Origin of the sequence: Edaphobacter lichenicola (genome assembly GCF_014201315.1) — a bacterium.
Lineage (GTDB): Bacteria > Acidobacteriota > Terriglobia > Terriglobales > Acidobacteriaceae > Edaphobacter > Edaphobacter lichenicola_B.
Genome location: NZ_JACHDY010000004.1, coordinates 115,344 through 343,054, shown reverse-complemented (window position 1 = coordinate 343,054; position 227,711 = coordinate 115,344). Strand labels below are relative to the sequence as shown.

Below are 227,711 nucleotides of genomic sequence, written 5' to 3'. Positions count from 1 at the left end.
GGCTGACCGAGCTTTTGCTGGCGGGAGTGGCGGGTTGGACGGCACTGGGCGTGGTGGGTGTTGGGGTGTCGTGGCTGCGGGGCGAACGGGCGCGAGTGCGTCGCGGGATAGCCTGGCTGGCCGGGGTTTGGGTGGTGTATCTGGCGATACTGATAGGGGTTTCGCTGGGCCAGAGGCAGAGAGTGGTAGTGGTGGGACAACCGCAGTGCTTTGATGAGATGTGCTTTACGGTCGCGGGGGTTGAGGAGGTGAAGGGCTTTATGGTCCGTGATGGATGGCGCCTGGTGCGAGTAACCGTTCGAGTTACAAATCGGGGCCGGTCGGCGCAGAGCGATAGTTTGATACAGGTTTACCTGACGGATGCGCAGGGGCGTCGGTGGGAGGAGTCGGCTGGAGTCAATGGAGTGGGATTGACGACGAAGGTGGGTGGCGGAGCTTCGGTGGTGAGCGAGCCGGTCTTCAAGCTGGCTGGAGATGCGACGGGCTTGAGATTGGTTTTGACGCATGGGTGGAAGCAGCCGGGGTTCTTAATTATTGGGGACTCAGACAGTGTGCTGCACCGCAAGACGGTGGTGGCGCTTGGGCGCTGATTGAGGACTCCGATGCTCCGAGATAGCGATATTTCGAGAGAAAAAAACCGCGTAAGTTACGGCAGATCCCGGCAAGAGGGTTACCGGTGTGGTAGAGGCAGCGAGATAACTTTTTCCTCGATATTTGCAAGTTGGTGCATGATGCCGAATGAGATACGCGAAATCCCCTGTGGAATGCGGGGGATAAACTTGGCACATGAATTGCATGTCATACTGCGTCGGAAGTCTGGAAGATACTTCTGAAACGGGCTCCATCTGTCGCGCACTATCTGTTGCAAGACAGAGATGACATTCATCAGTAGTAAGGGCTTCACGCACGAACTACATTACGAACGCGATCGGCTTGAACGACCAGTCAGATCGCATGCGTTATTTCGCTTTTTACGTTTTACGCTGATTCTATTCAGCCTGAGTTGAAGCCCTAACCCCGGATAGTTACGTGATGTCCCAACTGCGCCCGCTGAGTCTCCGCGCGCGCCCGCAGTGTGGTGCGTCAATTTGGTCCCCTATGCAGCCGGCCTTGCTGCGTAGACGGTCGCGCTGGTCAACAATGCCCAGGAGGCAGACGTGAATAAACTCATTTGCACTCTCGTTACCGCATCGGTTCTTGTCGGCGGCTCCGCTTACGGCCAGAACAAGACCAAAACCACCAACGATAAGCAGACAAAGCAGGCGCTGGCTGACAACCAGATGGACAAAGTTACCGCCGCCGGCGAAGAGAATTCTTCGATCGCGGCCAATAACTCGACCGTCACTGAAAACAACACAGGCACGGTGAATCTGTCTGGAAGCGCGCTGATGGGTGCCAGTGGCATCAACATCGTAAGTTCGTCTGACGCGCTTGTTGCCAATGGCGTCAACGTATACGACAGCAGCGCGTTGTCCGATGCCTCATCCAAACCAACCGATGTAACGCAGGCCAACGGTATTTCGCAGGATAGCTCATCGTCGGCCGATCTCACCGGTTACAAGCGGGGAACGAACAGCCAGCTAACGGTTGTCAAGAACTCGAATGTAAGCGCTGCAAGCAGCTCTGCGTCGAGCCTCAACTCTTCGCTTAACACCAGCACGACCGATAACTTTGCTTATACCAACGATCTGACGAAGACCAAGAGCTTCTCTGACACGTTTAACAAAACGAAGACTGCTGCTGCGACGTTGAACGCTTCTGAAAACAATACAGCCAACGACAACAATACAGCGGCTACCGGCACCACAGCCAACAATGCAACGGCAGCGACTGGCGGCAGCGCCGGAACGTCGGGCAGTTCGACTTCCAGCAACAACGCTGCGAGTGGTGGAAGCACCTCTGGAACCGTAGGTGCTGCTTCGAATAATACGCACGCAGCCAATGGCGGGTCGGCGAATAACGCCACCGGCAACACGTCGAACACAGATACGAGCGCCTCAACCAACGCCGCGTCGTTGGCGGCCACCCTGAACCTGGCCTCGAGCAAGAGCAACACACTGACCGCGAGCTCGTCGAAGACTCATAATGTGAGTGTGTCGAATGACTATGCGACCAGTGATGCGGAGACACTTGCGACGACCGCTTCAGACACGGAGTCCTTTACAGCAGTGAAGAGCAAGTCGGTAACTAAGGATATAGAGGGAGCACTCAGCTTCGACGATGCGTCCGCGAAGAACATCGCCGTCGATGGATCGACGATTGACGACACCAATAGCTACAGCGTGATACTTGCCGGTTCGGCAGAGCAGAACGCGAAGGCATTGAACATCGTCAACGCGGCCGGCGGTATGGTTGCCAATGGACTGAACATTGCCCACACGACAAACATCACCACCACGCCGACCCTTAGCCAGGTCAACATTATCTCGCAGTCTCGCTAAAGACGGCCGCAGGGAGGGGCTCTCCAATCAGAGAGCCCCAACCTACGCTTCTCTGTGGCTTCAAGGAGGATGTATGAATCGTCTTTTAGTGATTGCGGGTCTTGCGCTGCTAACTTCTGCAGGAGTGGCCCAGAGCTCAACCAAGCATAAAGGCCAATCGCTGAACGACGCTGCCATGGATCGGGTTACGGCAGCGGGCGTTTCGGCGAGCTTGTCGAATGGAGTCGTGCAGTTTCAAGGGTCGGCGTCAACTGCGAACGGACTGGTGACAGGTGCCGGTACGCTGCAGGTGTTGACCGGACCGCTGACCTCAACCACCAACATGGGCACGCTCACGTTGAATGGCAGCGCGCAGCAGAATCTGAGTTCGCTGGTCAACATCAACGCGGTGAACTCCAACATCAATGTGCTGCTGAACCTGAACGTCAATCTGAACTCGACGGTAGGGACCATTGTGCAGTCCAACCTGACTGGAAAACACTGATGAACTGCTTGCGATCGATACTTGCTGCGGGACTGGCTAGTCTTGTTCTCTTCCCTGCCCTCGTGCGCGCTCAGAACACTGGAGAAGCGACGGGGGCGAGGGGGAGCAAGAATGTCCGAAGCCTGAAAGAGATTCGCGATGAGGGCGTGGTGAAGCAGCGTTGGGATGTGAGTTGTGGCGCCGCGGCGTTGAGTACACTCCTTACTTATGACTTCAAGGACGATACGACTGAGACTTCGATCGTGGTGTGGCTTCTTCATCGCGTGGATGCGACTCGCGTGCGCTCCCGGGGTGGATTTTCATTACTCGACTTGAAGCACTTTTCCGAGGCGCGAGGATACCACGCTGAGGCTTTCAGCGGTATGACGATCCAGGATCTGGCGCAGGAAAAAACATCTGTGATCGTCCCGATACGAGAGAAAGGCTTCGACCATTTTGTTGTGGTGAAGGGCATTGTTGCGGGGCATGTGATTCTGGGCGATCCGGGCTTCGGCAATATAACGATGAGAGTCGACCGGTTTCAGACCTTGTGGAAGAACGGCATCGTCTTCGTGGTGCATCCGCCAGACGACCGAATGATCGGAGACAAGCGTCTTCCTCTGGCCGCACGGCTGGTACCGGATGAATCGCTGATCTCGCGCAAGATCGGAGTTACGGCTCCGAGCAACTATTTGTACTGAGAGGAAAGGCGGCTCGATGTTGCGGCGAAGAGTTTTATCAGCAGTTGTGGTGTTGCTGGCGAGCGCGGGATCACTCTCTGCCCAGGCGACATCAGCTAACGGTCAGCCGCAGACACAGGAGGTCGCCAAAGCTACAACGCCGGCGAGAGACCCAGTGGATCTGAAGCTGCAGGAGGCGTTGCGGGAGCGCGATGCGATCATCCGCAATCTGCTGGAACGAGTTAATGAGCTGGAGTGGCGCATGAACGGAGGATTTACTACTCCCGCCAAGGTGGACGAACGTCCAACTCTGCCGGCCGCCTCGACCAGTCGTGTGATCAACTCGGTGGTGTCAACCTCAACCTACGACAGCACGGAACGGCAGGCAACGGAGGCTCTTGATCAGGCTTTGATTGTGCGCGGCGGATTGCTGCTGCCTTCTGGAACCCTGGAGGTCGACAACACCACCTCTTACTTCAGCGCGTCGTCGGACCATGTGACGGTGAATGGCTTTGCGTTGCTGCCGGTGTTGGTGGTGGGCGATATCGCTTCGGAGCGCATAAGAGAAGACTATCTTCTGCCAAACCTCACGGCGCGACTTGGACTGCCGCATAAGCTCCAGGGCGACGTCACGATTCCTTATGGGTATGAGTTGATTCGGACGGTGGACGCGAACAATGTCCAGACCTCCTCGAGCAGCTTTGGGTTGGGCGATATCTCTGCTGGCATCTCACGACAGCTGACCAGCGAGCATGGAAAGATTCCCGACATGCTGGCGAGTGTGCGATTCAAATCGACGACGGGGAAAGATCCCTTCAACCTTCAGAGCAGCCAGATCGCGCTTGGGACAGGCTTCAACTCAATCCAGGGAAACCTGACGATGGCGAAGTCGAGCGATCCGGTGGTCTTCTTCGGGAATCTTTCCTACACGGCGAATCTGAAAGGCGATCATACGGTGTCGGCCAACGATCCGAATAACCCGGCGGCGACGATGGTGGGACACTTCAATCCGGGGGATGCCGTTGGGTTCCAGATTGGTTCGATCCTGGCCTTGAATCCGGAGGTATCGATGACACTGGGGTGGGATCAACGATTTACTCGCAGCACCACGTTGAACGGGGTGGATATTCCTGCGTCGTATCTGGTGGAAGGCACGTTGCGGCTGGGAACAAGTTATGTGTATGCGCCGGGGAAGACGATTGATCTGAGCTTTGGCGTAGGGCTGACGCCGGATACGCCGAATCTGCAGTTCTCGGTGGGTGTGCCGTTCCGGATGGGACTGTGGGGGCCGAAACAGAAGAAGCTGGACGTGCATTAGTGCTTGGGATGATCAGGCGCACTCTCCGGCTGAGAGAAAGAGAGACTGAAGGGTTGCGTCTTCAAGAAAGCTTATCTCCAGACGGATGGTGATGATCTGACCGAGGTCGGCCGGGGTGGTGAGATTTTTGCGGCATGTGCAGAGGTGGGTAAAGCCGAGGTGGCCGGCGCGGGTGAGCTCGAGGCCAGAGGAGATGATGGAGGCGTAGAGGTCGATGACGGCGCGGAGCTGGATCTCGACCCGGAACTCCATGGTAGTGGGCGAGAGGGTCCTGCGGTTGAGGATCCAGCCTCCGCAGTCTGCGAAGGCTGAGGTGAGCGAGGGCAGAAGGCCTTGGCGCTCTTCGTAGCTGAAGCCCTGAATATCAAGCGATTGCATGGAATGTTGGCCTCTGCCGAATCGAAGTGTGCTTGCCGATAGGGTGTTCATCGGAAAGGGAGGGGGGAAGCGTGAGTCTATGGCGGGGTACTGTGGTCATGTAGTGCTTACGGTTTGATAACGTTGAAAAGAGATGACTTGCGATACCACTTCGGAACTCTCTCTGTCTTCGGCGATGATTTGTCTGCTGTTGGTTCCGCGGTGTAAGAAAGTAGCGTGAGCGAGGTTTCTTCATGGTGCTGGGTGTGGGAACGGATTTGATAGAGACGAAACGGATCAAAGAGAGTATCGACCGGTACGGCGAGCGGTTTCTGGAGCGGGTTTTTACTGCGGGAGAGATCGCGTACTGCATACGCAAGAAAAAGAATGCCGCAGAGAGCTTTGCAGCCCGGTTTGCAGCAAAGGAGGCTGGGGCGAAGGCCCTGGGCACCGGCATTAGCCGAGGCATTACATGGAGAGAGCTTGAAGTGCGGCGCGAGGCGAGCGGAAGACCCACGCTCCACCTAAGTGGCCGGGCCGCAGAGTTGGCAAAGGCAATGGGCGTGCGCAGGGTACAGTTGAGTTTGACCCACAGCCGGGAGCTGGCGATGGCGGTGGTGGTAGCGGAGGATTAACCCAGCGGTCGTGGGTCATAGGAAATTGAAACCATAAGGAAGTTGAAACCATTAGAGCGGTTTGGGCATCCATAACAGATCGACCACTTTAGCGCGAGGTGATGCCAGGAGTTTTCCTGGGTGATTGACTGGGAGGGTAATGTATTCTCCTAGTTACTGACACCCTGATTGCGCTACAGGCGGGAGACGGCAGTGCGACGCCGCGGCAGTGAAGTTTTGGAAAAAGATCTTAAAGGAGAGCTATGCCCAGCCAGCAGGAGGTCCGGTGGTCGCAGTTGAAGGTGGGCGTGATCGTACTGATTTCGACGGTGGTGCTGGTAACCCTGCTGTTCCTGATGACGAGTTCGTCGGGGCTGGGAATCTTCTCGCATAAGCTGACGGTGGTGACATTCTTCGAGAACTCGGCGGGGCTGAAGACAGGTGCGGCGGTGAACCTGGAGGGTGTGACGATCGGGACGGTGAAGTCGGTGACGATCGACAACTCGCCGGAGCACAAGCTGACGCCGGTGAAGGTGGTGATGAAGATGAACGAAAAGTTCGCCACCAATCTGAAGAAGGATTCGAAGGCCTCCTTGTCGACGGTGGGGGTGCTGGGCGATACGGTGGTGGACATTAACAGCCAGTTTGCCGTTGGGCCGCTGCTGCAGGATGGTGATGTGCTGAAGACTCTGGAGACGCCTAGCTTGACCGATGTCGTGAAGGCGAGCCAGGGAACGATCGAGAGCCTGAATGTGATTCTGGCCAAGATGAACGTCATCGTCGACAACATTCAGTCGGGGAAGGGCTCGATTGGACAGCTGATCAATAGTCCCGACCTGTACAACAAGGCGAATAATACCGTCGATGAGCTGCTGAAGCTGGAGAAAAATATCAATGCAGGCCGCGGATCGATTGGCAAACTAATGACCGACGACACGCTGTACAACCGGCTGAACGGCACTGTTGAGAAGCTGCAGAACATCGCGGATGGGATCGACAGCGGCAAGGGTACGGCGGGCAAGCTGCTGAAGGACGATACCCTCTATAAAAATCTGAACTCGACGCTTGCTCATGCGAACTCTCTGCTGGCCGATGCCGACGCTGGCAAGGGTGGACTTGGGCTGATGCTGAAAGATCCCAAGTTTCGCCAGGATTTGAGCAATACGCTGACGCAGGTCAACATGCTGGTGTCGGGAGTGAACGATGGTCGGGGCACGCTGGGCAAACTGGTGAAAGATGATGCCGCTTACACCAACTTGAATAAGCTCCTGGTGGCCAGCACGGATCTAGTGACGACAATTCGGAGCGATCCGAAGAAGTACCTGACAATCCATCTGAAGATCTTCTAGAGAAGACGCGATAGCGAGAACAACGGGTTTGGGCCTCGGTCTGAGCCCGTTTTTTCTGCGTTTCATAGACCCGGAAACTTTGTGATGCGGCACTTCGTCTTCGTAGAACCACCGAGAGTTACGTTTTGACAGCAGACAAAGAATCGTCTGGTTTTCTGAATGGTAGCTTTCTACAGAGGGTTTTTCTGAGGAGCGACATGATTTCCAAGTCTTTAGCAAGTCTGTTGATACTTTCTACTGCCGTGTGTCTGGGGCAAGCATTTACGGAAACTGATGTACCGAGCGGACCAACTTCAGAGCCGAAGCAGCCGATGATCTTTGACCTTTCCTCAATCGATAAGACTGTGGACCCTTGCACCGACTTCTACCAATATGCGTGCGGCAACTGGCTGAAGAAGAATCCCGTTCCTGCTGATCAGGTGCGGTGGGGAAGGTTTAACGAGTTAGCGGAACGCAATAATTATCTGCTGTACACGGAGCTAAAGGCAGCTGCCGAGGATCCGAAGACCCCCTTGCAGCGGAAGTATGGCGACTACTTTGCGGCGTGCATGAACGTCGATCTGGCGGACAAGCTGGGGACAAAGCCGCTGCAGCCGGCGATGGCGACGATTGCGTCGTTGAAGGACAAAAAGCAACTGGCAACGATCGTGGCGGAGTTACAGAAGAACTACTCTGTGGGCGCGTTTTATGGATTGAGCGTGCAGCAGGATCAGAAGGACTCGAGCCAGCAGATTGCGAGTGCGATCCAGGGGGGCCTCTCGTTGCCGGACCGGTCGTACTACCTGACCGAGGATGATCGGAGCCAGAAGCTTCGGGGTCAGTATGTCGAGCATGTCGCGAAGATGTTCGTACTGCTGGGCGACACCCCGGAGAGGGCAGCGGACGAGGCTAAGAGTGTGATGACGATCGAGACGGCGCTTGCCAAGGGCTCGATGGATCGAGTCGAGCTGCGGGATCCGGCGAAGCGGTATCACATCATGTCCAAGGCGGATCTCGAGGCGCTATCTCCGGATTATGATTGGCAGACTTATTTGAAGGAGGTCAGGATCGGCGAGTTCAGCACGCTGAATGTTGCAACGCCCGACTACTTCAAGGCGATGAATGCCGAGATCGATGCTGCGAGTCTGGATTCAATTAAGAGCTATCTACGCTGGCATGCGTTGAGGACCACGGCGCATGCTTTGTCAAAACCATTTGTGGATGAAAACTTTAACTTCTTTTCGGCGACGCTGCAAGGCCAGAAGGAGCAGACTCCACGATGGAAGCGCTGCACACGCGCGACTGATACAGCACTTGGCGAGGCCGTGGGACAGGATTGGGTGAAAGAGTACTTCCCGCCCGATGCGAAGGCCAACATGGACAAGCTGGTAGTGGCGCTGGAGCAAGCGCTGAGACAGGACATTCAGCAGTTGCCCTGGATGAGCGATGCGACGAAGGTGGAAGCGAAGGCAAAGCTGGATGCGATTCGGAACAAGATCGGCTATCCGGAAAACTGGCGCGACTACAGCTCGTTGACTGTGAAGCGGGACGATTATCTCGGCAATGTAGAGAGGGGTCAGAGTTTTGAGCGGGCCCGAAATTTTGCCAAGCTGGGCAAGCCGGTCGACGAGAAGGAGTGGGGTATGACGCCGCCTACCGTGAACGCATACTACAGCCCTTCGAACAACGACATCAACTTCCCTGCCGGGATTCTGCAGCCTCCCTTCTTTGATAACAGCAAAGATCCAGCAGTGAACTTCGGCGGGATCGGCACTGTGATTGGGCATGAGATGACGCATGGCTTCGATGACCAGGGATCGAAGTACGATCCGAAGGGAAATGTGCGGCCGTGGTTCACCGCCGAGGACCGCGCGAAGTTTACCGAGCGCACCGATTGCGAGGTGAAAGAGTATGACGGGTTCAAGGTGGCGGAGGGACAAAACCTGAACGGCAAGCTGACGCTTGGCGAAAACACAGCAGACAATGGCGGGATTCGGATTGCTTTCCAGGCGCTCGAAGCAGCTCTTACGCAGCAGGGGGCGACCGCCGAGCCAGGGTATGTTGATGGGAAGCGTGATGGATATACAGCGCAGCAGCGCTTCTTTATCACCTTCGGACAGCTGTGGTGCCAGAATCAGACGGAGCAGAACGCGCGTGTGCTGGCTAAGACCGATCCGCATAGCACAGGCGAGTGGCGGGCGAAGGGCACGGTGCAGAACTTCGATGAGTTTGGCAAAGCGTTTGGCTGTAAAGCGGGCCAGCCGATGATGCCGGTGAACTCCTGTCGCGTGTGGTAGAGGTGGAGTGAACCAGAGGCCCGGGCTGTGGCCTGGGCTTTTTGGGTGGATGAAGTTGGCGGTAACCATGACGTGGTGACCATATCCGCGGAGGATAGACCAACCAGAATGAAGGGCATAAGTGGCACAAAGTCGCGACAGCTTCTACAATAAGCGAAGGAATCGTACCCTACAGAGTTGCTCGCAGCAAAAGGTGGACGGAAAGCGTTCACTGGCGAGGATTAAGGAAGCGCATGAAGTTGAGCAGGATTGGCCGGGTTTCAATGGCCTTGGTAGTGTCCGTAGCGATGGGTCTGGGCATGACGGCGTGCGGTGGCGGCACGATCGGGTTCATGTGGGTTCTTGGAACGCAGTACAACCAGATCGCCGGCTTCAAGATCGATGATTTTACGGGAAACCTGACGGCTATGCCTCACTCGCCGTTTACCTCTGGCGGGGCGGACCCAGTATCGATCGTGGTGAAGCCTGGCGGCCGCTTCATCTATGTGGTCAATAAGGGCGGCGGGAACGGACCGACGTCGAATCTACCATGCGGGAGTGCCGGCAGCATCAGCGAGTTCAGCGTTGGCGGACAGGGCGTGTTGACCTTCCAGCAGTGTTTCACCAGCCAGGGGAGTACCCCTGTCTGGGCGGCGGTCGATACTACCGGTAACTTCCTGTATGTTCTCGATCAGCAGGCACCTTCGCTCGATGGTGCGCCTCTTCCCGCCAATGGTGACATTACGGTGTTCTCGATCGATCCCAATACGGGTCGACTGACGCTGGTACTGAATCAGCAGATCAAGGATCCTGCGACCGGCTTGCAGCTGACCTATTTCCCCGTTGGCGAGACGCCGACGATGATGGCGGTCTCGGGCGGATGTTTGTTTACGTTGAACTCGGCTGATCAGTCCATCTCTCCTTACGCGACTGGAACTGCTGGTCAGTTGACTCTTACGACGACACAGAAGTTCAACTCCGGAGCGGTTCGGCCGACATCGATTATTACCGGCGGAAGCGGGGTGTATATCACCGATGCGGGTGCACCCAATACGAACAGCCCGGGACAGCTTCTTCCCTTCACCGTTGGGGCCACTACGTGCTCGTTGAACACGATCACGGGCGGACCGGTTGCGAATATCTCTCCGGCGGCGAATCCCGTTTACTCGCTGGTTGGCGGAGCGGGCTCCGCGAAGAATTTCGTCTATGTGGCGAATCAGTCGACGACCGATACCACTAATCCGAACAGCTCGATCTCGGCGTTCCAAGTCCAGACGAACGGAACTCTGCTGGCGATCGATCCGGGCAACAACCCTTACTCGGTGGGCGCAGGGCCGGTTTGCATGGTAGAGGACCCGTCGAATCAATATATCTACACGTCAAACGGAGATGGGACTGTGACTGGTAAGTCGATCTCGACGCAAGGCTTCTTGCAAGACCTGAAGCGAGGATCGAAGTTCACGGCGACCGGACAGGCGACGTGCCTAGCAGTAAGCGGAAACGTAGACTAGCTGGCAGTACGGCAGCTGGAGAACCAGGACAGGATGTCTCGAGGAATCCTGAGTATCGGGACAGCAGGAACGGGCGGAAACGATTTGCCCCGGAGTTAGGCAAGCATGAAGTGGAATAAGATGGGTCGCGGAACAGTGGCCTCGATATTGTCTTTTGCGTTGGTGAGCGTAACGGCGTGCAGCCGCGACTACACGCTGGCGTATGTGTATGTGACTACTGCGAAACCGTTGACGAGCTCCTCTCCAAACGGTGGCATCAATGCGTACGCGGTGGACTACCAGATCGGTTCGTTGACGCCGCTGGCGGATTCACCGATACCGGCGGGCCGGAATCCGGTGACCCTGGTGGCCTCGCCGAGCGGGTTGAATCTGTATGTCGTCAATCACGATGACTCGACCATTGGCGAGTACTCGATCGGAACCGACGGGAAGATCTACCTGCAGAACACCTACAACATCACGGGCAGCAATGCGACCTCGGTTGCGATGGATGCGGCGGGTGCCTTCCTTTATGTCACGTTCCAGTACCAGCTCGGGCCACAGGGACAGCAGCTTTATGGCCCCGGTGCACCTGGGCCGGGTGGGATTACGATCTTTCCGATCAATAAAGACGGCTCGTTGGGAACGGCGGTAACGAATACGACGGTTGGAACCACGACCTCTCTGAACTACGTTCCGGTTGGCAACACCCCTGTCGGTGTTGTGGTGGGTCGTCCGCGCTGTCAGCCATTGCCTGCCGGAAGTACCACCACTGCGAACTGCATACTGTCGACGACACCCTCCGCTACTGCCAACAACGGGCTACTGACCAACTATGTGTATGTGATCGATCAAGAGACACCGACCACACCCAAGGCAACGGTTCTGGGCTTCCTGCAGAACCCTTCGACGGGCGGATTGACTCCTACTCCCGGAACTACGATTACCACCGATAACACGGGCAAGACGGTGGCGACCGGATACGGCGCGGGAACGACACCGAGTGCGATTGCAGAAGATCCTTCTTCCCGGTTTGTTTACATTACCGATCAGGCGACGAATCAACTGTATGGCAGTACGGTGAATTCAGATGGGTCTCTAACTCCGATGAACAACAGCCCGTTCGCCACTGGAATCTTCCCGGTGGGTGTGACGATCGATCCTCGGGGCAAGTTCCTGTATGTTGCGAACTTCTCCTCGGGTACGGTCGGCGCGTATACGATCGATCAGACCTCGGGGAATCCGACAGGCGCTGTCGGTTCTGCTTCGACGGCTACGGGTACGGGTCCGACGTGCGTTGCGATCGAGCCGGCACTGGGCATCTACCTCTATACGTCGAACAGCCTCGAAGGCGATGTCTCGGCGTTTCAACTGGCTCCGCAAAACGGCACGCTGAAGCAGGTGCAGAATACGCCGTTCCCCTCGGGCGCGCTGCCGAGCTGTGCCGTGGCTGTGGCGAATGGATCGCATCCGACGCAGATCATCGTCGAATAGCCTCCCTGCTGTGTGTTAGCGAAAAGCCCCGCTGCAACGGGGCTTTTTTTGCGCTCGTTGCTTTGGACCAATGGCACTCATCCAGTTTTCTTCAGATGTTCCTTGAGGAGGCTAAGGAGGGTGATGAAAAAATACCCTCCGAAGACGAAAGGCGGCCGCAGCGGCTAAAGCCGTAATGCGACCCAAGCTCTTGCGGTACGGCTAAAGCCGTGCCCTTAGGCAAAACAGACCTTTTCAGCAGCCTCTAACGTCACTCTTTCGTATCTCTCCTGCCTCCCCTATCCCGATGCTTATTCTATGAGGTACCCCCCTCCCCCCCGAGGGGTATCTTGTGCGTAAGTTTTTTGTTTTCAACTATTTACAAGGCATCACTGTCTGCAAACTATTCATTCTGAATGGTTTGTTGCTAAAATATTTGAAATCAATGGGTTACGGATAATCTTTCTGACTGCCCTCCCTCTCACGCTGGCTCTTCTAAACCTGGCTCTTCTAAACAAAGATGCCCTCGGATTATCGTCCGAGGGCATCTCTTTGATCTCTGTTTCAAGTATAGCGGAGGGAGCGAAACTAATACGCCACGCGTTTGTCCTTGTCTGGCGCGGTGATTTGCTTCTTTGGGGCTTGACAGGATCTTCGGGGATCGATGGCAAGGGTAAGTAGAACTACAAGAGCAACACAACGACAACAGCAGATCCCTGCGGGATGACAAAGCAAGACCAAAACATCAGCGGTCGCCGCTTCTGCCTCACGGTGCAGGCAAACTGCGGAGAGCTCCCAGGGTCCTGAATCTGAAGGTCACAACCCACAAACCGCGGCGAGGGATAAAGAACAGACAACGGCGTGAAGGGGGGTGGGTGGGAAAGGGACTGGCGGTTCGGGATAGGTCTGAGCTCTTCGGGACCCTTCGCTGCGCTCAGGATGACACCAAAGGCCAGATACGGGGCTTCTCCAGCTTCATGTGGGGATTCGGCTTCGCTCAGTGTGACAGCAATGGGCCACAAAATAGAACTACAAAGGTGGTTTTGCCCACGAACTTTAGACTCAGAACTCTAGGAGGCGATTGGGGAGAGCGGACGGGTTTTGCTGGAGAGGCGGCTGAGGATGGCCTTGCGGGCGGGAGTTTCGACGAAGTGGAAGGCTGCCAGAGCTAACAGAATGAGGATTCCGTAGGAGAGCCAGGGGTCAAGGGCGGCCAGGTGGAGACGCTCCGGCACATGGTAGAGGTGGAGCAGCTGGAAGACGTTGAAGTGGAGCAGGTAGAGGCAGTAGCTGCTCTCGCCGATGAGCAGGAGAGGACGCCAGGAGAAGAGGGCCGAGATGGCATGAGGCCCGCTGAGGCCGAGGACCAGGGCGGCGAAGACGGGGGTCATGAGGCCGCCGTGGATGAGCAGGTACGGGGTGCGGAGAACGAGGGTGTAGAAGAAGACTCCCACGAGCGCCAGGCTGACGAAGGAGAGCAGGAGGCGCTGACGCGAGGTGATGGTGAGGGCATGCTGGAGCTTGCCCAAGGTGACTCCGATGAGGAAGGTGCAGACGTAGGGGAGCGGGGTGTACTTGAGGAAGCGGATGAACTGGGTGGAGCTGTAGCGGTCGACCGGTCCGACGATGTGATCGGGGTTGAGCCAGAGGTAGAGGGAGTGGGGGACGAGGCCGATGGCCCAGAGCGCGAGGAGGAGAAGCACCAGTTGGGCCGGCCTTTTGGGCCAGGGCAGGCGGATGAGCCAGGGGAAGGCGGCGTAGAGGACGACTTCACTCGAGAGGGTCCAGGCGACGGTGTTCCAGAAAGTGGCGACGGAGGGGCTCCAGCCTTGAAGGACGAGGGGGGTGAGGATGATTCCCTGCCAGAACTCGAAGTGGGAGCGGGCGTGCCACTCGTCCTGCACCATGCGGAAGGAGATGAGGAGGACGAGGAGGTAGATGGGGTAGAGGCGGGAGAAGCGGGCCAGCCAGAACTCGCGCTTGATGAGGGTGTTGGCGCGGTCGGCGTAGTTGTAGGTGAGGACGTAGCCGGAGATGAGGAAGAACACGCCGACGAAGACGTAGCCGTTGTCGATGATGGGATAGAGGAGGCCGAGGTGCGGCGGGGTGAAGTGGAAGAGAATGATGAAGAGCGCGAGGAGGGTGCGGATTCCGGTGAGCGCCGGGAGCTGCGGCTTGCGGGTGGTGATGGCCGCGGGCGGCGGGGCAAGGCTTTGCGGCTGCTCGATCTCTGGTTCCAGAAGGCTTAGGTTCACACGGTCTTCCCTGCTTGTTGGATGCTGCGGAGTCTGCTTTCTCTAGTTTATCTAGACGCAATTTCCTGCGATTGGACGCAGGGAGTTTGCAGAGGATGAGTTATTTTGCATGGTTTGAGCAATTGTGGTGTCGGCGGGTGGTGGGGAGAGAACAGCGGATCTCTCCCCCCGGTCGACTATGCTCAGGGTGCGAGAGGACAACAAAAACGCTGCGGAGGATAAAAACAACGGATCGCGGGCAGTTCCTTCTGAAGGTAGGTTCAGGCTGTGACGAGGGAGCCGATCTTTTCGCCGCTGACCACGCGGACGATGTTGCCGGGCTCGCGCATGCTGAAGACCATCATGGGCATGTTGTTGTCGCGACAGAGGGAGACGGCGGTGGTGTCCATGACGCGGAGGTTGAGGCGGAGCATCTCGCTGTAGGTGATCTGGTCGAATTTGGTGGCGGTGTCGTCGACTTTGGGGTCGGCGGTGTAGATGCCGTCGACGGAGGTGGCCTTGAGGAGGATGTCGGCTTTGATCTCCATGGCGCGGAGGCTGGCGGCGGTGTCGGTGGAGAAGTAGGGGTTGCCGGTGCCGGCGGCGAAGATGACGATGCGATTTTTTTCGAGGTGGCGCATGGCGCGGCGGCGGATGTAGGGCTCGGCGACCTCGTGCATCTCGATGGCGGACATGACGCGGCAGAAGAGGCCGAGCTTTTCGATGGCGTCCTGGAGGGCGATGGCGTTGATGACGGTGGAGAGCATGCCCATGTGGTCGGCGGCGACGCGGTCCATGTCGATGGCCTGCTGGGCGACGCCGCGGAAGAAGTTTCCGCCTCCGACGACGATGCCGATCTCGCAGCCGAGGGCGTGAACGGCGGCGATTTCGGCGGCGATTTTGTGGATGAAGACGGCGTCGATGCCAAAACCTTTGCCTGCGGCCAGAGCTTCGCCTGAGATCTTGAGGAGGACTCTTTTGTACATGTCAGAACTAAGTATCGCATGGTGCGGGGGGAGGATTACGGGCTGGCTCGATTCGTGGCAATAGACGGCTCGAAGCTGGATTTTGTTTACAACTTTGAGGGAACTTGTAACGTTGTGCACAACTTTGCGGGGTAAGGTGGGTCTTGCAGGGTGCGGGCACGATACGACGTAGCCCAAGGAGAATGTACATGGTTAACAAAGTCCGTTTGATGGTTTTGACAGCTGGAATTATTGCGGCGGCAGCGCCGATGACGATGCAGGCCGGAGAGGTCCCGGGCCCTCACCCGGCTTATCTGCATGCACTGAGCGATCTTCGCGCGGCGCGGCATTATCTGAATGATGGATGGGCCTACGACAGGGTAAGGCGTGAGGATAATGATGCGATCAAGCATATCGATGCGGCGATCGATGAGATCAAACGCGCAGCGATCGATGACGGCAAGAGCCTGAACGAGCCGTTCCAGATTGATACGCGCTTGAGCCCGCATGACCGGTTCCGGAAGGCTAACGAACTGCTGTTTGCGGCGCATCGGGATCTGGAGCACGCTGAGGATGTTCCGCAGGCGCATGGGCTGAGGGATCGGGCGATCGGGCATATCGACTATGCGCACACGATCGTGGATAACGCAGCGCGTACGGCTCGCTGGGAGTAAGAGTGGCTGATCGAAGCGAAGAAGGGGAGCGAGGATGCTCCTCTCTTTTTGTTTGCTCTGTGGCGGGGCTGGCGAGTTTGTATTTCTCCAGATACTACATGGCGAGGAACAAAGCCAGGTTGCAAAACGTATCTTGGGGCAGCAGATCAATCAACACAGAGGAATCGCCCCCATTGGGGTTGCTGCAATCGTTTGAATCTCTTCGCTTTCCCGGTCAACCAGCGAAGATAGTCGCTGACAAGAAGATTTTGGCGGTGGCTCATCCGACGACCAGGAAGGTAACATGCGATGTGCTTGTCCGCGATTTTAACGAGAGCCCTCTTTCCTGCCGTCCTTCTGGACGGCCTCCGTTGTTACACAAACTGAAAGCCCAAAGACTCGAACCGAATCTGGTGCAGCGGGTCGTGTTTAGTGTGGCTGCGCTATAGGGTTTTTAACGACGAAGATTGTCACCTTCCGCCAAGGCAGCCACATGGAATAGGTAACAGGTGCAAAGTCTGCACGTCCTCCGCATACGTTGGGGTCAAAAGCAATGCTGTACTGCGGATGTACGTGCGGAAAGACTGCGGCAAATACTTGCGGGCACAGGTTAGGTCCCTTGGGCAGATCGCTTGCTTTCAAGTTAGGAGGAGAACTTATGAAACCTACTGCATTTAGTTCAGTCAGAGCGTTGTATTCCCACCCTGCATCAATCGCAGTTTCCGAAACACCGGAAGCGTGCACCTCCGCAGCCGCAGCAAGCGTAGCACGGAACATCGCAAAGAGATCGTGAGTGCCGGCAACCGTGACAATCGCGACGAAAACGACAAAAGCGCAAGTTGAAAACGGCAGCCGTGTACTTATGAATTCCTGATAATATCGCACTGCGAGCGGCAAAATCACCAACAAAATCGGCAGCAGGTACCGATCAAAGAGGCCGGTGCTTATAGCCCTTGGTGCCAGCAGGAGCAGATAGGCCATCAGAAACGGCAACGAAAGAACGAGCAGGCTCCTCCATGGAATATCCTCTTGTCCTTTGTTGCCAAGGTGTTTGCGAACTCCAAAGCAAACTACCAAGATTGTCGAAATCAGGGAAACCAGAGTGATTGCCGTCACTATGAGTCGAATATGCCACGACAACCATTCTGGCCGCGTTCCAAATATCGGTGAGGCCTCCCAAATTCCAGCGCTGGAGACAATGCCACCGGCAAAGATCGGCGGGATTGGCCATGGGACAATCCCCTGAAACGAATGTAGTTGCAACATCCTCGCAAGGCACATTCCCAAGATAACGATCGCAAGTACAGCAGGTAATTGCCGGCGACTTCGCCGCAGCGCCAGAAGATATCCGAACAATACCGGAAGCATCAGAAACGAAACACCCACGATGATTCGCAGAAGCTGATAAAGCAGCACCCGACACACAGCCAAGCTGAATAATTTGATCCAAGGTGACTCGGAGAGCGTATGCGGCTGAAGCAAAAACCAATGGAGCGAACCAAAAATAATCGCGATACTTACCGTGAGCGCAGCCATTCCCACGATGACTACGTTCTTTTGCCGCCGAAGTAGCCACATGGCGGAGGGGACCATTACAAGCACGCCCAGCCACGCGATTTGGCGTGCCGTTCCTCCTACGGCATTGAATAAAGCAGCGAAGCTGATCCAAGCCGCACTCTTATGCGAACTCGAGGCTTTTAATGCGCGCAAGCAACCATAGAAGCAGACACCGATAGCAAATAGTCCCGACACGTCGGTCATAAACATGAGCGATAGTGGCAGGAACAGCGGTGACAGCACCAGGGTCAGCGTAGCCAGCGTAGCATTCCACTCAGCTAGACCTGCTTGGACAAAGCTCCGCTGAATCATAAACGTCGTCGCAGCAGCAATGACCAGCATCGACATCCGCGCGGCTGTGAACGAGAATCCGAAAAGTTTAAAGGAAAGGGCGGCGACCGGCAATTGCCACCCTAACAACATCGCCGCCCAACCGTTATAAACGACGTGACCAGTCTGGGCCAGCAGCTGAGCCGTCCGGACATACGACCAGTCATCGCTAATTCCAGTCTCAACAAACGGCCGCGCTGCTAAAGCGCAACCGATCAGCGCCAGTGCGCACAGCAGAGCGTTGAAACGAGAGGTTTCAGAGGGTCGCATGCAATCCGAGTCAAAGCAGATTTCCCGTCAAAGTTCTCGTTTATCATAATGCCGCCTCTGACTAGAGGCGGCACCTAGCGTTAAGCTTCTTCGGTGGTGGGGGCTGCCTTGGCCTGGGCTACGGTCCAGTCGGTGGCGCCTACCTTGAAGCGGGCGAAGCGGCGGACGCTGATGTTCTCGCCTAGCTTCGCGACTTTCGAGGCGATGAGCTGGCCGATGGTCTGCGAGGCCTCCTTGATGAAGGGCTGGTCGAGGAGGCAGAACTCTTCGTAGAACTTGGCGAGCTTGCCGGTGAGCATCTTCTCGATGATCTCGGCGGGCTTGCCGGAGGCTGCGGCCTGGGCGCGGTAGACGTCCTTCTCGCGCTCGAGGTCGGCTTCGGTGACGTCTTCGCGGCTGACGAAGCGCGGATCAACGGCGGCGATGTGCATGGCGACGTCGCGGAGCAGCTCCTGGAAGTCGTCGGTGCGGGCTACGAAGTCGGACTCGCAGTTGAGCTCGAGCAGAACACCGATCTTGCCGCCGGCGTGGATGTAGGTTCCTACTGCGCCCTCATTGGTGGTGCGGGTAGCCTTCTTGGCGGCTGAGGCCATTCCGCGCTTGCGGAGGACGACGAATGCGGCTTCCATTTCGCCGCGGGCTTCCTGCAGCGCTTTCAAGCAGTCGCCCATGGGGGCGCCGGACTTTTCACGGAGTTCTTTGACGAGTTTTGCGTCGATCTTTACGGCGGTTTCAGTCATTGTGAGTTTCCTTGAGTTGCGGTTTTCTGCGAAAGGGGGCGCGGGCTGGATGCCCGCGCCCCACCAAAATAACAAGAGACGGTTACGGCACGGCTAATGCGCTGCCTTTCGGCACGATAGTTGGTGCTAGACCGCGGCCTGGGCTGAGATGGGCTCGGACTCGGCTTCTGGCTCGGAGGCGGCGGAAGGAGCCTTGCGGATGTTTCCGCCGAGGACTGCAGCGAGGTCGACGGTCTCGTCTTCTTCGGGAGCAGCTTCGGTGGGCTCGGCAGCGGCGTGGATCTCGGCACCTTCGAACTCGCCCTCTTCCCCGACGTACTCGGGGGAGACGGCGAGGGGCTGAACGTCAGCGGACTCGGTGGCGAAGGCCTTCTCGGAGACCATCTGGACGCCTTCGTAGGCGGAATCGGCGATCTTCGTGGTGAAGAGGCGGATGGCGCGGAGGGCGTCGTCGTTGCCGGGGATGACGTAGTCGACGACGGTGGGGTCGCAGTTGGTGTCGACGACGGCGACGACCGGGATGCCGAGCTTGCGGGCTTCGGCGACGGCGATGGCTTCGTTGTTGGAGTCAACGACGAAGATGGCGTCGGGAAGACGCTTCATGGTCTTGATACCGGCGAGGTTGGTGGTGAGGTGCTTGCGCTCGCGCTCGAGCTTGATGACTTCCTTCTTGGTGAGGAGCTCGTAGCGGCCGTCGGTCGACATGTCGTCGAGCTCGGTGAGGCGCTTGACCGACTTCTGCACGGTGACCCAGTTGGTGAGCAGACCACCGAGCCAGCGGCTGTTGATGTAGGGCATGCCCGCGCGGGTGGCCTCTTCGGCGATGGCGTCCTGCGCCTGGCGCTTGGTGCCGACGAAGAGGATGAGCTTGCCGGTGGAGGTGAGATCAGTGACGAACTTGGAGGCCTCTTTGAACATCTTGAGGGTCTTCTGCAGGTCGATGATGTAGATACCATTGCGCTCGCCGAAGATGTACTCCTTCATCTTGGGGTTCCAGCGCTTGGTCTGATGCCCGAAGTGAACGCCAGCTTCGAGCAGTTCTTTCATAGTGATATTTGCCATGTAGCTCCTTGGTTTAAGACAGCCGGACCGGTGCTCCGGTGCCTGGATTGATCCCGCGTACGGGAGATTTGACTCCTTGCCGCAAGGGTTGAAGCCTGCGGGTGATGCGAAAGCCAGCTTTTAGCTTTTAGCCGTTGGCTCTTAGCTAAAAGCTAAAAGCCAACAGCTAATAGCTGTCCTCCAATTAGCGTTTGCTGAACTGGAAGCGAGCGCGAGCGCCCTTCTGACCGTACTTCTTGCGCTCTTTACCACGCGAGTCGCGGGTAACGAGGCCTTCTGCCTTGAGCGCCTTGCGGAGCTCGGGGTTGAATACCATGAGGGCGCGTGCGATGCCGAGCTTGACGGCGTCGGCCTGGCCCATGACGCCGCCACCCTTTACTGTGGTGATGACGTCGAAGGTCTCGCCGATGTCGGCGATGCCGAGCGACCGCTTGGCGGCTGTGCGCTGTTGTGCGGTGACGAAGTAGACGTCACACTCTTTTTTGTTGACGGTGAATTTGCCGCTGCCTGGACGCAGGAAGACACGTGCGATCGAGGACTTGCGACGGCCGGTTCCGTAGTACTGAATCAGATCTGCCATGGTGCTCCTTGAACTTTTGAAAACCCGGGGCTGATGCCCCAAACTTCGTTAGCTCCCATACGGCGGGAGGGGACGCTTAGCCTTCGAGGGAGTGAGCCGGATGCGCCGGCACCATGACCTTGGAGGTGAGAACCTTGGGCGCGTTACTGGCATGGAAGTCCATGGCAACGGGCTGCTGGGCGAGGTGGGGATGCTGTCCTCCCTTGTAGACCTTGAGCTTGGTGGCCATCTGGCGGCCGAGCTTGGACTTGGGAAGCATGCCCTTGACGGCCTGCTCGACGATGGCTTCGGGGCGACGGGCGAGCAGCTTGATGAAGGACTCTTCGCGGAGACCACCGGGGAATCCGGTGTAGCGGCGATAGAGCTTCTGGTCAGACTTGAGGCCGGTCAGCACGATCTTTTCGGCGTTGATGATGACGACGTGATCGCCCATATCGATGTAGGGGGTGTAGAGGGGGTTGGTCTTGCCGGCGAGGACGGAGGCGGCCTGTGTGGCGAGGCGGCCGAGGGTCTTACCGCTGGCGTCAAGCACGTACCACTTGCGCTTAATATCTTTGCCACTCGGAATGGTGGTGGACATCGTTGGGTTACTCCTTGTTTCTGCCGTCTTCAGTGTTCGGCGTGGTGCATGAAGAAAGTGGTGCGAGGTTAGTGGTGCGTTGACAAAAAATTGCTGAAAAAGCTCGAAAGAACGTTTTTCCAGAGCAAGGCGACGTGCGGGAGGGGAGAATTTCTCTCCAAACACGCGGAACGGCCCGCTTGGCCTGGACTACAGCTGGACTACGCACAACCTATGGGATGGGTGCTTCAGGGGCGGCTGTGTAGAAAGCTACTCCCCAGTGGATCCACCACGGATGTCTCGGTGAACTGACTCGCCTGAGAGAAGTGCTGACACAGACGTACAGACGCGAGACTGCGCGAGTGAATAGAATATCGAACGGCCGAAGCGAAGTCAACGATTTTGAGCAGGTTGGGTTGGGATGCGATGCTATCATCGGGCGAATTTGGGGTTGGAAGGGATTTTACGGATGGCGGGGAGCGCGGTGACCGAAGGTAGCAGAGCAATCGTGGCAAACGGAGGCAGCGCGGTCTGGTTCGGGGGGCCAGACTCCCGCTGGAAGACGGCGGTCTGGGTTGGGTTTACCCTGGGAATCTGCCTGCACTTTGCCTTGTCCTACAACATGATCATCGACTTTCTCGACCTGGACGCGTACATGCGCGGGGTGGAGAAGACGCCGTATCAGTATCGCATTCTGATGATGTATGTGTTTCGCCTGCTGGCCACGCGGCATGGGGTGATCGCGCTGGCGCAGCACGTGCAGCACATGAATCATGCTCCGCTACTCTTCCAGAAGCCGACCCAGCTGGTGCAGATCGGCATCACGATAATGAGCCTGTTTGGGGCGGTGCTGGCGACGGCGGCGACGCTGACCAGACTGACCGGGGACAGAATCTTCAGCCGGTGGATGAGCCTGCTGCTGATCTACATGGCCTATGCAAACCTGGCTCCGGAGTGGGGTCTCGCGTATACCTTTCCGTACGATACGCCCAGCCTGATGTTCTTCTGTCTCGGCGTCTTGCTGGTGGTGAGTGGGCGAGACTGGCTCTACTACGTTCTTTATCCGATTGCGGTGCTGAACCGGGAGACGATCTGCTTCTTGACGATATTCTTCCTGATCTGGAAGTGGCAGGAGATACGGGCGCGTGAAGGCCGTGTGGCCTCGAAGGACGCTCTCCGGCTGGCGGCGCATGGGGTGGTGCAGGGCGCGATCTGGGTAGGGTTGAAGCTGTGGCTGGCACACCGATTTGCGGCAAACATCTATGACTACGGCTCGGTCGTGACAAATCCTCCGGTGGTGGGCAGGATGATGCTGAACGTGCATATGCTGCTGCGGCCGCAACAGTGGCCTGTGTATCTGAGCGTCTTTGGGTTTCTGCTGCCGGTGATATGGCTGCAGAGGAGATGGATTGGGAACCCTGGAATCTACTATGGCTGCACGATTCTGATTCCCACCTGGTTTGTGGGCATGTTTTTTATGGGGCTGATGCCGGAGATACGGATCTTCTCCGAGCTGAGCGCCCTGCTGGTTCCGGCAATGGGACTGATTGTGTATCACCGGTTCGCCCCGGCGGCGGCTGCGGAACCGTCCAGTGCGTAGGGGTTTGAGGCTGCTGTTTGGCATTGGGCTGGGGATTAGTAAGTAAAGCGGCTTCAGTGAGTTACTGCTAGTGCTCGAGCTGGATGGGGCTGGGCTGCTGGCCGAAGGTGGTCTGGAGGAGGCGGGGGATGACGGGTTTGCGGTGGCGACGCGGGTGCGTGCCGGGGATAGCGGGGTCGAGGCGGTAGAGGATGAGGAGATTGCGCTCGGGATCGTCCATGGTTGGGAAGGCGGCGACGCGCTGGAGGTGATAGATGGGGGCGAGGGCGTCCATCTTGTCGTCGTCAACCTGATTCCAGGCGACGTACCAGCCGGGGTGGTAGGCCTGGACGCGGACGGCGAGGTCCATGGTGCCGAAGTCGTCGCAGATGGAGGGCAGGCCGGTCATGAGGGAGAGGTCGGAGCCACTGATGGAGAGGATAAGCGGGTTGTGGGTGTGGTCGGCGGAGACGATCTTGCGGATCTGGGCGGCGGCGGAGGTGTAGGTGTAGTCGGGGGTGCGGACGTAGTGGAGGGTCTGGCGGGCGTCAGTGACGATGAGGACTGCCAGGACGGCTACGATGCTGGCGGTGGCCAGGCGGCGGAGGGGTGATAGTGGCTCGGAGGTGGGTTGGCTGCGGGTCCAGAGGGTGGAGAAGACGACGGGAATGAGCAGGGTGAGGGGGACCGCGAGGACGAGGTAGTAACGCGGCTGAAGGTTGTTGTGATAGGCGAGGAAGGCGGTGTAGCCAGCGGCCCAGAGCAGGAGGGCTGGGAGGAGCGGGTTACGGAGGAGGCGGGGGCGGAGGAGGAAGGCGGAGAAGATGGCGAGAAGGGCCAGGGGGTAGAGGATGTTGCCGATCCAGAGGCCGTCGGCGATGGTGTCGCCCAGGACGGAGAGGGCGGTGGCGGGGGTGATGCCGGTGTAGCCGTTGGCGCTGAAGAGGTAGTGGTAGTCGTTGAGGAAGTGCGGGCGGATGAGGAGGGCGTAGTAGGCGGTCCAGGTGATGGCGGCGAGCGCGGCGGCGGGGAGGGCGAGGCGGAGGAAGGGGCGGAGGCGGTAGCCGGCGCGGGCCCAGAGGATCCAGGCGATGGAGGGGAGGAGGAAGATGGCGGTGGTCTTGGTGAGGACCATGAGGGGGAGAAGCAGGCCGAGGGAGAGGACCGGGAGGGCTTGATGGAGGCGGTCTCGCAGGGAGATCGGTTCGATTGCCTGCGCAGGCGTCGCGTAGGAGGCGGCGAGGAGGGCGAGGAGCGTGAGGAGGATGAGCAGGGGCTCGAGGATCGCCATGCGGGTGAAGACGTAGCAGAAGGGACTGACCGCCAGAAGGAGGACAGCGATGGCGGGGGCCAGGTCTCTTCGAGGGGACTGGCCTGCGGGGGTTGCGCGATGGTGCCAGCGGCGGAGAAGGAGGTAGGCGGTGGCGAGGATGAGGCCGAAGATGGCGACCGTCAGAGCACGGGCGGCGGTGAGGCTGACGCCGGTGAAGCGGAAGAGGGCGGCTTCGAGGAGGGGCCAGACGGGGAGGGCGGCGGCGGGGTTGAAGTCGCCGGGGACGTACCAGTGGCCGCGCTGGAAGTGGCGGATGGCGGCGTCGCCGTACCAGCCCTCGTCGGTGTACTTGGCCCAGTCCATCCAGGGGGAGTGGTTGGGGAAGTCGGCGCTGAGATGGAAGGCATGCAGGATGAAGAAGATGGCCGAGGCGAGGAGGAGAGACGCCTCGAGGACGGGGAGAATGGGGAACGAGATGGAGCCTGGCCGCTTCATGTGTACAGAGGGTTAAACGCAAGTATGTTGTAAGAGTTCAGGGTATTACAGAATTAGTACGGATGGGTGCGAGGAGTTGCACATGGGTGAGTCTTCAGAGCGGGACGGCCAGGGGTAGGATGCTATTCTTCCACTCAAACCCCAGTGGGAAGCGAGAAGAGAATAGATGAAGCAGGGCCCAAAGAAGGTCGTCAGCGTTTTGCTGAGTCTTATCGTTCTGTCGGCGGGTTTTCTGGATTACTGGAGCTACAGTCGGGCGTTTCATGCAGAGCCGGGGATTTGGATGGATGTGGTGGGGGGGACGGCGAATGCTCCGAACCAGTACCGGATCGGAGTGATTGATTCGGCGTACTTTCTGGCTCAGCATACACATCTGGCGCTTCGGCATATGTTGACGGTGGTGGATGTGATCGCGGGCCTGGTTGCGGTGTTCGCGCTGTTTACGGTGTTGCGGCGGTCGGCGAGGTACCGCGAAGCCGGGCTGGCGGGGCAGTGGTTTGGGGCGGCTGGATTTTTGGTGCTGGTGCAGTTTTATCTTGCGTGGCTGCTTTGGTATCAACGGCCTGAGACGCTGCCTACGGCGGCGATTTTGGCGCTGGCGCTGTTGCTGCTGGCTGTTCCTCTGCGTGGGGGAGTGGCGGTGGTTGGGTTTCTGGTGCTGACGGTGGCGCAGGGGTTTGTCCGCGCCGATGTTGCGTTTGCGCTGCATGTCGGGATTCTGCTGGTTTGTTTGACGCCGCTGGGGCGCGGGTTTGCGATGCCGCGGGGCTTGCAGGCGGGGACCAGCGTGGTTTCGCTGCTGGTGGTGCTGGGGATTCAGTACTGGCTGATGCGGCGGATGTTTCCTCTGGCAACTTATGGCAATACCCCCGTGTTTCAACTGCTTTCGAATTTGAGTTCGCCGGTGTCGTGGCTTCCCTTTGCGCTGTTTATGGGGCCATTTGCGTGGACGGTGGGGAGGGTTGTGAGGCAGCGTGAGCGGGTGGAGGCGGCGGGAGCGGGGATGCTGGCGGGGGCTTTGGTCTTTCTGGGGATGTGGCTGGTGGTGGGGAGGATGGAGGAGGTGCGGATCTTTTTGCCGTTCGCGCTGGCGCTGACTCCCCTGACGACGGAGCTGGCGATGTGGTGGTTTGTGCCGGGTGAGGTGGCGGATGCACCTGCGGGTTCAGTCTGATTTTGGGTTGTTGGTGGATGGTGGTGATGAGGTGGTTTTCTGGTGGTGAAACGTGGTGTTTTGACAGCGTCTTTTTGTGGTGGAAGGCGCGTCAATGGCGGGGTTTCGCGTTTTGGTGGTGAATTTTTTTTTGCGGACGGTGGCGGCCTGAAAGTGGGGGATTTGGGGCGGCTGGTTTGTCAAGGGGTGGGCTTTTTGGAAGTGGGTCAGTTTCCGGTTAGCCCGTGATCCGCCCAGAATCCGGATCAGACCTGTTGCAAGAGGTACTGTGCGAAATCGCCTGGTTTCATTGTGTGGCGTAACATTTCGACAGCCTTTGGCGTCTCCCGGGTGGGACCCTTTTATCAGGCCGCTTACAACAAGGGAGGGAAGATGAGTTCCACGAGGAACCCAGGCAGATTCGCAGGACTGCTGTATGTACTCTTCTCCATACCGGGCGTCTTCGCCATGGTCTATGTTCCCAGCAAGCTAATCGTGCACGGAGACGCAGCGGCAACGGCCAGCAATATTGCAGCCTGCGAGACGCTTTTTCGCCTCGGCATCGCGGCCCAACTTATCAGCCAGGCGGGTTTTATCTTTGTGGCTCTGGCTTTATACGACCTGCTCAAGGGGGTCAACCGGCGGTACGCCTCGCTGATGGTGACATTCGTTGTTGTCTCGATCCCGATCGCGTTTCTGAATGAGCTGAACTCAATTGCTGCCCTCGTTCTGATGCGCGGGGCTGACTTCCTATCCATCGTTGAAAAGCCTCAGCGGGATGTTCTGGCTATGCTGTTCCTCAATCTTCATTTTCAGGGACTTGTTGTTGACGAAATATTTTTTGGTCTGTGGCTCTTACCGCTCGCGCTGCTCGTGTACCGGTCGCGATTTCTGCCGCGCTTGCTGGGCGTCTGGCTCGCCATCGATGGCTTGGCGTGGGTGATCCTGAGCCTTACCGGCATACTGTGGCCGCAATACTACGACAAGGTGTTTACCTGGGCTCAGCCCGCCTCTTTCGGGGAGGTGGCGTTTATGCTGTGGCTTGTCATCAAGGGCGCCAGGTCACCAGCGCTGGACGCCACAGGCTTATCGTCGGCGGTTAGTTAGGAGGTTGGACCCGCGCACTGGAGCGAAGTTTGACCTGAAGACGATAAAGGCCCCCCCGCGAGTGCCCAGGTGTCGGAAGCTTCAAGGAGTCGCGGGCATCGGGGTGGGTGGGGGCTGTGCTTTGTAAGCCTTGCTGAAGCGGACGCGGAAGAGCCAATAGATCATTAAGGGGAAGGGCAGGACGGCGAGGATGGTGAGAAAGATAGAGCCGCGCAGGAAAGCGGGAAAGACCTGTTGCTGGCCGAGGAAGAAAGAGCCTGTGGCGATAAAGAGTCCAAAGCACATGCGCCAGAGGTGACGCGTGATGCGCTGTCGGCCGGCGATTCCGCCTCGAGTGAGCATACGGATGTCTCCGGCGGCGGCGAGCAGGAGGACGGCGCCCATGAAGAAGGCCATACCAGAGGGGGCGTTTGGGTCGGGATGGTGGAGGGTAAGGACGCCGAGTGTGATGACAGCGGCGGCTCCGCCGATGCCGACGAGAAGCGCGACCCAGTCAGGTCGGCCTATGTTCCTGCGGCGGCCGGCTAGCCACGCGGTAGTGATCATGTAGAAGGTGACGATGCTGCCGATGATATTGCCGCGCTGCGATTTGAGTATCGCGAGACAGAGGCCGCTCGAGGCCAGGGTCAACATCGCGATGGTGAAGACGTTTCCCGAGGCGCGATGCAGGCGGCTGCCTTTGCGGACGGCAATGGCGAAGGTGCCGGACAGCAAGCCAATTGTGCCGCCGAGGATGTGCAGAATCAAGAGCGGGAGTCGCATGCTTCCACCGCGTTTCAGCACCTGCGATTGCGAGATCGCCTGTGAAGAGAGTCTACGCTCTATGTGGCGGGAAACGTGGTTGGTTTGATCGGGTTACTCGTAGGAGAGGGCGTCGATGGGGTCTTTGCTGGCGGCTTTGAGGGCTGGGTAGAGTGCGCCTAGAAGGGCTCCGATGAAGGCGATGGCGGTGGCCTTCCAGACGTAGGGGACGTTGATGACGAAGTCGAGCGTGGGGAAGCGGGCCTCGAGCGCGGCGCTCAAGGCGAAGCTTGCGGCGATGCCGACGATGATGCCGATGGTGGCGAGGACGCCGGTCTCGCGCAGGACGATGCCCACGATGTAGGCGCGGGAGGCTCCCATGGACTTGAGGATGCCGATCTCGCGGGTGCGCTCCATGACGGCGGTGTACATGGACTGGAAGATGACGAGGAAGCCGATGATGACGGCGATGCCGATGACGACCTGAAGGCCGATGTTGAAGCCGGGGAGGCGGTCGGGCGAGATGGAGGAGAGGTACTCTTCGGCGGTGGCGACGTTGTAGGTGCTCATGCCGGGGGTGGCGAGGATGTCTTTGCGGACTTCGTCCTGATACTTGGGCTGGTCTTCAGTGCGGAGGTAAAACATGGTGGCCTTGCCTTCGGTGCCGGTGAGCGAGCCCATGGTGTCGATGGGGACGAACTTGCGGCCGCCTTTGCCGTGGGCGACGATGCCGCAGATGCGGAAGGGATGGTTGAGGATGCTGATGGGGTCGCCGACCTTTTTGCCGGCGGCGGCGTAGTCGTCGAGGATGACGTCGTCGGGGCCCTGGAAGGGAGTGCCAGAGAGGAAGGTGAAGGGGAGGAGGGCGTCGAAGCTCTTGAAGTCGATGCCGTAGATGGTGTCGAGGGAGCTGTTGATCTGGACGTTGACGGGAGCGGAGACGACGACGTGGGGGATTTTGGCGAGGACGTCTGCGACCTTGATGGAGGCTCCGGCGGGGCTCATGCCGATGAGGTTGCTGGCGGTGTTGGGGCGGACGAACATGTCCATGCCGATGCCGTTCTGGCGGGTCTTGAAGCCGTTGAGCTTGCCCATCAGGATGGCAGTGATGGAGAGGATCATGATGACCTCGATGGCGATGGCGAGGCAGCTGATGAGCGAGCGGAGGGGGCGGTGGACCAGATTGCCGGCAACTAATTTGTTCATTCTTGTACCAGTGTATGGGAATGGGCTCTTAGACGCTGTCCAGACGCTGTCCTGCCGGACGAGCCTCCTGCGCGGAGGGCGGGCGTTCGCACGCCTCTTTTGAGCTTCGCGTGGTCCTCCCGTTGGTCGGAATCAACTTCTCCTCCGACCAACGGGAGGGCCACCGCAGATCGTCGGTTGCAAGAAAAGGTATACGCGTCACGAAGTGACCGCCCTCCGCGCAGGAGGCCCGTCCGGCAGGACAGACGCCTATTGTGCCTGATCCGGCTTCGGCGGCGGAGGGAGGAGCAGCCGGCCGGCGATGCTTCGGATAGACGCTCCGCGGCGAAGTTCGATACCTTCAGGGCCGATAAAAAGGGTTCCGAGGAGGGGCGCGACGTAGGCACCGACGACTGCGGCAAAGACGATCCCCAAGGCTGCGTAAGTGGCGGTGTAGACCATGTTGCCGATGTCGCCTTCGGGGGCGGTGTGGGTGTAGAGAACCAAGACCAGGAGCCCCCACGGGGTCTCTCGCGTATCACCGCAGAGGGATTCGAAGACGAAGAAGAGGAGGAACCAGATGGCAGGCGCGAGGAAGAAGATCCCCTTCCACCCGATGAGATGGTAGGCGGTGGAGGTGGAGGAGAAGGACACGCCGGTGGATTCGTCGTTTTCGCCGAGAAGGCCAACCTCGTGGGCGTAGATATTTCCGCTCAGCAAAACGGGCTTGTTGGGCCAGATGAAGTGAGGGACGAGATTTTCGAAGGCTTCCTCTACGGGGTAGATGCCGTAGGTGCCGAACTGCGCGGTGCGGTTGATGAGAGCGTCGTCGATCGAGATCATTTGAAGACGGTCAAAGAATCCCTGGGGGTCGTTGTAGTAGCCGAGAACGCGGTTTTCATAGGAATCGGCGGAGGTTTCGAGGTATTGCTGGCGGACGTACCCTAGATTGGAAAGGAGAGAGAGCGAGGTGGAAAGGCTGACTCCGCCGTTTTCTTCTCGATAGGTTCTTCCGTATTGGGCATAGGGGACCAGGTATCGAAAGACAAAGATGGTAGTGAGAACTGCGCCGATGATCTGCGCTCGATTGAGTTTGTATTTCTGAGAGGCTACCGCCAGGAGCCAGCAGGCAAAGGGGGATAACATGCCTTCTTTGGAAAAGCCCAGGACGCCGAAGGCGAACATGAAAGATCCGGCGAGCAGAACCGGCAGGTTGACGCTGCGTCTTCCGCCGCTGCGGCGGATTGTGTTGATGACCCCCAGGACGACCGCCATAGGCCAGAAGCGGTTGAGCTGGTTGAGAGCGCTGAGGACCGATCCGCTGCCGGAGGGGAACGCAACAAAGGCGATGTTGAGCAGGACGCCGGCGATGAGACTGCCGACGGTAGCTGTCTGCATCTTGGCGTCGGTGACCATCTTTCCGAGGAGCGCATGCCGGGGGGCGGATCTTTTGGTGAAATAGACGGCGACCAGCATCATGCACATGCCGCCGAGTAAGACTCTGATGGTGAGCTCTGGGTCGAAGAGATTGGAGTCTGCCGCTTCGTCCAGATAAGCCTTCATGCAAAGGCCGACGATAACGCCCAGGACCGAGTTGAAGAAGATGAAGGCTCCGGAGGTGCGGGTGAAGCCTCCGGCGAGGTTGAAGGCGAGGGTGGCGACAAGAATATAGGCGAAGCAGCAGAGCGCGAAGGTAGGGCTGGTGCCTTGAGAGAGCTGGATAACCAGGAGGGTCACCGCAAAGAAGAATACGGGGACGATCGGAATGCGTTCAGGAAATGGGAGGCGCACTCATTCTCTTTCTCAACCTGGACCGGTTCCGCGATGCGTGTGCTGGCAGGTACGGAGCTTGCGGGTGGCCGTCAAAAGCCGGGGAATTACTCGATCGACGCTTCAAGTGCGATGATAGCGACTGGACGGGGTATCGTCAAAGCTATCCCTCTTAAGGGGAATGCTGGGGGATAACTTCGAAGGAAACAGTTCTAACTACCGTGGTTCCAATATGGTAGGCGGAAGAAGCATCCCCCAAAAGTAGTTTTGACTTTGACAAATGCCGAGGTCTATTCTTCGATCAATTAACGTGCGTTGGACTGGAGTTGAGCAGGTTCGCGCCGATAAGGGTTAGACGGAAGCCAAATGGAACGATTCGGCGACGAGCTACGAAGGGAGCGCGAGAGGCGGCAGGTCACGATGGAGCGGGTCTCCACGGAGACCAAGGTTTCGCTGCGCCATTTGGAGGCGCTGGAGGCCGGGGAGTACGGCGAGCTGCCTGGAGGGGTCTTCCGAAAAGGTATTGTTCGCGGCTATCTGGCGGCGGTGGGGCTGGAAGAGTCGCCTTGGATTGAACGCTTCGAGGCGAGCCTGCGGGAGAGCGGGGCGGATAGCCAGAATGCCGACTGGACGGAGTTCGCTGAGAATGTGCGGCGAAACCGAAGTGGCGGCGGGCAAAAGACGAACATACGCTGGATGGGCGTTGGCTCGATGGTGACGATGCTGGGAGTTCTGGGTTGGGCGGTTTGGAAGTTCGCTCTGCATGGACGTCTGATCCAATAGCAACATTCGAAGGAACTGTTGGAGTCATTTTGCATCCCATTTCGTCGTTTTGCTGAGCTTCGCCGTTTGACTGAGGCGGATGAGTCTTACGAGAAGTTTCCTACTACAAACGGGCCGGGCCTTGCTGCTTGGTGAAGATGCTGCTTGATGCAGATGCCGCTTGATGCAGAATATGGCCGTTGAATGATCGTGTGACACAGATGGATGAGTCCCTTTGCCCGGTTGCCCCTCGCGTGGGTAAAATGAAGGGATGCACGCTGCTCCGGGCTAAGTGTCCGGGCAGGTACTCTTTGGAGGAGTTTTGGCTAAACGCGACCGTTTTCTGTTTACGAGTGAGTCTGTCACTGAGGGGCATCCCGATAAAATTGCCGATCAGATCTCCGATGCGATTCTGGACGCCTGTCTGGCGCAGGATCCCTATAGCCGCGTGGCGTGCGAGACGCTGACCTGCACGGGTCTGGTGGTTATTGCCGGGGAGATTACGACGAAGGCTTATGTCGATTTTCAGAGCCTGGTGCGCGGAACGGTTGCCGCGATTGGATATGACAACGCGCTGTATGGGTTCGACTCGAACACCTGCGCGGTGATTTCGACGATCAACAAGCAGTCTGGCGATATCGCCATGGGTGTGGATACGGGCGGAGCTGGCGACCAGGGCATGATGTTCGGGTATGCGACGAACGAGACGCCGGAGTTGATGCCGACGCCGATCTCGCTGGCGCACAAGCTGGCGCATAAGCTGAGCGAGGTTCGCAAGAGTGGGCTGATGTCGTATTTGCGGCCGGATGGCAAGAGCCAGGTGACGGTGGAGTATGACTCGAACCACAAGCCGAAGCGGGTGGATGCGGTTGTAATCTCGACCCAGCATGCGGAGAATGTCGGAAACGAAGAGCTGCGCGCGGATATCTTGAAGCACGTGATTCAGGCTGTGATTCCGGCGGAGCTGCTGGACCAGGATACGAAGTACCACATCAATCCTACGGGCCGGTTTGTGGTCGGTGGACCGATGGGCGATACGGGTTTGACGGGTCGGAAGATCATCGTCGATACGTATGGCGGTATGGGACGGCATGGCGGCGGAGCGTTCAGCGGCAAGGATGCGACGAAGGTGGACCGTTCGGCGGCTTACATGGCGCGGTATGTGGCGAAGAACATCGTCGCGGCTGGGCTGGCGGATCGCTGCGAGGTGCAGTTGGCCTACGCGATTGGTGTGGCCGAGCCGGTGAGCGTGCTGGTGGATACGTTTGGCACGGGCAAGATTGATGAGTCGAAGCTTGAGGACCTGGTACGGAAGAACTTCTCGCTGACGCCGAAGGGCATCATCGAAGGGCTCGATCTGCGCAAGCCGATCTTCAAGGCGACGGCTGCGTATGGTCACTTTGGCCGCAAGGGCGAGGGCTTTACGTGGGAGAAGACCGATAAGGCCGCTGCACTGGCGGAGCAGGCTGGGGTCAAGCAGTTGGCTTCCAACTAATTTCTTCTGAATGGATTGGAAAAAAGGCAGGCCTTCGGGTTTGCCTTTTTTCTTGTGGTGGCTCGTTCAGTTGCTGATGATCGTTGCTACGATCCTGTTTTTTGCACACCGATTCTCTGAGCATAAAAAAGCAAAACCTCGCCGACCGACTCAGAGTTCGGATTGCTTGTGATTTGACAGCAACCTTACTTCCCACAAGCCGACTTGTCGGTACGAATCGGATCTCAATTCGGCGTCACGCGATCCGTTGAACCCATTGGCTTCGCCAGGCAGGCGCCTCGAAGGGATCTGCGAAATACTGTGTCTCGTGCACGACCTTGCCGTTGCGGAACTCCATAATGCTCACGGTGTATGCCGGTCGCCCCTGGTAGATGATGGTGTATTCCGTGACCCAGAGGTCACCTTTTCCGAGAATTCGCTTGACGTTGAAACCTGACGGCTTGCCGGGGTGATGACTCCGCAGGGCCTGCAAATTATTTCGCCCCAGGATGCGCTCGCCTGACTGGGGATAGTCGCAGATGGCGTTGTCATCGTAAATATCGTGCTCCGCGTTTGCATCGCCGGCTGCCGACGCACGCCAATGCGCGTTCAATGCTTCGCGTATCTGTTCTTCTTGCATGGGGCTGCTCCAGGTGTTGTTTGGCTTTTCATGCTGATTTAACTCGTGGAATGAAACCTGGGCTGCCGGTATTTACCACGTCGTTGAGCCTCTGTCTGATCTGGATGCGATTGATCTCGTTAATCGCGTCTTCCGGAAGGGTGGAGATGTCAAAATTCTCTCGCGCGCGAGCCGCAGATTTGGGTGTGGTAAGCACAGCCGTGCCGCGCTGCACCGCCCATGCCAGCAGCACCTGTGCCGGCGTCTTTCCAACCCGTGCGGCAATTGCCGAAATGACTGGATCTTCGAGCAGCCCCGGGCGCATTCCGTGGCCCAATGGAGCGAAGGCCAAAAGCACAATCCCCTTCTCTTTGCAGAACTCCAGGAGCTCCGTCTCCGGCAGATACGGATGGGCTTCGACCTGGACCACCGCAGGCTTGATTCTTGCGGATTCGTAGATGGGCAACAGTTGGTTCAAGCTGATGTCCGACAGTCCGATGGCCCGGCATCTGCCGCCGTCAACGAGACCCTCCATTGCTCTCCATGTGTCGAGCAAAGTCACTCCGTTGTCGTAGAGGATATTGCCGTTTTCATCTCGCGGGTCCTGCTCGTCTCCCGGTTGAAAGGCAAACGGAGTGTGAATGAGATAGAGATCCAGATAGTTGATCCGGAGTCTGTCCAGACTCGCCTCGAAGGCCGGTTCGACACGCTCGGGCCGATGATTGGAGTTCCACAACTTTGTGGTGACGAAGATGTCTTCGCGCGCAATCCCTCCAGCAGCAAGTCCTGCCTGCAAGGCCTCGCCCACCTCACGCTCGTTCCGGTATCGCTCCGCGCCATCGAAGTGTCGAAATCCGGCTTCCAGAGCGTCTCTGGTCGCAGTGATTGTCACGGCTGCGTCGGGAATCAAGGTGCCAAAGCCGAGTGCGGGAATATGGCCGCCCCTGTTGTTGAGCGGCATTTTCGTCAGCCGAAGATCAGAAGATTCAGCCATGGGGACACCTCCGCGTTATTTTGCGTCCTGCACCACCGACCGGTTTCAAAATTTAGATGTCCGGCCCCAGAAAAGGCGCCAGCGAAATCGTCAAAGCGTTTTCGGAGACTGCGCACCCTGTGTGCCTATTTTGCCTGCTCTGTTGCTTAGCATAGCTCTGTTTTTTGGTTGTGGGGTCTGGGAGAAGATGCAGTAGACTGCTGGCTATCGCTTAATTGCATCCCATTAGTACCAACCCCAGTCGAGAAGAGGGTTTTTGATGCTTGTTAAGTCTGAATACGATATTCAATTTCATCTTCCTATGCCTACGCCAATGGTGGCGATGCTGCATCTGCACCCGTCGCTGGAGGGTCAGGTGCGGGCGGGCAATGCGTTGAAGGTTGAACAGATTGATCGCGAGACGAAGGCTGATGTTCCGGTGTCGGAGTATAACGATGTGTTTGGGAATCGGTGCACGCGGTTTATGACGCCGGCGGGTGAGATTCGATTGAGCGGGATGAACGTTGTGGAGATGGAGGGGCTGGCGGATCCGATCAATGCGTATGCGCAACAGGCTGCGGTGGAGGATCTGCCGTCGGAGGTGCTGCAGTACTTGCTGGCGAGCCGGTACTGCGAGGTGGACAAGTTTGGGCCGATCGCTCAGGATCTCTTTGGCTGGATGACGCCGGGATGGACGAAGGCTTCGGCGATTCGCGACTGGGTGCATGAGAAGGTGATGTTCAACTACAAGACGGCGCGACCGACGAAGACGGCGATGGATGTCTTCACGGAGCGGATTGGAGTATGCCGGGACTATCAGCATCTGGCGATTACGCTGTCGCGTTGCCAGAATATTCCGGCTCGGTATGTGACGGGATATCTCGGGGATATTCGCGCGCCGTTTAGCGGGGCGGGAGATTTCAGCGCGTGGTATGAGGTGTTTCTCGATGGGCGCTGGATGACGATGGATGCGCGGCATAACGAACCGAGGATTGGGCGGGTGCTGATGGCGGCGGGTCGGGATGCGGCGGATGTGGCGATTACGACTTCATTCGGAAATGCGATTCTGACGAACTTTTATGTGGATAGCTATGAGGTGCTCGAGGATGGGACGACGGTGCCGAGTCTGCCGGGCACGATTGCGCAGGAGCCTATAGTGACGGCGGCAAATCGCGGCTCGGCGGGGGCGGTTCAGGGTTTGGCGGAGTAGAAGGTGTAGGTGGCGGAGTAATCGATGCGGGTGGTGGTGGTGAGGTGCTGGGCGTCACAGCCGATGGTGGGCGCGATGCCGCCGTGGGTGTCGGAGCGGCGGATGAACTCTACGTGAGTCATGATGCCGGAGCCGGTGGTGCCGGCGGCTTTTAGGAGCAGCCAGGGGATGGCCTGGGGTTCGGGTGAGTCGGTCTTTTGGAGGAGATTGCCTTTGACGATGCTGCCGTCGTTCGAGACCCACATGGGCCCGGCGCCGTGGGTGCCAATGGGCGTGCCGGATTTGTCATAGAGCGTGGCGTCGGGAGCTTTGAAGATCCACTGCGGGCCGGAGTCGGTTTGCTGACAGGCGTAGATCTGTACTCCTTTGCCGGTGACGGTGAGGATGGGGCGTTGCGTGGGAGGCGGGTCGGTGGGGCTTTGCGCGGAGGCGAGAGCTGTGAAGAGGAGAGTCGCGGAGAGGGAGAGGGGGAGACGGGTTCGCGGTTTCATCGACCATAGTTTACGCCGCGAAGATTGCACTGCAAGGTTGCGCTACTTTGAAGACACGAAACGGAGTGTGCGGATTTCCAGTGGATGGGAGGATACTGGAATGACAGAGACAATGACGATTCCGATGACGAGTGCAGCGAAGAGCGATGTGGCGGTTCCGAGTTACTTTCCCGGCAAGCAGTGGCAGCAGGTTCTGGGGCGGGATGTGAGCGCGGATGGGCAGTTTGTGTATGCCGTGAAGTCTACGAAGGTTTATTGCAAGCCGAGTTGCGCGAGCCGGCGGCCTTCGCGGAAGAATGTGACGTTCTTCCCTACCCCGGCGCTGGCTGAGGCGGCTGGATATCGTGCTTGTTTGCGATGTGAACCCGATAGGGCTGAGGCGAAGGCTGATCCGCAGGCGGGTGCGATTGCGGCGGTGACGGAGTATCTGCGGGAGAATGCGGGCTCTGAGACACGGACGCGGCTGGCCGATGTGGCGAAGGCTACGGGCGTGGGGCGGTTGACGATTCTGCGTGGGTTCAAGCGGGTGCTGGGGGTGAGTCCGGGACAGTATGCGAAGGAGGCTCGGCTGGAGAGATTCAAGAGCAAGGTGAGGGAGCCGAGGAAGGTGAAGGCTCCGATTACGGATGCGATCTATGAGGCTGGGTTTGGTTCGAGCAGCAGGCTGTATGAGAAGAGTGCGGCCACGCTGGGGATGACTCCGCGGGTGATGCGGGAGGGTGGGGCTGGGTTGCTGATTCGATACTGCACGGCAGCTAGTCCGCTGGGACGGATGCTGGTGGCGACGACGGATGTGGGGATCTGCTCGATTGCTTTTGGGAGGGACGACAAAGAACTGATCGCTGGGCTGCGGGAGCAGTTTTCGAAGGCGCAGCTGGTGGTGGCTAAGGGAAATACTGGTTGGCTGGCGGATGCGGTTGCGTTTGTGGCGAGTCAGCTTGGGGAGCATCCGCTGGCGGCTACGTTTCCGCTGGATGTGAGGGCTACGGCGTTTCAGCAGCGGGTGTGGAAGGCGCTGCAGGCGATTCCTCGTGGAGAGACGCGGAGTTACTCGGAGGTGGCTTTGCAGCTTGGTGCGCCGTCGGCTTCGCGTGCGGTGGCGGGGGCTTGCGGAACGAATCCGATTGCGATTGCGGTGCCGTGTCATCGCGTGGTGGGAAAGGATGGGGCGATCACTGGATATCGTTGGGGGGTGGAGCGGAAGAGGCGGCTGCTGGAGGCGGAGCGGGCGTGATGAGTGTTGCCAAGAGCAAATCGCTGCCGGATGGTTTCAAGGGCTGGATCATAGCAAGTATAGCCGTGATGCTGCTTTCCCTCTTACTTGTGCTTGGAGATATTGTTGCGGCGTTCGCCTATTTTTCCGAGAAGACGAACCCGCTTTGGGTCACGCTGCTGGGAGTAGCGGGTGCACTCGGCGTGGCACTTGGGTTCGCAGGGCTGTTTGTGCTGCTGGCCTTTGCGGGGTGGCGATCGTATTTAGAGTCAAAGCGGGTGCAGATTATTCCGCCGGTGCGTTAGGAGCGCGGGGCTCGATGAGTTACAGGTGCGCTAAAAGCTAGCCCCACCTCCACCGCTTGCGCCACCACCGAATCCCGTAAAGTCAGAGGGTGGAGATGGAGTAGAAGAAGCGGAATCGGATCCAGGTGCAGTCTCCGATAGCCCAGACAAAGGGCCAGTGGGCCAAAACCGTCCCCAGGTCCTAGCTACCTGTTTTTCAGCCGCATGACACGCATGACAATGCCCATCGTGCTTGGAGTGCTGCAGGCAGTGAGCCGGAGGTCGCTCCACGCCCATGAACTTGCGCCACAGTCTACCGAAGCTGAACATTGGAAGATTCTATTGATTGGAAGGCCCGACACGCTATCAGCAATTTTAACGTCGTCATTGATTGCCAAATATAAAAGGCTAAAGTAGAGGGATGGAATCGACGGCTGCGGTGGATGGACGGGCGCTTTATTCGAAGATTACGTGGCGGCTGATTCCTTATATTTTTCTGCTCTATATTGTGGCTTATCTGGATCGGGTGAATGTGGGGTTTGCTGCTTATGATTTGCAGCGGGATCTGCACTTCAGCAATACGGTGTATGGGACGGGTGCGGGGATTTTTTTTCTGGGGTCGGTGCTGTTTGATCTGCCTAGCAATTTGATGCTGACGCGTGTGGGTGCGCGGATATGGATTGCGCGGATCATGATCTCGTGGGGCGTGATCTCGACCTGCATGATGTTTATGCACTCGAAGGAGTCGTTCTATGTGCTGCGGTTTTTGCTGGGGGTGAGTGAGGCGGGATTTTTTCCGGGGATGATTATCTACCTGACGTACTGGTTTCCTACGCAGGAGCGGGCGCGGGCGGTGGCAAAGTTTATGACGGCGACTTCGCTGGCGGGAGTGGTGGGTGGGCCGCTGTCGAGCTATCTGCTGAAGCTGGATGGTGTGGGTGGGCTGGCGGGGTGGCAGTGGCTGTTTGTGTCGGAGGGAGTTCCTACCGTGCTGCTGGGGATCTCGGTTTTGTTTGTGCTGAAGGATGGGCCTGCTAAGGCAGGGTGGCTGCGGCCTGAGGAGCGCACGTGGCTTGAGGGGGAGTTGCAGCGGGATAAGGAGCTGTCTGGTGCTTCGACGCACCATAGGCTGCTGGATGCGTTTAGGCTGCCGGCTTTGTGGGTGCTTGCGGGTGTGTACTTTGTGAGCCAGGTGGGCGTGTATATCGTGAATCTTTGGATGCCGCTTATTCTGCAGAGCTTCTCGCGTGGTGGGGAGAGGGATGCGATTTTGATTGCGCGGTATGCGACGTTTCCTTATCTGGCGGCTGCGGTGATGACGGTGGTGGTGGGGTGGAGTTCGGATAAACGGAAGGAGCGGCGATGGCATATCGCTGGGTGCTTGACGTTGTCGGCGGTGGGGTTTGCGTGGACGGCGTGGGCGCATGCGCTGGTGGTGGCGCTGTGTGCGATGACGCTGGCGGCGGTGGGGCTTTGGAGCATGATGGGGCCATTCTGGACCCTGGCGACTAGTATGTTGACCGGGACGGCGGCGGCTGGAGCTGTGGCGATTCTGCAGATGGTCGGTGGGGTGGGTGGATTTGTGGGACCTGCTATGACGGGGCGACTGAGCGATGCTACGCACAGCTTTGTTGGGGGGCTCTATCTTGTCAGTGCTATGGCGCTTGGGGCGGCGGGGCTGGCCCTGGTGGTGCGGAGGCCGCGGGGTGTGGAGAAGGATCTCTAGTTAGAGGCTTGTCCTGCCGGACGGGTCCGCTGCGCGCGGGGCGATCACTTCGTGATGGGTATACCCCTTCGGTTGGCACTCCCGTTGGTCGCGAGGGATGATGATTCCGACCAACGGGAGGACCACGCGAAGCTCTAAAAGGGCGTGCGAACGCCCGCGCTCCGCGCAGGAGGCCCGTCCGGCAGGACATGTTTCTCAAACAGCCTCTCAAGGGGTTGGAATGGTATTCTGGAGTAGGTAAAAATTCAGCATTTTGAGGTTTTTCGATATGGCAACAGCGACAGTCGATAAGGCGGCAGCAGGGGTGGATTACAAGGTAGCCGATATTTCTCTGGCGGAGTTTGGCCGGAAGGAGATTGAGATCGCCGAGCAGGAGATGCCCGGGTTGATGTCGATCCGCAACAAGTATGCTGCGGGGAAACCGCTGGCAGGCGTTCGCGTGACCGGCTCGCTGCATATGACGATCCAGACAGCTGTGCTGATTGAGACGATGGTGGCGCTGGGCGCGAATGTTCGCTGGGCGAGCTGCAACATCTTCTCGACCCAGGACCATGCGGCAGCTGCGATTGCGGCGGCTGGTGTGCCGGTGTTTGCGTGGAAGGGCGAGACGCTGGAGGAGTTCTGGTGGTGCACGAACGAGTCGCTGAAGTTCCCTGACGGAAAGGGTGGATTGCTGGGGCCGCAGCTTGTGATCGACGATGGCGGCGATGTGACGCTGCTGATCCACAAGGGCGTGGATATGGAGAAGGGCGATAAGTGGATTGATTCGCCTTCGAGCTCGACCGAAGAGGATGTGATCAAGGCTCTGCTGAAGAAGGTGCATGCGGAGAATCCGACGCGCTGGCAGGATGTGGCGAAGGAGTGGCGTGGGGTTTCGGAAGAGACGACCACGGGCGTTCACCGGCTGTACAAGATGCTGGAGAAGGGTACGCTGCTGGTTCCGGCGATCAACGTCAATGATTCAGTGACGAAGTCGAAGTTCGACAACCTGTACGGCTGCCGCGAGTCGCTGGTGGATGGCATCAAGCGCGCGACGGATGTGATGGTTGCGGGCAAGGTCGCGGTGGTTTGCGGTTATGGCGATGTGGGCAAGGGCTCGGCGGCTTCGCTGCGTGGGCTGGGGGCGCGAGTGATCGTGACGGAGATCGATCCGATCAATGCGCTGCAGGCTGCGATGGAGGGCTATGAGGTCACGACGATTGAGGAGACTCTTGGTCGTGGCGATATCTATGTGACCTGCACGGGGAACGTTGACATCATCACGGTGGAGCACATGAAGCTGATGAAGGACCAGGCGATCGTGTGCAACATTGGCCACTTCGACAACGAGATTCAGATGGAGCCGCTGAATGCGCTGAAGGGCGTGAAGAAGCTGAACATAAAGCCGCAGGTGGACAAGTACACGTTCGAGAACGGCAACAGCATCTTCGTTCTGGCTGAGGGTCGATTGGTGAACCTGGGCTGCGCGACGGGCCATCCGAGCTTTGTGATGTCGAACAGCTTTGCGAACCAGACGCTGGCTCAGCTTGATCTGTGGAAGAACAAGGATACGTACAAGATTGGGATCTACATTCTTCCGAAGAAGCTGGACGAAGAAGTTGCACGGCTGCACCTGGAGAAGATCGGCGTGAAGCTGACGACGCTCTCGAAGAAGCAGGCGGATTACCTGAGCGTTCCGGTGGAAGGGCCTTACAAGGCGGATCACTACCGCTACTAGGCTTCAGGACGAAACAAAGGGCCGCTGAGGAGTTCCTCGGCGGCCTTTGTTTTGCTGCATGGAGAGAACGAAGCAGATTGATTCAGTCTTCAGGGTTTCAGGTGAGATTGCGTGGTTTTAGCGGACCTTGTTGTTGTGCTTGTCGCGGTAGATGCGGCGGGACTCCTGGTTCTGCTGCTTGTGGATGGTCTGGCGATCGGATCTGGTGAGGTGGCCGTTGTCCTGGGCGCGCATGCCACGCTCTTCCTTGTTGATGCCAGCCTCCTGATGCTCGAGGCGAGCGGTTTCTCCGGCGGTAAGCTGGCCGCTCTGAACGCCCTGGCCGATGCGCTGCTGCTGGTCGGCTTTGCGCTGGTTGATGTTGTAGTCGTTCTGGCCGGGGGTTGGGGTCTGCGCGAAGATGGCGGCTGGGGCGAGAGTGAGAGTGGCGATGAGGGCAAGTTTGGTGAGGTTCATGGTGGCGCTCCTGTAATTTTCTGCGGCTGCTTTGATCTTGCTGCTGCCGCTTACGGAGGGAATAGACACAGGGACTTTGCGGGTGTTGTGGTCAATCGGAGAAGTATATTTTTTCAAAATGCCGCGACTTTAGCGAGTTCTGCGGGTATGCGCGAGGCTTGTGGAGGGATCGTTCGGCTAGAGGAGTGGGCGGCGAAGCTAGAGCGGATTTGTTGTTGGAGTGGAGGGGGGCAACCGCAGATTCCCTTCGGGAATGACAAACAAAGGGCAGGCAGACTCTACGCCAACTGCTACTTTGCTCTAGTTGGCGGCGGGATCGAAGTCGCTGGCGGTAATGACCTGGAGGCCAGGGGAGGAGGCCTGCTGCGGGTCGATGAGGATGATGGTGCGGGCTGCGCCGGAGGGATAGGTGACCTGGGGACCGGTGTAGATCGCGAGAGGCGGCGTGGGCGGAATAGTTCCGCTGGGCATCATGACGAGGGAGTAGGCGCCGGCGGGGAGGTTGAGGTAGCCGGTGTTGGCTCCGAAGAGAGTGTTGGTGACGGTGGGGGCGACTGCGATGAGTCTTTGGCCGGCGGGGACGAGGTAGATGTCGATGGGGCCGGAGTGGGTGGCCTGATTGAGGAAACGGAGCGCGATCTGGCCTGTGGGTGCGGGCTGGTTCTGGTCGGTGAGGGTGAGCTGCTGCAGGCTGGCTGCGGTGCTGCCGATGAGAACGGTGTATTGGCCGGACGACGCGAAGTTCGTTTTGGATGCGGAGAGGAGCTGCTTGGTTCCGGCGGTGTTTGCGGCGATAGTGTCGCTGCCTGACGAGACGGGAATGTAGGAGGTGACGGTGCCGAAGCCGAGATTGTGCGCGAGTGCGTTGGAGCCCTGGTAGATGTCGAGTCTTGCGGCGTCGGGTGAGGCGGTGACGACTCGCAGCTGGGGCGCGGGAGCGCTGCTGACGATGGCGCCGCAGCCGGTGAGTGCGAGCAGGATCGTCGCGGCTCCGGCGACGCGGGTGATGGAATGGACGAGAGGAATGTTGTTGAACATAGAGCGTCGAACCGTATAGATCAGAGGGACATCAGGGTAGATCCAGAGCGACATCAAGGGGACGTCAGTGCTGTATCAGATTGAACTTTGGCTGCCCTGCCTTCACTCTACTTGATTTTGTTGCTCAGGCGACTGCGGAGTGAATCAAGGATATGACCCATCTGTGGGATTACGAAGGATTTACCAATTTTTCTTGATTGCGTCTTTGCGGGGTGCGAGCGGGTTTGACACGCCGGTGGAGGGCCGAGTTCAGCCTTGACGAACGGGCTATTGGGTGGGTGTGCGGGCGATGGTGCAGACGAGGAGGGTCATGTCGTCGTGTTGAGGAGCGCCGGCGGTGAACTTGTCGGCGGCGTCGAGGATGCAGGTGAGGAGTTGGCCGGCGGTTGTGGTGCAGTCAGGACGGGAGAGGAGCTGCCGGGCGGCGGCGAGCATGTTGTCTTCTCCCCACTCTTCGTCGCTGTGGTTCATGGCTTCGGAGATGCCGTCGGTGAAGGCGAGGAGGACGTCTCCGGGATGCATTTGGAGGGTGGCCTGGGAGTATTCGGCGTTGGGGAGGAGGCCTACTACGGTTCCGGTGGGTTCGAGGGTGATGGTTTCGGCGCCGCGCAGGACGTAGGGAGGGTTGTGTCCGGCGTTGACGTAGGTGAGGAGATGGTTGATTGGATCGTATTCTGCGTAGAAGAAGGTGGCGTAGCGATTGGTGGTGGAGGACTCGTAGACGACGTGGTTGACGTGAGAGAGGAGAGCTGCGAGGTCTGCCTGCTGGAGACCGGCGATACTGCGAAGGCTGGCGCGGAGGCTCGCCATGAGGAGCGCGGCGGAGATGCCTTTGCCGGAGATGTCGCCGAGGGCGAGGGCTAGACGGGAGTCGGTGGTTGAGTCTGAAGGGAGGAGGAAGAAGTCGTAGTAGTCGCCTCCGACGGCTTGCGCGGGGCGGCAGAATCCGGCGAGATCGACGCCTGGAAGTTTGGGATAGGTCTGCGGGAAGAGGCGCTCCTGAACCTCGCGGGCGATCTCGATCTCGCGGGAGATGCGTTCGCGCTGGGCGACTTCGTTGGTGAGGTTCTGGATGAGCTCGGCGTTTTCGAGGGCGAGGCCGGTCTGGGAGGCGATGGTCTGGAGGAGCTGGCGGTCGGTTTTGGTGTAGGGCTCCTCGGAGCTTTTGGGGCCGAGGGCGATGACGCCGGCGAGGCGAGTGCGGCCGGGGAGAGGAACGAGGAGTTCGGTGGAGAGATCGTTGAGGGCGTTGCGTTCGGCGTCGGTGGCGTCGATGAGCCAGCTGGAGGGGTCGTCGCGATAGACGTTGGCGGGGGCTTTGGCGCGGCTGAGTGCTTTGATGGTGGTGGAGGCGGCGGGCAGAGAGAAGAACTGCGCTGCATCTGGGGTCATGGGCATTCCGGTGGCTAGTTGGAGGTGAAAGGTATCGCCGGAGCGGAGGAAGACGGCGATGCGATCGATGTGGAGGGTGGAGCTGAGGCGGCGAGTGATGGTTTCGAGAAGCGGCGCGACTTCGGTGAAGTTTCGGGCCTGGTCGGATAGCTCGGAGAGGAGCTGCTCGGTGGAGTACGCCTCGCGGAAGAAGCGCTGGTCGATCATCAGTTGCAGGCGTTTGGAGAGGAGGAAGCGGAAGGCGAAGAAGACTGCAACGATGCAGAAGATGCGGATGATGTCGTTGCGCTGGTGGTCGGGGTGTTTGAAGAAGTCGTTGAGGGAGAAGGCCAACCAGATGGCAAGCCCAACTCTTACCACAGTGAGAGATTCGCGAGCGAAGGCGTAGCGGGTTCCCTGGCGGATGATGATGCGGAGATCCATCGCGCGCTGTACGATGACGACGTAGGCGAGGGAGAGGGGAAAGAGAAGAAGGATCAGGAAGACTGTGACGTCGACCCATTGGGGGATGTCCTGACCGAAGTCGCTTCGCTTGTAGAGGGAGTAGAGGAGCAGAAGGAAGAAGGGCGTGAGGCCGATTGAAGTTCCGACGTAGAGGACTCTCAAGCGGCGGCGGGCATCGCCGGTAGCTTGCCCGATCTTCGGCCCCAGGGTGATGAAGAACCAGCAGATGGCGAGAGCGCTGATGACGTTTTCCGCCGTGTTGATGGAGTAGAGATAAGGAGCAAGCCAGCGAATCGAGGCGAAGCTCCACATATCTCCGAAGTAGTAAAGGACATCTGTCGGGGCGAGGATGAGGATTGGGATGGCGAAGAGCCATTTGACCCAGGGGAGCTTGATGTCGAGGGTGGATCGCTCGGGGAAGTAGACACCGAAGAACATGAGGCAGAGCGGCATGGCGGTTTGCGCTACGATGTTCCAGAACAAAGCGATGGGGACGAGGTACGAGCCGGAGATCTCGGTGGGGTTAATGAAGAGGGCGTCGAAGTAGCAGAGGATGCCTAGAATCAACCAAGCGTGCGGATTTCTTGGACGTGCGAAGACGACCCAGAGACCAATGAGAAGGCAAAACAGTGGTAGCACGGCGAACGCTAAGCGGACCGCGATTGCAAGGGGCGAAAGCTTCTGCGGGTGGTTTGGGGCGAGTTTGATTGTGGCTGAGTTGATTGCTCCGCCTGGTCCGTCGGGTCCGCGGCGATAGGTGACGGTCATCGAGTCGCCGGGAGAGGCATGGCGTGTCTGGTCAAGGAGCACGCTGCGACTGGTATAGGGCTGGCCGTTGATCGTGAGGATGGTGTCGAAGGGTCGGAGACCTGCGGCGAGGGCCTCCTCTCGGAGGTCGGTCGTCGTCTCCAGATGCAGGCCGCTTTCAAACGGAGAACGAACGATCGAGTCGCCGTGGGCCAGGAGATTGAAGTTGAGGATGGCACCACCGTAGGCATGCAGAAGCGCGAGGGCGGCTACGAGGGCGAGAAGGAGATATTGAAGGCGTGCGGATCTCTGGGGCATAGGCCAGTTGGAGAGATGGTAGCAGCGGCGTCGAGGTTTGTACGAAGAGAGGATGGGTTAAATGGGACGGGCATCCTGATCTGGATGCCCGTCTGAGCAGGGGCTTTAGCTGCCGCCTATTTTTTGGGGTGGCTGGCGATGATCTGGTCCTTGATCTTGTTGTAAGTGGCCTGCGGGAGGACACCCTTGGTAACGAGCTGATTCTTTGCGGTGTAGGGACGGCCGTCGATGATGCGCTTGGAGTAAGCATCGCCGATGCCGGGGAAGGCCTTGAGCTGGTCGGGTGTGGCGGTGTTGATGTCGAGCGGCGCAGTGGCTGCAGCTGCGGCTGGCGTGCCTGCTTTGGAGGCCTGGGCAACCGAGAAGACCGGGGCGACGGAGAGCAATAGTGCTGCGGCGAGAAGTTTGTGGCGCAGATTGAGCATCTTGGATCTCCTACTTTGGGCTGAATGCTTTACAGCGGAAGAGTACGAGAGTGTACGGGCTGCGTCAACGGACAAGTTTTTGGGATTTGCTGACTTGGAGCTGCGGCCGGGGTGGTACGGTTTGACTTCTCCATGCCCGGACGCTACCCTGAATGGGAGATGAGCAGCTTGCACCTCCATCACGGCCATTCGCATTATCACGCAGAGAGCGTGTTGGCGGCTGTGTCCGGAGTGGCGAAGTAACGAACGCTTACTAAGGATTTCGAAAGGCCCGCTGACGCGCTTACCGCGAGCGGGCCTTTTTCTTGTGTCATAACTGATGGAGACAGAAAGGATCGATACCGTGACGATCGATTTTGCGAAGATGGATGGCCTGGTTCCAGGGATAGTCCAGGATGCGAAGACCGGCGAGATGCTGATGCTCGGTTTTTTGAACGAGGCGAGCTACGCCAAGACACTTGAGACCGGATTTGTCACGTTCTGGAGCCGGACTCGGCAGAAGCTTTGGATGAAGGGCGAGACGAGCGGCAATCGGCTGCGGGTGATTGAAGCCTCGACCGACTGCGATAACGATGCGTTGCTGTTCAAGGTTGAAGTTGAAGGGGATGGGCTGGTTTGTCACGAGGGTACGGTGAGCTGCTTCACGAAGAATATTGCGATGGAGGCGAAGTGAGCGAGACGAAGCGATTGAAGCTGGGAATACCGAAGGGCAGTCTGCAGGACGCGACGATTGCGCTGTTTGAGCGGGCTGGCTGGAGGATCTTCGCGAATGGGAGGAGCTACTTCCCTTCTATCGACGATGCTGAGATTGAGTGCATGCTGGTGCGGGCTCAGGAGATGGCGCGGTACGTGGAGCATGGGGCGCTCGATGCTGGACTGACAGGCAACGACTGGGTGCTGGAGAATGAGACCGACGTGGAGTATGTCACGAGTCTGACGTACTCGAAGCAGAGCCGGCAGAAGGTGAAGTGGGTGCTGGCGGTGCCTGAGGATTCGCCGTTCCAGAAGCCGGAGGATCTGGCGGGCAAGATTATTGCTACGGAGTTGGTTGAGTTTACGAAGCGGTACTTTGCCGGAAAGAAGATTCCGGTGACGGTGGAGTTTAGCTGGGGTGCGACTGAAGTGAAGCCTCCTACGCTGGCGGATGCGATCGTCGAGGTGACGGAGACGGGATCGTCGCTGCGGGCGAACCGGCTGCGGATTATCGAGACGTTGATGGAGAGTGAGACGCAGTTGATCGCGAATAGAGCAGCGTACAAAGATACGTGGAAGCGGGAGAAGATTGAGAATATCTCGCTGATGCTGAATGCGGCGATCGCTGCGCAGGGACGGGTCGGTTTGATGCTGAATGCGCGGAAGGCCGATCTGGAGAAGATCGTTGGTGAATTGCCTGCGTTGAATTCGCCGACAGTGTCGCAGCTGAGCGATCAGGAGTGGGTTGCTCTGAATACGATTCTGGATGAAGCGTTGGTTCGCGAGGTGATTCCGAAGCTGAAAGCTGCAGGAGCTACTGGAATTGTTGAGTATCCGCTGAGTAAGGTTGTGTTGTAGAAGATCGATTCCCTGTTTCGGTAGTGATTTGCCTCTGGAGTTGCGGGATGAAGCTGGTAAAGACCTTTGGCCGTGGCAAGGCTGCGGCGGATGCGTTGATCGAATCGCTGGAGCGGCGAGGTGCTGTGAACACGGCGCGCGTGGAACCCGTGGTGCGACGCATTCTCGCAGCGGTGCGTAAGGGTGGCGATCGAGCTTTGCTGAAGTACGCGGCGGAACTTGATGGGCTTCGAAAGGGCCAGCCGCTGTTGGTGTCGCGGGATGAGATGAAGGCCGCCTGGGACTCGACGGCACCAGCGCTGCAGGCGGCGATGATGGTGGCGCGAGGAAATATTCTGGCGTTCGCCGAGGCGCAGCTGCCACGTGAGTGGACGATCTCTCCCGTAGATGGAGTGAGGACGGGGCAGATTGTGCGGCCGCTGGGGAGCGTTGGCTGCTATGTGCCGGGAGGACGCTATCCGCTGCCTTCGACGTTGTTGATGACGGTGATCCCCTCGCAGGTCGCGGGGGCGGAACGGATTGTGGTGTGCTCGCCGAAGCCTGCAAAGGAGACGATGGCTGCGGCGTGGCTAGCTGGAGTGACGGAGTTTTACCGTGTTGGCGGGGCCCAGGCGATTGCGGCGATGGCTTACGGCACCGTTGCGATCGAACGAGTCGATAAGATTGTTGGGCCGGGAAACCTGTATGTGACGGCAGCGAAGGTATTGGTTTCGAATGAGTGCGGAATCGATATGCCGGCGGGCCCAACGGAGATTGTAGTGACGAGTGAAGCCGGGGACGCCGCGGGGATCGCTGCAGATCTGGTTGCGCAGGCGGAGCACGACCCGGAGACGATGGCCGTCCTGATTACGAGCAAGGAAGCTTTGGCAAAGAGGGTTGCGGCTGAGGTGAAGTTGCGGACGCGAGATAATGAGGTTGCGAGGCAGTCGCTGGCAGCGCGGGGATGCGTATTTGTAACCTCTTCGGTTCGCGAAGCTCAGGAGTTGACGAACCGTCTCGCGCCGGAACATCTGAGCGTGGATTCGGAGGCTGATCTGAAGTGGATTCGAAATGCGGGGTCGGTTTTCGTAGGGGAGTACACGCCGCAGTCGATGGGAGACTACGTCTCTGGCCCTAATCATGTGTTGCCTACCGGGCGCTTTGGACGAATCCGTGGAGGGTTGAGTGTGATGGATCTTGTGAAAGTGATTACGGTGCAGCAGTACACGAAGGCGGGGTTGAAGAAGATGGGCCCTCATGCAGTTGTACTCGCTGAAGCTGAGGGACTGAAAGGACATGCAGAGAGCGTGCGAGTGAGGATGAGATGAGTCTTGCTACTGATCTGGTTACAGATAAAAAAATCGTGCAGCCGCGTAAAGCAGTATTGGAGATGCCGGAGTACCATCCGCCGCTGGCTGGACGGGATGCACTGCGACTGGATTTCAACGAGAATACTTTTGCGCCCTCACCACGTGTCATGGAGACGTTGTTGGCGCTGACGGCGGAGGGACTGACGAAGTATCCCGAGAGGGAGCCGGTAGAAAGAATTGTCGCGACTCATTTCGGATTGAAGACCGAAGAGGTGCTGCTGACGAACGGCGTCGATGAGGCGATTCACCTGATGTGTGTGGCGTTTCTCGAGGCGGATGACGAGGCGCTGATTGCGACCCCAACGTTTTTTATGTACGACGTGAGCATCAAAATGATGACGCCTCACCTGCGAAAGGTGCAGGCGGATGCGACGCTGGAGTTTCCGTTCGAGCGCTTTATGTCTGCTATCACGGATAAGACGAAGTTGATTATTGTGGCTTCTCCAAATAATCCAACCGGAGCAACGGTGAGCAAAGAGCATCTGTTGGCAATTGCCGCTGCGGCTCCTCACGCGGTGTTGATGGTCGATGAGGCTTACTCTCACTTTCATGGCGAGTCGACGATGGAAGATCTGGCGACGGTGCCGAATCTGATCGTGGCCAGGACGTTTTCAAAGGCTTATGGACTGGCCAACCTGCGCGTCGGCATGTTGGCAGGGAATGCAGAGCTGCTGAAGAGTGTGCGGAAGGTATCTTCGCCGTACAACGTGAATGGAGTAGCGCTGGCTTGTCTGCCGGCTGCTGTTGCCGACGAGGAATATCTTTCCTGGTATAGCGAGCAGGTGCGCATTGGGCGAGAGCGCATGATGAAGGGACTGCGAGAGTTGGGGGTTCCCTTCTTTCCTAGTCATGCGAACTTTGTGCTGATGAATATTGGGCCAAAGCATGCGACGCTTGTAGATGCGATGAGAAGGCGCGGAGTGCTGTTGCGGGATCGATCGACCGATCCTGGGTGTGATGGTTTTGTGCGTATCACTATCGGGATCGAAGAACATGTGACGCTTGGACTGGCGGCGCTGAGGACTTCGCTGCAGGAGATTGGATGGAGCGCGACGGTATGACGGCGGCGAAGACTTTGAAGGTTCGCTCTGGAACGATCAAGCGCGATACAACGGAGACGCAGATTGCGTTGAAGCTCGTCGTCGATGGACAGGGCATGTACAAGGTGTCGACAGGGATTCGTTTTTTTGACCACATGCTGGAGTTGTTTACACGTCATGGGGGGTTCGACCTGACGCTGAAGTGTACCGGCGATCTTGATGTCGATCAGCACCATACGGTCGAAGATGTGGGGATCGCGTTGGGAGAGGCCTTTAGTAAAGCGCTGGGCGACAAGAAAGGCATCATGCGCGCCGGGTACTTTGTGATGGCGATGGATGAGACGCTTGCTGTAGCGGCGGTGGATCTTAGTGGACGTGTTGCTTATGTTGTCGACGATAAGGTCAAGGTCCGGCTGGTGGGAGATTTTCAGAGCGAGTTGCTGACCGATTTCTTCGATGGATTCGCTCGTGGAGCGAAGGCAAACGTTCACGTGAAGACGCTGTATGGACGCAGCAATCATCACAAGATTGAGGCGATCTTCAAGGCGTTTGCAAGGGCACTGCGTGGGGCTTGTTCGCGAGATGAGCGGATGCGAGAGATGTTACCAAGCACCAAGGGACTGCTTTGAAATCGTCTTCATCCATGACGGATGGATGAGTAAGGCTGCTCGTATGATTGCGATTATTGATTACAAAGCGGGGAACCTGACCAGCGTTGTGAAGACGCTGAAGTATCTTGGCGTGCGCGAGATGGTGGTGACACAGGATCCAGCCGTTGTACGCGGAGCGGCTAAGGTGGTGTTGCCAGGTGTGGGGCACTTTCAGGCTACTTCCCTATTGCGCGAACTTGGGTTGGAGGATGCAGTACGGGAGAGTATTGCTAAGGGCTCGTGGTTCCTGGGGATTTGTGTGGGGTTGCAGTGGTTGTTTGAGGGGTCAACCGAGGCCTCGGGCGTGGCTGGGTTGGGACACTTTCCGGGGATGTGCGAACGGTTCCCTGCTCTGTTCGACGGCGTGGAGTTGAAGTCGCCGCATGTTGGGTGGAACTCGCTGGAGAGGTTGAGCGCTGATTCGAGGTTGATGCACGGGGTCGAGCGTGGTGGATTTGTTTACTACACTCACTCGTGGCGTGCTCCGGTGATTCATGCAACTGCTGCGGTTACAGAATATGGTGGGGCGTTTACGGGAGTGGCCGAGAAGGACAACGTGATGGGCGTGCAGTTTCATCCGGAGAAGTCGAGCACAGTGGGATTACAGGTTTTGAAGAACTTTGTGGAGTTGTAGAGTATGCCTTTTTTGTATGAGCTGAAAATTGCGACTGAAGAACCTTCTTATACGTTTGTGCAGCAGCTAGTGCCGGCGGGGTCGCTTGTCGGGACCGGGCAGGCGGTTTGTACTCTGACAGATGGGGCTATGGAGTTTCATGTGCCTGCGCCGCGGCAGGGTCTGCTGGTGGAGTGGTTTGTGGAGCATGGCGCGGTGATCGAGAATGGGGATTCGATGGCCAGGATTGTGTGTGAGGGTGAGTTGGTGGCGGTGCCAGCGGCTGTTCCGATGAGGTTGGGATAGCCGATGCTGACAAAGCGGATTATTGCTTGTCTCGATGTGCGCGGCGGGCGCGTGGTGAAGGGCGTGCAGTTTGTGGACATCGTTGATGCGGGGGACCCGGCGGAGTTGGCGCATCGTCATGCTGCAGCTGGAGCGGATGAGATTGTGCTGCTGGATATTACGGCGACGCATGAGGGGCGCGGAACGCTGCTCGATACGGTGAAGCGGACAGCGGCGGCGCTGTTTGTGCCGTTTACGGTTGGTGGCGGGATTCGGAGTGCGGAGGATGCTGCGGCGGTGTTCGATGCTGGTGCAGATAAGGTGAGTATCAACTCGTCGGCGGTTGCGAGGCCGGAGCTGATTGGGGAGATCGGCGGCAGCTTTGGTGCGCAGGCCGTGATTGTGGCCGTCGATGCTCGGCGAGTTGAAGGACGCGGGGTTGAAGAGGCTGAAGTTTTTGTGAGTGGTGGTCGGAAGGCGGCCGGGCGGCGGGTGCTGGATTGGGTTCGTGAGGCGGAGGATCGGGGGGCCGGGGAAATTCTGCTGACTTCGATGGATACCGATGGGATGCGGGCCGGGTTCGATTGTGAGTTGACCGCGATGGTGAGTGGGGCGGTGCAGATTCCGGTGATTGCTTCGGGTGGGGCGGGGACTGCTGGGCACTTTGTTGAGGTGTTCGGGCGGGGTCGGGCAGATGCTGCGCTGGCTGCCAGCATCTTTCACTTCGGCGTTACGGACTCGCGCGAGTTGAAGGTGGAGTTGCAGCGGGCTGGGGTTCCTGTTCGGCTGCCTTGCTAGTTATTTGAACTCTGCTTGTTCTAAGATCTGTCCTGCCGGACGGGCCGCCTGCGCGGCGGGCGCCCACTTCGTGGGTGTATACCTTGCATTGCTCCGATGATGCGCTTCGGTCCTCCCGTTGGTCGGGATCAGGTTCGCTATGCTTCCATGGCGCCAGAGTAGACGGCCATTCCTGCTACGGCGTCGACTCCCATGGCGTCTAGTGCGTCTATTTCGCTGCGCTCTTTGATTCCTCCGGCTACGATGAGTTGTTTGGCGGTGCAGGCTCTCAGGATCGCAGCTACGTCCAAGGGGAAGCCCTGCATGGTTCCTTCGGTGTCTACGTGGGTGTAGAGGAAGGCGGCGCAGTAGTCTTCGAGCCAGGTGATGGCTTCTTCGGGAGTGAGGTCGACGGAGTCTTTCCAGCCTTTGACGGCGACTCTTCCGGCCTTGGTGTCGACACTGAAGACTAGAGCTTCTTCGCCGAGTGAGGACTTTAGGCTTTCGGCGAACTCGAGATAGATGAGCTTGTGACGGCGGATGTGGTCGGGCTCGGCGGGGCGGAAGAGACTGGAGCCGTAGATGACTCGCCTGGCTCCGGCTTCGAGGAGGAATTTGCCGTCTTCTGCGGTCTTGAGGCCGCCTCCTACCTGACAGGGGAGACGCTTCGCGATCATCTCGATGAGGGCGCGATTGTTGCCGAGGCGCATGGCAGCGTCCAGGTCGATGAGTTGGACCAGAGGGTACTTTTGGAAGCGCTCGATCCAGTAGTCGAAGTCGTCGAAGGCTAGTTTGAGCTTTTCGCCTTGTACGAGTTGGACGATGCGGCCGCCCATCAGGTCGATTGAGGGTATTAACATTCTTTCTTCTTTCTTTAGTGCTCAGTTCTTGTCCTGCCGGACGGGCCGCCTGCGCGGCGGGCGGTCACTTCGTGACTTGTGTACCTTGTCTTGGCTGATTGGCGTGCATGGTCCTCCCTTTGGTCGGGGGTTACAGCTTGTTAGCTGAAGCCTACGACTTGATGGGGGATGTAGGGCTCTTCGAGGGAGGTTATCTCCTCTGGCGTGAGCTTAACGGCGAGGGCGGCTGCGGCGTCGGTGAGGTGATTTGGTTTGGTGGCGCCTACGATGGGCGAGGTGATGTAAGGCTTGCTGAGCATCCACGCGATGGCCAGCGTGGCGCGGGGGATCGCTCGCTTTTCGGCGAGTTCGCCGAGGCGATCGATGACCTTTTTGTCGGCTTCTTCGGTTGGGGCGTAGATGGTTTTGGCGAACTGGTCGGTGTCGTTGCGTTTGGTGGTCTCGGCGTTCCAGGCACGAGCTAGACGGCCTCGGGCCAGCGGGCTCCACGGGATGACGCCGATGCCTTCGGCCTGGCAGAGACCCATCATCTCGCGCTCTTCTTCGCGGTAGAGGAGGTTGTAGTGGTTCTGCATGGAGACGAAGCGGGTCCAGCCGTGGAGGTCGGCGGTGTAGAGGGCCTTGGCGAACTGCCAGGCGTACATGGAGGAGGCTCCGATGTAGCGGACCTTGCCGGATTTGACGGTGTCGTGGAGGGCTTCCATGGTCTCTTCGATGGGGGTCTCGTAGTCCCAGCGGTGGATCTGGTAGAGGTCGACGTAGTCGGTGCCGAGGCGCTTGAGACTCTGGTCGAGCTCGAAGAAGATCTGCTTGCGCCCGAGGCCCTTCGCGTTGGGGTCGTCGCGCAGGGGGTAGAAGAGCTTGGTGGCTATGACGGTGTCTTCGCGTTTGGTGTTGGCTTTGAGGAAGCGGCCGAGGATCTCTTCGCTGGAGCCTACGGTGTAGATGTTGGCGGTGTCGAAGAAGTTGATGCCGAGGTCGAGGGCCTGCTTGAAGAAGGGCTGGCTCTCTTCTTCGTTGAGGGCCCAGGCATGGCTGCCGGGGCGCAGGGGGCCGGCGGGAGGGACTCCGTAGGACATGCAACCGAGGGTGATGCAGGAGACTTTGAGGCCGGTCTTGCCGAGATTGATGTAGTCCATGCTGACTCCTTGGTTCGGAGGGGTCCCCCCTCCCCCCTGTGGGTATTTTGGACATAAAATATTTGTATTCAATGGTTTACAGAGGGGTAGTGTCTGCAAAGTATTCAATACAAATGAGTTGTGCGCAAAATATTTATTATCAACAAAATTACGTGTTGGGCGTGGGCTTTGCCTTCACCTCTTTCTCTCTGTATCCAGTATAGCGGTTGGGAGCTAACGAAATGCTGTGTGGATGTTGTTGGTTTGGAAGGGGTTGAGTGGTTATGGGGCTTGACATGCGATTTTTGGGCAGAAATCGTGAAAGAAAAAGCAAAAGCAAAGGCAATAGATTTAGTCGCTTCGCCCTTCGGGCTTCGCTCCAGCCTTCGGCAGAGCGGTAGCCGCTTCGCGGCGGTAACCTTTTGGCACGGCTGAAGCCGTGCCCTTAAGCAAAACAGATTTTCAGCAGACTCTGAAGCCGTGCCATCTCGGTTCTTGCTCTCGCCTTTGGCGGGATTTTTCGTGGGCGGAAGGACGCGGAAGAGGGTGGACCGAACGTGGTTGTTCGATGCAATAACGTGGTTCTTACGTGGTTGATAAGGGACGGGCATCCTTCGACTGCGCGGCTCACATAGTGCCGTGAGCCACTTCGCGCAGGATGACAGCGGTGTGGAGGGGTGGGTGATAAGGGGAGGGCAAAAAAGCAGATCCCTACGGGATGACAAACAAAGGGCAGGCGACAACAACTGCAACAGAAATGGCAAAAGCAAATGTGGGGGTTCTTCGCTTCGCTCAGAATGACCGGTAGAGGGGAGAGGAAGCGGGGAGAGGGTTAGTCGTCTTTGCCGAGGGCGTCGGCTATGGCGTAGTAGCCCTTGCGGGCCTGGATCTTCTGGCCGGGCTGGCAGGTGATGTTGAGGGTGCGGAAGGTGCCGTCGATTTTGGTGTTGGTGGGGGTGAAGCTGGCGAGGTACTGGGTGCGGAGCTCGTCCTGGATCTGGTTGAAGGCTTCTTCGAGTTTTTTGCCGTTGTTGCCTACGTTGATGACGCGGCCTCCGGTGTCGGTGGCGAGCTTCTGCATATCGCGTTCGCCGGTGTCGGCGAGGTTGATGCCGAAGCCTCCGCCGTAGAAGCCGCGATCGGAGAGGAGGATGACGTAGACGATGGCGTTGGCCTTTTGCGCGGCCTCGGTGGCGGTCTTTAGAGTTTCCTGCGAGCCCTGGTCGCCTCCGTCGGTGAGCAGGACGAGGATCTTGCGGCCGGCCTCCTGGCGGAGCTTGTCGTGGGCGGCGAGGTAGACGGCGTCGAAGAGGAGGGTGCCTCGGGCGGTGCCGTTGCCGGTGACTGAGCCGGTGCCGGCGCCTGTGTTTATTTCGGCGGAGTCGAGGGAGCGTTTTATTTCGCGGGGGCTGTTGGTGTAGTCGGAGAGGAGGTTGACGTTTATGTCGAAGGAGATGAGGAAGGCTTCGTCTTTGGGGGTGAGGACGTCTTTGAGGAACTCGGCTCCGGACTGCTGCTCGAGGGGTAGGACGTGGATCTGGCTGCCGCTGGTGTCGAGGAGGATGCCGATGGTGAGGGGGAGATTTTTCTCCTGGGTGAAGTTCTTGGTTTTTTGCGGGGCCTTGTCCTCGAGGATGCTGCAGTCGTCTTTGTGGAGGTTGGTGATGAAGCCGCTCTTGTCGCGGACGGAGAAGTAGACGTTGACGAGGTTGACGTTGACTTTGAGGGTCTGGGTGTCGCCGATGTCGACGGGCTGGGCGGCGGCGTCGCTGGCGGGGGGCGGGCCGCCGGGGGAGGGTGCCTCCTGCGCGTGGAGGGCGGGGGCGAGAGCGAGGGCGACGGCGGCGAGGCAGAAGAAGCGCATACCGTATTAGACGACGAAGTTGGGGGTGAGTTTGAGGAAAATGTGAGGCTTAACGCGAATGGGCGCGGAGGCACTGATTTGTACTGATTTTAAGAATAGGCAACGACTAAGAACAAGCAACTGCGGGGGTCTTGACGGATACCGCAGCGTGAATCGATCCGCTGAAACCAAGGACTGTGGCCGCACTCCACTGCGTGGTTCACGATGAAACCGTGAACCTATGTCATTTTAGGGATTTGGAAGAGGCGAAGCCGGTTGGGGCGTAACGTTGTGAGGCGGCTGGGCGTCCAAGGTGCATGGCGGCGCGGCCGGATCCTGCGGGATGGGGATGGCGGCGGAGATGTTGCGCTGATAGTCTGGTAGTTCGTGAAGCTTTGGGCTGTGAAGGCCCGGCTGGAAGGTATGGGGGATTTTCGCGTGGTCGTGGTGAGGAACAGTGTGTTGGCAGGGGCTTTGGCGTGCATGATGGCTGGACAGCCGGCGTTGACGCAGGCGCAGCAGGATGTGCCGCAACAGCAGACGATCCCTGATGGGCCAAAACCACAGACGATTCCCGATGCTCCGAACCCGCAGGGATTGCCGGTTGGGCCGGTGACGCCGGGTGCGGGGACGACGCCGGAGTCGAATGGCGATAACTCCGCGGCTCGTGCGCAGGATGGCGGAGTGCCGAGCAGGCTACCGGAGAGCGCGGCGCAGAAGCAGGACGATGGGCCTCCGCCTGAGATTCCTACCGGTGGGCAGGGGCCGGACGCGTTTACGCTGCGCGTGCAGACGAACTTTGTGGAAGTGCCGTTTACGGTAAAGGACAACAAGCAGCGGCTGGTGCCGGGGCTGACCTGGCGCGATGTGCGCGTGTATGAGAACAACCTGCGGCAGAAGCTGGATCTGTTTACGGTCGATCCGTTTCCTCTGTCGGTGGCGCTGGTGATCGACCAGAGCATGACGTACGACAATATGGCGAAGGTGAATAACTCGCTGTCTGCACTGCAGGGAGCGTTTACGCCGTATGACGAGGTCTCGGTGTTTACGTATAACAACGGGCCGAAGATGCAGACGGACTTTACCGGGGCGCAGAGTGCGCGTCTGGAGGCGGTGCTGGAGCGGTCGAAGGTGACGGGGCGTGAGCCGATCTACTACGACACGACGGGGCCGTTGGGACAGAACATCAATATCAATGGTGGGCAGGATAGCCACACTGATCCGAATACGAATGCTACGCATGGGACGAGTATTTTGGGAATTCAGAATGTTCCGCGGGATGTGCATACGCTGAACGATGCGATTCTGGCGGCGGGGACTGCTCTTTCGAAGACCAAGACTGGGCGGCGGCGGATTATCTACGTGATCAGCGACGGACGCGAGTATGGGAGCACGGCGAAGTTTTCGCAGGTGGTGAAGTACCTGAACACGAACAAAATTGCGGTGTATGGGACGCTGGTGGGTGATTCGTCGCTGCCGGTGATTGGATTCCTCGATCGAATCCACCTGCCGCTGCAGATGCGGGATAACATTCTGCCGGCGTATGCGAATGCTACGGGCGGGAACTTCGATGGCGAGTTCCGGCAGAAGGGTATCGAAACGAGCTTTGCGAAGATTGCGGAAGAGGTGCGGACGCAGTACACGGTCGGCTACTACACGCATGAACCGTTTATCGATGGCAAGTACCGGACCCTTGAGGTGAAGGTGCTGCGTCCGAACCTGACGGTGATCGCGAAGAAGGGCTACTATCCGACGGCGGCCGATTCGCGGCCTACGGGAGTTGTGTCGGTCAAGTAAGACGCGTGGCCGGCGGCGCGGCCTGATCGGAATCTGATGGAGATGCTGGTGCATGGAAATGCGCTGATGGCGCTGGCTGCCGCAGTGCTGTGGGGCGGTGGGGATTTTGCAGGCGGCATGGGCGTGAAGCAGGCCGGTGGCTCGATGGGCGCTGCGCTGCGGGTGATTCTGCTGAGCCACTGTGCGAGCTTGAGCTTGCTGGTGCTGGCGGCGTGGGCACGGGGAGATGCGTTTCCGCATGGTGCGGCGCTGCTCTGGGGACTGGTGGCCGGGGTGACCGCAGGAGTCTCGCTGGCTTGCTTTTATATTGCGCTGTCGCGCGGGGCGATGGGGGCTTCGGCGGCGCTGAGCGGGTTGCTGGCGGCGGCGATTCCTGCGGCGTTTTCTGCGGCGTGGGAGGGGTCTCCCGGGATGCTGCAGCTGGCTGGTTTTTTGGTGGCGGGGGTTTCGATCTGGCTGATTGCGGCGGGGGAGAACGCTGAGGCAAAGCCTGCGGACCGGAGTACCGTCTGGCTGGCGGTGATCGGTGGGGTGGGGTTTGGGATTTATTTCACAGCGCTGAAGGTGGCGGCGGCGAAGACGGGTGTGATCTGGCCGCTGGCTACTTGCAGGATGGGGAGTTTGACGGTGTGCGCGCTGATGCTGGCGGGGATTTCGTTGCGCTCGAAGAAAGACGAGGGGCAGGCGCGGGTGACGCGGCCAGTGGTGATGTGGGCGATGGCTACGGCGCTGCTCGATACCTCGGGGAATCTGCTTTATATTGCGGCGACGCGAGCCGGGCGTCTGGATGTTGCTGCGGTGCTGGCTTCGCTCTATCCGGCTTCGACGATTCTGCTGGCGGCGTGGACGTTGAGGGAGCGGCCTACGCGGAGGCAGGCGTGGGGGATGGCTGTGGCTGCGGCTGCTGTGGTGATGGTTACGCTCTGACCCGATGTCCTGCCGGACGGGCGCCCTGCGCGTGGCCACCCCGCAAACGAAGACCCGTTTGCGGGGACCCCGGTTCGCGGCGGTCACTTCGTGACTTGTATACCTTAGAGCTTGATGGTGGAGGCGTCGAGGGTTGGCGCGGGGAATTTTAATTTCAGGCTTTGCAGGGCGTCTACGAGGATGGCGGAGATGGCGATGTTGCGGTACCACTTGTGGTCGGCGGGGATGACGAACCAGGGGGCGTGTCTGGGGCTGGTGGTGGAGAGGATGCGGTCGTAAGCTTCGATATATTGGGGCCAGAACTTGCGCTCGTGGAGGTCGGCCTCGGAGAGCTTCCAGTGCTTCTGCTTGTCGTCGATGCGGGACTGGAGGCGGCGGGTCTGCTCGTCGTGCGAGATGTGCAGGTAGAACTTCAAGATGAGGACGTCGTTGTCGAAGAGCATGCTCTCAAACTCGTTGATGTCGTCGAGACGGCGGCTCATGACTTTGTCGGTGATGAGTTTGTGGACGCGCGGGGAGAGGACGTCTTCGTAGTGGGAGCGGTTGAAGATGTTGATCATGCCCCGGGGCGGGACCTGGGCGTGGGCTCGCCAGAGGAAGTCGTGGCGGGCTTCGAGCGGGGTGGGGACTTTGAAGGAGGCGACGTCGCAGCCCTGGGGGTTGATGCCGGAGAAGATGTGGCTGATGGTGCCGTCTTTGCCGGCGGTGTCCATGCCCTGGAGGACGATGAGGAGGGCTTTGGTCTGACTGGCGTAGAAGACGTCCTGCAGGGCTGCGAGCTGGGTGCGGTGCTTGGCCAGGACTGCTGCGGCGGCTTCCTCGGACTTGTAACTGCCGGTGTCTGAGGTGGATTTTTTTGCGAGCCGGATGTGCGCGTTTGGCTTGATGAGGTAGGGGGATTTGATCTTCATTCGAATGGTTCCCTCGTTTTGTCCTGCCGGACGGGCGCCCTGCGCGGGCGGCGGTCACTTCGTGACTTGTATACCGCTTCGCTTGGTGCTCCCGTTGGTCGCAAGCTGAATTCTATGCCGACCAACGGGAGGACCGTGCCGCTCATTCCGCCAAGACCGGTACACACGTCACGAAGTGACCGCCGCCCGCGCAGGGCGCCCGTCCGGCAGGACACAGGAATTGGCTTCTAGCAAGAGGAGTTGGTTCGCGGGGAGGAAGTCGAGTTATTTGACAGATTCTTCAGGCTTGGGAGTGACGGCGTGGGTTGTCTCGGTCGGCTTGTTGACCTCGTCGGTGACGCCCTTCATCCCGTCCTTGAAGCCGCGGAGTCCTTCGCCGAGACCTTTGCCGAGCTCGGGCAGTTTTTTGCCGCCGAAGAGGACCAGGACGACTACGGCGATGACGATGAGATGTGTTGGTGTAAATAGTTCGCCCATACTGTTTCTCCCTGCAGCCTGACGCATGTTCCGACTGCCACCCACTATTGTCGCACAGGTGTGCGCTATGAAGAGATACGCCGCGGGGGCCGAAGCAGATGTTGGCTGAACGTTATATCTTGGTATGTGTACAAAGGGTAAGTGCAGTAGCAGATGCTGGAAGAGATGCGGAGACGGATGTTGCGATTGAAGACGAGTGGTGCATGGAAGTTGACCGGGGCGCGGAGGACAGGGCAACGCGCCTTCTTTGGAGTGTTGGCAACGGGTTTACTGATGACGGGCGGGACGCTGGGCCGGGCGCAGGCTACTTCGTCCTCGGCCACACAGCCGACGCAGAATACGGTGCCGATCACGAATACGAAGATCGCTCTTGCGGCGCCGGCGACGTACGACAACAAGTATGAGATCTACGGCGGCCTGAACTTTATGAACTTCCAGGCGGGGCAGTCTTTGCCCAACCGTATGAACCTGGGCGGCGGCGAGGTGCTGGGCACGTACTGGTTGCCGGGAGATCACTGGTTTACGCGGGCTATCGGCGTAGGGGTTGACTACCGCATCGATGCGGGAACGACACCTGTGTTCGCGAACTCGGGAATTACCCGGCCCACGAGTACGACGGGCGGTACCGGCATCAACAACCGGCCACTGGTTTACCTGAATACGATCATGGCAGGCGCGCAGTATCGCACCAAGTACAGGAACCATTATGCCGCGTTGAACTTCCATGGCTACGGCGGCGTGTCTCACGGAACCTTTGACTACAGCTTTAAGGATCTGGTGGTGTCGAAGGCCGAGGCGTACGCGGCTACGGGCCTCTATTCGAACCGTACGAAGCCAATTGCGGCGCTGGGAGCGAGTATCGACTTCAATCGCTCGAAGAACTGGGCGATCCGGGTTTCGCCGGATCTGATCCTGGAGCACTTCGGGACCGAGACGCGGGAGTTCTTCTCGATCTCCGGCGGCGTGGTGTATCGAATTGGCAAGCAGTAGGTTTGTCGCTGAGTTGAGCGTGTAAGAAGAAACGGGTCGCCTGATTGGCGGCCCTGTTTTTTGCTTCCTTGAGTGCGCCCAGATAGCAGCACGTGTCCTGCCGGACGGGCGCCCTGCGCGGGCGGCGGTCACTTCGTGACTTGTATACCTTGTTTGGGTAAGGCTGACTGCTTCGGTCCTCCCTTTGGTCGGGAATAAGACTGCCCTCTTATTCTGGTCCTACGTTTACGGGCTTGCCTGGGGTGTCTCGGTTGAGGAACTCCGGAGAGACAGGGTTTTCGTAGACAGAGTAGTCGCGGGTGACAACGGTGAGGCCGCTCTGGGAGACGAAGTAGTTCTTCTTGTCCTCGTTGGGGTCGTAGCCAATGACCGTGCCGTCGGGAATGTGGACGTCGCGGTCGATGATGGCGTGACGGATGCGGCAGTGGCGGCCGATGTTGACGTGGGAGAAGACGATCGAGGAATCGACGTCGGCGTAGGAGTTGACGCGGACGTCCTGCGAGACGACGGAGTTGCGCACGACTGCTCCCGAGACGATAGTGCCGGCGGCCACGATGGAGTTGATGGCCATGCCGGTGCGGCCGGGTTCGCCGAAGACGAACTTGGCGGGCGGGTACTGGTAGGGGCGAGTGCGCATGGGCCAGGATTTGTCGTAGAGGTTGAAGGTAGGGGTGACGCCGGCGACGTCCATGTTGGCCTCGTAGTAGGCCTCGAGGGTACCGACGTCGCGCCAGTAGAGAGCCTTCTGCTTGTTCTCGTCGACGAAGTTGTAGGCGCGCATTTTGACGCGGCCGAGGATGTTGGGCAGGATGTTGTGGCCGAAGTCATGCTTGGAGTCGGGGTCTTCGGCGTCCTTGATGAGCTCGGGGATAAGCACGTCGGTGTTGAAGATGTAGATGCCCATGGAGGCGTCGACCATGTCTGGGTTGAAGGGCGAGCGGAGCTTGGTTTCTTTTGGCTTCTCCTCGAAGCCGGTGACCTCGCCGTTGCGGGCTACTTCGACGACACCGAAGGAAGGCACCTCTTCCGGCTTGATGGGGAGGGTGGCGATGGTGACGTCGGCGCCTGAGTCGGCGTGCTGCTGCATCATGAGGGCGTAGTTCATCTTGTAGATGTGGTCGCCGGAGAGGATGAGGACGTATTTGGGTTCTTCGGAGCCGATGGAGTAGATGTTCTGGTAGACGGCGTCGGCGGTGCCCTGGTACCAGGACTTGGAGACGCGCTGCATGGGGGGAAGGATCTCGATGAACTCGCCTAGCTCGTTGGCTACGACGGTGCCCCACCCCTCGCGGATGTGGCGGTTGAGGGAGAGCGCCTTGTACTGGGTGAGGATGTAGACGTGGCGAAGGTCGGAGTTGATGCAGTTGGAGAGGGTGATGTCGATGATGCGGTACTGGCCGGCGAAGGGGACGGCGGGCTTTGCGCGATCGCGGGTGAGGGGAAAGAGCCGTTCGCCTGCGCCACCAGCGAGTAGAACACCAAGGGTATCTCTCATAATCTTCCGGACTCCGACTTCTGCGTTAAGCGGCTGAGCTTCGTACCACGTCAGTCAGATGCACAAAGCGACCCACGTGTTACAGGGAAACGCGAGTCTACCATGCAGAGATTGACTTTGGAATGTGGCGCGGCGGAGGCGAGGAGGCGCGATGTTTTTGGAGACCGGACCCTGGCGAACGCGGGTGTGCTGTGTCTCGAATCTGAGACATGGGCTTCCGGGGCATTGCACTCTAGATCAACGAGAAATCGGCTCTAACTTCGAGTCACCGTCTTCAGGTGTAGCTCGCGCATCTGCTGATCGCTGACCGGCGTAGGCGCATCCACCATCAGGTCGATCGCCTTGGCCGTTTTGGGGAACGCAATGACCTCGCGCAGGCTGGTTGCGCCGGCGAGGATCATCACGATGCGGTCGAGGCCGAGCGCGATGCCGCCGTGTGGGGGTGTGCCGTACTCAAGTGCATCGAGGAAGAAGCCGAAGCGCTCCTTCGCCTCGGCGTCCGACATGCCGAGAGAGCGGAAGATCTCTGCCTGGACATCCTGCCGGTGAATACGGATTGAACCTGAACCGAGCTCGGTGCCGTTCAGGACGATGTCGTAGGCGAGCGCTCGTACAGCGCCCTTGTCGTTGGTCAGACGGCCGGCCTTGATGTCCTCTTCATGAGGAGAGGTGAAGGGGTGATGTGCTGCGTTCCAGACCTTGGTCTCCTCATCCCACTCGTACATGGGGAAGTCGGTGACCCAGAGAAACTTGTAGTCGGCTTCGGTGCCGGTCTTTTCGAAGAGCTTGTGCTTGTCTGCGAACTTGGCCGCAAGCTGCAGTCGTAGCGCACCCACCCGCTTGTAGATCCACTGCGGATCGTGGTTCCACTTTGCAGGCGTACCGAGTTTTGGGGTGATCACGATGACCAGGTCGGCAGCGTCTGTCTGCTTCGCGGCTGCCTTAACGCGAGTCTGCTCGTCTGAGAGCTTCGCTTCTATCGCCGTAGCCAGCGGAGCGAATGCCTCGTTCGTCTTCAACCGCGTTACATCTAGAAAGTCGAGACCGCTGTCGCCGAACGTTGCGCGGATCTCCTCCACCAGCGCACGCTTCTGCGTTCCGCTGAGAGTGCCCGCCTTGGGAATGCAGAACCCGAGCACTGGCAGATCCTTTTCGATCTTCAGCGACTCGCGCACCTCCGGCGTGAGTACGTCGGTCAGCGAGACCATCGCAGGCAGTCGCATGTCCGGCTTGTCGATACCGTAGTTGCGAATCGCGTCGTCGTAGGTCATCTGCACGAAGGGCGTCGTCAACGAGATCGAGGCTGTCTTGAACGCGGCGGTGAGAAACCCTTCGACCACGCGAAAGACCTTCTCCTGCTGGGGAAAGCTCATCTCGAGGTCGATCTGGGTGAACTCTGGCTGGCGGTCGGCGCGTAGATCTTCGTCGCGGAAGCAGCGCGCGATCTGGAAGTACTTGTCGAAGCCGGAGATCATCAGGATCTGCTTGAAGATCTGCGGGGACTGCGGCAGCGCATAGAAGCTGCCGGCGTGAACGCGGCTGGGCACCAGGTAGTCGCGTGCGCCTTCGGGAGTGGACCGCGTCATGAAGGGAGTCTCGATCTCAAGAAAGCCCTGCTCGACGAGGTAGTTGCGGATCGCCATCGCGACCTTGCTGCGCAGCTCGAAGTTATGCTGCATCTCCGAACGACGGAGGTCAAGATAGCGATACTTCAACCGAACCTCTTCGTTGGCAATCGCCTCTTCGGCGGGCGAGAACGGAGGAGTCTTCGCTTCGTTCAGCAGTAGCAGCTCGCTGGCGACGATCTCGATTGCGCCGGTCGGCATGTTGGGATTCTCGAGCCCCGCGCCGCGCCGGCGAACCTTGCCCTTGACCGCGACGACGTACTCGGATCGCGCGGCCTCGGCCTTGGCGTGCGCCTCGCTGGAGACCTCTTTATCGAGGACAACCTGGGTGATGCCGCTGCGGTCGCGCACATCGAGAAAGATGAGGTTGCCGTGGTCGCGGCGACGGTTGACCCAACCCATGAGGACGATCTCCTGACCGTCCTGTTCGATACGAAGTTCGCCGCACATGTGAGTGCGTTGCAGAGTGCCTAAAAAGTCCAACATGATCTCATTCACTTTCAAAACAAAGTCGTTTTCTCGAAGTTGCCTATCGGAGACTGGAGCAGAATCCTAAGCGCGAAGAAAACCCGCAAGTTGAGCTCGAGGCACCTTTGTCTGCTCTCCGGCGCTAAAGTCTTTAACCGTCAGGATACCCGACGAAACCTCATCTTCGCCGACGATCACCATTCGCCGGGCTAGCTTGTCGGCGGCTTCGAAGGACTTCTTCAGCCGGAAGCTTCCGTCTCCAATTTCAACCGCGAGTCCTGCTCGGCGAAGCTCCTGCGCCAAGGCTAGTGCGGCTGCATTCTGTGCGATTCCCATCGGAGCGATGAAGGCATCGAGCTTCAGTGCAACTGCAGCTGACTCCTGGGCTTGAAGCGTCAGGATCAATCGATCTTCTCCGATCGCGAAGCCGATTCCGGGAGCCTTCGGGCCGCCGAGCATCTCGGAGAGTCCGTCGTAGCGACCGCCTCCCAGCAGAGCGTTCTGCGTTCCGAGTCCGCTTCCGTCGGGAACGGTGAACTCGAAGGTGGTTCGCGTGTAGTAGTCGAGGCCGCGAACCAGACGTGGATTCACGGTATAGGCGACGCCACAGGCATCGAGTGCGGCAAGCACCTGCGCGAAGTGCTCTTTGCTGGCTTCATCGAGGAAGTCCGCGATCTTGGGCAGGCTGTTGATAATCTCCTGATCGCCAGCATCCTTCGAGTCCAGCACACGTAGCGGGTTCGTCTCTGCTCTGCGCTGATTGTCTGCGCTCATTTGATCCTTCACGGGAGCCAACGCCTCACGCAGGGCAGCGATGTACCTGGGCCGGTCGGTCGAGGAACCCACCGAGTTCACTTCGAGCTTCCAGCCCTTCACGCCGAGTTCGTTGAGGAAGGTGGAGAGCATCTCGAGAACTTCTGCATCGCGCAGGGGGCTGTCCGCGCCTGACCACGCTGGTCCGAGGACCTCTGCGCCGATCTGCCAGAACTGGCGATAGCGTCCACGCTGGGGCCGCTCGCGCCGGAACTGCGGGCCGATGTAGAAGAGCTTCTGTAGCATTCCCGTGTCTGCGAGCTTGTGCTCGATGTAGGCACGAACGACGCCGGCGGTGTTTTCGGGACGGAGGGTTAGGCTCTGCGCGCTGTCGCTATCGGCTCGCGCGCGATCCTCCCAGGTGTACATCTCCTTGGAGACGATGTCGGTCTCCTCGCCTACGCCGCGGGCGAAGAGTGTCGTATCCTCGAAGATCGGCGTGCGAATCTCCCCAAATCCGTAGCGTGCAAAGACGGCTCTCGCCGTAGCCTCCACATAGTTCCAAAGCGCCGTCTCGGGAGGCAACAAGTCCCGAGTCCCGCGTACTGCCTTCAAAGTAGCCATCACTTCCTAGTGTAGCGAAAGCGACGCGGGATTTACGCGCCGGCTGCTTCGGCCAGATAGATCGCGGTGTAGTCGAGGTAGTTCTGTGCGTACTTGAGGATCAGCGTCCGATCCGCATCGCCGAGGGTTCGCCGCACCTTGCCTGGAACTCCAGCAACGAGAGAGTTGGGTGGAATCACGGTGTGCTCAGGAATTACCGCTCCCGCGGCTATGATCGATCCCTCGCCAATCCTGGCGTTGTTGAGGATGGTCGCGCCGATGCCGACCAGGACCATATTTTCGAGCACGCATCCGTGCACGGTTGCGTTGTGGCCGATGGTCACGAGCTCGCCTACGATTACGGGGTAGAGATGGCGCATGCCGTGAAGGACGGCGCAGTCCTGTACGTTGCTTTTTGCGCCGATGCGGATCGAATTCACGTCGCCCCGGACGACGGCGTTCATCCAGACACTGGCTTGTTCGCCGAGGGTGACGTCACCGATGACTTGAGCCGACTGGTCGACGTAGCAACTGGCAGGAATTTCCGGTGTGTGTGCCTGATAAGTGCGAATCATGTAACAAATTCTACCTTTGGAATGCAAAAGATTTCAGAGTGGTATCCACCCCCTAATTACCAACGATTTGTGTGCTTTTCGCGCTAAAGACGAGTATTCTAGTAGATATCCCCCTTGGGAGTGGTTGGAGGTGTATTTTTCTTGGCAGAGGTTCGAGTACAAGAAGGCGAGCCCCTTGAGAATGCCCTGCGGCGCTTTAAGCGCAAGGTGCAGACAGAAGACATTATCAAGGAAGTCAAGCGTCACTCTTTTTATCTGAAACCAGGTGAGAAGAAGCGTGTGAAAGAAGCGCTTGCACGTAAGCGCAATCGTAAGAAGGTCCGTAAGGAGCAGGATTAGTCAGCTCCGCAACCAGGATGTGCCGCCTCTTCCTCGATCAGAGAGTTTGAAGAGGCGGCCCGTCTGAACCGCTAGAGATGGACTCCCGCCATCGGCTAGCCCCGGCAGATAGAACCTGTTTCTGGTTCATATTGACCGGCAAACCAAAGCAAATTCCACGAACTCGTAGTTTCGGGCCCCTTCAAATCCAAAGAGTAACGGTCATCAGTAAAGGTAAACCCCCTTGCGGTGTTGCCACGATCAGGCCCTCGGGTGTTCTTCCTTTCCGTAGGACGGGAGAAGCGGCATGGAATTTCTGGATCGGCTATTAACCTGCGCAGACTGCGGCGGCGAGTTCATCTTCACCGCCGGGGAACAACTTTTTTTCTTCGACAAACAATTCAAGAACGACCCAAAGCGCTGTAAGCCTTGCAAGTCCAAACGATCCGGGGTGGGGCTGAAGGCGGGCACGGGGCCGGCGGCGGCGGGCCTGTCGCGAACCGAGACGCGTACGGAGTGCTCGGAGTGCGGGGTGGAGACTACTGTGCCGTTCAAGCCGACACAGGGGCGCCCGGTGCTTTGCCGGCAGTGCTTCCAGAGCAAGCGTGCTCCTACGACGGGGGCGCTGGTGACTGCGGCCGAGACAGCGGGGATGGTTGCCGGTGTCCCTGGAGAGCATGTTGCGGCCAGCGTCGAGCTGCTGGCGGCTTCGCGGGTCTGAACTGCTACTTCTGCCTGTATCCCTCACAGTAGGATGTGAGTGAGGGACTTATGGGCGTTGACGGGAGTGGGCTGCAGGATGCGGCTGCGGAGCTGGTTCGGGCGCGGGCTGAGGTTGGGGAGTTCGAGCTCATCGTATGTACGGATGGAAGCTATAAGCTCGATGGCGGTGCCATGTTCGGCGTGGTGCCGAAGCCGTTGTGGGAGAAGCGCGCCGCGGCGGATGAGCAGAACCGCATTCTGCTGGGGCTGAATACGGTGGTGGTGCGAACAGGCAAACAGACGGTGGTGATCGAGACCGGAGTCGGCAATAAGCAGCCGGCGAAGATGCGGGAGATCCATTGCAACCAGGAGCTTCTGCCGCAGTCTCTTGCCGCGGCTGGGGTGAGGGTTGAGGAGGTGGATGTGGTGGTGAATACTCACCTTCACTTCGACCACTGCGGGTGGAACACTACGCTGCATCCCGATGGCTCGGTGACTCCGACGTTCCCGAATGCGCGGTACTTTGCGCATCGTGGCGAGGTGGAACATGGTCACTTGCAGCTGGATCGGGACCGGGTGAGTTATCTGTCGCAGAACTATGACCCGCTGGTGGAATCGGGGCAGATGACACTGCTGGATGAGGCTGGAATCAGGGCGAATCCGGAGATCTGTCCGGGCGTTAGCGTCGAGGTCTTTCCTGGTCATACGGCGCAGTTGATGGCGATTCACGTGGAGTCGAAGGGGCAACATGCCTGCTATATCTCGGATTTAATTCCGACCAGCTGGCATCTCGATCCGACGTGGGTGATGGGGTATGACCTGGATCCGGTGGAGACGATTGCGCAGCGGAAGCGGTTCTACTCGCGGGCGATTCCGGAGAACTGGCTGGTGTTGTTTACGCACGACCATGAGACGCCGATGGGGCGGATCGGGCTGAATGAGAAGGGCAAGCCGGTTCTGGTGGCGGGCGTTCACACGCCTTTTTAAAGCTTCGCGTGGTCCTCCCGTTGGTCGGAATCAATCTTCCTCGCGACCAACGGGAGCGCCAACCGAAGGGGTATATCCGTCACGAAGTGACCGCCGCCCGCGCAGGGCGCCCGTCCGGCAGGACAGTTTCTGAAATAGAAAACCCTGCGCGTGGCAGGGTTCTCTGGGTGCAGATTATGGTGACTTCGTGGTGACTTGTGGCCAGTTGCTGGTGACCTGTGGCGCCTAGACAGGAACGGAAGTAAGCTCGGCTGGGTCGACGTTGACGAAGCGGCCGTGCTGGCCCTTGTCCTGGAAGCGGACGATGCCGTCGACCTTGGCGAAGAGGGTGTCGTCTTTGCCGCGACCGACGTTGGCGCCGGGCTTGAGCGGGGTTCCACGCTGACGGACGATGATGCCGCCGCCGAGGATCGTCTGACCGCCGAATACCTTGACTCCGAGCCGCTGGGCGTTTGAGTCGCGGCCGTTTTTGGAAGAACCTAAACCTTTTTTATGTGCCATTCGATTGCCTCTTTCGCGCTGCCCTCTGGGCCTGTGCGCTTAGTAAAAACTGAAACTGAAAACAAACTCTTGCTGAAGAGCTTTTTTATGCTTCCTTGAAGCTCTTGCCGTTGACGAGGATCTCGTTGATCTTGACCTCGACGAAGTTCTGGCGGTGGCCCTGCATCTTCTTGTACTGCTTCTTGCGCTTGAGCTTGAAGACGAGGATCTTTTCGCCGCGGCCTTCTCCGACGACGGAGGCGAGAACCTTGGCGCCGGTGAGGTCGGACTCGAACTTGCCGGCTTCGCCGCTGATGGCGAGGACGTCGGAGAACTCGATGTTGCCGTTCTCGTGGGCGGTGGTTTCAATCTTCAACTTTTCGCCAGGGGAGACCAGATACTGTTTGCCGCCGGTGCGGATGACTGCGTACATGACTAGAACCTCAAGCGGAGTCGCGTGATGCTGACCGCTTTCTTCAAAAGATAGATTGTGCTGCATGGGCGCATACAGGAGCACTACAGTAAGCCAACCGGTCAAGCCATCGCAGTCTCAGGTTTCGAGTGACCGCCGGGCCTAAGCCTGTCGTCCCTGCAACCCTTGAGATCATCTTTGAGATGAAGACACACGGGTTGCAGCGCCAAACTTAATGAGTGTATCGCGTTCCGGGAGGGGGGTCAACGATGGTTCCCTCTTTTTCCTTGATGCTGGTTCTTGATACTGGCTGTCAATACTAGCTACCCCCTCCCCCCTGGGGGTATTTTAGGAGCAAGTCTAATGTTTGCAATAATTTACAGCGGGTAAGCGTCTGCAAAGTATTGATTCTAGATGACTTATGCACAAAATACTTGTTTTGTTGCAGTTGCATGGTCTCTGCTGCCTGGGTCGGTTTTGGACTCTTTGTTTAATTGTACCGGGTTGGATGGGGGTAATATGCCACGCGAAAAGCCGCGGCTGGAGCGGGTTTTGTGGTGGTTGGGGCTTGACAGAGTTTGCGCTGCGACGCGCGCCCAGTACGTTGATCCCAGATCTGGAAAGTGATCAGTTCCCACCCCGTCTTACGCGTTCATAATTATTTATCCGCCAGAAGCGAACCTTTCGTGACTCCAACACCTCTCTCAAGCATGCAGACCCGAACTGAGGCGAAGGAGCCTGCGACCCCCGAGCAAACGCTCCTTGTCCTTCTGGCGCAAACCGGGGACCGGGCCGCACTGGAACAACTTCTCCGTGATACCTATGCGCCGTTGCGCCGCTACGTCACCCGTCTCGTCGGCGCCGCCCTGGCCGACGACATCCTCCAAGAGACTTCGCTCCAGATCTTCCGCAAGCTCCGGTTCCTGCGCGAGCCCGCCGTCTTCCGCCCCTGGACCTTCCGGATCGCCTCGCGTATTGCCTTCTCTCATCTCAAACGCGCCCGCCGCTGGCAGCCGCTTGACGAGGCACCGCCTGAACATCTCACGACCCTCAACCTCAATCTCGGGGAGCCACCAGACGAGGCTTTCCTGACCCTCCTCGACCAGGTCTCGCCCGCCAGCCGCGCCGTCCTCCTGCTCCACTACCAGCACGACCTCTCACTCGAAGAAAGTGCAGCCATCCTGGAGATTCCGATCGGCACCGCCAAGTCGCGCCTGCATTACGGAGTCACCACCCTTCGCAAATACCTCACCTCCGAAAGGAAACCAGCATGAGCCCCGAACAGAAGCAGCCCAACCCCGAAGATACGAACGCAGAACTCGCCTTCGTCCAGCAAGCCCTTGCAGCCGCCGACAGGTCCGAACGCTCCTCTCGCATTATCGTTGGCGTGCTCGCCATCCTCGCCGTCGTCGTGTTTATCTGGATGCATCTCCACATGTTTCCGCCAGAGACCCTGGGCGGACTGCTGCATTCGATCCTTCGCGTCGACCTTTTCTTTCTGGTCCTGCTGTTCGCCATCGCCATGTACCTTCGTCAGGTCATGAACAAGAACACCCGCACAATCCTTCGGGCCCTCGCCAACACCCGCCAGCGCTGATTTGATCGCAGACGAAGGGCGGGCCGCCGAGGCCTGCCTTCTTTCCATGCTTCCAGCTCATACACGGCGGTTGAAGAATCTGGATGGATTCTCTGCGATTGGTAAATCGCCAGTGCTCATCGACATCCGAAGACTAACGATATGTCGTCTCGTGTGTAGCAACCCGTCGACGTCTCACAAACGATCCATGCAGTAGTCTTTGGGCATGAAGATTGCGATTGTTACCGGGGCGGCGCAGGGGATTGGGCGGCGTACGGCGGAGGTTTTGGCGGCGGCGGGGTATGGGTTGCTGCTGATGGATCTGCAGGCCTGCGCGGCGACCGTGGATGCGGTGAAAAAGATCGGCGTGGAAGTGGAGGAGGTGCTGGGGGACATCTCGAATGAGACGGTGGTGGTGCGGGCGGTGGAGTTGGTGCGCTCGCGGTGGGGACGGGCGGATGTGCTGGTGAACAATGCAGGCATCAGCTTTATCGCTCCGGCAGAGACGGTGGAGGGGAGAGCGTTTCGACGGGTGCTGGAGGTGAATCTGCTGGCTCCATTTTTGCTAGCTAAGGCGTTTGGCACGATGATGCTGGAGCAGAGGAGCGGGAGCATCGTGAATGTGGCTTCGATCGCGGGACTGGTGGGGATTGGAGATCGGTCGGCGTATAACGCGTCGAAGCATGGGTTGATTGGGCTGACGCGGACGCTGGCGGCGGAGTGGGGCGGGCGCGGGGTTCGGTGCAACGCGGTGTGTCCTGGGTGGGTGAAGACGGAGATGGATGTCGCGGACCAGGCTGGCGGGGGTTATGACGATGCCGATATCGAAGGTGCGAATCCGATGGGGAGGTTTGCAACGCCGGAGGATATTGCGCGGGCAATTCTGTTTCTGGCGGAGCCGGCGCAGAGTGGATTTATCAATGGGCAGGCGCTGGCGGTGGATGGCGGCTGGACTGTGGATGGAAGCTGGCAGAGTCTGCGGATGCGAAAGAGGTAGCCGTCAGGCTCATCCTAATTTTGACGCGTTGGATTTGACGCGCTGGCGGTCTTGTTGCATAAAGGAGAGCAAAGGGGGCTTTATGGGCGCAACAGACTCTATGGGCGTCAAAGAGAAGATGACCTCGATTGGCAAGCCAGTGCCGGAGTTGCCGGTCGCTGATGTTGAACGTGCACAACAGCACTACAGAGATGCACTGGGCTTTGAGATTGGATGGCTTGAACCGGACAAAGGGATTGGGGCAGTGTCACGCGGTGATATGGGACCGATATTTTTTCGGACGAGGAAGGCGCCGTTCGAAGCGGCCGTTCACTGGGTGTTTGCTGAAGATATCGATGCGGCGTATGAGGAACTGAAGTCGCTAGGTGCGAACATCGTCGATCCTCTAGAAAAAAAGCCCTGGGGACTGCGACAGTTCACCGTGATGGATCTGGACGGGAACCTCTTCTACTTCCACCATGACTAACGTCGCAGGACAAGCGGCTGAACTATCAGTTGGACTGGCCAAATCAGAACACGACCGAGTCCTTGGACCTCGTCGCATGAGAGGGCTGCCTGGTCTTCTGTGTTCAGGCTTCTGTGTTTCAGACTTCGGTACAGCTTCGGCGCTTAGGCTTCGGTGGTGTCGGTTGAATCGGTGGCGTCGGTTGGTTCGTCTTCGGTGAGACTGATGCGCAAGGACTTTAGAAAGGACACGTCGTTTGAGGTGAATGGCCCCGAGGTACCTTCTTCGGCGCCTTCGGTTGCCTCGTCGGCTTCTGCCTCAACCTCGTTGAGCCCGATGGTGGCCTCAAGCATGAGGAGGACATCAAAACCCTGTTCGCGGATGTTTTTGACGACGCCTGCTATATCCTCCGACTCCGAGACGGACTCGTGGATCGCTTCGCCAAGTTTCTGTATCAGGTTTTTGACCTTTTGATTCAATGCCACCTCCAGGCTGCCCTATCGTTCGAACTACTCCACGCATCGGGTATTCCCAACGAAGGTGACCGGCGGGAACGGCATTGCGGGTATGTCGGCGTCACTAGCTTCTGGTTAAAGAATACGCCCATGACGGTTGCCGCTGCAACGGCATTTCTTCAGGGAAATGGAGGGTGACTCTAAGTGGTTTCAACCACAGTGCGATGGTCGTGCCAGGTGCCTTCGAATCGGTGAGCGAGGAGCTCGACGGTGGAGGTGCGGCGGCATCCGAGGACCAGAAAGCCAGCGGCGGCGGCACAGAGTCCGCCGATCATCCAGAGTGTGCTCTTCATCGTGTTTGCCTCTTGTGGTTCTGATTCCGATCTTCGGGAAAGCGATGCGTTTGGGAGGTTGGAAACAGATGAAAGTTTGGCGTTGGTGCTGGACGGAAGAGCTTTTGTGGAGGCATGGGAACGGCTACACTCTGGGTATGGATTCGGTTCGGTTCGGTCGGACGCTTGGGATTGGGGCTCGGCTGGCGGCTAAGACGCTGATGTCGGCGGTGGATGCGGCTACGGCGCCGAATCCTTCGGGCGCGGGGAAGGCTGCGGAGGCAGAGACTGCTGCGACGAGTGCTGCCCGGAGTAAGGCTGAGGCGTCGGGTGCGCGACTGGGCGAGAAGACGGCGCGGACGACGGTTCAGGTGGCGCAGACGGGACTGGGGCTGAAGCGCGGCGGGAGGCGGTTTGGCGAGGCGGCGTGGGGGCCGTTTGTGAAGGCTTCGAGTCAGCTCTGGCTGGAGTTTACCGGGGTCTTCTTTGGGATCTTCGCGGCGTTTGCGCTGAGCAATGCGTGGAAGATGCGCGGGGAGCTGCATGAGACGGCGGGGAACCATGAGGCGCATGGGCATCTGCTGCTGGCGGTGGCGATGGCGGTGGTGTTTGGGTACTTCTGCGTGAGCAGCTTCGTGAAGGCTAACCGCAGGGGGAAGCGGAGCTAACGTTCGCGGTCGCTGGGGAGGTGTGAGGACGGGTACACTTGTTCGGCATGTCTGACGAGACGAAAAACAACTTGAAGCAGGCGGACTTGAAGCAGCCGGAGACGAGCTCCGGGATTCCGGTGGAGCTGGTGTATCGGGCTGGGGATCTTGCGGGCGACGACGCGGCTTATACGGTGGGCGAGCCGGGGGAGTATCCGTTTACGCGGGGGATTCAGCCGACGATGTATCGCGGGCGGCTGTGGACGATGCGGCAGTATGCGGGGATGGGGGATGCCGAGGAGTCGAATAAACGGTACAAGTTTCTGCTCGACCATGGGACGAAGGGGCTGAGCGTGGCGTTCGATCTGCCGACGCAGATTGGGTACGACTCGGATTCGCCGCTGGCGCTGGGTGAGGTGGGGAAGGTTGGGGTGGCGATTGATTCGCTCGAGGATATGCAGCGGTTGTTCGATGGGATTGCGCTGGATACGATCTCGACTTCGATGACGATCAATGCAACGGCCTCTATTCTGCTGGCGCTGTATGTTGCGGTGGCGAAGCGGACCGGGGCGAAGGTCAAAGGGCTGAACGGGACGATTCAGAACGATATTTTGAAGGAGTACATTGCGCGGGGGACGTATATCTATCCGGTGACGCATGCGATGCGGCTGGTGACGGACATCTTTGCGTGGGCGGCCGACGAGGTGCCGGAGTGGAATACGATCTCGATCTCTGGCTACCACATGCGCGAGGCTGGGTGCACGGCGGTGCAGGAGGTGGCGTTTACGCTGGCCGATGGCATGACGTATGTTCAGGCGGCGATTGATGCGGGGTTGAACGTGGATGCGTTTGCGCCGCGGCTGAGTTTCTTCTTCAACTCGCATAACAATCTGCTGGAGGAGGTAGCGAAGTTTCGTGCGGCGCGCAGGATGTGGGCGCGGATTATGCGGGAGCACTTTGGCGCGAAGAAGGAGCGGAGCTGGATGCTGCGGTTTCATACGCAGACGGCGGGGTCGACGCTGACGGCGCAGCAGCCGGAGAACAATATCGCTCGCACGACGCTGCAGGCGCTGGCGGCGGTGCTGGGGGGAACGCAGAGTCTGCATACGAATGGGTTCGATGAGGCTCTGTCGCTGCCGACGGAGAATGCGGCGCGGATTGCTCTGCGGACGCAGCAGATATTGGCGCATGAGAGCGGGGTGGCGCAGACGGTGGATCCGCTGGCGGGGTCGTTTTATGTGGAGTCGCTGACCAATGAGATTGAGCGGCGGGCGGAGGAGTACCTGGCTACGATTGCGCGGTTTGATCTGGGCGGCAAGTACGGGATGCTGCGGGCGATCGATCAGGGATATGTGCAGCGGGAGATACAAAATGCGGCTTATGGGTATCAGCGGGCGGTGGATGCGAAGGATGCGATTGTGGTTGGGGTGAATGAGTTCGCGAGTGACCAGGAAGTAGCGGTGCCGATTCAGCGGATCGATGAGGCGCTGGAGGGGCGGCAGGTGGAGCGGGTTCGGGCGATGCGTCTGCGGCGGGATGCAGGGGCGCATGCCGGGGCGCTGCGACGGGTGGAGGATGCGGCGCGGGGTGGGAGCAATCTGATGCCGCAGATACTCAACGCGGTGGAGAGCTATGCGACGGTGGGCGAGATTGCGGATGTGATGCGGAAGGTGTTTGGCGAGTATCGGGAGTCGGTGACGGTTTAGGTGTGTTGGCCGCGATGATGCTTTGGCTCCGCGAAACATTTGTAACTGGTCATGCGTCTGATGGATTGCGTGGACGGACGGTGCTTCGCGACGCGGCTTTCTCCGTTCGCAGGAGAGGACACTACGATGATCCGGATTCGATTGGTTTGTGTTGCTTTGGTTCTGTCTGGTTTTCTGGCTGCGATTCTGTCTGGGGGTTTCGCTTCCGGCCAGGTGCCCGTCACTCCGGGTGCGGCTCCGGTGCCGGCGTTGCTGGTGAGTGCGAAGAAGGTGTTTATCTCGAATGCGGGGGCGGATAGCGGGCTGTTCCCTCACCCGTTCAGCGGCGATCCGGATCGGGCTTACAACCAGTTTTATGCGGATGTGTCGAGCTGGGAACGGTATCAATTGGTGACGTCTCCGAGTGAGGCGGACCTGGTCTTCGAGTTGCAGCTCTCTGCGCCGAATGGGCCTTCGAATGCGAATAAGGAGAAGGGCGCTTCGGATCCGCTGCCGATGTTTCGGCTGGTGATCTACGACAGGGCGACACACTATGTGCTTTGGGCGCTGACCGAGTCGGTGGCTCCGGCGGCGCTGCAGAAGACGCATGATCACAACTTCGACGAGGCGCTGGCTGAACTTGTGTTGGATGCGGGGAGACTTACGAAGTCGCTGCCGAGCGGGATGCACTGAGACGCTGCACGATAACGTTGGCGCATGAAGTTTCACCGGATCGTATCGATTTGCGGGCGGCGAATAGGGTGACCGGTTGCAACCACTAGACTATGTGGATGGCTTGGAGATCTAAGCTTTCTGTCAGCCGTAGTCTGTCCTTGGTGCTGCTGGTAGTAACTGGACTGATGATCGTTCCTTGTGCTCCGGCGGAGCGGATCCCGGAGGTTCATGGCACCTCGTTTGCGAATCAGGCGGTGAATCTGCCTGCGGCGTTGCAGGGGAAGGCGGCTGGGATTCTGGTGATCGGATTCAGTCGCGGCTCTCGAGAGGCGGTAACGGGTTGGGCAACAAAGATCGCTGCGGACTATCGAACCTCGACTGTGGTGGCGTACTACGAATTGCCCATTGTGGCTGGGGTGCCTGGATTCGTTCGGGGGATGGTGCTGCGGTCGATCAAGTCGTCTACGCCGGAGCGGGCGCAGCACCGGGTGGTGCCGGTTACGAACGATGAGGCCGGATGGAAGGCGATAACGCACTTCAATCAACCGGATGATGCTTACCTGCTGGTCGTTGATGATCGGGGGAATGTGGTGTGGCAGACGCAGGGGCAGCCGACAGATGCGGCATACGCTGCTTTGAAGCAACAGGTTGAGTCTTTGAAGACGCGCATGGTTCCCTGATTCTGTGCTTTGGGCGCTGACCGAGTCGGTGGCTCCGGCGGTGAACCAGAAGACGCATGAGAACGGGATAGGGACACCACGTAGAATCTCTTCATGTTGAGAGACGATGAGGGAGAGAGACGAACAGGCACCCTACTCGCTCTGCTGCTGGTTTTGTATATCGTGGCGCGGATTCTTCAGCTCTATGCAGATAGATTCCCAACTCTTTTGATCGTCGTGCTTCATGTGCTTCCGCCGGCGGTCTTCGCCCTGCTCCACGGAAAGATCACCTACCGATGGCGTGGCATCGTTGTCTTCGCGGGGCTCAGCCTGGGCATCGCAACACTGCTGGAGAGCGTGAGTCTTCGAACCGGTCTTCCCTTTGGACACTACTACTTCACCGACGTGATGGGGCCGAAGCTCATTCAGCTCCCGGTATTGCTGGCGCTTGCCTATGTCGGGATGGGGTACTTGTCGTGGGTTGTGGGCCTGCTGCTCGTAGGCCACTACGACGAACCCCTGAACGGCAGGCGGATGATCTTTCTGCCACTGGTTGCGAGCTTCGTCATGGCGGCGTGGGATCTTTCGATGGATCCAGTCTGGTCGAACCTCTATCGCGCCTGGGTGTGGAAGGACGGAGGCTCCTTCTTCGGTGTGCCGGTGAGCAATTTTCTCGGGTGGTATCTCACGGTCTACCTCTTTTATCAGGCATTTGCGCTCTATCTGCGGGGTCGGCCGGTTGCACCTCTGCCACTGAAACACTGGCGTCTTCCAGTTCTTTTTTATGGAGCGTCGGCCGCCGGAAATGTCCTCCTTGCCATTCCGTCAGCGACGCCGGCGGTTGTCACGGATGCTTCGGGGAGGCAGTGGAGGAGCGCAGACATCCTCCATTCGTGTGTTCTCGTTTCGATCTTCGTGATGGGAGCCTTTGCTCTGACTGCCTGGACCAGACTCTCCCTTTCCGCTCGCGATTCCGTGTGATGCGCTGGAGCGAGGGGCGCGGGTGGTTGGATTGGGCTTGTCGGTGCTATCGTTTTTAGGGGCTACCGTTTTAGGGGCTATCGTTTTTGGGGCGGGATTCACGGGGAAGACAAGAGGAAGCATCTTTATGGCAGAGACAATGACACCACTTCGCAAGACGGCACTGAACGCGGTGCACCGGGCGGCTAAGTCCAAGATGGTCGACTTCGGCGGATGGGATATGCCGGTGGATTGTTGCGGGTTGATTGCGGAGCATATGGCGGTGCGGACGGCGGTGGGTGTGTTCGACGTGTCGCATATGGGCGATATTCAGCTGCGTGGGCCGGGGTCGCTGGCGGCGGTGCAGCATCTTTGCATGAACGATGCTTCGAAGCTGGCGGTGGGGCAGGCGCACTACTCGGCGATGCTGCATCCGAATGGCACGTTTGTGGATGACGTGATCGTGCACAAGCTTTCGGACAATGACTATTTGATTGTCATCAATGCGGGCACGCGTGAGAAGGACGTGCAGTGGGTGCGGCAGACGATCGGGCATATGCCGGGCGTGCATGTGAACGACTTCAGCGACTACTACACGCAGCTTGCGATTCAGGGGCCGCGGGCAGCGCAGACGCTGCAGAAGCTGACCTCGACGGATTTGAGCACGATCAAGAACTACTGGTTTACGTGGGGTCAGGTGTGTGGACTGCACAATGTGATGATCGCTCGGACGGGATATACGGGCGAGGATGGGTTTGAGATTTATATTCCGTCGGATGAGCCGACGAGCGCGCGGGTGTGGGGCGAGGTGCTTGCGGCGGGCGCGGAGTTCGGAATTCTGGCGTGTGGGCTGGGGGCGCGAAATACGCTGCGGCTCGAGGCTGGGATGGCGCTCTATGGACATGAGATCTCGGACACGATCAATGTGCTGGAGGCTGGGCTGGGGCGATATGCGAAGCTCGAGAAGCCGGAGTTTGTGGGGCGCGCAGCGTTGGTGGCGATAGAGGCCGCGGGTGGGCCGGGGCGCAAGCTGGTGGGGCTCGAGATGATGGAGCGCGGGATTGGGCGGGATGGATATACGGTTTTTTCGGTTGAAGGAAAGCGGCTTGGCGAGATTACCAGCGGTTCGCCGTCGCCGTTTTTGAAGAAGAATATTGCGATGGCTTATGTGCCTGTGGAGTACGCCGTGGTTGATACCGTTGTTTCCGTAGAGATCCGCGGCCAGATGGTGAAGGCCAAGGTGGTTCCGCTTCCCTTCTACAAACGGGCGAAGAAAACTGCTTAGCCCGAGCATCTACAATTGAGTTACACACACTTTCTCTGGAGAACGACGAATGGCTTACCCTGCGGATTATCGCTACACGAAGGAACACGAGTGGATAAAAGTCGATGGCAACATTGGAACCGTCGGCATCACGGACTACGCGCAGAACTCGCTGGGCGACATTGTGTTTGTCGACCTGCCGAAGGTGGGCGATACGATTGAGGCGGCAAAGAGCTTCGGTTCGGTGGAGTCGGTGAAGGCGGTGTCGGATCTGTTTGCGCCGGTGTCGGGCAAGGTGACGGCGATCAATGAAGAGTTGAAGGACGCTCCGGAGAAGATCAACACGGATGCGAATACGACCTGGCTGTTGAAGGTTGAGCTCGCGGATGCGAAGCAGGTCGATGGGCTTTTGACCGCGGCTGATTACGAGAAATTTACCAGCGAAGAGACCGGACACTAAAAGATGCGTTATCTACCGAAGTCCCCCGTGGATCGTGAGGAGATGCTTGCCGAGATTGGCGTGGCGTCGATCGACGATCTGTTTTCTACGATTCCAGCAGAGTTTCAACTGAAGCGCGATCTGAAGATTCCACGGCAGCATGGGGAGTCGGAGATTCTGGATCGCTTTCGCGAGTTTGCGGAGAATAATGCGGTTGGTTATTCGAGCTTTCTGGGCGCGGGAGTTTATCGGCACTATCGGCCGGTGATTATCGACTCGCTGGTGCAGCGTGGTGAGTTTCTGACGAGCTACACGCCGTATCAGCCAGAGATCTCGCAGGGAACGCTGCAGGCGATGTTCGAGTTCCAGACGATGATCTGCGAGCTGACGGGGATGGAGATTGCGAACGCGTCGATGTATGACGGTTCGACCGGCGCGGCAGAGGCGATCATGATGGCGGTGCGCGTGACCGGGCGTGATGGCGCGGTGATTGCGCGGACGGTGCATCCGGAGTATCGCGAGGTGATTGCGACGTATGCGCAGCATCAGGAGATTCCTACGGTTGAAGTTGGCTATTCGTCGAATGGGCGCGTGGATCTTGCGGCGTTGGATGCGGCGATCACGAAGGACACGGCTTGCGTGCTGATTCAGTCGCCGAACTTCTTCGGGACGATTGACGATGTTGCGGCGATTGCGGAGATTGCTCATGCGAAGGGTGCGTTGCTGATCGTTTCGATTGCGGAGGCGGTGTCGCTGGGGATTGTGCGTCCGCCGGCGGAGGCGGATATTGTGTCGCTGGAGGCGCAGTCGTATGGCGTGGCGGTGGGATACGGTGGGCCTTACTGCGGCGTGATTGCGTGCAAGGAGAAGTTTCTGCGGCAGATGCCGGGAAGGCTGATCGGCGAGACGAAGGATAAGGATGGCAAGCGCGGGTTTGTGCTGACGCTGTCGACTCGCGAGCAGCATATTCGGCGGGAGAAGGCGACTTCGAACATCTGTACGAATCAGGCGCTGGTTGCGATGATGACGACAATCTTCCTGAGCGTGTACGGCAAGCAGGGGATGAAGGAGCTGGCAGAGCAGAATCTGGCGAAGGCGGCTTATCTCGAGAGCGTGCTTAGAGCTACTGCTGGCGCGAAGGTTTTGTTTGATGGTGCGCCGCGGTTTCATGAGTTTGTGCTGGAGCTGCCGAAGAGTGCTGATGAGACGAACGCTGCGCTGCTTGGAGACAAGATCATCGGTGGTCTGCCGCTGGCGAAGTGGTATCCGGAGCTTGGGCCGAATGCTACTTTGTGGTGTGCGACGGAGTTGACGACGCGGAAGCAGATGGATGCGGTTGCAGCAGCGCTTGCAGGCAAGAAGGCTTAGCGATGGACGTGTCGGCGATTGTTGGCGAGGAGTTGAAGGCGGTTGAGTTTGTGGAGGACTTTCTGCAACTTCGATTCGAGGCTCCTCTGCTGACGTTGCATGCGTGGCCGCATGTGTTGTTTCCGGAGTTTTCGGTGGCTTATGGAGAGCCGGAGTATCGGAATGCACTGTGCGGGCAGATTAACGACAAGGTTGTGCAGGCTTCGCTCGAAGAAGGCGACGCGCTGACGATTGAGTTTGAGAACGGCACCGTGTTTGGGCTTTCTTTGCGGGAAGAAGATTTGGATGGACCGGAGTCGGGGAGCTACTCGGAGACCGGAAGCGCAGTGGATGCGCAGGAGTTTTAACTATGGCAGTTGAGAAGTTTGTAGGGACGCCGAAGAAGGCTACGACGCACACGAATCAGAACGAAGATTTGATGTTTGAGAAATCTTCGCCGGGGAAGAAGGCGTATCGGTTGGCGCAGTTGGATGTGCCGGCGGTGGATTCGGTTGCTCTGCTTGGCGACGCCGTGCGGACGGACCTAGGCGTGATGCCGGAGCTGAGCGAGATCGAGATCATTCGGCACTTCACGCGGCTTTCGACGTGGAACTATGCGATTGATCTGGGGATGTATCCGCTGGGCAGCTGCACGATGAAGTACAACCCGCGCGTGAACGAGGCGGTGGCGCGGCTGGAGGGGATCGCGGAGGCGCATCCTTATCAGCCGGAGTCGCTGTCGCAGGGGTGCCTCGGCATTATGCAGACGCTGTCCGATGCGTTGATCGAAATCACCGGCATGGATGCGATTACGCTGCAGCCGGCGGCGGGCGCGCATGGTGAGTTTACGGGAATTCTGCTCGTGCGGGCTTACCACGAGAGCAAAGGCAATCCGCGGAAGAAGATTCTGATTCCGGACTCGGCGCATGGGACGAACCCTGCTACTGCTGCGGTGTGCGGGTACGAGGTTGCGAACCTGAAGTCGAATGCGCAGGGCATGGTGGACGTGGCTGAGTTGGAGCGGATGGTCGATGAAGACACTGCTGCGCTGATGCTGACGAATCCTTCGACGATTGGTGTGTTCGAGAGCGACATTCATAAGATTGCCGATATTCTGCATGCGAAGGGCGCGCTGTTGTACATGGACGGCGCTAATATGAACGCTTTGGTGGGCAAGACGCGGCCGGGCGACTTCGGTGTGGACGTGATGCATTTGAATCTGCATAAGACGTTTTCTACGCCGCATGGTGGCGGTGGTCCGGGGTCGGGGCCAGTGGCCTGCAAGAAGATCCTGGAGCCGTTTCTGCCTACGCCGATCGTGGTGACGAAGGCGGATGGAACGCTTGGGCTGGAGTACAACCGGCCGCAGAGTGTGGGGCGCGTGCGGATGTTCTATGGCAACTTTGGGATGTTTGTGCGGGCGCTCGCCTACATCCTGGCCAATGGGCCGGATGGACTGCGGCAGACCACCGAAGATGCGGTGCTGAATGCGAACTACATTCGCGCGAAGCTTGAGGGCACGTTCGAGCTGCCGTACAAGACGCGGTCGCTGCATGAGGTTGTGTTCTCGGACAAGATTCAGGCGAAGAACGGCGTGAAGACGGGCGATATGGGCAAGCGCCTGATCGACTATGGCTTCCATGCGTATACGGTTTCGTTCCCGCTGGTGGTCAACGGCGCGATGATGATTGAGCCGACCGAGAGTGAGAGCCGCGAGGAGCTTGATTTGCTGATCGATGCGCTGAAGCAGATTGCGCAGGAGGCGGAGGAGAATCCTGAGCTGGTGCAGACGGCGCCGCATACGACGCGGCTGCAGCGACTGGATGAGACGACGGCGGCGAGGAAGCCGATTCTGCGCTGGAAGGCTCCTGTGGCTGCGGAGCCGTTGCTGGTCGATACGGCCGCGAAGGAGTGGTAGCGTGTCCGTCTTCTACGATCGGCAGGATGAGCTGGAGAAGTATGAGTTCATGCTGGGAGAGGCGCGTGGGCGGCTGGCGGTGACGCTGGATGTGCTGACCGATGCGCTGATCCTGGTGGGGCAGCATGGGGTCTACTGCGCGAGTACGCGGAATCCTGCGGTTCCGGCGCTGGATCTGCAGGCGGTGTTGATGAATTTGAACGGAGCGAAGGAGCTGGTGGCTTCGGTGATGGAGCGGTTGCGGCTGGATCGGCTCGAACTGGAGAAGGAAGCGGCGAAGTAGGGTCTCTGCTTCGTGCTTCGACTTCTCCGGTCGGCCTTGATTGGCTGAAGTGACTTACTCGGCTGACTTATTCTGCTTTGACGGTTACGTATTCGTCGGTGGTGGCCCATTTGATGTGGAGCTCGGTGGCGGCTCCGCTGGTGTGCTCGAAGGAGATGGACATATTCTCCTGCGATGCTGGAAGGGTCTTGCTCGTCATGGGCGTGCGGCCGAGGTCCTGGGCTTCGGAGTAGTCGGTGCCCCACTGGCCGGTCTGCTTGTTGACGATGAGGAGCCATTGGGTGGCGCTGGGCAGGGTGTATAGGGTGTAGGTGCCGGCGGGGACGTCGAGGGTGCCGATCTTCAGGTTTGACGCGGTGATGAGAGTGGTGGCGGGGTTGGCTCCGGTGCGCCAGACCTGGCCATAGGGGACGATGGTGGTGCTGATGGTGCGGCCCTTGAGGCGGGGGGAGTTGTATTTGATGGTGAGTTGCTTGCCGTTGAGGCTGACCTCGGCGGTGGCGGCTGGGCTGGCGAGTGGCTTGGCTGAGGGCTGGGCGCTGTCCATCTTGACGCCTCCGCTCTGAGCGTTGATCTGGAGCGTGGTTGCAGTGGTGAGGAGAGTGCAACAGACGGCTAGGGCTAGGGAGCGGAAATGCATTCTTGGTCTCTCTTTCGTGGGGCGCTGGGCTGCGGTTGGGAAGGCTTTTCGGTGCTGGAGATGATGCTCAACCGGACGGCCGCGGGCTGTCAACCGGGGGCGATCGTGCTAGGCTAGAGGTATGCGCCCGTAGCTCAGCTGGATAGAGCGGCAGCCTCCGAAGCTGTAGGTCAGAAGTTCGAATCTTCTCGGGCGCACCATCTTTTCTTCCCATTTTCGATGAAAAATTATTGACCGCCAGTTCTCCGGTGGTTTTGTCGTTTTACGGCTGTTTTTGGATGGGGTTGGGGGAGAAAGAGGTGTTTCGGTATGGTTTTTGGGTGGTGAAAACGTGGTGGGATATGTGGCTGATGTGGTGTTTTAACCCCGTCTTCGCGGAGGCGGAAAAATACGCCACGTTTTCCAACTATTTTTTCGTGCCGGCTAAAAATCTTTGTGTTGGCTAAAAAACCTTAGTGGAGTTGGCTGGGGATTACGGCGTATTGGATGAGGAGTTCGAAGGGGACGATCTTGAGCGTGTTCTCGTGGGTGGCTTCGAGGATGATGGGGCAGGCTGCTCCGGCTTGCTGGACTTGCAGCCAGCGGGCGGCACAGACGCACCAGCGGTCGCCGGGTTTGAGGCCTTCAAAGCCGAACTGCGGCATGGGTGTGCTGAGGTCGTTGCCGAGGGCCTTGGAGGCTTCGAGGAAGGGCGCGTCGACGACGCAGCAGATGGTGTGGACGCCGTGGTCGTCGGGGCCGGTCTCGCAGCAGCCGGTGCGGTAGAAGCCGGTCATGGGCTCGCAGCCGCAGATGTCGAGGGGTTGGCCGAGGACATTTTTGCCGCGATTTTTGATGGGTTCTACGGTGGGCATGCTGCTCCTATACGGATCTAGTATCCCACTTTTTTGGGAAAGATATGTCCTGCCGGACGGGCCCGCTACGCTTGGTCACCCCACGAACGAAGACCTGTTCGCGGGGACCCCGATTCGCGCGGTCACTTCGTGACTTGTGGACCCCTTCGGCGGGTCCTCCCGTTGGTCGGGGGAAGAGATTGATTTCGACCAACGGGAGAACCGTCGAGGTTCATCCGGCCGGGACCGGTATACGCGTCACGAAGTGACCGCCCCACGCGTAGTGGGCCCGTCCGGCAGGACAAGTTATTTTGCAGCGATGGCGAGTTGCTGCTGATACTCCTCGTACGGACCCTTGTGGTCAGTGATGTGGAAGTCGGTAGGGCCACCTTCGAAGTGCCAGATTCGGGTGCCAGCCTCTTCGATGAGATCCTGGTCGTGAGTGACGAGGAAGACGGTGCCTTCGTACTTCTGGATCGCCTGGTTGAGGGCGTTGATGCTCTCGAGGTCCAGGTGGTTGGTGGGCTCGTCGAGGACGAGGACGTTGGGCTTTTGCAGCATAATCTTGCAGAAGAGCAGACGGGCGGCTTCGCCTCCGGAGAGAGCGTCGGTCTTCTTGAGGCCCTCTTCACCCTTGAAGAGCATCTGGCCGAGGATGCCGCGAATGTCTTCCTTGGTGGCTTGCGGATCGAACTGGTGGAGCCAGTCGCTGGCGGTCATGCCGAGTTGGATGGAGCCTTTGTGGTCCTGCGCGAAGTAGCCGATGGAGACCTCGTGGCCCCATTTGACGGAGCCGGAGTCGATGGAGACGGACTTGTCCTCAAACCCAAGCTCTTCGATGCCGGGGCCATTGGCCAGCAAGGCCTTGAGGAGGGTGGTTTTGCCCTGGCCGTTGCGGCCCATGAGGATGACCTTGTCGCCGCGTGTGACCGAGGCGGTGAAGTTGTTGATGACGTGCTCGGTCTTGCCGTCCTTCTGGACGTAGGACTTGTTGACCTGCTCGAACTCGAGGACGTTTTTGCCGGAGGGGCGCTCCATCTTGAAGCTGATGAAGGGGCGCGCGATGTTGGAGCGGGCCAGTTCGCTTGTGGCGAGGCGCTCTACTTCTTTCTTGCGGGAGTTCACCTGGCTGGAGCGGGTACCGGCGGAGAAGCGGGCGATGAAGTCGTTGAGCTGGGCGATCTTCTTTTCGCGCTGTTCGTTCTGACTCTCGATGCGGGTGCGGATGCTGGTCTTCTGGAGGACCATGTCGTCGTAGCCGCCGTTGTAGGTGATGATGGTCTCGTAGTCGATGTCGGCGATGTGGGTGCAGACATTGTTGAGGAAGTGCCGGTCGTGCGAGATGGTGATGACGGTGCCGTTGTAGCGGGTGAGGAAGTCCTGGAGCCAGTGGATGGACTCGAGGTCGAGGTAGTTGGTGGGCTCGTCGAGGAGCAGCGCCTGCGGGTTGCCGAAGAGGGCCTGCGCGAGGAGGACACGGACCTTCTGGCCACCCTGGAGCTCGGACATCTTGCGCTCGTGGAGCTCGTCGGGGATATCGAGGCCTTGCAGGAGGACGGCGGCGTTGGACTCGGCTTCGTAGCCGTCTTCGTCGCCGACGATGCCTTCGAGTTCGCCGAGGCGGGAGCCGTCTTCGTCGGTCATCTCGGGCTTGGCGTAGATGATCTCGCGCTCTTCAAGGGCGGCCCAAAGACCCTTGTTGCCCATGATGACGGTGTCGATGACGCGGTAGGCGTCGAAGGCATACTGGTCCTGGGAGAGGACGCCGATTTTTTTCGGCTTCACGACAGTTCCCTTTTGTGGGTCGATCTCGCCGGTGAGGCACTTCATGAAGGTGGATTTGCCGGCGCCGTTGGGCCCGGTGAGGCCGTAGCGGCGGCCGGTGGTGAAGGTGACTGAAACATCCTCGAAGAGGAGCTTCGAGCCATAGCGCATAGTGACGTTGGATACTGAGATCATGGTATTACTTTCATTTTAGCTGGGGTGTACAGCAATTTTCGAGTTTTGGGCGTGAATATTCAGAATCTGTCCTGCCGGACGGGCGCCCTGCGCGGGCGGCGGTCACTTCGTGACTTGTATACCCCTTCGGATGGTCCTCCCGTTGATCGGGAGAAAATTGATTTCGACCAACGGGAGAACCACCATAGATCGTCACTGCAAGAAAAGGTACACGCGTCACGAAGTGACCGCCCCGCGCGTAGCGCGCCCGTCCGGCAGGACATAATCTTTTACCCGAAAGGAAAGACGAACGCTCCACTCTGCGGCTGGTTGGCTGGCAGAGCGGAGCGTCTTTGTGTCTGAGTGCCGGGAGTTACTGACCGCGGCGAGCTGGGCCGGAACGGCTGCTGCCGGGGCGGCTGTTGCTGCTGGGACGACCACCGGGGCCACGGCCACCGGAGTTGCGTCCGCCGGAGAAGCCGCCGCCACCGTTGCGACTGCGGAAGCCACTCTTGTTGCCGCCGTAGTTGGCGTTGGGCGTCGTCATCGGTGTGACGGGATCGTTGCCCTTCCAGGAGCGGGTTTCAAGCTGCATGAGGTCCTGTCCCTGAGCTGTTGTGTCGAGGGGTGCGTTGCGGACTTCCTTCTCAAGGTTCTTATCGGCCTCGCGCCACTCAAACTTTATCTTCAGTTCGCGCTCGAGCTTGCGGGCGTCGTGACGCTCCTGGGGCATGACGAACGTTGTGGCAACGCCCTTCTTGCCGGCGCGGCCGGTGCGGCCAATGCGGTGAACGAAGTCGTCCGAAGCATTGGGCAGGTCGTAGTTGACGACGTGGGCGATGTCCTGCACGTCGATGCCACGGGCGGCAACGTCGGTGGCGACGAGGACGCGATGACGGCCGGTGGCAAAGCCCTTGAGAGCGGCGGTGCGCTGGGACTGGCTGCGGTCGCCGTGGATGACGTCGGCATCGTGACCGAGCTTCTCGAGCTTCTTCGAGATGCGGTCGGCGCCGTGCTTGGTGCGCGAGAAGACGAGGAAGGTGCCCTCTTCCTGGCGCAGCATCTGGTCGAGCAGGCCGAGCTTCTGGTCCTGCATGACGGTGTAGACACGGAGTTCTACGCGGTCGGACGGCTTTGAGGTCTGGCCGATCTCGATGCGGACGGGCTTGTTGACGTAGTCGCGAACGATCTCGCGGATGTTCGCGTCGAGGGTCGCGGAGTAGCACATGGTCTGGCGTGTCTTCGGCAGCGCGCCGACGATGCGGCGAATTGCGGGAAGGAAGCCCATGTCGAGCATGCGATCGACTTCGTCAAGGACGAGCATCTCGACGGAGTTGATGTTGATCTCGCGGCGGCGGAGGAAGTCTTCGAGGCGGCCAGGGGTGGCGACGACGAGACGGGGTCCGCGGTCGAGCTGATCGAGCTGGTTGTTCTCGGAGAGGCCGCCGCAGACGAGCACAGCGTCGCTCTTCGAGCCGGGGACGAGCTTCCAGTAGGCCTCGAGGACCTGCATGGCGAGCTCGCGCGTCGGCAGCAGGATGAGGGAACGGATGGGACCGCGCTTGCCCTTGGTGCTGGGGACCGAGTTCGCGTCCATGCGCTGGATCATCGGGATGAGGAAGCTGAGGGTCTTGCCGGTGCCGGTGGAGGCGGTGGCGAGGATGTCGTTGCCTTCGAGCGCGGGCGGGATGGCCTTGGCCTGGACGGGCGTTGGCATGGTGAAGCCCGCGTTGGTGAGGCGGGTCTTGAGCGAGTCCGAGATGTTAAAGTCGGTGAAGCGAACGTCCTCAACGAGAGGAAGGCCTGCGGGATTCGCGACGGCGGTGTTGGCTTCGGGAGCGGAGTGCTGCTGGTTGCGAACGATCTGGTCGTTCTGTTCGGTTGCGTCTAGAGTTGCGAAGTTCAAAGTTTTTCCTGTCTGATGGCCCGAATAAGAGGGCGTTGTAAAGCGCATAAGGGTGCAGGGATGCCATCGTGGCATCATGGATTTCAATTAGTCAGCATTGCTGTCGGGAATCGAAGCGCTGCTGCTGCACGGCGAGACTCGTCCGTTGACGAGCCTTCCAGCCAGAGCAACCAGCGCGACTTCCGGCTTGCGGGAAGGTATGCGGTGGGAAGAGGCGAATCGCAGTCTCTGGCCAAACTCTGAAGTCCATGAAGAGTCTTTGCCTGCGATGCCCGTACTCCTTTTAGTCAGAGTACAAAATAAGCATACCACAGTCGCAGTGCGATTGACGATTGAGGCTGTGCTAGGGGTAGTGGGTCAGTTTTGGAGTGAATGACTGAGGTTGCCGAAAACCCGACTTTTCGGGAAATTGGTTCGATTGCGATTATGCATTCTTTGAGTTTGGTCCAGGTGTGAAGCTGGTTGATATCACCGGAGTCGAAACAGGAGAGCTTCTACCCTCGAATCTCTCCTGCTGCTTTTGCGAACAGTTAGCTAGCTTTAGCGAAGTTCACTTCCGACTTCGCCACGCCTGACCGCAGCGATCTGAAGCCCGCGCGCACCTCTTCGGAAAAGAGTTGTGGCTGTTCCCAGGCCGCAAAGTGTCCGCCTTTCTCAACCTTGTTGTAGTGGATAAGTTTAGGATACGCCTGCTCTGCCCAGCTCCGCGGGGCTGGATAGAGCTCGTCAGGGAAGACGCTCACGGCAACCGGGATGGAGACGCCTTTGGCATTGAAATACCCTAGTTTGCCCCAATTCTCCCAATAGAGACGGGCGCCAGAAAGTGCCGTGTTCGTCAACCATGTGATCGTGATGTTGTCGAGGATGTCGTCGCGCGTGAGGCCTTCGGACTCTCCCGCAAAGACGCGTGAGATCAGCTCGTAGCTGCGCGCGTCGTGATCAAGGAAATAAGCTGCCAGGCCGACGGGTGAATCCACGATTCCGTATAGTGTCTGCGGTCGCAGCCCCATCTGGAACCCGTAGCCGATTCCTTTTTGATATACGAACTGCAAACGTTCGTAAGCGATCTTCTCATCGGCTGAGAGGCCCGATGGCGCCGGCGCCCCGGAAAAAGCCGCCTGGTCAATGTCGACTGGAAAGATGCCAGGCATGTTGGTGTGAATTCCGAGCAACTCCGGAGGCGCCTGCACGCCCATTTGATCGACGATGACCGCGCCCCAATCGCCGCCTTGCGCCACGAATTTCGTGTATCCTAGGCACTTCATCAGCACGACCCAGGCACGCGCGATGTGGTCAACGTCCCACCCGGTGGTGGTCGGTTTGCCTGAGTATCCGTAGCCCGGCATTGACGGGATCACCAGGTGGAACGCATCGGATGCATCTCCGCCGTGTGCGGTGGGATTGGTCAGCGAATCGATGATCTTTATCTGTTCGATGATCGAGCCGGGCCATCCGTGCGTAACGATCAGCGGCAACGCATTCTCATGCTTCGAGCGCACATGTATGAAATGAATGTCCAGTCCATCGATCTCGGTAATGAACTGCGGCAGTGCGTTCATTTTTGCCTCGATCTTGCGCCAGTCATACTCTGTCGCCCAATAGCGCGCGAGCGCCTGGACCGTCGCCAGCTGCACGCCTTGCGTTGCGTCGGTAACCGTTTCTCGTTCAGGCCACTTTGTCGCGTTGATGCGGCTGCGCAATTCGGTGAGTTCCGCTTCCGGAACACTCACCTGAAACGGACGAATCGCGTCCTTGTCAGCTGGCAGCTTGCTGCCTTGTGGTGTAGCACTGGTTTGGGTCATATCGTCTCCTTTTCAGTAGTTCGAATTCCTGGTTTGTGCTGCGGTTGATTTGTGTGTGGTCTTCTTCTCGGTATCAACGTGAGTAACGGGTGAAGACCAAGTCCGCGAGCTTTGACCGCCTCGTGGCCGGAAAGGCAGGTTTTTGAGCACTACCTCGTCGGCAGGTTTGCCGTCGTTTTTGTTAAATTGAGCGAATCAGGGGCCGTCGGTCGGGGAGTATTTTTTTGAGCCTGAGCCAGGAAAAAGGAGACCGGTTCCATTAGATGAAGGTGTCGATCGATACCTTGGATTAGTGGGGTCGCGACGAGACACGATCCCCTTGTGGCAATAATGAAATGACATTGTCGCGATGAAGTCAAGCCATCTGACGATGAATTTCTATTGACGCCACCTGGGTGAGCCTTTCGAAGTAATTCAACTCGGACAGAACGTAAGGGATTGGCTGAGTCGTGCACGTATTCCTTACCATTTGTCGCAGGGCTTAGCGTGAACTGATGAACGAAGTTCCCGAAAAACGGGGTTATAGGTAACTTGGTTGCCCCGGATTTCAAATTGACCCACTACCTATGAACAATGGCCACTGAGCTCGTTGAATCGCGTCCGCAAATGAACAGGCGGTTCCGCGGATGAACAGCTTTGGAGCAGGGTGGGGGCAGCGACCCTTTTATTTGTAATGGGTTGGGCGTGCATGGGATTGGCAGTTTAACTGCAATTCGTTTAATTGCTTAACTGCAATCCCGCTCAAGCAGCGTCACCCGTTATCGGGGAAAAGGCAGAGATGAACTCCTTCTTGCAAGACCTTCGTTTTTCGCTTCGCCAGATCCGCCGGTCGCCGGGGTTTATGGTGACCGCTGTGCTGACACTCGCGCTGGGGGTCGGTGCGAATACGGCTATCTTCTCGCTGCTGGACCAGGCGCTGTTGCGGTCGCTGCCGGTACGCTCGCCGGAGCAACTGGTGGTTTTAAGCGGTACCGGGAAGGCGTGGGAGGGTCATTCGAGCAATCATGGCGGCGGGGTGGAGCAATCGTTTTCGTACCCGATGTACAGGGATCTGCGCGACAAGGGAACGGCGGTGTTCGACGGGCTGATTGCGACCGCTCCGACGTCAGTGGGGATTACGCGGGACGTTACCCAGAACAGGGTCTCGGAGCTGGTGGATGGGGAGGTTGTCAGCGGGAACTACTTCAGCGTGCTCGGAGTGAAGGCCGCGCAGGGGCGACTGCTGACGGCGAGCGACGATACGGTGCCGGGAGGCAATCCGGTCGCAGTGCTGAGCTATGCCTACTGGCAGACCCATATGGGATCGGATGCGAATGTTGCAGGGGAGACGATTTCGATTAACGGTGCGCCGTTTGTCATTGCAGGGGTGGCGGCGCCGGAATTTCAGAGTGCGGTGTGGGGGCAGGTGCCGGACCTCTTCGTTCCGATGTCGATGCTGGATGTGGTGGCTCCGGGCAAGGGGAAGAGACTCGAGGACCATACCGACCGATGGATGAATATCGTCGGGCGTTTGAAGCCGGGAGAGACGCCGCAACATGCGCAGATGGCGATCGCGCCGCTATGGCATGCGCTGCGCGCGGAGGAGTTGAAGGCGCTTGGGTCGCAACCCCAGCGCTTCGTTGACGAGTACCTGACCCGGAGTCGGCTGCTGGTTGCGCCTGGTTCGCGTGGGCTGTCGTATAGCCGGGAGTCGCTCGAAAAGCCTTTGTACGCGGTGATGGGGATGGCGTTTCTTGTGCTCCTGATCGCCGCGGTGAATGTGGCGAGTCTGCTGCTGGTGCGTTCGGCGGCGCGAGTGCGGGAGTTCTCGCTGCGCTATGCCCTGGGTGCGAGTGCGCGGCGTGTGGTGCAGCAACTCTTGCTGGAAGGTGTGCTGATCGGCATCGTTGGAGGGATGGCTGGGTTGTTAATCGCGCCTCTGTGCCTGCGTGTGCTGGTGCAGCGGCTGAGTACGGACGGCCCCACCGCGTTTTCGACGACGCTGGATGCACGGTTGCTGGCCTTCAACTTCGCGATCGCCGTTGCGGTGAGTGTTCTGTTCAGCCTCGCGCCTGCGGTGCAGTTGTTGAGACCGGATATCGTGAACTCGCTGAAGCAGCAGACGACGACGGCATCCGGTGGCACACTGAACTTTCGGAGTCTGGTCGTCTCTCTGCAGGTGGGCCTCAGCGTTCTGCTGCTGGTGGGCTCCGGGCTGTTTGTGCGCACGATGCAGAACCTGCGGCACGTCGACACGGGAATCAACACGTCGCACCTGATTACATTTCACGTCAATCCTCTGCTGTCCGGCTATGCGAAGGAGAAGATTCCTGCGCTGCACCAACAGATTCTGGAGACGATGGCGGCGCTGCCTGGGGTGCAGGCTGTGGGCGCGACCAATGATGCAGAGCTAGCCGATACGGGGCATAGCGGAGACGTGACGGTAGAGGGCTTCACTGCGCCGCCGGATGAGGACTTCCGGATCGAGATCCCTTATGTGAGTGCGAACTTCTTCCATGCGATGCAGGAGTCGGTGCTTGCCGGACGCAGCTTCAGCGAGGACGATGATGCGGCGCATCCGCTGGTAGGGATTGTGAATGAGACCTTCGCAAAGCACTACTTCACCACTCCCGCTGCAGCAGTGGGAAGGCGCGTCGTGGGTGGAGACGGCAAGCAGGGAGAATATATGACCATCGTCGGTGTGACGCGAGACGCGAAGCATGGGAACTTGCGGGATGCGGCCAGTCCGACACTGTTTTCTCCAATGAAGCAGGCAAAGAGTGCGGACCAGCTCTATCTGTATCTCCGCACGGCGACGCGACCGGAGCAGAGCTTCGCGATGGTGCGGCAGGCGATGAAACAGATTGATCCTGGCCTCGCAGTGGATGAGCTGAGAACGATGGACGAACAGATTGATACGACGCTCGGGAATGAACGGATGATCGAGCTGCTGGCGATCTCGTTTGGCCTGCTGGCGACGATGCTCGCGGGGGTTGGTCTGTATGGTGTGCTTGCGTTCTCGACGACGCAGCGCACGCGGGAGATTGGCATTCGCATCGCGCTTGGGTCAACGCGGCTGGGAGTATCGCGGCTGGTGCTGGCCGATGTGCTGCGTCTGGCCGGGATTGGGATTGTGCTGGCGATTCCCTGCTCGGTGCTGCTGGCGCGGTTGCTGCGGAGTCAGCTCTTTGGAGTCTCATCGGCAGATCCGCTGACGCTGGCCGGCGTGATTTTGTTGATTGCCGTAGTCGCTGTGGTTGCGGCGATTGTGCCGGCGCGACGTGCGTCTTCGGTCCACCCGACGACTGCGCTGCGTGCGGAATAAGTTTCTCTGGCTTTGCCGGAGATAGAAAACGGCGGCAACGAATACATGGAATCGTTGCCGCCGTTTTTGATTGAGTTGGGATGAGGTTAGATGTGGCAGCTCACCATGCCACGCTTTTCGAGATACCTCTGGTGATACTCTTCGGCCTTCCAGAACGTGGTGGCAGGAACGACCTGGGTTGCGATGGGTTTGCGATAAGAGCCGGCGGCGCTTAGCTCGGCGATCTTGGCGCGGGCCTGGGCGAACTGCTCGTTGGTGTGGGTGAAGATAACGCTGCGATACTGTGTGCCCCAGTCCGGACCCTGGCGATTAAGCTGGGTGGGATCGTGGAGAGCGAAGAAGGCGTCCAACAGTGTTTCGTAAGAGACGCGGGATGGATCGAAGGTGACTTCGACAACCTCCGCATGGCCGGTGCGGTCAGTACAGACTTCTTTATAGGTTGGGTGTTCGAGATCGCCGCCTTCGTATCCTACGGTTGTGTCGATAACACCTGTGATCTCGCCAAAACGGGTCTCAACTCCCCAAAAACATCCTGCTCCAAATGTTGCTTTTTCCATTGCCACTCTGCTGCTCCTTGACTACATCCTTGCTGCACTCATTGGATGCTTTCGGGTTGCGATTGTCATCACCCGAAAGGTTAATAGCGCGAGTATTCTGAGCGTGTCGAGAGAGGTGTGTCAAGCGATCAAAGGTCGTAGAAAAACGGGGGTACCAAGCAGGTACTTCGTTAGACAAACGTTCTCTGAATGTGGTTACGAAGGAGTGAACGTCGGATGGACAACAGACTAATTTGGACGGCGCGGACGACTTGCGGATTTGGTGCCGGTGGGTTGTCGGCGGGGCTTTGTAAACTTTTTCTTCGCGGGAGATTTTAGCTGCGCAAACTCCGGTGTCTTCTTTTTGGGGACGACCTTCTTGCCCTTCGCTGCGCGGTCGAGTGCCATCACTTCGCCGAGTGTAAGCTCGCGGAACTCGCCTGGCGGGACGTCGAGACGAAGTGCACCATAACCGATGCGGCGGATCTTTTCGACGTGGTGGCCGATCTCCTCGAACATCTTTCTGATCTGACGATTGCGGCCTTCGATGAGGGTGAGCTCGAACCAGGGGTTGTCGCCGCCGCGAACGAGTTCGACTTTGGCGGGCGAGGTGATGATGCGATCGCGACGGCCGCTGCGAACCTCGTCGAGACGGCCGCGGTCGATCATGATGCCGCGACGGATCTGGTCGAGGCCTGACGCGGTGGGTGTGCCGCTGATCTTGACGAGGTAAGTTTTCTCCACTCCGGCTGCGGCCTTTGAGAGCGCGTTGGCGAGGTTACCGTCGTTGGTCATCAGGATGAGGCCTTCGCTGAGATAGTCGAGGCGGCCGACAGGGTAAAGGCGCACGTTGTCGCCGTGGGGGCCGGACTTCTGCTTCGCCATGAGCTGCATGACGGTGGGGCGCTTCTCGGGGTCGTCGAGGGTGGTGACGTAGCCGCGCGGCTTGTTGAGCATGTAGTAACGCTGCTGCTCGGGGCCGTGGAGGAGCTTGCCGTCTACGCGGATGTGATCTTTGAGTGCATCGTGGCGGGTGCCGAGGGTGTTGACGATGACGCCGTTGACCTGCACGCGGCCTTCGAGGATGATCTCCTCGGCTTTGCGGCGGCTGGCGATTCCGGCCTGCGCGAGGATCTTCTGGAGGCGGTCGCCTTTGGGTTCTTCGTTGGCGTCGGGCTTTGGGGCGGAGGGGGACTTCGTCATGTGTTTCCGGCTTTCTGACTGCGGGGCTGCTCATCGCGGTCGGGGTGGTGCGGAGGATGCCATCGACAGAGACTGTCAATCCTTGTATTCTCCCTGTTTTGTATTATCGCTTGTTTTTGGATTGGGCGAAGATTCAAGTGTGCGAGAGACATGCGTCGATCAGGAGTGGGTCGCCAAGTCGGCGGATCTGGTCGCTGGTCTGACGTAACTGAAGCGTGACTTCAGCCGGAGCCAATGGCGCTCGTAAAGCTGATAGCTGAGAACCGATACGATCGTGGTTAAACCAAGCACAACGAAGACGTAGACGACGCCGCCCCATGTCCTTGAATGGAGCAGCCGCTGCAAGGGTGGAAGCAAAGTGCCGACCAGAGGGAAAAAAAGCAGGTGATAGACGTACATTCCGTAGCTGTACTTTCCGAAGAAACGAAGAACTCCGAGGCTGCCCAGGCGGGAGAAGAATGTCCCGGGCTGCAAGGTTCGAAGAAGGATGCAGGAGAACATGACAGCGAGCAGAGGGTAAACCAGGATGGTCAATACCGGGCTGTGATATCCGAACCCGTCGTAGTGAATGGCGAGGGATGCGATTCCAAGCAACGATACGAGAAAGAGAATGCGGGACCGCCGGATGAGCGTCGTGAGATCTACGCTCCGGATGAGCGCTGCCACGATGGCCCCGCACAGCAGGCCGTCGCAGTGTGTGGGCAGCTCGCCGTAGCACCACTCATAGACCGCACCCGGAAATCGCCAAAGCAGAAAGCATCGCAGCAGGAGGGAGAACGAGATCGTACCCAGACAGACACGAATCAGGCTGCGGCGGTCACGCACCCAGAGCACGACCATGGGCCAGATGAGATAGAACTGTTCTTCGACGGCCAGCGACCAGAGATGCACCAGATCGACGGCGGGCCGCAGATCGTTCAGAGAAGGATCGATGTGACCGGCGATGTTGCTCGCATAGAAGAACAACGCCAGATGCCCCAGCCGCCACTGCAGATGCAGTAACGGCGTCAAAGCAAGCAACAGGAAGAGAACACCGTAGAAGAGAGGAAAGATTCGCAGGGCGCGGCGCGCGTAGAAGTTGCGGAAGTAGTTCTGGCTGTCGCGGGTGTCGAGGAGGATGCCGGTGATCAGAAAGCCGGAGAGAACGAAGAAGAGGTCGACGCCTGACCATAGGCCCGTGGTGACCAGCATGAAGTAGTTGACCCAGTGGGCCTCCGTGTGAGCAGTCATGCCGTAGTGATAGCAAAAGACCATGAGGAAGGCGCACCCTCGCAGGCCATCGAGACTGTTGATGTGCTGGCGAGAGGGCTGGGCCTTGAACGAAGTAGACAGGGGAGGGTCCTGGTAAATTGATTGACTCTATAAAACTATAGCTGACGCACTACTCAGTACGTAACGAGCTGCGTGGACGGGCTTTTCCTCGGTGGCGTAGATCCAGCCTGTCGGGTTTCGGTGGCACAGAAACGATGTAGTTGGCGCAGTACGAGTTAGCGTCTTCTTTCGATTTTTCCGGGCTTACAAATTGGTCGCAAGTTTGATTGGTCGCGTCTCACTATTTCAAGGTTGCGATTTCGAAGTTGCGATTGCAAAGTCTGAGACTTCAAAAAAATATCTGGGCACTCGTTCTTACTTTGCGGCACTTTGTCCTGGCGTCTGGTTCGCTTCAGAAAAGGAGAAGAATATGACGAGAGTCTTTCGCATCCTCGCTGTTCTGTCCGTGCTGTTGCTCGCCAGCCGATTCGGTTCCGCAGAGACGATCACCTTCGCGGGGCTGGCAAACAATATGCAACCGATCGTTCTCGATTCGGCCGGGCCGCTGAATTTTTATGAGTTTTATATCTTCGGCCAACTGGATCAAAACGAGATGGTCATTCCGGGAACCGAGTACATCTATGGCGGAGACTATCCCTTTGAGCCCGCTCCTTATCCCTATTCGCTTCCCTACTCGATCTTTACTCCGGAGTTTTATTCCACGTCCGGCGCAGCGTTTACGCTGAACAGCATGGAGATCGGGCTCGATCCAAGCGTTGAGTTTTATGGATACAGAAACGGCGTCCTGGTGCATCAGGGCAACACTGCAGATATCAATGCCGACGGGTTGCTCACCTTGAACTGGTCCAATATCGATGCGGTCGTCTTTCCTGACGTGGTGGGAGAGGGCATCGGGCTGAACATCGACAACATCACGATCAACGAGGCCGTGGTTCCTGAGCCATCCAGCCTTGTTCTGCTGGGCTCCGGGGTTGCAGGGCTGCTGGCACTGGCGCGTCGGCGGCTGCGGGCTTGAGCGCGATGTTGTCGGCTACTCTGTGGCGTAGAGACGGATGATGTAGGAGATCTGATAGAGGATCGACAAGGCCAGTAGCGTGAGCTGCGTGCGGCGATTTTTTGTGATCATCGCGATGACGCAGAGGACAAGATAAGCGGCGATTCGAATGGGGTACTCGAGGCCGAAGGAGTGGAGATACGCAGTGCCCTTGAGGCTGGTGTCGATGATGTCGGCAAGGAAGGTGGCGGCGAGAAAGCCGAAGAACCATTCGCGTCGTGAGAGGAAGTAGTCTTCGTAGCCGGTGTAGTCGTTCAGGTCCGACGGGAAGAGCAGAGTGCTGAGGAAGTAGAAGAGGATCGCGTAGAGGATAACGAAGAAGTAGATCGCGAAGGTCCACTGCTGCACCATGGCAAGACGAAACTCCCACCACCAGAAGTGAATGATCCAGAGCAGAAGCGATGCAGCCCAGCCGAGATGCAGGAGGGAGGCTTTGGCGCGTTTGGGATGCTGGACAAACTGCGCGAAGCCTTTGAGCAGAGTCGTGATCCCGAGGCCGACGATGATCGAGATGACGACTTTGACGTGCGAGTAGAGGTCGGGATTGGGTTGCGTGGGTGTTGTGGTCATCAGGGCGATCAACAGCAACAGCGTACCAGAGGGTTCGTGTCCGGCGAGTAGGGCTCGGCTGTTTTCTTCGCTGGTTAGCGCTTGCTGGTGTCGATCGGCCGGATGCGCTGCATACCGGCGGGAGCTGGCTTGAGGGGAGCGTCGGGCAGGTCTTCGGCGTCACCCTCGGGTGTGGCCAGGGTGTCGGGCTCGTTATCTTCCGGGCTGTCGGGAGAGTCGCGCGGATCGGGTTCGGGGTCGAGATTGGCAGGGGTCATAGGTCATCAGCCCTCCTCGGAGTCGTGGCGCTGCTCGCTTTGAATCTCGGCGTCGAGGGCGGGAGAGTCTTCGCCGTCGACGACCTGGTCGGTGTCGTAGTTCGGCGGTAGACCGGAGAGCCGGCCGTCTACGATGGCTTCGTCGGCTGCCGTCTCGCCGCCGGTAGTTTCGCTTCCGCTGCTGTCGTTACTTCCGCCGCTGTCGTTACTTCCGTTGCTGTCGCCGTCAGCCTGAGGCTCGGTCTGGTTCTTCTCCCGTTCGAGGTCGCTTGCGGACTCGGGTGCGTGGTGCTCCATGGGGATCTCCTCCTGCTCGGCCAGCTCGCCGGCCATCTTCTCAAACTCTTCGATGCTGGGAAGCTCGTTGATGTCTTTGAGGCCGAAGCGGAGGAGAAAATCGCGGGTGGTCTTGTAGAGAATGGGTCGGCCGATGACCTGCTTGCGGCCGGCGGTGGCGACGAGCTTGCGGGTCATCAGCGAGCCGAGGACGCCGCCGGAGTCGACGCCGCGAATCTCGGAGACCTCGGGGGCGGTGACGGGCTGCTTGTAGGCGACGACGGCGAGGGTTTCAAGGGCCTGGAGAGAGAGCTTCAGGGGTGGCTTGAGGCTCTTGACGAAGCCACGGACGGCGTCGTGGTACTCGGGTTTGGTGGCGAAGCGGTAGCCACCGGCGACCTCGCGGATCTCGAGGCCGCGCTCGGAGGTGGCGTAGTCGGCGATGAGCTGGTCGAGGATGGTGCGAAAGTATTCGCGGAGGCGGCGCTCCTTCTCCCTGGCTTCGCGGGCAAGCTTCTTCTCGTCCTTATCCGCGGGCGCGGGTTCGGCAGGGGAGTCGCTTCCCTGCTCAGTTGCGGCGGATGCTTCGGAGACCTGTGAGGCGTACTCTGCGGCTGACTCGGCGGGGTGGCCGGGCTGGGCTGGAGCTTCGCGGTCGGCTTTGGCGTCGGCTTCGAAGTCGGCTTCGAGATCGTCAGCCGTGCTCATGGCGGCGGCATCGGCGGCGGCGTGCTCGCGAAGGGCGCGGGCATGGGCTGCTTCCAGTGCGGCAGCCTCGTGCAGGTGGCGGTGGAGCTCTTCGGCGTGACGTGCGTTGAACTCGTCTTCCTGCGGCTGCGCTTCGGCGTGCGGCTCTGCTTGAGTGTGAGGCTCGGCCTGGGCGTGAGGCTCGGCCTGGTGCGAGACGGGGCCGAGGACCTCCGTGTTGAGATCGTCTTCGTCCAAGGAGCCGGCTGCGTCGTCGAGCGCCAGGGAGTGCTGCGCGGAGTCGAGGTGGTCCAGCTCGGCCTGGGCTTCGTGGCCGAGGAGGCCGGCCAGCTGGGCCAGCGTTACTGGTTCTTCTGAGGCGTAGATGACGGCTTCGATCTTTGCTTTAAGGCTCATAGTCTCGTTGGTGTACTTCTAAGCATACCAACGCGAAGGCTCCTCCTCCCTGCGACGCGGATAAGTCGTTGTAAAAGACTGCGTGGCCGGAGTTGCAGGCGATTCGAGGGCTACTGCGAGCGGGTGTGAGCGGCCAGTAAACGAGAAGGCCCGCTGCTTCGCGGACCTCTCTGTGCCGCGCTTTCTAAGGAGTTATTTCGTAAGCATATTGAAGACCCAGAAGAGGCAGCCCGAGAGCAGCGCCGCGACCGGGAGGGTGAAGACCCAGGCCAGGGCGATGTCGCGCAGGGTGGACATCTGCAGGCCGCTCTTGTTCGCGGCCATGGTGCCGGCGACGCCTGAGGAGAGCACGTGCGTTGTGCTTACCGGCAGGCCGTACTGGTCGGCGGCAAGAATGGTGAGCATTGCGACCAGTTCGGCGGAGAGCCCCTGTGCGTAGGTCAGGTGAGTCTTGCCGATCTTTTCGCCGACGGTGACCACGATGCGCTTCCAGCCGATCATGGTTCCGAGACCGAGCGCGAGGGCGACCGCGACCTTCACCCACGGCGGGATGAACTTAGTCGACCTGTCCAGCAGGCCCTTGTAGTTCTTGAAGATCTTCTGGTCGCCGTCGCTCACCTTGGGGCCGTACTTCGGCATCAGGCGGAGCGTCTCACTGGTGAGATACATCTGGTTGCGAACGTTGGCCTGCATGTTTGACGGCACCGCGCCGAGAGACTTGTACTGGGTGGCCTCGTTGCGGATGTCGCCGACCATCTCCTGCAGGGCAAGCATGGTGTGCGGGGTGAACTTGTGGGTGCTGACGAAGGACTCGAGTTCGGGGCCGCTGTCGCCCACCGTGGTGTTCGGATCGACATAGTTTCCGATTGCACCCATCACCTGCTGCGAGACCGCCGCGAAGGTCTGGACCTCATTGACGCCGACGGTGTGGTTCAGCGCGTAGGCGGTCGGAACCGTTCCCACCAGGATGAGCATGATGAGGCCCATGCCCTTCTGGCCGTCGTTGGAGCCATGGGCGAAGCTGACGCCGGTGCAGGTGAGCACCAGCAGCGCGCGGATGTAGAAGGGCGGGGGTTCTGTTCCCTTCGGAGCCTCGTAGAGGCGCGGATCCTTCAAAAGCGCCTTCAGCAGCAGGAAGACCAGAGCCGCGCAGCCGAAGCCGACCAGCGGAGAGATGAGCAGCGCCTTGAAAACCTTGGTGACCTGCTCCCAGTCGACGCCGCTGACACCACTGGTGCCGTGCATCAGCTGGTTTGCGACACCGACCCCGATGATCGAGCCGATCATGGTGTGAGAGCTCGACGCCGGCAGCCCCTTCCACCAGGTGGCGAGGTTCCAGAGGATGGCCGCGATGAGCAGCGCGAAGACCATCGCAAAACCCGAACCTTTGCTCACCTTCAGGATCAGCTCGACGGGCAGCAGGGAGATGATCGCGAAGGCCACGGCGCCGGAGCTGGTAAGCACGCCGATGAAGTTCCAGAGCCCGGACCAGACCACTGCGACGTGGGGCTCAAGCGCGTGGGTGTAGATGACCGTCGCGACCGCGTTGGCAGTGTCGTGGAAGCCGTTGACGAACTCGAACCCGAGCGCGATGAACAGCGCCAGACCCAGCAGAATAAAGGGAAAGACTGAGCTTTCATGGACGGGGAGAAGATCGGAGTAGAGGCGGTTGGCGATGTAGCCCAGACCGCCGATCAGCAGGATGCCGAAGATAATGCCGCCGATCTTGCCGGGGGACGACTTTCCCATCTTCTGGTCTAGTAATGAGCCAGTGGGGGGGATTACAGGAGTAGCCATAATAGATTCGCCTAGGATTCAAGATGAGTGCGTGAGGTGACGATAGGCCCGGTATGCGAATGGAGTGTTACAGGGATGTGAAACATAAGTTCTTTTGACCTCGCTAAAACCAGTGGCCCGGTAGAGACGAGCGGGGTGCGGAATGAGCCGATTACCGATTGTTTGCAAGAGTTTGCAGTGCGGTGCCAGCTTGGATAAGAGCAGCCGATCGCTCCCCAGACCGCAGGTCCGATCGTTCCCCCGGCGGCAGGCCATCACTGCGAGGGTGTAACGTAATCTCTGCGATCTGCACTATTCCCTCCAAACGGCGGTAGACCCGCTTTTAGCAGAGGCGTGGAGCTACAACTATCGTTCGTCGCCGCATCCAAAGACCGATACTATAATTCAGCTTTTCGAGGGTCCTTTCATGAAACGTCCTGCACACTGGCTTAGTGCCTCGGTCGCTCTCCTCGCCGCCGCTCTCTTTGTCTGTCCAAAACCGGCAGCCGCGAATTCGTACACCATCCTTGATCTGGGCACTGCCAATGGCCGGAACCTCGTTGGCATGGACACCGCCGGCGATGTGGTGATCTCCCAGAGCTACGGGTGCGGCTTTGCCAGCTTTACCTGTTACGTGACCTATGTCGATGGCGTGGCAGGGACGGCCAGTTCGTCTGCTCCGGACCTTGTCTATGACGACGGGACTCCGTGCAGCTCGACCCCGACGGGCTTCAACGCGTTGAAGAAGGTCTGCAATCAGGGCGTGGTTGGACTGGGGTCGGTGTTCAACCCGAATGGCAACAAAAACGGTACCTACATTGGGTCGGGAGACAATCTCCAATTTCTCAGTAATGGTTCGGCTGACCAGATATTTCTCAACTCGGTGGGGGACCTTGCCTGGACCGATGGGGCGGGTGAGGAGATCTTCGAGGCGATGGATCCCCCTGGTCCTGCGGTTTCGCCGATTCCCGAGCCGGGAAGCCTGTTGCTGGTAGGGACGGGTCTGTTATGGTTCACCGCTGCTGTTCGCCGCCGGGCGAATCGCTAGGCGCAAGTGCGCCCTGCGCGGGCCGCGGTCACTTCGTGACTTGTATACCCCTTCGGTTGGCGCTCCCGTTGGTCGCGAGCCATCTTCCTTTCCGACCAACGGGAGAGCCCACGGCGTTCGTTCCATCAAGACCGGTACACACGTCACGAAGTGACCGCGGCCCGCGCAGGGCGCCCGTCCGGCAGGACGAATAGCCTTAGCGCCAGTCGTCCCGGGCCTGAGCCTGATCGGTGAAGACCTGGTCGAAGTTTTCGGTCTTCTTGATGAGGATGTCGCCTTGAAGGGCCGGCTGATGAAGCAGCACAGCCTGCAGACGCACCAGTTCGAGCATTGCCAGGAACATGCAGATGAGCGCGCGCTCGGTGTGGGTGTTGTGGAGCAGGCGCTTGAGGCTGATCGGCTTGTCTTCCATCAACAGACGGCGTTTGACGTAGTCGATCATCTGCGCGACGGTGACCGACTCCTCATCGACGTTGAGGATGGGGCGCTCGCGCAGACGGAGGAGGATGTCCTGAAAGACGCGGACGAGGTCAACGGTGTCGGCGTCGATCTCGCGGTCTTCGTCAAGGGTGGGAGCGCCAGCCTCTCCAATGTCGCGGCGGAAGTTTTTGAGGCCGGAGTTGGTCCAGGTGGCCTCTTCGATCTGCTGCTTCTGCAAGAGCATCTGGGCTGCGGCTTTGAAGCGCTCGTGTTCGAGGAGACGTTCGACCAGCTCGCGGCGCGGGTCTTCCGGGTCGCCGCTGAGCACGTCCGAGGGATCGCGGGGCAGCAGCGTCTTCGACTTGATGTGGATCAGCAGCGAGGCCATGTAGATAAACTCGCCCGCAGAGTCGACGTCGACCTGTTTGAGGTGATAGGTGTACTCGAGAAACTGGCTGGTGATGCGCGCGATGGGGATGTCGTAGATGTCGATATTCTGCTTGCGGATCAGGTCGAGGAGGAGATCGAGCGGACCGTCGTAGACCTGGCCGACGGTGACGGAGAAGGGCGACTGCGAGGCCTCCTCTTTTTCCTTGTCCTTGTCCCTGGCGACGCGCTTTGGATCGGGCGCCGGGGAGGGGACAGGCGGATGCTGGAGAGCGAAGGGCTCAGCGGCCTCGGAAGCAGGAGGGGTCTCCTCCGGCGCGAGTTCGGACGAGACCTCCGACGACAGTTCGACCGGCGCAGCGGCGACGGCTTCAGAGGCATCGCCTTCCACAGCGGGCACCGCCCTCTCTTCGGCGTTGGCCGCGTCGGGGTTTGATTCGTGAGGTAGGGTTTCGTCGGGCATGGCGGTTACTCCAGGCCGATAGCCTGCCGGACGTGCTGCAGGGTCTGGATGGCGCGTTGGCGGGCGCGGGCGGAGCCATCCCATAAGATGGCGTCGACCTGGCCGGGGTCAGCTTCGAGGGCGCGTCGGCGCTCCTGGATCGGGGCGATCTCGCGGACGATCGCATCTGCAACCCAGCCCTTGCACTCGATGCAGCCGATGCCCGCGGTCGTGCAGCCCTCGCGGACCTTCTGCTGGGTCTCTTCAGTGGAAAAGACTTTGTGCAGATCGAAGACGGGACAGATGTCTGGATTGCCGGGGTCGGTGCGGCGGATGCGCGCCGGGTCGGTGACCATGGTCTTCAGCTTGGCGCGGAGGTCGGCCTCAGGCTCGGAGAGCATGATGGTGTTGCCGTAGCTCTTGGACATCTTGCGGCCGTCGAGACCGGGGAGCTTGGGCGAGGGCGTCAGCAAAACCTTTGGCTCGGGCAGGATGCCGTTTACGACGGTATTGGCGGAGAGCTCAGCGGCGAGAATCTCCCTGTCGGAGCGGTCTTCGCGAGCCTTCTCGATGGCGGGAGTTGGCTGCGAGCAGTAGAGGGCGTTGAAGCGGCGGGCGACCTCGCGGGTCAGCTCGACGTGAGCGACCTGATCCTGTCCGACGGGGACGTAGTCGGGCTGGTAGAGGAGGATGTCCGCGGACTGGAGCAGAGGATAGCCGAGGAAGCCGTAGGTGTTCAGGTCCTTCTCGCGGAGCTGCTCCTGCTGGTCTTTGTAGGTGGGGACGCGCTCGAGCCAGGGCAGCGGCGTGAACATGCTGAAGAGGGTGAAGAGCTCTGCGTGCTGGGGAACGTGCGACTGGATGAAGATGGTGCACTCCTCCGGGTCAAGACCAGCGGACAGAAAGTCCAGGGCCACGTCGCGGATGCTCTGGCGGAGGGTGGTGGGGTCGGCGTAGTCGGTGGTAAGGGCGTGGAGGTCGGCGATGAAGAAGTAGCAATCGTACTGGCGCTGGAGCTGAACCCAGTTGTAGAGCGCGCCCATGTAGTTGCCGAGGTGGAGACGACCGGTGGGCCGCATGCCGCTGAGGACGCGGGGACGTGAAGATGGCTGTAAAGATGTCAGGGAGTCGTTGGTTTTTTCAGTCATTGCGATCAAGAGCTAAGGGTAAATGATTCGGGCCGGATAATGTGGCGGCGCAATGTGTTCGTCTGGAGTTTCGATGAGTTGGAAGCTAATGGCTGAAGAGGAAGGTGTCGAACGCTATCTGAAGTGGGGTAAGGAAGATACGGAAGATGAAGCTGCCACCAATCAGCATGATGAATATCATGCCGAACATCCCGATGCGATCGTAGACCTGGAGCGCTCTGTAGGGGAGGAAGTGTCGGAGGATATGGCTGCCATCGAGGGGCGGAACTGGAATGAGATTGAAGACGAAAAGTATGAGGTTAAGGAGAATGACGTAATAGAGGAAGAGCGCGATGGGAAATAACTGCGGGAGATTTTCTGTGGAGACTCCTGGATAGTGATGCGCTAGCGCCATTGCGGTAATGACAGCGACGCTTCCACCCGCCACTGCGTGCTTAATGAGGATGAGCAGGCACAGAGCGACCGTCGCAGAGAGAAGATTGCTGGCTGGACCTGCCAGAGAAACCAAGATGTCGTCGCGTTTGTAGTTTTTAAAGTTGCGAGCAGTAACTGGAGTAGGTTTCGCCCAGCCGAAGAGCATACCGCCATACACCAAACCAATGATGGGAAAGAGGACGGAGCCGAAGGGGTCGAGGTGCTTGAGGGGGTTGAGCGTGACGCGTCCGAGCATCTTGGCGGTGGGATCGCCGAGACGCCAGGCGGTCCAGGCGTGGGCCGACTCGTGGATGCTGAACGCCAGGACCAGAACGACGACCTGAAAGACGATGAGGACAACTTCCTGATTCATACAGGCTCGAGTTTACTGAAGTTCGCGTGAGGAGACCGTAAAGATGCTGTAGCGTTCAAGCAGTCCTCTCTCGCAAAAGCTGCGAGAGAGGACTGCAAGTGCTTCGTAGTGGCGAATCTGCAGGTTGCCGCTGCGGCTAGAGCGTTTCGGCGGCGAGGACGGAGGCCTGCTTGCGGATCTTTGCCTTGGCAGGGATGCCGACCGAGACGGTCTCCTGGGGCACGGGTTTGGTGGCGAGTGCCATGGCTCCGAGCATGGCGTCTTCGCCGATGTTGGCTCCGGCGAGGACGGTGGCGTGATAGGTGACGCGGGCGCGGGGGCCCAGCTCGGTCGTCTTGTTGGTGATGTTCGATTGATTGTTGATGTCGTGGGTGTGCGAGTAGACGTTGGCGTAGTCGGAGACGCTGGTGCCCTCATGCAGGATGATCGCGCCACGGTCGTCGAGCAGGACATTCTTGTGGATGGTGCAGGAGTCTTCGATGGTGAGGTTGTAGCCGTAGGTGAACTCGACGTTGTGGAAGATTTTGACGTGCTTGCCGAGGTGGCGAAAGATGTGGCGGCCCAGCATGCAGCGGAAGCGGAAGCCCAGCCAGTGGTTGAGGCCGAGGGGGGAGCGGTCGAACATCTGCCAGAACCAGATGAGCGGCTTACGGATGGCGTACTGCTCGGCGTCGATGTCGCCGTAGTACTCGGGTTCGAGCGTGATGTTGCGGGGGTCGAAGCTCTCGGAGAGGGAGTACATTGCGAGTTCGCTGTTGAGGACTGCCTTGATGTGCCCGCCGTGGGGGCGGCCGAAGTAGATCTGGTAGAGCTCGTCGCGGACGACCTCGGAGCGGCGGTCGGGCGATTGCTGCCGGGTGAACTCGTCGTTGAGCTTGGCGAGCCAGCGACGATAAAGGGCCTCAGCTTCGGGAGTGGGTTTGAGTTCGCGGTAGGTGTGGATTGGCATAGTTCCCTCGCTGTCTTTCGTCCGGGGTCGGACTGGCGAATCTTTGGTTCGCCTATTCTATGGCGAAGACGGCATAGACGGTTGCGGTTTTTTCTATCTGGCGTGGATTGATGGCGAGAGGAGCGACCTTCTGGTCCATTGCCATTCCCGCGACCCCAGCACGCATGAGGGGACGCGGCGGTTCCGCCTGGGTTTCGTTGCTGGCGTAGAGGAGTGTGCCAAGTTTTGCGTTGAGTCCTTTTGCCATCTCTTCGGCGACGACTCGGGCGCGCTGGAGCGCTTTGGCTGCGGCTTCGGACTGTGGAGCGTTCTCGTCCTTGAGGCTCCAGTCGATCTGTCCGGATTGGTTCGCCCCGGCTTTTACAGCGAGATCGAGGACTTTGGCGGCGTCGTTGGCGTTGGTCCGGACGGTCCAGCTCTGGGTGACCTGGAACTTGCGCTGGGCCTTCTCGGCTGGGGTGAGCTTGTCGATCTGATACTCCTGCACCGGGGAGACGTTTTGATTTTCGCTCCCAATGGAGTCGTTGGGGATGCCGGCGGAGGTGAGGGCCTTGACGATGGCGTTGGAGGCGCGGGAGCCGGCGGCGTAGGCAGAGTCGCTGTCCGGGCCGTAGGCGATGAAGCCGATGTGGAGGGTGGCGACGTCGGCGAGGACGAGGACCTTGTCGGTGGCTGTGATCGCGATGGTGCGATTTTCCTTGTTGACCTGAATGGTCTGGGCGGAGACAGTTGCGGCCGTTGTGGCCAGGAAGGCGGCGGCGAGGGCGACGAAGGCGAGGCGGAGGATGGTCATTGATCTTCTCCTGAGGAGTTGAGCAGGTCGGCCAGGGTGGGCTTGTGTTTGGGACTGGCGGCCAGCTTTTGTTTGGGGTCGGGAAGGACACGCTCTGGGGGCGGAGTGCCGACGCGCTCGCGGGCGTTGGCCTTGACGGCCTTGATCTTGGAGAAGACCTGCTTTTTGGGCTTGCTCATCCGTCTTCCTTCCTGCATTGGTTCCGGGCTCGGAAGCCCCTCGTGATTATGCATGACTCTTGCTTGTGAGGGGGCATCTAAGGCAGGATTGCAGAAGAGATTCGACCTCAGGTTGGGGTCGAGAATCGGATGAGGTGCTGGATGGAAGAGCGGGACTTTTTTGATGAGCGGGCGGAGCAGCGGACTCATGTGATGACCTGTCCCCACTGCGGGCAACAGGGGGAGTACCAGATCGAATGGGTGGTGCGAAGGAAGAAGGCGCAGCTTCCGAGGGGTGCCGACGATCGCGACCGGGCGCGTTTTGCCAAGGCTCAGAGTTATATGGTTCGCCGCGATGATCCGATGGGGTGCAAGAACGTCCGGTGCCGCAAGCGGTTCGACGTGGTGGGAATTCAGTCGGTCGCATTTATTTAGCCGATCGCGGTGGTGCCTAAGCTGATTTGGGCTGACGACAAAGACTTTTTGCGCTGGTTCGGTTGATCCGGGCAGGCTGTGATTTAATACAAACTTAGACCGATGCTCCAGGAGCCTTTGCCTGGCTCGGGTTGCAAGTTGAACAGGAAAGACCAGGGAGACCAAGAACGCGATGGCGAATGCACTGCTTCCAATCGAAGAACGCAACTTGACGCCGGATGATGTGGAACGACTGGATAAACGCCGTCGTCGCGGCCAACTCTTCCTGGTGCTCTGCTTTCAGAGCCTGATCGTGGCTACCCTGCTGACGTTGTGGAGCGGACAGGACCTGACTTTGTCGCCGGGCTGGGCTCATCCGGTCGTTTACTGGAATGCGATCACCTTCACCGCGGCGCTGGTCTTCGGCATCGTAGGGATTCGATTGAAGCGCGGCAGCAACGAGTTTCTCAGCTACTGAAACTAACCGGACGCGCGCCAACTCTTAATGTTTTCTATATAACTTAAGAGTTGGGCGTTTTAGAAATGCTGTTGCCAATCGCCGAGATGCTGATATGCTGCGCGTTAGAGTTGGACGACGCTGATATTGGCTGCAACGGCGTTCCACTTAGAGGTATCCCGGTCGCTGAGTTGGTGCTGCGGCAGTAGCCGCACTCGGGAAGACACACACGTATCGCAACAAAACATGAAATTACAAAAACGGCCACACGATTGCGTGCGGTTTGAGCGTGATCGTCTGATCCTTTGATTTTGCAGAGATTTCCGGCCCATGTTGCTTCGCTTCTTGAGCCATTGCATCTAAAGTTTGTATAGGAATTACGTAGTTGGATCCGGGTACGTCTCTTGATGATTGGCGATGGAAATACCGCGATTCTGGAGCTGGAAGAGCAGGCTATTCAGTTTCCGGGACGGCTACGAGACAAGTTTGGCAGGTCCATCACTGACCTGCGTGTCTCGGTGACTGACCGCTGCAACTACAAGTGCGTCTATTGCCGGACTGGGAACGAAGGAGCGCAGTTCACCGAACTCTCAATTGAAGACTACCTGCGGATGGTCCGGGTCTTCGTCTCATTGGGAGTGGAGAAGATAAGGCTGACCGGCGGAGAACCTCTGTTGCGGTCGGGCCTGGTGGAGATGGTTCGCGAACTGGCCGAGATGCGGACGGCATTCCTGCCGGATGGAAGCCTGGCCGGCGATCTTGGCAATCCGTTGGACATCGCCCTGACCACGAACGGGCATCTGCTGGAGGGACTGGCCCAGCCGCTGAAGGATGCGGGGCTGAATCGTGTGACGGTTAGCATGGATGCGGTGGATGCGGAGACCTTCAGCGCGATCACACGCGTTCCGCGGAGCTATGAAAAGGTGCTGGCGGGAGTTCGTAAGGCTCAATCGGTGGGGCTGGGACCGGTAAAGGTGAACTGCGTGCTGCTGCGCGGGTTCAATGATGGACAGATCGAGCAGTTCGCGGAGTTCTCGCGGCGTGAGGGACTGATCGTTCGGTTCATCGAGTGGATGCCTCTGGAGGAAGACCGAAGCTGGAAGAGGGAGTCTGTCGTTTCGATGGACGAGATTGTGGAGCGGCTGAATGCGTTCCGTCCCCTGGTGGAGCTGACTCCGCATGCGGCTAGCGAGACGGCGAAGCGGTTCACCTTTGACGATGGCTTGGGGGAGATAGGCATAATTGCGCCGGTGTCGCGCCCCTTCTGCGGGCATTGCAGCCGCGTGAGACTGACCTCGGATGGGAAGATACGGACTTGTCTGTTTTCGCAGAGCGACCACGACCTGTATGGCGAGATGGTGCGGGGCGGAACGGATGAGGAGCTGGCTGCGTACATTCGCAGGATCGTGATGCGGAAGGAAGCACGTCATCACATCGGCGAGCCGGGTTTTGAAAAGCCATCGCGCAGTATGGTTCATATCGGCGGATGAACACCGCACTCGTTGTGCCGTCAGTCGTGGACTTGTTGAATTATTAGGGGAGCTATGAGAGGCTGATATGTAATATGTGCAAAAAACTGCACATATTACATAAAAACTGCACATATCCATGAGGACAGCGATTGAAGGACAGACGTCAGTTTGAAGTGATCGAAAGTCGTCAAATGGATCACCTTCGCGTGTTCCATGACGTTGCGCGCGCGCTGACTTCGAGCCTCGAACTGGAAGAGATTCTGGGGGCCATCATGAACAAAATGGCCCAGTTCTTCGGACCCGAGCGCTGGTCGCTGCTGATGGTGGATGATAAGTCAGGCGAACTGTACTACGCGATTGCGGTAGGAGAGAACGCTGAGAGCCTCAAGGGGCTGCGGGTACCGATGGGGGAAGGAGTTGCCGGTTGGGTGGCGGCAACGGGAAATCCTCTGGTAGTGCCGGACGTGGCTCTTGATCCGCACTGGTCCGCGTTTGCGAATAAGCATCCTGACCTGAAGATCCAGTCGATTGCCTGCGTGCCGGTGCGATCCGGGGACAAGACACTGGGCGTGATTCAACTGCTGAATAGCAAGCTCGACCTGCTGTCGGAGCATTCGATCTCCTTTCTGCGAATTCTGTGCGACTACGCGGCGATCGCGATTCAGAACGCCCGGTCGATGACACTGATTCAGGAGTTGACCATCACAGATGACGTGACGGGACTTTTTAATGCACGGCACCTGTACACCATGCTCGAAGAAGAAGTGGCTCGGGGGCAGGTATTTAGTTTGATGTTCGTCGATCTGGATCACTTCAAGTCGGTGAATGACACCCATGGCCATCTGATTGGAAGCCGGCTGCTGGCGGAGATTGGCGGGTTGATGAGGCGGAGCCTGGGGCCGAACAACGCGGCGTTTCGCTATGGGGGGGATGAGTTTGTCGCACTGCTGCCGGGGATGGGGAAGGCAGCGGCAAGCGGGACCACGATGGCGCTGTGCGAGGATCTGAGGTCGTCACGCTTTCTGGAGGGTGCAGGGCTTTCGCTCAGCCTCTCGGGAAGCTTTGGGCTGGCGAGCTATCCCGAGGACGGGAATACGGTTCAGACGATTCTGCGGGCGGCCGATACGATGATGTATGAGGCCAAGAAGACGCGGGATAACGTCGCGGTGGCGGGCAAGGGTATGATCGGACGCGCTGAGACGGCCAAACCCGTCGGTTCGCGTCGGGAAGTCTCGGGAATGTTCCTCGAGCGAGACTCCATTCCTCGCAACTAGGCGATTTTTCTTCTAAATCTCTTCTAAATTACTGACTATGCTTGGGCTAACTTGGGCCGTGGTGTTCTAGCGTTACCGCCCGGCGGGGTTCGGGCTTCAGGACGTCGCGATTTTCAGGGGATACGGGGTGGACTCCGAAGTCCCAGACGCCGAGGTTGACGGCTTTGTCGGAGAGGACCTCCATGAGGGCGAACTCGCCGAAGTCCAGGGGCTCCCTGGGGGTTATCTTTAGCCAGTGGCCGCCGGGCAGCAGCTCGGTGGTGGTTTCGACTACATCTTCCTGGCGCTGGACCCCGCCGAGGAGGCCGATGCGGAAGCTGGCGATGACCCGGGCCCCCCGGCGGACGTCGGCGCGGACGATGACGTAACGGCTGTTGGGGGAGCCGCCGCTGGGGTCGTTCCCGGCTCGGGTGGTGGCTCCGTGGGTGTCGACGGTCAGGGGCGTGCCGGCTGTTGAGCCTACGCTCTCGTCGCCGATGCGGAGGTAGAGGACGGGGTCTTTGACGTGGAGTTGGATGGGCGAGGACTCGCCTTTGAGCTCGACGATCTGGTGGGAGGCGGAGAGGGGGTTGACGGCGGCTTTGAGGAGGTTGTGGCCAGTGTTTCGATTGAGGTCGCTGTCGGTCTGGGCGAGGGGGACCAGTTCGGGGGTGCCGCGGTAGGTGTCGAGGGCGAGGGTGCTGTCCTGTTCGGGGAGGCGGAGGTCCTTGGCGACCTCGGGGGTGAGGGCGGCGCGGTCGGCTTCTTCTTTGAGGAGTTCGGGGTCGATGGCGGGGGGCTGGGGGTTGTCGGGGCTGGCGGTGGGCTGGGAGTGCTGGCGGTCCCAGCGTTTGGTGGCGTCGAGGTCCACGAGGGAGAGGGGGATCTCCTCTTCGGCTCCGCCGCGCTCGGCGCTGATGTAGTGGACTACGTTGCCGACGATGCGGTAGCTCATGATGATCTGGTAGCTGCCGTCCTTGAGGATGAGGCGGGTGCGGTGCGGGGCCACGTCATCGGGCTGGAGGACGGTGGTATGTTGCAGCAAAGCGTGGAGAGATTGTGGCGCGCTGATGGTGGCAGCGAGGAGAATTGCGGCGAGTTTTGTGGTGCGGCGTGGATGTTCCATCGGGTGATTCCACAGTTTAGACGCAGAGTCGGATTTTTCGGAGTGGAGCCACCCCCTCCCCCCTGGGGGGTGGGGTATTTTGCGGCGAAGTCTCTTCTTTTGTTTGGTTTGCGGGAGGGCTGTGTCGGCAAAACATTCCATCGAAAGGACTTGCGTGCAAAATATTCAAAAGAAAAGGGTTATTTTGGCTTTTGGCGCAAAAGAAACCCCGGGCTTCCCCGAGGTGTGTCTTCTGTGTTCCATTGCTTTGGTCTTATCTTCCATTATAGCGGTTGGGACGGGGGGACTACGCCACGCGAATCTGCCCGTCTGGAGCGGGTTTTGAGCGTTCAGGGGCTTGACAGGTAATTCGGCGCGTTCGAGGCAGCTTATATGCAACCTGACGATCTCGCGAGATTTCGCGCAAGTGCTTTCGGGTCTGGGAGGAATTAAATAGTGGGTTAACTTCCTGCTTGCCCGTTATTCGGGACCGATCGGTAGAGTAGCCGAGGTGTCCTCTTAGGCCGGGGAGTTCTCGACGCAGCTTCATCCATGTGAAGACGATTTTTGCGACAGACGCACGCCTGAGAGCGAAGTGAACAGCGGACAGGGCGGAGCCATCCTGCCTCCCGCATGACGTATGGCGAGCGCTAAGGCCGACGTCCCCAAGCCGTCCAGAGGATCGGCGATGGCATCATGAAGCCCGGATCGTCCAGGCCAGCGAGGTCTTGATTGAAGTCTGCCTCCGTGATGTAACCGGCATCGATCATCGTACTGCGAAGCTGTTCATAGTTCGACCGCAGAAGAGAGACTCCCGAGGATCCGCTGTGCCACATGAAAGTACGCCCCTCTGCGTTTACGTCAACAAGTCCATGGGCGCGCAGCCGTCCAAAGAGCCGGCGTCCGAATCTCCGATCAACTCCACGGCTATCCATGGTCCGCGCCATCGCAACGTATGTCTTTGAATAAACCTCTTCGGGATATGCAGATGAAACCAGATCGATGGAGCTGTCGAACTCTTCGTCGACGAGCCAACCTCCCGGCTTCAGAGCGGCGACCATGCGGGCCAGGGCTTTTTCGCGTTCCGGAAGATGCAACAACACCAGGCGCGAATGCACGAGATCAAAGGCGGCCTCGGGCAACGGATCGGTGGCAATATCATGCCGGCGCACCTCGAGGTTGAGGGCCTGTAAGGATTCAAGGAAGCGCGGGTCAATATCGGTAACAAGGACGTGTCCGGCAGGACCCACGCGGGCAGCGAGCCAGGTAGCGACGGAGCCGCCACCGCCGCCGACCTCCAGGCAGTGCCAGCCGGAGCTGACGCCGCGTTCCTCCAGATGACGGATGGTTCCCGGATCCAACATCGCTGCGAGCGCGGAGAATCGCGCAGAAGCCTCTCTGCCGGCATTATCGAGCAGGTAGGCCTGGCCTGGAGGACCTCCAGTGGCACCTGGTTCGTTGTGTTCCATAGGTCCTCCTTGAGATTGAGCTCGTCAGTCGGGCAGTTGCTCACCTTTGGGCTCAGGCAACCAGAAACTTCCGATCAAGCCGGCCACACAGGCCAGCAGCGCGACGGTGCCAGCTGAATAGGCAAGGCGAGCGCCTGCACCTGAGCCGGGCATCACGTTGGCGAGCTGGGTTGTGGCGAGAGCGGCAGAGACCCCGATGGTCTTGCCTCCGATGTTCACCGCGAAACTCTCGCCTGTGCCTCGCAAATGTGTTGGATAAACTCTGGGCAAATAGTTTCCCCAAAAGCTGTGGAGCGCGTTAAAGAGCAGGGTGGCGAGGAAAACTCCAACCCGGAGTAAAGCCAGGCTGTGCGTTGCCGCATAGAAAAAAAGCCACGAGATAGCAATCAGCATTGGCCCAAAGCAGATGCGCAGGCGACGGCGTTGCGTCACGACTCGGACGACCAGCAGGGCGAAGATCGCGCGGCCAGTCAGGCTGCCGAGCTCTTGAAACATTTGCACATTGCTAACCGTTTGCTCTACCTGTCGCGGTGCGAGATTTCGCACTTCGGCAAGCCCGGGGACAATGCGAACGGTATGCTGTAGCGCTCCATACCCCAGGGCAATAGAACACGCCACCAATAATGTGGTGATCAGGGTGGTCCTTCGTAGTGCGGGGCGGAAGAGCTCCCGGATGCGGGGCCGCTTTAAAGTTCCCTGGGATCTCTTCTCTCGCCAGACCGGCGATTCGGGCAGGAATGGCCGAACGAAGATCAGCGGAATCGCAGGAATGATTCCGGAGAGCAGAGTGTAACGCCAGGCCTCATGGCCGTCGCGGATGGCGGGGAATCGTTCCGCGTAGGTGACGGCGAGGTAATAGGCGCCTACTACCATCAGGCCTCCTAATGCGTAGAAGGACTGGGTGTAGGCCAGGACGGACTCCCGCTGTTTCGGATGGGGGAACAGCTCCGCCAGCCACGCGAGCGCTGCCACATATTCGACGCTCACGCCGATCATCGTAGTGCAGCGAAAGACCACGAGCTCCGGCACCGAAGCGGCATAACTTGCCGCGCACGCCGAGAAGGCATAGAGCAAGATGCTCCAAACCAGCACGCGGCGGCGGCCAAGAAGATCCGTCAGATAACCACCGAGGAGCCCGAAGACGCCACCAATCGCAACGGGAATAAAGAACAACAGCCCGACCCAGAGGTTGAACGCTGGAGTCCCCGGGTTCAGGTCTCCGAGACTGGTCAGCGCGGGCCGCACAATTAGCGCCAGCATCAGAGTCTCGTAAAGATCAAAAGCAAAACCGAGGCACGCGACAGCACAGATCAGCCACTGGATCGGCGTGAGGCGAGGAGCACCGGGGATCGCTTCCCTTAGCATATGTGTGGAATGGTGCAGCGCGATTGCCCAGCGTTGCTCAAAACTGACTCGGGAATCGGGGCTGAGTGATATCTAGCCCCAGGGCCACCCAGCTGTCAATCCAATCCCCAGTCGAGCGCCGTTTCTCTCGGGGGTAGGAAGTGTGGTCAGCCACATGCAGAAAGGCGATTACTCCCGAGTGGTCGGGAATCCGGAAGTAATCCTGCGGCTAATCGCTCGCGGTCTGCTTTGGAGCCGGGAGCCATACGATTGGAGGTTGAGGTATTTCGATTGCTATACAAGAAAATCAGTGTGGAAGTGATCGTCGTTGCCGATGAGGCCGAGGCCGTTGTCGCGGAGTTGAACGCCGCACTCGATGGGCTGGAAGAGAGCCACACACTCTTCGGTGGTGGGATAGAGACCGTCGCTTTCGAGCATCCGGGAAAACGAAGGAGATCGGCGCTCGCACACACGATCGCCGCCGGCGAGACGGTCGTTGGTGCTCTCAAGACCGCACGTGACGGCATGACGGTTGCTCTCCGCGCAGTTATCTGATGTAGGCCGTCTCGCGAAGCGCGGGACCTATAGAGCAACGTTGAGAAGCACGGTGCAGACGGTCCTGCCTGGAAGATCGCCCCGAGAACGGAGAGGCGCTCAGCAAATCAAAGCCTTATCAGATGGAGCCCCATCCAACTCGCAGAAATCGTCTCGAACGGGGCCCCATACAGAGGATTCACAAAGCAAAAGACGCATTAACGTTCATCGTGATCCTTCGGATGCGGGATGCACGGATTGGTTCGGGGGCCACTGCTGTTCTGGCCGAAGAACCAATACAAATTCGAGGCGCCATACTGCGCATCGCGGCCAAAAGTATTGAAGTCCGGGTTTGTGAAGTTTCCGAAGACCAGGGTGCAGTTTTCGCGGTCATCGTAGCTGTCGTCATTGCCTCCGTTCTTTGTTATCGCATAGAAGGGATAGAACTGTGCGCCCACTGGCGGGACGACGCAGCCGACTCCGTTAGGTTTGCAGGTGCTCTCCGAGGCTGCAACATCGGTCTCGATTTGAATGATTGGAAAGGGCTGGTCGTATTTGCCAGTATCGTCAGACGGACTGAGTGGGCCGATGCCGCCACCTTTGGCAGACTGGATTGCAATCGAAGTGGCGTTGTTGCGCGTGCCATCTGGCCAGTCGAACAAGTAGGAGCTACCGTCAAAATCGATGTCCCCTCCTGTCGCGAAGTTGAAGCAGCCAGCGACCGTGGGTCCTGGGAAGCACGGCGCGTCATCGGAGTCGTTGTCGCCATGGGCGCCGGGGGTGAAGTGACCGAGTTCCATGGAAAAGTTGACGTTGGCTTGCAGTGCGGCCCAGGAAGTAAAGTTGCCAAACTTCGCAGTGTCGAACTCAGGGTGGAAGCTGAAGTTGGTCCCGACGCAGGTGTTCGGATTCGTGGTCTGGTAGCCGTTGTGGGCGCTGGCTACCATGAACCCGGACTGACCCGTGGTCAGATCCTGGATCATCGTCATCACGCCTCCCAAGACATCTCCGGGTACGTCGAGGATGGTGACGCGCAGCCGATCGCCCTGGTTCATCAGTAAGGTGCGACTGTTTGGAATGAAGCTCGCGTCAGTAACAGTGTTAGGACCAGGCGGCCCGATAGGAATTCCATCGGTCTGGATGAACGCAAAGTTCGTAGTCTCAGTGCAATTGGGATTGAGGTTTCCGTTATCCATATTTTCGAGACTGTTAATGTGCAGCGACGCACACCAGTGGGTCAGGTCGCAACTGATCTGGGTGATAAAGGGGGGATTGCCGGGGGGATAGAACTGCATCTCGAGGAATGCAGACCCAGCGGAGGTGGGATTGTTCTTGTCGCTATCCGGGATGCAGGGTCCGCGCACAAAACCTGAATTAGGATCGCAGAGCGCCATAGAGAGCCAGAAAGTGATGAAGTTCTCGAAAGACTGTGTTGCCGGCACGGGGCGTTCACGCGGCAACGTGAACTCCCATTGAACATTATTACCGGAGTGAGGAACTGTTGAGATGAAGCCGACACTGGGCTCGTCATGCCCGATGTAATGACCGTTATCGAAGCCGCGTTGGCCGTATTCATCGTGAAAGTCAGTGCAAATATCCTGTGGTCTGAGTGGTTTTTGAATTTTGCTATGGCCATTACAGTCCAGGCCGCCGAAGGGCTTGAACGACTGAGCTAGTGAAGCGGACGAGAAGATCAACAAGCTCAGGGCCGCATTAACGAGAAGCATTCTGCGTGCCACGGACATGGCAAACACCCCGCTCTGTGAATTAAGAAGCCGGTGGCCCAAGGTCGCTAATTGGTATAGCACCGTAGATACCGACCGTCAATTCGGCAGCACACTTAGTCAGAAAATTAATCCGCGAATCGTCGAAGACGGGGTTTGTGCGAGCGCCGGTTGACTCCTGTAGACGACCAGTCTATTATCGATTGGTTATGAGCACTACCCCCTCAACTCGCGATCATCTGCTTGCGGTGGGGCTCGAACGGCTTCGTTCGACCGGGTATACCGCGACCGGGGTGAAGGAGGTGCTTGATCTGGCAAAGGTGCCGAAGGGCTCGTTCTATCACTACTTTCCGAGCAAGGAAGAGTTTGCCGTGGAGGTGTTTCATCTTTACGCGAAGGGCGAGGCGGAGAGGACGGCGCGGGTGCTTGGGGCTCGCAAGGTTGCTCCTTTGAAGCGGCTGCGGCTATATTTCGAGGAGTTGATCTCGGTCTATGGGCAGGGCGGCGAGATCAGCGGATGTTTGATGGGGAGCCTGAGCCTGGAGGTGGCGGACCACAGCCCCAGGATGCGGTCGGAGCTGCAGGGGGTCTTTGCGGTCTGGCAGAAGGGCATCGCGGATGTGCTGCGGGAGGCGATTCAGCGGGGGGATCTGGCGAAGTCTATGCAGCCGGATGCGCTGGCGGCGTTTCTGCTGAACAGCTATGAGGGGTCGCTGATACGGATGAAGGCGGAGAAGAGTGACAGGCCGCTCGAGAACTTCCTTCACTTTGCGTTTGATGTTTTGTTGAAGAAGTAGGCTGACCCTGCGCGCTTGAGTTTGGGGATAAGCCTCCCCTGCTGTTGGGCTATGATCGAGTCGATCGTGCGCGGAATATCTTTTCCAAGAGTGACTACGATGCGAACCCGGATGCGAACTCGCTTCACCTCGTCTGTTGTGACGCTTGCGCTGCTGTCGACGGTGGGCTTTGCTCAGGCCGACCATCACGGCGCTCCCGAGAAGTTGGGGACGGTGAGTTTCGGCACGTCGTGCAGCAGCGCAGTGCAACCGCAGTTCAATCGGGCGGTGGCGCTGATGCATTCGTTTCAGTTTGCAAGTGCGATTGAGGCGTTCCATACGATTCTTGGGAGCGATCCGTCGTGTTCTATGGCTTACTGGGGTATCGCATTGAGCGACTGGGGCAATCCGTTCGCTTCGGGTCTCAAGTCGCAGGCACAACTTGATGCGGGCCTGAAGGCAGTCGAGCAGGGACGAGGATTACCTCCTAAGACTGAACGTGAGCTTGCTTATCTTGAGGCCGTTGCGCATCTCTATACCGATAGTGCGACCGTCGATCAGCGCTCTCGGAAGGTGGCCTATGAGAGCGCGATGGCTGCGGTGAGCGCTGCTTACCCTGCGGACACGGAGGCAGCCATCTTCTATGCGCTGGCGGTGTCCGCCGCCGCAGATCCGGCTGATAAGACTTATGCCCGTCAGCTGAAGGCTGGCGAGATTCTGGATCGCCTGTACGTTCAGTATCCCGATCATCCTGGGCTGGCGCACTACATCATTCACACGTATGACGTTCCGCCGCTGGCTGCACGGGCGGCTGGGGCGGCGCAGCACTACAGCGAGATTGCGCCTTCGACTCCTCACGCGTTGCATATGCCCTCGCATACATTTACGCGAGTGGGCGACTGGCAGGCTTCGATTGACGCTAATGTTTCCTCTGCGGCTGCGGCGCGCAATGCCGGACAGCCGGCGGACGAGTTGCATGCCAGCGATTATCTGGAGTACGCCTATCTGCAGACGGCCCAGGACAACGCTTCGAGGCGGGTGGTGGAGTCGGCTGATCAGATTTTTTTGCGCTTCGATCCGAAGATACAGATTGGTGGAGCGGGCGGGCCGGTGGCGGCCTACTTTGCGAGGGCGGCGATACCTGCTCGATACGATCTGGAACGGCGGGATTGGGCCAACGCTGCAAAGCTCCAGCCGCTGCAAAGTCCGTTCCCTTACACCGAGGCCATGACTTACTTTGCCCGAGGCCTGGGGGATGCGCATTTGAAGGACACTGCGGCGGCACGTGCTGCAATCGACTCTCTGGCGCAGTGCCGCGACCGGCTGAACACGATGAAAGAAAGCTTCTGGGCGAACCAGGTGGAGATTCAGCGGCTGGAAGTGGTCGCATGGCTCGAGTCTTCGCAGGGGCACTCCGAGGACGCATTGGCCGGGATGCGCAGAGCTGCCGAGATGGAGGATGCGACCGAAAAGAGTGTGGTTACGCCGGGGCCGCTCGCTCCGGCACGCGAGCTGCTGGGAGATTTGCTGCTGGAGTCGAAGCGACCCGCTGAAGCGCTCGTGGAGTTTGAAGCGACGCTCAAGAGGGAGCCGAATCGCTTCTGGTCGCTCTATGGGGCGGCTACGGCGGCGAAGAGAGCAGGCGATCAGGAGAGGGCGAAGAGGTACTTCAACGAGCTGCTCAAGATTGCCGTGCGTGCCGATCAGCCTGGGCGCCGGGAGCTGGTCGAAGCGCGCGGAGTGGCCAGGCAGGATTAGCAGAGTTACGCCTTAGAGAACTTTCTTTAGCGAGAGTATCTTTTTTGAATCTACTAACCAACCGGTCTACTCTAACGAAGCGAATCAGTTTTCTGGTTCACACCTTCGCAGTACGGAGACTTTTATGACTACTTCAACTACTTCTTCTAAAGGCACTGAGCTTGGCAAAGCTCTTGGCACTGCTCTCATCACTGGCGCATCGACAGGAATCGGGGCAGTTTATGCGGATCGGCTGGCGCACCGCGGCTATGATCTGATCCTGGTGGCTCGCAACGGCGAAAAGCTGAAGGAGCTGGCGGCTTCGCTGACTTCGGCGACTGGCCGTTCGATCGATGCGGTTGCCGCGGACCTTACGAACAAGGCGGATTTGCACAAAGTCGAGGAGCGGTTGCGCTCGGATAAGTCGATTACGACGCTGGTGAACAATGCGGGCTTCGGCGGGACGACTTCGCTGGTGGACTCGAAGATCGATGAGCTGGAGAACATGATTGAGCTGAATGTGACGGCGCTGACGCGGCTGACCTATGCGGTGTTGCCGGGATTCCTGGCTAGAGGCAAGGGCGCGATCATCAACATCTCTTCGGTTGTGGCAGTGGCTCCGGAGTTGTTGAATGGCGTGTATAGCGGGACGAAAGCTTATGTGCTGAACCTTACGCAGTCGCTGCATAAAGAGGTGGGCGGCAAGGGCGTTCAGGTGCAGGCGGTGCTGCCTGGGGCTACGGCGTCGGAGTTCTGGGGCCGCGCGGGGATTGGCGGGCATGAGAATCTGCCGTCGGAGATTGTGATGAGTTCGGAGGAGATGGTGGATGCTTCGCTGGCTGGGTTCGACAGCGGGGAGCTGGTGACGATTCCGGCGCTGCCTGAGGTTGCGGATTGGGAGCGGTTCGATGCGGCTCGGGTGGCGCTGGGGCCGAACCTTTCTCATAAGCATTCGGCAACGCGATATGGCGTGCGTGCTTGACGGCTTGTCCTGCCGGACGGGCTCCCTACGCGGGAGGCGGTCACTTCGTGACTTGTATACCCCTTCGGCTGGCCCTCCCGTTGGTCGGGGGAAGATGATTCCGACCAACGGAGGAGCTTTGCTGCTGGCGCTGCTGAGACCGGTAGACGCGTCACGAAGTGACCGCCTCCCGCGTAGGGAGCCCGTCCGGCAGGACCCTTATTTTGCTGCTAGCGTGATGCACTCCTCGAGGATGTCGAGGGCTATGCTGGCCTCCTGCTCGTTGACGATGAGCGGGGGGCAGAGGCGGATGGTGGTTTCGCCGCAGCCGAGGATCAAGAGGCCGCGCTCGAAGGCCAGATCGACGACCTTGTCGCGCATGGGGCCGACTGGCGTGCGGGACTTTTTGTCTTTGACGAGCTCGACGCCGATCATGAGGCCGCGGCCGCGAACGTCGCCTACGGTGGGATGCTTGGCGACCCAGGGGCGGAGGCGGTCGAGCATCTTTTCGCCTATGGTGGCGGCGTTTTGGAGGCCTTCGCGCTCGAGAATGTCCAGGGTGGCGAGGGCGGCGGCGATGCAGATGGGATTGCCGCCGAAGGTGCTGGCGTGCGAGCCGGGGACCCAGTCCATGACTTCGGCCTTGGACATGCAGATGCCTAGCGGCATTCCGCTGGCAATGCCCTTTGCGATGCAGACGATGTCGGGTTGGACGCCGGAGTGCTCGATGGCCCACCACTTCCCTGTTCTTGCGGCGCCGGATTGGACCTCGTCGGCGATGAGGAGGATGCCGTGGCGGTCGCAGATGCGGCGAATCTCCTGGAGGAAGTTGGTTGGGGCTACGACGTAGCCGCCTTCGCCCTGGATGGGCTCGAGGATGATGGCGGCAACCTCTTCGGGCGGGAGGATGGTCTTGAAGAGGCGGTCTTCGATGTAGCGGGCGCAGTCGAGGGCGAAGGCTTCCTGCTCTTCTGGCGTGCCGTCGGGACAGCCGCGGTAAGCATAGGGATAGCGGATGTGGTGGACGCCGGGGACGAAGGGGGCGAAGCGGCGCTTCTGCTGGGGCTTGGAGCCGGTGAGCGAGAGCGCGCCCATGGTGCGGCCGTGGAAGGCGCCGAAGAAGCTGATGATGTTCTGGCGGCCGGTGTGGTAGCGGGCGAGCTTCATGGCGCACTCGACGGCTTCGGCACCGGAGTTGCCGTAGTAGAACTTGTGCGGACCGGGCATGGGCGCGATGGCGGAGAGGCGCTCGGCGAGGGTGGTCATGTTCTGGTAATAGAAGTCGGTGCCGGACATGTGGATGAGTTCGGCGGCCTGATCTTGGATGGCCTTGACGACTTCGGGATGACAGTGGCCGGTGGAGTTGACGGCGATGCCGGCGGCGAAGTCGAGGAACTCGTTGCCGTCGACGTCGGTGACGCGGATTCCGCGGCCGGACTTGGCCACCATGGGGTAGCTGCGGGTGTAGCTGGGGGAGATGAGGCGGTCGTCGTCGGCGACGATCTTTTTGGCGTTGGGACCGGGGAGGGCGGTCTTGAGCTTGGGGCCGAACTCGGCGTAGTGCATGGAGCGGATGGCGGGGGTGACGCCTTGTGCCGAGTTTTGCTTCAGGTCTTCGGGGGTCTTTTCAGTCAGGGTGGACATGCGAATCTCTCCTTGGGGGCAGCGGTGCGTTTGGTCTTTCCGTTCGTGCTCGTATCCGTTCCAGGTGTGGACGGCGGCGCTCTGTGGTTGCAGAGAGAACGGTTTGCGCTGGTGGCGAGGACTTCGCCGGCTGGTGGGGTGTTCGAGCTTAGTCGCCGGCGAAGAGACTAGGTCGCGTGAGGCTGGGCAGGACGCGGAGATGGCGGCGCGGCATCTGGTGGCGCTTGGGGCGGCACTGGAAGGCTGCGCTGCGATTGCTCCGGGCTGTGTCGAACAGCGATTTCATGGGGAGTCTGCCTTTGGCGGTGAGTATACCTTATCGTGGTAACACTCGAAAACCTGTGTCCTGCCGGACGGGCCCACTGCGCGTGGGGCGGGCGTTCGCACGCCTTTTTAAAGCTTCGCGTGGTCCTCCCGTTGGTCGGAGGATATATTGATTTCGATCAACGGGAGAACATTCGAGGTTGATCCTGCCGGGACCGGTATACGCGTCACGAAGTGACCGCCCCACGCGCAGTGGGCCCGTCCGGCAGGACATGGCGTTTTGGCAATAAACTCTCCTTGACAGCTTAGGGAAGTGGGTCTAGTCTCCTAATCATCTTAGGGGGAGACACTTGACTACCCAGGCCCAACTTCTTCCCGGCACACTTGATTTGCTGATTCTGCGCGCGGTCTCGCTTGGGCCGTTGCATGGGTATGGCGTGCTTCTGCGCATTGAGCAGATCTCCGGCGGGGCGCTGTTGATTGAACAGGGTGCGCTTTATCCAGGGTTGTTTCGGCTGCTGCGCCAGGGTCTGCTGAAGGCCGATTGGGGCACCTCGGAAAATAATCGTCGGGCCAAGTTTTACGAACTGACTGCGGTAGGCCGTAAGCGTCTGCAGGAAGAGACGGACAGTTGGAACCGCCTGGCTACCGCGATCGCCAGCGCACTTGCTACGCAACCGGAGGAAATATGAGACTCTTCGACTCTCTACGCTCCTTTGCTTCGAACCTCTTCCATCGTGCTGAGATCGATCGTGAGATCGAGGAGGAGCTTCGCTCGCACATTCAACATCGCGCCGATGATCTCGAGCGTGGCGGGCTTCCGCGCGCAGAGGCAGAGAGGCGTGCGCGTATCGAGTTTGGCGGTTATCAGCGACTGAAAGAGGAGAGCCGCGATGCGCTTGGCGGCCAGTTCGGCGAGGGGCTTGTTCTGGACATTCGTTTCGCGCTGCGCAGAATGGCTAAGAAACCCGGCTTCGCGATTGTTGCTGTTTTGACACTGGCGTTTGCGATCGGGGCGAATGCAGTGGTGTTTGCTGTTTTGAATGCGTTCATCCTGCGGCCGTTGAATGTGCCCCAGTCAGAGAGCCTCTACGGGCCGTGGCGGTTGTCCAGCGATATGTCCGAGTCGTATCCGGACTATCTCGACCTGCGGGACCGCAACCACAGCTTTGAGACTCTGGCGGCTTATAACATCTTGGAGGCGGCGCTGGATACGGGCAACGATCCCTCACGCGCATGGGTTGATGAGGCCAGTGGAAATTACTTCGATGCTTTGGGCCTCAAGCCGTATCTGGGCAGGTTCTTTCATGGCTCCGATGAACACGGTCCGAACAGCGCACCCTACATCGTGCTGACGTACGACTACTGGCACAGCCACTTTCAGGGTGATCCGAGCGTCGTCGGTCGTGTCGTCCGGCTGAACAAGTTTCCGTACACCATCATCGGGGTGGGACCACCTGAGTTTCATGGCACTCTCATGTTCTTCAATCCCGACTTTTTTGTGCCGATTGTGAATCACGCGCAGTTCGATGAGAACGATCTGAACAATCGCGGCGATCGCTGGGTCTTTATGACGCTGGGACACCTGAAGGCGGGAGTGACTCCGGCACAGGCGATTGCGGATCTGAACTCGGTTGGAGCATCTCTCGAGAAGGCGTACCCCAAAGACGATCCCAAGATGAGCTTCAAGCTGGCGCGTCCGGGTCTTTATGGGGACTACGTTGGCCGCCCTGTGCGGACGTTTATGACCGCGCTGATGCTGTTGGCGGGATTGATTCTGCTGGCTGCCTGTGCCAACCTCGGCAGCCTGTTTGCGGCGCGCGCTTCGGATCGATCGCGTGAGATCGCTCTGCGGCTGGCGCTTGGGTCGAGTCGTAAACGGATTCTGCGGGGACTCTTTGCAGAGGCGGTTCTGATTTCGCTGGTGGGCGGGGCGGTTGGACTTGCAGGCAGCGTGGTGCTGTTGAGGGCGTTGAGTGTTTGGCAGCCGATCTCCCGGTGGCCTCTTCATATGTCCGTGAATCCGGATGTAAAGGTGTATGCGGTTGCTTTGTTTCTGGCGTTGGCCAGTGGATTACTGTTTGGCGCAGTGCCGGTTGGGCAGGTTCTTCGCACCGATCCGTATGAGGCGGTGAAGGGCGGCGCAGTAGAGGCGAAGCGCGGCAGGTTTGGTTTGCGGCTGAGTTTCCGCGATCTGCTTCTTGTCGTGCAGATTGCAATCTGCGCCGTGCTCGTCACTTCTTCGATCGTCGCCGTGCGCGGATTGGCGCATTCGCTGCACAACAACTTCGGCTTCGAGCTGCAGAACACAATGCTGGTAGAGACAGACTTGAATATGGCGGGCTATCGGGGCGACAAAGTGCCGCCGATGCAAAAGCGCATGATGGATGCGTTGGCGGCGATTCCGGGCGTTGAGTCCGTGGGTTTCGCTGATCAGGTGCCCCTGGGGGATGCGCAACCGGACTCGAATGTCTTCGCCGACAGTACGACGGATCTGAGGCCTGCGAATGCCGCATCAGACGCACTGATGTTCAAGGTCTCGCCTGAATACTTTCAAGCGGCAGGTACAGCACTGGTGTCGGGAAGGGCCTTCACGTGGCAGGAGGACAAAGACAAGCCGCGCGTGGCGGTGGTGAATCGACAGTTTGCGCGGAAGATCTTCGGCTCCGAAGCAAAGGCTATGGGCGCGTACTTCAAGATGCCGGATGGAGCGCGCATTCAGGTTGTGGGAATTGCGGAGGATGGAAGATATGGAAGTCTCACGGAAGATCCACAGCCTGTGATGTTTCTTCCCATTCTGCAATCACCATCGAACTCAGCCTTTCTTGTGGTGAGGTCAAGCCGCGATCCGGAGCAGCTGGGACAAGCCATCAGGAATACGTTGCGGAATATGGATGCCGGACTACCGGTTTATATCCAGACGCGCTATAAGACTCTGGACGCGTTTCTGTTTGGTCCACGGATGGCGACGATTTCGCTGGGCGTATTGGGGGTTATGGGCGCGATGCTGTCCGTGGTTGGGATCTTTGGCATGGCGTCTTTCTCGGTGAGCAAGCGGCTGCGCGAGTTTGGGATTCGCATCGCGCTGGGGGCGCAACGGAGGGAGCTGTTGCAGGCGGCGTTGGGGCAGACGTTCCGATTACTGGCGTTCGGTTCGGCTGTCGGGATCTTGCTTGGTCTTGCGGCGGGCAAAGTGATTGCTTTTATTGTGTCTCAGGCTACGCCGTGGGATCCGATTGTGCTGGGTGGGGTGGTGGTGACGATGCTTCTGCTGGGGTTGCTGGCTGGCTGGATTCCGGCGCGGCGTGCGCTGGCTACGGATCCTTTGCTGCTGCTGCGCGAGGAGTAACGCGGGGCAGATTGCTCGTGTTGCTGGCAGGACAATGTTGCGCTAGCGGATGACGCTGCCCGGGACCAGGGGCTGGGGGGTGTCGTTGTCGAACTGCAGGCTGAAGGCGAACAGGAGATGGTAGAGATCGCTGTGCAGGGTGGTGTAGTCGAGGCAGAGGACGTGACGGGTGGGATCGACGGGGTCAGACTTCTTCTTTGCTTTAACGGGGATGTTGCCGAGGAAGCAGGCTTTGGCGGCGTAGGTGGTCTGGGGAATTTTGCCTGCTGTGGCTGGCATGGGGACTGAGGCCAGGACGATGGCTGCGGGGTGGCCGTCGATGGTGTAACGGGTGGCCTCCTGGGTGACGGTTGGCTCGCCGTACTGCTTGAGCTGACGGAGGATCTGCTCGCGGATGAAGGGGCCGAGCGTGGTGGCACCGCGGAGGACGTTGGGGCAGGTGTTGTCGATGGTGGAGAGGACGAAGGATGAGGTGTCGACCGGGGTGACCGAGTTGGCGAAGAAGGTGGAGCGGGCACACTTCGGCGACGCGGCGGTGGTTGAGCTGGAGGACTCTGGGGCGGTTCTTTCGGCGACGCTGGCGGGGTCGGGCACGAAGCGGCCGGGGTAGAAGTAGGTGATGTTCAGATCCTGATCGTGGAAGCTCCGCGGCAGGTTGGGATTGGGCTGGGCGGAGGACTGGTCGGGAGTTTGAGAGCGCGCAGAGACACAGACGAGAAGAAGGAGCAATAAGGCCGCAGGACGAAGCACCATCTCCTTATCGTAGCACCGCGAGGGCTTTGAATGCAGGCGTGGCCGCGAGGCAAAGGCGCGATACCATTGAGGAATGCCCGTCAATTCAACGCCAAATCGAACGCGGATTCTGCTGTGCTTTGCGTGCGTGTATCTCTTCTGGGGATCGACCTACCTGGCGATGCGGTATGGGGTGGAGGTGCTGCCGCCGTTTGTGCTGGGGAGCGTGCGGTTTCTGCTGGCGGGCGTGCTGATGCTGGCTGCGTCGGCTGCGCTGAAGAGGAAGATGTGGCCGAATCGGCAGGAGCTGGCGCGGTTGGTGGTGATTGGGGTACTGATGCTGGGGTGCGGGAATACGTCGGTGATCTGGGCGGAGCAGTATCTTCCGACGGGGCTGGCGGCGCTACTGGTGGCGGTGGTCCCCTTGTATGCGGCGCTGATCGAGATTGTGCTGCCCAGAGGCGAAGGGTTGAGAGCGAAGGGGTGGGTTGGGATCTGCATTGGGTTCGCGGGTATTGTGTTTCTGCTGTGGCCTGGATTGCGGGAGGGACTGCGTGGCGACTCGCGGCAGATCGTCGCGGCTGGAGTGACGCTGGGCGGAGCGATGTGCTGGACGGGCGCGTCGGTGATCTCGCGGCGATCGACGTTTCAGATTAGCGGATTCGCGGCGGCGGGATGGGAGATGCTGTTCGGCGGCGTATTCAATGCGTTGATGCTGGTGGTGACGAAGGGATACCACGGGGCGCAGTGGGGATTGCAGGCCTGGGCTTCGACGCTTTATCTGGTGGCGTTTGGATCGATTCTTACTTACAGCGCGTATGTCTATCTGCTGGACCATGTGGCTGTGTCGAAGGTGGCGACGTATGCGTATGTGAATCCGGTGATCGCGGTGATTCTTGGGGTGATCCTGCTGAAGGAGCGCTTTGTTGCGGTGGAGTATGTGGGGATGGCGGCGATTCTGGTGGCGGTGTTTCTGGTGACCAGCTCGAAGATGAAGAGTGGCGCGGCGACGGTGGTGGATGAGGATGTCGCGGCTGGGCTTGAGGCTTAGTCTGCTGGTTCGCGTCTGCTAGTCTGCGGGCATGAGGCGATTTTTACTCGCGGCGATATGCGTGGCGGGAATGATTGGTTTGCAGGGGGCAACTCCTGCCGCGACCGATGCGCGGGCGAGGGAGTTGATTCGTACGCTGAAGCTGTCGGTGCTGCCGAAGGAGTCGGGGTATCTGGGGATCATCGGAGTCTCTGCGCAGAAGGTGACGGTTGGTGGGCGCATGCTCGCGGTGCAAAGCCAGAATTACTACATGCTTACGCGGGAGAGGCCGATAAATTATTTGCACTGGCTGGAGCCGGACGACACGCACATCCTGGTGGAGGGCGGGCCGGTGGACTACTTCATCTTTCATCCGGAGGGACGTGTGGAGAAGGTGACGCTTGGGTTCGACTACGCGGCGGGACAGAGGCCGGTGGTTGCGGTGCCGGGGGGTTGCTGGAAGGCCTTGCGGCTGCATGAGGGAGCTAGCTTCGCGCTGATGGTGAATACGCTTTCGCCTGAGTTTACGCCGGATCGCGTGAGGATTGGCGAGGGTGCTGAGTGGGTGAAGCGGTTTGCGAGTGCAGCGCCGTGGGCCACGCCTGAGACGCTGCGGGAGTTCATTGGGCCGAACTGGGTGAAGTAGCTTTGAGATGCCGGTATAGCTCGCTGAGCGGAAACCGAAAGAGTTGTCCTGCCGGACGAGCCACTGCGCTTGCCACTCCGATTCGCGCGGTCACTTCGTGACTTGTATACCCTTTTTTGCTGGCTTTGGCCTCCTCCAGTTGGTCGGGGAGAGAAGCTTGCTGAGGATTGTCACGCACGGGTTTTTACGACATGCCGATGATCTCGCCTGCTGCGTCGACGTTGATGTCCATCGCGCGGGAGGACTTGGGCAGGCCGGGCATCAGCATCATGCTGCCCGAGATGACGACGAGAAAGCCTGCGCCTGCGGAGAGGACCACGTCGGTGATGTGGAGGGTCCAACCGGTGGGTGCGCCCATCAGTTTGGGGTCGTCGGTGAGGGAGTACTGTGTTTTGGCTATGCAGACGGGAAGCGCGCCGTAGCCCCACTTTGTGAAGCGCGCCAGTTTTTCTTTGGCTTGCGGCGAGAGCTCGACGTTGGCTGCGCCGTAGACTTTTTGCGCGACGGCGGTGATCTTCTCGAGCGGCGAGGCACTTGGGATGTAGGTGTTGGTTGGCGTGACGCTGGGGTTGGCGGCGATGACGCTGACTACCTTCTCGGCAAGGGCGGCGGCTCCGGCTCCTCCTTTGGTGAAGGCCTCGGAGAGAGCGAAGGCAGCGCCTTGAGCTTCGCAGTACTTCTCGAGGAACTTGAGATCTTCGTCGGTGTCGTTGGGGAAGCGGTTGATGGCGACGATGGCGGGGAGGTTGAAGCCGCGGACGATGGCGATGTGCTTCTTCAGATTTTCGAAGCCGGCTTCGAGGTCGCCTGCACCCTGGTTGCGAACCGACTGCACGGTGGTGACGAGGACCGCGGCGGAGGGCTTGATGCCGGAGGAGGGCATGACGATGTCCATGTACTTTTCGAAGCCGAGGTCGGAGGCGAAGCCAGTTTCGTTGATGACGTAGTCGGCGAGGCGGAGGCCCATCTGGTGCGAGAGGACCGAACTGGTGCCATGGGCGATATTTCCGAAGGGTCCGCAATGAACCAGCGCTGGCGTGCCCTCCGTGGTCTGGACGAGGTTGGGGAAGATGGCTTCGCTGAGCAGCGCCATCATTGCGCCGGTGGCGTTCAAATCTTTTGCGAGGACGGGCTTGCCGCTGCGGGTTGAGCCGACAACAATTCTTTCCAGCCGAAGCCGCAGATCTTTGCGGCTTGCGGCGAGCGCCATGATGGCCATGATCTCGCTGGCGGCGGTGATGAGGAAGCCGGTGTGGCGGTTGGCTCCGTCGCGTTTGCCGCCAGACTGAACGATGATGTGGCGGAGAGCGCGGTCGTTCATGTCGAGCGTGCGCGGCCAGGTGATGGTGTTAGGGTCGAGGTCGAGATCGTTGCCGTGGAAGAGGTGCGAGTCGATGAGGGCGGCGAGGAGGTTGTGCGCGGAGGTGATGGCGTGGAAGTCGCCGTGGAAGTGAAGGTTGATCTTTTCTGCTGGCTCGACCTGCGAACGGCCACCGCCGGCTGCTCCGCCCTTCATGCCGAAGACGGGGCCGAGGGAGGGTTCGCGCGAGGTGATTATGGCTTTTTTGCCGATCTTTTCGAGGCCCTGCACGAGGCCGATGGAGGTGACGGTCTTGCCTTCGCCGGAGAGAGTGGGCGTGGTTGCGGTGACGAGGATGAACTTGCCGCGAACGGGGAAGGTGGGATCGTCGAGGAGGTTGAGCGTGAGCTTGGCGCCGTAGCGGCCGAGGCGTTCGACGTACTTCTCAGGCAGGTTGAGTTTTTCGACGATGGCTTCGATGGGGAGAAGATCTTTGGTCATGGGTCTCGGCGTGTTCGGGTTAGAGGAAAGCTAGGGGGCCGCGGTGCCCATGGGAACTGGGTAGAGCGGCGCGGCCTCGGCGCGGCCGAAGCGGACGGCGGTCTTGGTGATGCGATTGAGCGTGTCGATGTTGTTCGAAGAGAAGTACCAGACGAGAAGGTGGCTGTTCCAGTTGGTGGAGAGGCCCATCGTGTAAAGCGACTGCGGAACCGTGGACTGGTTTGCGGAGTCTGTGGTTGAGGCCTGGGGCTGCGCTGGGCCTTGCGCTGGGCCTTGAGCAGCGGCCATGTGGACCTTCTGCCAGCCGACGTTGTACCAGGAGGGTTGCGCGATGGGCTTCATGCCGGGGACCTTGTTGACGATCTCGGCGAGGTCTGCAAGGAGCGTGGTGCTGCTACTCTCGTGCTCCGCGTTGAGGCAGTCGACGTCGAGTTCGGCTAGCAGGATGGTCGCGGTGATGGCGGGCGTGATGGTGACCTGCGTGCCGCCGTCCGCGGTGGGTTGAGTGCTTGTGGTTTGTGCCGGGCCTGATTGCGGGAGTTCAAGCAGAAGTGCAGGACGCAGACAGTGAGTCTCGGCGGCGAGCTTTGGGTTGTCGACGTTGAAGAGGGTGAGATGGCCGTCGTGCAGGACTTTTTCGGGGTCGGCCTTGACGAGGTCGGAGGGGTAGAAGAGGCGCAGCTTGAGGGCCTCGCTCTCCCACTCGGTGGTGCCGTGAGCAGCGGTTTGCGCGGCTGCGGCGAGAGATGCCACGAGGAAACAACTAGCAACGAGAGTTCGGATTGCGAAGGTCATTGATTCCGCTCCAGCAACTTGTCTTGCGAGGTACTTTTCCGGCGGCCTATCTTCTCTTCCAGCGGGCTTATTTTCTTTTCCAGCGGACGCCATCTTTGGAGTCTTCGATTAGGATGCCTTTTTGGAGCAGGTCGTTGCGGATGGCGTCGGCGCGGGCGAAGTTGCGGGTCTTTTTGGCCTGGGTGCGTTCGGCGACGAGGGCGTCGATGGCAGCGTCGGAGAGGGCGAGATTGGCGACGGTTTCGGGGGCGGCTTCGTCGATGCGGCCCTCGGCTTCGGCCCAGGTGAGCGCGGCGCGAGTGATGGCGGCGTCGCGGTCTTCGAGGACGGCGAAGACTGCGTCGAAGAGTTCGAGGAGCTGAATGATCTCTGTCGCGTTTTCGTTGCGCAGCGTTCCATTGTCTGCTGCGGTGTTGGCGGCGCGAACGAGATCGAAGATTGCGGCGCGGGCTTCGGCGGTGTTGAGGTCGTTGGCGAGGGCGATGGTGTAGGCCATCCTTGCCTCGTCGGTGAGCAGAGAGAGGGCCTGGTCGCATCCTTGCGGGAAGCCGCCCTTGACCATGCGCTGGTGAAAGGTGCGCAGGCGGTCGATGGCGTTGGTCGATTCGATGAGGCTGTCGAAGGTGAAGTTCATCTGGTGGCGATAAGGCACGGAGATGAGCAGGAAGCGGATGGCGGAGGCGCGATAGCCCTTGAGGAGCAGGTCGCGGAGGGTGTAGAAGTTGCCCTCGGACTTGGACATCTTCTTGCCTTCGACGAGCAGGAAGCGGACGTGCATCCAGTGGCGGACGAAGGGCTTGCCGCTCGCGGACTCGGATTGTGCGATCTCGTTCTCATGGTGCGGGAACATGAGGTCTTCGCCACCGGCGTGGAGGTCGATATTTTCACCGAGAAATTTTGTGGCCATGGCGGAGCACTCGATGTGCCAGCCAGGGCGGCCGGTGCCGAGGGCTGTCTCCCACGATTGTTCGCCGGGTTTTACAGCCTTCCAGAGGGCGAAATCGCGGGCAGCGTCCTTCTCGTATTCGTCGATGTCGACGCGGGCTCCGTCTTCGATGCCGTCAAAGTCTTTTTTGGAGAGCTTGCCGTACTCGGGGAAGCGGGCGATACGGAAGTACCAGCTACCGTCTTCGGCCTGGTAGGCGATGTCTTTGGCGGCGAGCTGCTCGATGAGACCCACCATGTCGGGGATGCAGGCGGTGGCGTGGGAGATGTACTCGGGACGCTCGATGCCGAGGGCGTCGAGGTCCTCGAAGAAGGCATTCTCGAACTTTTTGGTGTACTGGGCGATGGGGACGCCGGCGGCTGCGGCGTTGCGGATGATCTTGTCGTCGACGTCGGTGATGTTCATGACGTGTTCGACCGGGATGCCCTGCTGGCGGATGACGCGGCGCAGGACGTCGACATGGAGGAAGGTGCGGAAGTTACCGATGTGGCCGTAGTCGTAGACGGTCGGGCCGCAGCAGTACATTCGCAGAGCTTTTTGGTCGACGGGGGCGAGGGTTTCGATCTTTCCGCCGAGGGTATTGAAGAGTTCTATGGTTGCCACGTGCTCTAGTATCCTGCCGCAGCCGGCGCGTGGCGCGGTGCAGACTGCTCTCGCTTGAGATTCCCTGATGATTTTAGCTGATTTACCGGGGTAGATTGTCGGGCGCGGAGTTACTGCTGGCCGAGGCGGAGCTGAGGGGTTGCTCCGAGGTCTTCGGTGGCGAAGTCCTGGGCGACCAGCTTTGGCCAGGCCGCTGCGGCGATCATGGCGGCGTTGTCGGTGGAGAGGGCCAACGAGGGGAAGGCTATGGGGAGGTTGCGGCGGTCCGCTTCGGCCTGAAGGCGGCGGCGCAGTTCGCTGTTGGCGGCTACTCCGCCGGAGACGACGATGCTGTGCGCGCCGAGGGCTTCGGCGGCGGCGAAGGTCTGGCGCTGGAGGTTGCCGACGACGGCGTATTGGAAGGAGGCGATCAGGTCGAGGGTCTGCTGGTCGCAGAGCTTTACGACGGCCTCGGACTTTGGCATTAGAGTGGGATCGGCTGCGAGGGCAATGCGGCGGGCTTCGATGCTGTCGCGCATGTGGTGGGTTTCGACGTAGCGAAGGACCGCGGTTTTGATGCCGCTGAAGGAGAAGTCGAAGTGCGGGCCTGAGGTGCTGGCGGGGGCTTTTTTGTTGGTGACTCCCTCGCGGGGAGCGCGATGTTTGATCTCGCCGAAGGTGAAGAGGACCGCGCAAGGGTTGCCGTGAGGAGCGAGGGCGTCGATCCAGGGGCCGCCGGGGTAGCCGAGGCCAAGGAGCTTGGCGACCTTGTCGTAGGCTTCACCGGCGGCATCGTCGACGGTGCGGCCTACGTTGCGGTAGGTCCATGTTGTCTCGCTTCCCTGCTCGTGGGTGGCGAGGTAGAGGTGAGTGTGGCCGCCGGAGACGACGAGCGCGAGCAGAGGGAGTTCCATGGGGCGTTCGCTGCGCTGACGCGTCTCCATGAGGACGGCGTGGATGTGGCCTTCGAGGTGGTTGACGGAGATGAGGGGTTTGTCGAGGCCGAAGGTGAGGGCCTTCGCGTAGGTGATGCCGACGAGGAGTGCTCCGGCGAGGCCTGGGCCTGCGGTGACGGCTACGGCGTCGAGGTCGGCGAAGGTGATCGGATGTCCGGCAGCAGCGCTGGCGCGGGCCATGGCCTCGCGGACGACGGGGACGATGTTGCGGAGGTGCTCGCGGGAGGCTAGCTCGGGGACGACGCCGCCGTAGTTCGCGTGGAGCGACATCTGCGAGGCGACTACGTTCGAGAGGGCTTCGCTGCCTGCGCGGACGACGGCGGCGGCGGTCTCGTCGCAGGAGCTTTCGATGCCGAGGATGAGGCCGGTGCCTTGGCCTTTTTCGTGGCCTGTGATTTCGCCGCTCCGGGCGGTTTCGCGCATCTCTCTATCATAGGGGAAGCATGAGCGAGCTTTGGGGCGAGAACGCGAGGTACAGGGCGGCGCGAGAGATCGTGGTGTCTCTGCGTGCGACTGGGCACACGGCTTATTTCGCAGGCGGATGTGTGCGCGATCTTCTGCTTGGAGTTGAGGCGAAGGACTTCGATGTGGCTACGAGCGCGACGCCGGATGTGGTGATGGGGATGTTTGCGAAGACTTATTCGGTGGGGGCGCACTTTGGGGTGGTACTGGTTTGCTCGCCGGAGGAAGACGGCGGGGAGATTGCTACCGAGGTTGCTACCTTTCGGCATGATGGGGCTTACAGCGATGGGAGGAGGCCGGATGCGGTGCGTTTTTCGACTGATCCGCGCGAGGATGTGCAGCGGCGCGACTTCACGATCAATGGGATGCTGTTCGATCCGCTGGCTGGGCCGGGTGAAGAGGCGATTCTCGATTTCGTTGGTGGGCGTGAGGACCTGACGAAGCATCGGGTGCGGACGATTGGCGTCGCGAAGGATCGGTTTGCCGAAGACAAACTGCGGATGCTGCGGGCGGTGCGGTTTGCGGCGAGGCTGGAGTTCGAAGTTGATTCTGCGACGGCTGCGGCGATCAAAGAGCTTGCCGCGGAGATCACGCAGGTCAGTCTGGAGCGGATTCGCGATGAGTTGACGCTGATGTTGACGGAGGGGCATGCGCGACGGGCGTTCGAGATGCTGTATGAGTACGATTTGTTGCAGCACATTCTGCCTGAGGTGGTGAAGATGCGCGGGGTGGAGCAGCCGCCGCAGTTTCACCCGGAGGGCGATGTTTGGGTGCATACGATGCTGCTGCTGGAGAAGCTGACGCCGGGCGTGTCGGCGACGCTGGCGTGGGGAGCACTGCTGCACGATGTCGGCAAGCCGGCGACGTTTCGTCCGCCTGATCCGAAGAAGCCGGGGGACCGCATCCGCTTCGATGGGCATGTTGAGGTGGGAGTGCGCATCGCTGAGGCGGTTCTTGCGCGGCTGCGATTTTCGAATGAAGAGACCGAACAGATCGTCGCGCTGGTGAAGAACCATATGCGATTTGGTGACGTTCTCGAGATGCGCGAGTCGACGCTGAAGCGGTTTCTTCGGCTGCCGAAGTTTGATGAGCACCTTAGACTGCACTGGATGGATTGCATGTCGGCGCATGGCGATCTGCGGCTGTATGAGTTTGCGCGCGAGCGGTATGAAGCTGCGCCGGTCGAAGAGATGCGGCCGAAACTGCTGGTGACGGGGCGGGATCTGATTGCTGCGGGGTATCGTCCGAGTCCGCAGTTCAAGGAGATGCTGGAGGCTGCGGAGGATGCTCAGCTGGAGGGTGTCGTGACGACCACCGCAGAGGGGCTGGCGTTGGTGAGAGAACGGTGGCGTGAGCCCTAAGAAACTATCCAGTGACTGTCTTGCCGGACGGGCCTCCTGCGCGGAGGGCGGTCACTTCGTGACTTGTATACCCCTTCGGTTGGCGCTCCCGTTGGTCGCGAAGGAGGATTGATTCCGACCAACGGGAGGACCATGCGAAGCTCTAAAAAGGCGTGCGAACGCCCGCCCCACGCGCAGTGGGGCCGTCCAGCAGGACAGGTCGCTGAGAGCATTTGGATGCGTCGCGGATGCTCGGCGGGTGCACTTTTTTGTCACGATTTTGTCAGTGTGTGTTGGGTGTAATGTGGAGAGAGACGGAGTGGCCGGGCGGGAGTGGTGCCTGTTATTCTGCTTCGCAACCTGAGGGCTTATGGCTACTACGAAATCGCTGCTGAATACCCCTGCCGACTTTAGTCCGAATACACAGTTGACCATTGATGGACTGCAGGTACCTGGGCGTTCCGGAGAACTGTTGATCGACCTGCTGAATCGGCGCACTGCAGTGAGTGCACAGAAGCCTGTGCCACAGGTTTGTTACGTGAAGCAGATGGGCCCTATCGAGAGCTGCGACACCTGCCTGGTGAAGGTGAATGGCGAACTGGCTCGGGCGTGCTCAACCAGAGTGACCGCGGGAATGAAGGTGGAGACCGCTGGCGAGGCCGTGGATATTGCGCAACGCGAGGCCTTCGATCGCATCCTCGAGAACCACATGCTGTACTGCACGGTGTGCGACAACAACAATCAAAACTGCACGATCCACAACACGACGGCCGTTCTCGATGTGAAGCATCAGCACCGCGAGTACAGACGGAAGCCGTATGAGAAGGATATGTCGAACCCGTTCTACCGCTACGATCCGGACCAGTGCATTCTGTGTGGGCGTTGCGTGGAGTCGTGCCAGAACGTGCAGGTGAATGAGACGCTGACGATCGACTGGGAGAGCGAGCATCCGCGGGTGCTGTGGGATGGCGGAACGAAGATCGAGGGTTCGAGCTGCGTCTCGTGCGGGCACTGCGTCACGGTGTGTCCCTGCAACGCGCTGATGGAGAAGTCGATGCTGGGCGAGGCGGGATACATGACCGACCTGCCGTCCGCGACGCTGAACAACATGATCGAAGTGGTGAAGGGTGTCGAGCCGCCGATTGGGTACGGGCCTATCCTTTCGCTCTCTGAGATGGAGTCGGAGATGCGCAACGAGCGCACCAAACGCACCAAGACGGTGTGCACCTACTGCGCGGTTGGATGCAGCTTCGAGGTGTGGACGAAGGAGCGCCACATCCTGAAGATCGAGCCAACGCATGGGCCGGCGAATGGGATCTCCACCTGCATCAAAGGTAAGTTTGCTTGGGGCCACATCAACGCAGATGACCGGCTGACGAAACCATTGCTGCGCGATGGAGACGGCTTTCGCGAGATCGAGTGGGACGAGGCGCTCGACATCATCGAACACACCTTCAAACGGATCAAGAACGAACATGGTCCGGACGCGCTGGCGTTTATTGCTTCTTCGAAGTGCACCAATGAAGAGAGCTTCGTGATGCAGAAGCTGGCACGCGCGGTGATCGGGACCAACAACGTCGACAACTGCGCCCGCTACTGCCAGAACCCTGCGACGATGGGGCTGCAACGTACCGTTGGTTATGGCGGCGATTCGGGTTCGATTGCAGATATCGAAAAGGCCGGGCTGGTGTTGATCGTTGGAGCGAATCCTGCTGAGAATCACCCCGTGCTCTGTACGCGGATCAAGCGCTCGCATAAGCATCGCGGGCAGCGACTGATCGTCGCGGATCTGCGCAAGCATGAGATGGCTGAACGCGCGGACATCTTCTTCCGTCCGAACCCTTCGACCGATGCCGTGTGGATGTGCGCGGTGTCGAAGTACATTATCGACAGCGGCCTGGCGAAGATGGACTTCGTCAACAAGTGGGTGAATCACTTCGACGAGTTCAAGAAGTCGCTTGAGCCGTTCACAATGGAGTATGCCGAGAAGATTACGGGCGTTCCTGCTGCCACGTTGATCACCGTGGCACATGAGATTGCGGCGGCGGATGGCACCTGCATCCTGTTTGCGATGGGTGTGACGCAGCATTGCGGCGGGTCGGATACGGCGACGGCGCTCTCGAATCTGCTGCTGGTGACTGGAAACTATATGCGGCCTGGGGCGGGCGCTTATCCGCTGCGCGGCCATAACAATGTGCAGGGAGCGAGCGACTTCGGCTCTATGCCAAATGTCTTTTCTGGATACCAAAAAGTCGATGACCCGGACATCCGCGCAAAGTTTGAAGCGGATTGGGGCGTTACCCTTCCCACCACCACAGGACTCGACAATCACGAGATGATCCGTGCCATTCAGGCCGGCTCTGTCAAGAGCCTCTACATCAAAGGAGAGGACACTATCACCTCCGATGCCAACGCGGGCGACGTTGGCGACGCACTCAGCGTGTGCGAGTTCCTTATCGTGCAGGACATCAACTTCTCCGAGACCTGCCGATATGCCGACCTCGTCCTCCCTGCTGTTCCCTCGCTCGAAAAAGAGGGCACCTTCACCAGCACAGAGCGCCGCATCCAGCGAATCTACAAAGCGATCGAGCCGCTGGGCGATGCGAAGGCCGACTGGGAGATTATTCAGCTGGTCGCTAATCGAATGGGCGGTAATTGGAACTACAAACATCCCTCCGAGATTATGGATGAGGTGGCGCGACTGACTCCGCTGTTTGCAGGCGTGAGCTATACGCGGCTGGAGGGCTTCGACAGCCTGCAGTGGCCGGTGCATGCGGATGGAACCGACTCGCCGCTATTGTTTACCGAGGGCTTCCCCTTCCCTGATGGCAAGGCGAAGTTCCATCCGGTCGAATACATTCCGCCTAGTGAAGCGAGCAGCAAAGAGTTCGACCTGCACCTTAACAATGGCCGATTGCTGGAGCACTTCGAGCAGGGCAGCATGACCTATCGCACGCCGGGGATCAAAGAGATTACGCCGAACACCTGGGTGGAGGTCTCCTCCGAGCTCGCCGCCGAGCGCGGCATCAGCACGGGCCGCCACGTCCAACTCACCAGCCCCTACGGCATCGTCCGCGTGCAGGTCATCGTCACCGATCGTGTTCAGGGGAAACAACTCTACATGCCCCTGAACTCGGTTGAGGAGCCGGTGAACCGGTTGACCAGCAGCTTTACCGATCGCGCCACCCATACACCGGCTTACAAAGAGACGGCGGTGCGCATGTCGGTGCTGCCGGAGCAGGGGGAGAATCCTCTGCCGCGCAGGAACTTCCGTTATGGCAAGCGTACGCCGCAGCCCGGTCTCGAGATTGAACGCAAGTGGGCGCGCAAGGACTACCATCTGCCGGGAACATCGGCTGCCGACAAGCTGGTTCAGATTACGTCCACCACCGTCTAATTTCTTTCGATTTTCAGAAAAGTTTTTCGACTTTCAGGAGTTGTTATGGCCAAGCCAATTGCTTTCAAACCGATGCCCGTCGACTTCAAGGCCGATCTTGCGCGCAAGCTGGAGAAGGCTCCAGAGAAGCATGCCGAGGCGCTGCTGCTGGCCTACGATGTGCTGGAAGAGGCGCACCGGAAGGGCCTGCTGAGCATGCTGCACGGCGCGATCGGCGCGAAGGATACGATCTTCAACACGTTGTCGCAGTATGCGGCGGCGCCTGGGGGGATCGCGGCGATCCGTAATCTGCTGACCGCCGCGAAGATCCTGACCGAACTCGATCCAGAGGTGCTCGATCAGATCTCGAAGGCAATGGCGCATGCGACCAAGGAGCATCAGGCGGAGCGAGAGGCACCTAGCCTGTTGCAGCTTGCCAGGCGCGCTACGAGCGAAGACAGCCGCCGCGGACTCTCGTTCATGACGCTGGTGCTCTCCGGGCTGGGCCGGTCGTTGAAGAACTAGCTGAAGAACTAAGCGACACGATCTCAGACACAGACGCGGGGTCGCGGGCTATGGTCAAATAAACGATGTGACTCATTCCTTCGATATCGGAAGTGCAGCCCATCAGGTCCCGGTTGGCCGGGGCAAGCTTTTTCTCATCGCGGGACCGTGTGTGATCGAGTCCGAGAGCCATGCACGCATGATGGCCGACGTGATCCAGCGCATCGCCTCCGACCTCGGTGTTCCTTACATCTTCAAGGCCAGCTACGATAAGGCCAATCGCACCTCGATCAAGAGCTTTCGCGGGCCTGGTCTGGTGGAGGGCTGCCGGATCTTGCGCTCAATCGGCGAGAGCACGGGTCTGCCCGTGTTGACCGATGTTCACACTGCGGTTGACTGTGACGCCGTGGCCGAGGCTGTGGATGTGCTGCAGATTCCGGCGTTTCTCTGCCGCCAGACAGATCTGCTGATCGCCGCTGCCGAGGCGACGAAGAGGACCGGCGGCGCGATCAACGTGAAGAAGGGCCAGTTCGTCGCGCCGTTGGACATGCGCCATGCGGTGGAGAAGATTCGCGAGAGCGGAAACGATCGCGTCTCGCTAACGGAGCGCGGTGCGAGCTTCGGATACAACAACCTGGTGGTAGATATGCGCTCACTGCCCGTGATGCGCGGGTTTGCTCCGGTGGTCTTCGATGGCACGCATTCCGTCCAGACGCCCTCTGCGGGCAATGGCGTGAGTGGAGGACAGCCGGAGTTTATCCCTGTGCTGGCACGTGCGGCGGTCGCTGCTGGCGTCGATGGTGTCTTTCTCGAGGTGCATAACAATCCGGCGGAGGCGAAGTCCGACGGAGCCAATGCGCTTCATCTAAACCATCTGAAGGCTGTGCTGGAGCAGTTGCTGGCTGTGCACGCCGCCGTTCGCTAGAAGCATGTCCTGCCGGACGGGCCCGCTGCGCGCGGGGCAGGCGTTCACACGCCTTTTTCCTGCTTCGCCCGGTCCTCCCGTTGGTCGGAATCTAATCTATCTGCCGAGCAACGCGAGGCCCCACGCGGTTCGCCCTGCCGATACAAGGTACACACGCCACGAAGTGGCCGCTTCCCGCGTAGGGAGCCCGTCCGGCAGGACATCACTGCTTAAAAAAAGCGGCCCCTCAATGAGGGGCCAATCTGCCTTGGTTCTCTCTGGTTAGGAGAGGTTTTTGCGAGTGCGCTCTAGGTCGCTATCTCGGCAAACTTGCGGACGGTGCGGAGTGGCTGCACCGTCCTGGGGGGAGGGCTACTGATTCACCTCTTGCGGTGAACTTACTCCCGCATGGGAGGTCTTTGGCGTGGTGGTTGCGTTGGACGCCGAGTCGGAGCTCATCGACGCCAGGCTGTTGTGCAGCAGCGTGACGCGAACACCATTCACGATTGCCTGCTCGCCATCTGCCGGCTTGACAGTGTTCTTGCCGAGACCAGTCTTGTAGATCCGGTATACGGGAACCTGATGCTCGGTTACGAGGTAGCGGACCACAGAGTCAGCCATCGCCTGTGAGGTCTGGACACCAGCTCTGCTGTAACCCTGCACTTCGATGATGTAGCCCTTCTCGCTGGCGAGGGTCGTGGCGAGATTGTCGAGGTCCGACTTACCGGTCGGCCCGAGAGCCGTACGGCCCGAGGCAAACTTCACTGAGGTAGAGGACACGGTCTGATACTGGTCGAGATTCCCGACCGTATTGCCGAGAGAATCGGTACGGCTGCTTGCGTTGCTAGCCAGGGTCTGGGCGGAGTTGGCGCGATTCGCGGCGTCCTGAGCATGCTGATCAGCGGTATTCGCCGTGTTCATTGCGTTCTTGATGCCAGCCTGCGAACGGGAGTCTACGTCTCGAATATCGTTGGCGTTCTTGGACTGAAGCTGATCGAGCTCGTTGACCTGACCCTTGATGGGACCGGTCTGCCGATTTACCCACTTCTTGCGAGCAAACGGGTTCATGTGACCCCAGAAGCCTTCCTTCGACTGATCGGTCAGTGGCTTGCCGGTGGCGTAGGTGGCCTTGTCGTCGGGATTCATTGCGCCCGAGGTGGAGCTGGCTGCTGCGGAGTCCGTGGTCTGTGTAGCGGGAGTGCTGGTTTGAGCGAATGCCGAGATACCCAATGCACTGCCTAAGACTAAAGCTGGGAGGCCGAAAGTGCTTCCGGATTTCATCATTTGGTCTGCTCTCCTGTTCTGACTCTGCGCCTGTGTTCCAGACGTCAACATGCAGTTGCTAGAGCAGGTGGCGTGCCAAACCACTAAAACGTGTCAACCAGAAGAAAATAAATGGGTTGGAGGAAACGAGAAGTTTCTGCCTAACGGGAGATTACAACCGACTCACGCAAAATCTTCCAGACGGCCAGGTAACTATTACCCGATGGCCTACCCCGGTCACCAAGGGAGCGGCTATTTTGTGTCCACGCTAATGATGTGAATCTCGGGCATTTGCGTGTTCCAGTTGGTCGGGATTGTCTCGAAGATAAGGCGAAAGTCCCGTTCCTCGCCCGGCTTCATGGGCGCCGCGCTTATGGGCTGGGTATCGATGTAGGGCTCACGCATCCGGACGACCGATAGCGGCAACGTCTCCACTTGCGGGGGCATGGCCTCATCGTTGCGGAAGAGGACCTGTACGGTGATGCCGGAGACGGTCTGACCGCCTGCATTTTGAATATGACCGTCGATGAAGGTCGACTTTCCTCCTGAGAGGCTGGTCGACTCGCTCATCGCAAGCTGCGAGAGGGGGAGCTCGGCGGCATAAGCGGCCAGTGGCTGGATCGTGTTGGGGGCCGCATGGGATTTGTGGCGTGTGGCGAAGACCAGACCGAGGAGCACCACCAGCACGACCAACCCCGCCACTCCCCATGCTGCGATCGGCACCCCGCCTCCCTCCGGCGGCTTGCTCTCGAACATCACGGGCTGCCGGCTACTGGTGTCGCTGCTTCCTGGCGGGATCGGGGCGCTTGGGGAACCAGATGGATTAACCAGGGAATCGAGGGGACTACGCTGTTCGCTCATAAGCGGAGATTTTATACCGCTGGATGGCTAGTACCCTCTGGAGCCGTGCCACACCCCTCGTAAGGGTTATCAAAAAGGAATCATTCAAGAGTCTGCAACAAAACTTTGACGAATTTTCACGCCGACACCAGAACTTTCTGGTGCATTCTCGCGTTATAGAACATCTATAGAGGGTCGGTAATTTACTTGCACCAGTCTTTACCGGCAGCATTCAGGCGCAACTTAAGGAGAGGGCCAGGCATGAACGAGCAAATCGATCTTTCGCAGCAGCTTCCCTTCTCGGCGCTGGATCCGAACAACAGTCTGCGGGCTGCTGAGGGTGTCGCGATTCCCGTCGCGGCCGACCGCATGTACCAGGTCGCCGCATTGACGGCTGGCTTGTTTCTGCTGTTTACGCTGCTCTAAGTTCGCCGGACCCACGTACCTGCTTGCTTTGAAGCTCCGTCACCATCCGCTTGAAACAGCAACGACCTAACTTGAAAACAACAACCTAGGCGAAGCTGGCGCGCTTGACCTTCTGGCGGAAGTCCTCGCCCTGCATCTCCACGACAACACACATCTCCTGCAACCGGGACCAAATTCGGTCTCCGATTCGATCTCCCAGCGTGCGTCTATTCATGGCTTTCTGGGCTTCTTGTGCCGCTTCGGAAGCAAAATGATCCACGGATTCATCAAAAGCGATCGAGGGTGGTTTATTCGGCAGATTCGAAGTGATGATTGTCGAACGATCCTCGTTATATCGGCTACTCAAAATATAGGACGTAGTATCCCAACTCCAATCGCTTGGAGTGATATCGCCTAAGTCATCGAGAACCAGAAGATCGCAGGTAATAACGGTTTTCAGCATTTCCGCCTCTGCTCCAGCGTGCCGCCCGCTATAGGTAGAGCGAAGATTTTCTAGAAGTTCCTTGTGTTCCCAGAAAATTCCTGTTGCGCCTCGCTCTAAAATTAGATTTTTTAAAATACCAATCGCAAGATGCGTCTTGCCCAAGCCCGCTGATCCGACAAAAAGTAGCCCCTTACCGCTCGTTTCAATTGGATATCCTTCGGTAAACTTGCGCGAGACAATCAAGCTTTTTTTAACACTTTTTGTCGCCGAGCTGTGCATAGTTTCGTAACTATCAAGCGAACAGAACTCGTAGCGCCGAGGAATACGGGCGTTCTTAAGAACACGAGCTGCCCGGCGCTCGATGCGACAAACACAATCCTGCGCAAACTGAGTCCCGTCTGGACGCTGAATGACCTTTAGACCTAACCCACCGCATATCGTGCAAACTTCACTCATGGCTGTCCCTTCAGTATGGCAGCATCTGAATCCAATTGCCCCCTGTGCGAATCTGAGTTAAACTGAGGAAACTGCTTGAGCGCTCCGAAAAGGCGCAAGCGGCGGCGCGACAGGCCCTTCGATGTGACGTGAACTCTTCCGTTGCAAGCGATCCGCGAGCCGGCAGGCATACCCCAAGATTGAGAAAAGGATTCTGATCATGCCAAAAGAAGGTATTCACCCGAAGTACGACAACATCCACGTCAAGTGCGCATGCGGGAACACGTTTGAGACCCGCTCCACGCACAAGGGCGACATCGTCGTCGAAATCTGCTCCGCCTGCCACCCGTTCTTCACCGGCAAGCAGAAGCTGATCGACACCGCAGGTCGCGTCGAGCGCTTCCGCCGCAAGTTCGCCAAGTCGGACGCCGGCAAGGCCGAGACCGCCGCGAAGTAAGCGGACGCCTAAATCACCCAGGGGCCTCCGCACCACGCGGGGGCCTTTGTTTTGTCTAAATTGTCTACACTAGTCACGAACAAGAACCACGAGCACCTGTTGCCATGAAGAAGCGATACACCCTCGAGCAGAAGCGTTGGGACGATCCAGCCGAGCACACGATGCCCGAGCACTCCCGCGTGCCTGCGAGCTTCACCATCGGCAACGTCAAGATCGCTCCTGCGACGGTTCTCGCTCCCATGGCCGGGGTGACCGACACGGTCTTTCGCCGCTTCATCAAGAACGCCAGCCAGTTTACGACTCCCGCCGACGAACTTGCAGACTCTTCGGCCAACGTCGACAGCATTACCTCGAACCAGCAGTCCGGCTGCGGCCTCATCATGACGGAGTTCACCTCCGCCGACGGCCTCTCCCGCATGCGCGAGACGAAACGCAAACGCTACCTGACCTACTACGAGGACGAGCATCCGATCTCGGCGCAGCTCTTCGGCTCAAACCCCGCGACGCTGGCCGACTCGGCACGCATCGTCGAGGACGCAGGCTTCGACCTCGTCGACCTGAACCTTGGCTGCCCGGCCAAGCGCGTCGTTGCCTGCAATGGCGGCTCCGGCCTGCTGCGCGATCTGCCGCTCATCGAGACCATCTTCAAGACCGTCCGCGCCGCCGTCTCCATTCCCTTCACCGTGAAGTTCCGCATGGGCTGGAACGACAAACACATCGTCTGCGTCGAGCTCGCGAAGATGGCCGAGGACTGCGGCCTGAACGCAGTAGCCCTGCACGCCCGCACCCGCGAAGACGGCTACACCGGACAAGCCCGCTGGGAGTACATCGCCGCCGTCAAGGACGCCGTGAAAATTCCAGTGATCGGCAACGGCGACATCCGCACCCCGGAGGACGCTGCCGCGATGGTCGACGTCACCGGCTGCGACGCCGTGATGATCGGCCGCACTGCGCCGTCGAATCCGTGGATCTTCCGCCAGATTGCGCAGTACACCGCGTCGAAAGAGGCCACCGGCGTAGGCACCTACGATCACCCCACCGATCAGGACCGCTATCGCATGATCCGCACCTACTTCCAGATGCTGGTCGACGAGATCGCACTCGAAGAGCGAGCCGAATCAGCGCGCGCGGAGGCCATCACCGCAGCAGGACAGGTCGCACGCGAGCAGCGCCACCGCGACTGCGTCGGCAAGATGAAGCAGTTCGCCAGCTGGTTCACCCACGGCGTTCCAGGCGGAGGCGCACTGCGCAAACAGATCTTCGAATCGAAGAACGGCGACGCAGTTCTCGGTGCGATTGAAAGCTTCTTCGCGAATCGCGCAGATGACCTCGTGCACCATCCCGAGATGGTCACGCAAGATGACCAGCTTCTGACCTCTGCAGCCTACTGCGATTGATTCGCCGCACACTACATCTCGTCACAAATGACTAGAGGGTCGGACTCTGCCCTGCAGCACGTGCGTCGAATGTGATCCGGCATCCGTATTTCGTTTGCGCCATACCGCCTTCACCTTCGCACGCCACCGCTCATCGAGCGCTACAAGACTCCATTCGACCCGCGGAGAAAGATAGCGCAGAACGACCTCCGTCGCCGGATGAACTCGCAGTGCAGGAGCTACAAGGTACAGTCGCGGAGGTTCGGTCGACAGCCGCAGCCCACCGAAGTATCCATGCCGCTGAAACTCTCCCAGGCCAGTGGCGTTATCGGGATTCTGCAGATGATGCCACCGTACGCGCACCCAATAATCAAGCCCCTGCAGAGCGAGATGCAGATCTTCGTCGGCCTTCAACTCAATGACCGCCAACCGTCCGTCATCCGTGACGCCGAGCAGGTCGAGCATTCCTCGATCCGCTGCGGCGAACGCAGGCACCTGCGTGTAAACATGCTTCGGATCGAGGCGCGCATCGAGCGGCTCCACGTCGCGCCGCAGCACGCTTTCGAGCCAGCGCTCGGGCTGCATACGATAGAGCGGATCGCGTTTGTCGCCACCAGCAATGCGTCGCGCAAACAGTCGCGCCACCAGCTCTCTTAGCTCATTCTCATTCTCTTCAGTCAGTGGAGTCTCATTAGCGCCCGCGCCAAACGTGATCTCCTGCGCACTGTTGAACGAGTTTCCTGTGTAGCCCATTCGCACCCGCGCAAACTCGAGCCCATGCAGCAGAAACGCAAGCTCGGTACCGCTACGAAGACGCTGCTCCACCACCTCGCGCATCGTCTCCGGCACCAGGGCCATCACGCGTGGCTTCGACTCGGCGAATCGCTCGTGTGCGGCCTGCTCATTGGGCGCATGCATCAGGCGGGTGGTCAGGTTGCCGTGGTCGGCGGCATCGCGCTGCTCCAGCTCCTCGGATCTCTGGTCCAGCTCCCACAGCTCCCACTGTGCGACTGAAGGATTGAGCCACGCCATCCGCGAGAGTGTCAGCATCGCCATGCCACGCGGCACGATCAGCTTCAATCCCTGATACAGCCTTCGCCCATCGCCTGACTCGCGGCAGTGTTGCAGCCACAAGATCCCCAGCGTCAGGATGCCATCGACGGTTGCCTGCGTCTCTTCTTCATTGACGGCGATCACGGCCCACGCCTTCTGTCCCTGCAGCAGCGATCCACGCGCATACGCCGGGCCGAAGCTCTTCTCGAGATCCATCGCCGTGCGAAGCCCATCGACTTTGAACTCGGGGAAGCTACGCAGCAGAACGCGCTCCAGCACCCGCAGATACTTCACCCGCGTCGCCTCACGCGTGGAAGGTGTGCGGCGATCGCGATCGGTTACAAGTTCAAGAGTCTGAGGTTTAGTCTGCCCGAAGCGGTGCGTGCTGACCCGCAGCACACCATTGCGCAGTGCCGTACCACTCACTCGCCGGACAAGATTACGATCCTCTCCCCAGAGATGCAGCGTGCAGCGGCCATGTTCGGTCGCGAGCTTGTACTTCGCCTCGCGCATATCGAAGAGTACCTTGCCATCCTCCAGCACCACGGCGCGGGGAGACTCAGCGAGAAAACTTTCGAGGGCAGCGGATATCTGTTCCACCGTCTGCACGGGCTCCGCGGAGGAGGCTCTTGGCGGCATAGCCGAACGTTAGCACATCTGCGGATCGAAAACCGTTGCAGAATCTACAACGAAAGCTTGAAGTGAAAGTCGGAGATGCGCAGCCCATGCCTGAAGTAGAACGCATGCGCCTCGTGTCGGTGCGTTCCCGAGTCGAGCATGAAGGTGGTGCACCCTGCCTCTTTGGCCAGCGCAATCAGCCACGTCAGCATCGACTCGCCATGCCCCTTCGAGCGCGCAGCCTCGTCCGTCACCAGGTCATCGACGTAGAGCGTCTTGCCGCTCCACAGCAGATTCTGCATGCGAAAGCCGGCGACCGACACGATCGCGCCGTCCGATTCAAGATACGCGAGCAGATATCCCTCGGCCTGCTGGGTTTGAATGCGGCCAACAAACTCTTCGGCAGCCAACATGGGCCGAAGCTGGCGCATCACCGGGAAGCAGCGGTCCATCTCGCTCGGCATCGTAGCAATCTGAATGGTGGGCATATGCGGGCAGCCCGCTACCACCCTTCCTTCGCGCGCAGATGCGTGATGTGGGCCACGTGATGGCGAGAGTGCCAGGCATAGGTCAGCGCCGACAGCTCCACCGTGACGCGGCCATCCTCGGGATGGTTGTACCCACGCTGCCACTGCTGTTCGTCGAGAGACTGAAGCAGCATCACCCATCGCGCGTGCAGGGCTTCCACCAGCTCCAGGGACCACTCCACCGGCGCGGCCATGTCATGCAGCTTCGCCCAGGCGGCCTCATCATAGGGCTTGACCGCCGGCCAGTCCTCGGTCAGCGCGAGCTTCACCCGAACCAGGGCGTTCATGTGGCTGTCCGCGACGTGATGCACCACCTGGCGCAGCGTCCATCCCCCTTCGCGATAGGGCGTGCTCAACTGCGCCGAGCTCAATCCGTCTACGGCATTGCGCAGTTGTTCGGGCAGCTCCGCGAGCGTTGCAATCGCCCCGGTACGCTCATCCGCAGAGATGGATGCGGGCGTTTCAAAGACGCCTACAGGGTACCTCGAATCGATATCAGTAAGCGCCATGGCCTCGCCTCCATACCTCTACCAGCAACTTAGCACACGAAATTGTGTAACCTACCATGAAGATTCAGTTGCGCCCCTCGAAGCTTTCCTTTATGCGACTTTCCGCTCTACCCCTCGCCCTGATTCTTGCCGCCACCACTGTTTATGCGCAGCAGCCTACCGCTGCGGTCTTGAGTCATGCGGTTACCCAAGCGAACCAATCTGAAGCGAGCCAATCTGAAGCGAACCAGCCCAGCGGCACAGCAGGCAGCTACGTTGGCTTCGACAGCAACGACTACCCGAAGGAGGCAACAATGCCTGCGCTGCGACGACACTTCGCCTTCGTCGGTTACTGGCTCAACAATCCCCCTGGCGAAAAACAGAACGGCTGGGTCGGCAAGCGCGAGGCATTGATGCGTAATGGTTTCGGCTTTCTGGTGTTGTTCAACGGCCGGTTTGAGTCGGAGATCAAAAAAGCGAAGCGCTCCGGAACATCGCCTGCCTCGCTGGGAGCCAGGGACGCAGCCGCAGCCGCCGCCGCAGCCGCGCGCGAACACTTCCCTGCCCACACGATCATTTTTCTGGATCAGGAGGAGGGCGGCCGACTCACCGAAGACCAGTCTGCGTATCTTCTTGCGTGGACAGAGGCAGTCGCCCACTCGGACTATCTGCCCGGAGTCTATGGCAGCGGCCAGCCAGTCAATGACAGTCCCGGCAAGACCATTACCACCGTGCAGAATATTCGCGGGCAGGTGGCCGCGCAGCATCTGCACCAGATCGCGATGTGGGTCTACCAGGACGCCTGCCCACCCGCCAACGGATGCAGTCTGCAGCCCCCTCCGCTCGACTCCAGCGGCACCCCGGACATTGCGGTGTGGCAGTACGCTCAGTCTCCGCGACGCAAGGAGATCACAGCGTCCTGCAGCAAAACCTACGCCACCGACGGCAACTGCTACGCTCCCGATCTGCCAAATTTTCCGTTGGACCTTAGTGTTTCAGGCTCCGCCGACCCGTCGCATGGGCGCTGAAACGGGCCCGAAAGCGCGCTGATCTTTGCGAAAAAGAGAGGTCGGCAGGCATACTTCCGCTGCACCTCCGCAAGGGAGTTATTTGCCGCGGCTCCCTTGGAAGCCTAGAATCAATCTAGATGACCATACCCGCACCCGACCACAAACGCTACTTCATCGAAAAACTTGGTCTGTCGGAACGCCTGATGGAACGCTGCCTGGGCGAGGCCCTCTCCGCAGGAGGCGAGTATGCGGACCTTTACTTTGAGTCGGTTACGTCCACCTCGCTGGGCATCGACGAGTCCCTGGTCAAGTCGGCGAGCCAGGGGATCAGCGTTGGTTGCGGCATTCGCGTCGTCTCGGGCGAGCGCACCGGCTACGCCTACACCGACGATCTTTCTAGCGAGCGCCTGCTCCGCGCAGCCCGAACCGCGGCCCTGATCGCCAGCGGCCCGGCCAAAGAGCTGATGAGTGGATTTCGCCAGACCGACACCCCTTCGCTCTACCCTGTCGCGGGAGCCACCAGCGACGCCGAGATCGCCGCCAAGCTGGCATTGATTCAACGCGCCGACAAGGCCGCCCGCGCTTACGACTCCCGCATCACCCAGGTCCGCGCCGGCTTCAACGACGAGCTTCGCCGCATCCTCGTCGCTGCCTCCGACGGCACCTTCGCATCGGACACCCAGCCCCTCGCGCGTCTCAATGTCTTCGTCATCGCGAAGGACAGCGTGAACACCGCACGCGGCACCAGTGGCGGCGGCGGACGCGTCACTATAGATTTCTTCGAAGGCGACAAGTCTCCCGAGCACCACGCCCGCGAGGCCGCACGAACCGCCATACTGCAACTCGGCGCGATCGAAGCACCCGCAGGCGAGATGCCAGTCGTCCTCGGCCCTGGCTGGCCCGGTGTTCTGCTGCATGAAGCTGTAGGCCACGGCCTCGAAGCCGACTTCAATCGCAAGAAGACCTCAGCCTTCGCCGGACTCATCGGCCAGCAGGTGGCAAGCCCCAAGGTCACGGTCGTCGACAATGGACTGATGCCCGGCCGCCGCGGGTCTATCAACATGGATGATGAAGGCAACCCCACGCAGGAGACCGTGCTGATTGAAAATGGCATCCTCAAGGGCTTCCTCTCCGACAAGCTGAACTCGCGCCTGATGGGCATGCCGAACACCGGCAGCGGACGCCGCGAGAGCTATCACCACATCCCCATGCCGCGCATGACCAACACCTACATGCTCAACGGCGAAGACATGCCCGAAGACATCATCAAGAGCGTCAAGCGCGGCCTCTACGCCGTGAACTTCGGCGGTGGACAGGTCGACATCACCAACGGCAAGTTCGTCTTCTCGGCCAGCGAGGCTTACCTGATCGAAGACGGCAAGGTAACACGGCCCGTGAAGGGTGCAACGCTGATCGGCAACGGCCCTGAAGCATTGAAGTATGTGTCGATGGTCGGCAACGACCTGGCACTCGACGAAGGCATCGGCACCTGCGGCAAGGCGGGGCAAAGTGTGCCGGTCGGCGTAGGCATGCCCACAGTAAAGCTCGACCGCATGACGGTCGGGGGAACGGGACAATAATGGCTGTCGAACGCGAAAAGATCTACGAGTGTGAAGTGAAACGCCGTCGCGTCAAAGCCGGCGGAGGCTATGAGCCATTCTGGAAGGTCAAGCCCGTAGCCGTCGCGCTCGTCGACAACGACACCGAGTTTCGCTGCAAGGACTGCTTCGGCGAGGTCAAGCTGCTCGGCCGCAACGGCAAGACCGGCACTGTACCGTACGTCGAGCACAAGTCCCCGGCCGACTCCGAGTACTGCGCCAACGGAATGCTCTTCAAAAAAGCAACCGACGGCCGCGAGCCCAGACCTTCGCAGCATCCCGTCGAGTAACCGACTGCTTCGCTGCAACAACTTTCCCCAGGGCCCTGTGCGCACGACATCTGAAAGTACGACTCAACGTACGACCAACCGCACCGAATCTCGAGGTATCCCCATGGCAGTCGAACGTGAAAAGTTTTACGAGTGTGAAGTGAAGCGACGCCGCGTCAGAGCAGCCGGTGGTTACGAGTCGTTCTGGAAGGTCAAGCCCATCACGGTCGCGCTCGAAGATAACGACACGGAGTTCCGCTGCATGACCTGCGGAGGCGCGGTAAAACTCTTCAAGCGCCGCTCAGAAGACGGCCCCGCCACGCACATCGAACACAAGCTGAAGACCGACTCCGAGTACTGCGCGGCAGGCATGTACTTCCTGAAAGCCACAGACGGTCGCCTGCCCCGGCCCTCCGCAACCCCTGTTCGCTAACACCGTTCGCTGAGTGTTAGCTCCAGCCGGGGCGATCGTTCCTGGCAATCCTCTACAAGGGCAAGCACACGCACGATCGCATCAATCCATGCGCGATCGGCCGCTATGCCCTTGGTATGACGCCAAGCTGCTGCATCATCGTCAAGTTATCCATCAGGATTCGACTGTCCCTCATCTTGCCCTCGACCAGGCGGTCGATGACGACACCTTTGACGCTGACGCTCCGGCCCGTAGCAGGAACACCGAGAAATGTCCCTCGATGTGTGCCGGTCCACGTGAAACGAGTGACAACCTTGTCTCCACTGGCCACCGTCTCGTCCGCAACCCAGTGAATGTCCGGGAATGCGGTGCGCAACATCCCGATGACCTCTTTCAAACCCTCTCGTCCCTGCCGCTGACCCGGAAGAGGATCAAGCTCGACAAAGTCGACCGCGACAAGTTCGTCGGCTTGCTCCAACCGTCCCTGATTGATGACCTCATCCAAAAACCGTGCAATGACTATGACGTTCCCAGACTCAGACACTCGCATCTCCTGTTCGGCACCTGTGAAATAACAGCGAGCATCATATCAGCCACTCTCCCAGCCGACCCATCGCCTCTTTCTCCGACCAGATACACCTGTTGCATCCGTCAGAAAAAGTCAGCTCAAACCAATTATCCTGAAGAGACCATGCCAACCCAGACGACCACGAACCTCCGCCAGCTTGCCTCCGATGTCCTCAGCCACGCCCTCAAGGCTGGAGCCACCGATGCTGAAGCTGTCGTCTACGAAGGCGATGAGTTCTCCGCGCTGGTGCGGCTGGGACAGGTTGAGACGCTGAAAGAATCAGGCTCGCGAGCAGTTGGCCTGCGCGTCTTCATCGGCCAGCGCACGGCGAGCACGTCGTCCTCTGACTTCTCCAACGACAGCATCGCGCGCCTCGTCGAAGGAGCCCTCACGCTCGCGAAGATCACCAGCGAAGATCCGTTCGCCGGCCTGCCCGAAGCACACGAGTTCGGCCAGATCGAAGAAGATCAGCACCTCTACTTCGACGACGTAAACGAGATGCCTCCCGCCGAACGCATCGAGATCGCCCGCCGCACCGAAGCCGCTGCCATGGCCTACGACGCCCGCATCCAGAACTCCGGCGGCGGCGACTTCGACACCTCGACCTCGCACAAGATCCTGATGAACTCCCGCGGCTTCACCGGCGAGTACCGCCGTAGCTACTGCGGGTTCTCTGCCGCGCCCATCGCCCACGACGAGAAGGGCAACATGCAGCGCAACTACTGGTTCTCAAACTCGCGCACCGTCACCAAGCTCGAGAACCCGGAAGAGATCGGCCAGGAAGCCGCGCGCCGCACCCTCAAGCGGCTCGGCGCACGCCAGGTCAAAACCCAAAAGGCCCCGGTCGTCTTCTCGCCCGAGATCGCGCGCGGAATCATCGGCAACATCTTCGACGCGGCCAACGGTGACGCCATCTATCGCAACGCCTCCTTCTTCAGCGGCATGCTGGGCGAAGAGGTCGCCGGCGAAAACATCACCGTCATCGACGACGGCACCATCATTCACGACGGAATCGGCGGCTTCGGCACACGTCCCTTCGACGGCGAAGGTCTGCCCACGCGCCGCACCGTGCTCGTCGAACGCGGCATCCTGAAGAACTACGTCTCGAACACCTACACCGCACGCAAGCTCAACATGAAGTCCACCGGCAACGCCTCGCGCGGACTCGCCGGCAACCCCGGCATCGGCGCGGGCAACTTCTTCCTCGAAGCCGGCACGCTCACCCCCGAGCAGATCATCGGCGACATCCAATCCGGCCTCTACGTCACCGAGACGATGGGCTTCGGCGTCAACCTCGTCACCGGCGACTACTCTCAGGGCGCGAGCGGCCTCTGGATCGAGAACGGCGAACTCGCCTACCCGGTCGAAGAGATCACCATCGCCGGCAACCTCAAAGACATGTACAAAAACATCGTCGCCATTGGCAACGATCTCATCTTCCGCGGAGCCAGCGCCGCCCCCACCATGCGCATCGAAGGCATGACGATCGCCGGTGCGTAAGTTGTAGCGCATCATCAGATAAAGCAAGACTACAATTCACGTTGTGGCAACCAGCTTCCATTTCGAACACCTACTAGACTTCACCCCGGGCCAGGCAGACGAGATCCTCCGCACCATCCCCGCCCACCCTGGGGTCTTCGCCCTCTGCGGCGCACGCCAGGAAGACGCACCCTACCTCACCAAGACCGCCGACCTCCGCCGTCGCATGCGTCGTCTGCTCGATCCACCGGAGTCGCAATCCAAGCGCCTCAACCTTCGCGAAAAAGTCGCGCGCATCGAGTACTGCGTCACCGGCTCCGCCTTCGAGTCCTCCCTCGTCCTCTATCAAGCCACCGCCACGCACTTCGGCTACACCGAGGCGCGCCGCCGCCTCAAGCTTCACACGCCCTACTTTCTCCGCATGACGATGGAGAACCCCTTCCCTCGCGTCTACTCCACCAACAAGCTCTCCAAACGCGGCCTCGCCCTGATGTACGGCCCATTCCCCTCGCGCCTCGCCGCCGAGCGTTACTGCGACGCCGTCCTCGACCTCTTCAAACTTCGCCGCTGCTACGAAGACCTCGCGCCCTATCCCGACCACCCCGGCTGCGTCTATGGCGAGATGAACAAGTGCATCGAGCCCTGCAAGCAAGCCTGCTCGCCCGCGGAGTACGCCGCCGAAGCCGAGGCCGTAAAAAAATTCTTCGACACCCGCGGCGAGAGCATGATCATTGAAATTGGTCTGGCCCGCGAAGAGGCCTCCTCCGCAATGAAGTTCGAAAAAGCCGCCGCCCTGCACGCGCAATGGCAGAAGGTAAAAGCCGCACAGGCCCTCGCCGACTGGATCGTGCGCCCCATCCCGAAGCTGAAAGCCATCATCGTCCAGACGGCCGCACAAGAGAAGGAGCACGCCGAACAAGCCGCGCTGTTCCTGCTCAACGGAGGCTGCATCCTCGGCCCCGAACGCCTCTCCACCCTCGGCGTCCGTGCCGTGCGCGAGCAGACCAGCGTCGGCAGCTCCCTCTTCGCGCAGCCTCTGATGCTCCAGGCCGTTCCACTCGAAGGCGCTGCAACCGACACATCCGGCGCCTCCGACTCTCCCGAAGCCCGCGCCGCGCACGTCCTCTCCCTCCTTGAAGCCCTAGCCGAGCCCTCCAGCGATCTCGCTCTCCTCAGCGACCATCTCTCCCTGTTGCGTCGCTGGTACTATCGCCCCGAGAAGCAGCGCAACGGCGAGATCTTCTTCCCCAACGAAGACGGGGGCGACAAGGGCGCATGGCCCATCCGGAAGATCCTCCGCGGTGCCGCCCGCATGGTCCTCGGCGACCCCAAACCCAAGGCCGAAACCCAGCGCGACGCTGCCAAAGAAGCCGCGAAGGGAATCAAAACCAAGATCCTCCACGAAGGCCGCCCCGACGTGGAAAGAGTCGTGCCCGTGCTGCCGAAGAATCGCTAACGCGCACCTTGAGAGGCGAGTTCCTCAGATTCAGAGCGGATTCGGTTTCAGGGTAGCTTCAGTGCGGTTCAACCTCACCCTTGTAGAGCAACTTGCCCGGCACGAACTCAGTGGCGATGCCGAAGAGAGCGCCGAGCAGGCCGCCTGCGCGGGCCAGACCGCCGGTGAACTTGGCGTTGTTGGTGGTGTTGGCATTTTTGATGCTGGAGTCGACGATGGCACCGATGCCGGCACCACCGCCAGCGCCGATGAGCGCTCCTCCGATCGCCGACCCGGTCATGCTGCGGGCGCGGATCAGTCGAATGTCAGTTTTGCGGAGGGAGATCGAGTGATTAACTCCAGCTTGTCTCTTGTGGCAGACCAGACCGTCGCCATCGGCTGAGTCGAAGGCGCAGAAGAACTTCTGTTGGGACAGAGTAATCCGGATGGAAGCGCCGGCCTTGAGGCTCTCTACGCGTTGCCAGTCTTGCGACGGCTGTTGCGCCAGCCCTGCTGCCGAAGCGGCGAAGAGCAAGGTGAGACCTGGGAGAAGGTGCAGCACACTGACGCGGATTCGGCCCTCCCCTTAATTCCTGATCCCTTGATTGGGCATCACTATAGCTCTCCGCACAGAGCCTGAGCAAGCGTTCTCTGCGCTGGCTGATCCACCCACACACTGGCGTCAGAGCTTCGTTCCCTAAGCTTTTCGTTGCTTTTGGTGATCTGCTTCAAGTACGCTCTGCTGCGCGCTTGCTGAGTTGTTCCCCCTGGCGCTGAACCTTGATTCCCTAACCCCGATTCCTACCCCCCGGAGCTATAGTGCCCCCTCCCTTCCGTAGCAGCCTCCAGCTTGGTTCACTGCTCGGAATCACAGGTGTTTTTGTTTTGTTAGGCACGCCGATATGCTCTGCGAGTCCTGCTGCCGCTATTGATCCAGGAGCCGCCAGGCCAGCGGCATCGGCAGAGACTGGAGCAGCGGCAGAGCCTGAAACATCGTTCAATTCCCTCCCCAATGCTCCGATCCCGAACGTGGTCTTGATGGCGGGCGCAGTGGCCCATGCCTCGGGCGCTGAGGCCCGGGAGGACCTCGGAGTTGAGTCTGCTGCGAACGCGCTAACGTTCCTGCGCACTGGCGACAGTGTGGTGAGGCCGTCCTCAGCAGAGGGTGAGCTGGCAAGGGAGCAGCTGACCGAGGGCTGCGAGAGCGGCAGAATCAAGGGGAAGGCGTGCAAGGTGCACTGGCTCCCGATTCTGTGGCAGTCCTTCGAGTGGCTTACGGCGCAACACTCGGGGAACATTCTGCTGGATTCGGAGACCCGAAACGACCTTACGTCGAATCCTTACTGGTCCACCTATAAGTACTGCGTCGAGCACTATCGTTGGTACCAGTGGTCGGACGATACGACCTTCATCGTGCATGACATCGGGCACCCGATGATGGGAGGCATTACCAGCAGCATCTTCGAGCAGAACGATCCCAAGGCGCGGGCGCTAGTGTTTGAGAACAACGGCAACTACTGGCGCAGCCGGCTGAAGGCTATGGCGTGGTCGGCAGTCTACAGCGCGCAATGGAAGGTTGGGCCGGTGAGCGAGGCTTCGATCGGCAACAGCGGGCGGAACACCTACTATGTCGCTCATCTGGGGCGCACGACCAATGAGACCGGCTTTCAGGACTTCGTGATCACGCCGGTCTACGGCTTCGGTTGGAACGTCGGCGAGGATGCGATCGACCGCTACCTCATGCCGAAGATTCATGCGCGTGTAAAAAACCGCTTCTATCTGACAGCGCTGTCCGTGATGACGCCGTGCAAGGCGACCGCCAACATACTTCGATGGAAGCCGCTATACTACCGGGACACGGCCTACGCGTCGCCGGGCAGCAACTAGCAACTCCCATCACCCCAAAAAACAGCGCAACGACGAGATCCTCTTCCCCTGGCTCGAGCCCCGGTCTCGAGGACGAGCCCAGCAAGCTCGTTCGGCAGAAGGCGCACCAGTATGCAAGAATGCTCCGGTAGGATTATCGTTTCTGTGTATTCATTCCTGCTCGATGGAGCCGCCAGATGCCTGAAGAAGTAGCCGCCAAACTGCCTGAAGTACCCGCCAAACCGCTAACCTATGACGTTAAACGTGAAGGGGAAACTGCCGTTGTGAAGTGCCATGGTCGCCTGGTGGCGGGCCTCACGGATGGCTTTTACAAGGAATTGAAGGAAGTTGCCTCCAGCAGCAAAGTGTTGGTGCTCGATCTCGAAGACCTGACCTATGTGGACAGCATGGGACTGGGAACGATCGTGCGGCTCTATGCTCACGCAAAGAGCGCAGGGTGCGAGTTCCAGCTGCTGCACCTCGGCAAGCAGTTACGGAATCTCTTGAAGATGACCAACCTGCTGTCGACTCTCGCCTCGGCGGAGGGGCATGGGATCACGGTTGCCTAAGCGCCCATCCTGAGCCGTGACAACCCTGAGAATCGATAGCGGGTTTGTTCGAATGCCTCCGCAGCTGCTGACCGTCCGACATTGGGCGGATCGTGTCACGCAAACGGCCTACGGTATCCCAAGAAATTTAAACGGCTTGCTCATCACAAATTCCTTTACAGCATTCCCGGCATAGACTTGGCTCTGGTTCTTTCCCAGGTCAAGCTTCTCCACCTTCCCGGTCTCTGCGGAGAAATCGATATCCTTGAAGTTCATCCAGAACGTATTGGGTGTCACCGCGGACTCGAAGAAGTAAATCATTCTCTTCTGATCGGCCACTGTTCGCCATCGCGTCGATGAGATGTTCGGCTCCTCCGGCGTCGTAAGCCCATAAGGCACCGAGACATTCCGGATCACGCTGAAGACGCTGGCAACTGTAATATCCGGACTCTCTCCCTGTGGAATTGCGTTGATGTAGAAAGAAGCTCGCGCAAACCTGTCCGCCGCGCGGTTCGTTCCCGGAAGCATGACCGTTCCGCCAATGCCTTTCCAATATGTATCCAGCGCCAGCTGCTGATCGAACGCCGGGGAGTTCGTCATCACCTGATACTTGCGGTCATGGTGAATCGTCTGCTTCCCGTCGATGTACTCCACAATCGCGCTGTCGCCGGTCGCATCCGACATCGAGAGATGCAGCGTAGCGAGCCTCTTCTCGCCCGGAACACTCGCGGTCACCAGCGTAAAGGTCTCGTGCTCCAGAGCGTCCACTGCCTCTGCCACTGTAGCGAAGTTGTCCAGCACCCACTGTGCCCATAGTGAGATCGCCATCCCTGGCTTGCCTGCGATCGGCTTCGGATACTCCGACTCCACCAGCCACAGCAGATTCGCCACCATCCCCTTCTCATTCATCCCATCCGTCGTTGAAACGTCATATCCAGTAGCCACCACGCTTCCGTACTTCGATCTCCACTTGAGCGACTGCGCTCCCACCTCCCCGTTCCGCTCCATCCCGCGAGGCAGTATCCACAGATTCGTGCCTACATCGACCTTCCAATCCATCGAGCGAGAGGTAATCACTTCGCCGTCCGGCCCCAGGTAAACAGCCCGCGTACAGGCCAGGGTGCGCATCTCCGCGCCAGGTAAAAGGCTCAAAATAACAAAGAAGGAGCATAGCCAACGAGCCATCCTCAGCATAGGAACCTCCGGCACGCACAATGATTCGGCAGACACACAATAAACCACCGAATCCCACCTGTCAGAGAAAAAGACTTGATGGCGCACTGATAAACTGGGCTTCAGGAGCTTATTCCCGTGATCGAACTGGCAGCATCCATCCTCGCCGCAGACTTCGCCCACCTCGCCGACGATGTCGCCCTCGTGGAGCGCGGCGGCGCAACCCTCCTCCACGTCGACATCATGGACGGCCACTTCGTCCCCAACATCACCTTCGGCCCGCCCGTCGTCAAAGCCCTCCGCCCCATCACCAGGCTCCCCCTCGACTGCCACCTGATGGTCGAAAACCCCGACGACTTCATCCACGACTTCGCCGAAGCCGGGGCCGACATGATGAGCGTCCACCAGGAGGTCTGCCGCCACCTCTATCGGACCCTCCAGCAGATCATCGACCACGGCATGTTGCCGGCCGTCGTCATCAACCCCGCAACTCCGGTCGACACGCTGGTGGAAGTCCTTCCCATCGTGCATCATGTGCTGGTGATGAGCGTGAATCCTGGCTTCGGCGGACAGAAGTTCCTGCCGCTCGCGCTCGACAAGATCGCACACCTCGCCGAACTGCGCGAGGAGATGGGCCTCAACTTTCGCATCGAAGTAGACGGCGGCGTTGCTCACGATACCGTCGCTCAGGTCGTCGAAGCAGGAGCCGACATGCTCGTGGCCGGCTCAGCCATCTTCAGCCCCGGCAAGACCGAGCAGAACGCCGTGGAATTTCTCAAAATCGCCCGGGCCGCCGGCTCGGTACAAGTGGCATAAGCGCGGCCGAAGTCACGCAGTAGTAAGGATCAGACAGGAACGATTAGAATAGAACACAGCCTGAGCGCCTGACCGCGCGAGGCGGATGGGGTCTATAGCGGATGAACAAGCGTTCTTTCTTTCCAACTCTCAGGGCCGGTACACTGGCCGGAGTCGCAATTGCCAGTTTGATGTTTGGCTCGCTCAGCTCCATCGGAGCCCTGGCGCAGGTAAACGGCTCCTCCCAGACAACCACCGACGCCAACGGTCAGCAGCACGAGAGCGTGACCCTCTCCGCAACACCGAACAACAAGAAGGACAAAGTCGTCCCGTCCAAGGACACCAAGAAAGAGCTCCGCAAAGAGAAGACGATGAAGCCGGCCGACAAGCCCAACGCCAATCTTCCCGACAAGGTGCTCTACGACAAGGCCGTCGACGCCACCAAGCGCGGACACTTCGACGTCGCCCGTCTCGACCTGCAGACCCTGCTCAACACCTATCCCGACTCGCAGTATCAGATGAAGGCCAAGCTCGCCATCGGAGACAGCTGGTACAAGGAAGGCGGCACCGCAGCCCTCACCCAGGCCGAGCAGGAGTACAAGGACTTCATCACCTTCTTCCCCAACGCCCCCGAGGCCGCCGAAGCCCAGATGCGCGTAGGCGACATCTACTTCCGCCAGATGGACAAGCCCGACCGCGACTACGCCAAGGCCACTCACGCTGAAGAAGAGTACCGCCTGATGCTGCAGCAGTTCCCCGAGTCGACCCTGGTCCCTCAGGCCAAGCAGAGGCTGCGCGAGGTACAGGAGGTCATGGCCAATCGCGAGGCCAACATCGCTGCCTTCTACCAGACTCACAACAACTATCCCGCGACCATCGCGCGCTACCAGACCGTCGCCGACACCTATCCGCAGTACAGCCACATGGACGACGTTCTGGTCGGCCTCGGCGATGCGTATGAGGCCGAAGCGCGATTCGTCCGCACCATGAAGCTTCCCGAAGCAGGCAAGGCAAGGCTCGAAAAGATCTATGACGACCAGGCGATCGCCGCCTACAGCAAGGTGATTCTCGAGCACTCCGCCTCACCCCACGTCGAGGATGCCCGCGACCGTCTCGATGCGATGAACGTCAAGATTCCGCAGCCGACCCCCGAGCAGATCGCCGCCAGCGTCGCGCTTGAAAACAGCCGCCGTCAATATCGTCTGCAGGATCGCGCTCGTCTGCTCGTCCTCCACCAGCCGGACGTCGTCATGGCAGCGCGTGATGGAGAGCCGACCCTCGCCGATCCCACTCCCACGATCGCGCCGCACGTCGTGAACCAGATCAAGACCGACTTCAACGATGCGCTGAGTCCCAACGCTGCCGCCGGAGCCGCTCTCACTGCGAAGCCCGCGACGACAACAGCGGATGCAGCTCCCGCAGCAGAAGGCGCAGCTCCGGCAGCACCCGCCGCGCCTCTGGCTCTCTCGGACGTCCCTGCCGCCGACCCCGGTGCCGCCAGCGGAGCATCGTCGACGACCAGCATCTCCGGTGCAGCACCAACCCCGCCCGCATCCTCCGGCAACCGCATCGGCGGAGTCGAGATTCTCAACTCCGGCACCTCCGGAACCACCGTCCCTGCCGATGGCGGCCTGAAGGCGGTTGGACCAACCAACTCCACGCCTCTTCCCGCGGTTGAAAAGGCTGCGGCTGCCCCCGACGCAGTCAACGATATCAAGCCCGGAACCCAGCCCGTCGCACAGGCCAGCAACGCCAACGGAAAGAACAGAAAGCCTGACTTCGACAAGGGCGACGAGTCCGACAGCAAGCACAAGAAGAAGAAGGGCTTGAACAAGCTGAACCCCTTCTAACGTCTTCGTGCATCTTCCTCATCAAACAAAAAAGGATGCAGCCCTAGGCGTGCATCCTTTTTTGTCGTCCGGAACACACTCCGCTCAAGAGTTCTGATTGACTGCAATACGCCGCCGCACCTGCGGCACAAACAAAGCCGAAAGCAGCAGCAACACCAGCACCCCCAGCAAAACCGAAAACAGCGGGCTCAACGAGACCCGTGGGTGCGCACTCACCTGTCCATGCGCCAGCGGCACATGCGACAGATGACCGCCCAGCACATACGCGCTTCCCCCAAACGATTCATCGCTCTCATACACCGCATTACCGCCCAGCACCGTCGTATCGCCGCCAATCCGCGCCTGCGAATCGACCACCGCGTTTCCCCCGATCACGGTCGCGCCCTTTGCCACCTGTCCGGTCACATTCAGGCTGCCGAACAGCACGATGACCCGCCCCGTCACGTCACCCTCCACCTGCACCGAGCAGAAGATACACATCGCATTGCGCACCTGCTGGCCCGAAGCGACATAAACATCCTCCCCGACATAAGCCCGGTTGCCCGGCGCCTGAGCCAGCGCGGTCGAGACAAACAGAAGCGTGAAGACGAGGCTGCGGAGCGCGAAGTTCGGCAAAGTTCCCCCAGAGAATAAACAGCGTGCAGAAGGTGGTACGCATGCGCCGCAGGCCAGGTTCCCTGATCAGGTCCCCTAATCTTCTTACACTACCTCAGCCCCGGCAAAAGACTTGGGCTAGAACCCGCGCCCTCTTGGAGGAACCGGATACGGATACCGGTTACGCCGAACGATAGACACGATCAACCAGATCAGTCCCGCGAGTATCAAAAACGGTGCGAGCGGCAACAGAAGCCACAAGCGCCCAGGCAGAACCGTCCGCTGGCCATGAATCGCCGCCCCGTCGCCCAGCTTCAAGTCTCCCGCGGCAATCGCAACATCGCCGCCCACCGACGCATCCTGGCCCATCTCGAGATCGCCGCCAAGCGAAGCCACATCGCCCGAGATCGTCCTCCCCGAGTCGACCACCACCGACCCCAGGAAGGTCGCGATATCTCCCTTCACCTCGCCATGCACACGCACCGTGCAAAACGCACAGGCGATATCCCCCGCCGTCTCTCCATCCGCAATCGTAATATCGCTTCCAATACTGGCGCGATCCTGCGAAGAGCGGGCAAAGGCGGGTGTACCGGCAACAATCAACAGGGCAAGAGCGAGGAGCAGTCTACGCATGAGTAACCTCGTGGGCTAGTGTACGTGGATGCATGTCTTTGACGAACCGTTTCCTGACGCACGAGCCCGCCACCGCATACCAGCGGTTAACGCCCGTCGATGCTACCCTTAAAACACCGATGAGCCAGGAACTTCCAAAAGCATACGATCCGTCCGTTATCGAACAGCGCTGGGCCGAGTACTGGGTCAAAGAACATCTGTTTGACGTTCCGACCCCCGAAACTACGCACGCCGCGAAAAAGAAGTTCACCATTCTTTTGCCGCCCCCCAACGTCACCGGCCGCCTCCACATGGGCCACATGCTCAACCAGGCGGAGATGGACATCCTCACCCGCTGGCATCGCATGCGCGGCGAAACCGCCCTCTGGGTCCCCGGCACCGACCACGCCGGCATCGCCACCCAGATGATGGTAGAGCGCCAACTCAAGGAAGAAGGCAAGACCCGGCAGGAGCTCGGCCGCGCCGCCTTTGTCAAAAAGGTCTGGACCTGGCGCGACATCTACGGCGGAGCCATCCTCGACCAGATGAAGCGCCTCGGAGCCTCCGTCGACTGGTCCCGCGAGTACTTCACCATGGACGACCGCCTCAGCCCCGCCGTCAACGAGGCCTTCGTCCGCCTCTACGAGCAGGGCCTCATCTATCGTGGCGCCTACATCGTCAACTGGGACCCCAGCATCCAGACCGCCGTCTCCGACCTCGAAGTCGAGCACGAGGAGCGCGTCGGCAAGATCTACCACATCCGCTATCCATTGGCAGATGGCAGTGGTTCGATCGTCATCGCAACCACCCGCCCCGAAACCATGCTCGGCGACGTAGCCGTAGCCGTAAACCCCACTGACGAGCGCTACCTCGCCCTGCAAGGCAAACTCGTACGCCTTCCGCTCAGCGGAATCAACAACGCACCCGACCGCGAGATCCCCATCCTAGCCGACGACTGGGCCAAGCCCGAGTTCGGCACCGGCGCCGTCAAGGTCACGCCCGCGCACGACGCCAACGACTTCGCCATCGGCCAGCGCCACAACCTTCCCAACCTCACCATCCTCGACGAGACCGCACACGTCCTCCTCCCCGGCTCGCCCTACCACGGCCTCGACCGCTACGTCGCACGCGAGAAGATCGTGGCCGACCTCGAAGCCCTCGGCCTCCTCGTCGAGATCAAGGAGCACACCAACTCCATCGGCATCTCCCAGCGCACCGGCGTCGTCATCGAGCCGCGCCTTTCGCAGCAGTGGTTCCTCGCCGTCAACAAAACTCCCAACACCGGCGGCGACAGCATCGCGGCGAAAGCAATCGCAGCCGTCGACAAGGGCCACATCAAATTCACCCCCGACCAGTACCGCAAGACGTACGACGAGTGGATGAAGAACATCTACGACTGGTGCATCTCCCGCCAGCTCTGGTGGGGCCATCGCATTCCCGCGTGGTACTGCAAGGCCTGTTCTGCAATTACCGTGGCGCGAACAACACCCACCCACTGCACCACCTGCAACTCCACCGACCTCGTTCAAGAAACCGACGTCCTCGACACCTGGTTCTCCTCCGGCCTCCTCCCCTTTACCGTCTTCGGCTGGCCCAATCCAAACGCCGACACCGGCATGCCGGACCTCACGCCCGACCTCGCTACCTTCTACCCCACCGACCTCCTCGTCACCGGCTTCGACATCCTCTTCTTCTGGGTCGCCCGCATGGTCATGCTCGGCACTCACTTCATGCTCGACGTCCCCATGCCCGACGGCAGCAATCGCACTCTCGCCGACGCCGTCCCCTTCCGCGAGGTCTACATCCACGGCCTGGTCCGCGACGCCAACCGCGAGAAGATGTCCAAGACCAAGGGCAACGTCATCAACCCCATCGACATCATCGAGCGCTTCGGCACCGACGCCGTCCGCTTCACCCTCGCCAGCATGGCCTCACCCGGCACCGATATCGCTTTCAGCGAAGCCCGCACCGAAGGCTACCGCGCCTTCGCCAACAAGATCTGGAACGCCGCCCGCTTCCTCTTCATGAACGTAGATCGCGCCCGCGAGGCCGGCTACAACATGACCATGCGCGACAGCGGCGTAGTCCCCTCGTTGCCAGACGACACACCACTCGAGACTCGCTGGATCTTCTCCCGTCTCAGCGCTGTCTCCGCCGAAGTCGACCGCGCCCTCGCCGACTACCGCTTCGACGAAGCCGCCAACGCCATCTACCAGTTCTTCTGGGGCGAGTTCTGCGACTGGTACCTCGAGCTTGCCAAACTTCGCCTCAACTTCGGCGTTCCTCCCGAAGCTGTCATCCCAAGCGAAACAATGAATCACGAAGCTGTCATTCTGAGCGAAGCGAAGAATCCCGAAGAAGCCAACGCCTCTCCCTCTGCCAAAGAGCTTTCGGCCACAGAGACAAATCCCGTCACCGCCCTCACCCTCGCCTCACTCGTAGGCGTCTTCGAGAGCGCCCTGCGTCTCCTCAGCCCCTTCATGCCCTTCCTCACCGAAGAGATCTGGCACGCCCTCTACGAAGGCAAGCCGCCAGCAAAATCCATCGCCCTCACCCGTTACCCGCAAGCCACCGACTTCCCCGCCGACCCAGTAGCCGAGAGCGCGATGAAGACTCTGCAGGAGCTCATCGTCACCGTACGCGGTCTGCGCAAAGAACTAGGCGTCCCCGAAAAAGAAGCCACACCCATCACCATCCACGCAGGCAATCGCGTCCTCGCGCTAGCCGACGCCAACGCCGACGTCCTCGCAAAGATGTCCCGCGTCCAAGCAGTAGAGTTTGCCAGCGAGCCGTTCACCGCCTCGAATGCCCGCTCCACTGCAGAGTTCGACGTAGCCATCATCTACGAGCGTCAAATCGACGTCGCTGCTGAACGCGAGCGCCTCACCAAAGACCTTGCCAAATACGAAAAAGGCCTGGCCTCTGCTGACAAACAACTCAACAACGAAACCTTCATGTCGAAGGCCCCCGCCCACATCGTAGACGGTCTGCGCAAGCAACACGCCGAAACCAAAGTTCTGCACGACAAAACGAAGGCAGCTCTCGATTCACTGCCTTCCGCATAGCCCCTGGCATCAAGCCTGCGTGTAGCCACGCTCACCCATCAAGCCTGCTTCGATTCTGCTTTTGGCGCCGTAGTCTTCGGTGCCGCAGAGACCCCAAGTTGTTCCATCAACGTCATCAGGTTCCAATCCGACCACTGCTCCACGATCTTTCCGCCCTCTATCCGATGAATCGAGGTGCCCGAGACCGTGGCCGTGCGGTTGGTCGGAGCCAGACCAAGGAACTGTCCCTTGTGAGTCCCTCGAATCGTCCAGTGGTGCACAACTTCATTTCGTTCAGCGATCGTATCGTCGATTGAAGATCTGAGATCGGGAAATCCGATCCTGCACATCTCAAGGTGCCGCTTCAGGTTGTCCGCACCCGAGGTAAGAGCGGGAAAAACCGGGTCGTGAAGCTTGCATCCGCTTGCGACCAGTTCGCCTATCGAATCCATCTTCCCTTGGTTCCAGCACTCCTCCACGAACCTCTGCACGATATGTTTGTTTTCCATGAGCTGTTTGTCATCTGTGGTCATATCAACCCCCTATGGGGCCGGAATTATAGGCTGCGTCGCTCGGGGTTGCCAAATCTCCCGCGCAATAAATTGGATGGACTCACGCCGCGAAATCACTCCATTCATCCAGCACTCCTCCGCACAGAAAGCGCGCCCATCAAAAAACAAAACGCCGCAATCACCGACAGCACCGCAGGCCCCAGAGAAAAGTACCGCAACGAGAGCACAATCCCAAAGCACTGCAGCACAAACATTCCCCAAGCAATCCTGCGCGCCGCCATCTCCCCGGCCCGCGCCATCGAGCCCAGCGTCCACGCCAGCCAGACACAAAACACCTGGAACGCAGAGATAAACAACCCAAAGCCGATATAAAACCCGCCGTAGCTAAACGTCGTATTACCCACAGAGAACCGCACACTCTTCATCGCCTCCCACACGGCCCGGCCCTCCGCCGTCTCCGGGCGAAAGGCCAGAAAGCCGTAAGTATGGCCCACGGCAAACAGCAGCAACACCACAGCCGCAGCGCGAAACCACGCCGCCGCCCTCATACCCCCTCATCCGCCTTTGCCGCAAACAACTCCATCACGCCGGGCCAACCGGAGTTCACCTGCCCGTGCATCTTCGACCAGCCCGCACCATGTCGCTCCATGTGGCGATGCTCCAGTTCCACCAGCGTCGTGCCATCATCGGCTGCCGTAAACCGTACCTCCACCTCGCTGCATTTGCTCAACTCCGGTTCGAACTGCCAGTCCGGGCGAATCTGCCACGCCATCACAAAAAGATGTGGCGGCTCCCACGTCAGCACCGAACCCCACGGTCAGTTCGTCCCATCCTCCTGCTCCGTATAGATCGCACCCATCGGCCTGCCCTCCACCACCACCCGCTTCATCGGCGAGCTGCCAATGTGATGCGTCCTCGGCCACCAGCTGTCCATCCCCTCCGTAAACACCCGGAACGCGCGCGCCACATCGGCCTTCACGCGAACACTCTTCCGCACCGACGCCAACTCCTGCGAGTCCGCCAACACCGTCGCTTCATCCACCATCAGTTGTCTCTCCGGCATATCACTTCTCCTCGACCTTCGCTTGAAATGCTTCCAGAGCTTCGCCCCAGAAGTTGTCCAGATACTTTCGCAGCGCCTCAAACCCCTTCGGATCCAGGCTGTAGTAGCGCCGCGCCCCTGCTGCTTCATCGCGCACCAGCTTCGCCTCCTTCAAAACCCGCAGATGCTGAGAAACCGCTGGCCGGCTCACCGTAAGACCACGCGCCAGCTCGCCAACCGGCAGAGGCCCACGGCGAAGCCGCTCCAATAACAATCGCCGCGTTACATCCCCAAGGGCATCGAGTTGCTGCTGTTCGTAAGTTTTCACTTACCGTAAGTTAATACTTACACATAAATTTGTCAAGCTGTTTCGTCACTCCCGTTGGTTGCAAAGAAGTATCAACGCCGACCAACGGGAGGCCCAAGGCGAAGCGGTATACACCCCACGAAGTGGGCGCCGCCCGCGCAGGGCGCATTAAAACCCCCAATCGATTTATCATGGAGGGTATGCCGTTTCCGATCAAAGTCTGCGCCATCTGCTCTGAAGAGTTCGAGCTAAAGCCGGATAAGCCCGGCTTCGCCAACCGCTGTCCCGAGTGCAGCGCCGAAGAGACCACCGACCCCGTCACCAAACAACGCATGGACGCCGACGAGCGCAAAAATCAGACCGAAGCCAACGCCGCCCGGCGCCAGGCCATGCGCGAGCTCCTCTATCGCAAAGATATCTAGAGGCCTCCGCAAAGACAGCTGACGCCTTCCGCTAGTATCAGGTAAAACTTGTCTTCCGGCCGCTTTGCTGAAACGAGGTGCTGAATGAAGAGGCGAGAGTTCCTGACCACGGCGGGCGCAGCTGCCCTTGGGCTCACACTGGACAGCGCCTACGCCGACGGGCAACCAGTCCCCACCGCGGCTTCCCCGATCCAACCGCCTCCCAACGCCCAGCGGACAACTCCGGCTTACCTGATTCTCGGAGTTCCCCTTCGTGCAGGATCGCTCATTCCCGGAAACGAGAACGACGCCCAGGCCTACCGTGACGCCGATCTGGTAAAGCGGCTGAACGATGCCGGTCGCAACGCTGTCGATGCCGGCAATCTCCCTATACCCAGCTATCTTCCCCATCACTCCGTTCCTCCCATCAGAAGCTGGCCGGCTCCGCGAATCGTCTGGGACCTGCTGAGCGAACATCTCACCGGGATACTCTCTCAGCCCGGACAAACTCCGCTCTTGATTGGTTGCGACTGCAGCGTCGTCGTAGGAACCGCACAAGCCTTAAGCAAAGTCGCATCCAACGACATTCACGTCCTCTACATCGACGGAGACTGCGACGACGCCGCGCCCGTCTCTTCCCGCAGTCAGAGCGCCGCCGCCTGCGCAGTCTGGTTTCTCACCCACGACTCCGCGTTTTGGAACGGTCCACCCCTCAAACCTTCGCAGGTCTCCTTCATAGGATGGTCCACCCCTTCGCAGTCGCCGGAAACACCCATCAAGTCCACATCGCTAGCCGATCTCCGGCGCATCGGTATCCGACAATCGGCGCAGCAGATCCTCGCCGCGATTCCACCCTCCGCTGCAATCCTCTTGCACCTCGACATCGACGTCTTCCGCGGAAGCGACCTGACTGCCATCTACTTCCCTCACGAACAAGGGCTCAGCCTCGAAGAAGGCAAGGAGTTGCTCGGCTTATTCCTTCAGGATCCCCGCATTCGTCACATCGAAATCAGCGAATATGCCGCCCTCCGAGACGTAGGTCAAAACTCCGTACACCAGCTGGTCCAGATCCTCGTCGACAAGCTGCCTCCCTCGAAGCCAAAGGCAACCTCTCCATGCTGAGCGCAAAGCCGCAGGCCGACCGTCCCTCGCTGATGTTGCGCGGACTCCACAAGACCTTCGCCGACGTAGTCGCCGTCAACGGCATCGATCTCGAGGTCACACCCGGCGAGTGTTTCGGGCTTCTGGGTCCGAACGGCGCAGGAAAGACAACCACGATCGAAATCTGCGAAGGCCTCACCGCACCCGACAGCGGCGACGTCGAACTCCTCGGCCTCAACTGGCGCACCAATGCAGACGAGCTTCGTCAGCGCATCGGCCTCCAGCTCCAGGAGACCCAGTTCTCCGAGAAGTTAACCGTCGAAGAGACCCTGCGCCTCTTCCGCAGCTTCTTCCATCGTGGCATCACCGTGGAAGACTCCATCAAAACCGCTCAGCTCGAGGAGAAGCGCAGCGCCCGCGTAGGCACCCTCTCCGGCGGCCAGAAGCAGCGCCTCGCCATGGCCTGCGCCCTCGTAGGCGATCCAGAGCTGCTCTTCCTCGATGAACCAACCACCGGGCTCGACCCCCAGGCCCGCCGCAACCTGTGGGACCTGCTCGACCGCCTCAAGCAGGAGGGCCGCACCATCATCCTCACCACCCACTACATGGACGAGGCCGAGCGCCTCTGCGACCGCGTCGCCATCATGGACCACGGCCGCATCATCGCGCTCGACACCCCGCCCCGGCTCATCGCCTCCGTCGGCGGAGAGCACATCGTAGAGTTCGCCGCCACCAGCCTAGACAACCGAAATGGCTCCGTCGATCCAGCCCTCCTCACTGCAATCGATGGAGTCGAGTCCCACCGCCTCACCGCCGGCATCCACCAGCTCTCCGTACGCGAGCTCCACACCGCCGTGCCGAAGATCTTCTCCGTGCTCGCCTCGCAAGGGCTTCACCTCGACGAGTTCCGCACTCACTCGGCAACACTCGAAGATGTCTTCGTAGGCCTCACCGGAAGGAACCTGCGCGATGAATAAGCTGGAGCTGAGCAGCCTCTATCAACTCACGATGATGCGCTTCCGCCTCTTCCTGCGCGAGCCCGAGGCGATCTTCTGGATCTTCATCTTTCCCATCCTACTCGCCGCAGGCCTCGGCATCGCCTTTCGCAACCGCCCGCCAGAAGTTCTTCAGGTAGGCGCCACCACGCTGCAACTAACCCAGGCGCTCAACGCCGACAAGGGCCTCACCTCCACCACCATGGACGAAGCCACAGGCACGCAGGCCTTAGCCACAGGACGCATCCTGCTCCTCGCCGTTCAGCGACCGGACACGACCGTCTACCAGTACGACTCCACCAACCCGGACGCACGCACCGCCAAACTCCTCGCCGACCACGCGATCCAAACCGCAGCCGGCAGACACGACGCCCTCCACACCAAAGAAGACCTGGTGCACGAAACCGGCTCGCGTTATATCGACTTCGTAGTGCCTGGACTTCTCGGAATGAACCTCATGGGATCCGCCATGTGGGGCATGGGGTTCGCCATCGTAGAAGCCAGACAAAAGAAACTCCTCAAGCGTCTCGTCGCCTCGCCCATGCCTCGCTGGCAGTACCTCGCATCTTTTCTCCTCTCGAGACTGGTCATGCTCGTCATCGAAGTCGCCGCCTTTCTCGGCTTCGCCCGCCTCGTCTTCGGTGTGCCCTTCCGCGGATCGATCGCCCAACTGGCACTTCTCTGCATCCTCACGTCCCTGGCCTTCTCCGCGCTGGGCCTGCTCACCGCATCCCGCGCCAAAACCATCGAAGCCGTCTCAGGACTCATGAACTTCGTCATGTTTCCCATGTGGATCTTCTCCGGAGTCTTCTTCTCCTCCACCCGTTTCCCCGCAGTCGTCCAACCTCTCATCAAAGCGCTCCCTCTCACCGCCGCAATCGACGCCATGCGAGGCAACATGCTCCAGGGAATGAGCCTCCATCAACTACTCCCTCCAGTAGCCATCCTGCTGGCGTGGCTCATAATCCCCTTCGCCATCTCCCTCCGCATCTTCCGCTGGCGCTAGTTATCGAGGTACGAAAATCGTGGGGAAAAACCGGTGTTGGGTCAGCTTCGGGTCCGGCACAAGAAGCTGCCGAAAACCCCGTTTTCAAGGAAGTTCGACGCCAAGGTTCTACGCGCGCCCGTTTCTCGCTGATACTCTGGCGTCACCACGGCCCCAAGGAAACTTATGCCCGAGACACCGGACATCCCGGAAGAGCTTCCGCTTGCCGATGTGGCGGCTGTGCCCGCCGGGGCGACGCCGCCGCCGAGCGAAGGCGAGACGGCAGAGAGTGCCGAGACAACACACGTTGCAGAGACTGCGAAGGAGCACGAAACCATGCTTGATGTACACCCGGCCCATCATGCGGCCAGTAGCTGGAAGGAATTCTTCATCCATATCGCGACGATTGTGCTCGGGTTGCTGATCGCCATCGCTCTGGAGCAGGCGGTAGAGCACTTCCACCATCGCCGGGAGGTCGCAGAAGTGCGGGAGGAGCTGCGCGGCGAGCGCGAAGCGAACAAGGATTCCTTCAGGAGTGAGACGACCCACTGGCGCTGGGAGACGGCGGAACTCGAAAACAACCTGATGGTATTGGCCTATCTTCAGAAGCATCCGGGCACCCCGGATGAAAAGCTGCCCGGCTGCCTCGTCTGGTTCCACGCCTCCTCTAGCCCCAGCCAGGCCGTCTGGGATGCGGCCAAGACCAGTGGCGTCACCAGCCTTATGCACCGTGAAGAGGTAGAGCAGTATGAAGACACCTACAACCAGCTTAAGAAGATCGATGACGCGCGGTCGCTTGCGTATGACGCGATGAATGACGCCTCACGGTACGAATTGACGGATAACCGGCTCTCTCACCTAAGCCCCGCGCAGATCGGCGAGACCACGACTCTGACGCAGATTGCGCTAACCAAGCACTGGTTGGAGGGTGTCGCGCTCGAAAACACGGCGCGGAAGTTCAAGGATTTCCCGCCCTCTATCACCTCAGACGAGCTCTCTCTGGTCCGTAACCGGAAAAATGTGGCTGAGGGAATGAAGGACCCGGCCTTTGCTCAGACGATCTCGCGGATGAAGGCGGCGGGGTATGTGCCGTAGGCTGCGGCCAGCGTGTAGGTCCCGGAGATGAATTAGGTGCGTCGCTCCATGCGAGGCGTCTACCCGCCGCATCACGCCGCCAACACCGCATCTTCCCTTCAATGAGGCTAGAACTTTGAATTCCCGGAAAAACTTTCACTCAGCGCATATGCCGGCCGCAAGACACACAACGAATGTGAATATTCTGCTAATACTGGTTGATGCGGAAAAAAGTAGTTGAGATCAAACCTGCCGATCGCCAAGCTGTACTCGAAGAACGCCGTCGCCTGAAGATGGCACGCTCCGCCCACGCCTATGTTCGCGGAAACACCCGCCAATTCTACGAGTGGCTCAAAGCCGACTCCGCTCGCAAGCTCCCCCAGGGCCCTCCCGTTTGGATCTGCGGCGACTGCCACGTTGGCAACCTCGGCCCCGTCGCCAACTCCGAAGGCAAAGTCGAGATCGAGATCCGTGACCTCGACCAGACCGTCATCGGCAACCCCGCACACGACCTCATCCGGCTCGGCCTCTCGCTCGCCACCGCCGCCCGCGGCTCCGACCTGCCCGGCGTCACAACCGCCCTCATGATGGAGCAGATGGTCCAGGGATACCGCAGCGCCCTGATCCCTCAACGCGCTAAGAAGGTGACGAAAGACCCAAAGAACCTGCGCCCCGTCGAGACTGTGCTCCATCAAGCGGTGAACCGCGAGTGGCAGCATCTGGCGCAGGAGCGCATCGAAGACGTCAAGCCGACCATCCCGCTGGGCGAGCGCTTCTGGACGCTCTCCGACGAAGAGAAGGAAGAGATCACAAAACTCTTCAAGAACGAAGCCGCGCGCAAGCTCATCACCTCGCTCAAGCATCGCGACAACGACGCCAGGGTCCGCGTGCTCGACGCAGCTTATTGGATGAAGGGCTGCAGCTCCCTGGGACGCCTCCGCTACGCCGTCCTGCTCGGCGTAGGCCCAAAGAAAGACAAGGAGTACTGCCTCGTCGATATCAAGGAAGCCGTGCGAGCCGCCGCACCCGCCGCAAAGAACGCCGACATGCCCAAAGACTTCGCCCAGCGAGTCGTCACCGGCGCCTGCAACCTCTCGCCCTATCTAGGCGAGCGAATGCTGGCCGCAAAGTTCCTCTCCCGCCCCGTCGTCCTGCGCGAGCTCATGCCCCAGGACCTCAAGCTCGAGATCGACCGTCTCACCCGCGAGGAGGCCGTCAACGCCGCAAGCTACCTCGCCTGCATCGTCGGCAAAGCCCACGCCCGCCAGATGGACGCCGCCACCCGCAAGCACTGGGCCGCCGAGCTAGCCAAAAACCAGTCAAAGACCCTCAACGCCCCAGGCTGGATGTGGACCAGCATCGTGGAGCTAATCGCCAGCCACGAAACCGCCTACCTCGAGCACTGCCGCCTCTACGCAACGGCGTAATCTCGCCAAACAGCAAGTCCCGTTTCAACCTTCCTTGCGGCAAGGTTGAAACGGGCACGCTTTACCCCGCAGCCACGCTTTTCCACACAAATATTTTGAAAAGTTGGCGCATTTTTCGCTACTCTAAAACAAGCGTCCAGAACACCACGTTTCACCACCCATCCACCACGATCTCACCAGCGAAATACCACACCAAAACACCCACTTTTCCCAAAACCCCCTCGAAAACAGCCCAAAAACAGCAAAAAACTCCCCGCCACCACGCCCATATTTTTTCCCGGAAAAACAAGAGGTTTAGGATTAGAGAATGGACTGGAAGAGCAAACGGATTCGCACCATCCTTGAAGCTGCCCTGGCTGAAGACAAAGTCGCCAACGACGTCACCACCGCTCTCACCATCCCCCCCAATCTCCGCGCCTCCGGAACCATCATCGCCAAGCAGGCCTGCGTCGTCTCAGGACTAGGCTGCATCCCCGTATTTCTCGATATCTTCGCAAAGATGTCCCCCGCCCCCGTAGGCCGCTTCGAGGTCATCAGCCACCCCGAAATCTTCGACGGCGTCAGCGTGAAGAAGGGCCAAACCCTCGCCGTTATTCGTCATAACGCTGCCGCCATCCTCTCCTGCGAGCGCGTCATCCTCAACCTCATGCAGCGCATGAGCGGCATCGCCACACTCACCAACGAGTTCGTACGGTCAGTCGCCGGCACCAAAACAAAAGTCCTCGACACGCGCAAAACTATACCGGGCCTGCGCATTCTCGATAAGTACGCAGTCTGCTGCGGCGGCGGCGTCAATCACCGCCTCGACCTCCAGGACGGAATCCTCATCAAGAACAATCACATCTCACTCGGCGGCGGCCTCCCAACAGTGCTCGAGCGCGCCCTCGAAGGCCGCAAGACCGGCCAGGTCGTACAGGTCGAAGTCCGCAGCCAAACCGAACTGGACCAAGCCATAGCTGGCGGTGCAGAGTCCATCCTGCTCGACAACATGACACCCTCGCAGGTAAAGAAAGCGATCAAGCAGATTCGCGCCACCCTGCCCAGCGTCCCCATTGAGGCCTCCGGCAACATGAACCTGAAGACAGTGCGCGCCTACGCCTTGGCAGGAGTCGACTTCGTCTCGGTCGGCGCACTCACACACTCAGCCGCCGCAGTCGACCTGAGCATGCGCATCACAGCCGACATCTACTGAGGACAGAGTGGCTGATTCGTTCGATCTACCCACTGTCGTAGCTGCGCTCGCCCGCACCGCCTTCGCAGGCCATTTACAGCATCTCCCAACGGTCGGATCTACCAACCTGCTGGCGTTAGAAGCCGCCCAAGCAGGCGCATCGCATGGCAGCGTGTGGGTCGCCGATGAGCAAACCGCTGGGCGAGGCCGTGGCGGCCACGTCTGGCACTCCATATCCGGCGACGGGCTCTACCTCAGCGTGCTCCTGCGCCCGCAAATAGCCTTAGTCGACGCACTCTGGCTATCCCTCGCAACCGGCCTTGCTGCGCAAGCAGCCATCGCCGCCGTAACGGACCTTAGACCCGATATCCGTTGGCCCAACGATCTTCTTCTCCATGAAAAGAAATGCGGCGGCATCCTGGTCGAAACCTCCTCGATCCCCTCGCAGTCGGACACGCCGACGATGCTTCGGTACGCCGTCATCGGGATCGGCATCAACGTAAACCACGCCAACTTCCCTGCCGAAATTGAACCCTTCGCTACCTCGCTGCGCCGCGAAAGCGGAAGCCCATATCCACGCGAGCGCGTACTGATCGAACTCCTGCGCGCTCTCGATGAAGAGATTCACCTTCTCGAAGACGAGCTACGTGGAACATCCACTCGCCCCAAGCTACTAGAGAGATTCGAGGCCGCCTCAAGCTGGGTGCGCGGCAAACGCGTTCGAGTCGACGAGGACGGCGGATATACTGGCGTGACGACGGGGCTTGCTCCCCGTGGCTTTTTGCGTATCGCAGGAGACGATGGAGCGCTGCATACCGTCCTCTCCGGCGGAGTTCGTCCGTTCTAAACGGAACATGGTGGAGACTCGAACAATGCTACTGGCAATGGATGTGGGCAACACCAACACGGTCCTCGGACTCTACCGGCTGGCCAACGAAACACCGGCGACGGGGCCGGAGTTGGTGGCGAACTGGCGCATCACAACACCCTCGTCGAAACTGACCAGCGATGAGTTCGGCATTCTCCTGCGCAATCTGTTTAGCCTGAAGGGGCTGGAGATTGGAGTCGTCGACGGCATCGCCATCTCATCGGTAGTACCCCCACTGGACTCGACTCTGCGTCAGGTCTGCGAACTGTACTTTCATGTGAGGCCCGTCTTCGTCGAACCTGGCGTGAAGACCGGCATTCCCGTCTTGACCGATAATCCCGCTGAACTCGGCGCCGACAGAATCGTCAACTGCATCGCAGCCTTCGAGCGCTTTGGGGGACCCTGCATCGTTGTAGATATGGGCACCGCAACAACCTTCGACGTGCTCTCAAAAAAAGGGGAGTTCCTCGGCGGAGCGATCGCCCCGGGACTAGGCATCTCGGCCGATGCCCTGTTCTCGCGCGCGGCCCGGCTGCCGCGAATCGATATCAAAAAACCCGCGAAGGTCATCGGAACCGGAACCGTCGACAACATCCAGATCGGCCTCTACTACGGCTATATCGGGCTCGTCGATGGCATCCTCGAACGCATGATCGCCGAGATGGGACCCGAGACGAAAACCGTCGCCACCGGCGGCCTCGCGAAGCTCATTGCCGGCGGATCGAAGTACATCGGAGCAGTGGATGAATTGCTGACCCTGACCGGACTGCGCCTCATCTACGAGCGCAATCTTGACCGGCACAAAAAGCGCGGGACCTAACCACGAAGCACGTTTAGGCACGCTCGTCCGCGCTGGCTTAAGCTGTAGAAGAGCGAATGCAGAACTACTTCAACTACTTTACGGAGATCGAGGAGCGCTTTCAGCAGCGTCGCGGCTCGCTCCTGATGCTCTCTACCCTGGATTGGGCGCTGATCGAGACATGGCGAGAGGCCGGTGTGCCTTTGGAGGCGGTGTTACGTGGAATCGACAACGCCTTCGACAAATATGATGCAAAGGCTCTTCGCGCCACGACAAGAACGCGCAAGGTGAACGGCCTGGCGTGGTGCGCACAGAGCGTGATGGAGGCCGTGGAGCAGGCGGTCGAAGCCTCTATCGGCGCTGCTCCCGCCGCTTCGGCTCAGGCAGCAGAGAGCGGCTTCGAGACCGAACGCGTCGGACGGTATCTCGAGGACAACGCTGCGGCCATCGAGTCGGCAAAGCTGACTCCGCCGGCAGACGCGATGGCCACCGAGATCGCAGTAAGGCTACGAGCCCTGGCCACCGGCCTGCGCGTTGAACACGTGCACTCACTCGAAGAGCTGGACCGAACTCTCAGTGTGCTCGAAGAGAAGATATTTGCCGCTGTGATGACGGCCGCGCCTGAAAAGGAGTTGGTCGCCTTACGCGAACAGGCAGCTCGCGAACTAGCGCCTTACCGCGGCAAGATGCAGGCTGTCCAGATCAAACAAGTGCAGCAACAGTTTCTCCAGAAGCGATTATTGGAAGCTCGCAAACTGCCTCGCCTCAGCCTCTTCTATATGAGCCACGGATGAAGTTACAAATCGAAAAAGCGATCTATGGCGGAGCCGGCCTTGCTCATCGAACAGACGGCGAGTCTGTCTTTGTACCCTTCGTGCTACCAGGCGAATTGGCCGAGGTCCAGATTCAGCAGCACAAAAAGAACTTTGAGGAAGCCTCTCTTCTGCAGGTGCTGAAGGATTCGGAAGACCGTGTCCAGCCAGCGTGTCCACACTTCGGAGAGTGCGGTGGATGTCACTACCAGCACGCACAATATCCCGCGCAGGTGAAGATGAAAGCATCCATCCTGCAGGAGGCGCTCGAACGTGCCGGGTTGAGCGCGCTGCCTGAGATTCAGAGTCATACCGCGGCTGCCTGGGCTTACAGAAATCGTATGCGCCTGCGGATCGAAGAGGTGGATTCCATCCTGAGAGCTGGCTACAACCGGCGCGGCACCAATGAGTTTCTCGCGATTCAGGAGTGTCCCATCACCGTGCCGTTGCTGTGGCGCGCGGCTCAAAGCCTTTTGCAAGTAGCGACTGAGAACACAGCTGTAAAGCGGTGGCTAGGCAACGCTGTCGAAGCGGAGTTTTTTACAACAGCCGACGAAAAGAGGCTGCAGATGACCGTCTTCGTCCGGAAGGATCAACCTGGGTTGGCCTCATTGTGCGATCACATGAAACAGTTCGTGCCAGAGCTCGTGGGAGCTGGCACCTCTCTCCTCAAACTCGCAGGACCACAGCGACAAGTACAGAAGCCGCGCCCTTTGGAAAGTTGGGGAGCACAAGGCTTGAGTTATCCGGCAGGAAACGAAGACTACTGGGTGAGCCGCGGCGCCTTTTTTCAGGTCAACCGTTTTCTCATCGAGGAACTTGTCCGGATCGTCGCAACAAATCGCATCGGACAACTAGCGTGGGATCTATATGCCGGCGTGGGATTATTTTCTCGAGCGTTAGCGAAAACATTCCAGCAAGTAGTGGCAGTCGAGGCTGCCGCCACAGATCTGATTAGCTCCTTCAAAGGAACCGGAAGACGCGCCGTCGAAGCCACCACCGTTGAATTCCTCCGTCAGGCAGTGGTACAACGAGAACGCCCTCAGTTGATCGTCGTCGACCCTCCGCGGGTCGGTGTTGGAGCAGAGGTTTGCTCGCTCCTCGCGCGTGTTTCGGCCCCCGAGCTTGTCTACGTCTCCTGCGATCCCGTGACTCTGGCTCGAGACCTGAAGATGCTGTTAGACGCTGGCTACAAGCTCGAAGAACTGCACCTGGTGGACCTGTTTCCTCAGACGTTTCACCTCGAGACGATCGTGGTTTTGCGCAGATAAACGTAGCCACATTGTGGTGAAATGGTTGGTGAGTGCGGTCCGCAGGCAGAGCATCGAAGACCGGAAGAACCAACGAGCCGAACCCCAATCTCTGGCCGAAGGCGGTCGCACGCGTTCCCGCGCTCGAGTTTCGTCGCGCTCCTCTTCTGACGGCGGTCTGCTGGTTTGCGCTTGGCGAAGCTATGGCGCGGAATCACGCATCAACGGTCATCGTGCTCCTTGCCATGTCACTCCTGTGCTGTCTGACTCTGGCCTGCCTGCGATGGTCTTTCCGGATCGCAATTGTCCCTCTCGCCGCCGTTTGGATGGCGCTCGGCCTCTTCTGCGTAGAGGTGCAGCCCGCTCCATCTACTCAACACGCTCTGAAAATGTACGCAGATGGCCTGAGCCGGCAAGTGAGAGGACGCGTCGTACGGGTTCGCGAGTTAGCCCCTCTTCGGGAAAACTCAGATCAGGATAAGGAAGCAGGTTGGTGGCCGGAGAAAGAGGCTGACGAGGAGGCTGCTGCTGTCGGCGCGCTCTCTGTCGATATTCAAGTCGATGCAGTGGAGGAAGTAACGCCGGACGTTGCGTGGATGGCTCCTGTGAAGGGTGGCGTGCGCATGAATATTGTTCCGGACAAGCTCGCGAAAAGCGCCCCTGCGGCAGATCTCTCCGCATCTGTCAGTCAAGCCCTTCCAACGTTAAAGTGTGGCGACCTCATACAAGCTCCCATGCGACTGAAGGTGGCCGAGTACTATCGTGACCCCGGCGCGTGGCAGTACGCCGACTATCTCCTCGCACAGGGGATCGGCGCTCATGCCAGCGTGCGTACTTCAAAAATCTCCGTACTCGACGAAGCCACATCGACCCTTGCGACGCAGTCCGATCGCACAGCACAGTGGCAGTGCAAGATCTTCGCAGCACAAAGCTGGGCTTCAGGTCGCGTGCTTGGCTACGTCCACTCGCGGGCGAATCGAGGACTTCCGGAGATTCTGCGGCTCAGCCCAGACGACGCCGGGATGCTCAACGCGATGCTGTTTGGCGACCGCGCCGGCCTGAACAAAACGCAGCGTGTAGGCTTCGAGCGCACTGGATCATTTCATCTCTTTGTGGTCTCGGGAATGCACGTTGGCCTGCTGGCTGGCCTTGTCTTCTGGCTGGCTCGCCGACTCAAACTGCACGATTGGCTCGCAACGTCGCTTACCATCGCCTTGACCTTTGGCTACGCCCTGCTGACCGGCTTTGGCGCTCCTGTGCAACGAGCACTCTTCATGACAACGGTCTTTCTCATGGCGCGTCTTTTGAGTCGGGATCGCAACGTACTGAACGCTCTGGGAGCTGCTGCACTGGCTGTACTCGTGCTGTCTCCGAGCGCGTTGTTCGAAGCCAGCTTCCAGATGACGTTTCTCGCGATCGTCGCGATCGGCGGCATCGCGATTCCGTTGGGAGAGCGCAGCTTTCTGCCGTATGCCAACGCCGCGGAGAACCTATGGGACAAGTGGATCGACACGAGCCTGCCCCCTCGAGTGGCGCAGTTTCGGCTGATGCTGCGGATGGGTAGCGAGGCGATTGCCAACATGCTCGGCCACTGGTCCAGAGAGTTACTGCCAGCAATGATTCGTTGCAGTCTCTGGGCGTTGGAGTTGTCGTTGATAGGCGTAGTGGCCGAGATGGTGATGGTCTTGCCGATGGCAGTCTACTTCCATCGCGCAACGATGTTCGCCGTCCCCACCAATATGTTGAGCGTGCCGCTAGTCGCCATTCTCGCTCCCACCGCGGTCGTTACATTTTGCGCCTCCCTCATCAGCCCCTGGTTAGCGCTGTTGCCGGGCGCCATGACGGCTCTGTTGCTCCACGGAGTCAAGGGAGTGATAGGCCACGTCAGCGCAGTTCATGCAGCCGATCTACGCGTACCCGCTCCAGCGTGGTGGGTCGCTATCCTCGCAGTCGTCGCATGGGCCTTCTGCTGCTGGGCCGTACGACGATCCCGCAACTGGGCCTGGGCTGCGGTCGTCGCGCTCCCGCTGGTCGCCTTGATCGTGCTGTGGCCGGAGCACTCGATTGTCACACCCGGCATGATGGAGGTAACAGCGATCGACGTTGGACAGGGCGACTCCATCTTCATCGTCAGTCCGGACGGAGCAACGATGCTGATCGATGCCGGCGGCCCAGTCGGCGGAGTCACCGAAGCCGCAGAAGCTACAAGCCGCTTCGACGTTGGCGAAGAGGTCGTCTCGCCGTATCTCTGGTCACGCAAATTCCGTCGGCTCGATGTGCTTGCCTTGAGCCACGCCCACAGCGACCACATGGGCGGTATGCCCGCGGTTCTTCGCAACTTTCGCCCCCGCGAGCTGTGGGTCAGCATCGATCCGAACTCGGATGCCTACCGTTCGCTGCTGGACGAGGCGAAAGATCTTGGAGTCACCGTACGCCATTTTTATGCAGGCACCCAGGTTGCGTGGGGAAAAACCCAGATAACGATGCTTGCGCCAGAGGCCGGTTACGTCAACCCTCGAGAGCCCATCAACAACGATTCGCTCGTGATGCGGATGCAATACGGCGACGCGTCCGTGTTGTTGGAAGGCGATGCTGAAGCCCCCAGCGAGCGAGAGATGCTCTCGCATGGAAGAGTCGCACCCGTCACCCTCCTGAAGATCGGCCACCACGGCAGCCGCACCTCGACCACCCAGGAGTTCTTCAATGCGGCCGCCCCAAAAGACGCGGTTGTGTCGGTCGGCAAGGGGAATACATTTGGTCACCCCCGCTACGAAGTGATCGAACGAATTGCGAACGCTCGCACTAAGCTGTATCGAACGGATGAGTTTGGCTTGACCACATTCCTGCTGGGACGGGATGGAAAGATCCGTGAGCTTGTCGATGCGTCTAATCCATAGGTAGCTGACTTGATCGGGAGGTTTCGATGGAGTTGAATGGGCCAAATGCTGAGGCTGTCGTGATCAGCGCGGAAGAGCGGGCAGAAGAACAGAAGCTGATCCGCAGAATGCAGATGATGATGAACATGGTGATGCAGGTCATCGCGCAGGACGGGTCTTTGACTGTGGACGAGGCGGCCCAGATGATCGCGGACAGCAGGAGGGCTGCCTTAGCTATGTTCCCCGGAAAAGAGTTAGCCTATGACCTCATCTGGCGACCCCGCTTCCAACGTCTCATGCGCGAACGTTTTCGAATCATGTAGCTTCGGTTGCCCGGCGCTCTACCGCAGCAGAAACCCGCATCGCCGCTCCTGTTACGCTGAGAAGACGATGCAGATCCGGCTGGCAACACAACATGATCTACCGGCGCTGATGAGCCTCGTGCGGCGCGTCGTTCCGCTGATGCGCGCGACAGGCAATCTCCAGTGGGACGAAACCTACCCAAACGACGCCGTCTTTCAACGCGACATCGACCTGAACCAACTCTGGGTCGCCGAAGTGAACGACAGCATCGCCGGCGTCGCTGCAATCACCATGGATCAGGAGCCTGACTACTCCCAGGTCGGATGGGATATTGATGAACCTGCAATCGTAGTGCACCGCCTTGCGGTAGATCCCGCATTCCGCGGCCAGGGAGCGGCCGGTGCGCTCATGCAGAGAGCCGAAGAGGTCGCGGTCGAACGCGGCATCACCGCACTCCGCGTCGACACCAACACCAACAACGAAGCGACACAGCGGCTCTTTCCGAAGCTCGGCTACCTGCTCGCCGGAGAGATCAGTCTCGAGTTCAGGCCGGGGCTGCGTTTTCTCTGTTACGAGAAACGCCTAATCCCCCAGCTAATCCGCGCCTTATAAACCCGAGCCAGGCGATGGAGTCCATGCAAAGGTTAGAATTTCGTGAGCTCGAAGAAAATACCGCGCCGGTTCCGAAGAGGAGTGCATTGCAATGGGTCGAACTCGTTTCGTTGTGAGAGTGTGTTTGGTAATGTTGGCAGTCGTCATAATGCCGGTCTTTGGGCGAGCTTTGGATAACAGCCTAGCGAAGACGCCGCCCATGGGATGGAACAGCTGGAACAAGTTCGGCTGCAAGGGGCTCAACGAGAAGGTCGTGCGCGAGACCGCGGACGCCATGGTGAGCAGCGGCATGAAGGATGCTGGCTATCAGTTCGTCATCCTTGACGACTGCTGGCAGACTGGCCGCGACGCCTCCGGCAATATCGTCGCCGACGCCGAGCGCTTTCCCTCCGGCATCAAGGCGCTAGCCGACTACGTTCACTCGAAGGGCCTGAAGTTCGGTATCTACACCGACGTTGGCACCATGACCTGCGCCAAGCGTCCCGGCAGCATCGGCCACGAGTACCAGGACGCAAAGCAGTACGCGAACTGGGGCGTCGACTACCTCAAAGAAGACTGGTGCAACACTCTCCCCGGACAGAACAGCGAGTCCTCCTACACTCTGATGCGCGACGCACTCGCCGACTCCGGACGGCCCATCGTCTTCAGCATCTGCGAGTGGGGATCGACCAAGCCGTGGCTGTGGGCAGGATCGATCGGAAACCTGTGGCGCGCAACCGCCGACATTCAAGACTGCTGGGACTGCAAGAAAGACTGGGGTGGCAACGGGGTAACTCAGATCATCGACCAGATGAGCGGATTGGAGACCTACGCCGGCCCGGGCCACTGGAATGATCCTGACATGCTCGAGGTAGGCAACGGCGGCATGACCAAGGAGGAGTATCGCGCGCACTTCAGCATGTGGGCAATGTTCTCCGCGCCCCTGCTGGCGGGCAACGACATCTCCAGCATGACGCCCGACACCAAAGAGATTCTGCTGAACAAGGAAGTCATTGCAATTGATCAAGACCCCCTCGGACACCAGGCACGCAGAGTCAAGAAGACCGGAGACCTCGAGATCTGGTCGAAGCAACTGCAGGACGGAGGCCGCGCCGTCGTACTGCTGAACCGCAGCCCCGCAGCCGCGAAGGTCGCCGTAGCATGGACCGACATCGGCTATCCCGACTCCCTGTCTGCCTCGGTACGGAATCTCTGGACCGCAAGCGATCTGGGCAAACAGAGCGTAGGCTACTCCGCCGACGTACCCAGCCACGGCGTGGTCATGCTCACGATCAGACCGTAGCTACCAATCAATAGCAAGACAAAGAGGCTACCGCTTGTATCGTCGCAAACGGTAGCCTCTTTTTTTACATAGCCAAAGTGCCGGCTAAGGTGTCTGAGGCGGTCCCAGCACCGGGGTCTTCACCGGCGTCGCCAGTCCAACGATCTCGGTCAGCGTGTCGTTATTGAAGTCCGTCACCCAAAGATTGCCACTGGCATCGACTGCAATCCCATACGCCTCTGTAAATCCGAAGTCCGACGCATAACCGGCAGTCGGCGACAGGATCGCTCCAGGCGAAGCTGCAGCCGATCCCGCCAGCTCAGTAATCGCGTGGCTATGCAGATTCGCAACCCATACATGACCCGATCCATCGATCGCGATCCCCTGCGGAGCAAGTATGCTGGCCTTGTTATCGCTGTAGCCGGTCGAGACTACGGATCCATCATTCGCAAGCTCACTGATACTGTTGCCGGTCTGATTCGCGACCCACACATAGCCTCGTTGATCAACGGCGATACCGTCCGGCCCATTGCCGCTGCTGAAGCTGGTTATCTGGCTCCCGTCAGCAGAGACCTTGCTGACAGTATCGTTGCCAAAATTTGCCACCCAGCCGTTATGGCCCGAATCGATTGCAACCGCAAGCGGAAAGCTCAACTGCAGCGATTGAATCCCGTTCGCCCCCGACAGTAGCTGACCAGTGCTCGAGAGCAGGGTGACCCTCGAGTTGCCATAATCGGGGATCCACACTGTTCCATTCGCATCAATCGCGATTGCCGTCGGATAGCTGATCCCCCCAGCACTGTACCCCGTAGCGCCGGAGAGCACCTGGCCGGTCGAACTGAGCTCCGTCACACTACCAAAGCCGTTGTTGACTCCGGGGCTTCCTCCATCCGGAACCCAGATATTCCCCTGCAGATCGATGGCAAGCGCATCCGAGTCGAGCAGCCCACCGCCTGTAATGCCATTCGAAAACTTCGGAGTTCCTGTCGTCGAAAATTCAGCCACGGCACCAGAATACGTCGACACCCAGATGTTGCCAGCCCCGTCCACGCCGACGCCCGACGGATTCCTCGTGTCGATGCCCCCTCCGTGATAGTTGATGTCGAGGGTCCAGTCCGCCGGCGCCGCGGAGGGTACCGGGGAAAAGGGCGCACCGCTGGCGGGAAGCTGCGCAAACAGCGTGGCAACGTTACTCCCCGGATTGCGCACGATGTTCAGAACGGCATCCAGCGTATTCGACGGAGCCGTCCCGCCATTCGGTGTAATCGCAGAGAAGAGCGCGCCGCACCCCGACGCCGTGGCCGTGCAGTTGTTGAGAAGGTCAGCAACGAGATTGATCTTCTCTACGGCAAACGAAGAGTCTCCGGTAGAGGGAAAAGCCGTCCCCGGCGCGGACCCCTTGGTGAGGTTCGCGAGATTCGCCACTGTAGCCACGGCATTAGCCAGTCCCTGGGCATTGGTCGCACTCGCTCCAAGATTGCCCTCGCTTCCAAAGAACTGGGCAAGGCCCCAGGCAGTAGCCGCGGTCGTCACCTCGTTGACCACGAACTGAGCCCCAGCCGTAATCTGATTGCAGGCGCCGAGCGCGCTCGCAAGAGTAATCGCCGAATTATTTGGAGCGCCTCCTACCTGACCTCCGCGAACCACAACATAGATCTCCGAGGCGGCAAGAGGACAGGCGTACCCCGCAGCCACCGTGAAAGCTCCCGTAGCATCGGTGGTGAGTGCGTTCGTAAGCAGGGACGTCGAAGCCGAGCCATTCCCGCCGGTTCCAGCTGCATAAAGCTGAATGGCCGCTCCAACAATCGGCAGAGAACCCGCCATCGCTTTTCCGGAAAAACTCACGCCTGGATTGGTCGGTGGGGGTGGCGGCGGTGGAGTCACAGGCGGCGGAGTCACAGGCGGTGGTGTGGTAACGGGCGGAGTGGAGCTGCTCCCGCATCCCGCAAGCGAGCAAGCCAAAACCCCGACCATCACCACGCTGAAAAGTCCCTGAAAGTTGCGCAAAAGTAATCTCACTGGATGGCCCAAAGATATCAAAGCTGGATACAGTTACTGTCGGTAAGGCTTCGTGAGTCCGTCCAGATCCACCGAGCCGAGGAAGAAGCGAAGATCTGTCGTTAGCTGCTGTCGCGCAATCTCCACCGGCAGCGTCGTGTCGATCGTCTCGACCTTCAGCAGGATCGGGATGGGGCGCTGCGCTTCCTGCGATAACAAAGACTGAGAGGTAGGCTTGCTGTAGACGAATCCGAAGTGGGTGCGGTCGCTCGAATACTCTCCGCACGAACCGCTATTGCAGATGGTCGTCGCCTCAAGATATTGCGTCGCGCCGTCGTTGAAGAAGGAGCCCGAAAAACCAATCGGCCCGTTGGCAGTGGGCATCGAGAGCTGGTCCCGCCAGATCGGATCCTCCCCACGCGCCGAGTGGCAGATCAGCGTATCGTGAGACCCCATCACCGGCGAAATCCCGATCGACACATGCGCTCCACCATCTGCCGGAGCGTACTCGGCCCAATGATAGATCAGCGGACCAGTGAAAAGATTCTCGTTCCAGGTACGCGTCAGGGTATAGCTCCCGATCCGCTCGGGGAACTGTCCGGGCGCGTTCTGATCGGCCTTCCTCTGAGCAGCGGCGCTACCGCTGTGCGTGCCCACATAGCCGCGTGCAACTCCATAACAACTGACCAGTACCAGCGCAAGCATTCCGGCAAAACGGAGATAGAAAGATCGTCCCGCAACTGCGCCAGCCGAAGAAGACGAAGTCAGAGAAGAAGGCTTGATCTGGCCCGGCGACTCGCTCAGACGGCGGACAACGTGGAACAGAAGAAAGGTGCTCAGAAGAAAGAGGCATGCCCCAATCACATAATCCCCCATCTCAGCCTTGCTCCGCAGAGAAGGGACGTGCAGCGCCACGATGTAATAAAGAACCAGAATGCACAGCCGCGCAAAGTTGAAGACGTAACCCAGCAGGACCGCGCCGGCCACCACCGCAGCATGCGCATACCAGCGAAAGCGATACACGTAGCCCGCGATCAGCGCAATGAATCCCATGGTGACCGCGCCCCGAATTCCATTGCATCCCGGAGCGATAAACATGCCGAACTCCGGAGTGAACATCAGCCGAAGCTGGTCCGGGCTCAGGGGCTGACCCAACGCAATTGCGAAAGCGCGAGCCACGTGGGCCGAGGCGCGCTGCAACGGCAAATCGACAAACACGTTGAAGATGTGAGGAATCGGATTGACAAACCACAGCAGGATAAGCGGAAACAGCGAAGCCCGGAACAGCCGCCTCCCGCCAAACAGCAGGACCACCCCCGCGCCATACGCGAAGGCCACAAGCGAGTGAGGTGGAATGTAAATCGACCACTTCGGCGAGAACACGAACACCAGAACCGCCTGGTCCCGGATATGCACGACCACGGCCGTGACCACCAGGACGACCAGGCCCCACCAGCTGCCCTCCATCTCCCATCCAATTGAGCGCCATGCCCGCAGAACCAGTACAAAGCTGACCAGCGGAATAAACATCCCAATCGACTTGAGAGCGTCCGTGGTCCAAAGATTCCAAAGAGCGCTCACGGTCGAAAAGATGGTCGATAGACCAAACACCGCGACAATCGCCGCGAATCCTGCGGCCCGGGGCAGGCTTAGCCCTGCCGCCCCAGCCGATCGGAGTGGGCTGACTTCAGCGGTAGCAGGTAAAGTTGACATGCGATCTTTAATCCAGGCCAGCGCACCAGGGGAGTATTTGGTGGCAAGTCCCAGTGGCGGCTTACTTGGAAGAGTTGCGACGAGCCTTGATGCGAGCGCGTACCGAAACGAAAAATGCACCTGCGGAGCCTACAACAGCGAGAATGGCTGTCGGATTCTCCGGAGAGTTCACGCAACCGTCTTGAGCGTGCAGAGGGAGGGCGACGGAAGAGAGGAGGGCGATGCCGGCTAGTAAGAGACAGGTTTTCTTCATTGGTGTCCTCAATTGGGAAGGTACCGTTACGAAAGTTGAAAGTCAACGCAGAATGACTTCCACTTCATAACACTTTTGGGTACCCTGATTATTTTTACCAGTTGTCTATAAAATCCCGCCCAGGGCACCGCCGGTTCACCGCCCCGCCGCCGCAAAACGGACGCCCCAAAGGACTTGCCTCCTCTCTCCCCGCCCTGCGGAACCAAAGCTGCTATGTCCCCAACCCGCCTGGACTTAAGTTGTATAGACCCCATCTTCCTCACTTGGCCTGGAGCTGAAGCCAGGCATGCAGCTTCGGCTCTTGGACTGTCTGCAATTTAATGCAGTCGTTGATACTATCAACAGCCTTTGCCAGGGTCCGTTCCGCTGCCGCAACCTTATGCGTCGCGAAGAAGCTGCTTATCTGGTCCCTCTGTTCGACCGTGCAGAAGGCCCCGGCAGCCCCCACCACCTCAGCCCCGGACGACACCGTCAACTGGGCGCTCACCCTCTCCCAGTTCCGCCGCATGTACTCCCAGGCCTGATCGCGGGTCGCGCGCTCGCGCAGCAGCTCCGTCAGCATCGCCCAGCTATCCTGATTTCGCACCTCTCCCGAGGCGATCAGGTCGAGTGTGCGCCTTACCAGCGCAGGATCGCGAAACCGCGCCAGCAGCAGCAGCGCGTCGGTCTGCTCTCCCGGATCGCTGAAGTTCCTGCTCACTGCGAGCACCTTGTCGTAGAGCGCTGCATCGCCATTGGCCGCGCTCACCTGCACGGCCGCGTCCGCCAGCGCCGAATCAAGCGTCCTGTCCTTTTTGTTGTCCACTGCGAAGACTCGGGCAGTCAGCAGCTGCGCCTCAGACAGAACCGCGGTATCGTGCGCCTCCCCCAGCAGTTCGAACAGCGTTCCGCGAAGCTGCCGCCGGTCAAACGACTCCTTCTTCTCCGGGCTCCCGAGGGCCGAATACACCGGCCCAAACTGCCGCTTCAGCACCGCGGCCAGTGCAGCGCGATCCTCGTCACTGGCTATCTCCGAATCGATCTTCTGGATCTGCTGATGAGCCGTATCGAGCACAGCCGCACTGGAGTCTTCCTTCAAGGCCAAGATCAGATTTAGAAAATCCCCAACATCCGCCTGCCCCGACTGCACGAGCGCCCAGCGATCGCCCAGCAGCCCGATCCGCTCTGGCGGCGTCATCGAACTCTCCGCCTTGGCCGTAATCGCGCTGAGCTGCGCCGGAGTGTAGGCCGTCCGGTAGTACCCCTTCGCCCCCGCATTGGCATAAAAGAACGGCATCCCGGCATCCATCGGCATCGGCAGGCTCGAGTCCCCAGGCGTCAGCACCCGGCAGATCGGCTGGCCGTTCGACTTCAGGCATACCGGCAAAGTCCACTCCGGCAGCTGCCCAGCCAGCGGGCGGTTGGTCTCCTCAGCCGAAAGGAAAAACCTGCTCTGCATCACCGGAACACTCCCTGCCTGCCTCTCAGAGAACGTCAGCAGCGGCACCCCAGGCTGCGTCACAAAGCTCGACATGATCCGATCCACCGGCAGGTGCGAGTTCGCCGTCTGCGCACTCCAGAAGTCCTCCGCGGTCGCATTCCCATACAGATGCGCCTGCAGGTAGTTATGCACGCCCTGCCGAAAGACCTCCTTCCCCAGATAGTTCTCAACCATGCCGATCACGGCCCCGGCCTTGCCATACGCAATCCCGTCGAACATCTCGTTGATCTCATCCGGCGTACTGGCCGTCGCGCGTATCGTCCGCGTAGTCCGCTGAGCATCAAGGTTCAGCGTCTCGTTCAACCCCTGCGCGTCGTCCTGGTCGAAGTTCCACTCCGGGTGCCACGCAGCCGCCGGCTTGGTCTCCATCCACGTCGCAAATCCCTCGTTCAGCCACAGATTGTCCCACCACTGCATCGTCACCATATCGCCGAACCACTGGTGCGCCATCTCATGCGCCACTACAGCCGCAACCCGCTTCTTCTCGGGAATATCGCCGGTCTTCCCATTCACCAGCAGGTCAGTCTCGCGATACGTAATGCAGCCGAAGTTCTCCATCGCGCCCGCTTCAAAGTCCGGCAGCGCAACCATATCCAGCTTCGGCATCGGATATTTAATCCCGAAGTACGTGTCGTAATAATGCAGAACGTACTTCGCCGACTCCAGCGCAAACCGCGTCAGCTCCACCTTGTCCGGCGTCGAGCACACACGAATCGGCACCCCATCCGACTTGCCCTCCGTGCATTTGAAATCCCCCACCAGAAACGCAACCAGGTAGGTCGACATCTTCGGCGTCGTCGCAAACCGAATCGTATGCTTGCCCGCCACCGGCCCCGCCTTATCCGAGATCATGTTCGAGTTAGAGATCGCCGTATCGCCGCTATCGACGACCACCGCAATGTCATACGTAGCCTTCAGCGCCGGTTCATCGAAGCCTGGAAACGCGCGCCGCGCATCGGTAGGCTCAAACTGCGTCACCGCATAGTTCCGCGCTTTAGTCTTCGAAAGATAGAACCCCCGCAGCTTATCGTTCAGCACCCCCGTATACCGAATCGCCAGCGTCACCCTTCCCGCGGGCAGCTCCTCGGCAAAGCTAAACGTAGCCTGCTCCATCTCCCCGTCCAGCGTCACCGTCGCGGTCTGCGGATGCCGATCCGCCTCAACCGGGTTCAGCGGCCTCGGCTGCGATCCCAGCTTGCCATACGAGTACGCGGCCACCGGCAGAACATAGGCCCTCACCTCGCCAAACTTAAGCTCCGCCGCATTCAGTGTGATCCGCTTGCTGGGAGCATCCAGCACAACATCGATCGTCTCTTCCCCACTGAAGGTCGCCGCCTTCAAATCCGGCGTAACCGTCAGTCCATAGTGCTCCGGGTGTACCCCGGCAGGCAGCCGCTGCGCCTGCACTCCAACGCTTGTGACAAGAAAAAGTACAAAGGCAGAGAAGACAGAAGCAGAGTTGCGAACGAAGATCAAAGAGGGCCTCGAAACGAAGATATTGTTTGTGTAAGGGGAGCGCCGTCGCGGCAATCTACTTACTTGACCCGTCCCACGCAAAGCCGCGCCGGACGGTGCTCCGTGATTGAGACGTTCCCCACGCCAATCTCGGCAGCAGAGCACAGCCTCTGCCAGTCCTCCACCACGAAGCTGCGCCGGATCGACACCGGCCCATCGTTCTTCACGAACCGGTGCCAGTTCGCAAACCGCGCCCATAGCCGAAACAGGTGGTAGGGCCCCGGCTTGCGATGTAGATCGTCGATGAACCACCCACGCCGCGCCGTCTGCTCCATCCAACGCAGAAACAGCACGATCTGCGCATTCGTCAGGTGGTGCGTTAACAAGGAACAGAGGACAACGTCGATAGGCCCCTGCGTGTGATCGGCCAGCGCATCCCCAACCAGCCACTCAATCTGCTGGCTCGGCGGCGTAGCCTCCCGCGCGGCGCGAATCGCATCCGGATTCAGATCGATGCCCGTCAGCGTCACCGCAACTCCCCGCCTGGCCGCCCATCGATCGATCTTCCGCAGTGTATCTCCATAGCCGCACCCCACGTCCACCACGCGCAACGGAGCCGCCGAGCGAGGATGCGCCGCCACCAGATCTTCCAGCCAGCCCAGCGTAGGCCGCTGCGCAAACGTCAGCCGGTTGACGCGGGCAATATCATGCAGGCACGCGCGGAGCTCCTCATAAGGGCAAGGCAGATCCATCAACTCAATCAGATCGGCACGCTGTGTGAAGTCGAGCCCGCCCGAAAACGCCGGCGAAGGAAACGCCGATGGCGAAGCTACTGCAATGTCTTCGGAAGAACGGGCATCGAGAATTTCCTGCGACGCGATTTCGGGGGACGTAATAGAAGTGGTGGGCAAGATGGGTCGCGATCAGTATAACGGCTTGAGAGAAAACGGCTTGAGGGAAACCTGCCCCACAAAAAAGAAGTCCTATATATATAACTGATCCAGGACCCGAATATTCCCGGGATCAGCCTCTCTCCTCTGACTCAATCTCTTTCGCAAAGAAAGCACCTTCCAGAGATTTCATCCCCAGCACATTCTGTCAATCCCCCCGAGTGCGAAAAGACCACTCTTTTACAACATTCACAGGCGGAGACGTTCCTTCGATTGCCCATGAAACACACTACGAAGCCTTAACCGAAGCCGCGCGCTCCGAATAACCCGCGTTCTCCGACGCACGAGCCTCCGCATAAGCCGCCGCCCCCAGCAGAGCACAGGTATCGTCCAGAATCACGCGAACCGGCACCGACTCGACCATCGGCGACAACCGCCCCTTGTCGATGAAAGCCTGGGTAAAGGTGCCGTTCTTCAACGTCTTCAAAATCTTCGGAGCAATACCCCCGCCAAGATACATCCCGCCCGTCGCAAGCACCTGCAGCGCGATATTGCCCGCCTCCGCCCCATAAGCCCCAGCGAAGATCTTCATCGTCTCGAAGCACAACGAGCTGGAGCCATCCTCGGCACACTCCCCGATCACAGCGTTCGGATCCTCCGTCTGCATCCGGTCATGCAGCCACCCCGGCTCATCGATCTTCTCCACATCGCGCAGAAAGGCGTAGACATTCTTGATGCCAATACCGGAGACAACCCGCTCCCAGCTAACGCGTCCCTTCAGCGTAGAGCGCAGGTACTCCAGCAGCGCAATCTCGCGATTACTCCGCGCCGCAAAGTCGGCATGGCCGCCCTCCGACGCGATCGGACGGTGCTTCTGCCCATCCCAGATCAGCAGCGCCTGGCCCAGCCCCGTCCCCGCTGCCATCAGGCCCGCATGCCCGGTAGCCTCGAGATCGCCCTCGTGCAGCGTAAAGATGCTCTCCGGCGCAAGCTCGGGGATGCCATAACCGGTCGCCTCAAGATCATTGATCAGAGATATATGAGGAATCGAAAGCGACTTCACCAGGTCGCGTGTATCCAGCGTCCAAGGCAGGTTCGTCAGCTTCAGACGCCCATCGCGAACCGGCCCCGGACACCCGAAACAAGCCCCAAAGATATCCCCTCCCTGCGTCGCGTTGGTCCCGTCCCCAGCCAGAAACTTATGAACCACATCGTCCAGGCTCACATACTCAACCGCAGGAAACTTCTGGTCGCGGATCTGGTGCAGACGCCCATTGGCGAAGTCGTACAGTGCAAGGTGAACCTTTGTTCCGCCAACATCCCCAGCGAGAATCATCTATTTAAGCTCCAAAGTTCCGGTCGAATCCGAATTCGCCGGTGCAGGCAGCTTAGCCGCTGCAGCCGAGTCGAGCAAGAGGGTCAGTTGTCCGCTGGCCGGACGAATCAGCTGCGAAGGGTGCACCTCGGGTTGGTACGGACCCAGAAAAACATCGTGCAGAACCTGCGTCTTGCCCGCGCCCTCGATCAAAAACGCCACCTCCCGGCCCTGGTTGATCACCGGCCAGGTCAGCGTGATGCGCCACGTATCCTTCTGCGGAACGTGGTTTGGCACCACAATGTGGCTCATCTCGTTCAGCGCCTCGGTATGCGGAAACAGCGACGCCGTATGCCCATCGTCGCCCATACCCAGCAGCACCAGGTCGAACGTAGGAGTCTCCGCGCCCTCAAGCTTGAACGTATTTCGAATCGTCGATTCGTAGCGCGCCGCAGCAACGTCAGGTGCGAGCTCTCCCTCCATCCGGTGCACCCGCTCCGCCGGCAGCGGAACCTTCGAGAGCAGTGCCTCCTTGGTCATGCGGTAGTTCGACTCCGCATTGTCAGGCGGCACGCAGCGCTCATCCACCCAGTAGAGATCGAGCTTGTCCCACGGAACCTGCTTGAGAAACGGCTCCGCCGGGTCCGCGAGCAGGCCGAACATCGTCTTAGGCGTCGTGCCGCCAGAGATGGCGATGCGAGCCAGCCCGCGCGACTGTGCGGCCTTCCCCGCGGCCTCGGTAAAGAGCTGCGCAGCGGCCCGAGCCGTGGCTGCTGGTGTTGGCGATACGCGAAAGGTAACAGAAACTGGACGGGGCATAGGATCTCGCTACAAAGAATTTGAACTACCAACAATCCGAAAACGGACGAACTCCGGAACAAGTTTCACAAATATCCCGGAGTCCAGCGCGCCGTAACACTGTCCTACAGCTTCTCCCACTTCCGGTCATCCTTCGCCAGAAGCTCATCCGCGCACTCCGGCCCTTCAGTGCCAGCCGCGTAGTTGGGGAAGTGCTTGGCCTCAACCTTCGCCCACGCCTCGAGGATCGGCGTAAACAGCGCCCAGGTCGCCTCAACGCCATCGCGGTGCGCGAACAACGTCGCATCACCCAGCATCGCATCCAGCAACAGCCGCTCATACCCGTTCGCCGAAGACTTGCCGAACGCATCCGCGTAGCTGAACGCCATGTTCACCTGTGCAAGATTGGTAGTCGGCCCAGGAACCTTCGCGCCAAACTGCAGCGAGATCCCCTCATCCGGCTGAATCCGCATCTTGATGATGTTCGGAGCAATATTGTCCTCGCTGCTGTTGGACTTGAAGAGGTGCAGCGGCGGCTGCTTGAACACAATCGTCACCTCCGTCACGCGCTTGGCCAGCCGCTTCCCGGCGCGCAGGTAAAACGGAACGCCCGCCCATCGCCAGTTTTCGATCCCCAGCCGGATCGCAGCAAAGGTCTCCGTGCTCGAGGTTGGCGAGACACGATCCTCTTGCCGATACCCAACGACGTCCTTGCCATCCACCTTGCCCGGACCATACTGTCCACGCACTGTGTTGTTGACAGGAATGCCCTCAATCGCACGCCAAACCTTCAGCTTCTCGGTACGCACCGCCTCAGCTTCAAACGAGTCCGGTGGTTCCATCGCCACAAACGAGAGAACCTCCATCACATGGTTCTGCAGCACATCGCGAACCGCGCCGGCCTTCTCGTAGAACGGCCCACGCCCTTCAATACCAATCGACTCAGCAGCCGTAATCTCGACATGGTCGATGAAGTTGCGATTCCACACCGGCTCAAAGATCCCATTGCCGAAGCGAAACACCAGAATGTTCTGAACCGTCTCCTTCCCCAGGTAGTGATCAATGCGGAAGATCTGATCTTCAGCCAGCACATCGTTGATCTCGTCGTTCAGCTTGCGCGCCGACTCTAAATCGGTGCCAAACGGTTTCTCGATGATCACCCGCACCCAGTGCTTGTCCCCGGCCTCGGGACTTGCCATACCATGCTTGCCCAATCGGCGTGTGATGTCGGCAAAGAACTCCGGCGCCACCGCCAGATAGAACAGCCGATTGCCCTTCGTGTTGAACTTGCCATCCAACTCCGCCAGGTGCGCCTTCAACTTATCGAAGCCAGCATCGTCGTCGAACTCCGTCGCGAAGTAAGAGATGCGATCCATAAACGGCTTCAGCTTCGGATCGTTCTCCTCAACCCCGCCGCCCTTCAGAATGCCTTCCTTCATGTCAGGGCCAAACGTTGCGCTCAGATCGCGACGCGCCACCCCGACCACCGCGAAGTCCTTCGGCAGAAGTCCCGATTGATCCAGGTGATAGAGCGCCGGCAAAAGCTTCCGCTTAGTCAGATCGCCCGAGGCTCCAAAGATAACCACGATGCAGGGCTCCGGCACGCGCTCACCCTTCTTGGTGGCATCCACCGCTGCTGCCGATACGCCGACTGGTACTGTACTTGCGCTCATAATTCGCTCCTTACAAACCTTCCGTGCTGTGCCGACCGATAAAAATCCGCTGGCAGATGAAATTCAAGGTCCGTGCGTGGCGCCAAATCCATCGCCTCACACGTCCAGCAAAACTACGTCCTTTTCACGTCGTGACCACCAAAGGCCCCGCGCATGATCGAGATCATGCGATCCGTAAAGTTGTTCTCCTCGCGCGAACGAATCCGGCGCCCAGTCCGATGATTCCCAGTTCCATCTCTCTTCCTTCCTTATGCGGCCCGTAACCCAAATTGTGCAAGCTCATCTCTCAGCTGAGTGGGTGACTCAAAACAAATCGTCTGCATTCCAAAAGCTGCCGCGGCGTCACAGTTCTCAACCTTGTCATCGATAAACAACGCGGTCTCCGGCAGGTGGCCGGAGATCTCAATCGCAGCGCGATAGATGCCGGGATACGGCTTCATCTCATGCACGTAGCCCGAACAAATAAAGTAGTCGAAAAACGGCCGCAGCCGAAACGCATTCAGCCGATGCTCGTTCAGTTCACGGCTCTCATTGTTAAGCGTGGCCAGCATATACCGTCCAGAGGTAGCCAGCTCTCCAAGAATATCGAGGCTCTCCGGATGAAGAATCCTGCTCTCCGCACACACCTGCGGCCAAAGCTCGTCAAAGGTCAGATTCGGATTCTGGTTCAGCACCGTGTCGTTAAAGAACTGTTCCGCCGTCGAAAGCCCGCGCTCCCACAGGTAGTTCGCCTCATCATGACGCGACTCGTAGTCCGCCAGATCCACACCCAGACGAGTCAGAACCTCCGTACGTTCGCCTTTATCCCACCCATTCGTGAGCAGAACTCCGCCGATGTCCCAGAAGATCGTCTTGATGTACGAGGAAGAACTCACTCACCCTCCGGAAAATCTGCCCCAACCGTCACCGGCTCCCACGCTGCAATCTCTTTCTGCCAGCTATCCAGCTTGCCGCGAAACCGCTCGAGCGCGCTCGCCCCCAGCAGAAGATGCAACGGAGGATTCAGCGACTCCACAACCTCGATCATCGCCCGAACCGCACGCAGCGGATCGCCCTTCTGCTTCCCATCGTTCTCAGCAAAATACTTCCGCATATTTCCAGCAGTGTTGTCGTAGTCCGAAATCTTCGTCTCAGCAATCACACCCGAGCGTCCCAGAAAATCAGTACGGAACGGCCCCGGTTCAATCACCGTAACGCGAATGCCCAACGGCGCAAGCTCCGCCGCCAACGCCTCCGAGATCCCCTCCACCGCAAACTTGCTCGCGTTATACATCCCGATGCCCTGCCCGCCAATCAAGCCGCCGATCGAGGACAAATTGAGAATGTGCCCACTGCGCTGCTTGCGAAGATACGGAAGAAACGCCCGAGTCACCTTCAGCAGGCCGAAGACATTGGTCTCAAACATCGGCATAAACTCCGCCTCTGAGACCTCTTCAATCGCGCCCGCAACTCCATAGCCCGCATTGTTGACCAGAACGTCTATCTGTCCGAACTGCGCAAAAGCCTGCGTTACGACCGAGTCCACCTGACCGGCATCTGTAACATCCAGAGTCAAAGCCTTCGCACTCTGCGGATACTGTCTTTCAAGATCCGCAATCTTGTCCAGCTGCCTGGCAGTCGCTACCACCTTACCGCCAGACTTCAAAACCTCTTCGGCAAGCAGTCGGCCAAAGCCGGTCGATGCTCCCGTGATAAACCAGACACGTTGAATCGATTGAGTCATGATCTCCAGTGCTCCAAAGGGCTGCGCCACGTGGCCCAAATCAAATGAGAGGCCGTACGGCCACCGAAGGAAAGCGACAACACCGTCTCTGGCCCCGCCGACTCCGACATGATGCGTGATTCGTCTGCAATCCTCTCCGCCTCAAACCATCACCTGAAAGCACCGCATAGCGTTCTGAATAAGATGCTCGGGCAGTGCCACAAGGCGCAAATGAGTCGCAGTCAGGCTTGAGTAGACACGGAGTTTGTTGCCCGACAGTGAAAGGGCGGGGCAATCAGCCCCGCCCCTCCCTTACTTCTTTACCAGCTTCTTCGCATGATCAATCACGTTCGCGACGGTGAAGCCCAGCTTCTCCAGAGCGATCGGCCCAGGTGCCGAAGCACCGAACCGGTCCAGTCCAATCACAGCGCCGTTGTGGCCGATGTACTTGTACCAACCCAGCGTCGCACCCGCCTCGACCGCCAGCTTCGGCGTGCTCTCCGGCATCAGCTTCGCCTTGTATTCGTCGCTCTGCTCGTCATAGACATGGAAGCTCGGCATCGAAACAACAGTCGCATTGATGCCAATCCCCTTCAACTCCTCCGCAGCCTTGGTAACGAGACCAACCTCAGAGCCCGTCGCGATCAGGATGAGATCCCTGCCGTGCGAGACCACCTCGTACGCTCCAAACCGCGCACCAGCGCGAGCGATCGTCGCATCAATCGTCGGCAGATCCTGCCGCGACAGCGCCATAAAGCACGGACTCTTGCGCTCCAGCGCAAGCTGCCAGCACGCCGCCGTCTCATTCGCATCCGCCGGGCGGAAGTCGGTGAGGTGCGGGATAGCACGGAGGCTCATCAGCTGCTCGACCGGCTGGTGCGTCGGTCCATCTTCGCCCAGTCCAATCGAATCGTGCGTGAAAATAAACAGCGAGTGAAGGCCCATCAGGGCAGCCAGGCGCAGCGCGTTCCGGCAGTAGTCCGAGAACGTAAAGAACGTCGACCCAAACGGAATCAACCCGCCGTGCGCCGCCATGCCATTCACCATCGCGCACATGCCGAACTCACGCACGCCGAAGAACACATTCCGGCCCGCGGGGTCCACATGAAAACTCGGTGAATCTTTGAAGATCGTCTTGGTCGAAGCGGTCAGGTCCGCCGCGCCGCCAAACAGCTCAGGCACCACGTTCTCAATCGCCTGCATCACAGCCTGCCCAGCGTTTCGCGTTGCCATCGGCTTGTCGATCGGGAAGGTCGGAATCTTCTTCTCCCAACCATCGGCCAGCTTGGCTTTCACCGTCCGGTTGAACTGCGCCGCCGGCTCAGGATACGCCTTCGCGTACTCTTCAAACTCAGCCGTCCACGAAGCGTGCAGGTCCTTGCCCTTCAGCTTGATCGTGTCCCAGTTCTTGCGAGCCTCATCCGGAACATAGAAGAACTTATCCTCAGGCCAGCCCAGGTTCTTCTTCGTAGCCTTCGTTGCCTCCGGTCCCATCGCCTCGCCGTGCACCTTGTTCGTGCCGGCCTTTGGGCTGCCATAACCAATCACCGTGCGCACGCGAATCAGCGAGGGCTTCGACGTCTCCGCCTTCGCCGCAAGAATCGCCGCCTCAATCGCCACCAGATCGTTGCCATCGGCCACATACTGCACATGCCAGTGGTACGCCTCGAAGCGCTTGGTCACATCCTCGGTAAACGAGAGCTCCGTCGGACCATCGAGCGAGATCAGATTGTCGTCATAAAGCACAATCAGCTTGCCCAGAGCCAGCGTTCCCGCCAGCGAGCACGCCTCATGCGAGATGCCTTCCATCATGTCACCATCGCCGCAGAGCACATACGTGTGGTGATCGACGATGTTGTACGTATCGCGGTTGTAGACCGCAGCCTGGTGCCGCTCCGCCGTCGCCATACCCACAGCCATCGCCAGGCCCTGCCCCAGCGGACCCGTCGTCACCTCAACGCCTGGAGCCTCACCGTACTCCGGATGGCCGGGCGTATGCGAACCCCACTGCCGAAACTGCTCCAGCTGCGAGATCGGCAAATCGTATCCGGAGAGATGCAGCGCACCATACAGCAGCGCCGAAGCGTGCCCGTTCGAAAGCACGAACCGATCCCGGTCGATCCACTTCGGATCGGAAGGATCGTGCTTCATGATCTTGTGATAGAGCAGATAAGCGATCGGAGCACAGCCAAGCGGGGCTCCGGGATGCCCGGACTTCGCCTTCTCCACGGCATCGACGGCGAGAAAGCGGAGGGCGTTGATGGAGATCTGGTCAATTTCGTGCTGCTTCGAATCCTGCTGTTCGCTCATTCTGTTCCTTTGCTCTTTTGAGGAGATTCGTGCGCCGTTGCCGACGCTGAATCTGGAAGATTTGGTCAAACCATAACAGTGTACTAGTGGGACCCGATTCGCTGCATCCTTACACCTTGGTAGATGCCGGAACCGGATCGATGGAGACATCAATATTTCGCCCCAGCCACCGATCCGGCTGCCCCTCCACCGGCCACGCGAGGGTAAATGTAATCTTGCCTACCTGACCCGCGCCCGTCGGAATATCCACAAACGATCCCGAATACCCAACCGACCGCGAGTCGAGCGTAAGCGTCGTAGCCCAGTTGTCATAGGTGTAGACAATGCGAAAATGCTCCCGGTCAACAACGCGAAGCGTATGCCCCGAGTAGAGCGAGCAGATCGGCCGCCCCGGCTCAAAGATCTCAATGTGGTTCGTGAACGAGCGCTTCTCCTTCGCCACCGCATACCGGTCGGCCACCACCTGAATCCGGTCGAACACCCGCCCATCCGCCGCCGAACGCAGCAGCTTCAGATACTCCGCATGAGCCCACACCAAGGGCTGCGCCGACCCCGCCGACCGCCCCCGATACATCCCCCGCGAAGGAATGTCGTCATAGTCCCACACCTGCTCCGGAAGCATCCCGCCAACCGAACTAAACTGCTCAATCGCCTTGATGTACTTGCTGAAATCTTTCCCCGCGCAAAGCTCATAGTGGCCCCTCTCACCGGTCAAAATCGGCCACGCCCTGCCCTGCCCGGAGCCGTCATACGGCCCCCCATCTTTCTTCTGCCCGTAGCCATCATGGTTATATCGCCGCCACGAAACCCCAAACGGCGTCTCGATCTTCAGGCAGTGATCCACCACCTTCAACGAATCGACGATCAGCGGATCATCCGCCCGTCGAATCCCATACCGCACCAGCTCCAGGAACCCGCCATCGATCACCTCACGCGCCTCGAACTCATTCTTCTCTCCAGGCTCGCGGTTATTAATCCGAATCACCCCCGGCGGCAGCGAGTCATCGTGAAACGGCTCGCCCTTGGCCGGCGGACGAATCCGCATGTAGTGATACTTCACATCCGGATGCAGTACGCCCTCGGTCGTAGTCGTCCACTCATCCAAATGCGACTCAATCCAATCGGCATAAGTCTCCAGATAGTCCGCCAGCTCCGTCGACTGTCTCGCCCGCGCAATATCCGCCGCGCAGATCAACCCCGAGATCACCGCCGCCAGCGTCGACGGCGAATACCCCGCAGCCTCCTCCCACCGCTCCTGCTGCGTTATCGGCGCATACCGGACCAGAAACGCCGCGGCCCGCTCCACAAACGGAAACACATCAAAGTTCCCCAGCCCATTCTGCTTCCAAAGCCGCCACGCCAGAATGATCGGAAATGCCACCTCATCCAGCTGAATCCCCGTCCAGTAAGGCGTCCCGTCGATCCAGAAGTTCTGCGCAAAACTCCCATCCGGCTTCTGCGTACAAGCCAGATACACCAGCGCCCGCAGCGCCGTATCCGTCCTCCCACAAGCCAGCAGCGCACTCGCCGTCTGCACCATATCCCGCGTCCACACCAGGTGATACCCACCCAGATCCGAGTCCCCCTTCGACGCCCCCCAAGGCACCGAAGCCGAAGCAATAAACGCCCCCGAGTAAGTCTTGTCCTCATGCGTCAGCAGCACATTCTGGCTGATCCGCATCAGCCTCCCGCCGTCCGTCGACACAGCCGCAAAACCAGCTGGCGGGTTCACCCTCTGCCACTGATCCACAAACCGCTTCTGGTGGAGCTCATAAGGCGAAGCCAGCGTCTGCATCATCTGCGCAATCGCCGCATGATGCCCATCCCCAAACGAGATCGCCACCGTGAACTCGCGATTCCGCGCAATATCGATCTCACCCATGACCGCAATATTGCCATCCAGAGCCTGCCCAAACTGCCAGCTCATCCGCATATCCTGAATCAGATTCTGGTACCCATCGCTGGTCCCCGCGTAACCGCACGATGACCGCACAAACCCGCAGCTCACCCCAAACGCCAGCGAAGTCTCGCCCTTCCACGCCAACAGGCAGCGCTGTCCCGCCACATCAATCGACCGCGCCGAGTTCCCCGCCCCGCCCCCATTTAAATGCGGCGCCAGCAGCGCATAGCACTTCAGCCGCGACAGAACATCCTCATCCCCTTCGATCTTCACGTTCATCAGCACCACCGGATGATGCGGATCGCAGATGAACTCCTTGGTCACCGTATATCGCCCATCCAGATCGCTGGCCACCACACGAACCGCGGGAGCCGCCTCATCGATGTAGTGAAAGTCATACTCAAAACTGCGCTTCTCTTCATGCACAAACGTCTCGCCGTCGCTGAACAGCAGCTCCATATCGCGAGTCTGCGGACGGTCGATCGTCGGATAATAAATCTCGTTCAGCGTTCCATGCGAGACCGTAAACCACACCCGGCTCGACGCCGCATACGCAGTCGAAACGGCGTCTTTCTCACTCGAAGTCCAGCGCGGTTCCATCCCAGGAGCGCCAAAGGCAGCTCCATCATCATCAAGCCAGCGGTAAGAAGCAGTTAGATCGCTCATTGGTTCCTATTAGAGCGCAAAACTCCGAAGTCGGCGTCATCCATCCGTCAAAGAGCAATGAATCCACGGGTAGGCTATGATTCTGGAGGTTGTGCCGACTCGCCCAGTGCATCGCGCACCCCCCGGACAGCATCGAACTCACTCAGGCGGTCAGGATCCTCCTGACTGACAACACGAACGACGACAGGAGAACTACTGTGGCCTACGAACTACCACCTTTGCCCTACGACTACGCGGCGCTTGAGCCCTCCATCGACGAAGCCACGATGAAGCTCCACCACGACAAGCACCACCAGACCTACGTCACCAATCTAAACGGCGCGGTAGAGAAGCACCCCGAGATCGGCAAGAAGTCCCCCGAAGAGCTCCTCAAGGACCTGGCCAGCATCCCCGAGGACGTTCGCAAGGTCGTCCAGAACAACGGCGGCGGCCACGTCAACCACACCATGTTCTGGCAGATCATGAAGCCCAAGGGCGGCGGCGAACCCTCCGGCGAGATCGCCGCACAGATCAAAGCCGACTTCGGCTCCTTCGAGGACTTCAAGAAGCAGTTCAACGAGACCACCGCCAAGCAGTTCGGCTCCGGCTGGGGCTGGCTCGTCTTCGAGGGTGGCAAGCTCAAGATCGTCACCACCGCCAATCAGGACAACCCCATCTCGCAGGGACACTACCCCATCCTCGGCAACGATGTCTGGGAGCACGCCTACTACCTCAAATATCAGAACAAGCGCCCCGACTATCTCGCCGCCTGGTGGAACACCGTCAACTGGGACGAGATCAACAAGCGCTTCGCCACCGCAAAGAGCTACAAATAATCTAGCCGGACCAGCTCTTATTCTCCTTCCGACCAACGGGAGGACGGATGAAGCTGGTCCAGCCGAGACAAGGCATACGCGTCACGAAGTGACCGCCCGAATCGGGTCCCCGCGAACAGGTCTTCGTTCGTGGGGTGACTGAGCGCAGGAGGCCCGTCCGGCAGGACATCTTTCCAACCAAAAGAAAGCCGGTGCAACGAGTCTTCCCGTTGCACCGGCAACTTCGATCCTTAACAGCAATCGCGACGAACTCTACCCTTTCGGCCCAGGTCCAGGCTCAACTACGGCTGTAGGAGTAACAGTATCCGTACCACTCCACGAGCCCGTAGAGTTTGTACCTCCGCCCCCTGTAGCGCCGCCGATCACAAAGTTCTTCCACTTTTGATTCCTGTTATTGACACCCTCCGGAGTTGCAGCGTGATCCCCATTGCTCTCTCCGCATGCGCTTTGGTGACCCGCCTTGACCTCAAGAGCATTGGAATCGGTCGCGATGCTCGTATAAACCGCCGCGCCCCACTTCCACTCAATCGACATTCCTGGTGCGCCAGTCGTATTGAACGTTCCGCTCCAGGTGACGTTAATCCCCCCGGGTACGCCGTGGGATGGCACCGGAATCGCCACACCAGTCAGAAAGATCTCATCGTCTCCCTTCAGCGGAACCGTGGTAATCCAGGTGTTCGTCATCGTACTGAACGTCGTCGAACTGCAGGTCGCGGTCGGCGAGAACGTGATCTGTGCGTTCGGCGCCGCACTGGTAAAGAGCGAATTCGTCTCTACATCCAGAATCCTCGAGTTGGTAAAGGTGATGACGCCGCCGGTCTTCGGGATGTTCTTTACCGAGAAGTTCGCGTTGAACCACACATAGTCCCCCGACACAATCGGAGTTCCATTGAAGCTCACCGTGTCGATCCCCTTGCCCGAGTTGGGCGGCGGCGGCGGTGCACCGCACGACAGGCTCGTCGGAGAAAACAGGATCGGGACCGTATTATGCCCCACCAGGCTGGCCGTGCCGTAAAAATTGTAACTTCCAATCAGAGCCGGAAACGAACCCCAGACCGTGGCCTCGAAGGTCGTAGTGGAACTCGCAGTAAACGGAATAACCCCGGTAATGGCCGGGCCAGCATACGGCGAGGTCTCAATCGTATAACTGATCTCGTACTTTGTCCCCGGAGACAGCGCCGAAGCGTCTACCGAAAAGCTGTACGCATTGCAGGTAACCGTAGCGTTGGCCGTGTCTACGTGATTCGCTAAAACGGGAGTCGCACATAAAAAAATGAGACCCAAAGTTGTGCCGAATGCAGTTCGATATCTCTGAAACATAATCACGCCCTCTCTTGACTGGCTTCATGAACTTCGCTTCAGCGAGGCTGGCCTTGAGAGCCTCGTTCGAGGTACAGTGCGGCTTATTCTCAGGTCCTAAGTTTTTCCAATGCGACAGAAGACACGTCCAACTATGCAGTCACCCACTAGTAACTGCACTACAACTTTATGGTGATTACCCAGTAGTGAGCCTTCCTATTTCGTCCTGGCCTTCCTATCGCAATCCGGAGTGGCGCTAGCGGCGTTGATGAGAGCGAACCCATCTCTCCCGTGCCAAAACCACCACGGCGACGATCATTGCAACAAACGGCAGCAGGAAAAAAGCAAGCACGTAGATGTTCATCATCTGACACCTCTCAGATACATTGCGGACCCCGAAAGTAGAACCCAGCGTTATCCCTTCCCGTTTAAGCCCCCTCAGATTCAAGCCCCCAGAACGCGTCATCTCGACCGAAGTCGCGCACGCGACGCAGTGGAGAGACCCTCGTATTTCGACTTTGCCTCCACGACTTCCGCTGAGAACTATATCGTGTTACGATACTCCTAGAGTGAAGCCCGCGTCCAGAAAAACCGATCGCAACGAGATTCAGCTGCTGGCCAAATTTCGATCTGAGATTCGCCGGTTCCTGCAATTCAGCGAGCAGGCCGCCACCGCAGCCGGCCTCCAGCCGCAGCAACACCAGCTTATGTTGCAGATCGCCGGCGCTCCAGACGACACCCTCGTCACCATCTCCCACATCGCCGAGGTGATGGGCCTGCGACACCACACCGTAGTAGAGCTCAGCAAACGTTGCGAGCTGGCAGGTCTGGTACGGAGAACCCACGACCAAAACGATCGCCGGTACGTGGTGCTCGAGCTCACCGCGCAGGGTCATGATGCGCTCCGCCAGCTCTCCGAGGCTCATGCTCAACAGCTGCGCGAGCTGGCCCCCAGTCTCATCCAGGCACTCACGCGCATACGCAACTCAAAGTGATCGCCTCGACCCGAACACAACGCGTCGAAACACCACTCAGATAAGGAAACTCAAAGTTGAAGTCAGAACCATCCATTCTCAGAGATTTCACGGTTGATAAGCGAGTCTGGCTGCTCTCCGGCGTCTCCATCGGCATCGGCATGTGCGCCACCCTGCTCGCCGTTCTACTCCTGCGCGCTATCGCAATCTCGACAAACATCTTCTACTACCACCGCTTCAGCCTCGCCCCGGTCTCTCCAGCTGGAAGCCCCCTGGGACATTGGATGGTGGTGGTGCCAGTGATTGGCGGTCTGCTCGTCGGCCTGATGGCGCGCTTCGGTTCGGACAAGATTCGCGGACACGGCATCCCCGAGGCGATCGAAGCGATCCTCATTCATCGCGCCAGGGTTGATCCAAAGATCGCCCTTCTGAAACCCATCTCCGCAGCCATTGCAATCGGCTCAGGCGGCCCGTTCGGAGCCGAAGGCCCGATCATCATGACCGGCGGAGCCGTAGGATCGCTCATCGGACAATGGATGCACGTCACCGATGCAGAGAGAACCACACTCCTCGTCGCCGGTGCGGCAGCGGGTATGTCGGCAACCTTTGCCACGCCGGTCGCGGCCATTCTGCTCGCCGTCGAACTCCTGCTCTTCGAGTGGCGCCCGCGAAGTCTGGTCCCCGTAGCGATTGCCAGTGTCACAGCGGCACTCCTGCGAGTCTATTGGCTTGGCGCGGGGCCGCTCTTTCCTATGCCCGCCATCACGGGAACTCACGGTGCAACCTTTGCGATCGGCGCTCTCCTTCTGGGCGCTCTCCTCGGCCTCATCGCGGCCGGCATGAGCCGCATGATGTATGCCTTCGAGGATCTATTCGACCACCTGCACATCCACTGGATGTGGTGGCCGGCGATCGGCGGGATTGGAATCGGAGTCGGTGGCCTGTTCTTCCCGAGGGGCCTTGGAGTCGGGTACGACAACATCGCCGAACTGCTTCACGGGAGTCCTTCGATGGGGCTCATCGTAGGAATCCTGCTCGCAAAGTCGCTCATGTGGGCCTTCTCCCTCGGATCGGGAACCTCCGGCGGCGTTCTTGCGCCGCTGCTCATGATCGGCGGAGCCGTAGGCGCACTGGCCGGGCACCTGGCTCACGCCCCCGCCGAAACTCAAGCGTTCTGGGCCCTGATCGGCATGGGAGCCATGCTCGCAGGATCGCTCGGCGTGCCTCTCACCGCCATCCTGTTCAGCCTCGAGGTCACTCACTGTCTGCCCGCCCTGCTCCCGCTTGCGGTGGCCTGTATCGCCTCCTACCTCATCACCGCCCTCATCATGCCCCGATCCATTCTCACCGAAAAGCTCGGGCGGCGAGGCTACCATCTGACCCGCGAGTACGGCGTCGATCCGCTTGAACTCGTCCTCGTCCGCGAGGTCATGTCGTCCCGCGCAGAGGGTGTCTCCACCACACCGCTCCCCGCCAACTACTCCTACGCCGACTCGACCACCCGCGGAGCCGCAGAGCTGATGGCGACCGAAGGGCTGGAGACATTGCCGGTCGTAGACCGGACCAACGGTCAGGTATGCGGCGAGATCTCGCTCAAAGATCTCCTGCGAGGCAGAGAACGCTCTCTAGAACGCGAAAGCGAGCGCCTCCGCCTCTTCAACTACGCACCCCCGGAACAAGGCGGCCACAACTAACCGTCTCCTCCGCATGCACCCCGCCTTTGCTGTCATCCTGACCCTGAGCGAAGTCGAAGGGGAAGGATCCCGACGAACTCCGTCACGCCCAAACCGCACGTCCCTTTCCACCCACCCTCTTCACGCAGTTGCTGTTCTTTATTGCCCGCTGGCAAGATGCTGCTGCCTCCACCTCGAGCCATGAAAATAAAGTTCAAAACCGTGTCACTTTTTCAGGAGCCAAAAAAGTGGATGTTTAAACTCCACGTCCACCACGCAAAACACCACGTTCTCACCACCAAAAAACCACGACAAAACACCCGTTTTTCTCAAAAACCCCTGCAAAAACCACACCCCAGCCACGAATAACTTTTTTCTTCCTCCCACAAAAAACTACGGCCGAACCTCAAAGGGTCCGGCCGTCGAAAACCATCTTGCAGGTCGTTATTCGGTTCCGCCCTTGCGGGGACGACGGTTCGCCTGAAGCACCTTCTTCCTCAAACGCAACGACTTAGGCGTAACCTCAACCAGCTCATCATCCGCGATGAACTCAATACACTGCTCCAGAGTCAGCTGCTTGTAAGGAACCAGCCGCACCGCATCATCCGAGCCCGAAGCTCGCATATTCGAAAGCTTCTTCTCGCGAACACAGTTGACGTCGAGATCGTTGTCTCGTGAATGCTCGCCAACTACCATGCCTTCATACACTTCCACGCTATCGGAAACAAACAGAACGCCGCGGTCCTGCAGGCCCTCAAGCGCATAAGCAGTCGTAGTTCCCTGACGATCCGAGATCAAAGCACCCGACAAACGCTGCGGAATCTCCCCCTGATAAGCGACATACCCATCAAGAATCGAGTTCATGATGATCGTTCCACGCGTCTCGGTAAGCATCTCAGAACGCAGGCCGATAAGCCCACGCGAGGGAATACGAAACTCCATACGGACGCGGCCTGAACCGTGATTGATCATCTTGACCATCTCGCCTTTTCTCGGCCCAAGGCGCTCAATAACCGTGCCGACGAAGTTTTCCGGAACGTCAATCGAGAGATGCTCAACCGGCTCCATAAGCTGGTCGTCGATGCGTTTGGTCACGATCTCCGGACGGCTGGCCATCAGCTCGAATCCTTCGCGGCGCATCATCTCAATGAGAATGCCAAGCTGAAGTTCACCGCGGCCCAGCACCTTGAAGGAGTCCGGCGAACCGGTGTCCTGCATCTTGAGGGAGACGTTGGTGAGAAGCTCTTTGTCCAGGCGATCACGGAGGTTTCGCGAGGTGACAAACTTGCCTTCGCGGCCGGCAAACGGGGAGTTGTTGACGTTGAACTGGATAGCGATCGTCGGCTCATCGATGGTGATCTGAGGAAGCGGCTGAGGATTCTCGATGTCGCAGAAGCTCTCTCCGATAAAGATGCCGGGGATGCCGGCGATGGCCACGATGTCGCCTACCTGTGTCTCTTCAATGTCGGTGCGCTTGAGCCCGGAGAAGCTGAAGAGCTTGGTGATCTTGTGCTTGGTAAAGGTGCCGTCGATCTTGGCGACGTTGTACTCCTGGCCGGTGCGCATGGTGCCGTTGAAGACGCGGCCGATGGCGAGACGACCAAGGTAGTCGGAGTAGTCGAGGTTGGTGACCAGGATCTGCAGTGTGCCTTCGGGATCGCCTTTGGAGACAGGAATCGTCTGGACGATCTGCTCGAAGAGGGGCTGAAGGTCCGTGCCGGGAGTCGCGAGATCGTTCGTCGCGGTGCCGAGCTTTCCGTTGGTATAGAGCACTGGGAAGTCGAGGACGGACTCGTCTGCGTCGAGGTCGATGAAGAGGTCGTAGACTTCGTTCAGGACCTCCTGGGGGCGCGCGTCAGGGCGGTCGATCTTGTTGATGACGACCATGGGCGTAAGACCGGCTTCGAGGGCCTTCGAAAGAACGTAGCGGGTCTGCGGCAGGGGGCCTTCCGAGGCATCGACGAGGAGGACTACCCCGTCGACCATCTTGAGGGCGCGCTCTACTTCCCCGCCGAAGTCGGCGTGGCCCGGGGTGTCGACGATGTTGATCTTGTTGTCGTGATAGTAGAGGGCAGTGTTCTTCGCAAGAATCGTGATGCCGCGCTCTTTTTCAAGATCGTTAGAGTCCATGACGCGGTCGGTGACGGCTTCGTTGGAGCGAAAAGTCCCGGACTGGCGAAGCATGGCGTCGACGAGAGTGGTCTTGCCATGATCGACGTGGGCGATGATAGCGATGTTGAAGATTGGCTTAACGGCTACTGCGGTTGAGTTACTCACTGCGTTTGTGTCCTGTCTGGGCGCTTAGAAGTGGTGTTTTAGGGAAAGTGCGCGTCCTTACTAGTTTAGCCTAGTTCGGCACGCGTTGGTCTTCAAAATGCCGGAGACGGCAAGAAGATACGGTGAATGATGTCGCATAAGAGACTGATTCGACATTGGCTGGCCACAGAAGGATATAAATTCACCGATCCGTATGGTGGGGGGCTGCTCTTTGCAACAGCTTACAGGCTCGTGAGATTGGGTTTGGAAGCTCGAGAATGTGCCGCTATACTCAAGGCTCCTAATGCATCCAACTCAGTCATCTCAGTTCGAGCATGCGTCTCTGAAAAACTATCTGCTGGACCATGCCTATGACGAGATGTTCACGGGACTCGGCGATCTGCATCGACACTGCGAACCGTTGTTGGAGCATTTTTCGGCGCTGCCTTCGGAAGAGCTGCAACGGAGAAAACAGGCAGCCGACCTTAGTTTCCTGAACCAGGGCATTACGTTTACGGTGTACGGGCGCGAAGAGGGCACCGAGAAGATCTTTCCGTATGACCTGATTCCGCGGATTATCACTGCGAGCGAGTGGGCGACAGTGGAGCACGGGCTGACGCAGAGAATTACGGCACTAAATCTTTTTCTGAAGGACATCTATAACGAGGGGCGAATTCTCGATGACGGGATAGTCCCGCGCGAGGTGGTCTATAGCTGCAAACATTACCGCCGGCAGATGATGGGGTTGCAAGTTCCGCGGAATGTCTACATCGCTGTCTGCGGGACCGACCTGATTCGGTTGGAGAACGGCGAGTTTGTGGTGCTGGAGGATAATCTGCGCGTGCCTAGCGGAGTCAGCTACATGCTGACCAATCGCAGGGTGATGAAGCGGATCTTTCCGCAGTTGTTTCGAAGCTACAACGTGCGGCCGATTGAACAGTACACACAGCTGCTATTGGGAACCCTGCGGTCACTGGCGCCGGAGGGACGACCGGAGCCGAATATCGTGCTGCTGTCGCCGGGAGTGTTCAACTCTGCTTACTTTGAGCATGCGTATCTTGCACGGCAGATGGGGATCGAGCTGGTCGAAGGACGCGATCTGGTAACGCATGACAACGTCGTGTACATGCGGACTACGATCGGGCTGCGGCGGGTGGATGTGATTTACCGGCGGGTGGATGATGACTTCATCGATCCGCTGGCGTTTCGCGGAGATTCGATTCTTGGTGTGGCTGGTCTGTTCAATGCTTACCGCGCTGGAAACGTGACGCTGGCCAATGCATTTGGTACCGGCGTGGCCGATGACAAGGCGCTGTACGCGTACGTGCCGGAGATCATCAAGTATTACCTGAGCGAAGAGCCGGTGCTGAAGAATGTCGAAACGTATCTGTTGACCAGGCCTAAGGAACGGCAACATGTGCTACAGAATCTCGACAAGCTGGTGGTGAAGGCGGTGGGCGAGAGCGGCGGGTATGGGATGCTGATCGGGCCTCAGTCAACCAAAGCACAACAAGAGGAGTTTGCGCGGAAGATTGAGGCTGATCCGAGGAACTACATTGCGCAGCCGACGATCTCGTTTTCGCGCGCGCCTTGTTTGATCGGGGATGAGTTGCAGCCCCGGCATGTGGACCTGCGGCCTTATGTGTTGTACGGCGATAAAGTGACGATTGTGCCGGGTGGGTTGACGCGTGTGGCGCTGAATCAAGGATCGTTAGTGGTGAACTCGTCGCAGGGCGGCGGGAGCAAAGATACCTGGGTGCTGAGCCAGTGAAAGGAGTGACCAATGCTGTCACGCGTCGCGGATAGTTTGTACTGGATGAGCCGGTATCTCGAGCGCGCCGAGCATACGACGCGACTGCTGGACGTGAATCTGAACCTGATGCTCGATGAGAGCCCTATCAGCGCAGAGCGGCGATGGCAGCGGGTGCTGCAAGCACTGGGCAAGCCAAAGAACGTCGAGTGGACCGGCGAGCCGTATGCGCTGACGCAGGCGCTGACCTTTGATACGGAGAACAAGGCTTCGATCCTGTCCTGCATCATCGCGGCACGGGAGAACTCGCGTCATGTGAGGGAGCAGATATCTACCGAACAATGGCACCGCCTGAACAGCCTCTATCTGCAGGTAACGCGGCCGGAGATTCAGAGCCAGACGCAGTCGGAGGCGCTGGTGCAAGGGATGACGCAACCTAGCGAGTTTCTGCAATCGGTGATGGAGGCGGTACATCAGTTTCAGGGTGTCACAGATTCGACGATGAACCACGGCGAGGGCTGGCAGTTCATTCAGGTGGGGCGGTATATCGAACGGGCGTGCGCGACCGCGCTGTTGCTTCAGGCGTACCACGTCGATCTGTGGGGACATTCGGAGAGGATTGTTGATGGGAATGAATACCTGGACTGGATGGGACTACTGCGTTCGGCGACCGCGTTCGAGGCGTATTGCAAGGTGTATACCGCAGACCTGACACCGGATCAGATCTTCGAGTTTCTTCTGCTCGACGAGGAGTTTCCGCACTCGATTCGATTTTCGATCGACAGCCTGCAGTGCGCACTGGAAAAGATCCAGGGGGACAGCGGTAAGGCCCGTGCCGAAACTCTGCGTCGACTGAGCGGTCGACTGCAATCCTCCCTAAACTACAGTAGCGTCGACGAGATCCTGAACCAGGATGTGCTGGGGTACTTGGGCAACATTCAGGCACAGTGCCGAGCCATTCATGAAACCATCTACGAGCTATATGTGGACTATTCCATTCAGGCGGCCCTGGCAGGATAGATGATCGAACAGGCACTGGCAGGAGAGACACGGAGACCGATTACCAGCGGGAGACGGTCGAACCTTGTGGACCTTGTTAAGGGTCTTGCTATCATTCTGGTCGTCTATGGCCATACGGCACAAGGTGTTGTGCATCGGGGCTGGTGGTCCGGTCCGTGGGCTGATTTTTCTAAAGCTTTCATCTACAGCTTTCACATGCCTGCATTTTTCTTTGCCTCCGGACTGTTTGTGTTTGGCAGCATTCAGCGACGGGGACCGGCCAAGTTCACGCTCGAAAAGATGAAGACCATTCTGTATCCCTATTTGCTATTCGCGGGCATCTCAGCTGCACTTGGTCCCTTGATCCGACGATTCCAAATGTCCTATTCGCCATTTCATTGGAATGCATTTCTGATGAATGTCGCCGACGGGAGTGGGAGCTGGTTTCTATTCACCCTGTTTTGGTGTTTGCTTCTGGCACTCTTGACAGTGCGATTTCCTAACTGGCTGCGCTTTTTGCTCTCGGTTCTTGTAGGGATGGCGCCGATCTACGGAACGTTCCACACGGACCGCGTGTGGCAGGAGTTCTGTTTTGTGGCAGCAGGAATGTGGGTTGGGAATCACGTCTTTCGGCTGGAAGATATTCCGAAGTGGAAGGCTGCCGTTGGTTTTATGTTGCTTGCCGCTTTTCAGTTCGCGGCCATCTATTTTTATGGATTCGTGGATCGCTGGACCTATATTGGGCTTGGCCTGACCGGGACAGCCGGCCTTTTTCTGCTTGCCCGGTTGCTGGAGAACCACCGGATCGGCGAGGCACTTGTCTGGGTGGGACGGGCATCTCTTGCGATCTTCCTGCTCAGCGCGTTTGCGCAGGGAGCAACTCGTGTTGTTTTGTCTGACTTGTTGCATACGAATAACCTGTGGCTTCAATTGTTGTTGCCGACGGCGTTCGCGACAGTTCTACCTGCTATTGTTTGGTATCAGCAGGACAGATGGCGGCTGGGATGGCTCTTTCACTGGCCGCTCTAGCAGATGCAGCATCTTCGCAAGACCGGAAGGGACGGGCTATGTATTATTCGATTCGCCATCTGACGAAGTTCCTGTACAGCAACCAAGTTAGCGAAAGCATGATGGAGACGCGGATGCACCCGCGGAGCGATCAGAACCAGCGCTGCCTGACGTTTCATCTTTCGGTTAGCCCGCGATGCAGAGTCTTCAGCTATCGCGATCATCTGTCAAATCATGTTCACCACTTCGATATTCCAGGGATGCATGGGCAGTTGGTGATCGTTGCTGAGTCTCTGGTCGAGGTGCAACCGGGGGCGCAGGTTCCGGCGTTTCTGGCTCCGGACGCGTGGGCGGATCTGGATGCGATGGTGGAGAACGGTGACTACTGGGAGATGCTGTTGCCGAGCGAGTTTGCCGCACCGACGCCGGCGCTGGACGCTCTTGCGGCTGAGTTGGATGTGAGGCGCAGAGACGATCCGCTGATGGTGCTGCATCACCTGAATCAGCAGATCTATGAGCACTTCGATTACAAACCGAAGTCGACGCATGTCGATTCCCCGATCGATTTGGCATTGAGCACCAAAACCGGAGTATGCCAGGATTTTGCTCACATCATGATCACGCTGGTGCGGTCGAAGCTGCGAATCCCCTGTCGCTATGTGAGCGGGTACCTGTTTCATGGCGAGAGCGACATGGACCGGTCGGTGAGTTCTGCGACACATGCCTGGATTGAGGTTTTGATTCCACACCTGGGATGGGTGGGGTTCGATCCTACGAACTGGCTGGTGGCGGGGGACCGGCATATTCGTACGGCGATCGGAAGGGATTATTCCGATGTTCCGCCGACTCACGGGATCTTTCGGGGCCGGGCAGAGAGCGAGCTGACCGTGGCGGTGCGGGTGACTCCGAGTCTAGGGACTTCGTCTCTTGATCAGGAGCTGCCGGTGCCCGAGGATTGGTCGATTCTGGTGGAGAAGGCGACACAGCTTCCGGAGCAGCCACCGCCGCCGACTCGCCAGCAACAGATGGCGCAGCAGCAGCAGGAGAACGCCTAGAGGGGTACCCCCCCCCATATTACCGGCGCGTAAGCCGCTTTTTATCATTAACTTACGCGAGGTATTGGGCGCCGAATTATTGATGGCAAATGGGTTGCTTGCAGATTCCTCCAAACAAAGGGGTTATGGGATTAAAAGCAGGGAGCCCCGGTATTTGCCGGGGCTCCTCTTTCTTCCTGTCTCTATTATAGCGATTTGGACGTAACTAATACGCCACGCGAATTCGCCGGATTGGCGCGGGGTTTGGTGAGTCTGGGGCTTGACAGTTTTTGGTAAGAAGCGTGTGTCCTGCCGGACGGGCCCACTGCGCGTGGGGCGGTCACTTCGTGACTTGTATACCCCTTCGGTTGGCGCTCCCGTTGGTCGCGAGGGGAGATGATGCCGACCAACGGGAGGCCCCCATGTAGATGATCCTGCCATGACCGGTATACGCGTCACGAAGTGACCGCCCCACGCGCAGTGGGCCCATCCGGCAGGACAGAATCTCCTCAGAGGTTGAGTTTCTTGAAGATGCGCTCAGGAATGTTGCGGATGATGAACATGATGGGCTGCCACTGGAATGGGACGTAGAGGATGTCCCTGCGCTTGTCGATGGCGCTGACGATCGATTCGGCGACCGAGTCGACATCGGCGAACTTCTCGCTCTTGGGCATGCCGGCGGTCATTGCGGTTTTGGTGGGGCCAGGTTTGATGGTGAGGACGGTAACCCCCTCGCGGTCGATACGGTTTCTGAGGCCGTCGAGAAATGCGGAGAGGCCGGCCTTTGAGGAGCCATAGACGTAGTTGGACTTGCGGCCTCGGTCGCCCGCTACCGAGGAGAGCACGGCGAGGGTGCCTGCGTGGCGCTGGACGCAGAAGTTCGCGAGCCAGGTGAGGAGCGAGACTGGTGCCATGAAGTTGGTGTGGAGGATCTGCGCGGCGGTGTTGAAGTCGCGCTCAGCTTCGGTCTGGTCGCCGAGGACGCCGTGAGCGAGGTAGGCGATGTCCATGCCGGTGAGGGAGTTGACAGCATGGGCCAGGAGCGAGGGGTGCTGGTCGGTGTCGTCGAGGTCGGCGACGGCAGTGTCGACGTAGCTGGCGCCGCGGGTCTTGAGGTCGGCGGCGACGGCGGCGAGTTTTTCGGCGTTGCGGGCGACCAGAAAGAGGCTTGCTCCTTGCGACGCCCAGATGCGACATGTTGCTTCGGCGATGCCAGAGGTTGCGCCAAGGACGAGGATCTTGCGAGGAGTAGAGGTCGATTGCGGGGTGGTGCTCATAGGCTTGCGGTGTCCGGTCTTAGGAATTTTGGGTGACGCGCTCCCAGAAGCTGGAGGTAATCATGGGGTCGCGGTATCGTGCGAACTGCTCCCATTGTGGGTAGAAGGACTGGAATTGATGGGCGGTCATGGCGGCGTCTTTGGCTGGATAGAGGCGACCGCCGAACTCGAGGGTCATGTCGGCGAGTCGCTGAAAGAGTGGGAAGCTCTTATCGGGTTTGATGGGAAAGTCGAGGGCGAGAGTGATGCCGGGTTTTGGGAAGCTCATCATGCCGGGGGATGGAACGTCGCCGAAGGCTTTGAGCACGGCGAGGAAGCTGGCGAGGCCGGACTTTGCGACTTCGCGGAGGATGGCGACGGTTCCCTCTTTGGCGTGCTCCCAGGGGATGACGTACTGAAACTGAAGGAGGCCGCGTTTGCCGTACATACGGTTCCAGCGGAGAACCTTGTCGAGCGGGTAGAAGAAGGGCTCGTAGTCCTGCAAGGCGACGGCTCGCTTGTGGATCTGCTTGTGGAAGAACGCGGTGTTGAAGAGGCTGACGGTGAGTGCGTTGAGGGCGAATCCGGGAGCTTCGAAGGGAAAGATCAGCTTCGGTTTGGGTGAGGGTCTGAGATCGTCTTTTTTGGCCGAGTGATCGCCCTGCATGAAGACGCCACGGGCGAAGTTGCGTCCTTTGGAGGTGACGTCGACCCAACTGACGGTGTACTCGATGTCCTTCGCCTGATTGGTGAGATCGAGAAACTCGTCTATGCCGTGGAACTGGATGCCCTCGTAGTCGATCTTGCGGGAGACGATGGGCTTGAGGCGGAGGGTAGCCCAGGTGATGACGCCAGTGAGGCCGAGGCCGCCGATGGTTGCGGCGTAGAACTCGGGGTTCTCGGTTGGCGAGCAGAGTAGATGGGAGCCGTCGGAGCGGACGAGTTCGAACCGGGTAACGTGGCGGCCAAAGGTTCCGGCGGTGTGGTGATTCTTGCCGTGGATGTCGTTCGCAATTGCTCCACCGAGGGTTACATACTTTGTGCCTGGCGTGACGGGGAGGAAGAAGCCTCGGGGAACGGCGAAGTCGAGGACCTGCGCGAGCGTGACGCCGGCTTCGGCAGTGAGGAGGCCGGTCTCGGGGTCGAAGTCGATGAGGCGATTCATTGCGGTAGTGACGAGGAGGTTGCCGTCCTTGAGGAGGCAGACGTCGCCGTAGCTGCGGCCCATGCCGACGGGGAGTGCGCCGTTGTGGAGGTTGGCGGTGAGTGCGGGAAAGTCGCTCTGCCAGTGGAGCGGGAGGAGCTTTGCGCCGTAGGTAGGGTAGCGGCCCCAGGATTCGAAGGGAGATTGCACTTGGGAGGTCGCTTCCTCTGTTGCGGTTGGATCTGGCATAGGGACAGGATACTGGTTCATAGCGATGGCGTGATTAAAAAGGAAGAGGCACAGCGTGTGCCGTGCCTCTTCTGAAACTGCTGTGCCGTTAGGCGGCAGCGGTGGTGCGATTTGCGGCGTGCTTGTCTGCTGCAATCTTCAGGGCTGACTTTGCCTGCACGGTAAGAGCGGCAAAACCAGCTGCGTCGTTGGCGGCGATGTCAGCGAGAACCTTGCGGTCGAGCTGATTGCCGGCGAGCTTGAGGCCGTTGATGAAGGTCGAGTAGCTCATGCCATTGATGCGGCAGGCTGCGTTGATGCGGACGATCCAGAGGGCGCGGAACTGGCGCTTCTTCTGTTTACGGCCGGTGTAGGCGAACTTGAGTCCGCGCTCGACGGCTTCCTGAGCGGCCTGGTAGAGCTTGGATTTGGTGAGGAAGTAACCACTCGCGCGCTTGAGGATCTTTTTGCGGCGATCGTTGCGTTTTGTACTCCGTTTTACACGGGGCATCTTGCTTCTCCTTTTGCGTACTTCGTTTAAGCGGCTGGAGGTAAGGTGGTGGCCTCTTCACTCGCTATGCAACTTCAAGTCTCGGTGGAATCGCTAACGCGGTTCCAGGGGCCGGAACGCTTTGCTGACCCTTTGCTTTTGAGCGGCTCGACTTGAAAAACTCATGCTTCCCTTATTCCTAAAAACGAAAGACCTTCTTTGGTCTTTCTATCAGGCGTAAGGAAGCATCCGGGCAACCTTGTGATGATCCGCATCGGAGATAAGCGCCGACCCGCCGAGCTTGCGCTTGGTCTTGGTGGCCTTCGAGGTGAGGATGTGGCGCATCTTGGACTGGCCGCGCTTGAACTTGCCGGTGCCGGTCTTATGAAAGCGCTTGGCTGCGCCGCTGTGTGTCTTCAACTTTGGCATGGTGTTCCTGACGAAAACTGTGTTCTGGACAACTTTCTAAGTATATACGAGGGTTGCCGGTTGCGGACCGATCTTATTTAGACAGCATGGGAGCACCCGAAACTGTCATCGCAAATCCTTGTAAATAAGCGGCTTGAAGGTTAGGGCCCTTCGGGGAGATGCTAGACGAGGGTTTTCTCGAGTATCTCAAAGTACAGGTCGTCACGAAGCGGCATTCCGAAGCGTTGGTCGCCGTAGGGGAATGGCTCTGTCTTGCCCGTGCGGCGATATCCGCGACGCTCATACCACTCGACGAGAGTATGACGAAGCCAGATCACGGTAATCCTGACTCGTTGCGCACCACGGGCTTTCGCGTAATCCTCGGCATAAGACAAGAGCGTCCGGCCAAGTCCATCGGCCTGGCGCTGCGGGTCGATCGCAAGCATCGAGAGATACCACACCACCGGTTCGTCAGTGGGCTCAAGCGATACACACCCCGCGAGAGGGGCTTTGTCGTGGTCCCGCATCAAAAGAACGGTGGCTTTACCGTTTGCGAATGTCTCGGCAAGGATGGTCGAGTCGATTCTCTGCCCGCCTATCACCTTCGCTTCGCTTGCCCATCCGGCTTCAGCGCTTTTGCCTCGGTAGGCATTGTTAACAAAGGTGACGAGTTCGTCGACGTCAACAGAGGTAGTAGGAACAAAGATCATCTTCAATAAGTATGCCTTCACCATCTCTGGCTGGAAAGGATGGCTCTGGCTGAAAAATCTCCTGAACTATAAAAATGACCCTCCGAAGAGGGTCATCGTTGGGCTCTCGCGAGCGTTTGTCAGGTGGTCAGGATTGCGTGTTCCTTTATCCCTTTGGACCAACAGAGGAACCACCACCAGAGCTGGAGCCGCCGCCAGTGCTGCTGCCGCCACCGCCGGTGCTGCTGCCACCACCGCCAGTGCTGCTGCCACCGTGGCCGGGACAGTTACCGCCGTTGCCGCCGTTGCCACCGCCGTCGTGGTCATGGTCGTGGTCATGGTCATGGTCATGGTCGTGATGGCACCAGCCGAACCAGGACCACGAGCTGCCGCTATCGTGATCATGGTCACAGGCGAAGGCTGAGCTGGAGGTTGTAAGCAGTGAGAATCCAACGATCGAGACTGCGATCAAACGGTTCAATTTCATTGGTTCACCTCGGGGAGTTACGAGCCGAAGCATAACAAGCCACTTGGGTTAGGGGAGTACAACTTTCGGAGCACCGGCCACGGTTACCAATGGGCCAGCAATTGCTTCAGGGCAGCCTCTAACTAGGTGCCCAACCGGCTCCAAACCTCCTTCAGCGTGCTATACTTAAGACACTGAGAGTCAGGCTAGAACGTGTGTAAAGCGCTGTAACGGCGCGGGTTTTCGCGGATTGCGCGGACACGGGACGGGCTGAAAATCCTGCAACTTCAGCAACCGCTGAACGGAGATACATGGCATCGACTGCAATTCCCTCTGAATTCCCTGAAGACCAAAATAATCCTCTTTCTGTGCCTCTAGGAAAGCCCGGTTCTAAGAAAGAAGGCGGCGGCTATTCGGCTGAAAATATCACCGTCCTTGAAGGCCTGGCTGCGGTCCGGCTCAGACCGGCCATGTATATCGGCTCGACCGGTGAGCAGGGGCTGCATCATCTGGTGTATGAGGTGGTCGATAACTCGGTTGACGAGGCGCTGGGTGGGCACGCGACGAAGATTGATGTGACGATCCATGTCGATAATTCGATTACCGTGGTCGACGACGGGCGCGGGATTCCGGTTGACGACAAGGTAATCAACGGAGAGAAGATGCCGGCGGTGCAGGTGGTGTTGACCATGCTGCATGCGGGCGGTAAGTTCGACGCTTCGAACTACAAGGTCTCGGGTGGTCTGCACGGTGTGGGTGTGAGCTGCGTGAACGCGCTGAGCGAAGAGTTCGATGTCGAGATCTGGCGTGATGGTCATGCATGGGAGCAGGACTACTCGAAGGGTGCGCCGATCAGTAAGCTGCGCAAGATGGGGTCTTCGACTCGCAAGGGCACAAAGGTCCACTTCCTTCCAGACAAGTCGATCTTTACGGTGACCGAGTTCAACTACGACACGCTGGCGCAACGGCTCCGGGAGCTCGCCTTTTTGAATAAAGGGCTGGAGATCCATCTGACCGACCAGCGCACGACGGATTCGAAGACCGGTGAGTACAAGCACCAGGAGTTCAAGTACATTGGAGGGATTGCCGAGTTCATCAAGCATCTGAACAAGGGCAAGGCAGTCCTGCACGATAAGCCGATCTACATGGAGGCCGAGCGGGATAACGTGGCCATGGAGATTGCGCTGCAGTACAACGACGCCTACTCCGAGACGGTGTTTACGTTTGCGAACAACATCAACACGGTCGACGGTGGAACGCATCTTTCGGGGTTCAAGACGGCACTGACCAGGACGATCAATGCGGCGGGGCAGTCGCTGGGTCTGTTCAAGGATGTGAAGGAAAACCTTAGCGGCGACGACGTGCGCGAGGGTCTTGTGGTTGTGATCAGTGTAAAGCTATCGCAGCCGCAGTTTGAAGGGCAGACCAAGGGCAAGCTGAACTCGGATATCGCCGGAACGGTGCAAGCCTTCGTGAACGAGAGGTTGGGTGCGTTTCTGGAGCAGAATCCCTCGGTTGCGAAGAAGATCATCAACAAGGCGATTGATGCAGCACGAGCGCGTGAGGCTGCGCGTAAGGCTCGCGACCTGACTCGCCGCAAAGGTGCGCTCGACGGCGGCGGGTTGCCGGGCAAGCTGGCGGATTGCTCGGAGCGGCAACCGGATCGGTGTGAGCTTTATCTCGTTGAGGGTGAGAGCGCCGGTGGAACGGCCAAGCAAGGTCGCGACCGGAAGTTCCAGGCGATTTTGCCGTTGAAGGGTAAGATTCTCAACGTTGAGAAGGCTCGTTACGACAAGATGCTGGGGCACGAAGAGATTCGCGCCATGATTACGGCGCTTGGCTGCGGCATTGGTAAAGACGACTTCGACGCCAGCAAGTTGCGGTATGGCAAGTTGATCTTGATGACCGACGCCGACGTAGACGGATCGCACATTCGCACGCTGTTGTTAACGTTCTTCTTCCGTCATATGACGGAGCTGATCAAGCGTGGACATGTCTATATTGCACAGCCACCGCTCTATCGTATTAAGAAGGGTAAGTTCGAGCAGTACATCAAGGACGATCGCGAGTATGTAAGCGTGATGGTGAAGCGTGCCTCCGACGGCATGGTCATTCGTTACGGCAAAGACGGCGGCCGCCTTGAAGGTGCGGCGCTTACCAAATACATGGGACAGTTGAACGACTATCTTAGTTACTTCGATAAAGTACAGAAACGCTTACGGAATGACGATGTGACGCAGGCGTTCGCTGAGTTGTTTGCTCATGAAGGTAAGGATTCTGTGCGACGCGTGGACTTCGAGACACCCGCCAAGGTGGAAGCCATGCGCGAGCGGCTGGTAGGAATGCAGAAGACCTACCAGTTCAAGAATGTTGGCGATGTCGTGATGGACGAGGAGCACAGGAGCTACTCGGTGAGCTATACCGACGCGCAGGGTGCGGTAAGAACGATTGACTGGGCACTGGCTTCAGCTCCGGAGAGCCGGCAGATGCTGGCTAAGCACGCACAGATCAAAGAGCAGCTGGTAGCGCCGTTCTTTATCGAGTATGCAGCGAAGACCAAAGCTGAGACAGCTGCAGAAGAAGCCGAGGAGATTGCTTCTGAAGAAGGCGTTGCGGAGACCGCCTCTGCTCCAGGAACGGTGGCAGAGGTAAAGCCGGCTAAGAGAGCGAGCAAAGCATCGCAGGATCCAGTGGAGAAGAAGACTGCACGCGATGTGTTCGAGTATGTCATCGAACAAGGCAAGAAGGAATATCAGGTTCAACGGTACAAGGGACTGGGTGAGATGACAGCACCCCAACTATGGGAGACGACGATGGATCCTGAGCGACGCACGCTGTTGCAGGTGAAGCTCGAAGACATTGCGGCCTGCGAAGAGATCTTTACGACTCTTATGGGTGAGGATGTAGAGAGCCGACGCAAGTTCATCGAAGAAAATGCACTGGACGTGAAGAACCTGGATATTTAGCTAGAGTGTATAAACCTGCATCCGGCTATTGGCAACTTCGTCTATTCTATTTTAATAAGACATGAAGTCGGCACGCCAACTCGGTATTGTTCTTCTATTGCTGGTGTCCTATCTGACTCCGGCAATGGCCTGCATGGTTTCCGATGTGCAGATGAATGCCGAGGAACGTGCCTGCTGCCGGACGATGCAGAACCACTGTGAACCGATGGGGATGCAAGCCTCACATGGCTGCTGCCAGAAGGCTCCTCGAAGTTCTCATGACGATGCGCTGGATACGAAGGCGGTAAGCTATCATCCGATTGCGGTTGCCATAATCTGGCTGACGGCAACGGAGTGGCTCCATCCGACTTCTTTCGCCGTGGGCTGGGCTGAACAGGCAGACTATTCGCCTCCACAGTCCCCACCGAGTTCTATCTCCGTTCTCAGAATCTAGTCCGCTCCTTTCTCGCTCTGTGTTTGCCGAGCAGGCGCATTGGTGTCTGCGCGTGCCGGTAATGCTCTGAACCGCATCGAGATTGGAGTCAGTATGAACGTGGTCTTTTGGACCGCCGCTCTCATGCTTGCCAGCGCATTCTCTGCCTTCGGGCAGGAGACGGCTGCAAGTGCGCCCACACCGTTGTCTCAGCTCCTGGCTGAGGTACAAGCAAATAACCCACAAATCTCCGTCGCCGAGCATGAGGCGCGGGCCGCAAGACAGGTGGCTCCGCAAGTAACTACCCTGCCGGATCCAAAGTTTACCTATCAGCAGTTGAGTGTTGGCAGCCCGAAGCCGTTTGCCGGATACCCCAACAGCGACTTCGCTTACCTCGGCGTCGGTGCTTCGCAAGAACTGCCCTATGCTGGAAAACTGCGACTACGTGGACAGGTGGCAGACCGCGATGCCGATACCAAGCAGGCGGAAGTCAAAGTGATCGGCGCCGGCATCGCCGACGCGGTGAAGGCCGACTATCTCCAGCTTGCCTACCTGCAAGATACGCTCGGAATCTTCCGTCAAAATGAAGTCGTTCTCGACCAGCTCATTCAGGATGCGACGGCCCACTATCAGGTTGGCCAAGGGATGCAGCAGGACGTGCTCGAAGCACAGATAAAACGCACAAAGATCGTGCATGAGATCACCATGCACCATCAGCAGATGGGAGAGCTACAAGCTCATCTCAAGGGATTGCTCAACCGCGACCAGGAATCGCTCGACATCGTCACCGAAGACTTGACGGAAACACCGATGAAGGTAGCCTCCGATGAGCTTCTGGTTCTGGTGAAAAAAAACAATCCTCAGATTCAGGTCGATGCGAAGGTCATTCAAAAGCAAGATGCGCAGGTCGCATCCGCAAAACGCGAGGGCAAGCCCGATTTTGAACTCGGCTATATGTATCAGAACACCGACCGCAAGTATCGGGACTACTACATGCTCACCTTCGACGTTCGCTTTCCGCGCAAGAAGCGGGTCGACGCGGAGATCGCGGGGGCGCAGGAAAAGCTTATCGCATCGAGGCAGACACTCGACGCCCATCTCGCGCAGCAGCTCGCCCAGGTTCAGCAGCTCTATGTCGAGGCATCGAGCGATGAGGAGCAACTGAAGGAGTACCGCGAGGGACTGGCCCCTCAGTCCGACGCAGCGTACCGGGCCACACTGAGCGCCTATGCCTCGAACAAAGAGCAGTTCACGCATGTGCTCTCATACTTCACCGATCTCCTCAACCTGAAGTTCGAATACGCGCGGACACTTCTCGATCACGAGACTGCGCTGGCCCATCTCGAATCCCTGACAGGAGCGACACTGCGATGAACAAGTATGTCTTGAGAACCTCTCTCGTCTGGATGGCAGTTCTGGCTGTTCTTGTGGGGATTTGGGCCTACCGCGCTCCCTGGAAGGAGCCTCACGTGATGAACATGCCGATGTCCAGCGACGTACAGCCGGTAGCTGCGGGACCAACTTCGGACGCGGCTGCGCCTGCATCGTCGATTCCCGGAATGTCCATGCCGGAGTCGAAGGACGCCGCTCTTGTTCCTGTACAGCTCACGCCGGAGCGGATGCAGAGTATTGGCGTGAAGACTGGCACAGTCGAATACAAGCAACTCAGTGATGACCTTCGTGCGACCGGTACGGTGGACATCGATGAACGCTTGCTCTCTTACGTCCAGGTACGTTTTCCGGGCTACATCCGTAAGGTCTTTGCCAACGCGACCTATCAATATATACGCAAGGGCGAGCCACTGTTTACGGTGTACAGTCCCGATCTGGTAGCGACACAGCAGGAATATCTTCTTGCGCAGCAGAACCAGGAGCTATTGCAATCGAGCACCGTGGATGGCGTAGCCGCGGGCGCAAACACACTTTCTGAGGCTGCCGAGCACCGTTTAGCGCAGTGGGATGTTCCTGCAAGTGAGCTCGCCAAATTGAAGGAGACAGGTAAGCCAGTCACGGATCTCACCATCTACTCGCCGGTTTCGGGGTTTATTACGGAGCGCAACGCTCTGCCCAATCTCTACGTTGAGCCATCAACGCGGTTGTACACGGTTGCGGATCTCTCGCGTGTTTGGGTTAACGCGCAGATCTTTCAGGACGACATCGGACGGCTCAAGCAGGGCGACGCTGCTTCCATCACGGTGGACTCGTATCCAGGCCGCACATTCACAGGCCAGATCGAAGAGATTCTGCCGCAAGTGGACATGGCAACGCGCACGGTGCGAGTGCGTCTGGCGATTGCCAATCCCGGCCTCAAGCTGAAGCCCGGCATGTTCGTCAATGTTGAGGTGAAAAGCAGCCTGGGTCGCCAGCTCGTCGTGCCCGCTTCGGCGGTTTTCGAATCTGGTACGCGGCAGATTGTCTTTCTGAACCACGGCAATGGCAATCTTGAGCCCAAGGAGATAGCAGTTGGTCTTCGCGTCGGGGACAATTTCGTCGTTCTAAGAGGATTGGGAGCAAATCAATCGATTGTTACCTCCGCGAACTTCCTCATCGATTCGGAGAGCCAGTTACAGGCGGCAGCAGGTTCATTTGTTCCACCTCCACCAGGCGCGGGCGCCAACAGTTCCTCGGCAAATGCTCCTTCCGTGGCACAGGCCAACATTGACTTCACCACGGATCCGAACCCGCTGAACAGAGGAAACAATATCTTCCGCGTGCGGCTGACCGGGCCGGGAAACACGCCGTTCACTGGTGCATCCGTCACAGTCACGTTCTATATGGCCGCGATGCCTGCGATGGGCATGGCGCCGATGAACACCTCTGCCACCCTTGCAGAAAAAGGCAACGGCCTCTATGAAGGCGGTAGCACGCTCGATTCTGGCGGTACATGGCTGGTGACCATCACGGCCCAGAAGAACGGAAAGCCCATCGCCACGAAACAACTGCACGTGAACGTGACTGGAGGCATGTGATGCTATCGAAGATTATCGAAACCTGCGCGCGCAATCGCTTCCTTGTTTTTACGGCTGTTCTGATGCTGACACTCGCAGGCATCTGGTCGTTGCAGCACATTCCGCTGGACGCCCTTCCGGATATTTCCGATGTGCAGGTTATCGTTCATACGAACTGGATGGGCCAGCCTCCTGATGTCATCGAAGACCAGGTGACGTACCCAATTGTGACCAGCCTCCTGGCGGCGCCACACGTCAAAGCAGTTCGTGCGCAGACCATGTTAGGAGACTCTTACGTCTATGTTGTCTTTCAGGACGGCACCGATCTCTATTGGGCGCGCTCCCGCGTCATCGAATACCTGCAACAGATCAGCGGACGGCTGCCAGAGAACGTGCACCCTTCCATTGGTCCCGATGCGACAGGTGCTGGCTGGGTCTACGAGTATGTCATCTTAGATAAGAGCGGCAAGCATAGCCTTTCCGACCTGCGCAGTTTGCAGGACTGGCGTTTGCGCTATGCTCTCGAAACCGTTCCCGGCGTCGCGGAGGTCGCCAGCATCGGCGGCTTCGTGCGCCAGTATCAGGTTCAGCTCGATCCCAACAAGCTGCTTGCTTATAGCATTCCGCTCTCCACGGTGATCGATCGGGTAAAGACCAGCACGAATGAAGTTGGCGGACGTGTACTCGATCTGAGCGGCGCGGAGTATATGATTCGCGGCCTGGGCTACCTGCGTTCGTTGGACGATCTGGCAACCGTTGCTGTTGGCAGCAAAAATGGAACGCCGATCCTGCTGCGCGACCTGGGAACTGTGAGCTTCGGTCCAGACATCCGCGAAGGGGTTGCTGAGTGGAATGGTGGAGGCGAGACCGTCGGCGGCATTATCGTCATGCGCCAGGGCATGAACGCGCTGAACGTCATCAACGGCGTCAAACAGAAGCTCAGTGAGATCGCGCCATCTCTACCCGCAGGCGTCGTCATCATGCCGGGATATGACCGTTCCGGCCTGATTGATGCCTCGATCAAGACACTGCAACGTGATCTGCTGGAAGAGGCTCTCATCGTTAGCGTCGTCATCTTCGTTTTCCTCTTCCACTTCCGGTCTGCGTTGATTGCCATCCTGGCTTTACCTATCGCGGTGTTGGTCTCCTTCATTCCGATGTACTGGCTTGGGGTAACCTCTAACATTATGTCGCTTGGCGGCATCGCGCTGGCGATTGGTGTGCTCGTCGATGCCTCGATTGTGATGGTCGAAAACGGCTATCGTCATCTCTCCGAGCGTCAGGAACAAGGTGCGGAGCCGGTTTCGGAATCAGAGCGAAGAACGATCCTCATCAACGCAGCCAAACAAGTCGGGCCCGCATTGTTCTTCTCGCTCTTGATTATTGTCGTCTCCTTCCTGCCGGTCTTCCTGCTCGAAGCACAGGAAGGACGGATGTTCCGTCCTCTGGCGTGGACGAAGACACTCGCGGTAGGCTCGTCATCCATTCTCGCCATTACCCTGGTTCCCGTGCTGATGGTGATGCTCATCCGTGGGAGGCTTCGTCCAGAACGAGTAAACCCCATCTCGCGCATTACTCAAGCGATCTATCTGCCCATCCTTCGCTGGTGCCTGCGCCACCGCTGGCTCACTATCGCAGCCAATCTGGGCTTCCTTATCGTCACATTTCCATTGGCAACCAAGTTGGGCAGCCAGTTCATGCCGCCGCTTTTTGAAGGCTCCGTCTTGTATATGCCAACAGCACTTCCAGGCATTTCGATTGAGCAAGCGAAGGTTCTGCTCCAGCAACAGGACAGGATTCTTCGTAGCTTCCCAGAGGTAGCGAGCGTATTCGGAGCGGTTGGCCGTTCCGACAGCGCAACCGATAATGCTCCGCTCGATATGTACGACACCACGGTCATGCTCAAACCGCGAGAGCAGTGGGCGGCAGGGATGACTTACGAAAAGCTCATTCAGGAGATGGACGATAAACTCCAATTTCCCGGACTCTCGAACACCTGGACGATGCCCGTTGAGAACCGTCTGGACATGGAATTGACCGGCATCAAGACCCCGCTGGGTTTGAAGGTGCAGGGACCGAATGTGGATGGCATTCAGCAACTCGCTTCGCAGATACAACATCTTCTCTCCGGCCTGCCAGAGACGCGGTCGGTCTTTGCGGAAAAGGTCGCGCAAGGTTTCTACGTCAATGTTGAGGTCAACCGGCCAGAGACTGCGCGCTACGGTCTTACCGTGGCCGACATTCAGACCGCAGTTGCCTCGGGCATTGGCGGCCAGAACATAGTGGAGAACATCGAGGGCCGCGAACGGTATCCAGTCACGGTGCGCTATCAACGCGACTTCCGCGACAACATCGACAAGATGCGCGGGGTTCTGATCGCAACTCCCTCCGGCGCACAGATCCCGTTGGGGCAGGTGGCGCGCATTTCCTTCAGCCGTGGTCCCGCGATGATTCGGGACGAAGACGGCGCGCTCACGGGCTACATCTACGTCGATCTTAAGAACACGGACTACGGCGGCTTCGTCGCCAAGGCGGACAGGTTCTTGCATGACAAGCTCGTCCTGCCCGCTAACTATTCTTTCCAATGGTCGGGGGAGTATGAACTGGAGCTACGCGCCAAACGACGTCTGCAGCTCATTCTTCCGATTGTGTTTGTTGTGATCTTCCTCTTGCTGTATCTTGTGTTTCACTCGGTCAGCGAAGCACTTGTGCTCATCTTTCCGACAATCTACGCAGTGAGCGGCGGTCTACTACTGCAATGGCTGCTGAAGTACAACTTCAGCGTCGCGGTTGCAGTGGGTTACATCGCACTGTTTGGAATTGCGGTGGAAACCGGAGTGGTCATGGTGGTCTACCTCCACGAATCGCTTGAGCGCAGGCAGCAATCGGGAAGACCGTTGACGGCTGCAGACGTGGAAGAAGCCGCAATCGAGGGAGCAGTGCACCGCCTGCGTCCAAAGCTGATGACGGTCTGCGCAGTCCTTGCCAGCCTGGTCCCGATCCTCTGGGAGTCCGGCATCGGCTCCGACGTAATGAAGCCGATTGCTGCACCAATCGTCGGGGGCATGATTACCTCGACGATCCACGTTCTGATTCTGGTGCCTGTCTTCTTTGTCATGATGAAGGAGCGGGCACTGAAGCGCGGAACACTCGGTTGTTGAACGCAATATGGCATCAAGCTCCGTAGTGGGTTTGCAGGGCTGGGAGTAGAAAGCATCAACGTCAATGATGGCTTTGGCAAAGGCCTCGGGAGCTTCCTGAGGTAAATTGTGACCGATGCCGCCCGTAGTTGTCCTATGCCGATACAGTGTTCCATGAAGGAGGTCGCCTGGACTCT

Annotated in this window: 209 protein-coding genes and 1 tRNA gene (1 of these 210 only partly in view); 114 read left to right on the top strand and 96 right to left on the bottom strand. The window is 59.2% G+C overall.

Going from position 1 to position 227,711, the window contains the following annotated elements; all coding sequences use genetic code 11:
• The 5 genes from HDF09_RS15000 to HDF09_RS14980 all read left to right on the top strand — a co-directional run.
• On the top strand, nt 1-590 hold the 3' portion of the coding sequence (locus HDF09_RS15000) for a hypothetical protein (protein ID WP_183767730.1). 4 nt of this gene lie to the left of the window's left edge; only the last 590 of its 594 coding nucleotides appear in the window; the start codon falls outside the window, past its left edge; it ends in the stop codon at nt 588-590.
• A gap of 567 nt (nt 591-1,157) precedes the next feature.
• Nucleotides 1,158-2,441, top strand: coding sequence for a hypothetical protein (locus tag HDF09_RS14995; RefSeq protein WP_183767728.1), 1,284 nt, complete (start codon nt 1,158-1,160; stop codon nt 2,439-2,441).
• A gap of 73 nt (nt 2,442-2,514) precedes the next feature.
• Entirely contained in the window at nt 2,515-2,925 is a 411-nt protein-coding gene (locus HDF09_RS14990) for a hypothetical protein (protein WP_183767726.1), read from the top strand.
• Nucleotides 2,925-3,605 (top strand): C39 family peptidase, encoded by a 681-nt coding sequence (locus HDF09_RS14985; protein ID WP_183767724.1) that lies wholly within the window; start codon nt 2,925-2,927, stop codon nt 3,603-3,605. Before HDF09_RS14990 ends, HDF09_RS14985 begins: the two co-directional genes overlap by 1 nt.
• 16 nt (nt 3,606-3,621) lie before the next feature.
• Complete coding sequence (locus HDF09_RS14980) at nt 3,622-4,902, top strand: transporter (protein WP_183767722.1); 1,281 nt, start codon at nt 3,622-3,624, stop codon at nt 4,900-4,902.
• Between the two features lie 12 nt (nt 4,903-4,914).
• Here HDF09_RS14980 and HDF09_RS14975 read toward each other — a convergent pair whose 3' ends face one another.
• The gene (locus HDF09_RS14975) at nt 4,915-5,280 is read right to left on the bottom strand and encodes a hypothetical protein (protein ID WP_183767720.1); all 366 of its coding nucleotides are present in this window, start codon (nt 5,278-5,280) and stop codon (nt 4,915-4,917) included.
• A gap of 233 nt (nt 5,281-5,513) precedes the next feature.
• Between HDF09_RS14975 and HDF09_RS14970 the strand changes: the two genes are divergently transcribed.
• From HDF09_RS14970 to HDF09_RS14950, 5 genes are all read left to right on the top strand, one after another.
• Nucleotides 5,514-5,894, top strand: coding sequence for a holo-ACP synthase (locus tag HDF09_RS14970; RefSeq protein WP_183767718.1), 381 nt, complete (start codon nt 5,514-5,516; stop codon nt 5,892-5,894).
• 242 nt (nt 5,895-6,136) lie between these two features.
• Nucleotides 6,137-7,222, top strand: a complete 1,086-nt coding sequence (locus HDF09_RS14965; protein WP_183767716.1) for an MlaD family protein — start codon at nt 6,137-6,139, stop codon at nt 7,220-7,222.
• Nucleotides 7,223-7,419: 197 nt separating this feature from the next.
• Nucleotides 7,420-9,498, top strand: coding sequence for a M13 family metallopeptidase (locus tag HDF09_RS14960; protein WP_183767714.1), 2,079 nt, complete (start codon nt 7,420-7,422; stop codon nt 9,496-9,498).
• Between the two features lie 263 nt (nt 9,499-9,761).
• Nucleotides 9,762-10,988 (top strand): beta-propeller fold lactonase family protein, encoded by a 1,227-nt coding sequence (locus HDF09_RS14955; protein WP_183767712.1) that lies wholly within the window; start codon nt 9,762-9,764, stop codon nt 10,986-10,988.
• 105 nt (nt 10,989-11,093) lie between these two features.
• Nucleotides 11,094-12,461, top strand: coding sequence for a lactonase family protein (locus tag HDF09_RS14950; protein ID WP_183767710.1), 1,368 nt, complete (start codon nt 11,094-11,096; stop codon nt 12,459-12,461).
• Nucleotides 12,462-13,510: 1,049 nt separating this feature from the next.
• Here the strand turns inward: HDF09_RS14950 and HDF09_RS14945 are convergent.
• Nucleotides 13,511-14,695 (bottom strand): acyltransferase family protein, encoded by a 1,185-nt coding sequence (locus tag HDF09_RS14945; RefSeq protein WP_311719619.1) that lies wholly within the window; start codon nt 14,693-14,695, stop codon nt 13,511-13,513.
• Between the two features lie 260 nt (nt 14,696-14,955).
• Nucleotides 14,956-15,660 (bottom strand): UMP kinase, encoded by a 705-nt coding sequence (gene pyrH / locus HDF09_RS14940; protein WP_183767708.1) that lies wholly within the window; start codon nt 15,658-15,660, stop codon nt 14,956-14,958.
• 188 nt (nt 15,661-15,848) lie between these two features.
• On the opposite strand from pyrH, the gene HDF09_RS14935 reads away from it, so the two are divergent.
• Nucleotides 15,849-16,313: a hypothetical protein gene (locus HDF09_RS14935; RefSeq protein ID WP_183767706.1), complete on the top strand. Its 465-nt coding sequence runs from the start codon at nt 15,849-15,851 to the stop codon at nt 16,311-16,313.
• Nucleotides 16,314-16,721: 408 nt separating this feature from the next.
• On the opposite strand, the gene HDF09_RS14930 is transcribed toward HDF09_RS14935, so the two are convergent.
• The 5 genes from HDF09_RS14930 to rplM all read right to left on the bottom strand — a co-directional run bounded on the left by HDF09_RS14930 (nt 16,722) and on the right by rplM (nt 21,411).
• Complete coding sequence (locus HDF09_RS14930) at nt 16,722-18,449, bottom strand: hypothetical protein (RefSeq protein ID WP_183767704.1); 1,728 nt, start codon at nt 18,447-18,449, stop codon at nt 16,722-16,724.
• An 80-nt stretch (nt 18,450-18,529) separates the two neighbouring features.
• A complete protein-coding gene (locus HDF09_RS14925; protein ID WP_183767702.1) occupies nt 18,530-19,189 on the bottom strand; it encodes a translation elongation factor Ts in 660 nt (219 codons plus the stop codon).
• A 126-nt stretch (nt 19,190-19,315) separates the two neighbouring features.
• Nucleotides 19,316-20,251: a 30S ribosomal protein S2 gene (gene rpsB / locus HDF09_RS14920; RefSeq protein WP_183767700.1), complete on the bottom strand. Its 936-nt coding sequence runs from the start codon at nt 20,249-20,251 to the stop codon at nt 19,316-19,318.
• Between the two features lie 184 nt (nt 20,252-20,435).
• Complete coding sequence (gene rpsI / locus HDF09_RS14915; protein WP_183767697.1) at nt 20,436-20,831, bottom strand: 30S ribosomal protein S9; 396 nt, start codon at nt 20,829-20,831, stop codon at nt 20,436-20,438.
• 76 nt (nt 20,832-20,907) lie between these two features.
• The gene (gene rplM / locus HDF09_RS14910) at nt 20,908-21,411 is read right to left on the bottom strand and encodes a 50S ribosomal protein L13 (RefSeq protein WP_183767695.1); all 504 of its coding nucleotides are present in this window, start codon (nt 21,409-21,411) and stop codon (nt 20,908-20,910) included.
• Nucleotides 21,412-21,898: 487 nt separating this feature from the next.
• Between rplM and HDF09_RS14905 the strand changes: the two genes are divergently transcribed.
• Nucleotides 21,899-22,990 carry a hypothetical protein gene (locus HDF09_RS14905; RefSeq protein ID WP_183767693.1) on the top strand — a complete coding sequence of 364 codons (1,092 nt, stop codon included), beginning with the start codon at nt 21,899-21,901 and terminating at the stop codon, nt 22,988-22,990.
• 67 nt (nt 22,991-23,057) lie between these two features.
• Here HDF09_RS14905 and HDF09_RS14900 read toward each other — a convergent pair whose 3' ends face one another.
• Nucleotides 23,058-24,737: a hypothetical protein gene (locus HDF09_RS14900; RefSeq protein ID WP_183767691.1), complete on the bottom strand. Its 1,680-nt coding sequence runs from the start codon at nt 24,735-24,737 to the stop codon at nt 23,058-23,060.
• Nucleotides 24,738-24,903: 166 nt separating this feature from the next.
• Here HDF09_RS14900 and HDF09_RS14895 point away from each other — a divergent pair, with 166 nt between their 5' ends.
• The gene (locus HDF09_RS14895) at nt 24,904-25,911 is read left to right on the top strand and encodes a hypothetical protein (protein WP_183767689.1); all 1,008 of its coding nucleotides are present in this window, start codon (nt 24,904-24,906) and stop codon (nt 25,909-25,911) included.
• Between the two features lie 372 nt (nt 25,912-26,283).
• Nucleotides 26,284-26,997, top strand: coding sequence for a DUF4386 domain-containing protein (locus HDF09_RS14890; protein WP_183767687.1), 714 nt, complete (start codon nt 26,284-26,286; stop codon nt 26,995-26,997).
• An 81-nt stretch (nt 26,998-27,078) separates the two neighbouring features.
• Here the strand turns inward: HDF09_RS14890 and HDF09_RS14885 are convergent, their stop codons facing one another.
• The 3 genes from HDF09_RS14885 to HDF09_RS14875 all read right to left on the bottom strand — a co-directional run bounded on the left by HDF09_RS14885 (nt 27,079) and on the right by HDF09_RS14875 (nt 30,714).
• Complete coding sequence (locus HDF09_RS14885) at nt 27,079-27,759, bottom strand: DUF2306 domain-containing protein (RefSeq protein WP_183767685.1); 681 nt, start codon at nt 27,757-27,759, stop codon at nt 27,079-27,081.
• A gap of 93 nt (nt 27,760-27,852) precedes the next feature.
• Nucleotides 27,853-28,944 carry an ABC transporter permease gene (locus tag HDF09_RS14880; RefSeq protein ID WP_183767683.1) on the bottom strand — a complete coding sequence of 364 codons (1,092 nt, stop codon included), beginning with the start codon at nt 28,942-28,944 and terminating at the stop codon, nt 27,853-27,855.
• A 249-nt stretch (nt 28,945-29,193) separates the two neighbouring features.
• Nucleotides 29,194-30,714 carry a hypothetical protein gene (locus HDF09_RS14875; RefSeq protein WP_183767681.1) on the bottom strand — a complete coding sequence of 507 codons (1,521 nt, stop codon included), beginning with the start codon at nt 30,712-30,714 and terminating at the stop codon, nt 29,194-29,196.
• Nucleotides 30,715-31,059: 345 nt separating this feature from the next.
• Here HDF09_RS14875 and HDF09_RS14870 point away from each other — a divergent pair, with 345 nt between their 5' ends.
• Together HDF09_RS14870 and metK are read left to right on the top strand one after the other, a co-directional pair.
• Nucleotides 31,060-31,476: a helix-turn-helix domain-containing protein gene (locus tag HDF09_RS14870; RefSeq protein WP_183767679.1), complete on the top strand. Its 417-nt coding sequence runs from the start codon at nt 31,060-31,062 to the stop codon at nt 31,474-31,476.
• Between the two features lie 301 nt (nt 31,477-31,777).
• Nucleotides 31,778-32,950: a methionine adenosyltransferase gene (gene metK / locus HDF09_RS14865; RefSeq protein WP_183767677.1), complete on the top strand. Its 1,173-nt coding sequence runs from the start codon at nt 31,778-31,780 to the stop codon at nt 32,948-32,950.
• 235 nt (nt 32,951-33,185) lie between these two features.
• Here the strand turns inward: metK and HDF09_RS14860 are convergent, their stop codons facing one another.
• The gene (locus tag HDF09_RS14860) at nt 33,186-33,569 is read right to left on the bottom strand and encodes a nuclear transport factor 2 family protein (RefSeq protein WP_183767675.1); all 384 of its coding nucleotides are present in this window, start codon (nt 33,567-33,569) and stop codon (nt 33,186-33,188) included.
• Between the two features lie 28 nt (nt 33,570-33,597).
• Nucleotides 33,598-34,542: an aldo/keto reductase gene (locus HDF09_RS14855; RefSeq protein WP_183767673.1), complete on the bottom strand. Its 945-nt coding sequence runs from the start codon at nt 34,540-34,542 to the stop codon at nt 33,598-33,600.
• 259 nt (nt 34,543-34,801) lie between these two features.
• Here HDF09_RS14855 and HDF09_RS14850 point away from each other — a divergent pair, with 259 nt between their 5' ends.
• Nucleotides 34,802-35,731: a transglutaminase-like domain-containing protein gene (locus HDF09_RS14850; protein WP_183767671.1), complete on the top strand. Its 930-nt coding sequence runs from the start codon at nt 34,802-34,804 to the stop codon at nt 35,729-35,731.
• On the opposite strand, the gene HDF09_RS14845 is transcribed toward HDF09_RS14850, so the two are convergent.
• A complete protein-coding gene (locus tag HDF09_RS14845; RefSeq protein ID WP_183767669.1) occupies nt 35,713-36,222 on the bottom strand; it encodes a DUF3455 domain-containing protein in 510 nt (169 codons plus the stop codon). The two genes, HDF09_RS14850 and HDF09_RS14845, sit on opposite strands and share 19 nt — an antisense overlap.
• 100 nt (nt 36,223-36,322) lie before the next feature.
• On the opposite strand from HDF09_RS14845, the gene HDF09_RS21160 reads away from it, so the two are divergent.
• The 4 genes from HDF09_RS21160 to ahcY all read left to right on the top strand — a co-directional run bounded on the left by HDF09_RS21160 (nt 36,323) and on the right by ahcY (nt 41,162).
• Nucleotides 36,323-37,456 (top strand): bifunctional transcriptional activator/DNA repair enzyme AdaA, encoded by a 1,134-nt coding sequence (locus HDF09_RS21160; protein WP_311719609.1) that lies wholly within the window; start codon nt 36,323-36,325, stop codon nt 37,454-37,456.
• On the top strand, nt 37,456-37,740 hold the full coding sequence (locus HDF09_RS14835) for a hypothetical protein (protein ID WP_183767667.1): 285 nt from the start codon (nt 37,456-37,458) through the stop codon (nt 37,738-37,740). The genes HDF09_RS21160 and HDF09_RS14835 overlap by 1 nt, the downstream gene beginning before the upstream one ends.
• A gap of 400 nt (nt 37,741-38,140) precedes the next feature.
• Nucleotides 38,141-39,445, top strand: a complete 1,305-nt coding sequence (locus HDF09_RS14830) for an MFS transporter (protein ID WP_183767665.1) — start codon at nt 38,141-38,143, stop codon at nt 39,443-39,445.
• Nucleotides 39,446-39,713: 268 nt separating this feature from the next.
• On the top strand, nt 39,714-41,162 hold the full coding sequence (gene ahcY, locus HDF09_RS14825; RefSeq protein WP_183767663.1) for an adenosylhomocysteinase: 1,449 nt from the start codon (nt 39,714-39,716) through the stop codon (nt 41,160-41,162).
• Nucleotides 41,163-41,279: 117 nt separating this feature from the next.
• On the opposite strand, the gene HDF09_RS14820 is transcribed toward ahcY, so the two are convergent.
• The 4 genes from HDF09_RS14820 to HDF09_RS14805 all read right to left on the bottom strand — a co-directional run bounded on the left by HDF09_RS14820 (nt 41,280) and on the right by HDF09_RS14805 (nt 45,982).
• A complete protein-coding gene (locus tag HDF09_RS14820; protein WP_183767661.1) occupies nt 41,280-41,618 on the bottom strand; it encodes a hypothetical protein in 339 nt (112 codons plus the stop codon).
• 300 nt (nt 41,619-41,918) lie between these two features.
• A complete protein-coding gene (locus tag HDF09_RS14815) occupies nt 41,919-42,710 on the bottom strand; it encodes a DUF4397 domain-containing protein (RefSeq protein ID WP_260181328.1) in 792 nt (263 codons plus the stop codon).
• A 213-nt stretch (nt 42,711-42,923) separates the two neighbouring features.
• Nucleotides 42,924-45,557, bottom strand: a complete 2,634-nt coding sequence (locus HDF09_RS14810) for a SpoIIE family protein phosphatase (protein WP_183767659.1) — start codon at nt 45,555-45,557, stop codon at nt 42,924-42,926.
• A 116-nt stretch (nt 45,558-45,673) separates the two neighbouring features.
• Nucleotides 45,674-45,982, bottom strand: a complete 309-nt coding sequence (locus HDF09_RS14805; protein WP_183767657.1) for a ComEA family DNA-binding protein — start codon at nt 45,980-45,982, stop codon at nt 45,674-45,676.
• 319 nt (nt 45,983-46,301) lie between these two features.
• On the opposite strand from HDF09_RS14805, the gene hisI reads away from it, so the two are divergent.
• From hisI to hisF, 8 genes are read left to right on the top strand one after another with little or no spacing between them, the layout of a single operon-like run.
• Nucleotides 46,302-46,655, top strand: a complete 354-nt coding sequence (gene hisI / locus HDF09_RS14800; protein ID WP_183767655.1) for a phosphoribosyl-AMP cyclohydrolase — start codon at nt 46,302-46,304, stop codon at nt 46,653-46,655.
• The gene (gene hisG, locus HDF09_RS14795) at nt 46,652-47,533 is read left to right on the top strand and encodes an ATP phosphoribosyltransferase (protein ID WP_183767653.1); all 882 of its coding nucleotides are present in this window, start codon (nt 46,652-46,654) and stop codon (nt 47,531-47,533) included. Before hisI ends, hisG begins: the two co-directional genes overlap by 4 nt.
• A gap of 47 nt (nt 47,534-47,580) precedes the next feature.
• The gene (hisD, locus tag HDF09_RS14790; protein ID WP_183767651.1) at nt 47,581-48,840 is read left to right on the top strand and encodes a histidinol dehydrogenase; all 1,260 of its coding nucleotides are present in this window, start codon (nt 47,581-47,583) and stop codon (nt 48,838-48,840) included.
• Nucleotides 48,837-49,943 carry a histidinol-phosphate transaminase gene (gene hisC / locus HDF09_RS14785; protein ID WP_183767649.1) on the top strand — a complete coding sequence of 369 codons (1,107 nt, stop codon included), beginning with the start codon at nt 48,837-48,839 and terminating at the stop codon, nt 49,941-49,943. The genes hisD and hisC overlap by 4 nt, the downstream gene beginning before the upstream one ends.
• On the top strand, nt 49,925-50,551 hold the full coding sequence (gene hisB / locus HDF09_RS14780) for an imidazoleglycerol-phosphate dehydratase HisB (protein WP_260181327.1): 627 nt from the start codon (nt 49,925-49,927) through the stop codon (nt 50,549-50,551). Before hisC ends, hisB begins: the two co-directional genes overlap by 19 nt.
• A 43-nt stretch (nt 50,552-50,594) precedes the next feature.
• Nucleotides 50,595-51,206, top strand: a complete 612-nt coding sequence (gene hisH, locus HDF09_RS14775; RefSeq protein WP_183767908.1) for an imidazole glycerol phosphate synthase subunit HisH — start codon at nt 50,595-50,597, stop codon at nt 51,204-51,206.
• Between the two features lie 3 nt (nt 51,207-51,209).
• Nucleotides 51,210-51,491 carry a biotin/lipoyl-containing protein gene (locus HDF09_RS14770; protein WP_183767647.1) on the top strand — a complete coding sequence of 94 codons (282 nt, stop codon included), beginning with the start codon at nt 51,210-51,212 and terminating at the stop codon, nt 51,489-51,491.
• 3 nt (nt 51,492-51,494) lie between these two features.
• A complete protein-coding gene (gene hisF / locus HDF09_RS14765) occupies nt 51,495-52,268 on the top strand; it encodes an imidazole glycerol phosphate synthase subunit HisF (protein ID WP_183767645.1) in 774 nt (257 codons plus the stop codon).
• Nucleotides 52,269-52,405: 137 nt separating this feature from the next.
• Here hisF and HDF09_RS14760 read toward each other — a convergent pair whose 3' ends face one another.
• The 3 genes from HDF09_RS14760 to HDF09_RS14750 form a co-directional block, all read right to left on the bottom strand.
• Entirely contained in the window at nt 52,406-53,107 is a 702-nt protein-coding gene (locus tag HDF09_RS14760) for a 1-(5-phosphoribosyl)-5-[(5-phosphoribosylamino)methylideneamino]imidazole-4-carboxamide isomerase (protein WP_183767643.1), read from the bottom strand.
• 140 nt (nt 53,108-53,247) lie between these two features.
• Nucleotides 53,248-54,246: an aldo/keto reductase gene (locus HDF09_RS14755; RefSeq protein WP_183767641.1), complete on the bottom strand. Its 999-nt coding sequence runs from the start codon at nt 54,244-54,246 to the stop codon at nt 53,248-53,250.
• Between the two features lie 811 nt (nt 54,247-55,057).
• Nucleotides 55,058-56,089: a VWA domain-containing protein gene (locus tag HDF09_RS14750; RefSeq protein WP_183767639.1), complete on the bottom strand. Its 1,032-nt coding sequence runs from the start codon at nt 56,087-56,089 to the stop codon at nt 55,058-55,060.
• 381 nt (nt 56,090-56,470) lie between these two features.
• Between HDF09_RS14750 and HDF09_RS14745 the strand changes: the two genes are divergently transcribed.
• Nucleotides 56,471-57,865 carry a VWA domain-containing protein gene (locus HDF09_RS14745; protein ID WP_311719604.1) on the top strand — a complete coding sequence of 465 codons (1,395 nt, stop codon included), beginning with the start codon at nt 56,471-56,473 and terminating at the stop codon, nt 57,863-57,865.
• Between the two features lie 42 nt (nt 57,866-57,907).
• Nucleotides 57,908-58,792, top strand: a complete 885-nt coding sequence (locus tag HDF09_RS14740; protein ID WP_260181355.1) for a DMT family transporter — start codon at nt 57,908-57,910, stop codon at nt 58,790-58,792.
• 104 nt (nt 58,793-58,896) lie between these two features.
• Here HDF09_RS14740 and HDF09_RS14735 read toward each other — a convergent pair whose 3' ends face one another.
• Together HDF09_RS14735 and HDF09_RS14730 are read right to left on the bottom strand one after the other, a co-directional pair.
• A complete protein-coding gene (locus HDF09_RS14735; RefSeq protein ID WP_183767635.1) occupies nt 58,897-59,703 on the bottom strand; it encodes a polyphosphate kinase 2 family protein in 807 nt (268 codons plus the stop codon).
• Between the two features lie 264 nt (nt 59,704-59,967).
• Nucleotides 59,968-60,180: a Sec-independent protein translocase subunit TatA/TatB gene (locus tag HDF09_RS14730; protein WP_158945869.1), complete on the bottom strand. Its 213-nt coding sequence runs from the start codon at nt 60,178-60,180 to the stop codon at nt 59,968-59,970.
• A 165-nt stretch (nt 60,181-60,345) separates the two neighbouring features.
• On the opposite strand from HDF09_RS14730, the gene HDF09_RS14725 reads away from it, so the two are divergent.
• Nucleotides 60,346-61,170: a hypothetical protein gene (locus HDF09_RS14725; RefSeq protein ID WP_260181326.1), complete on the top strand. Its 825-nt coding sequence runs from the start codon at nt 60,346-60,348 to the stop codon at nt 61,168-61,170.
• A gap of 208 nt (nt 61,171-61,378) precedes the next feature.
• Here the strand turns inward: HDF09_RS14725 and glgC are convergent, their stop codons facing one another.
• The 4 genes from glgC to HDF09_RS14705 form a co-directional block, all read right to left on the bottom strand.
• Entirely contained in the window at nt 61,379-62,668 is a 1,290-nt protein-coding gene (gene glgC, locus HDF09_RS14720; RefSeq protein ID WP_311719673.1) for a glucose-1-phosphate adenylyltransferase, read from the bottom strand.
• Nucleotides 62,669-62,919: 251 nt separating this feature from the next.
• Entirely contained in the window at nt 62,920-64,776 is a 1,857-nt protein-coding gene (gene aspS / locus HDF09_RS14715; protein WP_183767629.1) for an aspartate--tRNA ligase, read from the bottom strand.
• A 66-nt stretch (nt 64,777-64,842) separates the two neighbouring features.
• The gene (gene hisS, locus HDF09_RS14710; protein WP_183767628.1) at nt 64,843-66,135 is read right to left on the bottom strand and encodes a histidine--tRNA ligase; all 1,293 of its coding nucleotides are present in this window, start codon (nt 66,133-66,135) and stop codon (nt 64,843-64,845) included.
• A 32-nt stretch (nt 66,136-66,167) separates the two neighbouring features.
• Nucleotides 66,168-66,689, bottom strand: a complete 522-nt coding sequence (locus HDF09_RS14705; protein ID WP_183767626.1) for a gamma carbonic anhydrase family protein — start codon at nt 66,687-66,689, stop codon at nt 66,168-66,170.
• Nucleotides 66,690-66,830: 141 nt separating this feature from the next.
• Here HDF09_RS14705 and rpsU point away from each other — a divergent pair, with 141 nt between their 5' ends.
• The 3 genes from rpsU (at nt 66,831) to HDF09_RS14690 (ending at nt 68,696) form a co-directional block, all read left to right on the top strand.
• Nucleotides 66,831-67,028 carry a 30S ribosomal protein S21 gene (rpsU, locus tag HDF09_RS14700; protein ID WP_014267628.1) on the top strand — a complete coding sequence of 66 codons (198 nt, stop codon included), beginning with the start codon at nt 66,831-66,833 and terminating at the stop codon, nt 67,026-67,028.
• 286 nt (nt 67,029-67,314) lie between these two features.
• Entirely contained in the window at nt 67,315-67,728 is a 414-nt protein-coding gene (locus tag HDF09_RS14695) for a zinc-ribbon domain containing protein (protein ID WP_183767624.1), read from the top strand.
• 50 nt (nt 67,729-67,778) lie between these two features.
• Nucleotides 67,779-68,696 (top strand): MBL fold metallo-hydrolase, encoded by a 918-nt coding sequence (locus HDF09_RS14690; RefSeq protein WP_183767622.1) that lies wholly within the window; start codon nt 67,779-67,781, stop codon nt 68,694-68,696.
• Between the two features lie 225 nt (nt 68,697-68,921).
• Here the strand turns inward: HDF09_RS14690 and rpmA are convergent, their stop codons facing one another.
• Nucleotides 68,922-69,197: a 50S ribosomal protein L27 gene (gene rpmA, locus HDF09_RS14685; RefSeq protein ID WP_179580270.1), complete on the bottom strand. Its 276-nt coding sequence runs from the start codon at nt 69,195-69,197 to the stop codon at nt 68,922-68,924.
• A gap of 85 nt (nt 69,198-69,282) precedes the next feature.
• Entirely contained in the window at nt 69,283-69,609 is a 327-nt protein-coding gene (gene rplU / locus HDF09_RS14680) for a 50S ribosomal protein L21 (RefSeq protein ID WP_183767904.1), read from the bottom strand.
• 689 nt (nt 69,610-70,298) lie between these two features.
• Here rplU and HDF09_RS14675 point away from each other — a divergent pair.
• From HDF09_RS14675 to HDF09_RS14660, 4 genes are all read left to right on the top strand, one after another.
• The gene (locus tag HDF09_RS14675; RefSeq protein ID WP_183767620.1) at nt 70,299-70,862 is read left to right on the top strand and encodes an RNA polymerase sigma factor; all 564 of its coding nucleotides are present in this window, start codon (nt 70,299-70,301) and stop codon (nt 70,860-70,862) included.
• Nucleotides 70,859-71,185 (top strand): hypothetical protein, encoded by a 327-nt coding sequence (locus tag HDF09_RS14670; RefSeq protein WP_183767618.1) that lies wholly within the window; start codon nt 70,859-70,861, stop codon nt 71,183-71,185. The genes HDF09_RS14675 and HDF09_RS14670 overlap by 4 nt, the downstream gene beginning before the upstream one ends.
• A 205-nt stretch (nt 71,186-71,390) precedes the next feature.
• Nucleotides 71,391-72,161, top strand: a complete 771-nt coding sequence (locus tag HDF09_RS14665) for an SDR family NAD(P)-dependent oxidoreductase (RefSeq protein WP_183767616.1) — start codon at nt 71,391-71,393, stop codon at nt 72,159-72,161.
• Between the two features lie 82 nt (nt 72,162-72,243).
• A complete protein-coding gene (locus HDF09_RS14660; protein WP_221270155.1) occupies nt 72,244-72,627 on the top strand; it encodes a VOC family protein in 384 nt (127 codons plus the stop codon).
• 143 nt (nt 72,628-72,770) lie between these two features.
• Here HDF09_RS14660 and HDF09_RS14655 read toward each other — a convergent pair whose 3' ends face one another.
• A complete protein-coding gene (locus tag HDF09_RS14655) occupies nt 72,771-73,091 on the bottom strand; it encodes a hypothetical protein (RefSeq protein ID WP_406704764.1) in 321 nt (106 codons plus the stop codon).
• A 170-nt stretch (nt 73,092-73,261) separates the two neighbouring features.
• Nucleotides 73,262-73,414 (bottom strand): hypothetical protein, encoded by a 153-nt coding sequence (locus HDF09_RS14650; protein WP_183767930.1) that lies wholly within the window; start codon nt 73,412-73,414, stop codon nt 73,262-73,264.
• 68 nt (nt 73,415-73,482) lie between these two features.
• On the opposite strand from HDF09_RS14650, the gene HDF09_RS14645 reads away from it, so the two are divergent.
• The 11 genes from HDF09_RS14645 (at nt 73,483) to HDF09_RS14595 (ending at nt 83,270) form a co-directional block, all read left to right on the top strand.
• Nucleotides 73,483-74,061 carry a hypothetical protein gene (locus HDF09_RS14645; RefSeq protein WP_183767611.1) on the top strand — a complete coding sequence of 193 codons (579 nt, stop codon included), beginning with the start codon at nt 73,483-73,485 and terminating at the stop codon, nt 74,059-74,061.
• A 71-nt stretch (nt 74,062-74,132) separates the two neighbouring features.
• Nucleotides 74,133-75,746 (top strand): acyl-CoA mutase large subunit family protein, encoded by a 1,614-nt coding sequence (locus tag HDF09_RS14640; RefSeq protein ID WP_311719593.1) that lies wholly within the window; start codon nt 74,133-74,135, stop codon nt 75,744-75,746.
• Nucleotides 75,747-75,872: 126 nt separating this feature from the next.
• Nucleotides 75,873-76,418, top strand: coding sequence for a hypothetical protein (locus tag HDF09_RS14635; protein ID WP_183767607.1), 546 nt, complete (start codon nt 75,873-75,875; stop codon nt 76,416-76,418).
• A 98-nt stretch (nt 76,419-76,516) separates the two neighbouring features.
• Complete coding sequence (locus tag HDF09_RS14630) at nt 76,517-77,080, top strand: hypothetical protein (RefSeq protein ID WP_183767605.1); 564 nt, start codon at nt 76,517-76,519, stop codon at nt 77,078-77,080.
• 93 nt (nt 77,081-77,173) lie between these two features.
• The gene (locus HDF09_RS14625; protein ID WP_183767603.1) at nt 77,174-78,040 is read left to right on the top strand and encodes a carotenoid biosynthesis protein; all 867 of its coding nucleotides are present in this window, start codon (nt 77,174-77,176) and stop codon (nt 78,038-78,040) included.
• 127 nt (nt 78,041-78,167) lie between these two features.
• A complete protein-coding gene (gene gcvT, locus HDF09_RS14620) occupies nt 78,168-79,304 on the top strand; it encodes a glycine cleavage system aminomethyltransferase GcvT (protein ID WP_183767601.1) in 1,137 nt (378 codons plus the stop codon).
• A 49-nt stretch (nt 79,305-79,353) separates the two neighbouring features.
• Complete coding sequence (gene gcvH, locus HDF09_RS14615) at nt 79,354-79,743, top strand: glycine cleavage system protein GcvH (RefSeq protein ID WP_183767599.1); 390 nt, start codon at nt 79,354-79,356, stop codon at nt 79,741-79,743.
• A gap of 3 nt (nt 79,744-79,746) precedes the next feature.
• On the top strand, nt 79,747-81,090 hold the full coding sequence (gene gcvPA / locus HDF09_RS14610; protein ID WP_183767597.1) for an aminomethyl-transferring glycine dehydrogenase subunit GcvPA: 1,344 nt from the start codon (nt 79,747-79,749) through the stop codon (nt 81,088-81,090).
• A gap of 2 nt (nt 81,091-81,092) precedes the next feature.
• A complete protein-coding gene (locus HDF09_RS14605; protein WP_183767595.1) occupies nt 81,093-81,437 on the top strand; it encodes a hypothetical protein in 345 nt (114 codons plus the stop codon).
• Between the two features lie 2 nt (nt 81,438-81,439).
• Entirely contained in the window at nt 81,440-82,987 is a 1,548-nt protein-coding gene (gene gcvPB, locus HDF09_RS14600; protein WP_183767593.1) for an aminomethyl-transferring glycine dehydrogenase subunit GcvPB, read from the top strand.
• A 1-nt stretch (nt 82,988) separates the two neighbouring features.
• Nucleotides 82,989-83,270, top strand: a complete 282-nt coding sequence (locus HDF09_RS14595) for a hypothetical protein (protein WP_183767591.1) — start codon at nt 82,989-82,991, stop codon at nt 83,268-83,270.
• Between the two features lie 67 nt (nt 83,271-83,337).
• Here the strand turns inward: HDF09_RS14595 and HDF09_RS14590 are convergent, their stop codons facing one another.
• Complete coding sequence (locus HDF09_RS14590) at nt 83,338-83,910, bottom strand: DUF2911 domain-containing protein (RefSeq protein WP_183767589.1); 573 nt, start codon at nt 83,908-83,910, stop codon at nt 83,338-83,340.
• Nucleotides 83,911-84,033: 123 nt separating this feature from the next.
• On the opposite strand from HDF09_RS14590, the gene HDF09_RS14585 reads away from it, so the two are divergent.
• Nucleotides 84,034-84,110 (top strand) — tRNA-Arg (locus HDF09_RS14585).
• A 30-nt stretch (nt 84,111-84,140) separates the two neighbouring features.
• On the top strand, nt 84,141-84,356 hold the full coding sequence (locus tag HDF09_RS14580) for a hypothetical protein (RefSeq protein WP_183767587.1): 216 nt from the start codon (nt 84,141-84,143) through the stop codon (nt 84,354-84,356).
• A 6-nt stretch (nt 84,357-84,362) separates the two neighbouring features.
• Here the strand turns inward: HDF09_RS14580 and HDF09_RS14575 are convergent, their stop codons facing one another.
• The 4 genes from HDF09_RS14575 to HDF09_RS14560 all read right to left on the bottom strand — a co-directional run bounded on the left by HDF09_RS14575 (nt 84,363) and on the right by HDF09_RS14560 (nt 90,389).
• Nucleotides 84,363-84,764 (bottom strand): DUF2237 family protein, encoded by a 402-nt coding sequence (locus HDF09_RS14575; protein ID WP_183767585.1) that lies wholly within the window; start codon nt 84,762-84,764, stop codon nt 84,363-84,365.
• A gap of 285 nt (nt 84,765-85,049) precedes the next feature.
• Nucleotides 85,050-86,702 carry an ABC-F family ATP-binding cassette domain-containing protein gene (locus HDF09_RS14570; RefSeq protein ID WP_183767583.1) on the bottom strand — a complete coding sequence of 551 codons (1,653 nt, stop codon included), beginning with the start codon at nt 86,700-86,702 and terminating at the stop codon, nt 85,050-85,052.
• 352 nt (nt 86,703-87,054) lie between these two features.
• Nucleotides 87,055-88,587 (bottom strand): DEAD/DEAH box helicase, encoded by a 1,533-nt coding sequence (locus HDF09_RS14565; RefSeq protein WP_183767581.1) that lies wholly within the window; start codon nt 88,585-88,587, stop codon nt 87,055-87,057.
• Between the two features lie 530 nt (nt 88,588-89,117).
• The gene (locus tag HDF09_RS14560; RefSeq protein WP_183767579.1) at nt 89,118-90,389 is read right to left on the bottom strand and encodes an epoxide hydrolase family protein; all 1,272 of its coding nucleotides are present in this window, start codon (nt 90,387-90,389) and stop codon (nt 89,118-89,120) included.
• 778 nt (nt 90,390-91,167) lie between these two features.
• Here HDF09_RS14560 and HDF09_RS14555 point away from each other — a divergent pair.
• Nucleotides 91,168-93,693, top strand: coding sequence for an ABC transporter permease (locus HDF09_RS14555; protein WP_183767577.1), 2,526 nt, complete (start codon nt 91,168-91,170; stop codon nt 93,691-93,693).
• Between the two features lie 86 nt (nt 93,694-93,779).
• Here HDF09_RS14555 and msrA read toward each other — a convergent pair whose 3' ends face one another.
• The 3 genes from msrA to HDF09_RS14540 form a co-directional block, all read right to left on the bottom strand.
• Complete coding sequence (gene msrA / locus HDF09_RS14550; RefSeq protein ID WP_311719588.1) at nt 93,780-94,256, bottom strand: peptide-methionine (S)-S-oxide reductase MsrA; 477 nt, start codon at nt 94,254-94,256, stop codon at nt 93,780-93,782.
• A gap of 222 nt (nt 94,257-94,478) precedes the next feature.
• Nucleotides 94,479-95,432, bottom strand: coding sequence for a pseudouridine synthase (locus tag HDF09_RS14545; RefSeq protein WP_183767573.1), 954 nt, complete (start codon nt 95,430-95,432; stop codon nt 94,479-94,481).
• A gap of 159 nt (nt 95,433-95,591) precedes the next feature.
• Nucleotides 95,592-96,725: an acyltransferase family protein gene (locus HDF09_RS14540; protein WP_311719671.1), complete on the bottom strand. Its 1,134-nt coding sequence runs from the start codon at nt 96,723-96,725 to the stop codon at nt 95,592-95,594.
• 388 nt (nt 96,726-97,113) lie between these two features.
• Here HDF09_RS14540 and HDF09_RS14535 point away from each other — a divergent pair, with 388 nt between their 5' ends.
• Nucleotides 97,114-97,719 (top strand): PEP-CTERM sorting domain-containing protein, encoded by a 606-nt coding sequence (locus tag HDF09_RS14535; protein ID WP_183767569.1) that lies wholly within the window; start codon nt 97,114-97,116, stop codon nt 97,717-97,719.
• Nucleotides 97,720-97,734: 15 nt separating this feature from the next.
• Here HDF09_RS14535 and HDF09_RS14530 read toward each other — a convergent pair whose 3' ends face one another.
• From HDF09_RS14530 to HDF09_RS14515, 4 genes are all read right to left on the bottom strand, one after another.
• Complete coding sequence (locus tag HDF09_RS14530) at nt 97,735-98,328, bottom strand: hypothetical protein (protein WP_183767567.1); 594 nt, start codon at nt 98,326-98,328, stop codon at nt 97,735-97,737.
• Nucleotides 98,329-98,402: 74 nt separating this feature from the next.
• Nucleotides 98,403-98,585 (bottom strand): hypothetical protein, encoded by a 183-nt coding sequence (locus tag HDF09_RS14525; RefSeq protein ID WP_183767565.1) that lies wholly within the window; start codon nt 98,583-98,585, stop codon nt 98,403-98,405.
• A 6-nt stretch (nt 98,586-98,591) separates the two neighbouring features.
• Complete coding sequence (scpB, locus tag HDF09_RS14520; RefSeq protein WP_183767563.1) at nt 98,592-99,965, bottom strand: SMC-Scp complex subunit ScpB; 1,374 nt, start codon at nt 99,963-99,965, stop codon at nt 98,592-98,594.
• A 192-nt stretch (nt 99,966-100,157) separates the two neighbouring features.
• Nucleotides 100,158-101,762 (bottom strand): inorganic phosphate transporter, encoded by a 1,605-nt coding sequence (locus HDF09_RS14515; protein ID WP_183767561.1) that lies wholly within the window; start codon nt 101,760-101,762, stop codon nt 100,158-100,160.
• A 406-nt stretch (nt 101,763-102,168) separates the two neighbouring features.
• Here HDF09_RS14515 and HDF09_RS14510 point away from each other — a divergent pair, with 406 nt between their 5' ends.
• The gene (locus HDF09_RS14510) at nt 102,169-102,789 is read left to right on the top strand and encodes a PEP-CTERM sorting domain-containing protein (protein ID WP_183767559.1); all 621 of its coding nucleotides are present in this window, start codon (nt 102,169-102,171) and stop codon (nt 102,787-102,789) included.
• Nucleotides 102,790-102,985: 196 nt separating this feature from the next.
• Here HDF09_RS14510 and HDF09_RS14505 read toward each other — a convergent pair whose 3' ends face one another.
• From HDF09_RS14505 to HDF09_RS14480, 6 genes are all read right to left on the bottom strand, one after another.
• A complete protein-coding gene (locus tag HDF09_RS14505) occupies nt 102,986-104,059 on the bottom strand; it encodes a segregation and condensation protein A (RefSeq protein WP_183767557.1) in 1,074 nt (357 codons plus the stop codon).
• 5 nt (nt 104,060-104,064) lie between these two features.
• Nucleotides 104,065-105,186 carry a tryptophan--tRNA ligase gene (gene trpS, locus HDF09_RS14500; protein WP_183767547.1) on the bottom strand — a complete coding sequence of 374 codons (1,122 nt, stop codon included), beginning with the start codon at nt 105,184-105,186 and terminating at the stop codon, nt 104,065-104,067.
• An 85-nt stretch (nt 105,187-105,271) separates the two neighbouring features.
• Nucleotides 105,272-105,973: a site-2 protease family protein gene (locus HDF09_RS14495; protein WP_183767545.1), complete on the bottom strand. Its 702-nt coding sequence runs from the start codon at nt 105,971-105,973 to the stop codon at nt 105,272-105,274.
• Between the two features lie 136 nt (nt 105,974-106,109).
• Nucleotides 106,110-106,922 carry an acyltransferase gene (locus tag HDF09_RS14490; protein ID WP_183767543.1) on the bottom strand — a complete coding sequence of 271 codons (813 nt, stop codon included), beginning with the start codon at nt 106,920-106,922 and terminating at the stop codon, nt 106,110-106,112.
• A gap of 52 nt (nt 106,923-106,974) precedes the next feature.
• Nucleotides 106,975-107,715, bottom strand: a complete 741-nt coding sequence (locus tag HDF09_RS14485; protein WP_183767540.1) for an SIMPL domain-containing protein — start codon at nt 107,713-107,715, stop codon at nt 106,975-106,977.
• Nucleotides 107,712-107,894: a hypothetical protein gene (locus HDF09_RS14480; protein ID WP_183767538.1), complete on the bottom strand. Its 183-nt coding sequence runs from the start codon at nt 107,892-107,894 to the stop codon at nt 107,712-107,714. Before HDF09_RS14480 ends, HDF09_RS14485 begins: the two co-directional genes overlap by 4 nt.
• A 141-nt stretch (nt 107,895-108,035) precedes the next feature.
• Here HDF09_RS14480 and HDF09_RS14475 point away from each other — a divergent pair, with 141 nt between their 5' ends.
• The 4 genes from HDF09_RS14475 to HDF09_RS14460 all read left to right on the top strand — a co-directional run bounded on the left by HDF09_RS14475 (nt 108,036) and on the right by HDF09_RS14460 (nt 111,490).
• Nucleotides 108,036-108,308 carry a hypothetical protein gene (locus HDF09_RS14475; RefSeq protein WP_179586243.1) on the top strand — a complete coding sequence of 91 codons (273 nt, stop codon included), beginning with the start codon at nt 108,036-108,038 and terminating at the stop codon, nt 108,306-108,308.
• A 172-nt stretch (nt 108,309-108,480) separates the two neighbouring features.
• Nucleotides 108,481-108,765 carry a hypothetical protein gene (locus HDF09_RS14470; RefSeq protein WP_183767536.1) on the top strand — a complete coding sequence of 95 codons (285 nt, stop codon included), beginning with the start codon at nt 108,481-108,483 and terminating at the stop codon, nt 108,763-108,765.
• A 386-nt stretch (nt 108,766-109,151) separates the two neighbouring features.
• A complete protein-coding gene (moaA, locus tag HDF09_RS14465; protein WP_183767900.1) occupies nt 109,152-110,234 on the top strand; it encodes a GTP 3',8-cyclase MoaA in 1,083 nt (360 codons plus the stop codon).
• 173 nt (nt 110,235-110,407) lie between these two features.
• Nucleotides 110,408-111,490, top strand: a complete 1,083-nt coding sequence (locus HDF09_RS14460) for a GGDEF domain-containing protein (protein WP_183767534.1) — start codon at nt 110,408-110,410, stop codon at nt 111,488-111,490.
• A 46-nt stretch (nt 111,491-111,536) separates the two neighbouring features.
• Here the strand turns inward: HDF09_RS14460 and HDF09_RS14455 are convergent, their stop codons facing one another.
• From HDF09_RS14455 to HDF09_RS14445, 3 genes are all read right to left on the bottom strand, one after another.
• Complete coding sequence (locus HDF09_RS14455; protein ID WP_260181325.1) at nt 111,537-112,595, bottom strand: hypothetical protein; 1,059 nt, start codon at nt 112,593-112,595, stop codon at nt 111,537-111,539.
• Between the two features lie 629 nt (nt 112,596-113,224).
• Nucleotides 113,225-114,043, bottom strand: a complete 819-nt coding sequence (locus HDF09_RS14450; RefSeq protein WP_183767532.1) for a class I SAM-dependent methyltransferase — start codon at nt 114,041-114,043, stop codon at nt 113,225-113,227.
• A 24-nt stretch (nt 114,044-114,067) separates the two neighbouring features.
• Nucleotides 114,068-115,303, bottom strand: a complete 1,236-nt coding sequence (locus tag HDF09_RS14445) for an MFS transporter (protein WP_406704750.1) — start codon at nt 115,301-115,303, stop codon at nt 114,068-114,070.
• A gap of 354 nt (nt 115,304-115,657) precedes the next feature.
• Here HDF09_RS14445 and HDF09_RS14440 point away from each other — a divergent pair, with 354 nt between their 5' ends.
• A complete protein-coding gene (locus HDF09_RS14440; protein ID WP_183767528.1) occupies nt 115,658-115,942 on the top strand; it encodes a hypothetical protein in 285 nt (94 codons plus the stop codon).
• A 197-nt stretch (nt 115,943-116,139) separates the two neighbouring features.
• Here the strand turns inward: HDF09_RS14440 and HDF09_RS14435 are convergent, their stop codons facing one another.
• Nucleotides 116,140-117,381, bottom strand: a complete 1,242-nt coding sequence (locus HDF09_RS14435; RefSeq protein WP_183767526.1) for a hypothetical protein — start codon at nt 117,379-117,381, stop codon at nt 116,140-116,142.
• A 69-nt stretch (nt 117,382-117,450) separates the two neighbouring features.
• On the opposite strand from HDF09_RS14435, the gene HDF09_RS14430 reads away from it, so the two are divergent.
• The 4 genes from HDF09_RS14430 to HDF09_RS14415 all read left to right on the top strand — a co-directional run bounded on the left by HDF09_RS14430 (nt 117,451) and on the right by HDF09_RS14415 (nt 121,140).
• On the top strand, nt 117,451-117,597 hold the full coding sequence (locus HDF09_RS14430) for a hypothetical protein (protein WP_183767524.1): 147 nt from the start codon (nt 117,451-117,453) through the stop codon (nt 117,595-117,597).
• A 257-nt stretch (nt 117,598-117,854) separates the two neighbouring features.
• The gene (locus tag HDF09_RS14425) at nt 117,855-118,442 is read left to right on the top strand and encodes a TetR/AcrR family transcriptional regulator (protein WP_183767522.1); all 588 of its coding nucleotides are present in this window, start codon (nt 117,855-117,857) and stop codon (nt 118,440-118,442) included.
• A gap of 99 nt (nt 118,443-118,541) precedes the next feature.
• A complete protein-coding gene (locus HDF09_RS14420; protein WP_183767520.1) occupies nt 118,542-120,179 on the top strand; it encodes a tetratricopeptide repeat protein in 1,638 nt (545 codons plus the stop codon).
• Nucleotides 120,180-120,303: 124 nt separating this feature from the next.
• Nucleotides 120,304-121,140: an SDR family NAD(P)-dependent oxidoreductase gene (locus tag HDF09_RS14415; RefSeq protein WP_183767518.1), complete on the top strand. Its 837-nt coding sequence runs from the start codon at nt 120,304-120,306 to the stop codon at nt 121,138-121,140.
• 198 nt (nt 121,141-121,338) lie between these two features.
• Here HDF09_RS14415 and HDF09_RS14410 read toward each other — a convergent pair whose 3' ends face one another.
• Nucleotides 121,339-122,763, bottom strand: coding sequence for an acetyl ornithine aminotransferase family protein (locus HDF09_RS14410; RefSeq protein WP_183767516.1), 1,425 nt, complete (start codon nt 122,761-122,763; stop codon nt 121,339-121,341).
• A 103-nt stretch (nt 122,764-122,866) separates the two neighbouring features.
• Between HDF09_RS14410 and HDF09_RS14405 the strand changes: the two genes are divergently transcribed.
• The 3 genes from HDF09_RS14405 to HDF09_RS14395 all read left to right on the top strand — a co-directional run bounded on the left by HDF09_RS14405 (nt 122,867) and on the right by HDF09_RS14395 (nt 126,376).
• Nucleotides 122,867-123,091: a hypothetical protein gene (locus tag HDF09_RS14405; RefSeq protein WP_183767514.1), complete on the top strand. Its 225-nt coding sequence runs from the start codon at nt 122,867-122,869 to the stop codon at nt 123,089-123,091.
• Nucleotides 123,092-123,377: 286 nt separating this feature from the next.
• On the top strand, nt 123,378-123,719 hold the full coding sequence (locus HDF09_RS14400) for a PadR family transcriptional regulator (protein ID WP_179586269.1): 342 nt from the start codon (nt 123,378-123,380) through the stop codon (nt 123,717-123,719).
• The gene (locus tag HDF09_RS14395) at nt 123,716-126,376 is read left to right on the top strand and encodes an ABC transporter permease (RefSeq protein ID WP_183767512.1); all 2,661 of its coding nucleotides are present in this window, start codon (nt 123,716-123,718) and stop codon (nt 126,374-126,376) included. The genes HDF09_RS14400 and HDF09_RS14395 overlap by 4 nt, the downstream gene beginning before the upstream one ends.
• Before the next feature lie 42 nt (nt 126,377-126,418).
• Here the strand turns inward: HDF09_RS14395 and HDF09_RS14390 are convergent, their stop codons facing one another.
• Nucleotides 126,419-127,129: a hypothetical protein gene (locus HDF09_RS14390; RefSeq protein ID WP_183767510.1), complete on the bottom strand. Its 711-nt coding sequence runs from the start codon at nt 127,127-127,129 to the stop codon at nt 126,419-126,421.
• Nucleotides 127,130-127,202: 73 nt separating this feature from the next.
• On the opposite strand from HDF09_RS14390, the gene HDF09_RS14385 reads away from it, so the two are divergent.
• Together HDF09_RS14385 and HDF09_RS14380 are read left to right on the top strand one after the other, a co-directional pair.
• Nucleotides 127,203-128,159: an EamA family transporter gene (locus tag HDF09_RS14385; protein WP_183767508.1), complete on the top strand. Its 957-nt coding sequence runs from the start codon at nt 127,203-127,205 to the stop codon at nt 128,157-128,159.
• Between the two features lie 70 nt (nt 128,160-128,229).
• Nucleotides 128,230-128,784 (top strand): cupin domain-containing protein, encoded by a 555-nt coding sequence (locus HDF09_RS14380; protein ID WP_183767506.1) that lies wholly within the window; start codon nt 128,230-128,232, stop codon nt 128,782-128,784.
• Between the two features lie 184 nt (nt 128,785-128,968).
• Here the strand turns inward: HDF09_RS14380 and HDF09_RS14375 are convergent, their stop codons facing one another.
• The 4 genes from HDF09_RS14375 to tsaD form a co-directional block, all read right to left on the bottom strand.
• The gene (locus tag HDF09_RS14375) at nt 128,969-130,585 is read right to left on the bottom strand and encodes a formate--tetrahydrofolate ligase (protein WP_183767504.1); all 1,617 of its coding nucleotides are present in this window, start codon (nt 130,583-130,585) and stop codon (nt 128,969-128,971) included.
• A gap of 30 nt (nt 130,586-130,615) precedes the next feature.
• Nucleotides 130,616-131,380 (bottom strand): hypothetical protein, encoded by a 765-nt coding sequence (locus HDF09_RS14370; protein WP_183767502.1) that lies wholly within the window; start codon nt 131,378-131,380, stop codon nt 130,616-130,618.
• Between the two features lie 67 nt (nt 131,381-131,447).
• On the bottom strand, nt 131,448-132,929 hold the full coding sequence (cysS, locus tag HDF09_RS14365) for a cysteine--tRNA ligase (protein ID WP_183767500.1): 1,482 nt from the start codon (nt 132,927-132,929) through the stop codon (nt 131,448-131,450).
• Between the two features lie 110 nt (nt 132,930-133,039).
• The gene (tsaD, locus tag HDF09_RS14360) at nt 133,040-134,287 is read right to left on the bottom strand and encodes a tRNA (adenosine(37)-N6)-threonylcarbamoyltransferase complex transferase subunit TsaD (RefSeq protein WP_183767498.1); all 1,248 of its coding nucleotides are present in this window, start codon (nt 134,285-134,287) and stop codon (nt 133,040-133,042) included.
• Nucleotides 134,288-134,307: 20 nt separating this feature from the next.
• On the opposite strand from tsaD, the gene HDF09_RS14355 reads away from it, so the two are divergent.
• The 4 genes from HDF09_RS14355 (at nt 134,308) to kdsA (ending at nt 140,471) form a co-directional block, all read left to right on the top strand.
• Nucleotides 134,308-135,687: a CCA tRNA nucleotidyltransferase gene (locus HDF09_RS14355; protein WP_183767496.1), complete on the top strand. Its 1,380-nt coding sequence runs from the start codon at nt 134,308-134,310 to the stop codon at nt 135,685-135,687.
• 349 nt (nt 135,688-136,036) lie between these two features.
• The gene (gene fdhF, locus HDF09_RS14350; RefSeq protein ID WP_183767494.1) at nt 136,037-139,063 is read left to right on the top strand and encodes a formate dehydrogenase subunit alpha; all 3,027 of its coding nucleotides are present in this window, start codon (nt 136,037-136,039) and stop codon (nt 139,061-139,063) included.
• Between the two features lie 45 nt (nt 139,064-139,108).
• Complete coding sequence (locus tag HDF09_RS14345; protein ID WP_183767492.1) at nt 139,109-139,567, top strand: helical membrane plugin domain-containing protein; 459 nt, start codon at nt 139,109-139,111, stop codon at nt 139,565-139,567.
• Nucleotides 139,568-139,634: 67 nt separating this feature from the next.
• Nucleotides 139,635-140,471: a 3-deoxy-8-phosphooctulonate synthase gene (gene kdsA, locus HDF09_RS14340; protein ID WP_183767490.1), complete on the top strand. Its 837-nt coding sequence runs from the start codon at nt 139,635-139,637 to the stop codon at nt 140,469-140,471.
• 351 nt (nt 140,472-140,822) lie between these two features.
• On the opposite strand, the gene HDF09_RS14335 is transcribed toward kdsA, so the two are convergent.
• Together HDF09_RS14335 and HDF09_RS14330 are read right to left on the bottom strand one after the other, a co-directional pair.
• Nucleotides 140,823-141,734 (bottom strand): OmpA family protein, encoded by a 912-nt coding sequence (locus tag HDF09_RS14335; protein WP_183767488.1) that lies wholly within the window; start codon nt 141,732-141,734, stop codon nt 140,823-140,825.
• 231 nt (nt 141,735-141,965) lie between these two features.
• The gene (locus HDF09_RS14330) at nt 141,966-142,469 is read right to left on the bottom strand and encodes a DUF2393 family protein (RefSeq protein WP_183767486.1); all 504 of its coding nucleotides are present in this window, start codon (nt 142,467-142,469) and stop codon (nt 141,966-141,968) included.
• Nucleotides 142,470-142,814: 345 nt separating this feature from the next.
• Here HDF09_RS14330 and HDF09_RS14325 point away from each other — a divergent pair, with 345 nt between their 5' ends.
• Complete coding sequence (locus tag HDF09_RS14325; protein WP_183767484.1) at nt 142,815-142,979, top strand: hypothetical protein; 165 nt, start codon at nt 142,815-142,817, stop codon at nt 142,977-142,979.
• Between the two features lie 85 nt (nt 142,980-143,064).
• Here HDF09_RS14325 and HDF09_RS14320 read toward each other — a convergent pair whose 3' ends face one another.
• A complete protein-coding gene (locus tag HDF09_RS14320; protein ID WP_183767482.1) occupies nt 143,065-143,859 on the bottom strand; it encodes an ATP-binding protein in 795 nt (264 codons plus the stop codon).
• Nucleotides 143,860-144,058: 199 nt separating this feature from the next.
• Here HDF09_RS14320 and rpmE point away from each other — a divergent pair, with 199 nt between their 5' ends.
• Both rpmE and HDF09_RS14310 read left to right on the top strand, forming a co-directional pair.
• Nucleotides 144,059-144,295, top strand: a complete 237-nt coding sequence (gene rpmE / locus HDF09_RS14315) for a 50S ribosomal protein L31 (protein ID WP_179586303.1) — start codon at nt 144,059-144,061, stop codon at nt 144,293-144,295.
• Nucleotides 144,296-144,399: 104 nt separating this feature from the next.
• Nucleotides 144,400-145,692 (top strand): tRNA dihydrouridine synthase, encoded by a 1,293-nt coding sequence (locus HDF09_RS14310; RefSeq protein ID WP_183767480.1) that lies wholly within the window; start codon nt 144,400-144,402, stop codon nt 145,690-145,692.
• A gap of 21 nt (nt 145,693-145,713) precedes the next feature.
• Here the strand turns inward: HDF09_RS14310 and HDF09_RS14305 are convergent, their stop codons facing one another.
• From HDF09_RS14305 to HDF09_RS14295, 3 genes are all read right to left on the bottom strand, one after another.
• Nucleotides 145,714-147,324 (bottom strand): hypothetical protein, encoded by a 1,611-nt coding sequence (locus HDF09_RS14305; protein WP_311719568.1) that lies wholly within the window; start codon nt 147,322-147,324, stop codon nt 145,714-145,716.
• Between the two features lie 83 nt (nt 147,325-147,407).
• Entirely contained in the window at nt 147,408-147,830 is a 423-nt protein-coding gene (locus HDF09_RS14300; RefSeq protein ID WP_183767478.1) for a GNAT family N-acetyltransferase, read from the bottom strand.
• Between the two features lie 14 nt (nt 147,831-147,844).
• Nucleotides 147,845-148,378, bottom strand: a complete 534-nt coding sequence (locus HDF09_RS14295; RefSeq protein WP_183767476.1) for a YfiT family bacillithiol transferase — start codon at nt 148,376-148,378, stop codon at nt 147,845-147,847.
• Nucleotides 148,379-148,470: 92 nt separating this feature from the next.
• On the opposite strand from HDF09_RS14295, the gene HDF09_RS14290 reads away from it, so the two are divergent.
• The 4 genes from HDF09_RS14290 to HDF09_RS14275 all read left to right on the top strand — a co-directional run bounded on the left by HDF09_RS14290 (nt 148,471) and on the right by HDF09_RS14275 (nt 151,667).
• Nucleotides 148,471-149,385 carry a glycoside hydrolase domain-containing protein gene (locus HDF09_RS14290; RefSeq protein WP_183767474.1) on the top strand — a complete coding sequence of 305 codons (915 nt, stop codon included), beginning with the start codon at nt 148,471-148,473 and terminating at the stop codon, nt 149,383-149,385.
• Nucleotides 149,386-149,504: 119 nt separating this feature from the next.
• Nucleotides 149,505-150,947, top strand: coding sequence for a metalloprotease TldD (gene tldD, locus HDF09_RS14285; RefSeq protein ID WP_183767472.1), 1,443 nt, complete (start codon nt 149,505-149,507; stop codon nt 150,945-150,947).
• Nucleotides 150,947-151,255 carry a hypothetical protein gene (locus HDF09_RS14280; RefSeq protein WP_183767470.1) on the top strand — a complete coding sequence of 103 codons (309 nt, stop codon included), beginning with the start codon at nt 150,947-150,949 and terminating at the stop codon, nt 151,253-151,255. The genes tldD and HDF09_RS14280 overlap by 1 nt, the downstream gene beginning before the upstream one ends.
• A 103-nt stretch (nt 151,256-151,358) precedes the next feature.
• Complete coding sequence (locus HDF09_RS14275) at nt 151,359-151,667, top strand: hypothetical protein (RefSeq protein WP_183767468.1); 309 nt, start codon at nt 151,359-151,361, stop codon at nt 151,665-151,667.
• Between the two features lie 103 nt (nt 151,668-151,770).
• Here the strand turns inward: HDF09_RS14275 and HDF09_RS14270 are convergent, their stop codons facing one another.
• A complete protein-coding gene (locus tag HDF09_RS14270) occupies nt 151,771-152,190 on the bottom strand; it encodes an ester cyclase (protein WP_183767466.1) in 420 nt (139 codons plus the stop codon).
• Between the two features lie 147 nt (nt 152,191-152,337).
• Between HDF09_RS14270 and HDF09_RS14265 the strand changes: the two genes are divergently transcribed.
• Entirely contained in the window at nt 152,338-153,714 is a 1,377-nt protein-coding gene (locus HDF09_RS14265; RefSeq protein WP_183767464.1) for a TldD/PmbA family protein, read from the top strand.
• 43 nt (nt 153,715-153,757) lie between these two features.
• On the top strand, nt 153,758-155,149 hold the full coding sequence (locus HDF09_RS14260) for an excinuclease ABC subunit UvrC (RefSeq protein ID WP_183767462.1): 1,392 nt from the start codon (nt 153,758-153,760) through the stop codon (nt 155,147-155,149).
• Between the two features lie 58 nt (nt 155,150-155,207).
• Here the strand turns inward: HDF09_RS14260 and HDF09_RS14255 are convergent, their stop codons facing one another.
• Nucleotides 155,208-155,690 carry a hypothetical protein gene (locus HDF09_RS14255; protein WP_183767460.1) on the bottom strand — a complete coding sequence of 161 codons (483 nt, stop codon included), beginning with the start codon at nt 155,688-155,690 and terminating at the stop codon, nt 155,208-155,210.
• Between the two features lie 476 nt (nt 155,691-156,166).
• Between HDF09_RS14255 and HDF09_RS14250 the strand changes: the two genes are divergently transcribed.
• Nucleotides 156,167-157,015 (top strand): hypothetical protein, encoded by an 849-nt coding sequence (locus HDF09_RS14250; RefSeq protein WP_183767458.1) that lies wholly within the window; start codon nt 156,167-156,169, stop codon nt 157,013-157,015.
• A gap of 176 nt (nt 157,016-157,191) precedes the next feature.
• The gene (locus HDF09_RS14245) at nt 157,192-157,563 is read left to right on the top strand and encodes an STAS domain-containing protein (RefSeq protein WP_260181321.1); all 372 of its coding nucleotides are present in this window, start codon (nt 157,192-157,194) and stop codon (nt 157,561-157,563) included.
• A gap of 108 nt (nt 157,564-157,671) precedes the next feature.
• Here HDF09_RS14245 and HDF09_RS14240 read toward each other — a convergent pair whose 3' ends face one another.
• The gene (locus HDF09_RS14240) at nt 157,672-158,727 is read right to left on the bottom strand and encodes a linear amide C-N hydrolase (protein WP_183767456.1); all 1,056 of its coding nucleotides are present in this window, start codon (nt 158,725-158,727) and stop codon (nt 157,672-157,674) included.
• Between the two features lie 126 nt (nt 158,728-158,853).
• Here HDF09_RS14240 and rpe point away from each other — a divergent pair, with 126 nt between their 5' ends.
• Both rpe and HDF09_RS14230 read left to right on the top strand, forming a co-directional pair.
• Nucleotides 158,854-159,531 (top strand): ribulose-phosphate 3-epimerase, encoded by a 678-nt coding sequence (gene rpe / locus HDF09_RS14235; RefSeq protein WP_183767454.1) that lies wholly within the window; start codon nt 158,854-158,856, stop codon nt 159,529-159,531.
• A 101-nt stretch (nt 159,532-159,632) separates the two neighbouring features.
• Nucleotides 159,633-161,360: an outer membrane protein assembly factor BamD gene (locus HDF09_RS14230; RefSeq protein WP_183767452.1), complete on the top strand. Its 1,728-nt coding sequence runs from the start codon at nt 159,633-159,635 to the stop codon at nt 161,358-161,360.
• 84 nt (nt 161,361-161,444) lie between these two features.
• On the opposite strand, the gene HDF09_RS14225 is transcribed toward HDF09_RS14230, so the two are convergent.
• Nucleotides 161,445-161,975: a hypothetical protein gene (locus tag HDF09_RS14225; protein WP_183767450.1), complete on the bottom strand. Its 531-nt coding sequence runs from the start codon at nt 161,973-161,975 to the stop codon at nt 161,445-161,447.
• A 117-nt stretch (nt 161,976-162,092) separates the two neighbouring features.
• Nucleotides 162,093-162,587 carry a polymer-forming cytoskeletal protein gene (locus tag HDF09_RS14220; protein WP_183767448.1) on the bottom strand — a complete coding sequence of 165 codons (495 nt, stop codon included), beginning with the start codon at nt 162,585-162,587 and terminating at the stop codon, nt 162,093-162,095.
• A 119-nt stretch (nt 162,588-162,706) separates the two neighbouring features.
• Between HDF09_RS14220 and HDF09_RS14215 the strand changes: the two genes are divergently transcribed.
• Entirely contained in the window at nt 162,707-165,631 is a 2,925-nt protein-coding gene (locus HDF09_RS14215; RefSeq protein ID WP_183767893.1) for a valine--tRNA ligase, read from the top strand.
• A 38-nt stretch (nt 165,632-165,669) separates the two neighbouring features.
• On the opposite strand, the gene HDF09_RS14210 is transcribed toward HDF09_RS14215, so the two are convergent.
• The 5 genes from HDF09_RS14210 to HDF09_RS14190 all read right to left on the bottom strand — a co-directional run bounded on the left by HDF09_RS14210 (nt 165,670) and on the right by HDF09_RS14190 (nt 167,492).
• Nucleotides 165,670-166,143 carry an ester cyclase gene (locus HDF09_RS14210; protein ID WP_183767446.1) on the bottom strand — a complete coding sequence of 158 codons (474 nt, stop codon included), beginning with the start codon at nt 166,141-166,143 and terminating at the stop codon, nt 165,670-165,672.
• Between the two features lie 101 nt (nt 166,144-166,244).
• On the bottom strand, nt 166,245-166,670 hold the full coding sequence (locus HDF09_RS14205; protein ID WP_183767444.1) for an LIC_13387 family protein: 426 nt from the start codon (nt 166,668-166,670) through the stop codon (nt 166,245-166,247).
• Nucleotides 166,667-166,927: an SRPBCC domain-containing protein gene (locus HDF09_RS14200; protein WP_311719558.1), complete on the bottom strand. Its 261-nt coding sequence runs from the start codon at nt 166,925-166,927 to the stop codon at nt 166,667-166,669. The genes HDF09_RS14205 and HDF09_RS14200 overlap by 4 nt, the downstream gene beginning before the upstream one ends.
• A 12-nt stretch (nt 166,928-166,939) precedes the next feature.
• Nucleotides 166,940-167,185 carry an SRPBCC family protein gene (locus HDF09_RS14195; protein WP_183767440.1) on the bottom strand — a complete coding sequence of 82 codons (246 nt, stop codon included), beginning with the start codon at nt 167,183-167,185 and terminating at the stop codon, nt 166,940-166,942.
• Between the two features lies 1 nt (nt 167,186).
• On the bottom strand, nt 167,187-167,492 hold the full coding sequence (locus HDF09_RS14190) for an ArsR/SmtB family transcription factor (RefSeq protein ID WP_183767438.1): 306 nt from the start codon (nt 167,490-167,492) through the stop codon (nt 167,187-167,189).
• A 179-nt stretch (nt 167,493-167,671) separates the two neighbouring features.
• Between HDF09_RS14190 and HDF09_RS14185 the strand changes: the two genes are divergently transcribed.
• The 15 genes from HDF09_RS14185 (at nt 167,672) to HDF09_RS14115 (ending at nt 183,427) form a co-directional block, all read left to right on the top strand.
• The gene (locus HDF09_RS14185; protein WP_183767436.1) at nt 167,672-167,893 is read left to right on the top strand and encodes a hypothetical protein; all 222 of its coding nucleotides are present in this window, start codon (nt 167,672-167,674) and stop codon (nt 167,891-167,893) included.
• Nucleotides 167,894-167,977: 84 nt separating this feature from the next.
• A complete protein-coding gene (locus HDF09_RS14180) occupies nt 167,978-168,994 on the top strand; it encodes an arginase family protein (protein ID WP_183767434.1) in 1,017 nt (338 codons plus the stop codon).
• Nucleotides 168,988-169,950, top strand: a complete 963-nt coding sequence (locus tag HDF09_RS14175; protein ID WP_183767432.1) for an ABC transporter ATP-binding protein — start codon at nt 168,988-168,990, stop codon at nt 169,948-169,950. The genes HDF09_RS14180 and HDF09_RS14175 overlap by 7 nt, the downstream gene beginning before the upstream one ends.
• Entirely contained in the window at nt 169,943-170,974 is a 1,032-nt protein-coding gene (locus HDF09_RS14170; protein ID WP_183767430.1) for an ABC transporter permease, read from the top strand. Before HDF09_RS14175 ends, HDF09_RS14170 begins: the two co-directional genes overlap by 8 nt.
• 165 nt (nt 170,975-171,139) lie before the next feature.
• Nucleotides 171,140-172,048 carry a hypothetical protein gene (locus HDF09_RS14165; protein WP_183767428.1) on the top strand — a complete coding sequence of 303 codons (909 nt, stop codon included), beginning with the start codon at nt 171,140-171,142 and terminating at the stop codon, nt 172,046-172,048.
• Between the two features lie 200 nt (nt 172,049-172,248).
• Nucleotides 172,249-173,454 carry a DUF2252 family protein gene (locus HDF09_RS14160; protein WP_183767425.1) on the top strand — a complete coding sequence of 402 codons (1,206 nt, stop codon included), beginning with the start codon at nt 172,249-172,251 and terminating at the stop codon, nt 173,452-173,454.
• A gap of 307 nt (nt 173,455-173,761) precedes the next feature.
• Nucleotides 173,762-174,646 (top strand): carboxylating nicotinate-nucleotide diphosphorylase, encoded by an 885-nt coding sequence (gene nadC, locus HDF09_RS14155; protein ID WP_183767423.1) that lies wholly within the window; start codon nt 173,762-173,764, stop codon nt 174,644-174,646.
• 7 nt (nt 174,647-174,653) lie between these two features.
• Entirely contained in the window at nt 174,654-175,472 is an 819-nt protein-coding gene (locus HDF09_RS14150) for a biotin--[acetyl-CoA-carboxylase] ligase (RefSeq protein ID WP_183767421.1), read from the top strand.
• A gap of 25 nt (nt 175,473-175,497) precedes the next feature.
• A complete protein-coding gene (locus tag HDF09_RS14145) occupies nt 175,498-176,313 on the top strand; it encodes a type III pantothenate kinase (RefSeq protein ID WP_183767419.1) in 816 nt (271 codons plus the stop codon).
• 56 nt (nt 176,314-176,369) lie between these two features.
• On the top strand, nt 176,370-177,086 hold the full coding sequence (locus HDF09_RS14140) for a hypothetical protein (protein WP_183767417.1): 717 nt from the start codon (nt 176,370-176,372) through the stop codon (nt 177,084-177,086).
• Complete coding sequence (gene rlmD / locus HDF09_RS14135; RefSeq protein WP_183767416.1) at nt 177,083-178,375, top strand: 23S rRNA (uracil(1939)-C(5))-methyltransferase RlmD; 1,293 nt, start codon at nt 177,083-177,085, stop codon at nt 178,373-178,375. Before HDF09_RS14140 ends, rlmD begins: the two co-directional genes overlap by 4 nt.
• Nucleotides 178,376-178,770: 395 nt before the next feature.
• Nucleotides 178,771-181,251 carry a ComEC/Rec2 family competence protein gene (locus HDF09_RS14130; protein ID WP_406704732.1) on the top strand — a complete coding sequence of 827 codons (2,481 nt, stop codon included), beginning with the start codon at nt 178,771-178,773 and terminating at the stop codon, nt 181,249-181,251.
• Nucleotides 181,252-181,277: 26 nt separating this feature from the next.
• Complete coding sequence (locus HDF09_RS14125) at nt 181,278-181,553, top strand: hypothetical protein (protein WP_179636536.1); 276 nt, start codon at nt 181,278-181,280, stop codon at nt 181,551-181,553.
• 67 nt (nt 181,554-181,620) lie between these two features.
• Nucleotides 181,621-182,145: a GNAT family N-acetyltransferase gene (locus tag HDF09_RS14120; RefSeq protein WP_183767412.1), complete on the top strand. Its 525-nt coding sequence runs from the start codon at nt 181,621-181,623 to the stop codon at nt 182,143-182,145.
• A gap of 199 nt (nt 182,146-182,344) precedes the next feature.
• The gene (locus tag HDF09_RS14115; protein ID WP_260181320.1) at nt 182,345-183,427 is read left to right on the top strand and encodes a glycoside hydrolase family 27 protein; all 1,083 of its coding nucleotides are present in this window, start codon (nt 182,345-182,347) and stop codon (nt 183,425-183,427) included.
• Nucleotides 183,428-183,511: 84 nt separating this feature from the next.
• On the opposite strand, the gene HDF09_RS14110 is transcribed toward HDF09_RS14115, so the two are convergent.
• From HDF09_RS14110 to HDF09_RS14055, 12 genes are all read right to left on the bottom strand, one after another.
• A complete protein-coding gene (locus tag HDF09_RS14110) occupies nt 183,512-185,413 on the bottom strand; it encodes an NHL repeat-containing protein (protein ID WP_183767408.1) in 1,902 nt (633 codons plus the stop codon).
• Between the two features lie 45 nt (nt 185,414-185,458).
• Nucleotides 185,459-187,117: an exosortase J gene (xrtJ, locus tag HDF09_RS14105; protein ID WP_183767406.1), complete on the bottom strand. Its 1,659-nt coding sequence runs from the start codon at nt 187,115-187,117 to the stop codon at nt 185,459-185,461.
• A gap of 61 nt (nt 187,118-187,178) precedes the next feature.
• Complete coding sequence (locus HDF09_RS14100; RefSeq protein ID WP_183767404.1) at nt 187,179-187,370, bottom strand: PExPT-CTERM protein; 192 nt, start codon at nt 187,368-187,370, stop codon at nt 187,179-187,181.
• Nucleotides 187,371-187,629: 259 nt separating this feature from the next.
• Nucleotides 187,630-190,326, bottom strand: coding sequence for a M1 family metallopeptidase (locus tag HDF09_RS14095; protein ID WP_221270154.1), 2,697 nt, complete (start codon nt 190,324-190,326; stop codon nt 187,630-187,632).
• A 59-nt stretch (nt 190,327-190,385) separates the two neighbouring features.
• Nucleotides 190,386-191,216 carry a methyltransferase domain-containing protein gene (locus tag HDF09_RS14090; RefSeq protein WP_260181319.1) on the bottom strand — a complete coding sequence of 277 codons (831 nt, stop codon included), beginning with the start codon at nt 191,214-191,216 and terminating at the stop codon, nt 190,386-190,388.
• 268 nt (nt 191,217-191,484) lie between these two features.
• Nucleotides 191,485-192,531 (bottom strand): glucokinase, encoded by a 1,047-nt coding sequence (glk, locus tag HDF09_RS14085; protein ID WP_183767402.1) that lies wholly within the window; start codon nt 192,529-192,531, stop codon nt 191,485-191,487.
• The gene (pgl, locus tag HDF09_RS14080; protein WP_183767400.1) at nt 192,532-193,329 is read right to left on the bottom strand and encodes a 6-phosphogluconolactonase; all 798 of its coding nucleotides are present in this window, start codon (nt 193,327-193,329) and stop codon (nt 192,532-192,534) included.
• 104 nt (nt 193,330-193,433) lie between these two features.
• Nucleotides 193,434-194,981 (bottom strand): glucose-6-phosphate dehydrogenase, encoded by a 1,548-nt coding sequence (zwf, locus tag HDF09_RS14075; RefSeq protein WP_183767398.1) that lies wholly within the window; start codon nt 194,979-194,981, stop codon nt 193,434-193,436.
• Nucleotides 194,982-195,229: 248 nt separating this feature from the next.
• Nucleotides 195,230-195,856 carry an HAD family hydrolase gene (locus HDF09_RS14070; RefSeq protein WP_311719548.1) on the bottom strand — a complete coding sequence of 209 codons (627 nt, stop codon included), beginning with the start codon at nt 195,854-195,856 and terminating at the stop codon, nt 195,230-195,232.
• Nucleotides 195,853-196,704: an oxidoreductase gene (locus HDF09_RS14065; RefSeq protein WP_183767396.1), complete on the bottom strand. Its 852-nt coding sequence runs from the start codon at nt 196,702-196,704 to the stop codon at nt 195,853-195,855. Before HDF09_RS14065 ends, HDF09_RS14070 begins: the two co-directional genes overlap by 4 nt.
• A 291-nt stretch (nt 196,705-196,995) precedes the next feature.
• Nucleotides 196,996-198,993 (bottom strand): transketolase, encoded by a 1,998-nt coding sequence (gene tkt, locus HDF09_RS14060; RefSeq protein ID WP_183767394.1) that lies wholly within the window; start codon nt 198,991-198,993, stop codon nt 196,996-196,998.
• Nucleotides 198,994-199,102: 109 nt separating this feature from the next.
• Nucleotides 199,103-201,559: a glycoside hydrolase family 15 protein gene (locus HDF09_RS14055; protein ID WP_183767392.1), complete on the bottom strand. Its 2,457-nt coding sequence runs from the start codon at nt 201,557-201,559 to the stop codon at nt 199,103-199,105.
• A 197-nt stretch (nt 201,560-201,756) separates the two neighbouring features.
• Between HDF09_RS14055 and HDF09_RS14050 the strand changes: the two genes are divergently transcribed.
• Nucleotides 201,757-202,374, top strand: a complete 618-nt coding sequence (locus HDF09_RS14050) for a superoxide dismutase (RefSeq protein ID WP_183767390.1) — start codon at nt 201,757-201,759, stop codon at nt 202,372-202,374.
• A gap of 252 nt (nt 202,375-202,626) precedes the next feature.
• On the opposite strand, the gene HDF09_RS14045 is transcribed toward HDF09_RS14050, so the two are convergent.
• Complete coding sequence (locus HDF09_RS14045; RefSeq protein ID WP_183767388.1) at nt 202,627-203,694, bottom strand: hypothetical protein; 1,068 nt, start codon at nt 203,692-203,694, stop codon at nt 202,627-202,629.
• Between the two features lie 548 nt (nt 203,695-204,242).
• Between HDF09_RS14045 and HDF09_RS14040 the strand changes: the two genes are divergently transcribed.
• Together HDF09_RS14040 and HDF09_RS14035 are read left to right on the top strand one after the other, a co-directional pair.
• Nucleotides 204,243-204,668, top strand: coding sequence for a MarR family winged helix-turn-helix transcriptional regulator (locus HDF09_RS14040; RefSeq protein WP_183767386.1), 426 nt, complete (start codon nt 204,243-204,245; stop codon nt 204,666-204,668).
• 56 nt (nt 204,669-204,724) lie between these two features.
• Complete coding sequence (locus HDF09_RS14035; RefSeq protein WP_183767385.1) at nt 204,725-206,341, top strand: chloride channel protein; 1,617 nt, start codon at nt 204,725-204,727, stop codon at nt 206,339-206,341.
• Between the two features lie 423 nt (nt 206,342-206,764).
• Here the strand turns inward: HDF09_RS14035 and typA are convergent, their stop codons facing one another.
• A complete protein-coding gene (gene typA / locus HDF09_RS14030) occupies nt 206,765-208,597 on the bottom strand; it encodes a translational GTPase TypA (protein WP_183767383.1) in 1,833 nt (610 codons plus the stop codon).
• Between the two features lie 283 nt (nt 208,598-208,880).
• Between typA and HDF09_RS14025 the strand changes: the two genes are divergently transcribed.
• The 4 genes from HDF09_RS14025 to HDF09_RS14010 are packed head-to-tail and all read left to right on the top strand — an operon-like array spanning nt 208,881 to nt 213,388.
• A complete protein-coding gene (locus HDF09_RS14025) occupies nt 208,881-210,347 on the top strand; it encodes a circularly permuted type 2 ATP-grasp protein (RefSeq protein WP_183767381.1) in 1,467 nt (488 codons plus the stop codon).
• Between the two features lie 12 nt (nt 210,348-210,359).
• Nucleotides 210,360-211,346 (top strand): alpha-E domain-containing protein, encoded by a 987-nt coding sequence (locus HDF09_RS14020; protein ID WP_183767379.1) that lies wholly within the window; start codon nt 210,360-210,362, stop codon nt 211,344-211,346.
• Nucleotides 211,347-212,354 (top strand): acyltransferase family protein, encoded by a 1,008-nt coding sequence (locus HDF09_RS14015; protein ID WP_183767377.1) that lies wholly within the window; start codon nt 211,347-211,349, stop codon nt 212,352-212,354. It begins immediately after the preceding gene.
• 38 nt (nt 212,355-212,392) lie between these two features.
• Nucleotides 212,393-213,388 (top strand): transglutaminase family protein, encoded by a 996-nt coding sequence (locus tag HDF09_RS14010; RefSeq protein ID WP_183767375.1) that lies wholly within the window; start codon nt 212,393-212,395, stop codon nt 213,386-213,388.
• 488 nt (nt 213,389-213,876) lie between these two features.
• On the opposite strand, the gene HDF09_RS14005 is transcribed toward HDF09_RS14010, so the two are convergent.
• From HDF09_RS14005 to HDF09_RS13980, 6 genes are all read right to left on the bottom strand, one after another.
• Nucleotides 213,877-214,644: an SDR family oxidoreductase gene (locus tag HDF09_RS14005; RefSeq protein ID WP_183767373.1), complete on the bottom strand. Its 768-nt coding sequence runs from the start codon at nt 214,642-214,644 to the stop codon at nt 213,877-213,879.
• Between the two features lie 19 nt (nt 214,645-214,663).
• Nucleotides 214,664-216,016 (bottom strand): FAD-binding oxidoreductase, encoded by a 1,353-nt coding sequence (locus HDF09_RS14000; RefSeq protein ID WP_183767371.1) that lies wholly within the window; start codon nt 216,014-216,016, stop codon nt 214,664-214,666.
• An 88-nt stretch (nt 216,017-216,104) separates the two neighbouring features.
• A complete protein-coding gene (rplT, locus tag HDF09_RS13995; RefSeq protein WP_183767369.1) occupies nt 216,105-216,506 on the bottom strand; it encodes a 50S ribosomal protein L20 in 402 nt (133 codons plus the stop codon).
• A gap of 210 nt (nt 216,507-216,716) precedes the next feature.
• Nucleotides 216,717-216,914: a 50S ribosomal protein L35 gene (rpmI, locus tag HDF09_RS13990; protein WP_158790949.1), complete on the bottom strand. Its 198-nt coding sequence runs from the start codon at nt 216,912-216,914 to the stop codon at nt 216,717-216,719.
• A gap of 161 nt (nt 216,915-217,075) precedes the next feature.
• Nucleotides 217,076-217,603 (bottom strand): GNAT family N-acetyltransferase, encoded by a 528-nt coding sequence (locus tag HDF09_RS13985; RefSeq protein ID WP_183767367.1) that lies wholly within the window; start codon nt 217,601-217,603, stop codon nt 217,076-217,078.
• A 145-nt stretch (nt 217,604-217,748) separates the two neighbouring features.
• Nucleotides 217,749-218,069: a hypothetical protein gene (locus HDF09_RS13980; protein ID WP_183767365.1), complete on the bottom strand. Its 321-nt coding sequence runs from the start codon at nt 218,067-218,069 to the stop codon at nt 217,749-217,751.
• A 290-nt stretch (nt 218,070-218,359) separates the two neighbouring features.
• Here HDF09_RS13980 and gyrB point away from each other — a divergent pair, with 290 nt between their 5' ends.
• From gyrB to HDF09_RS13955, 5 genes are all read left to right on the top strand, one after another.
• On the top strand, nt 218,360-221,014 hold the full coding sequence (gene gyrB, locus HDF09_RS13975) for a DNA topoisomerase (ATP-hydrolyzing) subunit B (RefSeq protein WP_183767363.1): 2,655 nt from the start codon (nt 218,360-218,362) through the stop codon (nt 221,012-221,014).
• Nucleotides 221,015-221,075: 61 nt separating this feature from the next.
• Nucleotides 221,076-221,447: a hypothetical protein gene (locus HDF09_RS13970; protein ID WP_183767361.1), complete on the top strand. Its 372-nt coding sequence runs from the start codon at nt 221,076-221,078 to the stop codon at nt 221,445-221,447.
• A 93-nt stretch (nt 221,448-221,540) separates the two neighbouring features.
• On the top strand, nt 221,541-222,800 hold the full coding sequence (locus tag HDF09_RS13965; RefSeq protein ID WP_183767359.1) for a TolC family protein: 1,260 nt from the start codon (nt 221,541-221,543) through the stop codon (nt 222,798-222,800).
• A gap of 191 nt (nt 222,801-222,991) precedes the next feature.
• Nucleotides 222,992-224,395 carry an efflux RND transporter periplasmic adaptor subunit gene (locus HDF09_RS13960; RefSeq protein WP_260181317.1) on the top strand — a complete coding sequence of 468 codons (1,404 nt, stop codon included), beginning with the start codon at nt 222,992-222,994 and terminating at the stop codon, nt 224,393-224,395.
• Nucleotides 224,395-227,535: an efflux RND transporter permease subunit gene (locus HDF09_RS13955; protein WP_183767355.1), complete on the top strand. Its 3,141-nt coding sequence runs from the start codon at nt 224,395-224,397 to the stop codon at nt 227,533-227,535. Before HDF09_RS13960 ends, HDF09_RS13955 begins: the two co-directional genes overlap by 1 nt.
• Nucleotides 227,536-227,711: the final 176 nt, after the last annotated feature.

Excerpts from the sequence above, each read along its gene's own strand:
- HDF09_RS14280 (WP_183767470.1), top strand. The coding sequence starts at position 150,947 with ATGGCTGTCGAACGCGAAAAGATCTACGAGTGTGAAGTGAAACGCCGT.
- HDF09_RS14390 (WP_183767510.1), bottom strand. The coding sequence starts at position 127,129 with ATGGTGCTTCGTCCTGCGGCCTTATTGCTCCTTCTTCTCGTCTGTGTC.
- HDF09_RS14450 (WP_183767532.1), bottom strand. The coding sequence starts at position 114,043 with ATGGAACACAACGAACCAGGTGCCACTGGAGGTCCTCCAGGCCAGGCC.
- HDF09_RS14410 (WP_183767516.1), bottom strand. The coding sequence starts at position 122,763 with ATGTCCACCCTGACTGAAAAGACCCCCGAAGACCTGAAGCAAAACTCG.
- HDF09_RS14160 (WP_183767425.1), top strand. The coding sequence starts at position 172,249 with ATGCGGAAAAAAGTAGTTGAGATCAAACCTGCCGATCGCCAAGCTGTA.
- HDF09_RS14485 (WP_183767540.1), bottom strand. The coding sequence starts at position 107,715 with ATGACCATCCTCCGCCTCGCCTTCGTCGCCCTCGCCGCCGCCTTCCTG.
- HDF09_RS14230 (WP_183767452.1), top strand. The coding sequence starts at position 159,633 with ATGAACAAGCGTTCTTTCTTTCCAACTCTCAGGGCCGGTACACTGGCC.
- HDF09_RS21160 (WP_311719609.1), top strand. The coding sequence starts at position 36,323 with ATGACAGAGACAATGACGATTCCGATGACGAGTGCAGCGAAGAGCGAT.
- HDF09_RS14385 (WP_183767508.1), top strand. The coding sequence starts at position 127,203 with ATGCCCGTCAATTCAACGCCAAATCGAACGCGGATTCTGCTGTGCTTT.
- HDF09_RS14820 (WP_183767661.1), bottom strand. The coding sequence starts at position 41,618 with ATGAACCTCACCAAACTTGCCCTCATCGCCACTCTCACTCTCGCCCCA.
- HDF09_RS14330 (WP_183767486.1), bottom strand. The coding sequence starts at position 142,469 with ATGTTCGAGAGCAAGCCGCCGGAGGGAGGCGGGGTGCCGATCGCAGCA.
- HDF09_RS14345 (WP_183767492.1), top strand. The coding sequence starts at position 139,109 with ATGGCCAAGCCAATTGCTTTCAAACCGATGCCCGTCGACTTCAAGGCC.
- HDF09_RS13955 (WP_183767355.1), top strand. The coding sequence starts at position 224,395 with ATGCTATCGAAGATTATCGAAACCTGCGCGCGCAATCGCTTCCTTGTT.
- HDF09_RS14650 (WP_183767930.1), bottom strand. The coding sequence starts at position 73,414 with ATGAAGAGCACACTCTGGATGATCGGCGGACTCTGTGCCGCCGCCGCT.
- HDF09_RS14630 (WP_183767605.1), top strand. The coding sequence starts at position 76,517 with ATGGCTTGGAGATCTAAGCTTTCTGTCAGCCGTAGTCTGTCCTTGGTG.
- hisF (WP_183767645.1), top strand. The coding sequence starts at position 51,495 with ATGCTGACAAAGCGGATTATTGCTTGTCTCGATGTGCGCGGCGGGCGC.
- HDF09_RS14015 (WP_183767377.1), top strand. The coding sequence starts at position 211,347 with ATGATCGAACAGGCACTGGCAGGAGAGACACGGAGACCGATTACCAGC.
- rpsI (WP_183767697.1), bottom strand. The coding sequence starts at position 20,831 with ATGGCAGATCTGATTCAGTACTACGGAACCGGCCGTCGCAAGTCCTCG.
- HDF09_RS14140 (WP_183767417.1), top strand. The coding sequence starts at position 176,370 with ATGCAGAACTACTTCAACTACTTTACGGAGATCGAGGAGCGCTTTCAG.
- tldD (WP_183767472.1), top strand. The coding sequence starts at position 149,505 with ATGACCATACCCGCACCCGACCACAAACGCTACTTCATCGAAAAACTT.
- HDF09_RS14880 (WP_183767683.1), bottom strand. The coding sequence starts at position 28,944 with ATGAACAAATTAGTTGCCGGCAATCTGGTCCACCGCCCCCTCCGCTCG.
- gyrB (WP_183767363.1), top strand. The coding sequence starts at position 218,360 with ATGGCATCGACTGCAATTCCCTCTGAATTCCCTGAAGACCAAAATAAT.
- HDF09_RS14515 (WP_183767561.1), bottom strand. The coding sequence starts at position 101,762 with ATGGCTACTCCTGTAATCCCCCCCACTGGCTCATTACTAGACCAGAAG.
- HDF09_RS14670 (WP_183767618.1), top strand. The coding sequence starts at position 70,859 with ATGAGCCCCGAACAGAAGCAGCCCAACCCCGAAGATACGAACGCAGAA.
- rpsB (WP_183767700.1), bottom strand. The coding sequence starts at position 20,251 with ATGGCAAATATCACTATGAAAGAACTGCTCGAAGCTGGCGTTCACTTC.
- hisI (WP_183767655.1), top strand. The coding sequence starts at position 46,302 with ATGGAGACAGAAAGGATCGATACCGTGACGATCGATTTTGCGAAGATG.
- HDF09_RS13980 (WP_183767365.1), bottom strand. The coding sequence starts at position 218,069 with ATGAAATTGAACCGTTTGATCGCAGTCTCGATCGTTGGATTCTCACTG.
- HDF09_RS14605 (WP_183767595.1), top strand. The coding sequence starts at position 81,093 with ATGGACGTGTCGGCGATTGTTGGCGAGGAGTTGAAGGCGGTTGAGTTT.
- HDF09_RS14045 (WP_183767388.1), bottom strand. The coding sequence starts at position 203,694 with ATGTTTCAGAGATATCGAACTGCATTCGGCACAACTTTGGGTCTCATT.
- scpB (WP_183767563.1), bottom strand. The coding sequence starts at position 99,965 with ATGAGCCTTAAAGCAAAGATCGAAGCCGTCATCTACGCCTCAGAAGAA.
- HDF09_RS14835 (WP_183767667.1), top strand. The coding sequence starts at position 37,456 with ATGAGTGTTGCCAAGAGCAAATCGCTGCCGGATGGTTTCAAGGGCTGG.
- HDF09_RS14115 (WP_260181320.1), top strand. The coding sequence starts at position 182,345 with ATGGGATGGAACAGCTGGAACAAGTTCGGCTGCAAGGGGCTCAACGAG.
- HDF09_RS14010 (WP_183767375.1), top strand. The coding sequence starts at position 212,393 with ATGTATTATTCGATTCGCCATCTGACGAAGTTCCTGTACAGCAACCAA.
- HDF09_RS14570 (WP_183767583.1), bottom strand. The coding sequence starts at position 86,702 with ATGATCTCAGTATCCAACGTCACTATGCGCTATGGCTCGAAGCTCCTC.
- HDF09_RS14325 (WP_183767484.1), top strand. The coding sequence starts at position 142,815 with ATGAACGAGCAAATCGATCTTTCGCAGCAGCTTCCCTTCTCGGCGCTG.
- HDF09_RS14005 (WP_183767373.1), bottom strand. The coding sequence starts at position 214,644 with ATGAGCACCACCCCGCAATCGACCTCTACTCCTCGCAAGATCCTCGTC.
- HDF09_RS14475 (WP_179586243.1), top strand. The coding sequence starts at position 108,036 with ATGGAAGAGCGGGACTTTTTTGATGAGCGGGCGGAGCAGCGGACTCAT.
- pyrH (WP_183767708.1), bottom strand. The coding sequence starts at position 15,660 with ATGTACAAAAGAGTCCTCCTCAAGATCTCAGGCGAAGCTCTGGCCGCA.
- moaA (WP_183767900.1), top strand. The coding sequence starts at position 109,152 with ATGATTGGCGATGGAAATACCGCGATTCTGGAGCTGGAAGAGCAGGCT.
- rplM (WP_183767695.1), bottom strand. The coding sequence starts at position 21,411 with ATGTCCACCACCATTCCGAGTGGCAAAGATATTAAGCGCAAGTGGTAC.
- trpS (WP_183767547.1), bottom strand. The coding sequence starts at position 105,186 with ATGACTGAAAAAACCAACGACTCCCTGACATCTTTACAGCCATCTTCA.
- HDF09_RS14545 (WP_183767573.1), bottom strand. The coding sequence starts at position 95,432 with ATGACGAAGTCCCCCTCCGCCCCAAAGCCCGACGCCAACGAAGAACCC.
- HDF09_RS13960 (WP_260181317.1), top strand. The coding sequence starts at position 222,992 with ATGCCGGAGTCGAAGGACGCCGCTCTTGTTCCTGTACAGCTCACGCCG.
- HDF09_RS14860 (WP_183767675.1), bottom strand. The coding sequence starts at position 33,569 with ATGCAAGAAGAACAGATACGCGAAGCATTGAACGCGCATTGGCGTGCG.
- HDF09_RS14480 (WP_183767538.1), bottom strand. The coding sequence starts at position 107,894 with ATGAGCAAGCCCAAAAAGCAGGTCTTCTCCAAGATCAAGGCCGTCAAG.
- HDF09_RS14555 (WP_183767577.1), top strand. The coding sequence starts at position 91,168 with ATGAACTCCTTCTTGCAAGACCTTCGTTTTTCGCTTCGCCAGATCCGC.
- HDF09_RS14055 (WP_183767392.1), bottom strand. The coding sequence starts at position 201,559 with ATGAGCGATCTAACTGCTTCTTACCGCTGGCTTGATGATGATGGAGCT.
- HDF09_RS14735 (WP_183767635.1), bottom strand. The coding sequence starts at position 59,703 with ATGAAGATCAAATCCCCCTACCTCATCAAGCCAAACGCGCACATCCGG.
- HDF09_RS14755 (WP_183767641.1), bottom strand. The coding sequence starts at position 54,246 with ATGGACTACATCAATCTCGGCAAGACCGGCCTCAAAGTCTCCTGCATC.
- HDF09_RS14025 (WP_183767381.1), top strand. The coding sequence starts at position 208,881 with ATGCATCCAACTCAGTCATCTCAGTTCGAGCATGCGTCTCTGAAAAAC.
- hisB (WP_260181327.1), top strand. The coding sequence starts at position 49,925 with ATGGAGCGCGACGGTATGACGGCGGCGAAGACTTTGAAGGTTCGCTCT.
- HDF09_RS14900 (WP_183767691.1), bottom strand. The coding sequence starts at position 24,737 with ATGAAGCGGCCAGGCTCCATCTCGTTCCCCATTCTCCCCGTCCTCGAG.
- HDF09_RS14870 (WP_183767679.1), top strand. The coding sequence starts at position 31,060 with ATGGAACGATTCGGCGACGAGCTACGAAGGGAGCGCGAGAGGCGGCAG.
- HDF09_RS14180 (WP_183767434.1), top strand. The coding sequence starts at position 167,978 with ATGAAGAGGCGAGAGTTCCTGACCACGGCGGGCGCAGCTGCCCTTGGG.
- HDF09_RS14725 (WP_260181326.1), top strand. The coding sequence starts at position 60,346 with ATGCGGAGACGGATGTTGCGATTGAAGACGAGTGGTGCATGGAAGTTG.
- rpmE (WP_179586303.1), top strand. The coding sequence starts at position 144,059 with ATGCCAAAAGAAGGTATTCACCCGAAGTACGACAACATCCACGTCAAG.
- glk (WP_183767402.1), bottom strand. The coding sequence starts at position 192,531 with ATGATTCTCGCTGGGGATGTTGGCGGAACAAAGGTTCACCTTGCACTG.
- HDF09_RS14425 (WP_183767522.1), top strand. The coding sequence starts at position 117,855 with ATGAGCACTACCCCCTCAACTCGCGATCATCTGCTTGCGGTGGGGCTC.
- HDF09_RS14975 (WP_183767720.1), bottom strand. The coding sequence starts at position 5,280 with ATGCAATCGCTTGATATTCAGGGCTTCAGCTACGAAGAGCGCCAAGGC.
- HDF09_RS13985 (WP_183767367.1), bottom strand. The coding sequence starts at position 217,603 with ATGATCTTTGTTCCTACTACCTCTGTTGACGTCGACGAACTCGTCACC.
- HDF09_RS14505 (WP_183767557.1), bottom strand. The coding sequence starts at position 104,059 with ATGCCCGACGAAACCCTACCTCACGAATCAAACCCCGACGCGGCCAAC.
- HDF09_RS14215 (WP_183767893.1), top strand. The coding sequence starts at position 162,707 with ATGAGCCAGGAACTTCCAAAAGCATACGATCCGTCCGTTATCGAACAG.
- HDF09_RS14295 (WP_183767476.1), bottom strand. The coding sequence starts at position 148,378 with ATGGCGCTTACTGATATCGATTCGAGGTACCCTGTAGGCGTCTTTGAA.
- HDF09_RS14645 (WP_183767611.1), top strand. The coding sequence starts at position 73,483 with ATGAAAGTTTGGCGTTGGTGCTGGACGGAAGAGCTTTTGTGGAGGCAT.
- gcvPA (WP_183767597.1), top strand. The coding sequence starts at position 79,747 with ATGCGTTATCTACCGAAGTCCCCCGTGGATCGTGAGGAGATGCTTGCC.
- HDF09_RS14470 (WP_183767536.1), top strand. The coding sequence starts at position 108,481 with ATGGCGAATGCACTGCTTCCAATCGAAGAACGCAACTTGACGCCGGAT.
- HDF09_RS14805 (WP_183767657.1), bottom strand. The coding sequence starts at position 45,982 with ATGCTCAATCTGCGCCACAAACTTCTCGCCGCAGCACTATTGCTCTCC.
- HDF09_RS14020 (WP_183767379.1), top strand. The coding sequence starts at position 210,360 with ATGCTGTCACGCGTCGCGGATAGTTTGTACTGGATGAGCCGGTATCTC.
- HDF09_RS14895 (WP_183767689.1), top strand. The coding sequence starts at position 24,904 with ATGAAGCAGGGCCCAAAGAAGGTCGTCAGCGTTTTGCTGAGTCTTATC.
- HDF09_RS14375 (WP_183767504.1), bottom strand. The coding sequence starts at position 130,585 with ATGACCAAAGATCTTCTCCCCATCGAAGCCATCGTCGAAAAACTCAAC.
- gcvPB (WP_183767593.1), top strand. The coding sequence starts at position 81,440 with ATGGCAGTTGAGAAGTTTGTAGGGACGCCGAAGAAGGCTACGACGCAC.
- HDF09_RS14955 (WP_183767712.1), top strand. The coding sequence starts at position 9,762 with ATGGCCTTGGTAGTGTCCGTAGCGATGGGTCTGGGCATGACGGCGTGC.
- gcvT (WP_183767601.1), top strand. The coding sequence starts at position 78,168 with ATGGCAGAGACAATGACACCACTTCGCAAGACGGCACTGAACGCGGTG.
- HDF09_RS14990 (WP_183767726.1), top strand. The coding sequence starts at position 2,515 with ATGAATCGTCTTTTAGTGATTGCGGGTCTTGCGCTGCTAACTTCTGCA.
- HDF09_RS14625 (WP_183767603.1), top strand. The coding sequence starts at position 77,174 with ATGTTGAGAGACGATGAGGGAGAGAGACGAACAGGCACCCTACTCGCT.
- HDF09_RS14170 (WP_183767430.1), top strand. The coding sequence starts at position 169,943 with ATGAATAAGCTGGAGCTGAGCAGCCTCTATCAACTCACGATGATGCGC.
- fdhF (WP_183767494.1), top strand. The coding sequence starts at position 136,037 with ATGGCTACTACGAAATCGCTGCTGAATACCCCTGCCGACTTTAGTCCG.
- pgl (WP_183767400.1), bottom strand. The coding sequence starts at position 193,329 with ATGCCCCGTCCAGTTTCTGTTACCTTTCGCGTATCGCCAACACCAGCA.
- HDF09_RS14885 (WP_183767685.1), bottom strand. The coding sequence starts at position 27,759 with ATGCGACTCCCGCTCTTGATTCTGCACATCCTCGGCGGCACAATTGGC.
- rpmA (WP_179580270.1), bottom strand. The coding sequence starts at position 69,197 with ATGGCACATAAAAAAGGTTTAGGTTCTTCCAAAAACGGCCGCGACTCA.
- HDF09_RS14965 (WP_183767716.1), top strand. The coding sequence starts at position 6,137 with ATGCCCAGCCAGCAGGAGGTCCGGTGGTCGCAGTTGAAGGTGGGCGTG.
- rlmD (WP_183767416.1), top strand. The coding sequence starts at position 177,083 with ATGAAGTTACAAATCGAAAAAGCGATCTATGGCGGAGCCGGCCTTGCT.
- HDF09_RS14495 (WP_183767545.1), bottom strand. The coding sequence starts at position 105,973 with ATGAATCAGGAAGTTGTCCTCATCGTCTTTCAGGTCGTCGTTCTGGTC.
- HDF09_RS14490 (WP_183767543.1), bottom strand. The coding sequence starts at position 106,922 with ATGCCAATCCACACCTACCGCGAACTCAAACCCACTCCCGAAGCTGAG.
- HDF09_RS14175 (WP_183767432.1), top strand. The coding sequence starts at position 168,988 with ATGCTGAGCGCAAAGCCGCAGGCCGACCGTCCCTCGCTGATGTTGCGC.
- HDF09_RS14300 (WP_183767478.1), bottom strand. The coding sequence starts at position 147,830 with ATGCCCACCATTCAGATTGCTACGATGCCGAGCGAGATGGACCGCTGC.
- HDF09_RS14935 (WP_183767706.1), top strand. The coding sequence starts at position 15,849 with ATGGTTAACAAAGTCCGTTTGATGGTTTTGACAGCTGGAATTATTGCG.
- HDF09_RS14855 (WP_183767673.1), bottom strand. The coding sequence starts at position 34,542 with ATGGCTGAATCTTCTGATCTTCGGCTGACGAAAATGCCGCTCAACAAC.
- HDF09_RS14310 (WP_183767480.1), top strand. The coding sequence starts at position 144,400 with ATGAAGAAGCGATACACCCTCGAGCAGAAGCGTTGGGACGATCCAGCC.
- HDF09_RS14525 (WP_183767565.1), bottom strand. The coding sequence starts at position 98,585 with ATGACCCCTGCCAATCTCGACCCCGAACCCGATCCGCGCGACTCTCCC.
- HDF09_RS14675 (WP_183767620.1), top strand. The coding sequence starts at position 70,299 with ATGCAGACCCGAACTGAGGCGAAGGAGCCTGCGACCCCCGAGCAAACG.
- gcvH (WP_183767599.1), top strand. The coding sequence starts at position 79,354 with ATGGCTTACCCTGCGGATTATCGCTACACGAAGGAACACGAGTGGATA.
- HDF09_RS14575 (WP_183767585.1), bottom strand. The coding sequence starts at position 84,764 with ATGCCCACCGTAGAACCCATCAAAAATCGCGGCAAAAATGTCCTCGGC.
- HDF09_RS14460 (WP_183767534.1), top strand. The coding sequence starts at position 110,408 with ATGGATCACCTTCGCGTGTTCCATGACGTTGCGCGCGCGCTGACTTCG.
- HDF09_RS14740 (WP_260181355.1), top strand. The coding sequence starts at position 57,908 with ATGCTGGTGCATGGAAATGCGCTGATGGCGCTGGCTGCCGCAGTGCTG.
- HDF09_RS14125 (WP_179636536.1), top strand. The coding sequence starts at position 181,278 with ATGGAGTTGAATGGGCCAAATGCTGAGGCTGTCGTGATCAGCGCGGAA.
- HDF09_RS14590 (WP_183767589.1), bottom strand. The coding sequence starts at position 83,910 with ATGCATTTCCGCTCCCTAGCCCTAGCCGTCTGTTGCACTCTCCTCACC.
- HDF09_RS14750 (WP_183767639.1), bottom strand. The coding sequence starts at position 56,089 with ATGCGCTTCTTCTGCCTCGCCGCCGTCGCCCTCGCTCTCGCCCCCGCC.
- HDF09_RS14145 (WP_183767419.1), top strand. The coding sequence starts at position 175,498 with ATGCTACTGGCAATGGATGTGGGCAACACCAACACGGTCCTCGGACTC.
- HDF09_RS14960 (WP_183767714.1), top strand. The coding sequence starts at position 7,420 with ATGATTTCCAAGTCTTTAGCAAGTCTGTTGATACTTTCTACTGCCGTG.
- hisD (WP_183767651.1), top strand. The coding sequence starts at position 47,581 with ATGAAGCTGGTAAAGACCTTTGGCCGTGGCAAGGCTGCGGCGGATGCG.
- HDF09_RS14530 (WP_183767567.1), bottom strand. The coding sequence starts at position 98,328 with ATGACCACAACACCCACGCAACCCAATCCCGACCTCTACTCGCACGTC.
- HDF09_RS14240 (WP_183767456.1), bottom strand. The coding sequence starts at position 158,727 with ATGGCTCGTTGGCTATGCTCCTTCTTTGTTATTTTGAGCCTTTTACCT.
- HDF09_RS14970 (WP_183767718.1), top strand. The coding sequence starts at position 5,514 with ATGGTGCTGGGTGTGGGAACGGATTTGATAGAGACGAAACGGATCAAA.
- HDF09_RS14660 (WP_221270155.1), top strand. The coding sequence starts at position 72,244 with ATGGGCGCAACAGACTCTATGGGCGTCAAAGAGAAGATGACCTCGATT.
- rplU (WP_183767904.1), bottom strand. The coding sequence starts at position 69,609 with ATGTACGCAGTCATCCGCACCGGCGGCAAACAGTATCTGGTCTCCCCT.
- HDF09_RS14635 (WP_183767607.1), top strand. The coding sequence starts at position 75,873 with ATGATCCGGATTCGATTGGTTTGTGTTGCTTTGGTTCTGTCTGGTTTT.
- HDF09_RS14510 (WP_183767559.1), top strand. The coding sequence starts at position 102,169 with ATGAAACGTCCTGCACACTGGCTTAGTGCCTCGGTCGCTCTCCTCGCC.
- hisC (WP_183767649.1), top strand. The coding sequence starts at position 48,837 with ATGAGTCTTGCTACTGATCTGGTTACAGATAAAAAAATCGTGCAGCCG.
- HDF09_RS14395 (WP_183767512.1), top strand. The coding sequence starts at position 123,716 with ATGAGACTCTTCGACTCTCTACGCTCCTTTGCTTCGAACCTCTTCCAT.
- HDF09_RS14065 (WP_183767396.1), bottom strand. The coding sequence starts at position 196,704 with ATGACTCAATCGATTCAACGTGTCTGGTTTATCACGGGAGCATCGACC.
- HDF09_RS14205 (WP_183767444.1), bottom strand. The coding sequence starts at position 166,670 with ATGAGGGCGGCGGCGTGGTTTCGCGCTGCGGCTGTGGTGTTGCTGCTG.
- HDF09_RS14985 (WP_183767724.1), top strand. The coding sequence starts at position 2,925 with ATGAACTGCTTGCGATCGATACTTGCTGCGGGACTGGCTAGTCTTGTT.
- HDF09_RS14120 (WP_183767412.1), top strand. The coding sequence starts at position 181,621 with ATGCAGATCCGGCTGGCAACACAACATGATCTACCGGCGCTGATGAGC.
- HDF09_RS14950 (WP_183767710.1), top strand. The coding sequence starts at position 11,094 with ATGAAGTGGAATAAGATGGGTCGCGGAACAGTGGCCTCGATATTGTCT.
- HDF09_RS14980 (WP_183767722.1), top strand. The coding sequence starts at position 3,622 with ATGTTGCGGCGAAGAGTTTTATCAGCAGTTGTGGTGTTGCTGGCGAGC.
- HDF09_RS14705 (WP_183767626.1), bottom strand. The coding sequence starts at position 66,689 with ATGATTCGCACTTATCAGGCACACACACCGGAAATTCCTGCCAGTTGC.
- tsaD (WP_183767498.1), bottom strand. The coding sequence starts at position 134,287 with ATGCGCGAAACCGCCCGGAGCGGCGAAATCACAGGCCACGAAAAAGGC.
- HDF09_RS14690 (WP_183767622.1), top strand. The coding sequence starts at position 67,779 with ATGGGCGTTGACGGGAGTGGGCTGCAGGATGCGGCTGCGGAGCTGGTT.
- HDF09_RS14195 (WP_183767440.1), bottom strand. The coding sequence starts at position 167,185 with ATGCCGGAGAGACAACTGATGGTGGATGAAGCGACGGTGTTGGCGGAC.
- HDF09_RS14770 (WP_183767647.1), top strand. The coding sequence starts at position 51,210 with ATGCCTTTTTTGTATGAGCTGAAAATTGCGACTGAAGAACCTTCTTAT.
- xrtJ (WP_183767406.1), bottom strand. The coding sequence starts at position 187,117 with ATGTCAACTTTACCTGCTACCGCTGAAGTCAGCCCACTCCGATCGGCT.
- HDF09_RS14000 (WP_183767371.1), bottom strand. The coding sequence starts at position 216,016 with ATGCCAGATCCAACCGCAACAGAGGAAGCGACCTCCCAAGTGCAATCT.
- HDF09_RS13970 (WP_183767361.1), top strand. The coding sequence starts at position 221,076 with ATGAAGTCGGCACGCCAACTCGGTATTGTTCTTCTATTGCTGGTGTCC.
- rpmI (WP_158790949.1), bottom strand. The coding sequence starts at position 216,914 with ATGCCAAAGTTGAAGACACACAGCGGCGCAGCCAAGCGCTTTCATAAG.
- HDF09_RS14380 (WP_183767506.1), top strand. The coding sequence starts at position 128,230 with ATGATTGGTTTGCAGGGGGCAACTCCTGCCGCGACCGATGCGCGGGCG.
- HDF09_RS14890 (WP_183767687.1), top strand. The coding sequence starts at position 26,284 with ATGAGTTCCACGAGGAACCCAGGCAGATTCGCAGGACTGCTGTATGTA.
- HDF09_RS14665 (WP_183767616.1), top strand. The coding sequence starts at position 71,391 with ATGAAGATTGCGATTGTTACCGGGGCGGCGCAGGGGATTGGGCGGCGT.
- HDF09_RS14275 (WP_183767468.1), top strand. The coding sequence starts at position 151,359 with ATGGCAGTCGAACGTGAAAAGTTTTACGAGTGTGAAGTGAAGCGACGC.
- HDF09_RS14415 (WP_183767518.1), top strand. The coding sequence starts at position 120,304 with ATGACTACTTCAACTACTTCTTCTAAAGGCACTGAGCTTGGCAAAGCT.
- HDF09_RS14265 (WP_183767464.1), top strand. The coding sequence starts at position 152,338 with ATGCCAACCCAGACGACCACGAACCTCCGCCAGCTTGCCTCCGATGTC.
- HDF09_RS14560 (WP_183767579.1), bottom strand. The coding sequence starts at position 90,389 with ATGACCCAAACCAGTGCTACACCACAAGGCAGCAAGCTGCCAGCTGAC.
- HDF09_RS14845 (WP_183767669.1), bottom strand. The coding sequence starts at position 36,222 with ATGAAACCGCGAACCCGTCTCCCCCTCTCCCTCTCCGCGACTCTCCTC.
- HDF09_RS14760 (WP_183767643.1), bottom strand. The coding sequence starts at position 53,107 with ATGTTAATACCCTCAATCGACCTGATGGGCGGCCGCATCGTCCAACTC.
- HDF09_RS14535 (WP_183767569.1), top strand. The coding sequence starts at position 97,114 with ATGACGAGAGTCTTTCGCATCCTCGCTGTTCTGTCCGTGCTGTTGCTC.
- nadC (WP_183767423.1), top strand. The coding sequence starts at position 173,762 with ATGGACTGGAAGAGCAAACGGATTCGCACCATCCTTGAAGCTGCCCTG.
- HDF09_RS14185 (WP_183767436.1), top strand. The coding sequence starts at position 167,672 with ATGCCGTTTCCGATCAAAGTCTGCGCCATCTGCTCTGAAGAGTTCGAG.
- HDF09_RS14370 (WP_183767502.1), bottom strand. The coding sequence starts at position 131,380 with ATGACCTTCGCAATCCGAACTCTCGTTGCTAGTTGTTTCCTCGTGGCA.
- HDF09_RS14100 (WP_183767404.1), bottom strand. The coding sequence starts at position 187,370 with ATGAAGAAAACCTGTCTCTTACTAGCCGGCATCGCCCTCCTCTCTTCC.
- HDF09_RS14445 (WP_406704750.1), bottom strand. The coding sequence starts at position 115,303 with ATGCTGGCGCTAATTGTGCGGCCCGCGCTGACCAGTCTCGGAGACCTG.
- HDF09_RS14850 (WP_183767671.1), top strand. The coding sequence starts at position 34,802 with ATGCTTGTTAAGTCTGAATACGATATTCAATTTCATCTTCCTATGCCT.
- aspS (WP_183767629.1), bottom strand. The coding sequence starts at position 64,776 with ATGTTGGACTTTTTAGGCACTCTGCAACGCACTCACATGTGCGGCGAA.
- HDF09_RS14220 (WP_183767448.1), bottom strand. The coding sequence starts at position 162,587 with ATGCGTAGACTGCTCCTCGCTCTTGCCCTGTTGATTGTTGCCGGTACA.
- HDF09_RS14815 (WP_260181328.1), bottom strand. The coding sequence starts at position 42,710 with ATGTCGCTCTGGATCTACCCTGATGTCCCTCTGATCTATACGGTTCGA.
- HDF09_RS13965 (WP_183767359.1), top strand. The coding sequence starts at position 221,541 with ATGAACGTGGTCTTTTGGACCGCCGCTCTCATGCTTGCCAGCGCATTC.
- HDF09_RS14695 (WP_183767624.1), top strand. The coding sequence starts at position 67,315 with ATGGAATTTCTGGATCGGCTATTAACCTGCGCAGACTGCGGCGGCGAG.
- HDF09_RS14455 (WP_260181325.1), bottom strand. The coding sequence starts at position 112,595 with ATGGAACATCCACGCCGCACCACAAAACTCGCCGCAATTCTCCTCGCT.
- HDF09_RS14210 (WP_183767446.1), bottom strand. The coding sequence starts at position 166,143 with ATGACCACAGATGACAAACAGCTCATGGAAAACAAACATATCGTGCAG.
- HDF09_RS14320 (WP_183767482.1), bottom strand. The coding sequence starts at position 143,859 with ATGAGTGAAGTTTGCACGATATGCGGTGGGTTAGGTCTAAAGGTCATT.
- HDF09_RS14250 (WP_183767458.1), top strand. The coding sequence starts at position 156,167 with ATGGCGGGCGCAGTGGCCCATGCCTCGGGCGCTGAGGCCCGGGAGGAC.
- HDF09_RS14930 (WP_183767704.1), bottom strand. The coding sequence starts at position 18,449 with ATGCGACCCTCTGAAACCTCTCGTTTCAACGCTCTGCTGTGCGCACTG.
- tkt (WP_183767394.1), bottom strand. The coding sequence starts at position 198,993 with ATGAGCGAACAGCAGGATTCGAAGCAGCACGAAATTGACCAGATCTCC.
- HDF09_RS14730 (WP_158945869.1), bottom strand. The coding sequence starts at position 60,180 with ATGGGCGAACTATTTACACCAACACATCTCATCGTCATCGCCGTAGTC.
- HDF09_RS14925 (WP_183767702.1), bottom strand. The coding sequence starts at position 19,189 with ATGACTGAAACCGCCGTAAAGATCGACGCAAAACTCGTCAAAGAACTC.
- hisH (WP_183767908.1), top strand. The coding sequence starts at position 50,595 with ATGATTGCGATTATTGATTACAAAGCGGGGAACCTGACCAGCGTTGTG.
- HDF09_RS14290 (WP_183767474.1), top strand. The coding sequence starts at position 148,471 with ATGCGACTTTCCGCTCTACCCCTCGCCCTGATTCTTGCCGCCACCACT.
- HDF09_RS14165 (WP_183767428.1), top strand. The coding sequence starts at position 171,140 with ATGCCCGAGACACCGGACATCCCGGAAGAGCTTCCGCTTGCCGATGTG.
- HDF09_RS14420 (WP_183767520.1), top strand. The coding sequence starts at position 118,542 with ATGCGAACCCGGATGCGAACTCGCTTCACCTCGTCTGTTGTGACGCTT.
- HDF09_RS14430 (WP_183767524.1), top strand. The coding sequence starts at position 117,451 with ATGCCCGATGTAATGACCGTTATCGAAGCCGCGTTGGCCGTATTCATC.
- ahcY (WP_183767663.1), top strand. The coding sequence starts at position 39,714 with ATGGCAACAGCGACAGTCGATAAGGCGGCAGCAGGGGTGGATTACAAG.
- HDF09_RS14335 (WP_183767488.1), bottom strand. The coding sequence starts at position 141,734 with ATGATGAAATCCGGAAGCACTTTCGGCCTCCCAGCTTTAGTCTTAGGC.
- HDF09_RS14245 (WP_260181321.1), top strand. The coding sequence starts at position 157,192 with ATGCCTGAAGAAGTAGCCGCCAAACTGCCTGAAGTACCCGCCAAACCG.
- HDF09_RS14830 (WP_183767665.1), top strand. The coding sequence starts at position 38,141 with ATGGAATCGACGGCTGCGGTGGATGGACGGGCGCTTTATTCGAAGATT.
- hisS (WP_183767628.1), bottom strand. The coding sequence starts at position 66,135 with ATGGCTACTTTGAAGGCAGTACGCGGGACTCGGGACTTGTTGCCTCCC.
- rplT (WP_183767369.1), bottom strand. The coding sequence starts at position 216,506 with ATGCCCCGTGTAAAACGGAGTACAAAACGCAACGATCGCCGCAAAAAG.
- HDF09_RS14355 (WP_183767496.1), top strand. The coding sequence starts at position 134,308 with ATGAGCGAGCTTTGGGGCGAGAACGCGAGGTACAGGGCGGCGCGAGAG.
- HDF09_RS14810 (WP_183767659.1), bottom strand. The coding sequence starts at position 45,557 with ATGCCCCAGAGATCCGCACGCCTTCAATATCTCCTTCTCGCCCTCGTA.
- zwf (WP_183767398.1), bottom strand. The coding sequence starts at position 194,981 with ATGAGCGCAAGTACAGTACCAGTCGGCGTATCGGCAGCAGCGGTGGAT.